We start from the raw sequence: 223,254 nt of genomic DNA on the forward strand, positions 1-223,254 counted from the left end.
TTGGTGAACTTGATCATGCCCAAGGAAACGCGGCCACGGCGCGAGAGCGAATTTGGATCGTATGGAGCGACCATCTTGTAATCGACCCCATGGATTTCGATTTCATCCTCGTGGCCGTCTCGAACGCTTGGGCCTTTGATATCCGGAACTTTCAGAAAGCCATCAATCTTCATGGTTGTGGGCATTGTCTTTCTCCACCGCTTTCAAAACCAAGATATTGTTGCTGTTGATCAAGTCTTCACGGACGGCAGTTCCGACACCAGTCGGAGCGAGGCATTGATGCCCTCCAACTGGTAATGCGGACGCAGATAGAAGCGGGCATTGTAGTAGCCGGGCCGCCCCTCCACGCTGTCCACCTGGACCTCGGCGGCGGCAAGCGGGCGCTTGGCGCGCGCCTTGTCGTCGGCAAAGGCCGGGTTGGCCAGCACGTAGCGGTTGATCCATTCGGTCAACCAGATCTGCATGTCGGAGCGCTCCTTGAACGAGCCGACCTTGTCGCGTGCAATCGCCTTGAGGTAGTGCGCAAAGCGCGAGACCGGGAAGAGATAGGGCAGGTTGGCGCTCAGCCGTTCATTGGACTGAGCGTCGGGATCGACCAGCCGTCCCGCCCGTGTCTCGTCGTCCTGCAGCGAGTGTGCGCCGATGAAGGCCGCGAGATCGGTATTCTTCCGATGCAGGATGGGCATCAGGCCGAGCTTGGCCAGTTCCGCCTCGCGCCGGTCGTCGATGGCGACTTCCGTCGGGCATTTCATCGCTATCGACCCGTCATCGGTCGGGAAGCTGTGCACCGGCAGGTTGAGGACCGTGCCGCCATTCTCGACGCCGCGGATCTGCGTGCCCCAGCCATAGAGCTTGTGGCTGCGGTTTATGTTCACGCCCATCGGGAAGGCGGCGTTCATCCAGACATATTTGTTGTGGTCGCCCTGCACCTCTTCCTCGAAGGTGAAGCCCTTCACCGGAACGGTATCCGTGCCATATGGCAGCCGCGCCAGGACGCGGGGCATGGTCAGGCCGATGTAGCGGGCGTCCTCGCTCTCGCGCAGCGACTGCCACGAGGCATAGGCCGGGTTGGAGACGATCTGCTGCAGGTCTTGCGGGTTCGGCAATTCCTGCCAGCTGTCCATGCGGAACAGGCGCGGCGAGGCGGCTGCGATGAACGGGGTGTGCGCCGAAGCACAGATGCCGGAGATATTGCGCAGCAGGCCGACGTCGCGCGGGTGGTTGGAGAATTCGTAGGCGCCAATCACGCAGCCGATCGGCTCGCCGCCAAGCATCGAATACTCGTCCGTATAGACTTTCTTGAAGATCGGGCTCTGATCCCACATCTGGCCTTCATAGTCTTCGAGCGTGTCGGCCAGCTGCTCCTTGGAAATGTTCATCACCCGGATCTTCAGCTTCTGATCCGTCTCGGTGTTGTTGACGAGGTACCAGAGGCCGCGCCATGTGCCTTCCATTTCGCGCACTTCCGGCGCGTGCAGGATCTCGTTGACCTGGGTCGTCAGCATCTTGTCGATGCCGGCGATGAGCGACTTGATCGACTTGATCGCATTCGACGAGATGGTCGTGGTATCGGAACGGGATTGCGCCGCGAGCGCAAGATTGCGCACGAGTTGCTGCAGCTTCTCGCTGTCGTCCTTCTTGACCTTGAAATCCTTCTCGAGGAGTCCGCTGAATTCGCCGAGGTCTATGGCTTCGGCCTCGGCGGCGACGGCGGCGGTCTTTTGCTGTTCGGCCATGATCTATTCCCCAACCTTGTCGTCGTCGACCAGCGCCTGGCTGGCGATCTTGCCAAGAAGCGGTTCGTTGTTCAGAAGTTGCGCAATGCGCTTTTCAGCGTCGACGCGGCCATCCATGAAGCCCAGCAATTCCTCGAGCTGACGGCGCATCTTGAGGATTTCGGCCAGTTGCGGAACTTGCTCGGCGATCTTGTCCGGGGCGAAATCACCCATTTTGGTGAAGGTGAGATCGAGCGCCAGTTCCTCGTCGCGCTCCTGGCCTTCGGCCTGCGGCAGCGTGTTCTTCACCCGGGCTTTGACGCGGGGCCCGAGCGCCTCCATGAACTTGGGGAAGCGGTTCGCGTCGGTCTCGACAAAGGCGCGGTCCAGCACCGACTTTGACGCTTCCTTGGTCTGCGAGGCGCCGGAAAGGTCGGCCATCACGCCCATGACAAACGGCAGTTCGATCGTCGTCGGGCTACCGTAGGTTTCCACGTCGTAGGCGATCTGCACCCGCGGCGCGCGATTTCGTTCGATGACCTTCGCTTTGCTTTCGGCTGGCATGTGCTGTTACCTTTCATCCTTCTGAGCCGTCTTCTTGACATCGGGAACGCCGGCAAGGAGCCGGAATTCCTTCAGCCCAGACGGGGCGAGATCTTCCATCAGTTCAACGAAATCCATATGCACCATCCGGCGCACGCGCCGCGCCAGGTGCGGAATCGGGCTTGACGGTTCGGTGCGGTCATAGAAGGCGACGACGAGGTCGAGGCATCTCACCACGTCGTCGCGCGAGGAAATCCGGTCAGGAAGCCCCGTGCTCGAGTCCGCGTAGCTTGCCATACTTGCCATAGTATCGGCTCCATGACCGTTTCGAGCAGGCATTGTCTGTTCTGTTGGCGAGGGCGGCTTGGCCGCGCCATTCGTCACGGGGTCGGCGCTCGAATTCCGTTCGAGGGTCGTCAGCAAACGCTGCAGAAACCGTTTTAATTCCGGAACGGGAGCGCCGCCGCCCTCGAGACGAGCGTTGAGGGCGGTCTCGACCGCATCAAGGGCCGCGATCGCTGCCCGGGCGTCGGCCACGAGCGAGACCATCTCGGCGTTGGCTTGATCAATCTGTGCCGCGCATCCGGCACGCACCCGGTTCAACATTTGTCCGTGCGCGCTGACCAGCGCGGCCTTTTCCGCCGCATTCAACCCCGAGGCTGCTTCCTGGAGCATGACACGGTCGTCGAGCGCGCCTTGTTCCAGATCGCGTCCAGTGATTGGCCCGATCGAGCGTGGCGCAAAGAACGTCATTTGCCGCAGGTTCGCCAGCAGCCCGTCCTGACCGTTCTGGAGGTCGGTCAGCGCGTTGATACGACGCAAGGCGGCATCGCGCGGCGAAGCGTTGGGCCGCAGTGCCGGATGCATGGTTTTCCAATGCTGGTCGAAGGTCTGCGCAATGAGGGTCAGACCCTGCGCGAGCCCGGCCAGTCCTTGTTCATTGGCCAGCGCGCGCGTGACGACGACGAGCAGGCGCAGGTCCCGGCCATGCGCGCGCAATTCCTCCGCCTTTGCCAGAACCGCGGGCCAGTCGACCGGGATGGTGCTTTGCGAGGTGGGCTTGTTGCGCCCGTCGTGGACGACCTTGACCTGGAGTTCCGTCAGGCGCTCCAGCTCGTGAAAAGCCGGGTCGTTGCGCAAATCCTCCCCGGACGGATTCTCACCGTCGAGCGGACTAAGCCAGAGTGCGACATCAATCACACCAACCCCCAGCGACCGGCCTCAAACCGTACCTGACCCAACGTTACCACACCGTTGTACTTTACCACAATTCAACGACTGCTCAAAAATTAACGGAAGCTAAACGCAGCCGCTTCTTGAGTGCCGAAACCCTTGGCGAGATTGCCGAACCCAGTATGTGAAATGCATCGCATAGGGGCGCCCGATTCCGTGGTCATTTGCAGCCAGCGCTGCGGAACTTTCCACAAACGGAAGAAGCCAGCTGAATCGGGGCGTCGAGACCTCGTCCATCACGCGCTTTGTCAAGTGACCGCTTATGTGGCAGGTTATCGACTGGCAGATTGCAGGAGCACGTTCGATGGAACAGCGCCGGTCATCGCAGACCTTCAAACGCAAGGAACTGGTCGGCAAGCTCAATCCTGTCGGGGTGCGCGCCTTCAAGGCTGCGGCCGACACCGCCAAGCTGCGCGGCAACCCTTACGTCGAACTCGTCCACTTCATCGAGCAACTGGTGCTTTCCGACCGCTCGGATGTGCAAATGATAATCGCCGACGCGGGGGTGGATGCGAGCCGGCTCACGGCCGATATGACCCGCGCCGTCGACAAGCTGCCTTATGGCGCCACGTCGATCGAGGAATTCTCCGACCACATCTTTCATGCCATCCAGGAAGCCTGGAACCTGGCAACGCTGGAATTCGGCGTGGAGGAAGTTCGCAGCGCGCATATTCTTCTCGCTTGCCTGAAGACGCCGGTGCTGGAAGGCCTGCTGTCGAAGATCAGCGGCGAGTTTGACAAGATCGACGCCGACGCGGTCATCGCGCGGTTCGCCGATGTCATGGAAGGTTCGCTCGAAGCCGGCGCCTCGACCAGCGAGCCTGCCGCAGAGACGCCGCGGCGGTCTCCGGGCGGGGATTCGGCGCTGGCCAAATACGCGACCGACCTGACCCAGCGTGCCCGCGACGGCAAGATCGATCCGGTCGTCGGCCGCGATCCCGAGATCAGGCAGATCGTCGATATCCTGATGCGGCGGCGGCAGAACAACCCGATCCTGACCGGCGAGGCCGGGGTCGGCAAGACTGCGGTCGTCGAGGGCTTTGCCTTGCGTATCGCCCAGGGCGATGTGCCGCCCACACTGCAAGGCGTCAGCGTGCGCATGCTCGACGTCGGATTGATGCAGGCGGGGGCAAGCGTGAAGGGCGAGTTCGAAAAAAGGCTTAAGGCTGTCATCGATGAGGTGCAGTCTTCCGAAACGCCCGTCATCCTGTTCATCGATGAAGCCCACACCTTGATCGGTGCGGGCGGCGCTGCTGGTACCGGCGACGCGGCCAATCTCCTGAAGCCGGCGCTGGCGCGCGGTGAACTTCGCACGATCGCCGCGACGACCTGGGCCGAATACAAGCAGCACATCGAAAAAGACCCGGCGCTGACCCGCCGTTTCCAGGTGGTGAAGATCGACGAGCCGTCGGAGGCGGTGGCCGTTCTCATGTTGCGCGGCGTGGCCGGCGTTCTCGAGCAGCACCACAAGGTGCAGATACTCGATGAGGCGATCGAGGCGGCGGTCGGCTTGTCGCACCGCTACATCCCGGCGCGGCAACTGCCGGACAAGGCGGTGAGCCTTCTCGACACCGCTTGCGCCCGTGTCGCCATATCGCAGCACGCCACGCCGGCCGAGGTCGAGGATATCATGCGCCGCCGCCAGGCGCTGGAGGTCGAGCGCGGCATCATCGGCCGCGAGGCCGCGATCGGCATCGAGGTGGGTGAGCGGCAGGCGCGGGTCGAGACCGGGCTTGCCGAAAGCGAGGTCACGCTGGCCGCAGCGCAGCAACGTTGGGATCGGGAAAAGGCGCTCGTTGCCGAGATACTCGAATTGCGTGCCAGGCTGCGCGGCGAAGGTGTGCCGCTCGACGCGGTGGAGACGCCGCAGACCAATACCGAGACAGCGGGCGCGGACGCGGTTGAGATCCAGCCGCCCAAGACCGAAACACTTGAGACCGAAACGCCCAAGACCAAAACGGCCAGAACCAAAACCGCCGGGACCGACGGGGAGGCACCGGCCGCTGCCGCTGCCCCTCCGCGCGATCCGGCCGCCGATCTTGCCCGGCTGCGCGAACTGATGGCCGAACTGGCCGAGGCGCAAGGCGAGACGCCGCTGATCCTGCCGTCGGTCGACCGCAACGCCGTGGCGGCGGTCGTTCAGGACTGGACGGGAATCCCGACAGGACGGATGCTGTCGAGCCAGACCGAAAAGGCGCTGCGGCTCGCCACGACTTTGTCCGAACGCGTCGTCGGCCAGGATCACGCCATGGAGATGATCGCCAAGCGTGTGCAGACCAGTCGCGCCGGGCTCGGCGCGCCGGAAAAGCCGGTGGGCGTGTTCCTGCTCTGCGGCCCCTCCGGCGTCGGCAAGACCGAAACCGCCCTGGCGCTGGCCGAAACGCTCTATGGCGGCGAACAGAACCTCATCTCGATCAACATGTCCGAGTTCCAGGAGGCACATACGGTCTCCACCTTGAAGGGTGCGCCGCCCGGATATGTCGGCTACGGCAAGGGCGGCATCCTGACCGAGGCGGTTCGCCGCAAGCCCTATTCTGTGATCCTGCTCGACGAGGTCGAGAAGGCGCATCCTGACGTGCACGAGATCTTCTTCCAGGTCTTCGACAAGGGGATGATGGACGACAGCGAGGGCCGGCGGATCGACTTCAAGAACACGCTGATCCTGCTCACGTCGAATGTCGGCTCCGAAGTCATCATGGATCGGACCAGGAATGGAACGCTACGGGCAGGGCTCGACGATCTCGACACCGCGTTGCGCAGCCCGTTGCTGAAGGTTTTTCCGGCGGCCTTCCTCGGCCGGGTGGTGACCATTCCTTATTACCCGCTCTCGGATTCGATGATCGAAGCGATCACCCGTCACCAGTTTGCCAAGATCGCTCGCCGGCTGCGTGCAACCAACGATGCGGAATTGGTGATCGGCGACGGCGTCATGGATCTGGTCAAGGCCCGCTGCACCGAGATCGAATCCGGCGGGCGGATGATCGATGCCATCCTGACCAACACGCTTCTGCCGGAATTGAGCCGCGGCGTGCTGAACCGGTCGCTCGGGGGCGAAAAGATGACGAAGGTGACCGTCGGCGCCTCCAAGGAGGGCTTCACCTATTCCTTCGAGTAGCTTCAGGCGAATGTTGACGAAGCGTCAGGCGATGCAAGCGGACCGTTGCCGAGCCGCTGCCACGTCGCCTTGCCCTTTGCGCCGCGGGTTTTGGGGGCTATTCATGGCGTAGTGCATCGATCGGATTTAGATTGGCGGCGCGGCGCGCCGGGAAGTAACCGAACAGCACGCCAACCAGGCCGGAGAACACGAACGATCCGACCACGACCGTCGGTTCGAAGACGAAGGGGACGTTCAGCCAGCCGGCCATGGCGGCCGCAACGCTCAGGCCGATGGCGACGCCGATCAAGCCGCCGAAAAGCGACAGCACCACCGCCTCGACCAGGAACTGCGCCAGAACCTGGCGGCGCAGCGCTCCGATGGCGAGCCGGATGCCGATCTCCCGCGTGCGTTCGGTCACCGATACCAGCATGATGTTCATGATCCCGATGCCCCCGACCAACAGGCTTACGGCGGCCACGGCGCTCAACAGTCCGGTCAGCACGGTCGTGATGTTGGACAGCGTGCTGCTGATCTCGGTCATGTCGAAAACGGAAAAGTCATCCCGCTGGCCGGTCCCGATCCTGCGCCGTTCCCGCAGCAGGTTCTCGACATCGCGCTTCACCTTGGCCGTCGCCGTGTCGGCACGCGCCGCGACATTGATGAAATCGACGTCGACGTTGCCGGCAATCCGCCGCTGGAAGGCGCGCAGGGGAATGATGACGATGTCGTCCTGGTCCATGCCGAACGCGCCAGCACCCTTCGAAGCCAGAAGGCCAATGACCGTGCAGGGGATTCTTTGCAGGCGAAGAGCCTGTCCGATCGGATCGGACTTGCCGAACAGGTGTTGGCGGACAGTCTCGCCGACGACACAGACAGGATTGCCGGCGTGCAATTCGCCGTCCGTGAACAGGCGGCCCGAAGCAAGCGTCCATTGCCCTGCTTCGAAATAGGTATTCAGCGTTCCGGCGACCGAAGTTTCCCAGTTCTCGTTTCCGACCACGGACGTGACTTTCGCCGAAGCGATCGGTGCAACGGCCTTCACCCCGCCGATCTGGTCGGCGATCGCCGCGGCATCGGCGGCGTTGAACGGCCTGGCCGTCGAGCGCGCGCTGCCGGGAGCGCCGCCCGGTTCGCCCGACCTGACCGAAAGAAGGTTGCTGCCCAGGCGCGAAACGCCGGAGACGACGCTTTGCGTGGTTCCGTTGCCGATGGTCACCAATGCCGTCACGGCCGCCACGCCGATGATGATGCCGAGCGCTGTCAGCGTGGACCTCAGGGCATTGCGGCGGATGGCGCGAAAGGCCAACAGGATGGTTTCAAGGAACATCAGGCGGCCTTGCTGTTCAATTGGTCGGTTTCGATCTCTCCATCCTTGAAGCGAACGATCCGCTGCGCGAAGGCGGCCATGTCCGGCTCATGGGTCACCATGACTATCGTTATGCCCTCGCTCCGGTTGAGATGGATCAGGAGGTTCATGATCTCGAGGCTGCGCGCCGTATCAAGATTGCCCGTGGGCTCGTCGGCGAGCAGAAGGGCGGGAGCGGTCACGATGGCGCGGGCGATGGCGACTCGTTGCTGCTGCCCGCCCGAGAGTTCGTTCGGCGCATGGTTCTCCCACCCGGCAAGGCCGACCTGCCGCATGGCGTTGAGCGCAAGTGCGCGCCGCTCGCGGGCGCCCATCTGGCGGTAGATAAGCGGCAGTTCGACATTCTCGATCGCGGAGGTGCGCGGCAGCAGGTTGTAGCCCTGGAACACGAAGCCGATATAGTGTCGCCTCAGCAAGGCACGCTGGTCGTTCGAAAGCGCGCCGACATCGAGGCCACGGAAATAGAAATGGCCGCCCGTCGGAGTGTCGAGGCAGCCCATGATGTTCATGCAAGTCGATTTACCTGAGCCGCTAGGGCCCATGATGGCAACAAATTCGCCCTCGGCGATATCGAGAGAAACCCCGCGCAGCGCATTCACCGTCGCGCTGCCTTGCCCGTAGGATCGGGCGAGATCCTGCAGCTTTATCAGAACGGCACCGGTGGACGGCATGTCTCATTCCGATCCGGTTGAATCGACGATCAGCAGGTTGCCGTCTTGCAGGCCACCATCGAGCACCTGCGTCCAATTCCCGTCGGTGGCGCCAGGCGTTATCAGAAGCGGTGAGGCGGCGTTGTCCTTGAGAACCCAGATGCGCTTCTGACCTGGCGGAAGGTTGTCGCTCAGCTCCGTCTGTGCCTGCGTGGGCGGCCGGGGCATCAGCTTGACAAGCCAGTTGCGGTTGTCGGTGGCTTCGGCGGTCGTGGGCGGCGCGTAGCGCAACGCCGCATTCGGGATCAGCAGGGCATCGTCGACCTTCTGGGTGACGATCTCGGCGGCGACCGTCATGCCCGGCCGCAAGGCCAGCGATGCGTTGTCGACCGACAGCACCGATTTGTAGGTGACGACGCCACTGACGGTCACCGGCGCGTAGCGAAGCTGGACGACTTTCGCGGCGAAATGGCGATCGGGAAAGGCTTCCACGGTGAAGGTTGCGTCCTGTCCTTCCTTCACGCTCCCGGCGTCGGCTTCGTCGACGTCGACAAGCAGCTGCATCTGGCTGAGATCGCCCGCGATTGTGAACAGAACCGGAGCCTGAAGCGAGGCAGCGACCGTCTGGCCCGGATCGACATTCCTATCGAGAACGATGCCTTTGATTGGTGAACGGATCACTGCCTTGTCGAGATCGGTCTGATTGGCGGCAAGGTCGGCTTCGGAGACCTTTACCTGCGCCTTGGCGCTGTTGAGGACAGCCTCGGCCTGGTCGCGTGCCGACACTGCCGTTTCCAGATCCTGCCTGGACGCAAAATCGTGAAGCACAAGAGGCCGCAGGCGCGCAAGGTCGCTTTCGGTCTGCGCAAAGGCAGCCTGTTTCTGCACGACGTCGGCCTTCATTGCGTCGAGTTGCGCGCGCGTATGATTGGTTTCGGCAATCAGCTTGTCGGTGTCGATCTCGGCGAGGACCTGTCCGGCAGTCACCTTGGCATTGTAGTCGACCAGGACCGATTCCACCTTGCCGGACAATTCGCTTCCGACCTGGACCTGCGTGATCGGATCAACCGTACCGGTCGCCGAAACCGATACGGTAAGGCCACCGCGCTTGGCGGCCACGGTCTGGTACTGGAGCGAAGACACAGCCTGGCGCGCGGACCACCACCAGCCTCCGGCTGCCAGGACAAGGACAACCAGTGCCAGCCACGACAAGGATGCACGATGGCGCGGCCACCAGCCCGAACCGGCGCCGATTTTCAGGACATCTTCCATCTCGGGATTTGTTGCTTCAGGATTTGGCGCGAGCATGGATTTCCGTCCTTTCCGCCGGCTCGGCCCGACCCCGGCCGTTCTGGACAAAGCTGTGGGGAGATTGCGCCTTCACGACCATTCCGCGCCGTTCCAGCTCACTTCGGATGCCCTTGGGGATATCCCGGCATCCGCAATGGATGGCGTGTTCCAGGTGCCACGCGATCCGATCGTCCATGGTCGCGTTCGCGGGCATCGCGTTCGCTGCATGCCATTGCCTGTTCATGTCGATCGATCCCGTTCCAGGCATGAATCGTAAGGGTGTGGGAACAAACCGAGTGCCTTGGTGCTGTAGCTGACGGGCAGGTTCTTGGTCTGTTGATAGTGGTCGAGCATCATCCATAGCGCGCGGGCAGGTTTCCTTTTGAGCGCACAAGTTCCAACGCGCGATGAGACATGACCGCATCCTTTCAGCAGCGTGCTTTTCGTCGACTGCTCGCACAGACCCTCCTGCCTTTCGGCTGACCGGACATTGATCCCGGTCAACGGCGAAAGATTTCCTCATTGCGCTAGGTCAATGAAACAGGACGTGGCGCGGCTCATTGTTCGCCAGGCCAGCAAGAGAGGCAGTCGAGAAAACAAGGAGAATGCGCTGTGGTGAAGATGATGAAGGCGGCCGTGGTCCATGAATTCGGCAGGCCGCTATCGATCGAACAGGTGCCGGTACCCATTCCGGGCCCGGGGGAAATCCTGGTCAAGGTGATTGCATGCGGCGTCTGCCATACCGATTTGCATGCCGCCGATGGAGACTGGCCGGTGAAGCCCGTGCCGCCGTTCATTCCCGGGCATGAGGTTGCCGGCGTGGTCGCGGCGCTCGGGCCAGGCGTGACCGACTTCAAGGAAGGCGATCCGGTCGGCGTCGCCTGGCTGCACGATGCGTGCATGCGTTGCGAATACTGCGAGACCGGCTGGGAGACGCTTTGCGAGCACCAGCATGACACCGGCTACAGCTGCGACGGCGGCTTCGCTGAATATGTCATTGCATCGGCACCTTTTGCCGCGCGCCTGCCTGCCGGCGTCGATTTCGCGCAGATAGCGCCGATCCTTTGCGCCGGCGTGACCACATACAAGGGCCTGAAGGAAACCGAGGCCCGGCCCGGCGAGTGGGTGGCTATATCCGGCGTCGGTGGTCTCGGCCACGTGGCGATCCAGTACGCCAAGGCGATGGGGCTGAAGGTTGTGGCCCTGGACGTTGCACCCGAAAAGCTCGCTCTGGCCAAAGCCGCCGGAGCCGATCTCGCATTCGACGCGCGCTCGCCGGATGTGGTGGCCGAGGTCATCAAGGGAACCGGCGGTGGTGCTCATGGCATTCTCGTGACCGCGGTTTCGACACCGGCTTTCAGCCAGGCGCTGCATATGGTTCGCCGCAAGGGGACGATCAGTCTGGTTGGCCTGCCGCCGGGGGAGTTTCCGACGCCGATCTTCGACGTCGTGCTGAAGCGCATCACGGTGCGCGGCTCGATCGTCGGGACCAGGCGCGATCTCGACGAGGCCATCGCCTTCGCCGCCGACGGCAAGGTAAAGGCCGAAATCACCAAGGGACGCCTCGAGGACATCAACACAATATTCGCAAACCTCAAGGCAGGCAGGGTTCAGGGACGGATGGTGCTCGATTTTTCCGAGTCCGTTCACACCCCGGTATCTGAGCGCGCGGCCGTTCCCGCCTGACGACAGACATAGGGGCGGCGTCGGAGGACGCCGCCCTTATGGGTCTGGCTTTCGTTCGGTCCCGTATCTGGCGGGTGGAAGTGCTTCAATCCGGTCAAGAGTGAAACGGTGTTCACCGTCCGGGGGCGCCCGGAATTAAGCGTCAGCCTGGACGGAGGCCGGCAAATTGATTCAAGGCAAGGCGATCCTCGGGAACACAAGCCAGAAGACAACGAGACTTGAAGCACCCCCTTTTTTCAACGACCATTCCAGAAGGTGTGCCATGGAACTGATGGAAGCGTTGCGGACGCGGCGAGCGGTTCGTACCTACACCGACGAGCAGATCGAAAACGATCTGATCCACGAGTTGATCGACGCTGCCATCCTGGCACCGAGTGCCATGAACCTGCAGCCATGGTCCTTTGTGGTGGTGAGCGGTTCCGCGCGCCTGCGTGCGTTATCGGATGAGGCCAAGCGCTATACGATCAGCAACCTGCCCGAAGGTTCGCCGCTTGCTGGCCATCTTGCCGACAAGGAGTTCAAGATTTTCCACGGCGCGCCGGCGCTGATTATCATCTGCGCGACGAATGACGAAAGGCAGTCTGACGAGGATTGCTGCCTGGCCGGGCAGAATCTCATGCTGGCAGCTCATGCCAGGGGTCTTGGAACATGCTGGATCGGGTTGTCTCGGCCTTGGCTCAACGAGACGACGGTAAAGAAGGAGCTTGGGATTCCGCTCGCACTGAAACCGGTTGCACCGATCATTGTGGGCAAGGCACGGGCGGCGCCAACCGTGACATCAAGAAATGAACCTCGGATCATATGGGGTCACTGATCACGCAGGGCTGGAGCGCCCTGCGACAGCGAAGGACCGCTTTGGACCTCGATCAATCCATTTCAAAGGAGAACAAAATGATTTTGGCTAATGGTACGCTCGTCGCGGTAACCGACGGCGAGAAGTTGCGCCTTTTCCGCAACAAGGGTCACGAACCCCGGATCGACCTGGTTGAATTGCGCGAGCCGGCCCTCCAGGCGGCCAGCACTGGCTCGGGCGGCCGACATCGCAGTTCCACTGCCAATCCCGACGACTCTCGCCTGCGGGAAGACGACTTTGTCGCGGCCGTGGCCGAGTACCTCAATCGCGAGGCGCTGACGGAGGCGTTCGAGCATCTGGTGGTGATCGCCGATCCGCGCACGCTGGGCGAACTGCGCAAGCACGTCCAGGCTACGCTGAAAGCAAAGCTTGTGGGCGAGCTGGGCAAGGATCTCGCGAAACACTCGGTCGAAGCCATCGAGAAGACATTGGCGGGGGCTTGAGTCCGCGCGAGACCGGCCTTGATATCTGTCTGAGCTCTTATTGCCCGCTTTGTGACGCGATCGAGACCAGCCGGCTTTGACCCGTTTCAATCATGTTCCAGCGCCATGTTGACGAGGATCAATGAGGACTGGGTTCGTTCCCTGTTGGATGGCCATCGATCCGAATTGGGGAACAGTGATGCAGACGAATGAAACGCCGCGATATGACGCCAGCGTGAACACGACCGGTTGCTGCCCAAGGTTCAATCCGGAGGGCTGGGACGGCCAGGAGTTGCACTTCAAGGACAAGCGGTTTCTCAAGGCGACAACCCACAGCGTGATGCATGTGCCGGTGAACATGGGCAGCGTATTCTCGCGTGTTAACAGGCATATCGATGACGCCGGTGCTTCGGACACGGACCGATTCATCGTGCTCAGCCGCGATATCTCGCCGTGGAGCAGTGAACATCTGTTTTCAGTCTCGAGAACCGTCCCAGGCGAGGAGATGACCACGCTGAGCGGTGACTTCATGACGAAAGTTTTCGAAGGCCCGTACAGCCAGGCAAGGCAGTGGCATGAGGAAATGCGGCAGATCGCACGCGATCGAAAATCGGAGCCGGGCGACGTCTATTTCTTCTACACGACGTGCCCGAAATGCGCCAAGGTCTACGGAAAGAACTATGTCGTCGGCGTCGCGGCGACAAGCTGAGCCACGATGGCGGTGCTCATACGCGGTCCGCTGGTGCGTCCTCAGCGCGCAATCGGAAGACCGAGACCGAAGAAGGCGCAATCTTCACGGCCTGCAACGTCCGGTCCGCGTATTCATCCAGCTTGTCCGTGCTAAACCAGCCCGATTCGCGGGCCATATACCGCGACGGAAACCAGGGGTGCGTGGGAGGGGATCATTCGATGGAACAGTCGGAGGCAACGGCTACCACGCTTCGCCAACGCTCGAGCTTCTTCGGAAGCTTGGGCCCAGGACTGATCACGGGCGCGGCCGATGATGATCCAAGCGGTATCGCCACCTACAGTCAGGTGGGGGCGCAATTCGGCTACTCGCTCGCCTGGACCATGCTGTTCAGCTATCCGCTTATGGCTGTAACTCAAGGGATCAGTGCCGGGATCGGCGCTGTGACTGGCCAAGGTATCGCGCGCAATCTGCGTCGGCACTACTCGCCTTGGCTGCTGCGTTTCGCCGTTCTTCTCCTACTGGTCGCCAACGTCATCAACATCGGCGCCGATCTCAGCGCCATGGGGGCGGCGCTCGAATTGCTCATAGGTGGCCCGCGTCACTGGTATGCGATCTTGTTCGCCCTGATTTGCATCTTTCTGGAAATCTTCGTGAGCTATCGGCGCTACGTGACGGTGCTTAAATGGCTAACCCTGTCCCTGCTTGCCTACGTGGCGGTGGTGCTGTCGGTCCATGTGCCCTGGGGAGCGGCGCTCTATGGTGCGCTGGTTCCGCAAATCGTCTTCGACAGCGATCACGCCATGGCGCTTGTTGCCGTCCTTGGCACAACGATCAGTCCTTACCTCTTCTTTTGGCAGGCCGGGGAGGAGGTTGAGGAGCAGCACCGGCAACACCGCCGGCGGCTTGGCGCCAACTCGCACGCTGCCGGACCGGAGCTGGCGCGCATTCGTGGCGACACGCTATTTGGAATGGGCTTTTCCAATCTGGTGGCCATCGTCATCATTATTGCCACGGCGGCAACGCTTCATGCCAACGGGATTACGCAGATCCAGACCTCGTCGCAGGCGGCCGAAGCGCTCCGGCCTGTTGCCGGGGACTTTGCGTTTGCCATATTCGCCATCGGTATTGTCGGTACCGGAATGCTTGCCGTCCCCGTGCTTGCGGGCTCCGCCGCCTATGCTGTTGCGGAGATGTTTCGGTGGCCCGAAGGCCTGGACCGGCGCCCGCAGGACGCCAAGGCCTTCTACGGCGTCATCGCGCTGGCAACGCTGGGTGGGGTGACCCTGACTTTCGTGGGCCTGGATCCCATCAGGGCCCTCTATTGGAGCGCTGTCGTCAACGGAATACTAGCGGCGCCGCTGATGGCAATCATGATGATGATCGCTATGAACCCGCGGATTATGGGTCACCTTACATTGCCGCGCTGGATGGTTTTCGGTGGCGTGCTTGCCACGGCGGTGATGGCTTTGGCCTCAATTGGCTTTTTCGTGCTGTGACCGACAGCCCGGCGCGCGGTTTTCCGCAAGGACGCAGGACCCATGCCTATCGAGGGCACAATGACTGAGCTTCATCTCTGGCCGATTGTTCAGTGCCTCATCTTGCTGACTCTCGCCAACGGCGTACCTGTCATCGCCAAGAAAATGCTTGGCGAGTGGCTCTCGTGGCCGATCGATGGTGGTCGGCTTTTCTGGGACGGACAGCCCCTCCTGGGTCGGTCAAAGACCCTTCGCGGTCTCGTGCTCGCCATCGTGGCGGCTGGGATAGGCGGCCCCCTTGTGGGGCTCGACACTGCAATTGGAGTGCTCATCGGCTTCACCGCCATGGCCGGCGACATGCTGTCGAGCTTCATCAAACGTCGCATGCGCCTGGCTCCGAGCGCCGAGTCGCCAGGCTTCGATCAGGTGCCGGAATCTCTGTTGCCTTTCCTGGCGGTCAGGAACCTCGTGGGATTTTCGGTTTGGGACATTCTGATCGGTGTCGGCGCGTTCTGGATTGGCGAACTCTTGGTCTCCCGGCTTCTCTACATGCTGCGCATCAGGGACAGACCTTACTGATCCCTGCGGGCCAGATGGTGCAGTGTGATCTCGGGAAGGCAGTTCAGCCGTACCGCGACGACACTCGAGCCGGCGCCAACCGATGTGTAACCACTCATGCCATGATACATCCACGCGCCGGCGCCCATCGTCCGCGGGAGCTTCGAATCCAGGGTGATCGGAATTCCCCCCGGCAGGCAGATCTGGCCGCCATGGGTGTGACCTGCGAGCATCACGTCGAATCCTGCGTGAGCTGTCTGGCGATAGATCTCGGGAGTATGCGAGAGCAGGATCGAAAAGGCGTCGGCGGGCACATCGGCAGCCGCCTTTTCGATATTGTCGACCCGGAAGAAATGCGCATCGTCAATTCCAGCGAGATAGATGCGCTCTCCGCCCCGCTCGATCACTTCCAGTTCGTTCATCAGCATGCGAATGCCATGTCCTCCAGGGCGGGAACCATTCGAACCGTGTCGTGGTTACCGAGCACCCCGTATAGCGGCCCCTTGAGAGAGGCGCGCACGCGGGCGACGCCATCCATGGCGGCCTCGAAGGGACCGAAGGTCTTTGCGCGGAAATCGCCGGTCAGCACGCAAATGTCATAATCGAGATTCGCAACGAGTTCGGTGACGCGATCCATCGCCGGGCCGCTCATGTCAGTATGCAGATCGCTGAGGTGCAGGATCCGGAATCCGTCGAAGCCGCGTGGCAAGGTTGCCGATGTGATTGTGTTGACGCGGAGTTGGACGTTTTCGGCATTGCGGCACCCGCGTCCATAGAGCCCGGTGAAGCGCAGCCCGTTGCGGATCACCGCATGGATCGAATACCAATTCTCCAGGTGAAAGAAGTTCAGGCCCTGGCCGAAGATTTGTGCTTCGTGGTCGTCTTCTATGCCCAGACGCTGCCTTGCATGGATCCGGCCAAGGCGTGCGTCCAACCTGAGGCTGATGTCAGTCATCGGCATCCCGAACCAAGTTGATTGGCGCCTCCGAGGCGTACCAATCCATCGCACATGCAAGTCATTTTGGCGATCTTCGCGGCTGCCTAAATCTAATGCTGCAGCGTTTCGATGTAACCTGTCAGGTTGTGGATGCGTTCTGTGGTTACCACTTCGCCGCCACTTGGGCCGTAGGTTTTTGCGTCATCCTCAAGGAATTGACGACCCCAGACCGGCATCTCGCGGTCGCCATGGCTTGGTATGGCGTACCGGCCGTCGATGGTCGCGAAGACCCTCGAATAGGGAAACGTCCCGCCATTGCGTTCGGAAAGGTGCGTCAGGTCGGCCGGACGCTTGATCAGTAGGTCGCGCAAGGGTCCGTCGCCCTTGCCATCGACGCCGTGACAGACGGCGCAGGAGTTCAGATATTCTGCCTGGCCGTAACTCATTTCCTGCGCCCTGGACGCCTGGCAGGCCATAGTCGCGAGAGCTAGTGCGATCAGGAGTCTCATCTGCTCATCCACCGGTTGATGGGTTGAGCGTACCGTGTCAACCCGCACGCATGTTGATCCGGATCAATTGGGCCACGGCGGGGCCTTTGATTCAGCGCAATGAGCATGCCGAACCGTCCGGTTATGGTTGCATGAAGTTTGACACAAGATCGGGAGCAGCCGCCATGGCTTTCAGGACGATACTTACGGTTACGGGACCGTATATGGGTGACGGCGATCTCAAACTCGCTGCTGACCTTTGCGACGAAATCGGCGCCCATCTTGCTGTTCTTGTCGTTGCCATCGCCGCGCCGCCGCCAGTCGGAGAGTATGCGGCAGTCGTCTCGGAAGACTGGCTGAAGGAGCGGCAGGCCGATGAGAAGCTCCTGGAGAAGCGAGTCGCCGCCGTGTCGGCTTTTCTCGCCAACCGCGCGCTTTCGGCCGATGTCTCCAGCGAATATCCGGAGGTCGGCTCGGCTGACGAACGAATTGGCCGTCGTGCACGCTACGCCGACATTACGGTGATCGGACCGGAGTTGCTCGCTGGCGAGACGCTGAAGAGCAAGGTGATCGAGGGCGCCTTGTTTTCATCCGGCAGGCCGCTGCTGATCGTTCCCCGAGGGACGCGGCCGACGCTGAAGCCGAAGCGGGTGCTGGTTGCGTGGGACGCTCGCCTCGAATCATCGCGCGCCCTCCGTGAATCGCTCGGCATGTTGACAGCCGCCGACGATGTGCGCCTCGTCATGGTCGATCCGGTGGAGGACGAACACCACCACGGCCAGGAACCCGGGGCCGATGCCGCCGCCTATCTCGCGCGGCATGGCGTGAAGGTCACGGTCGACCGGTTGCCGAGTTCAAACCATTCCGTCGCTGACGTTCTTCGCCAGCACGCGGTCGACGGCGGCGCCGAGTTGATGGTGATGGGCGCCTATGGTCATTCGCGGTTGCGCGAGCGGATCTTCGGTGGCGTCACCAAATCGATGCTCGAGGATCAGTCGCTGCCGGTCTTGATGGCGCGATGAAGCACGGCCAGCAGTTTTAGCTCAGGGGCTCCAGTCAATCGACATGCTTGCTCAAGATCGACCCGGAGCAATTCAGGCTGTGCCGGGCTCGGTCTTCCGCCGAATTGTTCGCTGACCCGCGCGGTGTTCTTGCCTGGCTTCGGCGAGTGCGTCCGTGACTTCGTCATCGGTAAGCTGTGGGAAGCTGCGGTAGTGGTAACCGAGGGCGTGGAAATGCGCCGGTTGGCTGAGGCACACGATCAAGTCCGCCTCCTGGGCGAGCTCGGCCAATACGTCCGGCGGCGCTACGGGGATTGCCACAACGACCTCCCGGGGCGAGCGCCTTTTAAGGGCACGGATCGCAACCTTCATCGTTGTCCCCGTTGCGACACCGTCATCCACGATGATTGCCGTCTTTCCGGTGATCGATAGAGGTGCGCGCTCGCCCCGATAGACGAGCCGGCGCCGTTCCAGTTCCGGGCGCTCCTTCGCGATCAAGACGCGGAGTTCATCATCGTCGAGCGCATAGGCCTCGACGATCTCGCGGTTCAGAACGATGTCCGGTGGGTTGCCATCGACGATCGCTGCGACCGCCAGTTCGGGATTTCCCGGCGCACCCACCTTGCGCACGATAATCAGATCGAGTGGAGCTTTCAGGGCCTTGGCCACTTCCGCGGCGACGGGGACACCCCCTCGCGGCAAGGCGAGGACGACCGGCTGAAGCAAACCGAGTTTCCCGACCTCGACACCAAGTCTTTTCCCAGCCTCTTGTCGATCGCGGAACATCGGTCAATCCGTCGGCCAGAGCTGACGAAGCGACTTCTTCATCGAGTTCCGAACCTGGACGATCTCGCCATGCGATATGTTGCGGTCGAGGATCTTGAAAACCGCTTTGATCGCCTGATCGATATCGACGTCGGGCTCATATCCGAAGCTGTTCCTGACACAAATCACGAAGTCGCTCTTCTTCCTTTCCCACGCCGGTGTGTCCGGCTTCCAGCCTTCGAAATATATGCCCCGGATGAGCGTCGGCAGTTGAGCTGAAAGGTCGGCCATCTCCTCGGGCGACAGCCAGTCTCGCAACGTATGCAAGACGGATTTCAGGAAGCGGTAGGCGCTCTGCTCGCTCCAGCCCAGATCCTGGGCCAACTCGTTCACCCATTGCTGCGCCTGCTCGGCAGCGTGAGTGAATCCCGTAATTGAAGTGTGAGTCATGCGATCGCTCCTTCAATCTGTTTGCCATTCTGGCCTCCGGAGCGATCTTCGCATTGAGCAGGATCAAATCACCCTGGCGTGATCATGCCAGGCGAGCGGGCAGGGCGAGAGGTCGGAATGAACTGCGGCTCCTCGAAAATCGAATCGCTTGTCTTGATTTGTGAGAAGATATTCCTACGTTTGGTTTGCCCATGTCCTCCCTTGACGTGGGTGAGCGATGGGCTGTCCTCCCTGACCCATCGTGAGGCTGAGCCCGCTGCCACCTCCCTCCGGCAGCGGGCTTCCTTTTGTCGATGCGCATGATCGAAGCCGGTTGGACTCGATGGCAAGGTGATCCAGACAGTGCGTGAAGTTGCCGACCACGGGTTCCCCTGGAGCGGACGCAATTTTGTAGGTTTGCATTTCGGTGTCCGAGTCCGAGCGAGCAAAACGCAACTCATAAGTTCCGGAAAAAACTGCGTTGATGAAAGCCATGGCGAGGCGAGAATCTTGTGTCGTGGCCATGACTGTACCGTCGTCATAGACCTGGTAGTCCAGATGGCCCAGCGAGTTGAATGTCCGGGCGCTGAATGCAGCGTCTGAAATCCGCACTATTCGATATTTGCTGTTGGCCTCAAGGTCGGCCGCGGCCATGAGAAAGCCAGCCAGAACCGTCCCGTCGAATTTGTTGTAGCCAGCAAGCGCGATGAACTTGACGACTTCCCGCGATGGCGGATTGCTGACGTCGAGGATGATCTCGCAAACCTTGGCCTCTTCGCTCTCGTCGCTCCAATTGCTGTAGACCACCCCCGTCGGGAAGATCGCCGAGCCGGCTTGGGTGATGCCAAGCACAGCGGTCAGAAGGCGAAGTGCGACGAACATGCGCTCAGTTCCTCCGCGAATCCGGCTCAGTCAGCGTATTGCACGGCCAGGTTGCAGTAGAGGCTATCTAAACATCATATCAGGACCGAAGCCGCCCGAGCGCCCCATGCCCATGCCCATCATCGGCAGCACAATGTCGTCAGCGGCCTGCTTCTGCTCATCGCTGAGCTTTGCGTATAGTTTTTCGACCGCTGCCCTGACGGCCTTTACCTGCTCCAGACGGGCTTCGAGATGGGTCTGTTGGTAGGCCAGTCTCTCGGGCAGGGGCTTCTTCAGGAACTCACCGTCCTGGAATTGCTTGATCATGTCCTGCATCAACGCGTTGTGCGACTCGGCCGTGCTGCGGATAACGCCGGCAAGCTCGTCCCAGGAGGGCGTCTGCTCGTCGGTGATCTTCAACTCGGTTTTGAGGAATGCGAGGCGTCCGTCGATTCGATCGAGCATCTGGTCTGAATCATAACCGCCCATCGGGCCGGCCATGCCCCACTGGCCCATCATCATTCGGCCGATCCCCCAGCGGGGCCACCAACCGGAATCTTTGTCTTCAGCCCCGGCCACAACAGGCATCGCGGCAACGGTCAGCATCAGGCCTGCCGCGAAAATATTGCGCAAATTGAACATCGAGCATCTCCTTCCGGGCGAACTGCCAAATATCAAGGAGATCACACGGTGACGTTTGCGGCATTGACCTGCATCAACGGGCGCCACCGCCAGGCGGCAACTGCCGGGGTTACGCCCATCTGGAGCATCCCTCGGGGGGAACTGACACATGCCGGCGGGATCAGACGCTGGCAGTTTGAAAGGTATCGAACCGCGGCAACCCCTGAATTTTTGTCGCGATACCTACAATCTGGCCGTGCTATGTTGGTCACAGACAAACAGGGAAGCCGCTGCGGCTGCTTATGTGATGAGTGGATAAGCGGATCGCTCGCCTGAATATCGAGCATTTTCGACAGCTCCTGGCCGAGGAGCAGGGTGAGGTCAAGCGGAAGACCCTGCTTGATCTGCTCGCGAAGGAAGAGGAAAAGCTCAGAAAGATCGAGGCGGCTGAAAAGGGAAAAAGCGGGCATAACAACAAGTAGACGAACGCGCCGACATCGCCGCTAAACATCCTTGGTGGCAGGTTCCCATATCCGCCAATGAGTGGGTGAGACATCCACCCGTTCCTTTGTGGCTGACTTGGTCCAGCCCGTCAGTACACGCCTGCAGGGAAAGACGAGCGCGTGGGGGCCGTCCCCATCTATGACGGCCAATTCCAAATCTCGATCGAAGGGGGCATTCGATATCGGTTGCCACATGGATTCACCTTGGGGCGGAAAGGCAATGTCATCCTTGACGCAGGTCAAATCCGACGACCGGTCGTCTCGCGTGCCGGGCACGGGAATGCCTTCCGGACGGCGATTGGCAATGCGACGATCGGCAATCGGGTTCACCGCTCTTGGGTCGCCACGTTCCGCAGGGTTTGCCATTTCGTGATCTCGCTGCTGCGCAGGCTCGGCACTTTGATTGTGCCTTCTGCTCGGGAGGTGGGGAGGCACGGAAAGACGGTCTCGATGGTGAAGGCGATGTCACCAGGATCGATACGACAATCTGCCTCTGCTTGTGAGATCAATGACGCAATATCCGGAATTGCGAAATCCGGTTTGGTCCTTATGGGATTCCACCTAGACGGCCGCGGCCCCGCGAAGACAGTTCGCATCGCTGTGATCCACAGGACGGGCGGTTGAAGGGACTCCGGAAGTCTCGTTGGGATGATCTCCTGCAATCGGCTCGGGCTTCCGGATCTCCCTTGTCTGCGAACTCCAGAGCCATCGCTACCCGCACCAGTTCGGGCAAGTTGCTCGCTTGCTGACGTAGCGCGGTGAACTTCGACTGTCCGCGGACGGATGTTCAGGTCATGGGCAGTCGTAGGCACCAGTGGACATCGATCTGATTCAAAAATAGCTTAGAACGGACTTGGACTCGGGTGTAGAGTGCCGTCTTGGGAGATGTCATGGACCGGTTCATTGCGCGCGCCAACATCGCCCATTTCCAGGATTTGCTCGCACGCGAGACCGATCCGGGACAGCGGCGCGTCATCGAAGGCTTGTTGGCGTTGGAGCGGAAGAAGCTCGAGGTCGCCGAAAGCCAGGCACGCGATCAGTCCCGCGGACCTGGCAACCTGGGAAATATTGCCAAACCATCACGCTGATATGGAGTGCGGCAATACGCCCCGAGGTGGAAACGTTGCCCATTTCGTGGCCCGGCTTGGGTCCCCGATAAACGCAGCTCGGCAAACTGCCTTCTCTTGAACAGTCTCAGCGCGCCGACCAGACGCGCTGAGGGCGATCAGCGGTCACGGCCACTACGCAGGCTTGACCGCGATCTTCTTCTCGGCCTTCTGGGCTTCGGCGGTCTTGGGCAGCTTCACCGTCAGCACGCCCTTGGCAAAGGTCGCCTCGATCTTGTCGGCGTCCACGCCTTCAGGCAGCTGGAACGAGCGCTGGAAGGAGCCGTAGCGGCGCTCGGACAGATGGTAGTCCTTGTCCTTCTCTTCTTTTTCCTCCCGCTTCTCGCCCTTGATGGTCAGCATATGGTTGGCGAGTTTGATCTCGACATTCTTTTCGTCGATACCCGGCAGTTCGGCCGTGATCTCGTACCCCTTGTCCTTCTCGACAAGATCCATGGCCGGCGCGACAGGCCAGCCCGGATTACGCAGGGACGGCAGTTCACGACCGAACAGGGAGCGCGTCGAAGGCAGGCGAAAATCGAAAGGATGGAAGTCGTCGAACAGGCGGTCGATTTCGCGACGCAGGCTTTCGAACGGAGTGGTCCAGTTGCCGGCTGGCGCCGGCGCGGCGCTCTTCTCTGCCTTGACAGGCAGTTTGGTGGCAGTTTCGGCCATGGTTCTTCTCCTTTGGCGAGTTTGATCGACAAGGTACCGCCGCCTCCGCCCTTCCGCCTTAGGTCTCCCAGGAGGCGCTAGAGCTGGAGGTCAGCGGACCCGCTTGCCAAATGTCGTCGCCGAACTGGTCCATTGCTTCGCGAATCCGCGGTTTTGCCGCTGTCCATCGCGCCCGCGTCGCCACATCAGGCTGGCAAGAACAGCATGAAATCAGCTGCAAAGGGGAGGCTCATTGATCGGAATCAATGACAACAGAAAATGTCTTCCGCTGGAGCCCGATGGAGATGCGCGACCACCGAAACGTCGTCCGTCAGCAAGCGCGGGGGCGCTGCGATGACTAGAAGTGCTCGCGTTCAAATTCGACGCAGGAGTGGCCGAGTGTCGAAAGACCATCGGCGAGATGGTCCGCAAGCAGCGGCGTCCCACAGAGATAGTCGGCGGTATGCTCGTTGTGCGCGTCAGCTGCCTGCTGGCGGACACTTTGCCACTCGTCGGCGGACTGGTCGTCGCGCCCCAACCACATCAGGGCGACCAGGTCGATTTGTGCGTCGACGGAAAGATCGGAAATCAGCGACTGCAATTCTTCGAGAGCCGGGTCGTCGTCATGATCCTCGAGGATCGCGGCGGAATGATCGTCGGACGGATTGGAGGCGGGGCTGGGTTCGGTGACCGGATCCTTGGCATCGAACTCGCGCGCCTTCATGATGATGAAGCACACGGTTTCGAGCGGAACTTCAAGTTCCGTTTCGCCGTCGCCAACCCTGTTCTCTGCTTTTTCCATCATACCGGTTCCTCCAGTTGCTGTTCGTCTTCCCGTCCCCGGACGACGCGCCTGCCTGCCATCGGCCCCCTTGTTTCGGTGACGACGGTGCATCGTCCCTCCGGTTGGCCTTCGGCCTGGAAATAGATCGCAACCCAGTCGCTCGTCCTTGACAGTTCGTGCGCCAGCCTGGTGTTGGAGAAGAACGCGGTGAAATGCCAGTTGTCATGCCGCGCATGCAGGACCGGCAGCCAAGCCTCGCCCTTCGGATTGAAGCGCTTCGGCGCAATCTTGCGGAGCACTCCGGCTGCCGCCTTCTCGCGATACATGCGATCGACATCGAGCAGCATCGATACCGGCGGCAAGGGTTGAGGTTGATGGGTCGTTCTCAGCCGAGCCCTGCCGAGCCGCTCGGCCAGGGCTGCCCCCAGCATCTCCTTGCGCCTGTGGCCGATGCCCTTGATATGAAGCGCGCCGCTATGGAGCGCGTTCTCGAGGTCTTCGAGCGTCTCGAACTGCCCGTCCTCGGCGAGGCTGTGCGCGTATCGTGGTCCGATGCCGGGGATCGACCGAAACAGCGCCTCCGGTTCCATATCGCCGCGCAGCCGTTCCAGTTGCGACCAGCGCCCGGTCGCGACCATCTCGGCAATCGCGCCAGCCAGGCCTGTTCCGATGGCCGGGAGGGCGATGAGGCCGTCGCGTCCCTCCTTTGCCAGGATCTCGCCCAAGGGCCGTTCCAGCCTGGAAACGACATCCGCCGCCCTTCTGCAGGCCCTTGCGCGGAAACCGTCGGCGCCCTGGCTGTCGAGGAGATCGGCAAAATCGCGGAATTTTGCCGCCACGCCGATGTTCTCGAGGAGCGGCTTCGTCGCCAATGGCGTCATTGGCTTGACGCCTGGGTTTGGACTCGCGGTCTGAAGCGGCTCCGTCATGGCTCTCCCCGGCACAGGGGTTGAAAATTGCCGATTGCTCCTCCTAGCCCATTCGACCGCTCGCATCCTTGACGCGCATCAATCCAGCCGTGTTCGAAACCGGATAGAAGAAAACATGCGTTTCTTCGCACTCAAAGGCTCGGAACAGCTCGGCGCGGCCGCGGCGCGGGCGCTTTCGATCGACCTTGATCCGCATGAAGAGCGAGATTTCGAGGACGGGGAGCACAAGGCGCGCCCGCTGGTCGGTGTGCGCGGCAGGGATGTCTATGTGCTGCACAGCCTGGCCGGAGGGGAGGGCGTGTCCGCCAACGACAAGCTATGCAAGCTTCTGTTTTTCCTGGCGACATGCAAGGAGAACGGCGCCGCGCGAGTAACAGCGGTCGTTCCCTATCTTGCCTATGCGCGCAAGGACCGGCAGACCAAGGCGCGTGATCCGGTCACCACGCGCTATGTCGCGCAACTCTTCGAGGCAATGGGTACCGACCGGATCATGACGCTCGACGTCCATAATTTCGCGGCTTTCCAGAACGCCTTTCGGTGTGAGAGCATCCATCTCGATACGCGAAAGCTGTTTGCCCCGCTGATAGGCAAATTGGCTGGCGATCTGCCGATCGCCATTTTTTCCCCCGACAGCGGCGGCGTAAAGCGCGCGCAATTGCTCAAGGAGGCGCTGGAGGCGGAAACCGGGAAGGAAATCGGATTCGGCTTCATGGAAAAGCGCCGCAGCCGGAACGTGGTTTCCGGCGAACTGTTCGCGGGCGACGTCGCGGACAAAGCCGTTTTCATTGTCGATGATCTGATCAGCACGGGTGGCACGGTTCTGCGCGCCGCACTTGCCTGTCGTGAGCGCGGCGCTCGGGCCGTTCATGCGATCGCCACGCACGGATTGTTTGGCAAGGGTGCCGACGTGCTGTTCGGCAGCCAGGCGATAGACCGTATCATCGTCACTGACAGCGTGGACTCGGCGGCGGTCGCCAAGGCCCGTTATCCGCAAGCGCCCTTGGACATTCTGCCGATCGGCTGTCTGGTCGGCAAGGCGATCAGGCGTCTCCACGCACAGGGCTCGATTTCAGACCTGATCGGGATTGATGACTGAAAGTCTCGCGCTCCGCCTGCCTGATGTAGCGGATCGCCTGCCGGCGCCATTTTTCCGGATGACGGATTGGCGTCTCGAGGAGATGCGCGACACCGAGACGGGCCCTCAGCAATGCCCGGAAACCGCCATAGAGAGCCAGCAGCTCGGCATCGGGGCTATCCGGCAGCCGGTTTTGCAGAGCCTTGACCAGCAGCGGCCGGATCCATGGCGCGCCCAGCATCTCGCATTCCATGCCGAGATAGTTGATCTCGTCATAGGGATCGACGATGCGCATCGACCGGTTGAACTCGAGGCAGTCGATGATCTGGAGCGGCTGGCAAAGGCAGACGTGTTCGGGGCGCAGGTCGCCATGCCCTTCAACGATCCTGCCGCGAAGGATGCGCGCTTCTATCCGCGGTCGCAATCGCTGCAGCAGGCCGTCCACCATGTCCAAGGAGCCGGACACGATATCCGCCAACGCGAATTCGGGCCGCAGCAGGATGGCGCGGTTGATGCTCTGCTCTCCTGTCAGGTGGCGCAGATAGGCTCCGCCGCCGTCGATTTCCGCCCGGCGTTGCGCATAAAAGTCCGCCAGCGTCTTGGCGACGTCATCGATCTCCGTCACCGTCAGGCGACCGCCACCGCCGATACGCTCGTCCAGCATGTCGCTTTGCGGCAGGCGCTTCATTTCGACCAGCCAGTCGACGACGCGGCCACCGCCGCCGAGGGTTAAACGGCCTGATGCGTCACGGCGAACAGGAAGGACCCGCCGATAGGTTTCGGCGGCGAGGCGGGCATTCAGCCGCAATTCCTCGCCGCAGTAGAAGTGCCGCTTCCTGATCGTGCTGAAGTCGAGGAACGCATGCCTGACCGGCTTCTTGAGCTTGTAGACCCGGTCGTCCGTGAGGAAGACCCAGGACATATGCGTCTCGCGGGCATCCACATGTGTCGTTCCGCTCCCGTATGCCGCGGGATCGCTGAGAAAGCGCACCTTCGCCGCCAGGTCCGCAATTTGCCGGTGCCCCATCATCGCAGGCACAATGGTGGCCAGCAGCGATCCGCACTTTGATGCGTGTCAAGGACGCGCCCGCTGGTCGTGACATTTTGTCGACGAATGCAATTTCCGGCTGGATGTCATGGACCGCAAGCACACCTTCAACATAGGCTACGTCATCGCTGCCATCCTGATCATTGAGCTGTTTCAGGTCTGGTTCGCCTATCGCGACACCGCCCAGATTTCCTACAGTGACGTGATCCGCCTCACCGAGGAGGGCAAGGTTGCGTCCGTCACGCTAACCGAGACCATGATCGAGGGCGCCTTCAAGGAGCCGCAGGATGGCAAGAAGACGTTTCTTGCCAATCGCGTCGACCCTGCGGCGGTTGCGGTTTTCGAGAAGGCCGGCGTCAAGATCACCGGCGCTTCCGACAGCAACTGGCTGACGACAGTTCTCTCCTGGATATTGCCCGCGCTGATTTTCGTCGGCATCTGGATGTTCTTCTTCCGCGGGTTCGCCGACAGGCAAGGCATGGGCGGCCTGATCAATATCGGCAAATCGAAGGCGAAGGTCTATCTGGAGCGCAAGACAGGCGTGACTTTCGAAGACGTGGCGGGCGTCGACGAAGCCAAGGCCGAACTGCAGGAAATCGTTTCCTTCCTCAAGGACAAGGGCAAATACGGTCGCCTCGGCGCGCGTATCCCCAAGGGCATCCTGCTGGTCGGGCCGCCCGGAACCGGCAAGACATTGATGGCGCGCGCTGTCGCTGGCGAGGCGGGAGTGCCCTTCTTCTCCATCTCCGGCTCCGAATTCGTCGAGATGTTCGTCGGCGTGGGCGCGGCCAGGGTACGAGACCTGTTCGAGCAGGCCCGGCAGGCCGCGCCTTGCATCATCTTCATCGATGAACTCGACGCGCTGGGCCGTGCCCGCAGCCCGTTCGCGGGTTATGGCGGCGGTGACGAGAAAGAGCAGACACTGAACCAACTGCTCTCGGAACTCGACGGTTTCGATCCGCGTGTTGGCATCGTGCTGCTGGCCGCCACCAACCGGCCCGAAATCCTCGATCCGGCCCTGCTGCGCGCCGGACGCTTCGACCGGCAGGTCGTTCTGGACCGGCCCGACCGCAAGGGCAGGGAGGCGATCGTCAAGGTCCACATCAAGAACGTCTCGATCGCGCCTGGCGTCGCCACGGACGAGATTGCCGCCATAACGCCCGGTTTCACCGGTGCCGATCTTGCCAATCTGGTCAACGAGGCGGCCATCATCGCCACGCGGCGTGGCGCCGACAAGGTGACGATGGACGACTTTACCAATGCGGTCGAGCGCATCGTCGCAGGGTCGGAACGCAAAAGCCGATTGCTGAAACCGCAGGAGCGTGAGCGTGTCGCCTTTCACGAAATGGGGCATGCCTTGGTGGCGGTCGCGACGCGAAGCGCCGATCCGGTGCACAAGATATCCATCATTCCGCGCTCGATCGGCGCCCTCGGTTTCACCATGCAGCGTCCGACGGAGGACCGGTTTCTGATCACGGTCAGTGAACTGAAGGACCGCATGGTCGTCCTCATGGGCGGCCGCGCGGCCGAGGAAGTCATATTCGGCGAAGTCTCGACCGGGGCGGCCGACGACCTCGCCAAGGTCACGGATATTGCCCGTCAATGTGTCACCCGCTTCGGCATGGACCCGACGGTGGGACAGGCAGTCCTCGAAGAGCAGCGCCTGCAATGGCTGGGTGACAGTCCTGGCCTGCCGAACAAGAAGGACTATTCGGAGGCCACGGCGCGTGAGGTCGACTTAGCGGTCCGCGGCATGATCGACGAGGCTTTTGCCCTTGCCAGAGATGTGCTCCGCGAAAGGATCACCGATCTGCGCGCCGGCGCGAAGCTGCTGCTCGAGAAGGAAACGCTGACGCCTGACGACTTCGCGCCGTTGCGGCGAGCCGCGGTGCTGGTCCCGGCGGCGTGAAGGAGACGCCGGCCAAGATGCCGGCACCCCTAACAAACGAGGAGAGTGTCATGAAACACAAGCTTCGGCAGAAGATGATCGCCATCCTGACGCGTTGCATGGACATGACGATTGCCACGACCCGCGCCGACGGCTCGCCACAGGCGACGGTGGTTTCGTTCGCCCATGACGGTCTGCTGCTCTATTTCGGCTGCGGAGCCGGCTCGCAGAAGGCTATGAATATCTCTCGCGACCCGCGCGTTTCGGTCGCCATGACCGCACCCTATGAGGACTGGCTGGAGATCAAGGGGTTGTCGATGGCGGCGATCGCGACGGAGGTCGTCTTGCCTTCCGAACTCACGGAAATCGGCCGCATGATGGTGCAGCGCTTCCCGCAGATTTCGGCTATCCAGCCTGGCGAAGCGGCAGCCGTGAAGCTGTTCAGGGTACGGCCCACGATCATCTCTGTACTCGACTATTCCTTGGGTTTTGGTCACGCCGATCTCGTCAAGATCGAGGCCGATGACATCGCCGAGACCCTGGACAGCATGCGGCACCATTGGCTTGCGGGCACTCCCGCGACTTCGTGACAGTCGTCCAGCCAGCCGACTATTTGACCGGGCATTGAGCCGGATCAATGAGCAGGGATGCAAAGGATGCTTTTTTGTTCGCCGAGGGTGAAGAGCCCACTCAACAAACAGGAGACAGATCATGACGGATATAGCGCTGCGTCAGAACATTCTCGATGAGTTGGAATTCGAGCCGAGCATTGACGCTGCCCACATCGGCGTCGCCGTGGAAGACGGCATCGTCACCCTGACCGGGCATGTTTCTTCCTATTGGGAAAAGACAACCGCCGAAAATGTAGTCAAGCGGGTCAAGGGCGTGAAGGGCCTCGCCGAGGAAATCGAAGTTCGGCTGGTTGGCTTGAAAGGAACCGCCGACGACGAGATCGCCAAGCGCGCGGTCGATGCGATCACCTGGAATGTCTCCATCCCGAGGGACAAGGTGCAGGTCAAGGTACAGGACGGATGGATCACGCTGACGGGGAAACTCGAATGGCAGTACCAGAAGAACGCCGCGGCCGAGGCCGTGCGCGGCCTGGCGGGCGTCGTCAGCGTCGCCAACCAGATCGAAATCGCTCCACGAGCCTCGGTATCCGACATCAAGAAGCGCATCGAGAACGCGCTGAAGCGCGATGCGGAAACCGAAGCACAGACGATCCATGTCAAAGTCCTGGATGGCAAGGTTACCCTTGAAGGCAAGGTCCGGGCGTGGTCCGAGCGCCAGGCAGCCGAGCGTGCCGCCTGGTCCTCGCCGGGCGTCCGGGCGGTGGAAGATCGGATTTCCATAATCTGACGGGGCCGACAGGCTCGGCAAGGCGGATTCCATCAGTTGCCGCCGCGCCGATGCAGGGCGCCGTCTGTGTTCGGCCAAGAGAAATACACTCGGAGGAAGAGGGCGCTCTCTTCCAGGTCACGAGGCAACGAAGACCGTTGCCAATGATGGCGAGGGAGCGCGTTGGACCTCGATCAAGACCATATCAAAGGAGAAACAAAATGATTTTGGCTAATGGTGCTATCGTCGTGGTCACCGACGGCGAGAACCTGCGCCTCTTCCGCAACAAGAGCCCCGAACCCCGGATCGACCTGGTAGAATTGCCCGATCCGGTTCTGCACTCGGCTAACACGGGCTCGGGCGGACGGCATCGCAGTTCCACGGCCAATCCCGACGACTCCCGCCTGCGGGAAGACGACTTTGCCGCGGCTGTGGCTGCCTATCTCAATCGCGAAGCGTTGGCGGAAGCGTTCCAGCACGTGGTGGTGATCGCCGATCCGCGCACGCTGGGCGAACTGCGCAAGCACTTCCAGGCTTCGCTGAAAGCAAAGCTGGTGGGCGAGCTGGCCAAGGATCTCGCGAAACATCCCGTCGAAGCCATCGAGAACACATTGGCGGCGGCTTGAGTCCCGCCCAGGTCATGGACCAGGCTTGGCTGATCTTGACGTCACGACCTTGATCGGCATCGATCAAGGGACGTCCAGGGCGCCGGCTGGATCACCGACACGCGGAAGCCGGAGCGGCTAAAGGAGAAAGAAGTTTGAACCGAGAAAGACGAGAACCTGACCGGTGATGAGGGGAATTCTCAACATGGGACCATCCTCGCCGCTGTCCTGGATTGGCGATCCCGCCACGTACGGGTGCCCCTTCAGGATGTCTTTCCAGATCGTCGGGAAGTCCGCCCCCTTGTTCCTCATGGCGTTGCACGCACTGAGGAGCCTCGCAACGATGTCGGTCATTGAACCTGCATTACCCAAGTGATTGATTCCAAATCGTATGGAATGAATACGGCGGGGATGGTTTGATCTGGGTCAAAAATTGCCCGGGCGGCTCAGATAGGCACCCAATCCCTGCCTTCCTTGCAATAAAAGCGCTTTACGGCCGCCCAAGCGACGCGGTGAGCTATTTCTTCACGCTCTTGGCCTCGGTCGGCATATTCGTCCCAGGCGCTGTTGAAAGCAGCGCGAAAAATCTCCCGGGCATGCAGGGGCAGATGCGTCCTGACGGGCGGTGGAAGATCTTCCTCGGTCGCATAGGGCATTGCTATCCTCACCGCCAACCAAGCCGACGCCCATGGCTGGGATATGGCTGACGACGCCGTGGGCCTCAGGAGCGGACGATCAGCTTGACATGAAGCGACAGAGCCGCGTGTCGTCGAGCAGCGAGCGGGTAACGCCGCCGAATACCCATTCCCTGATCCGACTGTGTCCATAGGCGCCTGACACGATCAGGTCGGCGTCGGCGGAGCTCAGGAAGTCGATCAGCTTGTCGCTCTCGTCGTCGGCCTTCAGCACTTCGGTGCGAGCCGTGATGCCATGCGAGGCCAGGAAGGTCGCGACATCCTTTATGCCGGCAGCCGTCCGGTCGCCGGGCTCGGAATCGACCGTGACCACGATCACGTCGTCTGCCATCGCCATTAGCGGCACGGCGTCGGCCACTGCGCGCCTCGCTTCGCGCGTGTCCTTCCAGGCGACCACGATCCTGCCTGTCGGCGCTTGCTCCGCGCCGCTGGACGTGATCAGCAGCGGCCTGCCGGCGCGCAGCGCGAGGGTGCCGGGATCGACGGTCCGATAGGAATCGCCGGAGGAAGCCCCTTGAGCCGCACCGGTGATGATGAGGTCCGCAATCCTCGCTGTCGCGACCAAAGCGTGGTTGGGATTGTCGAGCGCTTCGCGCCATTCCGTCGCCACCGAACCAGCAACCAGGCTGTCAAACTCGGCATGAAGGTCCTTGAACCGTTTCTGGATGTCATCCCTCAACTGCTGCCAGACCTCGGCGGCTATCGCCGCACCCTCGGGCGCCATCGTGACCGGCAAGGGGGCGTCTGCTGCGCAGAAGCCGATCAGCCGAGCCTCGGTACGCCTGGCAAGATCGATGGCGATCTTGGTGATCGGCCCGATTGGACCATCTATGTCCACATTCAGCAGAATGGATTTGTAGCTCATCGGTGGCGCTCTTTTCTGTATCGATTGGACGAACCGAAGCTAGACCGGGCAAGGCAGGTGTTCCTTGATGCCGATCAAGCGGCCGACCTCAAGGCATGCTTGACTCGAAATGGATGATCTCTCCGTCCACCACGAAGCCTCCATTTCCAACATGGTGGATAGTCTTCGGCCTTGGTTGTCCCGGATCGACCCATGCCTTCACAACCTCCAGAATGAAAAGATTGTATTTGTTGACCAGCCGGGTATCGATGACGCGGCATTCGAGATTGGCGAAGCATTCAGCGACGAGGGGCGCGGCGACATGCTCGGCAGGCAGTGGCGTCAGCCAAACCGTCGCGAATTTATCTCTGTCGCGGCCTGAGCAGTTGCCGACTGCCACCACTTTTTCCGCCAGCCCCACTGCCGGAATCGCGATCACACATTCCTTCGTGTCGCGCAACGCGGCAAAAGAGAAGTCGCCGCTCGATACGACACAGGCAATTGTCGGGGGCGTGAACTCCACCATCGTGTGCCATGACATTGTCATGACGTTGGCGCGGCCTCTGGCCCGCGTTGTCAGCAGGACAACGGGACCAGGCTCAATCAGCCGGTAGACCTCGGCAAGCGGCAGTTCCTTCATCTTCATAGCTCCGTCGCATCCCCTGTTGGCAAGTGCAAGGCGGCCGCCGCTCAGGCGAATGGCCTCTACTCGGCGATATCGTCAGTTCGAAAACAACCGGTTGACTGAGCCTTGCTTGAGCAGGGATCGGGTCATGCCTCCAAAGGCCCATTCGCGGACCCGGCTATGACCGTAGCCGCCAGCGACCACAAGTTCAGCACCCATGCCGCGGGCGAGTTCAGTGACGGTTTCACAAACGTCCGCATGACCGACGCCCAGCACCTCCGATCTCGCCTTGACGCCATGCCTCATCAGGAACCGGACGACGTCGCCGACACTTTCGCGCGCATCTCTCCGGTTCTGTTCCTCGACCGTCGCCACGAGCACATCTTGTGCGCCGGTGAGAAAGGGAAGTGCATCGATGACCGCGCGCCGAGCCTCGCGACTATCCTTCCATGCTACCACAACCTTCTTGGGATCGAGCGGGGCAAGTCCGTCGGCCGCGATCAGCACGGGCCGTCCAGCCGACAGCACCAAGGCTCCTGTATCGACCACCCGGTGGTGGTCCCCGGCAACTCCCGAGGCCGGCGCTCCGGTCACGATCAGGTCCGCTGCGCGGGCATGCATCGCGACCAGACGTGTCGGATCGCCGATCTCCTCGCGCCATGAGGCCTCGTCTCCGACGACGGCCAGGAATTCTTCCTTCAGGATCTTCAGGCGATCCTCGATCTCGGTGAGGCGTTGACGCATGATTTCCGCCGCTGCCATGCCGCCATCGTCGCCAGGAACAAACACATATGCATCGGCCGCGGCAAAACCGATCAGCGTGGCTTCGAAGCGCCGCGCCAACTCCAGCGCATAGGCCGTTCGCGGCCCTGCCGGAGAATCGACATCGAGTTGAACCATGATGGTGTTGAAGATCATTTTCGTGCCCTCCGATGGGATTTGTCGCAGGATCACCGCAGGTCCGATCTTGCGCCTTGATGCGCATCAAAGCCTGCATCTCTTGCAAGTCCGTCAGGGCACATCGTCATTGCCGGCTGGCGAGGCGCCGGACGCCGTGGCCAAGTGAGAACGGTCGACTTGGACGAGAATGCGGGCAGCACGGCACGACCGCGCCGAAATCATCATCCAGTTGTCTACCTCATCAATGACGCTTCGCGCGTTACATCGTCATTTCCGGTTCGAGAGCGCGCTCTTTCGCCGGTTCCGGAATTTCGGTCATGGTTGCTTCGGTCAAGAGCAGAACGCTTGCGACCGAGACGGCGTTTTCAAGCGCGATGCGCACCACCTTGGTCGGGTCGATGATGCCGGCCTCGACGAGGTCGACATACACTTTTTGCCCGGCATCGAAGCCGAAATTGCCCGTGCCTTCAATCATCTTGGCAATGACAACGCCGCCGTCGACCGCGGAATTCTCGGCGATCTGCCGGACCGGTGCTTCAAGTGCGCGCTTGAGAATCTGGACGCCCGTCCGCTCGTCGCCTTCGCAATGCTGCTCCTCGTCAGCCACAGTCGCGATGCAGCGCAACAGGGCAAGCCCGCCGCCTGGCACTATGCCTTCGGCGACCGCTGCCTTGGTGGCGCTGATGGCATCGTCGAGCGCCTCTTTTTTCGACTTCATTTCGGCCTCGGTCGGCGCGCCGACCTTTATGACGGCGACGCCGCCCGCAAGCTTGGCCAGCCGTTCCTGCAGCTTTTCGCGATCATAGTCACTGGTCGTGTCGTCGATCTCGCGCCGGATCTGTTCCACTCGACCCTTGATCGCCTTGGCGTCACCGCTGCCGCCGATGACTGTCGTATTGTCCTTGTCGACGACCACGCGCTTTGCGCGCCCCAATTGCTCCATCGTGACATTTTCCAGTTTGAGCCCGAGGTCTTCGGAAATAACCTGACCGCCGGTCAGGATGGCGATGTCCTGCAGCATGGCCTTGCGACGGTCGCCGAAGCCGGGCGCCTTGACGGCGCAGTTCTTGAACGTGCCCCGGATCTGATTGACGATCAGCGTCGCAAGCGCCTCGCCTTCGACTTCCTCGGCGACAACCAGCAAGGGCGAGCCCGACTTCGCCACGGCTTCCAGCAGCTTGATGAGATCGTTCAGCGAAGCGATCTTCTTTTCGACGATGAGCACAACCGCGTCTTCCAGGACCGCTTCCATCTTCTCGGGATCGGTCACGAAATAAGGTGACAGGAAACCCCGATCGAACTGCATGCCCTCGACAACCTCTAGAACCGTCTCCGTGGTCTTCGCTTCCTCGACCGTGATGACGCCTTCGCCGCCGACCTTCTCCATTGCCTCGCCGACGAGTTCGCCGATGAGCGGGTCGTTGTGCGCGGAGATCGTCGCCACCTGCTCTTTCTCGCGGCGGGTCGAGACTGGTCGGGATATCTGCTTGAGCGTCTCTATGGCCCGTTTTGTTGCACGATCGAGACCGCGTTTGATATCGATGGCGCTGGCGCCAGCGACAACGTTGCGCACGCCGTCGGCGAATATCGCATGGGCCAGAATGGTCGACGTGCTGGTGCCGTCCCCGACCATGTCCCCGGTTTTCTCGGCCGCCTGCCTGAGCATCCGCGCGCCAAGGTTCTCCTCGGGATCCTTCAGGTCGAATTCCTTGGCGATGGTCACCCCGTCGTTGCAGACGATGGGGGCGCCCCATTTCTTTTCGATTAGGACCGACTTCGAGCGCGGCCCGAGCGTCACGCGCACGGCGTCGGCGAGTTGGGTCGCGCCACGAAGGATCTTTTCGCGCGCCGCTGAACGAAACAACACTTGCTTGTGAGCCATGACCGCCTCCGAACTGCTGTCTGCTTCAATTAACCAGCCTAAGTTCAGTCGGCTTTGATGCGCATCAATCGGGATTTCGGGCGAAGTTGACGAGGATCGACGACGGATGGGCATTCACAGGAGTGACACCCTGGCGACGGTCGAAGCCGAACCGCGGTAGCGATGGCCTTCGGGAAGAGCGCCATGGCCGGGTTTCCCAGCTCCGGAAACCATCCCGCCGACAGCAGCGGCGACGAACGCGTCGCATCCAGTTTGCGCGGGCGCAAAGAACCGACGCTTCAAGTCCGCTAGCTTCTCTTCCTCGGCGAAGGCTGACGGATAGAACATTGACATGTCGACGCGCGCTTGGGCGCGGCGAAAGGTTCTCCCTGCAACGCTAACAAAGCGAAGTGAGTGAAAATGAAATTCCAGATCGAGAAGCAGGAAGTGCTCGAAGAGCGCCCAAGCCTTGTATTCAGCACTGAAGCGGCAAGCGGCGCAAAGGCAGGCAATGCGTTGCTGCCCATGCTTATCGCTGGACTGGCCCTGGTTGTCGTGGGTGGCGTGGTGGTGATGGCCTTCGTGTAGAAAGGAAGGCCTGCTGCTCCGTCCTGGCGGTGGATGCATGCATCCCGCCACGCCGCATTCCATAGTCGCCACGGGGCCGCCGCGGGGTGAAAGCTACAGACGCCCAATGGCGCCTTGAAGAGGCATCACGCGATTTCTGCTACTTCAGCAGGCCGACCAGCACGTCGAAAGCCGCGTCGATGTCGGCGCGGACCGCGGCCCGGACCGCCTCCGCATCCCGGTCGCGCAGTGCTGCGAACATCTCCTGATGGTGCTCGTTGGCGGTCGAGTAGTTTCCCGAATCGTGCAGCATGTTGAAGTAGGGGCTGATCTGCAGCCAAAGGTTCTCGATGATGTTGAGCATGTTCTCGGACCCGGCCGCCCGATAGATCGAGAAATGAAAGGCGTAGTTGGCTCTGAGATAGGATTTGACGTCTCCGGCCGCATTGGCCTGTTCGAGCGCATCCAGATGCTGGCGCAACTGCGCCACGCCCCGGTCGTCCATGCGCTCCGCCGCCCATGCGGCCGCGATCGCTTCGATCTCGAACCGGACATTCCTGAGGTCGATGAGGCGCGCGCGGCTTAGTGCCGGAATGCCGATCGAGCGGCCCGAGACCACCATCAGCGCATTGGCGGCCGTCAGGCGCCGCAGCGCTTCCCTGACCGGCATCGGGCTGACGCCAAAAGCGTCGGCAAGGCTTTGAACCGTGACCATCTCGCCAGGGACGATGCTGCCGTCGAGGATCAGTTCGGTGACGTGGCGGTAGACCCTGTCCTGCAGGGTTTCCCTGGACAGGGGCGTGATCTCGACCCCCGGCTTCCTGAACGCCGATCCAGCCATCTCCCGTCAACCTTCCCGCCCAAGGGCGACCCTATCGCCTGTGCCCGGAATGCAAGGTTCGGGATGCCGCGTCAAGCGCCCACGACCGCCGGTTTTGATATTAAGCGATTTCATCATTGATCTTTGATCAAATCATGTTACGGTCGCCGACATCGAATGACAAGGGTTACGTTTCGTGCCCTTGGGAGGCATTCGGTCGTTCGGATTGGGAGGAGTTTCATATGGGTATCGGATTGAAAGTCCGGCGGCTCGCGCTGCTGGCCGGCATGGCTGCTTGCGCCTTCGGCCTGTCCGCCGCGGAGGCGGCCGAAAAGCACAAGATCTTTCTCAGCATGAGTTTCATCGGCAATGACTGGCAGGCCGAGGCCGCCAACATGGTCAAGGCGATGGCGTCGCACAAGAGCCTGGCCGACAAGGTCGACCTGCAGGTCCAGGTGGCCGGGCCGAACGCGCAGCGCCAGATCCAGCAGGTCAACGCGATGGTGCAGGCGGGCGCCGAAGCCATCGTGATCTTCCCGATCTCGCCGACCGCGCTCAACCAGGTGGTCAAGAATGCCTGCGACAAGGGCGTCAAGGTTTTTGCCTATGACGCGGAGATCACCGAGCCTTGCGCCTACAACGTGCATATCGACCAGGAGGAAGCAGGCCGGGTGACAGCCGAATGGCTGGTCAAGAAGCTCAACGGCAAGGGCAACATCATCGCGGTGACCGGCGTTCCCGGCACGTCGGTCGACGATCTGCGCACCAAGGCCGCCAAGGAAGTCTTCGCCAAGTATCCCGATATCAAGATCGTCGGCGAGGCTGTCGGCATGTGGAGCCAGGCTGTCGCTCGCACCGAACTTTCGAAGATCCTGGCGACGCGCAGCTGGAGCGATATCAACGGGTTGTGGATGCAGGTCGGCTGCTTCACCGCCAACTCAATGCAGCTCGAGGCTGGCAAGAAGACCAGCGAACTCCTGCCTTGCGCTGGTGAAGGCTCCAATGGTGGCCGCATCCAGATGCTGCCGGATGGGACGGAAGTTGAAGGCGCGGCGTCGCCTTACGCGCCGCTTGGCGCGCCACGCATCTCCTACGCTTCGCCGCCGTACTCCGGAGCGCTTGCACTCAAGCTCGCCGTCGAGGCGATCGAAGGCAAGGACGTGCCCAAGACCACCATCCTGCCGCTGCCGGTCGTCACCAACGAGACGATCAAGCTCTGCAATGAGGGCACCTGGGCGGAGATGAAGGCCGGCTGCAACGCCTTCAAGCCGTCGCTGGTCTCCAATCCCGGCTGGTTCGCTTCGATCTTTTCGGACCAGACGCCCGAGATCGGCCTTAGCGCTGCCCTCGTCGGCCAGCCGGAAAACTGAGCCTCCCAAGGCAAATCGCGACGATGCGCGGACAACCTGTCCGCGCATCGTCGATCCGCGCTAATGCATGTCGCCCAGAAGTGCGCAGCCCGGCGATCGAGGACAATGACAGACCACTCCGAGCTTCCCGCCATCGAGATCGACGGCATCAGCAAGGCGTTCGGGCCGACCGTCGCGCTGGACGGCGTGTCGTTCCGGATCGCGTCCGGCAGCGTCCATGCGTTGCTGGGTGAAAATGGGGCTGGCAAGTCGACCCTGGTGAAACTGCTGTCCGGGCTGGTCCGTCCGAGCGCGGGTCATGTCCATGTCTTCGGCAAGGAGATCGGCTACGGCGCACCGCGCGCCGCGCATGCGCTGGGCGTGCAGACGGCATTCCAGGAGATGACCCTGGTGCGCGATCTCTCAGTCCTCGACAACATGCTGCTGCCCTACGCCCCCGTGGGCATCTCCGGCCTGATCCGGCGCACTGCCGCCCGCAAGGCGGTTCGCCGCCACATCGACGATCTCGGCTTCTCCGTCGATCTCGATGCCGAAGTGAGCGAGCTCGAGCTTTCGGTGCGCCAGAAGATCGAGATCGCGCGCGCCGTCTACCGCAAGCCGCGCATCCTGCTGCTCGATGAACCGAGCTCGACGCTCGCCGGCCGCGACGTCGACTGGCTGGGCGACATCATCGCCAGGCTGAAGGCCGCGGGCACGACCATCGTTTTCATCACTCATCGCATGCGCGAGGTCCGCGCCTTTTGCGACACGCTGACGATCCTGAGAAACGGCCGCCACATCGTCACCGCGCCGGTTGCCGACGTCTCGGACGCCGACGTGATCGAAAAGATCATCGGCCGCAGCATCGAGCAGACCTTCCCGCCCAAGCCCGACAGTGCCCAGGCCTTCGGCCCACCGGTTCTGGGCGTGCGCGACCTCAAGGTCGGGCGCAAGCTCGACGGTGCCGGCTTCGATCTGCGCAGGGGCGAGATCCTCGGCGTTGCCGGACTGCAGGGCATGGGCCAGCAGGATCTGTTCCTGGCCTGCTTTGGCATGGCTGAAATCACCCACGGCGACATCCTTGTCGACGGCCGCAAGGTCTGGCTCGGCTCGCCCGCCGATGCCTTGCTGCCCAACATGGCGATCGGCCTGGTGCCGGAAGACCGCAAATCCGAGGGCCTGTTCCTGAAACTGTCGGGCAGCCAGAACGCCACGCTGCCCGTGGTGTCACGCTTTACGCGCTTCGGCCTTGTCGACATGGAAGCCGAGACCCGCTCCGTCGAGGAGGCATTCGCCACTGTCGAGGTCGACCGCCGCGCGCTATGGACTCGAGCCGGAGCGTTTTCCGGCGGCAATCAGCAGAAGATCGCCATCGCCAAATGGCTCGTGGCGCAGAGCCGCATCCTGCTTTTGTTCGATCCCACCCGTGGCATCGATGTCGGCACCAAGCACGAGCTCTATGTGATGATGCGCAACTACGTGGCCGCTGGCGGCTCGATCCTGCTGCACTCGACGGAGATTCCCGAACTCGTCCACCAATGCGACCGGGTCCTGGTTCTCTACGACGGGCGCATCGCGGCCGAGCTCGAAGGCGACGCCATTACCGAACCGGCCATCATGCGTCCGGCGCTCGGCCATGCCGGGGAAGCCGTGGCATGAGCAGCACGGCAGCTTCATCCCCTGTTTCCGGTGGCTTTGGGTTGCGCCGCGCGCTGATGCGCAATCGCGGCGCGCTGATCGCCGCCGCCGTCCTTGCGATCCTGCTCTTCATCGTCGACTGGATCAGCGCCGGACCGCTGACCTATTTCGATGTGTCGTTCCTGTCGAGTGGCGGCGCGACCTCGGCGCTCGCGGCGATTGGCCAGACGATCGTGATCCTGTCGGGTGGCTTCGACCTGTCCGCCGGTGCGGTGATATCGCTGGTCAATGTCGTGCTGGCATCGAGCATGGACCCGATGGTACCAGGCGCCAGCGTCCTGCTGTGGACGACAGTCGGCATTGGCGTCGGCATGGCGGTCGGTGCCTTCAACGGCTTCTTCATCGCCGTGCTGCGCATGCAGCCCATCGTGGTGACATTGTCCACCATGTTCATCCTGCAAGGCGTGACGCTGCTGGTGATGGACAAGCCCGGCGGCTTCGTGTCGCCCGATCTCGGCACGTTCTACCTCGGCGACGCGATCACCAACTGGCTGCCGATGCCGCTGGTGGTGCTGGGCGTTGTCCTGCTCGCCTGGTTCTGGCTGAAAGGAACCCGCTTCGGCACGGCGCTTTATGCGGTTGGCAGCGACGCGGATTCGGCCGCTTCCGTCGGCATCAATGTCGTGCTGGTGCGCTTTGCTGTCTATGTGATCGCCGGCGGCTGCTACGGTCTTGCCGGCGTGTTCATCAGCGCCCAGACCGGTAGCGGCGATCCGCTGGTCGGCAATCCGCTGCTGTTGTCGATGTTCGCGGCGGTCGTCGTCGGCGGCACGCGTCTCGGTGGCGGGCAGGGAGGCCCGGTCGGCACGGTCTTCGGCGCCTATATCCTGATGATGGTGGTGAACATCCTGCTGGTGCTCAATGTGTCGGCTTACTACTCGACCATAGCCGAAGGCACCATTCTCGTGCTGGCGGCTCTCGCCGGCTCGATCTCGCACGCATCGGTGCTTGCCGTGCAATTGCGCGCCGCGCGCGCCCGGCTTGCCGCCTGGCGCGCCGGCATATTGCCCTCGCAACTCGAGCGCGTGGACCGGCGCCTCAGGATCGCCGGGCCATCGCATCACCAGGGCAGCCCGGCATCGCCGCGCCCTGCTTTCCATCTGCGCAATGCGGAGACGCTGCGCTATGCACTGCCCGCCTATGTCTGCCTGCTCATCATCGTCGTCGTCACGCAGATATGGCTCGGCCGCGCCATCCTCAATCCGGGTTACTGGAATTCGCTGCTCGTGCTGTCGTCCTTCCTCGCCGTCCTGGCGCTCGGGCAAGGAACGGTCATCCTGACCGGCGGCCTTGATCTCTCCGTGCCGTGGACGATCGGCATTTCCGGCATCATCCTGGCCGGCATGGTCAACGGCTCCGATGCTGCGCTCGTCTATGCCTTGCCGGTCGTTTTGCTGATGGCCTGCGCCATCGGCTTCGCCAATGGCTTCGGCATCGTCTATCTCGGCATCTCACCGATCGTCATGACGCTCGCCACCAACGGCATTCTGCAGGGCTGTGCGCTGCTCTATTCGCAGGGAACGCCGGCTGGTTTCTCTTCGCCGATGCTGCGCTGGTTCATGACGGCCAAGCTCGGCTTCGTGACGCCGGTCGTTCTGCTGATGGTAGTGTTCGTGGTCGTGGCAGTGCTGCTGCTTGGACGCACGCCGTTCGGACGCCGGGTCTACGGCATCGGCAACGGGCTGCGCGCGGCGCGGCTGTCCGGCATCGGCGTCGAGCGTACGCTGATCCTGGTCTACATGCTGTCGGCCGTCTGCGCGGCGATCGTCGGCATCATGCTGACCGGCTTTTCGGGCCAGGCAAGCCTCGGCATGGGCGACGACTATCTCTTGCCGTCGATCGCCGTGGTGGTGGTGGGCGGTGCGCTGATCACCGGCGGGCGCGGCCACTATCTCGGCATGCTCGGCGGGGTATTGTTGCTGACGGCGCTGCAGATGCTGCTGGCCGGCACCACGCTTCCCTACGCCACAAGGGCAATTCTTTACGGGCTGGTCGTTCTGGGTGCCGTCATGGCGCTGCGCGAACGGCGGCTGCAATGAGAAGGACAGGACCATGAGCGCAAAGGCACCCGCATCGGCGGACGAATTTCTGGGCGGGCTGAAAGGCCAGCGCGTGCTGGTGACGGCGGGCGCCGGCGGCATCGGTTTTGCCATCGCCGACACGCTGTCGCGGCTCGGGGCGCGCATCGTCGTCTGCGACGTTTCCGACGAGGCGCTGGCCGCCGCTCCGGACAGGATCGACCTGGTCGCGGCAATCAAGGCGGATGTCTCGCGCGACGCGGACGTCGACCGGCTGTTCGAGGCCGTGAAGGAAAAGCTCGGCGGGCTCGACGCGCTGATCAACAATGCCGGCATTGCCGGGCCGACAGGCGGTGTCGACGAGATCGATCCGGCCGACTGGCGGCGCTGCATCGACATCTGCCTGACCGGCCAGTTCCTTTGCGCGCGGCGCGCCGTGCCGCTGATCAAGGCGGCGGGCGGCGGCTCGATCGTGTCGATGTCGTCGGCGGCCGGCCGCCACGGCTACGCGTTCCGCACGCCCTATTCGGCGGCCAAGTTCGGCGTCATCGGTTTCACGCAGAGCCTCGCCAAGGAGCTTGGGCCGCACAGCATCAGGGTCAATGCCATCCTGCCCGGCATCATCGAGGGGCCCCGCATCGAAGGCGTCATCTCGGCGCGCGCCAAGCAGGTCGGCATCAGCCACGAGGAGATGACCGGGCGCTATCTGCAGAACATCTCGCTGCGCCGCATGACCAGCCCCTATGATGTGGCTTCGATGGTCGCCTTCCTGCTGTCCGATTCTGGCATCAACATTTCCGGCCAGTCGCTCGGCGTCGACGGCAATGTCGAAACACTTTGAGGAACCGATCCATGGCCAATGTCGCGATTGTCGGAAGCGGGTTCATCGGGCGGGCCTGGGCGATCAGCTTCGCCCGCGCCGGCCATGATGTGCGGATGTGGGACCAGTCGCCCGCCGCGACAGGTGGTGCCCGCGACTACATTGCCGGCGTGCTCGGCGACCTCGCCGCGAACGACCTGCTGCGCGGGCAATCCGTCGACACCGTGCTCGGCCGCATCGCCATTGTCGCCGAGCTGGCGGAAGCGCTGGCCGATGCTGCCCATGTCCAGGAGAACACGCCCGAAAACATCGAGGTGAAGCGGGAGGTGTTCTCCCTGATCGATACCCTTGCCGGTCCGCAAACGGTCATCGCCAGTTCCACCTCGGCGCTGTTGCCGTCGAAGTTCACCGATCATCTGCGGGGACGGCACCGCTGCCTGGTCGTGCATCCGATCAACCCGCCCTATCTCATCCCGGCGGCCGAAGTCGTGCCGGCGCCGTGGACGTCCGCCGAGACGCTGGAAAGGACCCGTGCCTTCCTTATCGACGCCGGCCATGCACCGCTGGTGATGAAGCGCGAGCTCGACGGCTTCATCATGAACCGCTTGCAAGGCGCATTGCTGGAGGAAGCTTTCAGGCTCGTCGCCGACGGCTACGCCAGCGTCGAGGATGTCGATATCGGCATCCGCGACGGGCTGGCGCTGCGCTGGTCGTTCATGGGGCCGTTCGAGACCATTGACCTCAATGCGCCTGGCGGCGTGCGCGATTATGCCGAGCGCTATCAGTCGATTTATTCGAACATCTTCCCGCAGATGCTGCGCCGCGTCGACTGGGCTGGCGAGGTCATGGCGGTCGTCGAGGCCGACCGTCGCAAGCGCCTGCCGCGCGACAGTCTCGGCGCCCGGCAGGTGTGGCGTGATCGCCGGCTGATGGCGCTTGCGGCGCACAAAAGAAAATCGGATCAGGAGTTCGGAGAATGACGCAAACAAACCGCAAGCCGGGTACCGCGCAGGTCAAGGGCAAGGTCATCATCACCTGCGCGGTGACCGGGGCGATCCATACGCCGACCATGTCGCCCTATCTGCCGATCACGCCGGACCAGATCGCCTCCGAGGCGATCGCCGCGGCGGAAGCCGGGGCCGCGATCCTGCATCTGCATGCCCGCGACCCGGAGACCGGCAAGCCCGACCAGACGCCGGAGGCGTTTGCCCGCTTCCTGCCGCGCGTCAAGCAAGGCACCAATGCCGCCATCAACATCACCACCGGCGGCAGTCCCTACATGAAGGTCGAGGAGCGCGTGCGCCCTGCCGCCCAGTTCAAACCGGAAGTTGCCTCGCTCAACATGGGCTCGATCAATTTCGGGCTCTATCACCTCGCCGACAAATACGAGACCTTCAAGTTCGACTGGGAAAAGCCGCATCTGGAAGCGACGCGCGACCTGGTCTTCCGCAATTCGTTCAAGGACATCGAATACATTCTGGCCACCTGCTACGACAACGGCACGCGCTTCGAGTTCGAGTGCTATGACATCGCCCATCTCTACAACCTCGCCCATTTCGCCGATCGCGGGCTGGTGAAGCCGCCTTTCTTCGTGCAGTCGGTGTTCGGCCTGCTCGGCGGCATCGGCACCCATCCGGAAGACGTCGCCCATATGAAGCGCACCGCCGACCGGCTGTTCGGTGATCAGTTCCGCTGGTCGGTGCTGGGCGCCGGCGCCAGCCAGCTTCGCATCGCCGCGCAATCGGCAGCGCTTGGCGGCAACATCCGCGTCGGGCTGGAGGACAGCCTGTGGGCGGGCAAGGGCAGACTGGCGAAGTCCAATGCCGAACAGGTGCTGCTTGCGCGCAAGATCATCGAGGGGCTTGGCATGGAGGTGGCGACGCCCGACGAGGCGCGCGAGATCCTGTCATTGAAGGGCGGCGACAAGGTCGCTTTCTGACGCGCCTGACCAATCGCCGCGCGGCGCCAAACAGAGGAGGACGGTATGAAGATCGAAGTCGTGGTGGACGTGAAGACCACACTGGGCGAAGGCCCGCTGTGGGATGTCGAGCAGGAGCGTCTCTACTGGATCGACAGTTTCGACGGTCGTGTGTTCCGGGCGACCGCCGACGGGCGTGAGATCCGCTGCTGGGACGTGCCGATGAAGATCGGTTCGATGGCGCTGCGCAAGGATGGCAGCGGCGCGGTGGTGTCACTGCAGCGTGGCTTCCATCTGCTTGATTTCGCCTCCGGCGATGTGACGCTGATCCACGATCCCGAGCCGGACAGGCCGATGAACCGTCTCAACGACGGCAAGGTCGACCGGCGCGGCCGCTTCTTCGCCGGCTCGATGGATACGATGGAGGAGGGGCCGTCCGGCGGTCTCTACAGGCTCGACGCGGACTTCTCCGTCACCAGGATCGATTCCGGCATCATCTGCTCGAACGGGCCGTGCTGGAGCCCCGACGATCGCACCTTCTATTTCGCCGACACCTGGACCGGCGAGATCTGGGCCTATGACTACGACATCGCCACCGGCGCGGCCACCAACCGCCGCACCTTTACCCGCGTCGACACCAGCCGGGGTGGCGCGGCCGATGGCTCGACCGTCGATGCCGAAGGCTATCTGTGGAATGCTCTGGTCTATGACGGTCGCCTGGTGCGCTACGCGCCGGACGGCAGCATCGACCGCATCATCGACATGCCGGTGAAGAAGATCACCAGCGTCATGTTCGGCGGGCCAAAGCTCGACACCCTGTACGTCACCTCGATGGCCAAGCCGCCGCTGCCGCGATTTCCCGGCGACGGTGTCTTGCGCGGCAGCCTGTTCGCCATCACCGGTCTCGGCGTGACCGGAATAGCCGAGCCCAGGTTTGCCGGGTAAAAAGGGGGCGGCACCTCCGTCGCCATATTCGCCTCGACACCTTCGCCGTCCGCGCTCTGTCCTGACTGATCGGATGATCGCAGACGTCATTGCCTCCGAAGCAGATCGCGTTCAGCCTCGCGGAGGGCCAGGGCGTTCAAACCTGTGTCCGCGTGCGAGCGCTAACGACTGTTCGGAATGTAGAACGTCTGCCTGAAATAGGACCGAAACGCCTCCATGGCGGGGGTGAACTGGGCATTGCGGCGCCAAGCCAGGCCGACATCCATCGCCGGGATCGGGTCGCTCGGCACCAGCGTTTCGATGCGCTTGCCTTCCAGCGACCATGGCCGCAAAACCATGTCCGAGAGAATTGCGACGCCTTGTCCGTTGGCGACCATCGAGCGCACCGCCTCGACGGAGGATGTGCGCAGCGTGACCGACGGCTGATAGGGTGTCTTGCTCCAGTATTTCAGTGAGGTGTGCGCCGCCTCGTCGACGGTCAGCATGATGTAGGGCTCTTGCGAAATTTCCTTCAGGCCGACGGATTCCCGCTGCAGCAGATGATGCTTCGAGGCGACCCAGAGCCGCCGCCGCGAACCCATCAATGTCTCGGTCGTCAGATCCGGATTGAGCACGTTCGAGGTGAGCAGCACGGCGATGTCGTACCGATTGGACAAAAGGCCCTCCTCGATTGCCTCGCGGTTGAGCTCGAAAAGCTGGATGTCGAGCTTCGGGAAATTTCGCTTCAGCTTCTCCAGGTGGTTGGGCAGGAAATAGCCGATCACCGTATAGGTCGCCGCGACGGTTAGGCTGCCCTCTAGGGTGTTCGCCGGCACATTCAGGCTGGTCGCTTCCTGGACCTTGTTGAGGATGTCATAGGCGTGGAACAGGAACTGTCGCCCGGCGGCGGTCAGTTCCATGCCCTGGGGAGAGCGGACGAACAGGTCGGCGCCGACCTCGCTCTCCAGTTCCTTGATCGCCGTGGTGATTGCCGACTGCGAAATGGCGAGGTCGACCGCTGCTTGCGAAATCTGGCCTTGCTCGGCGGTCGAGACGAAATAGCGGATCTGGCGCAGGCTGATTGGCAAAGGACGCAGCTTTCCGTTTATCTGATATCAGTGGGGAGTATTTTCTGAAAATACGATACACGCAATTTCGTTGAGCAGCCATTGCCTTTTTGAGTCGCAATGGATGTCGCCGTTTCTGGCTGTATCGCGCGCTTTCTCTTCCAGTCGCATCTCCCATGGGTATCTGAAAATCAGAAAGTGAAATTCTGAGAATAGAATTTTCCAATGCCGCGCTCCCGCGTTAACGTTCAAAAAAACAAGAAGACGGGAACCGCGCTATCGATCGGCGCATGAAATGCAAAGGGAGCAACGTGCCAGTCACGGTTGTCGACATCAATTGCGATATGGGTGAAGCGTTCGGCCAATGGCGGCTGAGCGACACCGACGATGCCAGGCTGATGGAACTGATCAGCTCCGCCAACATCGCCGCCGGTTTCCACGCTGGCGATCCCAATCTGATGGACGCCACCGTGCGGCTTGCGACCCAGCACGGCGTCGGCATCGGCGTGCATCCGGGCTATCGGGATCTGCAAGGTTTTGGCCGCCGCAAGATCAACGGCACTGGCGACGAGATCGTCAACGACATCGTCTATCAGATCGGAGCGCTCAGGGAATTTGCTCGGCGTCATGGCGCCGTCCTGCAGCACGTCAAGCCGCACGGCGCCCTCTACATGGAACTCGCCGCCGACGAGGCGCTGTCGCGGTCCTTCATCAAGCTGATGCGCACCGTGGCGCCCAATGCCTTCGTCTTCTGCATGGGCATGTCGCAGACCTATCGCACCGCCCTCGAGGCCGGCCAACCGGTCATCAGGGAATTCTATGCCGATCGGGACTACGATCGCTCCGGCTCGATCGTTTTCACGCGGCATGTTGGCAAGCTCGATCCGGCCGGCATTGCCGACAAGGTCGTGCGCGCCTGTCTCGAGGGCAAGGTCCGCACCGTCGATGGCGCCGACATCGACATCGATTTCGAGTCGATCTGCTTTCATTCCGACACGCCGGGTTGCCTGGAGATCGCCGCCACCATGCGTTCCGCCTTGGTCGCGAACGGGATCCGGATCGCACCGGTGTCGGAAGTGTCCGCCCAACAGACCCATGCCGCAAGGGGATCAAAATGAGCAAAGCCGAAATCAAGTCGCCGCTGCCAGGCATGTTCTACCGCAGGCCGTCGCCGGACAGCGCGCCGTTCAAGAACGATGGCGACGCCGTTTCCGCCGCCGATGTGATCGGCATTGTCGAGGTGATGAAGTCTTTCCATGAAGTGACGGCCGGCATCGACGGCAAGGCGATCCGTTTTCTCGTCGACGATGCCGATGCGGTCATGGCCGGCCAGGCGCTTGCCGAGGTCGAGGCATGACCATCAGTTCCGTCCTGATTGCCAATCGAGGCGAGATCGCGGTGCGGATCATCCGCGCGGCGAAGGCCCTGGGGCTGAGGACAGTGCAGGTGTACAGCCACGCCGATGCGGGCTCGCTGGCGGTGCAACTGGCCGACGAGGCGATCGACATCGGACCGCCGGCGGCGAAGAAATCCTACCTGAACATCGAGGCGGTGCTCGCGGCGGCCAGGGCGGCGAAGGTCGATGCCATCCATCCGGGCTACGGCTTCCTGTCGGAGAATGCCGACTTCGCCGAAGCCGTGGTTGCAGCGGGAATGAAATTCGTCGGACCGGATGCTTCGGCCATCCGGCTGCTTGGCGACAAGGTGGTGGCGCGCCAGGTCGCGGCCAGGGCCGGCGTGCCCACCGTGCCCGGCAGCGACGGGCGCGTCTCCGACATCACCGAGGCGGCGGCGATCGTCGCGCGCATCGGCTTTCCAGTGATGATCAAGGCGGCCGCTGGCGGCGGTGGCAGGGGCATCCGCATCGCACACACCCTCGAGGACTTCGAGCGTCATTTCCCGCAAGCTTCGGCCGAGGCTGCGGCGGCCTTTGGTGACGGCGGCCTTTACATCGAGAAGGTTATCGAGAAGGCGCGTCATGTCGAGGTGCAGATCCTCGGCGACGGCAGGAATTTCGTTCATTGCTACGAGCGCGAGTGCTCGCTGCAGCGGCGCCGGCAGAAGGTCTGGGAGGAAGCCCCGGCCGCCGGACTGCCGGCCGATGTGCGCGAAAGCCTGTGCGACAGCGCCGTCGCCCTGGCGCGCTCGGTCGGCTACAGCGGTGCCGGAACGGTCGAATATCTCTACGACGACGCCAGCCGCGACTTCTATTTCATCGAGGTCAACACCCGCATCCAGGTCGAGCACCCGGCGACGGAGATGATCACCGGTCTCGATCTCGTGCAGGAGATGCTGCGCATCGCCGGTGGCCAGCCTCTGTCGGTCAGGCAGGAAGACATTTCCATTGCCGGCCACGCCATCGAATGCCGGATCAACGCCGAGGATCCGCACAGGGGTTTCATGCCCGGTCCTGGCACCGTCGAAACGCTCGTCGTGCCGCGGGGCGAGGGCATCCGCTTCGACACCATGCTGTTTGCCGGCTACACGGTGCCGCCCTTCTACGATTCGCTTTTGGGAAAGCTCATCGTGCATGGCTCCGATCGCGCCGCCTGCCTGGCGAAGCTGCGCACGGCACTTGCCGGTCTCAGGATCACCGGCATTCCGACGACGGTGCCGCTGCATCAGGCGCTCGCCGCCGATGCCGACGTGGCGGCGGGGCGCTTCCATACGCGTTTTCTCGAGGACTGGCTGGAAACGAAATTCGCCGCTTCGGCAGGCGGCGCGAGGGAGGTGGCCTGATGAAGAACCGCTATTCATTCGGTGGCGACGAGCATCTCTTCGTCGAATGCGACGAGAGCATGTCGCTGGAGGCGTTCTTCAAGAGCCTCTCTATGACCAATGCCGTGCGCGACAGCCAGATCAGAGGCGTGACCGAGATATGCCCGGCGAACGCCTCGTTCCAGATCAAGTTCAATCCCGACATCATCCGGCCCGATGACATGCTGCGCGAGGTGCAGGCCATCGAAAGTGCGGCCAGCAAGACCGATCCGGTGATCGCCACCAGGATCATCGAAATCCCTGTTTTCTACCAGGATCCCTGGACGCACGAGACGCTGATGCGTTTCCGCGAGCGGCACCAGGACCCGCAGGCCACCGATCTCGAATACGCCGCCCGCATCAACAATTACTCGACCGTCGACGACTTCATCGCCGCCCATGCCGGCTCGCCGTGGTTCGTGTCGATGGTCGGCTTCGTCGCCGGATTGCCGTTCATGTACCAGATGGTCGACCGGCCGCGGCAGATCCAGGTGCCGAAATATCTCAGGCCGCGCACCGACACGCCAAAGCTCACCATCGGCTATGGCGGCTGCTTTTCCTGCATCTATTCCGTGCGTGGCGCCGGCGGCTACCAGATGTTCGGCATCACGCCGATGCCGATCTTCGATCCGGAGCAGAAGACCAGCTACCTCCGTGACTTCATGGTGTTCTTCCGCCCAGGCGACATCGTCAAGTTCAAGCCGATCGGCCGCGAGGAATACGACCATACCGTCGAGGAAGTCGCCGCCGGCCGGTTTGCCCCGGCAATCAGTGACGTCACCTTCGACCTGCGTGAATTCCAGAAGGACATCGACGGCTACAACGCCAGGCTGGAGGGTATGATCAATGGCCGTTAAGGTGCTCAATCCGGGGCTTTCGACCACGGTTCAGGATCTCGGCCGTCCCGGCTATTTTCATCTCGGCATCCCGATCGGCGGTGCCATGGACCGGCTGGCGCTGCGCGCCGCCAATCTGATCGTCGGCAATGACGAGGGTGCGGCAGGTCTCGAGGCGGTGTTCATCGGGCCGCAGCTCGAATTCACCCGCGACGCGCTGATCGCGGTGAGCGGTGCCGACATGCCGATCAAGCTCGACGGCGAGGAGAAGCCGTCCTGGACCGGGCTGAAGGTCAAGGCTGGCCAGGTGCTGAGCTTTGGCTTCCTGAAGACAGGCGCGCGCATCTACATCGCAATCGCTGGCGGCATCGACGTGCCGATCGCGCTCGGCAGCCGCTCGACCTACCCGATCGGCGCGCTGGGCGGCTTCAAGGGACGCGCCATCGCCAAGGGCGACGAATTGCCCGTCGGCAACGCCGGTTCCGGCAAGGAAGGGCAAAGCGTCCCGGAAGCCTTGCGTCGGCGACCGGGAATGCCGGCCGAACTGCGGGTCCTGCCGGGCCTCTATTGGCATCGCGTCACCGAGCAGTCGCATCAGAACTTCTTCGACGACCAATGGAAGGTGGCGCCCGAGGCGGACCGCATGGGTTATCGCTTCCGCGGCGGCCGGCCGTTGCAATTCGTCGAACGCGACCAGCCGTTCGGGGCCGGCTCGGATCCCTCCAACATCGTCGACAGCTGCTACCCCTACGGTTCGATCCAGGTGCCGGGCGGCACCGAGCCGATCATCCTGCATCGCGACGCGGTCTCGGGTGGCGGCTACTTCATGGTCGGCACGGTGGTCTCGGCCGACATGGACCTGATCGGCCAGCTGCAGCCGAACACGCCAACGCGTTTCGTCAAGGTCGACATGGACGGCGCGCTGAAGGCCCGCGCCGACCGGGCGGCATTGCTCGACAGGATCAGGAGCGTTTTCAACTGACATTTGGGTAAGTGCGGCCGAACCGTCCTCGAGGCGGCGGCCGATAACAAGAAAGGGGAATGACATGAAAAATCTCGGAAGAATGATGCTTGTGACGGCGGCGACTTTGATTACCGGCGCCGCCTATGCCGCCGACTGGTATCCATACGACGCGGCCAAGATCGAGCCGCCTTTTGCGGCCGACGGCAAGTCGGTCGATGTCACCTACGTGCCGCTCGACAAGGCGTCGAAACCCTGGAACATCTGCGTCTCCTTTCCGCATATGAAGGACGCCTACTGGCTTGGTGTCGATTACGGCGTGGCGGAGGAGGCCAAGCGGCTCGGCGTCAAGATGAACCTGTTCGAAGCTGGCGGCTACACCGAGCTCGACAAGCAGATTTCGCAGATCGAGGATTGCGTCGCCGCCGGCGCGCAAGCGGTCGTCATCGGCGCGATCTCCGCCGACGGCCTCAACAATCTCGTTTCGGAAATCCACAAGAAGAACATCCCGGTGATCGACGTCATCAACGGCATCTCGTCGCCGGACATCTCGGCGAAGTCGCTGGTGTCCTTCTACACGATGGGTTCGGAAGCCGGCGCCTATCTGGCCAAGAAACATCCGGCGGGCAGCGAAGAGGTGGAGGTGGGCTGGTTCCCCGGACCGGCGGGCGCTGGCTGGGTGAGCGCGGCGAACCAAGGCTTCCTCGACGCCGTCAAGGGCTCCGCGGTCAAGGTGCTGGAACCCAAGTTCGGTGACACCGGCAAGGAAGTTCAGCTGAAGCTCGTCGAGGACGCGCTGCAGGCCAATCCGAACATCCGCTACATCGCAGGCACCGCGGTGACGGCGGAAGCCGCGCAGGGCGTCATTCGCGAGCGCGGCCTGCAAGGCAAGGTCGACCTGCTCTCCTTCTACATGACGCCTGGCGTCTATGAGGGCATCAAGCGCGGCTTCATCCTCGCTTCCCCGGCCGACTCGATGGTCATCCAGGGCCGTATTGCCGTGGACCAGGCCGTCCGCATCCTGGAAGGCAAGGACTACATCAAGCACGTCGGTCCGAAAATCTTTGTTGTCGATCCGTCCAATATCAAGGACGTTTCGCCGACGAACATCTTGCCGCCGGATGGCTACAAGCCGGTCTTCAACGTGAACTGATCGCGACAAGCGCTGTCCGGTTCCGCCAGGCAAGGCGGGACCGGATCGACCGGGTTGGCAAATGGACAACGCAAACACCCCACTGGTGGAAATGACCCGGATCTCGAAGGAGTTCCCCGGCGTCAAGGCTCTTGATGGCGTCGATTTCAGGCTCCAGCGTGGAGAGGTTCATGTGCTGTTCGGCGAGAATGGTGCTGGAAAGTCGACGCTCATCTCGATCCTCTCCGGCCTCTACAGGCCGACATCCGGTTCGCTGCGCATCGATGGAGAGGAAGTCGACCTGCGCTCGGTCCATGACGCCGCCAGACATGGCATCGGCACGGTGTTCCAGGAATTCTCGCTGATCCCGACATTGCGTGTCTTCGAGAACGTCTATCTCGGCCGCGAGCTCAAGCGCGGTCCTTTGACCGACCGGCGCGCCATGGCCGAGGGTGCACGCGCTTTGTTCCATGACCTGGGCTTCGAGATCGACATCCGCCGGCGCGTTTCCACTCTGTCGCGCGCTGAGCAGCAGATGGTGGAGATCGCAAAGGTGTTTCTTGGCAAGGCGAGGGTCCTGATCCTCGACGAGCCGACCGCCTCGCTCACCGAGAAGGAAACGCGCAAGCTTTTCGCCTTCATCGCCAAGGCGAAGGCCGACGGCGTCGGCATCATCTACATTTCACATCGCATCCAGGAATTCCGCGAAATCGCCGACAACATCAGCGTGCTCCGTGACGGCCGTCTGATCGGGACGGTGTCGGCGCGCGACACCTCCGAGAAGACGCTTGTCGAGTTGATGACCGGTCGGGCGATCGATCAGATCTATCCCGAGATCGGCCGCCAGCCGGATGGCAGGACGCTGATGACGCTGCGCCGGATGCACGGCGCCGGCTTTCATGGCGTTGATATCGACGTGCGTGCCGGCGAGGTCCTGGGGGTTGCCGGCCTGGTCGGCAGCGGCAAGTCGCGGATCTGGCGCAGCGTTCTTGGGTTGCAGCCGATCCGGTCAGGCACGGTCACGCTGAAGGGGCGCGACGTGACCCATGCGGCGACGAGGCATATGCTGCGCGGCGGCGTCTACTATTTGCCGCCTGACCGCAAGGGCGAGGGCCTGCAACTGGCGGCAACGGCACGCGAGAACATCAAGCTCAACCTGCTCGGCCGGGCCGAGATCGTGGGGCGCCTCGGAATTGTTGCGCCGCGTCGCGCCAGGGCATTGGCCGACAAGATTGGCGAGCGCGTCGGCATTGCCTCGGCCCATATGGGCCGCATTGTCTCGAAACTTTCGGGCGGCAACCAGCAGAAGGTGCTGTTCGGCAAGGGATTTGGCGAGGAGCGGGACATCTACATCTTCGATGAGCCGACGGTCGGCGTCGACATGGGCACCCGCGCCGCGCTCTACCGGCTGATCAAGGAGATCGCCGAGGCCGGCAAGGCGGTGGTGGTGATCTCCTCCGACCTGCCGGAGGTGATGAACCTTACGCACCGCCTGTTGGTCTTCTCGAAGGGCAGAGTGTCGGCCGAGCTCACCGGCACCGAGATCGCGGAGGAAAATGTCCTGAAATATTTCTTTGCGGAGACGGGTATCCAGCCATGACCATTCAGAGCAGCCGAACCGAGGATGCAGGGGCGCCGCGAACCCGCGCCAACATTCTGCTGGCGGCCATAAGATACGTGTTCCTGCGTGTCGGGGTGCTGCCGTTCTTCCTGGTCTTTTCGCTGGTCGTCTTCTCCCTGATCTCGAACCAGTTCCTGTCGATCCAGAACCTGACCAACGTCGCCAGGCAGTCTGTCTATCTGGTTCTGGTTTCGCTGGGTCAGATGCTGGTCCTCATCACCGGAGGTTTTGATCTCTCGGTTGGCACGGCGATCGCAATGACTTCGGTTGTGTCGGCGATGGCGATGGTCGCGCTGGCGCCGGTCATGCCGGACATGATCTGGCTGGCGATCCTGCTCGGCGCCGGTGCGGGACTGGGTGCCGCTCTGCTGATCGGGTGCCTGAACGGCCTCGGCATCGCCCAGTTCGACGTCTCGCCCTTCATCATGACCCTTGGCGTGCAGTCGGTCGGCGCGGGCATCGCGCTGTTCCTGACCGGCGGCGTTCCGATATCCGGACTGCCCTACGATTTCGGTAATTTCTTCGGCTTCGGGCGGGTGCTCGGCATTCCCGTGCCGGTGATGATCGCCTTGCTGGCGATCGTTGGCATCTGGCTCTTGATGAACCGAACGAAACTGGGTTCTCACATCTACGCGGTCGGCGGCAATGTCAGGGCGGCCAACCTCTCGGGCGTCAACACCAAGCGGGTGCTGTTCCTGGCCTATGTCCTGTGCGCGCTGCTGGCCTCTCTCGCCGGTCTTCTGCTCACGGCCCGGGTCGAGTCCGGCGAAACCAATCTTGGCGGCACCATCGCGCTGGAATCGATTGCCGCCTGTGTCATTGGCGGGGTTTCCCTGCGGGGAGGGCTCGGCCGTGTGGAGAATGTCGTTCTTGGCGCCTTCTTCATCGTGCTGCTGCAGAATGGCATGAACATCGCCCAGATCGGCTCGTACATGCAGATGGTGCTGCTTGGCTCGCTGCTGGTGCTCGCCGTGATCCTCGACCAATTCCGCTACCGCATGCTGGTTGGCGACCGCTGACGGCAATCACTCAAACACCGAAAAGGAAAGACCATGATTTCCTCAACCTATCCCACGCTTGCAGAACAGGCCTTCTCTGGCCGCACGACGGCGCTCAGGAACGGTGTTCTGGCCATCGCCGGATCGCTGGCGCTGTGGCTGTCGGCCAAACTGCAGGTTCCGTTCTACCCAGTACCGATGACCATGCAGACCTTTGTCGTCCTGGTGATCGGAACAAGTTTCGGATGGCGGCTGGGCGCTGCCACAGTCGCTCTCTATCTCATCGAAGGCGCGCTCGGGCTTCCGGTTTTCGCCGGAACGCCTGAGAAAGGCATCGGTCTCGCCTATATGGTCGGTCCGACCGGCGGCTACCTCCTCGGCTATCTGCCCGCCGCGGCACTTTGCGGCTTCCTCGCCAGCCACGGCTGGGATCGCAGGATCGTCACGACGGCGCTTTCCATGCTTTTGGGAACGGTCGTCATCTATGCCTTCGGACTTTCCTGGCTGGGCACCGTCGTTGGGTGGGACAAGCCGATCCTGGCCTGGGGCCTCACGCCCTTCGTCCTTGGCGATCTGCTCAAGCTGGCGCTTGCCACCGCGGTCCTGCCGCTGGCCTGGAAATTTGTTGGCCGGACGCGCGACGGCGATCACTGAAATTGCAATTGCCAGGGTTGCGCAGCGATCCTCAGATCCATCCGGCAGGGGGGACCCGATAGCGTGCCCGGACAGAATGGAGAGCGCTTCCATGCAGCGACGTCGCTGGCCGATGCGATAGCCGCTCTTGCCGATCGCGGGTCGGCTGGAGCAGCTCTTGCCGGTGCGACCTGGATCATGCGGGCCCCGCTCAGGCACGAGCGGCGGGACCTGTCCTATGTGGCGATTTCCAGGATCGACGAGTTGCGGCGGCTGGATATTCTCGATCGCGAGATCAGCATAGGTGCCTGCGTGACCCATGCCGAAGTGGCACGCTCGCTTGGGGCCCTGCCCGAATGCCGGGCGCTGGCGCAGGCCGCCGCCAACTCCGCAAATCCTGCAGTCCGCAACGTTGCCACGATTGGCGGAAATCTCTGCGCTTCGGCCTTTGCCGCGGCTGATCTGGTGCCTGCCCTGCTATGCCTCGATGCCGAACTCGAAATCGAAGGTGCGAAAGGGTCCGAACGGATGACGGTCAAGCGTTTCCTGGAGGTGAGGACAGATATCGAACCCGACCGTCTCGTCCGCCGCGTGATCGTTCCACGCACGACGCGGCGCTCGGTCCATATAAGGCTCCCGCTGCGCAAGGCAGGGGACTACCCCGTGGCAATCGTGAGCCTGGCTGCGACCTTGAACCCGGCCGGTGTCGTCGAAAGCGCCAGGGTGGCGGTGGGCTCGGTCGAACCCGTTGCGCGCCGCTGGGAGCAGCTCGAAACAAACCTTGTCGGCCAAAGCCTCGATCCACGCCGCGCGACCGAACAAGCCGAGCGGTTTTGCGCAGATTTTCTTGGCCGCGAAGGCGTCGAGGCGCCTGGCTGGTACCGGGTGAAGGTGCTTCCCAGCCTCGTGCGCCGCGCCGTGCTCGCCCTTCAAGAGCAGTCCTGAAGCTCGTACCCGGAAGAGATCAAGCCGATGTCCTTGCGTCTCGTGATCAATGGTGAAGATCGAGTTTCGCGCGCCGAACCGCTCACGCCGCTTGTCGACGTGTTGAGGGACGAATTCCATCTGACGGGAGCGAAAGTCGCATGCCGCGAGGGCTTCTGCGGCGCCTGCACCGTCCACCTCGACGGACAGCCGGTCGTGTCCTGCCTGGTGCCGCTCGGCACGGTCGAGGGACGAGAAGTGCGCACGGTCGAATTGCTTGCGACGGCGGGCGAGCTATCGCCGCTGCAGCGGATCATGGAAGAGCACGACGTCGTCCAGTGCGGCATGTGCTTTCCCGGTATCCTGATGGTCCTCACGAGCTTCTTCCAGGAGCACCCGCGGGCCGAAAGGGATGAAATCAAGGCGGCGCTCGTCGGCAACATCTGCCGGTGCACCGGCTATGAGCACCTGGTCGATGCGGCCGTGGCGTTGGCGAAGCGGAGCTGAGCAATGGCAATCGCGGACCCGTCAAACGTCACGATGAACCTGCCGCGGCGCGACGCACGCGACAAGCTGCTCGGCCGTACGCGCTACACCGTCGACCGCATGCTGCCGCGCATGCTTCACGCTGCGATCCTGCGATCGGAGGTCGCGTCGGCCCGCATCCTGAAGATCGACATCACGCGTGCCCGTCAAATGCCGGGCGTGCGCGCCGTAGCGCTTGCCGAAGACGCCCCGGGAATGCACGGTATCGGCATCGCCGACCATCCGCTCTTCGCCTCGGGCGTCATCCGCTTTCATGGCGAGCAGATCGCCGCGGTCGCCGCCGACACCTACGAGCAGGCCCAGGCGGCGGCACGCGCGATCGAAGTCGAACTTGAACCCCTTCCCATCGTGCTCACCATGGCCGATGCGCTGGCGCCTGGCGCTGCCTTGGTTCACCCCGACTGGAAAAACTACGAAGTTCTGTTCGAAGGCGGCGCTCGTGGCGGCAACGTTGCCTGGGAAGCGACGGTGGTCCGGGGCGATACCGAAGCGGCGTTCGCCCGCGATGACGTCGTGGTCGTGGAGAGCTGCTTTCGGGTCGGCCGGCAGAACCATGTCTCGCTCGAACCGCGGGCCGTCGTCGCCTCCTACGAGGACGGTCGCTACCATATCGAGACGTCGACACAGGTTCCGTGGACGGTTCGCAACATGACGGCGAAGCTGCTGGGTATTCCTGCCTCTCAGGTGCATCTCACGGTGCCGCCCGTGGGCGGGGGGTTCGGTCAGAAATTCGACTGTACGCTGGAGCCTTATGCGGCGATCCTGGCGCGCAAATCCGGGCAGCCAGTGCGCCTCGTCTATTCGAGGCAGGAGGAGATGCTGACCTGCCTCTGCCGCGAAAACGCCGAAATCAAGATCCGATCCGCGGTGACCAAAAGTGGCGACATCGCTGGACGCGAGGCCGTCGTGCTGATGGACTGCGGCGCCTATGGCGGCGAGCAGATTTTCCTCACGACGATGACGGCGCACACGCTCGGCGGCAACTACAGGCTTGGCTCGGTCAAGCTGGCGAGCCGTGCGGTCTACACCAACACTCCCCCCAACGGCGCCTTTCGCGCCTGCAACGGTGTCTACAACACATTCGCACTGGAGCGGCATACGGACGAGATCTGCCAGGCCATCGGGATGGATCCGCTCGAATTCAGGCGGCGGAACGTGCTGGGCGACGGAGACCTTGGCGCGACGGGCCAGGTCTTCGAAGGCGACGTGCTCGGCCCGATGCTTGATCGCATGGCAAAGCTGCGGGAAGCGTCTCCCAGCAAGAGGCCCGTGGCGGGCGGGCGCCTTTACGGCCGGGCCACCGTGGTGGGCACCTGGTTCATCTTCGTCGGCCCACCATCAACCTGAATGCCGACGGCAGCGCGACGCTCATCACCGCCGGGGTCGAGCTTGGCCAGGGCACGATGGTGCAGGCGTTGCCGCAGATCGTCGCCCATGAGCTCGGGATTCATCCGAATGACGTGATCGTTCGCAATGCCGATACGGATGCAGCCGGTTTCGATCTCGGCGTCGGCGGAGGCCGCACGACCGTCTCCGTCGGCGCGGCGAGCCTCGCCGCTGCCGCGGATGTACGCAACAAGATCCTGAATACGGCGAGCGAGTTGCTGCAGACCCAGCCGGAACGGCTGGTCTTGCGCAATGGACGGGTTGAGATCGCCGGGATCGAGGGATCGGGGATGACCATTGCCCAGGCCGTCCAGCACGCACACCGGTTGACGGGTCCAGTTGTCGGCAGCGGCTCGTTCACCAATCCTGGCGTGCCGGCGATGCCCGGCTGCGCGGCGGGCCATTTCATCGACGCGATCGATATTCCCGTCTTCAACGTCCATGATTGCGAGGTCGCGGTGGACCCCGACACCGGCCATGTCGAAATCCTGAGCTACAAGGTGGTGCAGGATGTCGGCCGGGCGCTCAACCCACGCGCCATCCACGGGCAGATCCAGGGCGGGGTCACGCAGGGACTGGGCTACGCGCTGCATGAAGAGCATACCATCGGCGAGGACGGGTGCATCCGGCAGGACAGCCTCGAGACCTATCGCGTTCCACTCGCATTGGATACCGTGCCTGTCGAGATCGACCTCTACGAAGGCGCGCCTTCCATTGGCCCGCTCGGCGCCAAGGGCGCGGGCGAGGTGCCCATTCTCAATCCCCCGGCAGCCGTCGCCTGCGCCGTCGCCAACGCCACCGGGCGCCGTGTCCAGCAAATGCCGCTCACGCCGCCGCGCGTGCTGGGGCTTCTGCTGGGCAGGGAACCTGCCGTCGAACTGCCTCACATCGCCGGCAACTGGTGGGACAATGTGCTGATGAGGCCCCGGCCCACTGATCGATGAGGGATCCTCCCATGGCCTCCCAGCGCGCAAATGGCCGTCTGTCGGGGCTGCGTCCAGCGAGCGGTTGTGGCCGAAGTACGGGCGGCAACTACATTTCCGTCACGAACTTCGTCCGCAGGTAGGCGTCGAGGCCTTCGATGCCGCTCTCCGAGCCATAGCCGGATTCGTTGACGCCGCCGAAGGGCGTTTCGGGTGTCGACACCATCATATGGTTGACGCCGACCATGCCGGCTTCCAGCGCCGCCTCGGTCTTTTGGGCAAGGCTGAGGTTGCGGGTGAACACAAACGAGGCCAGTCCGTAAGGCAGTGAGTTTGCCCGCCCGATCATGTCGTCGAAGGTTGAGAACGGGGTCGTCGGGGCGATCGGCCCGAATGGTTCCTCGGCCATGATGCGCGCGGTGTCAGGCACGTCCCTCAGCAATGTCGGGGCATAGAAATAGCCCTTGTTGCCGATGCGCTTGCCGCCGGTGACGACGGTCGCGCCTTTCGCCATTGCATCGCTGACGAAAGCGTCCATGGCATCCAGCCGCCGTGGCGCGATCATCGGGCCCATCTGCACGTTTGTGTCGAGGCCGTCGCCAATCCTGAGCTTTTCGGCGCGGGCGGCAAAGCCGTCGATGAAGCGGTCATAGACAGCCTCATGCACGTAGAAACGGGTCGGCGAGGTGCACACCTGGCCGGCATTGCGGAACTTGAATGCGACGACCGTATCGAGTGTCTTTTCGAGATCGGCGTCCTCATAAACGATGACGGGAGCGTGGCCGCCGAGCTCCATGGTGCAGCGCTTCAACGTGTCGGCGGCCTGCTTCTGCAGCAGCTTTCCAACCGCGATCGAGCCGGTCAGCGAGACCTTCTTCGGGATCGGCGAGGCGATCAGATAGGACGAGACCCGGGCGGGTTCGCCGAACACGATGTTGAGCACGCCCGCCGGAAGTCCGGCGTCCTGGAAGCAGCGGGCGATGGCCACGGCGGTTCCGGGCGTTTCCTCCGCCGGCTTCAGGATGATCGAGCATCCTGCGCCCAGCGCGCCCGAAATCTTGCGGATGACATTGCTGGCCGGAAAGTTCCAGGCGGCAAAGGCGACCACCGGTCCGACCGGCTCCTTGAACACCATCTGCCGCACGCCGGGCAGCCGGGCAGGGACGATGCGCCCGTAAGCGCGCTTGCCTTCTTCCGCGTACCAGCGGGTCGCATCGGCGGCGAACTGCACCTCGCCGGTGGCCTCGGCCAGCGCCTTGCCATTCTCCATCGTCAGTATGCGGGCGATGGTGTCCTTGCGCTGTTCGATCAGGTCGGCGGCCTTGTCCATGATCGCCCAGCGCTGCATCGCGGTCATGGCCTTCCACAGCTTGAAGCCCTTGGCCGAGGCCAAAAGAGCGCGGTCGAGATCGGTCTCAGTGGCATGCGGCACGGTTGCCAGCACCTCTTCTGTGGCGGGATTGATCAATGGTTCGGACTTGCCGTCCGATCCCTGGCACCACGCGCCGTCAATCAGCAGCTCGATCGTCTCTGGATACATGTCCTGGCCCTTTCCAGCCCGGTGGTCCGCGGAAGGCCGCCGGCAGATTGCACGTCAAAAGAAATTACCGCGATGGCTTGACCTGTACATTGTATACAGTATGGTGTCGACATGATTTTAGCGCGCATTCAGAAATTGTCGGTCGCCATCCCCGAGAATCTCGCCGAGATGTTGGAGGAGGAGATCATCTTCGGCCGCATCAAATCCCGGGAGCGATTGACCGAGGAAATGGTCGCCGAACGATACGGCGTCAGCCGGTCGCCGGTGCGTGAGGCTTTGAGGTTGCTCGAGCGCGATGGCCTGGTGATGCGCGAGGCCCGGCGCGGCATCTGGGTTTCACCGATGTCGCAGCGCGACTTCGATGAGGTCTATATGTGCCGCATCGAGCTGGAAGGACTGGTCGCCAAGCAGGCCGCCGAATCCACCGACATCGAGAAGAAAGCCGAGTTCAAGATTCTGCTGTCCGAGCTAAAGGAGGCGCAGTCCAGGAACGACGCCCGGCAGTTCTTCATCGTCGACGTGCGCGGATCTTTTCTGACCTACGATCTTGCCGGCAACAAGACCCTGACGCGCCTGCTGGGCGGGCTCGAAAAGCAGGCCTTGCGGTATCGCTATCACGCCTACGAGCAGGATCCGAAGATCATCCAGCTCTCCCTGGACGACACGGCTCGCATTTACGACGCGATCACCGAGGGCGATGGCGAAAGCGCCAAGGCGATGACCGAAAACCTCATTCGGGAAATCTGGCAGAGCATGCGGGCCGGCATTCGCGACGCCTTCGGAGAGGGCTAGTTCGTGACCACCATTTCGTCAGCGTTCAGCGTCATTGATTCCCATACGGCCGGTCATCCCACGCGAGTCATCCTGAGCGGTGTCCCGAAGCTTGCCGGTTTGAGCGTGCGGGATCAGCGGGACCATTTCCGTCAGCACTTTGACCATCTCCGCCCGGCGTTGCTGCATGAGCCGCGAGGTCATGCGGCCATGGTCGGCCTGGTGCCGGTCGCCTCCGATGTCGCCGACTATGGCGCGTTCTTCATCTCGTCCTATGTCTATCTCGACATGTGCGGTCACGGCACGATCGGCTATGCCAGGACGCTGGCCTTCACCGGGCAGATCAGCGCTGACACCGGTGACAGCTTCACGCTGGAAACGCCGGCCGGCATCGTCACGGTTCATCTGATCTGGGCTGGCGATGGTTCGCTCGACCGCGTGCGGATTGCCAATGTCCCAAGCTATGTCGGGCTCGAGCATCTGAGCGTTGCCGTTGAAGAGCTAGGCTCGGTCGATGCCGCAATCGTCTACGCCGGCATGTGGTATGCGCTCGTCGACGCCGCGCCGCTCGGCCTCAAGCTTGTTCCGGACAGCGCATCGACACTGATGCGGGCGGGCGCCCGGATCAAGGACGCGATCAAGGCGGCAACGCAGGACATGCCGCTGTTTGCCGGCGCGGCCGCGCCGAGCGTGCTTTTCTACGATGACGACAGCGAGAACTCGGCGACGCATTTCCTTGTTCTGGAATCGAACAAGTTCGACCGCTCGCCTTGCGGCACCGGGACCTCGGCGCGGCTGACTTTTCTGCTGGAGAAGGGGCTCATCGGCCCCGACCAGACCTACCACGCCAGGAACATCCTCGGCATTCCGTTCGAGGCGCGCCTGCAAAAGCGCGTCCGGGCCGAAGGCCGGGAGGCGATGATTGTCGAGATCGAAGGCGCCGCCTTCATCACCTCGACCCAGACCATCTTCTTCGAGAAAGGCGATCCTCTCTCGCAGGGATTCTTATGCCGCTAACCAACCAATAATTCAGAAAGGGGAATGAAATGAAATTCACAGTCATTCGTACGTTCATGGCCGCCTTGACCATCGGCCTCGGCCTGCTCTCGGCACCCATCGCCGCATCGGCCGACGACAATCCATCCGCTGTCATCGAACAGATCCGCGCCAGCGGCGTGCTGAAGGTGCCGGTCATGACCGGCGAGGAACCGGGCTACATCAAGGACCCGGCCACCGGCCAGTGGAGCGGCTTCTACTATGAATTCCTCGGCGAGATCGCGACCCAGCTCGGCGTCAAGCTCGAGCCTGTCGAGACGACCTGGGGCAACCTGGCCGCCGACTTCCAGTCCAACAAGATCGACATCGCCATCGGCGTCAATCCGAACCCGAAGCGCGGCCTTGTCGTCGACTATCTGTGGGAGCCGCTGTTCACCGACGCCTGGGCCGTGCTGACGCCTCCCGGCAAGCCGGTCAAGACCTGGGCCGAACTCAACTCGCCCGACAAGACCGTTGTCGTCCAGAAGGGCAGCACCATGCAGGTCGTCGCCGAGGCCTTGCTGCCGAAGGCCAAGATCACGCCGGTGGAAGATCGCGGCCTGGCGCTGATGGAACTCCAGGCTGGCCGCGCCGATGGCGTCGTCTTCTCCATTTTCGACGCTTTGCAGATCACCAACCAGAAGATCGGAAATGTGTCGCTTCCCGAGCCGATCCTGCGCAATCCGGCAACGCTTGCCGTGGCGCGCAAGCCCGGCAATGCCGGCTTCATCAACTTCCTGACCAACTGGATACTGCAGGAACGTTCGCTCGGCCTCGCCCAGGGCAAGCTTGCCCGCTCATGGGAAGCCCGTGGCATCGATCTGTCGATCCTTCCGGCAGGCTTCAGCTTCTGATCGCAAACAGCCTGACCGCCGCACAGCGCGGCGGTCAGGCCACCACTGGACGTGCATCGAACCAGTGAGGACGCCATGTTCGACTATACAGTCATAACCAACAACATCGGGCTGCTCTGGCAGGGTCTCCTGATGACGCTCTACTTTACCGTGATCACGATCGGCGCGGGCATGCTGATTGGCCTTTTCATCGGGCTTATCCAGCTGAGCACCTTCCGTCCGCTGGTCATCCTCGGCCAGATCTATGTCGAGTTCTTCCGCAACATTCCGCTGCTCGTCACGCTGTTGTGGGTCTACTACGCCTTCCCGATCTTCGCCGGTATCAATGTCACGAAATTCTGGGCCGGCTTCATTGGGCTCAGCTGCTACGTCGGCTCCTTCTACGCCGAAATCCTGCGCGCCGGCGTCCAGTCGGTCGATCCCGGCCAGACGGATGCGGCAACCGCCATCGGCATGTCCTATGGCCAGCGCATGCGCCGGATTATCCTGCCGCAGGCCTTTCGAAAGATGATCCCGCCGCTCGCCGGTCAGTCGATCATCCAGATGAAGAACACGACGCTGCTGTCGATGATAACGGTCCCGGACCTTCTTTATCAGGCCAGCTACATCAGCAGTTTCACCTATAGGCCGATGGAAGTTTACACCGCCGTTGGCGTCATCTTCCTGATTATCCTGGTTCCGCTGACGCTGCTGTCCCGGAAACTCGAAAAGAGCGGGGCCAGCGTAAAATGAGCATCACCCAATCGAATGCCCCCGCGCCGGAGAAGAGCGACAGGCCGGTGCTGCGGCTGGACCGCATCTGCCTGAAGTTCGGCGACAAGCGGGTGCTGAACGGCATCGACCTCTCGGTCGTCGAAGGCGAGGTGGTCGTGCTGATCGGCGCCAGCGGATCGGGCAAGACATCGCTGCTGCGCTGCATCAACCTGCTGAACACTCCGACCAGCGGCAGCATCGTCATCGGCGACGAGATTCTGTTTCACAACGAGGCCAGCGGCAAGGGCCGTTCCCAGATACCCAACCAGGAAGTCAACCGGATACGCTCGAAGACCGGCATGGTGTTCCAGCAGTTCAACCTCTTCCCGCACATGACGGCGCTCGAGAACGTCATGGAAGGCCCGGTTATCGTCAAGAAGGAGCCGAAGGAGCAGGCGCGTCAAACGGCGCTGAAGCTTCTCGATGTCATGGGGCTGGCACAGCATGTGGAGAAATATCCGCGCCAGCTTTCCGGCGGCCAGCAACAGCGGGTCGCGATCGCCAGGGCCATGGCCATGCAGCCCAAGGTGATGCTGTTCGACGAGCCGACCTCGGCGCTCGATCCCGAACTTGTCGGCGAAGTGATGAAGGCGATGGTCGAGCTGGCCAAGAGCGGCATGACCATGGTGATCGTGACCCACGAACTGGGCTTTGCCTTCGAGGTCGCCGATCGGGTGGTGTTTCTCGACCAGGGATTGGTCGCGGAACAGGGGCCACCGTCCAAGGTGCTGCTGCATCCCGAACATCCGCGTCTGAAGAGTTTTGTCGGACGCTTCCATGAATCGGCGGATCTGCTTCGCCCGTTCCTCGAGGCGCGTGAGGCCGAGAAGGCGTGCTGAAGGCACGCCGCTTCACGCACAACAGTCAAGTGGCCATCGTCGGCAAGGGAACCGCACCAATCCATGCGGGCCCTTCGAGATGGCCGCGGAAGGAAAGATATCAATGACGCTGAGTTTCGATCCAGCCACGGTCTCCATCCCCAAGGGCCATCACATTGGCGGGCAGTATGTTGAACTGCCTGGCACGGAGATCGAGGTTCTTCGGCCGTCTGACCTCCAGCACATGGGCATGGTCACCGACGGCGGCGAAGCCGCGGTGCAGCAGGCCGTCGATGCCGCAAAAGGAGCGCTGGCGCGGAGCCGCTGGGCTAAGATCGCGCCACGCGACCGCGCCGCCGTGCTGTTGCGCTTCGCGGCCTTGATCGAGGAGAATGCCACCTATCTCGGACAGCTGGAGGCGATGGGGTCGAGCCGGCTGATTTCGATGACCATTGTCAGGGACGCGGTACGCACCGCCGGCGTCGTGCGCTTCTACGCCGAGTTCTGCGACAAGATCGAAGGCACGGTCACCTCGACCGAGGCGAATGCGCTCAGCATCGTCAAGCACGAGCCCTACGGCATTGTCGGCGCGATCGTGCCCTGGAACTTCCCGATGATCACCGCTGCGTGGAAATTCGCCCCGGCGCTGGCCGCCGGCAACGCGGTGGTGATGAAGACTTCGGAACTGACGCCGCACAGCCTTCTTGCCTTGGCGGAGCTTGCCGCCAGGGCCGGCATTCCCGCCGGCCTGTTCAATGTCGTCAACGGCTATGGCCACACGACCGGAGCGGCAATCGTGCGCCATCCCGACATCCTGAAGATCTCGTTCACCGGCTCGACGCAGACAGGGGCGGCGATCATGACGCTGGCGGCCCAGTCCGGCATCAAGCCCGTCACCCTCGAGCTTGGCGGCAAGAGCCCGCAACTGGTACTCGCGGATGCCGGCGATATCGATGTGGTGGCCGGTCGGGTCGCGGCGGCGTTCATGGACAATGCCGGCCAGGTCTGCACGGCGGGCTCGCGGCTGATCGTCGAGGACAAGATTGCGGATGAACTCGTAGAGCGTCTCATCGCCCGGACCAAGGCGATCAAGGCGGGACCGACCTGGGACGAGACTACGACCTTCGCACCGATCATCAGCCGCAAGCAGCTTGAGCGCATCGATACGATGGTCCGTGGCAGCATCGGTGAGGGCGCCTCGGTGGTCACAGGCGCAACAGTGCTCGAAGGCCGCAACGAAGGCAGCTTCTATGCGCCGACGATCCTGGAAAACGTCTCCGACGACAATATCGGTTTCAAGGAAGAGTTCTTTGGTCCGGTGCTGACCGTGCGCACCTTCGCCGATCTCGAGGAAGGCCTCGCCCAGGCGGCGCACCCGGTCTACGGGCTTGCCGCCAGTGTCCATACCACGGACCTGAAGAAAGCGCTCAAGGCAGCGGATTCGATCGAGGCCGGCATGGTCTGGATCAACCAGCACGGGCGCGGCCCGGAGTTCACCTATCCGGCCGGCGGCTACAAGGGGTCCGGCTTTGGCAAGGACATGGGCCGTGCCGGTATCGAGGCGTTCCTGCGCCAAAAGGCCATCTGGGCCAACTACGCCTGAAGCGAGCGCACGCCTATGCAATTCGACTACATCATCGTTGGTGGCGGCTCGGCCGGAGCCGTGCTTGCCAGCCGTCTTTCGGAAAGCGGCACCAGGCAGGTCGCGCTTTTCGAAGCCGGGCCCGATACGCCTCCGGACGATGTGCCGGAGGTGATCGCGGACAGCTACCCCGGCCTTTCCTATTTCGACCCGAAATACCACTGGACGGAGCTGCGGGTCTTCAACCGTTCGCCGAAGCAGAACGCGCAAGTGGTCAAGACCGCCAAGCTCGAACAGGCCAAGGTGATGGGCGGCGGCTCCAGCATCAACGGCCAGTTCGCGGTGCGCGGCCTGCCGCACGACTATGACGAATGGGAGGGTCTCGGCCTTACCGGATGGGGATGGGAAGGCATGCTGCCCTACCTCAAGAAGCTCGAGCGCGACCTCGACTTCGACGGCGATCTCCACAACAAGACCGGCCGTATTCCCATCCGGCGGGTCTTTCCGCAGGACTGGGCCGGTTTCACCAGATCCGTCCTCAAGGCGACGGAAGGCGAGTACCCTTACCGGCCGGATTACAATGCCAGCTTCGAGGACGGCTCGTTCCCGCTTCCCTTGTCGAACGAGAACGACCGCCGCGTGTCGACGGCCATCGGCTATCTCGACAGCGAGGCGCGCGCCCGCAAGAACCTGCAGATCTTCGCCAACGCCTTCGTCGAGAAGCTGGTGACCAAGGGGACGCGCATCACCGGCGTCGAGGTCACGATCGATGGCCAGAGGAAGACCTACAGCGCCGGCGAGACAATCGTATCAGCCGGCGCCCTGCATTCGCCGGCGATCCTGCTGCGCGCCGGCATCGGTCCGGCCGCGCAGTTGAAGCGGCTGGGCATCGAGGTCATTGCCGATCGCCCCGGCGTCGGCGAGAACCTGACCGATCATCCACATCTGGCGGTCGGCGCGCATTTCAAGAAATCGGCGCGGTTGAAGCCCGGCCAGCGGCGCCACATCTTTCTCGGCGTCAGATACTCCTCGAATTATGCCGACTGCCACTCCGGCGACATGCTGTTGATGCCCGTCAACCGCGCCGGCTGGCATCCGCTCGGCAAGGCGATGGGCGCCCTCAATGTCTGCGTCAACAAATCCTATTCGCGCGGAACCGTCACCCTGAAGACAGCGGCCCAGACCGACGAGCCGATCGTCGATCTGAATCTCGCTTCCGACGGCCGCGACCTCATGCGCCTGGTCGACGGCTTCAAGCGCATTTGCCGGATCATGGAAACGCCCGACGTCCAGCAGCATGTGAACACCTGGTTCCTGGCCGGCTACAGCGACGAGGCCCGCGCGCTCAGCGTCCGCAAGCCGTGGAACTGGGTCAAGACGGCATCCGCCGCCTATCTCTTCGACTACGCGCCGTTGTTTCGCGAAACCTTGCTCAGGCGCAAGTTCGGCACCACCGACCGCATCCGCACGATGCTCGGCAACGAAGATCTGATCGTCGATTGGGTCAAGCAATCCGTCTGGTCCGGCTGGCATGTCTCCGGCACCTGCAAAATGGGCAGCGACAACGATCCGATGGCGGTGCTCGACGCCGAGTGCCGCGTGCGTGGCGTGGAGGGGCTGCGGGTCGTCGACGCCTCGATCATGCCGACGATCATCGCCGCCAACACCAACATCACGACGATCGCCATCGCTGAAAAAGCGGCGGACCTGATTTTGCATTCCCGATAATCGAAAAGGACATCAAGGCTATGCGCAAGAACAAGGTGAAGGACATCTGGGCCGCCGGCGGCGAAGTGGTGACGGGCTGGCTCAGCATTCCCTCGTCGATCTCGGCGGAACTGATGGCCCAGCAGGGCTGGGACGCGCTCACCATCGATCTCCAGCATGGCGCGACCGACTATGTCGACGCGGTGCCGATGCTGCAGGCGATCTCGACCACGGACACGACGCCGATGGTGCGCGTGCCGTGGAACGATCCGGCGATCATCGGCAAGGTGCTCGATGCCGGCGCCTATGGCGTGATTTGCCCAATGGTCAACACCGCCGAGGAAGCGGACGCCTTCGTCAAGGCATGCCGCTATTTCCCCAAGGGCGGCCGCAGCGTCGGTCCGCTGCGCGCTTCGCTCTATGCCGGCGCGGACTATTTCCAGCACGCCAACGACACCATCATCACCATGGCGATGATCGAGAGCGAGCAGGCGGTCAAGAACCTGGAAGATATCCTGAAGACCCCCAATCTCGACGCCATCTTCGTCGGTCCGTCGGATCTTGCGGTGACCATGGGCGAGGCGCCGGGCTTCGATCCGCGCTATCCGGCCGTCTACGAGGCGATCGAATACATCGCCGCCAAATGCAAGGAAGCCGGCGTCATTCCGGGCATCCATTGCGGCTCGGTCGCCTATGGCGTGGATATGCGCAGGATAGGCTATCGCTTCATGGCCTATCTCTCCGACTTCCGCATGCTGCAGCAGATGGTGTCGCGTTCACTGCCGGCCTTCCGCGCCGGCACGCCGAGCGCGATCGCACCCTGATCGACATAAATCCGGATCGATTGTCATGTCATCGACAAGCACGCCGCGCGGCAAGGTGACGGTCATCGGCGCCGGCATCATCGGCGTCTGCACCGCGAATTACCTGCTCGAACAGGGTTTTGCCGTCGAGGTGGTCGATCACGCCCTACCGGGCTCGGAGGAGCAATGCTCCTTCGGCAATGCCGGCGGCATCTGTCCGGGATCCTGCATCCCGAACTCGATGCCGGGCGTGCTCGGCAACGTGCCGAAATGGCTGATGGATCCGGAAGGGCCGTTGATCGTGCGGCTGGCCTATCTCCCGCACGCACTGCCCTGGCTGCTGCGCTTCCTGGGTGCCAGCCGCAAATCCCGTGTCGAGGAGATATCGTCGGCGATGCGCTCGCTGCACCGCTATACATTCGAGTGCTACGAGCCGCTGATCAAGGCCGCCGGCTGCGAGGATCTGCTGCAGAAACGCGGCCAGCTTTTCGTCCACGAGACGGCGGACGGGCCGTCCAGGGGCGCCTATGGCCTCGGGCTTCGGCGCGAGCATGGCGTCAAGGTGGACATCCTCGATGCCGACGAAATCCGGCAGCTCGAACCTGCCCTGGCGCCGATCTTCAAGAGCGCTGTCTATCTGCCCGAACAGGGGCAATGTCCCAATCCCGGCCGTCTTGTTGCAAAGCTCGCCGAACATGCGGCGCGTCAGGGCGCCCGCTTTATCAGGGCAAAAGTGCTCGGCTTCGACATGGCCGCCAACGGTCCGTCGGCGCTGCGGCTTGAAGGCGGCGGCCACCTACCGGTCGAGACGGTGGTGCTTTGCGCCGGCGCCTGGTCGGGCGACCTTGCCCGCAAGCTCGGCGACCGCATTCCGCTGGAGAGCGAGCGCGGCTACCACATCATGGTCAAGGGCGCCGATACGGGCCTGCGCATCCAGACCATCTCGGCAGACCGTAAGTTCGTCGCCTCGCCGATGGAGGACGGTTTGCGGATCGCCGGCAATGTCGAATTCGCCGGCCTGCGAGCGCCGGCAAACATGCACCGGGCGGATGTTCTTCTCAAACAGGCGCGGCCGATGTTCAGGAAATTGGAGGTTGGCGAAGTCACGCGCTGGATGGGGCATCGTCCCGGTACGCCCGACAGCATTCCGGTCATCGACCGGGCGTCGCGGGCCAGGAACGTCATCTACGCCTTTGGCCACGGCCATCAGGGGCTGATCGGCGGCGCCGTCACCGGCAAGATCGTGTCGCAGCTTGCCGCCGGTTTGCCGCCAGCGATCGATCTCACGCCGTTCCGGGCTGATAGGTTCTGATTGTTCAGAGCGCGCTGCTGTGCCAGCAGGCCTTTCCGTTCTTGCATGGGGAAACGACGTGACCGCAAACACCAATACACAGGCCGTGGAGCCAATCGATTCGCAGCGCGCCTACACGGTGCTGATCTGCGATCTGGTCGGCCTGCGCTTCGGCCCCGACGGCAAGCCTGACCCGAGCGAAGTGCGCGCCCATATCGAAGCCAGGGGCGGCCGCTTTCACGCGACGGCGCTTGGCGACAAGGCAGGCCTCGAACAGGGCAGGGTGCATTTCTTCTACCAGCCGGACCTCAGCACCCGGGAAGAGCTCATCGATGCCGCCGGCGATGGACGCTATGACGCCGTCATCGCCGCCGCTACGTTCCTGCCCGCCGAAACCGTCTTTCCGCTGGCCGGCGTGCGGATCGGTGCCGGCACCGGCAATATGGGCTCGCGCTCCTGGGGTGGCGGCAGTGGCGAGGGCGGCACCGCGGTGCTGATGAACACGCCCGGCATCAACAGCCGCGCCACCGCGCAGATGGTGATGAAGGCCATCCTCAAAGTGCTGCCGGATCTCCCGGTCGACTTGCTTCACGACCGGGTGGCGCGCGGCGCCTTCGATACCGGCAGGGAACTGCGCGATTTTCCGACCGAGAAGCTGGAAGGCAAGACGATCGCGATCATCGGCTACGGTAACATCGGCCGCGAGGTGGCCAAGCTTGCCCGCGCGTTTGGCATGCGCGTGGTGATCCACGCACGCCCGCGGCACCGGGACTGGATAGAAGCCGAGGGCTTTGCCTATGCGGCAGACCTTGGCGACGCTGCTGAAAGCGCAGATGTGCTGAGTGTCCATGTCGGTCTGGGCAAGCAGGACGCGCAGACCGGGCGCTATGCCAATGCCGGGTTCATCGGCGCGGATATCCTGTCACGCATGAGCAAGGGCGCGGTGCTGATCAACTACGATCGCGGCGAGCTTGTCGATGTTGCGGCCCTTGGCGACGCCCTGGACAGAGGTCAGGTGCGCCATGCCGCGATCGATGCCGATCTGTTCAGGGATGCCTCGACCGGCAACCTTTCCGGTCCAATGCTGCCTTATCTGGATCTCGTCGAAAAGCATGGCGCCAGGCTTGAACTCCTGCCGCATGCTGCCGCCGATACGGACCATCCTTCGCGCGTCGCCGGCGCCAGGCAGGCCGTCGACCAGATATTCGACGTCATCTGCCGCAAATCGGTGACCAACGCCAAAGGCACCGTCCCGGAAGGGTATCTTTCGCTGGGGGCGACCACGCCTCCCGGCATCGGACCGGTGACGGCACGCGACCTCAGGAAATTGACCGCCGACGAGTGCGCCGAATTGGCTGATCTGTGTGAACGGCAAGCCCGGCTATGGAAGACCCTTTCAATCGCGCTGCCGGATGAGCGCGGCAAGGTCATCGCCGAACAAGGCGAGGAGCTTGTCCGGTTGGTAAATGGCTTTTGCATTTTGGCCGAGAGCCTAAATCTCAGAGGCCCCTACCAATAGGGTCGAGCTGCCCCGGTTCGGAGGTGGACAGGTGCCGGCAAGCCTCGCTTCCCGCCGATACCCAAGCCCTCGATCCTGCGCGCCTCGGGGTTGCCGCAGTCACAGCCGATGCCGTAGACACACCGCTCGTGAATGGCGTTTTGAAACGGCGGAGAAGAAGCATATGCCAGACCGGATGAAGATCATCTCTGCAGCCAAGTCGCACGGCGGCGTACAGGGCGTCTATTCCCACGCTTCGGATGCCTGCGCCTGCGACATGACGTTTGCCGTTTTCGTGCCGCCGCAGGCCGGTGAAACGCCTTGCCCGGTGGTGTGGTACCTCTCTGGCCTCACGTGCACCCATGCGAATGTGATGGACAAGGGCGAGTACAGGCGGATGGCCGCGGAGCTTGGCCTGATCGTCGTCTGTCCCGACACCAGTCCGCGTGGCGCCGACATTCCTGACGAGAAGGACAATTGGCAGTTCGGCAGCGGCGCCGGCTTCTACGTCGATGCGACGCAGGAGCCTTATGCGAAGAACTATCGCATGTATTCCTACATCACCGAGGAATTGCCGGCCCTGATCGCACAGGAATTTCCGGCCGATATGGCGAGTCAGGCAATCTTTGGCCACTCGATGGGTGGCCACGGCGCGCTGACGATTGCGCTGAAAAATCCCGGCCGGTTCAAAAGCTGCTCGGCGTTTGCGCCGATCGTGCAGCCAGGCACCGCCGGTTGGTCGAGGCCGGCCTTCGAGAAGTATCTGGGCAATGACGAGGCCTCATGGCGGAGCCACGACACCACCTCGCTTGTCGAGGACGGACATCGTTTCCCGGAGCTTCTTGTTGACCAGGGCACCTCGGACGGATTCCTCAACGATGGGCTGAGGCCCTGGCTTCTGGAAGCGGCCTGCGCCAAGGCCGGCATCCCGTTGAATCTGAGGATGCAAGAGGGCTACGATCACTCGTACTTCTTCATTTCGACCTTCATGGACGACCATCTGAAATGGCACGCCAAAAGATTGTCTGATCCAAAAGCCGGCGCATAAGGCCTTTTGCCATCCCGGCGGGCTGATTGCCTTCCGCGACGGACGCCGGCGAATGCAAGACTGAAATACGACTGCGGCATCGAGACCTTCTGGCCGCCTGCCGACGGCGCGACGGCGCAGGTGACGATGGCTTCAGCTCTGCGCCGGCCTGCGCTCAACAATGTAGATGTGGTCGGCCGCCAGCACCACTTCGCCGCGCTGGTTGATCACCTCGCAGCGCTCGATCACGCGTCCGGAATCTGGCCGCTTGGGATCGTCTTCCTTGGCCGCGATGGTGGTGCGCGTGCGGATCGTGTCGCCGATGAACACCGGCTTGATGAAGCGCAGCCGGTCGTAGCCATAGGAAAAGGCGACGGGATTGACGACGCTTGCCGTCAGGCCGACGCCGACCGAGAACACCAGCGTGCCGTGGGCGATGCGCTGGCCGAACGGTGTCGTCTTCATGAACTCGGCGTCCATGTGATGCGGGAAGAAATCGCCGGTGTGGCCGGCATGGACGATGAAGTCCGTCTCGGTGATGGTGCGGCCGCTGGTGAGGCGTGACGCGCCGATCTCGTAGTCCTCGAAATACTGGATCTGTTCCATCAGGGTCTTTCCGCGATCGGTGTCGCCGGTGCCGCGCTCGACTGATAGGCCGCCTCGACCAGCGCCATCGTGCTCCAGGCATCCTCGACCGGGCTGATCAACGTTGCGTCTTCTCCGGCCGCGAAGCGCTGGACATTGGCCATGCGGCCGACGAAGGCGTCGGGGAACCACTCGCCGGCCAACGGCACCGCCACCCAGTCCGCCCCGCCCTTCGGGTAGATTTCCAGAACATCCGGTTCGCCGCGCGGATAGTCCAGATTGAGGCCGAGCTTGAGATAGGCTGCTCCCTCGGTGCCGCAGATGCGGAACTCGCAGGCCTGGTGCCGGCGGCCGAATTTGTGGTCGTGATTGATCGACAGAGCGCAGCGCACGGTGTCGCCATAGTCGAGAATGGCGCTGGTGCGCGTCTGCGCCACCGCATGGTTGGGATGGCCAAGCGTCTTGGCGTGGACACCTTGCGGGTCGCCGAGCAACTGCCGGATCAGGTCAAGATAGTGGATCGAATGCATGGCGATCTCGACGCGCGGCGCCTTGAGCAGGAACTCCCACAGCTCCCAAGGTGTCGCCACCGCCAGCCAGGCGTCGAAGTCGACGACCTTGCCGAGCCAGCCCTTGGCGATCGCGTCCTTGAGCGCCAGCATCATCGGCGCGAAACGCAACTGGAAGTTCACCGCCGCGTGGAGCTTCTTGGCGCGGCAGATCTCGAGGATCGTGGTTGCCTCGGCAAGGTTGCTGCCCATCGGCTTCTGGATCAGCGCCACGGCGCCGTCTGGCAAGGATTTCAGCACATCGGCATGGCGGGAGGGCGGCGTGGCGAGGTCGAAGATCGCGCCCCCGACGGCGGCGGCTTCCTCGGCCGAGCGAAAGGCGGTCACGCCCCATTGATCCGCCAGCCTTGCGGCCCTGGCATGATCGGGATCGTAAAGCCCGCCTACCGGAAAGCCGGCCTTCCGGTAGGCGGGGAAATGCGCGTCGCCGACGATCGATCCGGCACCGAAGGTGACGATCGGCCGGGGCTTCGAAGGCTTGGGCCAGGTCTGAACGAGTGAGGCAGGGTCGAAACCGCCTTCAGTCATGATGGAAGACCTCGTCCATCGCTGCCCACCATTCGCCATCCTTGCGCGTCGCCAGCGGTTCCTGGCAAGGCATGCAGACCGCCCACCATTCCTGGGTCCTGGGATCGGCCGCCATCCTGGCCATGTCGGCCTCGTAGTCGGTGCCATGGTATTCGAAAGTGCTGAACAGCAGGTTCTCCGGGCGCTTCAGGTAGATCGAGTAATTCCTGATGTTGCAGGCCGAAATCATGGCCAGCACGTCGGGCCAGACAGCGGCATGAAGGTGGACGTACTCCTCGACCTTTTCCGGCTTCAGCCCCAGAACCATCCCCATCCGCTGCATGCCAGTCTCCCTATTTCGAGATCGTCGTGGTGAACTCGGCGATGCTCATGGCCTTGACCGCGTCCCAGTCCCAGTCGATGCCGATGCCCGGTTCGTCGGGCGCCAGCGCCTGGCCATCCTCGATGCGCATGTGCTTGCCGGTCAACTGGTCGAGTTGCGGAATGTACTCGACATATCTGCCGTTCTGAACAGCACAGGTCAGGCTGACATGCAGTTCCATTAGGAAATGCGGGCAGACCGGAATGTCGAACGCCTCCGCCGCATGGGCAATCTTGAGCCAGGGCGTGATGCCGCCGATGCGGCCGACATCGACCTGGACGATCGAGCAGGCGCCTTTCTGCATGTATTCGCGGAAATGGCGGATGGAATAGAGCGACTCGCCGATGGCGATCGGCGTTGGCGTCGAATTCGACAATCGCACATGCCCATCGATATCGTCGGCCGGCAGCGGCTCCTCGATCCAGGCGAGGTCGAGTTCGCGCAGCCTTGCCGCGCGCCGGATCGCCTCGTCGACCGAGAATCCCTGATTGGCGTCGGTCATGATCTCGTAGCCGTCGCCGACCGCCTTGCGCACCGCCGACAGGCGCGCGAGATCCTCCGCGCCATGCGGCTTGCCGATCTTCACTTTCGAGCCGCGAAAGCCCTTGGCCTTGGCGGCCAGCGCGTCGTCGACCAGGGCTTGTGTCTCGATGTGCAGCCAGCCGCCTTCGGTCGTATAGAGCGGGCAGCGGTCCCTGGCGCCGCCGGCCAGCTTCCACAGCGGCAGGCTCTGTTTCTTCGCCCGCAGGTCCCACAGCGCTGTGTCGATCGCAGCGATCGCGATTGCGGTGATCGCGCCGATCGTGGTGGCATGCGTGGCGAATTCGAGATCGTGCCAGATCGCCTCGATCATGTCGGGGTCGCGGCCGATCAGGCGCGGCGCAAGATGGTCGGACAAGAGCCGCATCACCGACGAGCCGCCGGTGCCGATCGTGTAGCTGTAGCCGGTGCCGACCGCGCCGTCGGAATCCGTGATCGTCACAACAGGCGTTTCCTGGCTGACGAAACTCTGGATCGCATCGGTGCGCTTGACCTTGGGCACAAGGTCCACCATCCGCAGTTCGACTTTCTCGATTCTAGCCATGTCGGTCAGCTCCGCAATGTCTTTCCGGTGTCGGCGGCAAACAGATGCGCCTGCGACATGTCGAGGCTCATGGCGACCCGCTCGCCCGACCTGAGCGGTCGCGGGTTCAGCATGCGCGACACCCAGTCCGTGCCGTTGAACTCGACGAACACCAGCGTCTCGTTGCCGAGCGGTTCGGTGACCGTGATCGGCAGCTCGATCTGGTGGACGTCGCCCGCACCGCCGGAACTGATGCCATGGCCGGTCGGATAGATGTCGTCGGGCCGCAGCCCGAACACGACCTTGTCGCCGGTGGCGACATCGGATTTGAACTGGCCGGGCAGCGGCAGCTTTTCGCCGCTGGCGAAAACCATCTGGCCGTCGTCGATCGTGGCTTCATGCAGGTTCATTGGTGGCGAGCCGATGAAGCCGGCGACGAAGCGTGTCGCCGGCCGCCGGAAAACCTCGTCGGGCGCACCGACCTGTTCGATATGGCCGTCGCGCATGATGACGATGCGGTCGGCAAGCGTCATCGCCTCGACCTGGTCATGGGTGACATAGATCACCGTCGACTGCACCTTGGCATGCAGCTTCTTGATCTCGGTGCGCATCTGCGTGCGCAGCTTGGCGTCAAGGTTGGAGAGCGGCTCATCGAACAGGAAGACATCGGGATCGCGCACGATGGCGCGGCCCATGGCAACGCGCTGGCGCTGGCCGCCCGACAGTTGCGAGGGGCGGCGGTCAAGCATCGTGTCGAGGCCGAGGATGGCCGATGCCTCGGCGACGCGGCGGTCCATGTCTTCCTTGGCGGCGCCGGCGATCTTCAGGGAGAAGCCGAGATTCTCGCGCACCGTCATGTGTGGATAGAGCGCGTAGGACTGGAACACCATCGAGATGTTTCGCGAGCGCGGCGGCAGGTCGTTGACGACGCGTCCGCCGATCTCGATCGAGCCGGCGCTGATCTCTTCCAGTCCGGCGATCATGCGCAGCGTCGTCGACTTGCCGCAGCCGGAGGGGCCGACCAGCGCGATGAATTCGCGGTCGGCGATGTCGAGATCGATGCCATGCACGATCCCGATATTGCCGTAGCGCTTGGTCAGTTTTCGGAGGGAAACAGTTGCCATTGGATCAGCCTTTCACCGCGCCGGACGTCAGGCCGCCGACAAGGTGTTTCTGGACGATGTAGGTGAGGGTGAGCGCCGGAATGATCATCACCACGGCGAGCGCGCACATGCCGCGCCAGTCGATGGTGAACTCGGCGGTGTAATCGAGCAGGCCGACCGGCAGCGTCTTGGCGCTTACCGAGCGGGTCAGCTGCGAGGCCAGCGCGAACTCGTTCCAGCAGGTCAGGAAGGCGAAGATCGCGGCGGACGCGATGCCAGGCCCGGCGAGCGGGAACTCGACCTGCCAGAAGGCCTGCCAACGTGTGCAGCCGTCGATCTGCGCTGCTTCGGCGAGGTCTTTGGGCACCTGGCGGAAGAAGCCGTCGATCAGCCAGATCGTGAACGGCACGTTGAGCGCGACATAGGCAAGGATCAGCCCGAAATGCGTGTCGATGATGCCGAGCCGCACATAGAGGAAGAACAGCGGCAGCGAGAGCGCGATGCCGGGCACCGTGCGTGTCAGCATCAGGCCGAGGAAGACGCTGGACTTGCCGCGGAAACGGTAGCGCGCGAAGGCATAGCCGCCGGCCATGCCGATGGCGACCGCGATGATCGTCGATGTCACCGAGATGATCAGCGAGTTGCGGAAGTATTCGATCACCGGGATGCCGCCCTTGCCGATGCCTGAGAACATGGCGACATAGGCGTCGAGCGAGATCTCCTGCGGGATCCACACTGGCGGCTTGGCCATGATCTCGACGGTCGGCCGCAGCGACGACAGCACGATCCACAGGCCCGGCAGGCAGATCGTCAGCATCGCCAGGAACAGGCCGATGCGATAGACGATGCCCAGCAACCGACGCTTGAGGCGGGCGGAAGAATTCTCGTCCATCCTCACCACTCCGCGCCGATCTGCGTGCGCGCCGCGGCGAGCTTGTTGAAGAAGTAGACGGTGAAGGCGATCGACAGCAGGATCGAGAAATAGGCCATGGCGTTGGCCATGCCCATGCGCCCGTCGCTATAGGCGGTGCGCGCCACCAGCGTCCACAACAGCTCGGTGCGGCCCGCCGGTCCGCCGTCGGTCATGATCTTGACGATGTCATAGGCGCGCGCGACGTCGAGCGAGCGGATGGTCATGGCGATGTAGGCGAAAGGCATGACGAAGGGCCACGTCACATAGCGAAATGTCTGCCACGGCGTGCAGCCGTCGACCCGCGCCGCCTCGATCGGCTCCTTGGGCATGGCCAGCAGACCGGCGAGGATCAGGATGGCGAAGATCGCCGTCGACGACCAGATCTCGGCGATCGAAATGGCGATGAAGGCGAGATGGCCTTCGATCAGCCACGGTATGGCGTCCTGCGTGATGCCGAGCGACTGCAGGGCATTGTTCACCAGGCCGATATTGTCGTTGAACATGAACTTGAACTGGAAGCCGACCAGGATCGGCGAGAACATCATCGGGAACATCATAAGCGTGCGCAGGATGCGCTGGCCGCGCGTCGCTTTCTCGACCAGCATCGCCAGGCCAAGGCCGAGCAGCATCTCGAGATTGAGCGCGATCGTCAGCAACAGCACCGTGCGGCCGAACGCCCACCAGAAATCGGTGTTGGACAGGATCGAAACATAGTTCCGGATGCCGACGAAGACGTAAAATGTCTCGGGCTTGGTCAGGCGAAACGGCGTGAAACTGGAGTAGAGCGACAGAAGCAGCGGCACGACGACGACAGCCGCCAGCACGATCATCGCCGGAAGCAGCAGCAGGAATGGCGCGGATGGCTTGAAGGCCTTCATTGAGGTCCTGTGTGGTGTTGCATGCGACTGTCGGTGCCTCTTCCACGTCGAAGCCCATGGCGGGTGGCGAAAGGGCCATCGTGGATCGGCCAGCGGCCTCGCCCGGAAAGGCGTGATCGCCTCCCCCATCTTCCTGATGGGGGAGGCAGCCTTGGGAGCGGTTGCTAGAGCTTGCCGGCGTCCTGGAGGATCTGCGTCGCCTTGGCCGCGGCTTCATCCAGGGCCTGCTTGGACGTCTTGTCGCCGAGGATCGCCGCCTGCAGCTCGGGATAGACGGCGTTCGATATCTCGATCCACGAAGGGGTCTGCGGCACGGCGAAGGCGCTCTTTGCCTCTTCCTGGAAAGCCGCCAGCACTTCCTTCTTGTAAGGATCGTTGGCTGCCTGCTGCAGGTCCCAGTCCCAGACCGCCGTGCGGGTCGGCAACGGGCCAGCGGCAGCCTCGAGCTTCTGGCTGTCCTCGTTGGTCAGCCACCACACCAACGAGGCTGCGGCCTCCTTGTTCGGGCAGTTCTCGGTCACCGAGAAGCCGTGGAAGCCGGACCAGCCGGTGCGCTTGCCGGAAGAGCCCTTCGGCGCAACCTTGACGCCGACATTGCCGGCGACCTTGGACGACTTTGGATCGTTGAAGAAGCCGGCCCAGCCCGGCCAGTCGAGATTGATGGCGACGGTGCCGGAGGCAAAGCCCTGGCCGAGATCGTCCCAGAGGTAGTTGGTCGTTCCGGCCGGCACGGCCTTGGCCTTGTAGAGATTGACGAACCAGTCGAGCGCCCTGATGCCGGCTTCTGAGTTGAAGACCGGCTTGCCGTCCTTGTCGAGATACTCGCCGCCCTCGGCGACCACCATCTCGTAGAAGCGGCCGTTGATCGCCTCTTCCTTGCCGGCGAACTGCGTGCCGTAGAAATTGGGCGGGTTGGCGAAGAACTCGGCCTGGTCGGTGACTTCCTTCCAGGTGTCCGGCGGCACCAAATCATAGCCGTATTTCGCCTTGAACTTGGTCTTGTTGTCGGCGTTCTCGTACAGGCTCTTCTGGTAGTAGAGCGCCGAAACGTCGAACTGCGCGCGCGGCAGCATCTCCAGCTTGCCGTCGATGGTCGCCGCCTTGATCGTCGACGGCACGAAGGCGTCGATCTCTGCCTTGGGCAGCAATTTGCCGAGGTCGGTGTAGAGGCCCGTATACTGCGGCGCGAACGACGAATGGTTCCAGCCGACGCACCAGTTGGTGCTGCCCGAGGCAATGTCGGACTTGAGTTCCTTGTCGATATCGAAGCCGTTCTTCTTGGTCAGGATGTTGACCTTGGCGCCGGTCAGCTTCTCCCATTCGGGTATCCGCTCGTAGAGTTTCTCATATTGCTGACCGCCGATCAGCTTGGCGTCGATGGTGACGCCTTCGAACTTGCCGGGCAGGTCGCCGGCAAGGGCCGTGCCTGCACCTGACGCAAGCAACAATGCGCCGGCGGATACGCCGGAAAGCAGTCTGTTCATTGGTATCCTCCCTTGGTGCGCCTCAGCGGCGACCGCAACTCGTCTGATGACAAGAAGTGCTACATTCATATACAAACAAAACATTTATGGATACGTCAAGGCGAAATTTGTTTCCGCCGGTCGCGTTCCTGCGTATATGAAGGACGGAATTCACTGGAGGGACGGGCCATGGACGACAGCGAAGACGAGCGCTATCGCGCGCCGGCGCTCGACAAGGGACTCGACATCCTTGAACTGTTGGCGGGCGTCGACGGTGGCCTGACGCAAGCGGAAATCGCCAAGAAACTCGACCGCAGCCCGAACGAATTCTACCGCATGCTCGACCGGCTGGTGCGGCGCGGCTACGTCACGCGGCTGGATGGAGACCGCTATTCGCTGACGCTCAAGCTGTTTGGCCTGGCGCAATTGCATGCCCCGGTGCGCCGCCTCGTTTCCTACGCCACGCCGCTGATGCGAGAGCTGGCCGAGACGTCGCAGCAGGCCAATCAACTCGTTGTTTTTGATCGCGGTTCCGCCGTCGTCATCGGTCAGCAGGAGGCGCCTAACTACTGGGGCATATCGATCCGGGTCGGCTCGCATATCAGCCTGTTCGACACCGGTTCGGGACATGTCCTGCTCGCCTTCCGTTCACCCGAAGAGCGGCAGATGATGATTTCCGAGCATGTCCGCAGCACCGACAAGACGGCGCAACCGGCCGAATTCTTCACCCGTCTCGACCAGATCCGCGACCGCGGCTACGAGATGATGGCCTCGATGCAGACCGCCGGCGTCTTCAACCTGTCGGCGCCAGTGCGCAGTTCCGACGGCAAGGCGATCGCTGCGCTGTCGATTCCCTACATCACCGTCGTCAATGCACCTTCCGCGCCCGACATCACCAGGACGATCGAACTGTTGCTGGCCACGGCTGACAAGTTGTCGCGCCTGGCCGGGTCGGCGGTCGGCTTATCGACGTAAATTCTTATTTGAATGAAGAATTCCTCCGTGAGATGATCTGAAAAAGCTAACGAGGAGGGAGCCATCATGATCATCGACACCCATCTGCATCTCATCGATCGCTCGGCCCTGCGCTATCCCTGGCTCGCCGGCGTGCCGGCGCTCAACCGCGATTTCTCATACGAGGAATACGCTGTGGAGGCGCAGCGTGTTGGCGTCGAGCGCGTGCTGCACATGGAAGTCGATGTCGATCCGGCCGACATCGAGGCCGAGACCGCTCGGGTCGAAGGGTTGTCTGGGCAACCCGGCAGCATGCTGGCCGGGGCGATCGCATCCTGCCGGCCGGAAGAGGCGGATTTCCCGGCCTATCTCGAACGTCAACGAGCGAATTCGTTCGTCAAGGGCTTCCGCCGCGTCCTCCATGTCGTGCCCGACGACCTCTCGGACGGCGCGCGGTTTCGAGACAACATCAAGCAACTTGGCGGCACCGGCCTGACCTTCGATCTCGTCGTGCTGCCGCACCAGATCCCCAGGGCGATAGCGCTTGCCGACCTGGCGCCGGATGTCCGGTTCGTCCTCGACCATTGTGGCGTGCCCGACATCAAGGGCGCAGTCGAGCATCCCTGGCGCGAGCATATGAGCGAGATCGCACGGCGCCCGAATGTCATGGCCAAGATTTCCGGTGTCGTCGCCTATGCCGATCCCGGCAGTTGGACGGCCGAGACGTTGCGGCCTTATGTCGAGCACACCATCGGTGTGTTTGGCTGGGACCGTGTTATCTGGGGCAGCGACTGGCCGGTCTGCACGCTTGGCGGCGGCCTTTCCACCTGGGTGGCGGCGACCCATGCGTTGCTTTCAGGCTGCAGCGTTTCGGAGCGCGACAGGCTCCTGTCCGCGAATGCCCGCAAGCTGTGGCGGCTCGAATAGCTGGATTCGCCTCGGCGTCTCGGCGGGTCGTAGCCCGCAGACGTACTCCTCCGTTCGGTTTCGTTCAGGCTCCTCCACCGGCAGCGCCGGACACCTGCGCCGGGGAGCTCTCCCGGAACAGGCGATTGAGATCGGCAACGACCTGTCGGGACTGATGGCCGGAGGTGATGCCGGAAAGGATGCGGTCGGATGCCGCCTGCTGGAACGCCATGTAGCCGTCATGGCGCGGCCGCACCCATGCGCCCTCCAGCGTCGCGCGCGTATCCCTGTAGAAATTGCCGGTCGCGGCATTGACCGTCTGGTCTTCCCAGGCGGCCGCATGGCCGGGCTGACCGCCGGCGGCGGCATAGGCGCCGCGCTGGACATCGCCGCTGGCGACCCAGTAGGCGAAATCGATCGCGGCCTCTTTCGCCTTCGAAAAGGCTGACACAGCGATGCCTGTGCCACCGAGCGCCGAACCGATGGGTCCGCTCGCGCCGATGACCGGGATGTCGGCGAAGGCCAGCCGGATCGCGCGAAATCCCGTCACCGCATAGGAGACGTAGCCGTAGATCAACGGCGCGCAGACGAATCGGGAACCGGGCTCCACCATGCGCTCCGAAACGGCAATCGGGTCCATCTCGAAACAGGCCGGGTCGACCAGCGCCGCGATCTCGCGCATCGTTTCAAAAACGTTGCTGCCCGTTCCAATGTCGATGAGATCGCGGGACGGATCGGTCGCGCAGGGATGACCGAGATTCCCTGCAAGCGTGTAGAACGTCATCAGCACATGCGGCGGCCGCAATGGCAAAAGCACATGGCCTTGCCGGGCGAGATCGAGCACATCGCTCCAGCGCGTCGGCGGGGCCTCCAGCGCGTCTGGCCGCCATGCCTGGACTTGGCTGGCAGCATCGATCGGAAACGCCCACTGCCGCCCCTGCCAGCTGTAGCTCGGATAGGACTGGCCGACGCTGCCTGAGGCGAGCGTCGCGCGCTCCGCCTCGCGAGCAACGACATCAAGCGGCTCAAGGCAGCGCTCCGCGGTGATCTGGCCGACATGCGGATGGTCGATGACGATGAGATCGTAGGCCCGCGCCAGTTCCTCGACCGGGAAGGACTCGAAATCCTGCAGCGAGCGCTTGTCCCATTCGATCGAGACACCCGTCCGTTGCCGCCACAGGGACGAGCAGGCGACCATCGGATCGTAGCCACGCGGATGGCTCCAGGTCATGCCCTTGAGGGTGGGCAGGCTCACAGGCCGAACTCCTTGCGGATTGCCGCGCTATGCTCGCCGATGCGCGGAGCTGCCCGATCGACCTTGGCTCTGATGCCATCGACCCTGAGCGGCGAACTGGTGGTCAGGATCGAGACATCATCCTCGCGCGTCACCGTCTGCAGCATGTCGAGTGACTGGAAGCCCTCGCTTGCCAGCATTTCCGGCCAGGTCAGCACCTTGGCGCACCAGATGTCGGCCGGCTCAAGAATAGCCAGCCACTCGTCGATCGTCTTGGTGGCGATCCTCCGCGCGATGATCGCCTTGATGTCGTCACGCGCGGTGAACCACGATGCCGGTCTGTCGCGATAGGGCGCCAACTCCTCGAGCGACAGCAGATCGGCCAGCTTGGGGATCGGCGTCATGGCGATGGCGAGGTAACCGTCCTTGGCCGGGTAGACGCCATAGGGCGCCGAAAGATAGGCATGCGCGCTGCGGAAGTTGGAGCGCTTGGGCAAGCGCCGGCCGTCATTGAGATGGGTGGTTAGCACCTCGAACTGGAAATCCACCAGCGCTTCCAGAAGGCTGGTTTCGATATGACTGCCCTGGCCGGTGATGCCGCGCCGCACCAGCGCCGCCAGTATGCCTTGCGCGCAGGCCGCGCCCGCCAGCATGTCGCCGATGGCAAGCCCGAACGGCACCGGCCCCTGGTCCTCGTCGCCGTTCAGCCACATCACGCCGGAGCGCGACTGCGCCAGCAAATCCTGGCCCGGACGTTTGACCCATGGCCCGTCCTCGCCATAGCCGCTGATCGAGGCATAGACCAGCCGCGGGTTGATCTTGCGGACGGTCTCATAGTCGAGGCCGAGGCGCTCGATGACGCCCGGGCGAAAATTCTGGATCAGCACGTCGGCCTTGGCCAGCAGCCCGCGCAACGCCTTGAGATCGGCCTCGTTCTTGAGGTCGATAGCAAAACTTTCCTTGGCCCGGTTGATGGCATGGAAGATGGTGGAATCGCCGCCGATCTCGGTGTCGCTGAGATAGAGCCGGCGCGACAGGTCGCCGCCATCCGGACGCTCGATCTTGATCACGCGGGCGCCGAGATCGAGCAGCCTGAGCGAGCAATAGGGCCCGGACAGGAACTGGCTCATGTCGACGACGACGAGACCGGCAAGCGGCAATTCGGCTGCTGCCGGCATGGCTATTTCTCCGTCTTGCCGACGAAATCGGCCGGGTTGCGATACTTCACCGTCTGCAGATGCTCGCAATAGAGAACGAGCTCGCCTTCGCCCTTGAACACCTCATAGCTGGCGCGGATCAACCCCATTTCCTGGTAGCGGGGCTTCTTGTCGAGGTTGGAGCGGATCGAATAGATCGTGTCGCCAATGAAGACAGGCTTTATGAAACGCAGTCTGTCGTAGCCATAGGAAAAGGCATTGACGCAATTGGTGGCGACCAGCCCCAGGCCGGCCGAGAAGACAAAGGCGCCGGCCACCAGCCGCTTGCCGAAAATGCCCTCGGTCTCGGCAAACATCTGATCCTGCACGTAAGGGTGGATGTCGAGCACCAGCGTGTTGAAAAGGTGGCTGTCGCCTTCGGCCATGGTGCGGCGCAACGAGCGGATCTTCTGGCCAACGGGCCAGTCCTCATAGAACCAGTTCTCGGCGTTCCACACCGGCAGGGCGGCGTGGTCCGCGGGCATGTTGGTGGGATGTGTCGAGGCGACGCCGACGGTGGGCGCGAAATCGGTCATGGCTGGCTCCGATGGTCTCGCGCGAGGTTCCGGGCAATCTTCTGAACGCATCAAAGCGTCGAAAAGCACGACATCTCCTCCCGTCAATCTTCTTTTGTAAATAGTATTTTCACATATGGGGTTGCGTTGCAAGCGTGAACAGGCGAAATCTTGGCTGCGCCAGGGGAGGAAATCATGCGCGAGGATTGCCTGGTCTTTGTCGGCAGCCTGAACCGGGAGGCGCCCTATTTTCAAGGCGCTCGCGGCGCCGGTCTCAGCGTCTACAGCTTCGACGAGAAGACGCTGGGAACGCGGAAACTGGCCGAGACCAATGACATCGACAATCCGACATTCCTGTCGGTGACGCCGGACGGCTCGCGCCTCTACGCCAATTCGGAAGTCTTCAGCTGGCGCGAGGGAACCGTCTCCGCCTACAGCTTCGATCGTGCCTCGGGGACACTCAGCTATCTGAACAAGCAGCCCTCGCTGGGCAGCATCACCGCCCACAACACCATCACCCGCGACGGGGCGAAACTGCTGGTCGCGAATTACGGCATGGGCGAGGGTGGTCCGGATCGCGCCGTGGCGGTCTATGGCTTCGAAGAGAACGGTGCCTTGTCGGCACCGCTGGCCAGCGTTTCGCACAAGGGCACCGGCCCGAACGCGGCGCGGCAGGAACGATCGCATGCCCACAGCGTCACCGAAACCATCGCCGGCGGAACGGCGATTGTCGCCGACCTCGGCATCGACCGCCTGGTATCCTACCGCATCGAGCATGATGGCAGCCTGAGCAAATCAGCCGAATCCGCTTTGCCGCCGGGCGCCGGTCCGCGCCATCTCGCATTGCATCCCAACGGGCGCTTCGTCTTTGTCATGAACGAGCTGGATTCGACCATCGTGTCGATGGCGCTGGACGAAGCCACCGGCAAGCTGTCGATCATCGACGCCAGGACGGCCGTGCCAGCCGAGGCGCGCGACAGCAACCATTGCGCCGATATCCAGATCTCGCCGGATGGCCGTTTCGTCTACGGCTCGAACCGTGGCCACGACAGCGTCGTCATCATGGCGGTCGATCAGCGGTCCGGCTCGCTCAACCTCGTCGGCTACGTCCCTTGCGGCGGCGCGACGCCGCGCAACCTGGCGCTGACGCCGTCGGGCGGCCATCTGTTCTCGGCCAACCAGAACGCCGACCGCATCTCGATCTTTGCCCGCGACGCCGACAGCGGCATGCTGACCGACACCGGCCGCGCCATCGAGATCGGCACGCCTATGTGCGTCAAGATCGTGCGTTGAACCGCTAACCAGGGCTCATGCCTGTTGTATTGCCGACAGCTTCCAGCTCGCGCCATTCTCACGCATGAATGTCCACAGCTCGGTGGTCTCCGTCGGATGATCCTCGTCGCCGTCGACGACCTTGCCGCTGGCCCGTTCGCGCGTCACGTCGCGAGACTCGTAGCGCAATGCGGCCGTGGCGTAGTCGCGGTCATCCTCGCGCCAGCTTTCCGCGATGTCGGCCTGCAGCAAAGTGATGTCCGATACGTCGTTCCTGAGACCTTTCTGGGCATTGTCGGCCAGCTCTTCGGACAGATAGGACACCATCTCGGGGGTCGTCGCCCGACGCAAAGCGGCATGGTCTTCGCGCCCGAATGCTTCCTGGACATCGGTCAACAGCCGCTGGAAGGCGTCGAGGTCGGTCTGAGCGAGCGTGATCTCCTCGGAATCGGCGGTCGGCGAGCCTCCGCCCGAACCACCGCCAAAGCCGGGGATTGTGAACGAGCCTGCGGTCTGGTGCTGTGCTGTCGCGCGGTTCTCAAATCGCGACGCTTGGGTATTGCCGGCACCGGCCAGCGCCGGCGCCGGACCACGCGCGGATTGCGACCGGAAGAAGCGGATAGCCAGCATGATCGCGCCACCGATGAGCAATGCCTGAAGCAGGAAACCGAACATGCCGGCCAGGCCGCCGAAGCCTTGGCCCACGAGCAGGCCGATCAGGCCACCGAGCAGCAGGCCGCGCATCATTGTTCCACCGAAGCCGCTCATGAAGCCAGGCCTCTGCGGGCCGGCCTGCGGCTGCCGGGCCGCAGTGTTGACACCGGTGTTGGGCGTCATCGAACGCTCGACCGGAGCGGTCGGCGCCGGGGCGGTTCTGGTCGGCGGTGCCGATTGGAACGTGCGCATGCCACGACTGCCGAAACTGCCGCCGCGACGAGCCTCGGCATGATCCATCGCGACCATGGAGAAGGCAAGGAACAGTCCTGCAAAGAGGGTGGCAAATCGGCTTGTGCGAGACATCATCGGAGATGAACCTTTATCGATGTGGTTTTTAGAAATTTTCAGCAAATGCCGGCCCGGTTGCCGGGCGGCGTCATGCGTCAATCGAACAATTCTTCGAAGAAGGATTTCTTCCGCTTCGGATGGCGGTGGCCCTGCGAGCGGGAATAATCGTCATCGCGACCGTGTTGCGGCTGGGAGAACGCGGTCGGCTGTGGCTGCGGCGCGGGCGACGCATCCCTGCCGGAACGCTCGATGATCTTGTCGAGTTCGCCTCGATCAAGCCAGACGCCGCGGCACTGCGGACAGTAATCGATCTCGATACCCTGGCGTTCGCTCATCACGAGCGCGACGCGGCAGGAAGGGCAAACCAAACCAGGGAGGGAAGATGTCATATGGGGCTCCAAACCAAAAAGGAATGAGCCCGCTTGACCGAAAGAATGGAAACGGGCCCGTTAAAGCGGTCCGACATCACGATCGCCAAAGCGACAGTCAGAGGGGCCCGGCCCGCACCGGACAGTTAGGAATGCGGAGCCATGCCTTCAAGGGCGGCATCGCCGGCCAGTATGATTTGTTGGCGTCGCAAGCCGGCATGTTCGGTCGGAGTGCCGCCCCGCAACGTGGTCGTGTCTTGAGCGCGGCGGTCGGCAAACTCGGGTTTCTTCCGCAAAGCCGGTAAAAGAGTGCATGCTTCGGGTCTTTGAGGCGTCGTTGCGGTGCCATATGAAAGTGGCTGACGGAATGTAGGCAGTGCAGGAGAGTCGATTCATGACCAAAGGTTCGGATCTGTTCGTTGCGGCACTCGAGAACGAAGGGGTCGAGCGCATTTTCGGCATTCCGGGCGAGGAAAATCTCGACATCGTCGAATCGATTCGGCGCTCGTCGATCCAACTGATCCTGACCCGCCACGAACAGGCGGCCGCCTTCATGGCCGCCACCTACGGCAGGCTCACCGGCAAGGCAGGCGTCTGCATCACCACGCTAGGCCCCGGCGCGCTCAATCTGACAACCGGCTCGGCCTATGCGCTGCTCGGCGCGATGCCGATGATCATGATCACCGGCCAGAAGGGCATCCTGTCATCCCGGCAGGCGCGCTTCCAGATCGTCGATATCGTCGCGGCGATGAAGCCGCTGACCAAGCTGTCGCGGCAGATCGTCTCGCCGAAGATGATCCCGTCACTGGTGCGCGAAGCCTTTCGCGTCGCCCAGGAGGAGCGCCCCGGCCCCGTGCATCTGGAATTGCCGGAAGACATTGCCGCGGCGGAGTGTGAGCCGGTCGCGCTTGTGCCGACGCATCCGGTCGAACTGCCCCTGGCCAGCGCGGCCGCGCTCGATCGTGCCGCCCGCATGATCATGGAAGCCAGGCGTCCGCTGCTGATGTTCGGCGCGGCGGCGTCGCGGCCACGCGTCACTCCCGATGTCGCCCAGTTCGTCCTGCGCACGCAAATTCCCTATTTCACCACGCAGATGGGCAAGGGCACCGTGCCGGGCGGAACCGAACTCTACATGGGAACGGCGGCACTTTCGGAACGCGACTATGTACACGAGGCCATCGAGCAGGCCGATCTGATCATCACCATCGGCCACGACACGGTCGAGAAGCCGCCTTTCATCATGGGCGCGAAGGGGCCGAAGGTCATCCATGTCGGCTATCAATCCGCCGATGTCGAGCAGGTCTATTTCCCGCAGGCCGAGATCGTCGGCGACCTCGGCCCTTCGCTGGCGCTGCTGGCGGACCGTATCGAGGGCAAGATCCCCAATGCGCAGGCCCTGCTGCCGCTGCGGGAAGGCATCTTGAGCCGCATCGCCGCGCGCGCCACCGAAGACCGTTTCACGCCGCAGCGCATCGTGCACGACGTGCGCGCCGTGATGCCGGCGGACGGGATCCTCGCGCTCGACAACGGCATGTACAAAATCTGGTTCGCGCGCAATTACCGCACGCGCATGGCAAACACGCTGCTGCTCGACAACGCGCTGGCCACCATGGGCGCGGGCTTGCCGTCGGCGATGATGGCGGCACTGCTCTACCCGCAGCGCCGTGTCATGGCCATCTGCGGCGACGGCGGCTTCATGATGAACAGCCAGGAACTGGAGACCGCCGTCAGGCTCAAGCTCAACCTCGTCGTCCTGCTGTTGGAAGACCATGCCTACGGCATGATCCGCTGGAAGCAGGCGGTCGACGAGTTCCCGGATTTCGGCATGACCTTCGGCAACCCCGATTTCGTCAAATACGCCGAGGCCTATGGCGCCAGGGGAACCAGGGTTGCAGAAATCGCCGACTTGCGGCCGGCGCTGGAACAGGCCTTCGCCGGCTGCGGCGTGCATCTCGTGGTCGTGCCCATCGACTATTCCGAAAACACCAGGGTGCTCGTCGACGAATTGCGCGAGCGGCTGCCGGCGCCACGGAAGCCCTGACGGCGGCGGCAACGCCGCCATCAGGATTGGTTGGGTGCGAGGGCCTACACCTTGCAGTAGGGCGTGACCGGCGCGATGGTGCCGAAATCCTTGACGATCTCGTAGCCGATGCCGTCGGCCGCCGCCTTGCCGACATAGGAGTGGCAGAGCGTGTGGTTGTTGGAGGCATCGACGCGGATCTTGCCTTGCGGCGCGTCGAACTCGATCGTCGGCAATGCGGCCAGCACATCGTCATCCTTCAGCGATCCGGCTTTCTCGGCGGCCAGCGCGTAGAGATGCAGGCCGTTATAGCCGGCTTCGCCGATGCCGTTCACCATCTTCTCCTGGCCGAACTTTTCGCGGAAGCTCGAGATGAACTTTTTGTTGACCGGATTGTCGAGCGCCATCCAGTAGGGCTGCGGCGCATAGGTGCCGGCGGCCACGCCGGCCGGCAGCGCATCCTTGTTGAAGACCTCGTCGAGCGGCGCGATCAGCGGCTGCTTGATGTCGAAGCTGCGATACTGCTTGAGCTGGGTGACGGCGTCATTGCCGACCACCATCGACCAGACGACATCGGGCTTCAGCGACTTGATCTTCTGGAACGCCGGGCCGAAATCCGTGGTGCCGAACGGATAATAGTCGGCGCCGATGATCTTGCCGCCGGCCTTCTCATAGGCCGCCGTGATCGCCTCGGTCATCTTCTGCGGCCAGGCATAGTCGGAAGCCATGATGTAGATCGTCTTGCCGAGGTTTTCGGCCACCCAAGGCATCATAGGGTCGACCTGCTGCATCGGGATTGGGCCGGTGGCGACGAAGTAGCGGTTGCATTCGCCGCCCTCGAAATTGGTCGGGTAGAAGAACAGCTTCTTGGCCTTCGAGGTCACCGATAGGGTCGCGCTGCGCTCCGGCGAGATGATGGTGCCCATGATCACGTCGACCTTGTCCTCGTTGAGGAGCTTGCGCGCCTTGTCGATCGCGCCCTTGGTCGTGGTCTGGTTGTCCTCGATGAACAACTCGACCTGACGGCCGCCGATGCCGTTGGCGGCGTTGAGCTCGGCGGCGGCCAGCTTGTAGCAATTGAGCAGCGTTTCGCCGAGGATCGCCTGCAGCCCGGTGATCGGGATGGACAGGCCGACCTTGACGGTGTCGGCGGCGCGCAGGATCGAGGGCGCGCCGACCATGGCGAAGGCGGCGGCCGCGCCGCCGGATTTCAGGATAGTTCTTCTGCTTATCATTGTTGTGTTCCCTTCCAGTCCAGACGCGCCCCATGCACGCCTTGCAAAGCCAACAAATCCCAGGCGCTTCAGGCGCGCCTATAGAGCCAACAAATCCTTGAGCAGGGTCTCGTCGGCGAACGCCTCCGGCGCGCCTTCATGGACGATCCTGCCCTTTTCCATCACCAGGCAGCGGTCGGCCGCCTTGAGCACGAGATCGAGATTCTGTTCGACCAGAACGATCGCGATGCCGCGCTCGCGGGCGATGCGCGGCACCAATTCGGCGATCGACTGCACGATGTTCGGCTGGATGCCTTCCGAGGGCTCGTCGAGCAGCAGCGCCGACGGCAGGCCGCACAGTGCGCGGCCGATCGCCAGCATCTGCTGCTGGCCGCCCGAAAGCGTGCCGGCGACCTGCGCTTCGCGTTCGCGCAGGATCGGAAAATAGCCGAAGATGTCGTCAGGAATACCGCCGTCGCCACGATCCCTGGCGGCGCGGGTGCCAACTTCGAGGTTCTGCCGCACGGTCAGCTGGTTGAAGATGCCGCGCCCTTGCGGCACATGCGCGATGCCGGCGCGCGCCCGGCGGAAGGCGGGAGCGTTGGTAAGGTCCTGGTCGCCGAGAACCACCGCGCCGCCGCTCGCCCGCAAGGCGCCGGCGATGACGCGCAGCAGCGTCGTCTTGCCGGCGCCGTTGCGGCCGAGCAGGCCGACGACTTCGCCCGGCGCGACGCTGAGATCGATGCCGTTCAGCACCGGGAGCAAGCCGTAGCCTGCCGAGACGGCAAGTGTCCGCAACATGGTCAGCGCCTCCCCAGATAGACGTCGCGGACCATTTCGTCGGTCTCGATGTCATGGAAAGGACCGCTGCGCAGGCGGCGTCCCTGATGCAGCACAAGCGTCTCGCAGTTCAGCGCCCGCACGAAGCGGATGTCATGCTCGACCGCGACGATCGAGAACTCGCCCTTCAGCCGCAGCAGCATCTCGGCGGTCGCGAGCGTCTCCTGCGGCGTCATGCCGGCGGTCGGCTCGTCGAGCAGCAGCAGCCGGGGCTCGATCGCCAGCGCCATGCCGATCTCCAGCCATTGCTTCTGGCCATGCGCGAGTTCGCCGGCCAGCGTGGCGGCACGATCTGTGAGCGCGACCAGCTCCAGCAGTTCACCGACCGGGCGAACCGGTGAAGGGACGCCCCACCGCGCGACCTTCAGATTGTCCTCCACCGACAGGCTGGGGAAGACCGACGGGATCTGGAACTTGCGGGCGATGCCGAGCCGGGCGATGCGGTGCAGCGGCAGGCCGGCAATGTCGTGGCCGAGAAACCGCACGCTGCCGCTGGTCGGCCGAAGCGTGCCGGTCAGCACGTTGAGGAACGTGCTCTTGCCGGCGCCGTTCGGCCCGATGATGCAGCAGAGTTCCTTGTCGCGCACCGTGAGGTTCAACGCCTCAAGCGCCTGCAGCCCGCCAAAGCGGATGCCGACATTCTCGGCCTGGAGCAGGACGTCGCTCATGGCGTGCTCCTCCGGCCATTGAGCAGGGCCTTCAGCCGCGCGTAGATCGACAGGATGCCATCCGGCAAGACGAAGACGATGACCACGAAGACGCAGCCGAGCAGGAGCGGCCACAGGCTTGGATTGAAGCTGCTGATCGTCTGCTGCGCGCGCTGGATGAAAATCGCGCCGAGAACGGGACCAAGCAGTGTGCCGCGTCCCCCGACCGCCACCCACACGATGACCTCCGTCGACAACAGCAGGCCGGACAAGTCGGGCGCCACCAGCCCCGCCATGCAGACATAAAGCGCGCCGGCAAGACCGGCGATGGCTGCGGACAGGACGAAGGTGACGAGCAACCGCAAGGGTGCATTGTGGCCAAGCGCCGCCGCGCGGACTTCATTGTCCTGGATGGCGGTCAGCACCGTGCCCCAGCGGCCACGGCTGATCGACCACAGTCCGAGCACGACCACGGCGACGATGGCAGCGACGAAGATATAGGAGGGCAGGTCCTGGCTGAGATCGACATGCGTGCCGCCAACATCGAATTCGATCGGCGGGATGCCGATCAGGCCGCTGTCGCCGCCGGTGACGGAGCTCCAGGACACCGCGGCCTGCTGGCAGATGACGCCCATGGCCAGCGTAACGATGGTGAAATAGCTGCCGCGGATGCCACCGAAGAACAGGAAGTAGCCGATTATGGCGGCGACGAAGGCAGCACCAGTCACCGCGCCCATGATACCGAGCAGGCTTCCGAAGGGGATGGCGTCGTTGAGCGTGACCAATGCCATGATGTAGCCGCCGATGCCGAAGAAGGCGGCGTGGCCGAAGCAGAGAATGCCGGTGCGGCCCCAGAAAAAGTCGAGGCTCGCCGCGAACAGGCCGAAGATCAGCGCGTCGCGGATCACCGTCAGCTGGTAACCGTCGGCGATGAACGGATAGAGGATGGCGAGCACCACGCAGACGGCGAAGATCAGCAGCCAGTTGCGGTCCCGGGCGATCATCGCGATGCCCCGTTGAACAGTCCGTTGGGCCGCAGCCGCACGGCGACGATGGCCGCGAGCAGCACGATCGCTTGCGCCAGCGATGGCGATATCTGGTAGTTGAGGACGCTGGTCAGCCCGCCGACGAAGACGCTGCCGGCGACGAGGCCGCCGATCGAGCCGACACCGCCGACGATGACGACGAAGAAGGCGTTGGCGAGATAGTTCACCCCCATCTGCGGCAAGACGATGGCCAGCGGCGCGACCAGCCCGCCGGCAAGCCCGGCGATTGCCGCGCCGAAAGTGAAGGCGATGGCGTAGGTGCGCTGCGTGTTGATGCCGACGCCCTCGGCCATCTCGCGGTTCTGGATGACGGTGCGGATATCGAGGCCGAACGATGTCCGGCTTATCAGCAGGACGACGCCGAGCAAAGTCAGCATGGCGACAGCGATCAGGATCAGCCGATAGGCCGGATAGACGGTGAAGAAGAGGTCGAGCGTGCCTTCGATCGGCGGCGTCACCGGCTTGGCACCGAGACCGAAGGTCAGTTCCAGCCCTTGCTGCAGGATCAGGCTGACGCCCCAGGTGGCGAGCACGGTCGAGACCGGGCGCGAATAGAGATGGCGGATGATGGCGAATTCCAGGATGCAGCCGACCACCGCGCCGGCGATGGGTGCCGCGGCGAGACCCAGCCAGAACGAGCCGCCCATGCTCTGGACGAAATAGACGGCGAAGGCGCCGACGGTGACGAACTCGCCATGCGCCAGATTGGTCACGTTCATCAGCCCGAAACTGATCGCCAGCCCGAGCCCGACCAGCATCAGGATGCTGATCAGCGTCAGTGCGTTGAGGAGCGTGGTGACGACAAAATCCATCGCGTCAGGCAGCACTTGCGAGGCGTTGGCGCAGGCCGGCGAGCAGGGCTTCGGCGGCATCGATCACATCAGCCTGATGCGGCTGCAGATCCTGCCCGGCCCATTCGTCGATATGGTCCGACAGCGGGTCGACCACCTCGGTGCGATGATTGGCCAGCGTCTCGATGACGGCATGGCCGCAGAACGGCACATAGCCCTCGGAGTAGCCGCCTTCATGGGTCATGATCAGGCGTCCCTGCGACGTCTCGGCGGCCAGCGCCACCATGCGTGCGGCAAGGCGCCGGAAGCATTCGCTGTTCAGCATCATGCGGCCGAGCGGATCGAAGCCAGACGCATCGAAGCCGGAAGCGACGATGACGAGATCGGGCTTGAAGGCGCGCAGTGCAGGGGCGACGACGCGGTCGAAGGTCGATTCATAGGCGCCGGTGCCGCTGCCGGACGGCAGCGGGATGTTGATGTTGTAGCCTTCGCCGGCGTCCTTGCCGTTGTCGGCCAGTGCGCCGCGCCCGGTCGGATAGAGATTGTCCTGGTGCACGGAGATGGTCAGCACCGACGGGTCGGAATAGAAGATCGTCTCGGTGCCGTTGCCGTGATGCACGTCCCAGTCGACTATCGCCGCGCGGCCAAGCAGGCCTTCGTGCTGCAGCCGGCGCACGGAGACGCCGATGTTGGAGAAAAGGCAGTTACCCAACGCCTGGTCTGGTTCGGCATGGTGCCCGGGCGGCCGCGCCAGCGCATAGGCGTTATCGACGCGACCGGTCAGCACGGCGCGCATGGCGGCATAGGTGGTGCCGGCCGACAGCAGGGCGATGTCGAAACTGTTGAGGCCGATCGGCGCCTGCGGTCCGGCGAAACCGGAACCCCGCTCGCTCAGCATGCGGATGTCGTCGACGTGGCGTTGCGTATGCACGCGCAGCAGGTCCTCGACCGAGACCGGCTCGGGAATGATCGGCACCAGGTGGCGCGACAGGCCGCTGACCTGGATGAGATTGTTCAGCCGCCGCTTTGAGCCGGGGGATTCCAGATGCCGGCCGGGTTCCACGAAACGGCCGGGAGGCATCATGTCGGCGCTGGAGCCGGTGTCATGCCACATCAGCTGTTCGTGAAAAACGTAACCCGTCGCCATCCGCAGCGTCCTCCAAAACCAGGTGACGCTAGCAGGCCCGCATCGGCTCCGCCCGACCCGAAAGGGGGGCTGCGCCGATCTTCTATGCCCCTCCTTTCGGAGGGGGCGGGTGGCTCTCCGCCGCTTGTGCGGCGCGCACTGCCTGGACCCGGTTGGTCACTGCCAGCTTGCCGAAAATATTTTTCAGATGCCATTTCACCGTCGTTTCGCTCACTGACAGGGCGAAGGCGATATCGCGATTGGACATGCCTTCGGTCAGGCAGCGCAGCAGTTCGGCCTCGCGCTGGGTGAGCTGTTCCTTCTCGGCGGCCGGTGCGGCCAGCTTGCGCGTCGCCACAGGCATCGCCTGCGCGGCATCGATGATGCGCGTGGCATAGGCGGACAGTGCCGGATCGGCTTTTGCCTGAGCCGCGCGCAGCCGCATCAACCCTTCGATAACAGACCTTCCCTCGTCGACGAAGGAGCGGATGAAGCCGGAGGGGTGGGCGAGGCGCAGCGCGTCGAGCAGATAGCGGTCGGCCTCGCGTTGGTCATGGCCGGAACTGGCCACCTTGGCGCGCAGGATCAACGCCAGGATATGGCGGCGCATGCGCCCGCTGTTTCTCGTTCGCTCCAACAGCGCATCGAAAAGCGTCGCGGCCGCCGCGTAGGATTTTTCCGCCGTCAGCAGCCTGCCCTCGGCGAAATATTCGAATTCGTTAGCGACAGTGGGGGCGGTTTCGGCGCTTTCGCGGCGGTGCTCGCTCAGCAGGGCGCGCGCCTCGGCGACGCGGCTCTGGTCGAGCAGGAGCCGGATGCGGTCATGCATGATCATCGATGCCAGGCGGCGGTACACCGTGCCCCGCACGCGCTGATAGACGCGGTCAAGCATGTCCAGGGCGGCTTCGGTGCGGCCGGTCAGTTGCAGCACGCGGGCATAGGTCGGCACGCTGGCCAGCGGATAGACGATGACCGCGGCCCCCTCGATCAGCGGCCCGAGATTCTCGACCAGCGTCAGCGCTTCGCCCGACGAGTTGGTTTCGTAGGCAAGCTCGGCAAGCAGCGTTCCGGCCAAGGCTTCGGCATAGGAGTTTGCACCGATCCGCGCCCTGGCCTCGATGATCGCGTTGCGCAGCAGCCGTTCCGCGGCGGGCAAGCGGCCAGCCGAACGCTCGATGACGGCCATGTAGCAATTGGCGATGGTGACGCCGAGCAAGCTACCGCTTCGCTCGTGCGCCTTGCGCGCCGCGTCCACCGCTGCGCGCGCACCCGCAAGGTCGCCCAGCGCGTAGAGATTGTAGCCGATCACATTGGCGGTCGCGCCCTCCATGAACCACGCATCCGGCGCAATGATGCGCAAGGCCGCCAGCGCGGTGTCGCGCGCCTCCTCGAACTGTTCCAGCGTGCTGTGTACGGCGGAATCCAACACCGCGAGCTCGGCCTCGATGGTGGTGCCAGTCATGGTGCCTGGGTCGTTGCCGTCCGCCGGTCCGGTTTCGACCAGCTTGCGTGCATTGCTCAGCGTTTGTTGGGCAATCTCCGGCTGGCTGCTGTGCACCGCCAGCCACAGCACGACCAATTGCAGCCGGATGCGCTGGTCGACCAGCTTCCTGGGCAGCAGTGCCAGCAATTGGCGCACATAAAGAAGCTGGCACTGGGCGATGAGCTCGAGCGCGTTGTTTTCGACGAACACCGCCGCGCGGGCCTGGTCGCCGGCGGCCAGTGCATGTCCGATGGCCTCGGTCAGCATCTTGCGTTCGCCGAACCATTCGGCGGCGGCCAGATGCAGTGGTGCGATCATCTCCGGTTCGCGCCGTTCCAGTTCGCGGCTGAGGAAATCGCGGAACAGATGATGATAGCGGAACCAGCGTCGCTCTTCGTCGAGCGGCACGAGGAACAGGTTGCGTGTCTCGATTTCGGTGATCGCCGCCTCGGCGTCCGCCGCGCGCATCACCGCCCGGCAGGCTTCGGCGCTGAAGCGTTCGAAAATCGAGCTGTAGAGCAGGAACTTCGCGATTGCCGGCGGCAGTTCCAGGAACACTTCCCCCATCAGGAAATCGGCGACGTTGCGGTTGGCGCCGGTGAAATTGCCGATGACGGTTTCGGGCGCATGCGCGGCACCCAGCGACAGCGAGACCAGCTGCAGGCCCGCGGCCCAACCCTCCGCTCGGGAGCACAAGGTCTCCACCGCGCCGCTGCTGACGCTGAGGCCAAGCTTCTCGTTGAAGAAGGCCTCGGCTTCGGACGAGGCGAAGCGCAGATCGTCGCGGCCGATTTCGAACACGTCGCCAAGCACCCTGAGCTTGCCGAGCTGCAGGTCGGGCAGGCTGCGCGAACCGATGACGAAGGCGACGTTGGCGGGCGCCTGCCGGGTCAGGCGCTCCATGAACCGCTTCACCGCCGGCGCCTCGATGGCGTGGTAGTCGTCGAAGAACAGGGTGATGTCGGCGTCGCGCGCCGCGAGGCCCGCCAACAGCGCGGCGAGCACGACATCGAGCTGCGGGATCGGACTCGACTGGAAGGCAAGATCGAGTTCCGCCGGGCTCTGGACGAGGTGGCGCAGCGCTCCCACCAGATGCGACAGGAAGGCGCCCTCGTCATTGTCAGTTACCTCGCAGGACAGCCATGCGGTCAGCCGGCCATGGCGAGCGACTTCCGCGGCCCACTGCGCCATCGTCGTCGACTTGCCAAAGCCGGCGGGCGCCGCGAACAACACGATCCGCGTATCGATATGCCGGTTCAGCGTCGACAGGATGGTCTCGCGGCGGACCCACCGGCGGTGATGCAGTGACGCGTGCGTGGCGGCTTGCGGAGGTGTTCTCATCTAGGTTTGCGCAAGCTGTCGGTTCTCCGGGGAGGCCGGCGCGCCCTTGCCATTGCCGCCCGTGGGATTGCAAGCACTCCACTCCGCTTCGATCAGCGGAATCTGCGGTGCGGCGCTGCGTGGCAAGGTCCCCTTTATCCGGGGATCGTCGACGATTTCGAACCCGGTCGCGAAGGGAACAAATCCGCAAGCGCTGTAGAAGCCGATGACGCTGTGATGATCGAAGCTGCTTGTGTGGAGCCAGATACGGCTCGGATTGAGGCGCCATGCGAGATCGAGCGCCCCCGCCATCAGCCGCTTGCCGAAACCGCGGCCGGTCAATGAAGGGAACAGCCCGAAATAGGTGATCTCGATCTCGTTGCTGTCGGCGACGGAGAACTCGACCATGCCGAGATGCGTACCGCTTTCATCGTAGCCGTAGTAGAGATGCTGGCGCGGATCGGCGAAATGTTCCGCGATCTCGGTGTCGGACATTTCGGACACGCGGTCCCACAGCCAGGGCGCGCCGATCTCCAGGAAGATCGCCCGATACGACGCGCAGCCGGGCATGGTGATCCGGGACATGGCCAAAGGTTGTGCAGGAAGGGGTTGCGGCGCGCGCGCCTCCATCCACGTCACCGCATTGGCGAGCTTGCCCGCCGGCAGGCGCCGGTAGCCGATGGCGAGATCGGTGATTTCGGCCGGCATCGTGTCTTCTGTGATCAACGCATTCCTCTCTCTGTCTATGCGATAGCAGTATCGGCTTGCGACAGCCGATGCCAACTCCCAAGAACGTGGCGGCATCGAACGGCAAGCTTTGGAGTGAATTTTTGGCGCCGGTGCCTCTTGCATTTCACAGAAATGGCATATGAGATATGATACATCATCCAGATGAAAGCGAAATATGATGCCTGAGCGCATTGCGGACGAGGCCATTCTGAGCGCGGTCGACGATGGCTTCGCGCGACAGGTTGCGTTCCTGGCGGACCTCGTGCGCCTTCCCTCCCAGCGTGGCGAGGAACACGCCGCGCAATCCTTCATGGCGGCTGCCTATGAAGCTAATGGCTATGCGGTCGACATGTGGCGTGTCGATGTCGATGCGATTCGCGACCTGCCGGGTTTTTCACCCGTGGCGGTTTCCTATGACGATGCCTTCAACGTCGTTGCCACCCACACGCCGCGAAACGCGACCGGCCGCTCGCTGATCCTCAACGGCCATATCGACGTGGTGCCGACGGGACCGCTCGACCGCTGGATGCGCGATCCCTACGATCCGGCGATCGAGGATGGCTGGATGCATGGCCGCGGCGCCGGCGACATGAAGGCCGGCCTGTCGGCCTGTCTCTATGCGCTGACCGCATTGCGCGGCCTCGGCTATCAGCCGGCCGCTAACGTGTTCCTGCAATCGGTGGTCGAGGAAGAGTGCACCGGCAATGGCGCGCTTGCCTGCCTGCAGCGCGGCTACCGCGCCGACGCCGCCTTCATCCCCGAACCGCTGGAACCGCGATTGATGCGCGCGCAGGTCGGGCCGATCTGGTTCAGGGTCGAGGTCGACGGCGATCCGCAGCATGCGTCGGGCGCTTTCTCGGCCGGCGCCAATGCCATCGAAAAGGCATTCGCCATCATCCAGGCGCTGAAGCAGCTCGAAATCGTCTGGAACGCGCGCAAGGTCGATGACCCGCATTTTTGCGATCATCCGCACCCCATCCGTTTCAACCTCGGCAAGATCGAAGGCGGCGAGTGGACATCAAGCGTTCCGGCGCGCTGTGTCTTCGAGATGCGCGTCGCCACCTATCCCGGCCAGAAGCTCGATGACGCCAGGGCCGAGCTTGAGGCGTGCATCGCCGATGCGGCGCGCGCCGATCCGTTCCTGGCCAACCGCCCGCCCAAGATCATTTATAACGGCTTCATGGCCGAAGGTTATGTCCTGGAAGGCGCCGACGAGATGGAAGCCGTGCTGCGGCGCAGCCATGTCGCGGTCTGGGGCGAGCCGTTGACGGAACACGTCACCTCGGCGACGACCGATGCGCGTTTCTTCGGCCTTTATGCCGACACGCCGGCGATCGTCTACGGCCCGATCTGCCGCATGCCGCATGGCTATGACGAAGCGGTCGATCTGGATTCGGTGCGCAAGGTCACCCAGACCATCGCGCTGTTCATTGCCGACTGGTGCGGCCTCGAACCGGTCGCTCCAGAGGCAAAACCATGAACGCGGCCATACCCGATGCTTTCGGCGACACGCTCGCCGAGGACGCGCCGCACGTTTCGACAGCCGACGCACTCGCCATCTTGCGCCAGCACTACGGGCTGACCGGCACCGCGCGTCCGTTGCCCGGCGAACGCGACCACAATTTTCACATCCAGACAGACGGCAAGGGCGAGTTCGTCCTGAAAATCTCCCATCCGGCGGAAAAGGCCGGCTTCACCGACTTCCAGAACAAGGCGCTCGACCACATCCTTGCGGTCGACCCCACCTTGCCGGTTCCCTCGGTGCGCAAAAGCCTTCAGGGAGAGGCCCAGTTCGCGGTCAGCGTCGGGGGGGCGGCGGCGCGTATCATCCGGCTGGTCACCTATCTGCCCGGCCAGTTGCTTTCGCGCTCGCCGGCATCAGCCGCGCAGGATCGCAATCTCGGCATCTTCCTCGCCCGCCTCGGTCGGGCGCTGCGCGGCTTCTTCCATCCGGCCGCCGGCAGCGATCTGCTCTGGGATATCCGCAAGGTCGCCAAGACGCGGCCGATGATGGCGCATATCACTGACGCTGGCCGGCGCGCCATGGTCGAACGTGCGATCGACGCCTTCGAGGAGCATGCGGCACCGGTAATCCCGAAACTGCGCGCCCAGATCGTCCACAACGACATGAACTCCTACAATGTGGTGATGGACGCTTCGCGGCCGGAGGCCGTGAGCGGCATCCTCGATTTCGGCGATATGATCCACGCGCCGCTGATCTGTGACCTCGCCATAGGCGCCGTCTATCGCTGGCCGGCGGAGGGCCACCCATTGGCACCGGCCGCGCGCTTCGTCGCCGGCTATCAATCGGTGCAGCCGCTCGAGGTCGAAGAGATCGGCATTCTTTTCAATCTGATCCGCGCCCGCCTCGCGCTCATCGTCAACATCGCCACCTGGCAGGCGGAGCGGTTTCCAGCCAAACGCGACTATGTCCTGCGCCACGGCGCGGAAGTCTGGGCCTCGCTCGAACGGCTGGACGGTCTGTCGGCCATCGATGCCCGCAGTTATTTCCTCGACCATTCCAATCCGGAGTAGATGCTCGTGTCCCAGTCCTCGCCAAACCCTGCAAACGCCGACGCGACGGCATCCCAGCGCGCCCTGCTCGAGCGTCGCGCCAGACTGCTTGGCCCGACCTACCGCGCCTTCTACCGCAACCCGATCCATCTGGTGCGCGGCAGCGGCGTCTGGCTCTACGATGAGCAGGGCCGGAAATTCCTCGATGCCTACAACAATGTCGCCTCGGTCGGGCACTGCCACCCTCGCGTCGTCGAGGCCTTGTCGGGGCAGGCCGCCACGCTCAACACGCACACCCGTTATCTGAGCGAGATCATCCTCGATTACGCGGAAAAGCTTCTCGGCACCTGTCCGCCCCATCTGGGACACGCCATGTTCACCTGCACCGGCAGCGAGGCCAATGACCTTGCCATCCGCATCGCCCAGCATTCCAGCGGCGGCACCGGGGTGATCGTCACCGACTTCGCCTATCACGGCGCGACGATCGCGACCGCGCAGCTGTCGCCGGCGGCGGTCGGGGCAAAGGGCGTGCCGGCGCACCACCGCACCGTCGCGGCGCCCGACACGTTCCGCGACCATGGCCGAACCGCGCACGATTTTGCCAGGAACGTCGCCGCCGCGATCGACAGCATGCGCGCACAGAATATCCGTCCGGCGGCAATGCTCCTCGACTCGGCCTTTTCCAGCGACGGCATCTTCTTTCCCGACGCCGCGGTGATGCGCGAGGCGGCGGATCACGTCAAAAAAGCCGGCGGCATCGTCATCGCCGACGAGGTCCAATCCGGCTTCGGCCGGCTCGGCCAGGGCATGTGGGGCTTCGCCAACTATGGCATCGAGCCCGATATCGTCACGCTGGGCAAGCCGATCGGCGCCGGGCATCCGATGGGCGCGGTGCTCGTGCGGCCGCAGCTCGTTGCCTCTTTCGGTTCCAACACCGGCTACTTCAACACCTTCGGCGGCAATCCTGTCGCGGCCGCCGTCGGCATCGCCGTTCTCGAGGTGATCGAAGGCGAGGGGCTGATCGAGAATGCGCGCATGGTCGGCGCCTATACGGCTGATCTGCTGAGCGCCCTGCGGAGCCGGCACGGCATAGTCGCCGACGTCAGGCACAACGGCCTCTATTTCGGCGTCGAGTTGACGGCGGAGGGCGACGCGGCAGTGGCCGCGGCCAAGACGTCAGCGGTTGTCGAAGCCATGCGCGAGGATGGCGTGCTGATCTCATCCTGCGGTCCGCGCGGCAATGTGCTGAAGATCAGGCCGCCTCTGCCGTTCGCCAGGGACAATGCCGAGCAACTGGCCGAGACACTCGATCGCGCACTGTCGCAATGGTGACCGGAGCGGGCCGCGCATGCTGAAGCTTGAACATCAGACCCTGAATGACCGCGCCTATGGCGCGCTCAAGCAGGAGCTGATTTCAGGTGGCTTCAGCCCGGGCCAGACACTGGTCATCCGCAAGCTCGCCGAGACGTTCGGCATATCGACGACGCCGATCCGCGAGGCGCTGCAGAGGCTCGTCGCCGAGCGGCTGCTCGAGATGCAGAACAACCGCTCGGTCATCGTGCCCTTGCTGTCCGCGCCTGCCTTCGAGGAACTGACGCGCATTCGCATCGCCGTCGAGGGACTGGCGGGCGAGATGGCCGCCGCGCGGATGACCGAAAGCGGGCTGGGTGACCTGCAGGTCACGCTCGACGGCATGCAGCGCGCCATCGAGGCTGGTGACGCCAGGGCCTACCTCACGCTGAACGAGGCCTTCCATTTCGCCATCTACCAGCATGCCGGCGCGCCGATCCTCTTGAACATGATCCGCGACCTCTGGGGGCGGGTTGGGCCCTATCTCAAGCTGCTGATGCAGGCCGATCGCTACATTCCGCAGTCGAACGATGCGCATCGCAGGATCGTTGCCGCGTTGGAGCAGCACAGCGGTTCGGCGGTTCGGGCATCCCTCGAAGACGACATCGCCGTGGCGGCCGCGATTCTCTCCGAAAATCTTCGCATGATCGACTGATCGTCCGCACGGCCAGGATAGACCTATCCGGCCCTGTCCAACCGGTCGCGCAGCATGCTCCAGCCGAGCAGCATGTTGGGCGCGTGCTGCAGCACCGCATGAAACGGGATCGGCGCCGGCGGAGAAAAGGGAAGTGGCAGGTCGCGGGCGTCGGTTCCAGCGGCCCAGTCGGCCAGCACCTTGCCCATCGCCGTCGTCATGGCGATACCGCGTCCGTTGCAGGCGCGGCCGGCGATCAGGCCCGGCCCAAGGTCCAGGAGGTGCGGCAGGAAATCCGGTTCGACTGCCGCCATTCCCGACCAGCTGTAGGCGACCGGCGGCAGGTCGGGCAGGTCGAGATGATGGCCGAGCCGTCGCCAGACCGTCTGCGGCACGCGCGTATCGGCGCCGGCGCCGAGGATATGCATGCCGCCGCTGATCAGCCGGTTTTCGGCGTCGAAGCGGAAGGTGAAGAGATTGCGCCTGGTGTCGCCAACGCCTTGCCCGCCAGGAAGCAGGCGGGCGCGTATTTCGCGCGGCAGCGGCGCGGTGGCGATCTGGAAGACTTTCAGGGGGAAGTAGGTTCGCTGCAGCAAGGGGTTCAGCGGCCCGCCATAGGCGTTGGTGGCAACCAGCACCTTGCCGGCGCGCACCGAGCCCGTTGGCGTTTTCAGCGCCCAGCCTTCGGCCATGCGATCGATCGAGGTGACGCGTGTTTGTTCGAAGATGCGCGCGCCAGCCTTCTCCGCCGCATCGGCCAGCCCGCGCGCGTAGCCTACCGGATTGAGCACCCCGCCCGAACGATCCATCCAGCCGCCGACATAGCCGCGTGCGCCCGTCAGGGCTTCGACCTCCTGCCGGTCCAATGCTACGACCGGCCGGCCGCGTTGCGCCCATTGGTTGGCGCGTGATTGGACTTTCTCGAACGCGGCAGGCGAATGCGCCGGCTGGATCCATCCGCTCTGCACCGCGTCGCAGTCGATGCCGTGCCCCCGGACCAGGTCGAAGACCAGGTCGGCGCTGTCGGCGGCGAAATCGATCAGCCTTCCGCCACGCTCCGATCCCAGATGTGCAAGGATGGTGTCAGGGTCCATCTTGGCGAAGTTCGGCACGACGAAACCGGCATTCCTGCCGGTCGCGCCCCAGGCAATGAATTCGGCTTCGAGAACGGCGGCGGAAAGTCCTTTCCCGGCGGCGTGCAACGCGGTTGAAAGACCGGAAAAACCGCCGCCGACAATGGCCAGATCGACATCGAGACCGCCTTGCAGCGCGGGCCGGTCGCGGCGGTTGCGGCTGACGGCATGCCAGAGCGAAGCGCCATGCGCCTCCGGCCGGGCTACAGCGTTCATGACCCGGAACTGCTCTTGGCCGCGGCGATCCTCGCCCGCTTGCCGAACCGTGGCCGCCGCGGCCTGTCGCCGAACAGGCCGTTCGGCCGGATCAGCAGGATGACGCAAAGCATGACGCCGATGGCGACGATCTGCAGCGAGGCGGCGCGGGCCTGCTGCTCCGGTGGGAACAGCATGCTGGTCAGTGTGCCCGACCCTGCCCAGATCCCCCACACCAGGACGCTGCCGATGACGGCGCCGAGATTGCTGCCGGAGCCGCCGACGATCAGCATCACCCAGACCTGGAAGGTCAGGATCGGCAGGTAATTGTCCGGGGCGATGAAGCCGGTGAAATGCGCCTGCAGCGCGCCGGCCAGCGCCATGATGGCACCGCCGACGGCAAAAGCCTGGACACGGTAGAAACGCGCGCTCTTGCCGAGCGAGATCGCCGCCCGCTCGTCCTCGCGCAGCGCCTTCAGCACGCGCCCCCACGGGCTGCGCGACAGATGCTCCAAAGCGAGATAGGCGATCAGTGTTACCGCGCAGACGACGGCAAGGTTCGACAGGTTGAACAGCAGCGGTGTTTCGGCGAGGCTGCCGAAGGGGCGCGGGATGAAGCCGATGCCGAATGGGCCGCCAGTCAATTTCTGCGCGTTGAGCGCGACCAGCTGCACGACGACGGCGACGCCGAAGGTGGTGATCGCCAGATAGTCGGATCGCAGACGCAGCGTCGCCATGCCGGTAAGAGCGGCGGCAATGCCGCCGACGACCATGGCGCCGAGCCAGCCGACGAGGATCGGCAGGCCGAAGCCGCCGAGCCGCGCGGCATCGTCCGGCGTCGTCAGCAAGGCCGAAGTGTAGGCACCGATGGCGACGAAGCCGGCGAGGCCGACATTGAACAGGCCGGTCAGCCCCCACTGCAGGTTGAGCCCGAGCGTGACCAGCGAAAAGATCAGCGCGGTGGTCAGGAAGAAGGCGCCATAGCCGAGCAGGTCCATCAGCGTTCCCTCACACCAAAAAGGCCGATCGGCCGCACAAACAACACCGCCATCAGGATGATGAAGGAGACGGCGGCGCGCCATTCGGCTCCGATCAACTGAACGGCTCCGGCTTCGGCGAGCCCGATGATCAGGCCGCCGAGAACGGCGCCGGGGATGCTGCCGATGCCACCGAGGATGGCGGCGGCGAACATCGGCAGCAGCATGTCGAAGCCCATGAACGGGCGGATCTGCACCAGGATGCCGATCATCACGCCGGCCACGCAGGCCAGCGCCCCACCGATGATCCAGGTCACGCGCACCACGCTGGCGACGTCGATGCCGACGATGCGAGCAAGTGCCGCGTTCTGGCTCAGGGCCTGCATGGAGCGGCCGGTCTGCGTGCGCGTCATCAAGAGGTGCACGCCGAGCACGAGCACGGCGGTCAGCAGCAAAAGCGCGATCTGGTCGGGCGTGATGCGGATGCCGAAGCCGACCGGCATGGCGATCTGGATCGCCCGGCTGAAATAGGTCGGGCGCGAGGTGAAGGTGAATTCGAGCAGGCTCCGGAGCGCCATCGAAGCGCCGAAGCTCGCCATCACCACGATGATGGCCTGGCCTTGTGAGCGCAGCCGCGCGAACAGCACTCTGTCGAGCAGCAGCGCCAGGAGGGCGGTGAATGCCATCCCGATGACCAGTGCGACAAGGAGCGGCCAGCCGAAGGACAGTGGCGCGATCGGCGCCACCTTGCCGACTGTTGCGCCGATGGCGCTGACGACGGCGAGCGTCGCATAGGTGCCCCAGGCCATAAAGTCGCCATGAGCGAAGTTCGAGAAGCGCAGGATCGAATAGGTGAGCGTCACGCCGATGGCGCCGAGGCCGATCATCGAGCCGGTCAGCAATCCATCGACGACAAATTGCAGGCTCATGCCGCGCCTCCTTTCTCGGCGCGCAGCGGGCGCTGGCCGAGATAGAGTTCGGCGACCACCGGATCGTTCCACAGTTCGGAGGCAATGCCTTCGTGCCGGTCCTTGCCTTCGACCAGCACATAGGCGCGGTCGCCGATGGCAAGCGCTGCCTTGGCGTTCTGCTCGACCAGCAGGATGGTGACGCCGGACTTGCGGATGCCGGCCAGCATCTCGAACACCATCGACACGAATTTCGGCGACAGGCCGGCCGACGGCTCGTCGAGCACCAGCACCTTGGGGTGGACGATCAGCGCCCGTGCGACGGCGAGCATCTGCCGCTGTCCACCCGACAGGTTGCCGGCGGCGGTGCGGCGCTGGCGGATGAGGTCGGGGAAGGCCGCATACATTTCCTGGATACGGCCAGGGATTTCGCGCCGCTCGAGGATGCCGCAGGCGACCCTGAGATTGTCCTCGACCGACATCAGCGGAAAGATATTTTCGGTCTGCGGCACGAAGGCAAGCCCAAGCCGCACCATGGTGTGGGCCGGTGCGGCGGTGATGTCCTTGCCGTCCAGAAGCACCGTGCCGCCGGTGATCGGGACGAGGCCGGCAATCGCCTTGATGAAGCTCGACTTGCCAGCGCCATTTGGGCCGAGGACAACGACGATCTCCCCCTTGTTGACGGTGATCGACGCGCCGCGCACGATCGGCACTCCGGGTTCGTAACCGGCTTCCAGGTCGCGGACATCGAGGACGGTTTCGATCATGCCGCGCCTCCGAGATAGGCCTCGATGACGCGCGGGTCGCGAGCGACCTCTTCCGCCGTGCCTTCGCTCAGCAACTGGCCGCTCGCCATGACGAGGACGCGATGGCAGAGCCGCGTCACCATGTCGATATTGTGCTCGATCAAGAGGAAGGTGATGCCGCGCGCGTTGATGTCGCGGATGCGGTCGATGATGACTTCGAGCAGGCTCGCGTTGACGCCTGCCGCCGGTTCGTCGAGCAGGATGATCGCCGGGTCGGCCATCATCACGCGGGCGAGTTCGAGCAGCTTGCGCTGGCCGCCTGAAAGCACGCGCGCCGGTTCATGCGCGAGGTGGGTGAGGGTGACGAGTTCCAGCAGTTCGAGCGCCTTTGTCCTGGCTGCTCTCTCCTGCGTCGCCACCCGCCATGGCGTCACGAAGTTGGCGAGCAATTTTTCGCCGGCCTGGCCCTGCGCCGCCAGCATGATGTTCTCGATCAGCGTCAGGTTGGGCAGCGGCCGCGGAATCTGGAAAGTGCGGCCGAGGCCACGGCCGATGCGCAGATGCGCGGCTTCGCCCGAGACGCGCGCACCGTTGAGGAAGATCTCGCCGCTGGTTGGCAAGATGCTGCCGGCGAGCACGTCGAACATCGTCGTCTTGCCGGCGCCGTTTGGTCCGATGAGTCCAAGGATTTCTCCCGCCCTGACATCAAACGAGACATCGTTGACGGCGACGAGACCGCCGAAACGCCTGACGACGTTCCTTGCCGCCAGAACCGGGGCGCGGGTTTCCTCCCTGTGCCGTTTGGTTGCCTCGCTCATCAAACCCTCTGGCCGAAGACGATCGTCGCCGCCTTCTGATTTTTGATTTGTGATCACACTTGCTTTGATCACGCTATTCGGCTTTAATTTCGTCCGCAAGCCGAAAACCGGCCAAGAACGGAATTCCATGCAAAAGGCTGCCATCGAGAAGAACAACGAGGTGATCGCCGCCCAGCTTGCGCCGGTCGGCCGCGAGACCGTGCAGGATCGCGTCTATTCCGAACTGCGCCGCGCCTTGATCGGCGGCCTCTTCGAGCCAAGCCAGGTGCTGACTATCCGTGGCCTGGCCGATGCGCTGGTCACCTCGACCATGCCGGTGCGCGAGGCGCTTGGCCGGCTGATTACCGAAAAGGCGCTGGAGGCGTTGCCCAACCGTTCGGTGCGCGTGCCGCCGATCACGCTGGAACGGCTCGACGATCTCCTGCGGGCCCGCATCCTGATCGAGGGCGAGGCCATCGCGCTTGCCGCCGCCCGAATGGGGCCGCGCCAGATCGCCACCATCGAAACCATTCTCGGTGAGTGGGACGAGATGCGGGCGCTGAAACACAAGAAGGATGTCGATCGCGAGGTGACGCTCAACCAGAGCTTTCATTTCGAGATCTACCGCTCCTGCGGCTCGGCCGTGCTGATCCCGATGATCGAGAGCCTGTGGCTGCAATCGGGACCTTGCATTCGTGTCGCCATCTACGCCTTCTCGGAAGCCGGCGAGGTCGACACCGCCCAGTATCACCGCCGCATCGTGACAGCCCTGTCCACGCAGGATGCGCAGGCAGCGCGTGAGGCGCTGGTCGCCGACATCAGCCGGCCTTTCACCTTCCTGCGCAGCAAACTGCAGGCCGCCGCCGCGAAAGACCAGACATGACCGCCATCAGGATCACCGAGCCGCGCTCGAAGCTTGCCGTCACGGCGCTGCTGCTGCCCGAGAAGGCGCCGGAGAATGCTGCCTTTCTCAAGGCATATCTCGGCACGTCGCGCGTCGTCCCGGGAATCCATGCGATGTGGACGGGGCCGGAAATCTCCTGCCCGGTTCCATCGGCTGATCTTGAGGACCAGGCCTATGCCAGGCCGTTGCCTGCGGAGAATGCGACGTTGACGCCACAGCCCGGTGACATCGTCTTGTCCTACGTGCCGCCGCGCATGTGGGGCGGCAATCCCAACGCGATCTTCGACATCGGCCTGTTCTATGGGCAGGGCGCGCGGCTTTTGTTCCCGATCGGCTGGCTCGCCGGCAGCGTGGTGGCGCAGGTGCTTGCCGAAGACCGCGATCAGTTCGCCGCAGCCTGCGGTGTGATCCGCCGCAACGGCGCCTGCGACATCACCTTCAGCCTGGTGGAGGCCTGACATGGCCGAAGACGGTTTCGAACTCTTCGATCTTCGCGTCGAGGCGGTCATTCCCGAGGGCAAGCCGATCTATTGCGGCGCCAGGGCCGGCGACTATTTCGAGCTCAAGGGCGAGATGCTGTCGATGCCGGCTGGGCAAGGCTTCTCGATCTACTCGCTTGCCGCCGTGTTGCCACTGCTGGCGGCCAAGCAGCGGCCAACCCATCCAAATGACTGGATGACCTCGGACGCCGAGATCGCCTGTCCCGATCCCAATTGCGCCAGCCGGCTGAGGATCGTCAGGACCGGCAAGCGGCGGTTCAGCCATGCCGAAACCACGGCGGTGCCGCTGCCGAAGGAGAATGACCAGAGATGAGCGCCAAGACCTTTGAACTCAGCCCGGGCTACACGATCTCGCGCGTCATTCGCGGCGGCTGGCAGCTGGCCGGCGGCCACGGCGCCATCGATCGCCAGCAGGCGGTGGCCGATCTCATCGCCACCTTCGATGCCGGCATCTGGACCTATGACTGTGCCGACATCTACACCGGCGTCGAGGAACTGATCGGTGCCGCGCGCCTGCGGCTGGCCAGCGAGCGCGGCCTCGACGCCGCCGCCAGGATGAAGGTGCACACCAAGCTGGTGCCCGACCTGGAAAGGCTTGCAGGCATCAGCCGCGACTACATCAGGGGCATCGTCGACCAGTCGCTGCGGCGGCTGAAGACCGAACGGCTCGATCTCGTGCAGTTCCACTGGTGGGATTATGCGATAGCCGGCTATGTCGATGCGATGGGCTGGCTCAACGAGCTTCGGCTGGAAGGCAAGGTGCGCAATCTCGGCACCACCAATTTCGACACGCCGCGGCTGGCCGAAATTCTCGCCGCCGGCATTCCGCTGGTCAGCCAGCAATTGCAATATTCAGTGCTCGACCAGCGGCCAGCGAACAGCCTTGCGGGCCTGGCCGCGAAAAACGGCGTCAGCTTCCTCTGCTACGGTTCCGTCGCCGGCGGCTTCCTCAGCGACAAATGGCTCGATGTGGCCGAGCCCTCCACGCCGCTCGAAAACCGTTCGCTGGTCAAATACAAGCTCATCATCGATGATTTTGGCGGCTGGGAGCTGTTCCAGCAACTGCTTCGGGCGCTGAAGGCCGTCGGCGATCGCCACGGCGTCGACATCGCCACCATCGCCAGCGCCTGGGTGCTGCAGCAGCCGCAAGCGGCGGCCGTCATTGTCGGTGCCCGCAACCAGGCACATGCTCTGGCCAATACCAAGATCATGGACGTTGCGCTCGACGCCGAGGACATGGCGGGGATCGCTGCCGTGATCGCGCAAAGCCAGGGCCCCCTGGGCGACGTCTATACGCTGGAGCGCGACCGCCACGGCCGTCACGGTTCGATCATGCACTACAATCTGAACGCGGGCCGGACATGAGCGCCATCAACGAGACACTGTTTTCCAAGGCCAGCGCCGAGGTCATCGACCTGCATCGCTTCTTCGTCGACTGGTTTGTCGCCGCGCGCGCCGACAAGGCGGATTTCAGCCGTTTCGAGCGTGCCATGGGCGACGGCTTCGGCATGGTCGCGCCGGACGGCAAGGTCCTCGATCGCGACGCGGTCGTCGATCATGTCCGCTCAAGCCGCGCCTCTTGCGACGACGGCTTCACCATTTCGATCGAGGACATCCGGCCCGGCTGGCAGGGCGCGGACACGATCGTCGTCCTCTACGTCGAGGCGCAGTTGCGTGGCGGCAAGCGCAGCCGTCGCCAATCCAGCGCCGTCTTCACCACCAGTTCATCGGCGCCCAACGGCGTCCAATGGCGGCATCTGCATGAAACCTGGCTGCAGGTGCCGGAAAGCTGAACAGGCTCCAGAGATCAGATACAGTCGAGTAACGAAAGGGGAACAACAATGACAAAGACGATACTCCAACTCACCACCGCGCTCGCGCTCGTGACGATGGCCGGTGCGGCACAGGCCGCCGATTGCAAGATCACCGTCGGCCTCGTCATGGAGCTGACCGGTCCGGCCGGCGAGTACGGCCAGGCCGGCGCCAAGTCGGTCGAGATGGCCTTCCGTGACATCAACGCCGCCGGCGGCGTGCGCGGCTGCGATCTGGCAACCGACACGCGCGACAGCCAGAGCCAGGGCAACATCGCCGTCGACGCGGCGACCCAGCTGGTTCAGGTCAAGAAAGTGCCGGTCATCATCGGCGGCATCATCTCTTCGGTGTCGATCCCGATCCTGACCTCGGTCACCGCGCCGGCAAAGATCGTCCAGGTGTCGCCGGCTTCGTCGTCGCCGACGCTGACGGCGCTCGGCCGCGACGGCAAGACCAATGGCATCTTCTTCCGCACCATCACCTCTGATGCGCTGCAGGGCGTCGCCGCCGCCAAATATGCCATCGACAAGGGCTTCAAGAAGCTGTCGGTCATCCACGTCAACAACGACTTCGGCGTCAACATGGTGGCCGAATTCTCGCGCGCCTACAAAGCGCTCGGCGGCACCATCGTCTCCGACACGCCCTACAACGAAAAGCAGTCGAACTATGCCTCGGAAGTCACGGCGGCGATGGCCGGCGAACCGGACGGGCTCTATCTCGTCAGCACGCCGGTCGATGGCGCAACCGTTGCCCGCACCTGGATTTCGCAGGGCGGCGTGCAGAAATTCCTGCTCAATGACGGCATGAACAGCCCGGACTTCATCGAGTCGGTCGGCGCCGACTATCTGAAGGATGCCTATGGCACGTCGTCGGGTACCAGCCCGACCGCATCGACCGACTACTTCATGAAGAACTACAAGGAATTTTCCGGCATCGAGCCGTCCAATCCAGCCGCCGACCGTTCCTATGACGCCGGCGCCATCGTCGGGCTGGCCATCGCCATCGCCGGCTCCGAGGACCCGGCCAAGATCAAGGACGCGATGTACAAGGCGGTCGACCCGGCAGGCACGCCGATCTTTGCCGGCAAGGACGAATTCGCCAAGGCGCTCGGCCTGATCAAGGACGGCAAGCCGATCCGCTACGAAGGCGTCATCGGCCCGGTCGCCTTCGACAAATATGGCGACATCACCGGCCCGTTCCGGCTGTGGAAGATCGTCGACGGCAAGGTGACGACCGACGGCGAAATGACCACCGACGATGTCAACGCCCTGCAGGCCAAGCTTCAGTAAGCTGGCATCGCGCTTCCGGCATCAATCGCGTCTTGTCGCGATTGATGCCGGCATCGTTTAAGGCAGGCCGATATCGCTTGCACGGCAGGCGATCCCGAATAGGATCGTCCGGCCGCAATTGAAGGATGGCGAGCGTGTTGGATAGAAATACTCATCGGGCCGCCCGGTCGGTGGAAGCAGACGACGCGCTTTGCCACGCAGGCGCCTGAGCCCGATGTCGCCTGAAACGCAACGGCTTTTGTCCGCTCTTGGCGATAGGCTGGGCGCGGGCGGCGTCCTCGCCGGCTCCGATGTTGATCAGCGCTATCGTGACGATCCCGACGGCAAACCTGGCGCGCTTCCTGAAGTGGTGCTGCGTCCTCGCGACACCGTTGGTGTCGCGGCGGCACTCGCCGGGTGCAATGCTCTCGGCCAGCCGGTCGTCGTCCAGGGCGGACGCACCGGGCTGACCGGCGCCGCGCGCGTGCAGCCGGGTGAGATCGTGCTGTCGCTGGAGCGCATGGCCGGCCTTGCCGCGCCGGATCGCCAGGCTGCCAGCATCGTCGCGGAAGCAGGCGCGACGCTGCAATCCGTGCAGGAGGCGGCCGACGGCGTGGGGCTGATGTTCGGCGTCGATATTGGTGCCCGTGGCTCGGCAACGGTTGGCGGCAATGTCGCCACCAATGCCGGCGGCATTCGTGTGCTGCGCTACGGCATGTACCGGGCGCAGGTGCTGGGGTTGGAGGCGGTGCTTGCCGATGGCAGCGTGTTGACCTCGGTCAAGGGCCTGCCCAAGGACAATTCCGGATACGACCTCAGCCAGCTCTTCATCGGCACCGAAGGCACGCTCGGCGTCGTCACGCGCGCCGCGCTCAGGCTGCATCCCAAGCCGGCCTCCGAGGTGAACGCCTTCTGCGCACTCGCTTCGCTCGATGCGGCGATCGCCCTGCTTGGGCTGCTCCGGCAAAAGCTCGGCCCGCTACTGTCTGCCTACGAGGTCAACTTCGCACCGCTCTATGACGTCATGGTCGCCAGCATGGCCATGCCGGCGCCGCTGCCGGCGGGCTCGCCTGTCTATGTGCTGGCCGAAATCCAGGGCAGCGAGCCCGAACGCGACGGCGAGCGCTTTGCCGAGGTGTTGATGCAGGCGGTCGAGGATGGCGTGATCGACGATGTAGTCGTCTCGCAGTCGCCGCGCGAATTCCGGGCACTCTGGGATGTGCGCGAGGATGCCAATCGCGTTCTGTTTTCGATAAAAGACCTGGTCGGGGTCGATATCAGCATCCCGCTGGCGCGCATGGGCGCCTTCCTGCGGGAAGCGGACGCTGCCATCCACGCCGTTGACCCCGGCGCCGACATCTATGTCTTCGGCCATCTCGGCGACGGCAATCTGCACTATCAGGTCCGCACGGTGGACCCGGCGGCGGCATATGACATCGTCTATCGCGGCGTGGCGGCCGCCGGAGGTGGCGTTTCGGCCGAGCATGGCATCGGCCTCGACAAGAAGAAGTGGCTGCATCTGGTCCGCAGCGACCCTGAGATCGCCACGATGCGGCGGCTGAAGGTAGCACTCGACCCGAAGAACATCCTCAATCCCGGGCGGGTCTTCGACCTCAACCCATCTGCCTTGCCTCGATGACGGTGCCCGGTACTCAGGTCCGTTCGGTCGCGACTTGCCTGGGGATAAGAAAACGGGCGGCAAGCACGCAGAGCAGCACGGTGAACATCAGGATCAGCGCCACCAGCGCGTTGATGTCGGGCGAAAAGCCAAGCCGCATCATCGCCCACAGCCTGACCGGCAACGTGCTTTGCGTGCCTGTGACCAGGATGGTGATCATCGTCTCGTCGAACGACAGGGCAAAAGCCAGGATAGCTCCGCCGACCATCGCGCTCGACAGGTTTGGCAGGATGATGCGCCAGAACGTCTGCCAGCCGGTGGCGCCAAGATCGTAGGATGCTTCGACCAGCGTGCGGCTCATCGACTGCAGCCGCGTCAGCACCGTGCGGTAGACGATCGCCAGAACGAAGACCGTGTGTCCGATGATGACGGTCAGCAGCGAGCGTTCGAGGTGGATCTCGCGAAAGAAGATAAGCAGCGCCAGGCCGCTGATGATCGGCGGCATCAGGAACGGCAGGAAGATGATGAACTGCAGCACGGAACGCCCGGAACGGCGCCCGTGATAGTAGAGCGCCAGCAGCGTTCCGCTGACCACCGACAGGACGACGGTGCAGGCACCGACGATCAGCGTGGTGCGCAAGGCGGCCAGGATGTCATGGTTCTGGACCAGCGCCACATAGGTCGAGACGGTCGGCGACGACCAGTCGACATCGCCATGCGAAATCGTGAAGAACGACGACACGATCGGCACGAACAGCGGGCTGTAGAGCAGCACCGCGACCAGCGTCGTGATCGCTGCCAGAAGGATGGTGGACAAGCGGGGCAGGGCGCTCATATCGACGTCCCCCGGTTGCGGCCGAAGCGTTCGCCGACAAGGATCGCCGCGATCACAACGACCGCCAGGGCCACCGACAGCGCGGCGCCGAACGGCCAGTTATAGGCCGTGCCGAACTGGCTGTAGAGGATGCGGCCGAAAGTGAAGCCGCTGATCCCGCCGACCATTTGCGGCGTCAGGAAATCGCCGATCGCCAGCACGAAGACGAAGCTCGCCGCCGAGGCGACGCCGGGCAGGCTGAGCGGCAAGGTGATGCGCAGGAACGTCTGCAGGCCGCTCGCGCCGAGATCGTCGGAGGCGCGCAGCAGCACCTGCGGGATACGCTCCAGCGACAGGAAGATCGGCAGGATGGCGAAGGGGATCAGCAGCAGCGTCAGCGTCAGCAGGATGGCGTTCATGTTGAACACGAAAAGCGTCGACGGCTGCTGCAGGATGCCGACCGCCACCAGCGCCTTGTTGAGGAAGCCGTTGAGGCCAAGGATGCTGCGGATCGCATAGATCTTGATGACGTAGCTCATCAGCAGGGGCACCAGCAGCAGCATCAGCAAGGCGTAACGCCAGCGCCCTTTCAGCGTCGTCAGGAAATAGGCGGCGGGATAGGCAAGCAGGATGCAGATGATGGCCACCGATACACACAGTACGATGGTGTTCCAGAACACCGGGAGGAAGATGGGATCGGTGAAGAAGCGGACATAGTTGCCGAGCGACAGACCGTAAACGATCGTGCCCTGATCGACGCTGAAGAAACTGTAGCCGAGGAAGATCGCCAGCGGCACCAGGACGAAGAGCACCGGCAAGGCGAAGGCCAGCACCGTCACCAGCAGCGACAACCGTCTTTCCGCGGGCTGCATCGAACCGGCTTCGCTCATGCCAGCACCAGATGGCCTTCATGCGGCGCGAACGAAAGCGATACCGTCTCGCCGGATTTCAGCGCGCTGCCGTCGACCCGGCTTGGCACGCGCAGCCGCAGGCGTTGCGCGGCATTGCCGATGCCGGCCGCGATGGTGGCGACGGTCGATGAGCCGGCAAAGGCCAGGTCGGCGATCGTGCCGGAAAAGCGGTTGTCGGCGTCCTTCCCATCCACAAGATGCAATGCCTCGGGACGGAACGCCGCGTAGGCGCTGGCACCATCCGGTGCGGCTTTCAAATGCGGCTGGCTGCTGATCGAGCAGATGAGGCGGCCGAGCGCCGTCTCGATCGATCGCAGCTCGCCATGGGCGGGTCCGAGTTTTCCGGCCACCAGATTGTTCTCGCCGAAGAAGCGCGCGACGAACTCGCAATTCGGCTTGTAATAGAGGTCGTGCGGCGTGCCGAGCTGGCGGATGTGGCCGGCTTCCATCACGCAGATCCGGTCGGCCATGCCGATGGCTTCTTCCTGGTCATGGGTGACGAACAGGAAGGTGGTCTTGATTTCGCGCTGGATGGACTTCAGGAACTCCTGCATCTGCCGGCGCAGCTCGAGGTCGAGCGCCGCCAGCGGCTCGTCGAGCAGGATCAGGCGCGGCTGGCAGATCAATGCGCGGGCCAATGCGACGCGCTGGCGCTGGCCGCCGGAGAGCTGTGCTGGAAAGCGATCGGCGAAACGCCCAAGCTGGACCAGTTCCAGGGCCTCCGCGACGCGGCGCACGATCTCCTTGCGCTGGATATGGCGCACCGAAAGCCCATAGCCGACATTGCCGGAAACGGTGAGGTGCGGGAACAGCGCATAATCCTGGAACACGGTGTTGAACGGCCGCTTGTTGATTGGCATGCGGCTGATGTCCTGGCCGTCGAGCCGGATTTCGCCCGAGGTCAGCGGTTCCAGTCCGCCGATCAGCCGCAGCACCGTGGTCTTGCCGGAGCCGGATGGCCCGAGAACGGTCAGGAACTCGCCGTCCTTGATCGACAAGTCGATGTCGTGCAGCACGGGAACCGTGCCGTAGGATTTCGAGACGGACCGCAGCGTCAGCAGGTCGGCGTTCTGGTTCATAAGCTATTCTCGCACACGCTGCGGCGGTCCGGAACGTCCGGACCGCCGGGTCCTCCTAGGTCAAGCTGCGGAAAGGATCAGGGCGTCGCCTTGATCTCGTTCCACAGATCCGAACGCTTGAGCGGATCCTCGACATTGTTGAGCCAGACCAGCTTGTCATTGCCGCCAGCGCTGCTCGACTCGACCACGGTGTTGCCGAAGCCGGTGCGCTCGGAAAGCTCGCCGCTGACCTTCTTCGTCAGCATGAAGTCGATCCATTTCTCGGCGGCCGCATTGTCGCGAACACCCTTGGAAATGACCCAGTTGTCGAGCCAGGCAAGCGCGCCCTCGCTCGGATTGACGTAGGCGACATGGGCGCCGATCTTCTGCAAAGCCTTGACCTGCTGCTGGCCGTAATTGGCCCAGATCAGGGCAACGTCATTGTTCTGATAGATCTGCTGCGCCTCGTCGGCGGTGGTGTAGAAGCTCAGCACGTTGCGCTTGAGCTCGACCAGCTTGGCCTTGACCGCCGCCATCTGTTCTTCGTTGAGGTTGAACGGATCCTTGTAGCCGAGCGTCAGTGCCGTGAACGAGAAATTGTGCTCGCCATTGTCATAGGCCAGCACCTTGCCCTTGTAGGCGGGGTCCCACAGGACCGACATCGACGTCGGCGCCGGCTTGACCTTGTCGGTGTCATAGATCAGGCCGATGGAGTCGAAGCAGAACGGAATGCCGTAGACCTTGCCGTCCTTGGTGTCGCCGCTGACCTGAGACACATCGCGGAAGCGCGGCAGCACTTCCTTCTGGTTGGGCAGCTTGGTGATGTCGATCGGTGACACCAGATCGGCCTTGATGTAGCGCTGCAGCTGGGCGGTGTTGACGGCGAAGACGTCGAAGTCCTGCCCTTCGCTGCCCTTGATCTTGGCCCAGATCTCGTCATCGCTGCCGATGAAGACGACATCGACGCCGATGCCTGTCGCCGCCGTGAAGTCCTTGACCCAGTCCGGGTCGGCGTAGCCGTCCCAGGCCAGCACCCGCAGGTTCGCGGCCAGGGCCGCCGATGTCATCAGGCCGATGCCGAGCCCGATGGTCGCCATTCTTAGAAACAGTTTTTTCAGTCCCATTTTCAATCTCCCATTGTCATTCTGGTGGACCGCTATTTCCGGACCTTCGCCGTCACAGCTGGGTGACAGCGACCAGTCCCTCGTCCGGCACCGAAACCATCCGGTTGCGCAGTGGCTTGCCGAATGTCTGTGCCTGGATTTCATACTCGTCGCCGGAGGCCGTCTTGACGCCGGAGGCATAGCTCATCACCGCCGCGCCGAAGAAATAGGCGTGCAGGTCGCCCGCCCTGCGGTGCATCGGGTAGCGGAAATGGAAGTGTTCGAGATTGGCGATCGAGTGCGACATGTGCGCTTCGCCTGACAGGAACTCCTGCTCCCAGATGACGGTGCCATCGCGCAGGATGCGGGAGTGGCCACGCACTTCGTTCGGCAAATCGCCGATCAGCAGTTCGGGACCGATCGAGCAGGAGCGAAGCTTGGAATGGGCGAGGTAGAGGTAGTTCTCGCCCTCCGTCACATGGTCGGAATATTCGTTTCCGAGCGCATAGCCGATGCGATAGGGATGGCCGTCCGGCCCGTTGAGATAAAGCCCGACGATCTCGGCTTCCTCTGCCCCGGCTTTCGCGAACGCCGGCATCGGCAGCTCAGCACCAGGCGGCACAACGCAGGTGCCGACACCTTTGAAAAACCACTCCGGCTGGACGCCGATCTTGCCAGCGCCAGGCTTGCCGCCCTCCAGGCCCATGCGGAAGATTTTCAAGGAATCGGATTCGTCGGCACCTTCGCCATGGGTCAGAACATGCATCTGGTTGCGCGCGGCAGCACTTCCGGTGTGGGTCAGGCCGGTGCCGGTGACCAGGAAGCGCGCCGGTTCCGGATGATCGACCGGGGCCAGCACGCGGCCATCGCGCAACAGCTCGTCATAGTCGATCGTCGCAGCGCCCGTCCGCTTCTCGACCAGCGATGCGATGGACGCGCCCTCGGCGATTGCCGCCTCAGCCAATTCCAGCACGGTGCTGGTCCTTTCGAGCGGGCGCAGGTGATTGCCGTCATCGGAGACACGGCCGACCCGCCTGCTGCCATCTGGCATTCTGTACTGAACAAGACGCATGAAATACCTTCTTCCTTGAGACCGTGCGGGTCACACCCAGCCCGCATCGACGATGAACTGCTGGCTCGTGCACATGCGGCTGTCATCGGCGGCAAGGAACAGCGCCATGCGCGCGATGTCGGAGGGCTGCAGCCGGTCGGGCAGGCACTGCCTCTCCGCGATCTGGCGTTCGCCGGCCGGGTTCAGCCACAGCCGCACCTGGCGCTCTGTCATCACCCAGCCGGGCACCATGCAGTTGACGCGAATGCGCTCGGGGCCGAGCTCGCGGGCCAGCGCCCGCGTCATGCCGTAGACGGCGGCTTTCGCGGTGACATAGGCCGGGCAATCCGGATCGCCGACCATCCAGGTGATGGAGCCGAAATTGATGATCGAGCCGCCGCCCAGCGCGCTCATCTGCGGACGCACCGCCTGCGCCGCGAAGAACTGGTGGCGCAGATTGACCGCCATGCGGTCGTCCCAGTAGGCCACCGTCACGTCCTTGGTCTGATGACGGTCGTCATTGCCGGCATTGTTGCACAGCACCTGGATGGGGCCGTTGCGCTGCGACGCCTGCGCGGTGGCCGCCTGCAACTCTTCGACATTGCGCAGGTCGCAAGGAATGAACAGCGGCGCGGGATGCCGCTCGGCCGCGATCGCATCGACCAGGCGCCGTGAAGGTTCCTCCGCCAGGTCGACGAAGGCGACGCGGCTGCCTTGCGCACAGAAATGGCGCACCAGGCTTTCGCCGATGCCGCTACCGCCGCCGGTTATGAAGACGCTGCGGCCCTTGAGGCTTGGATAGGTCGCGTAGCTGCCGATCTGATCCGTCATCGCGCTTCTCTAATGGGAATGCCGGGGGACGCCGGCGTCGCGCCGGCCGACGAGAAAGTCGAAATCGCAACCCTTGTCGGCTTGCAGAACGCGCTCGACATAGAGGCTCTGGTAGCCGCCTTCGGGCGGCGTCGGCGGCTGCCAGTCGCGCCGGCGGATCGCCAGTTCCTCGTCCGATACCAGAAGCTCCAGGCGCCGGCCGGCGACATCGAGCTCGATGAGATCGCCGTCGCGCACCAGGGCCAGCGCGCCACCCGCCGCGGCCTCCGGCGCCACGTGCAGCACGACGGTGCCGTAGGCGGTGCCGCTCATGCGTGCGTCCGAGATGCGCACCATGTCCGAGACGCCCTGCTTGAGCAGCTTCGCCGGCAGCGGCATGTTGCCGACCTCGGCCATTCCTGGGTAGCCGCGCGGTCCGCAGTTCTTCAGCACCATCACCGAGGAGGCGTCGATATCCAGCTCCGGATCGTCGATGCGGGCGTAGTAATGCTCGATGTTTTCGAACACCACCGCCTTGCCACGATGTTGCATCAGCTCGGGCGTCGCCGCCGACGGTTTGATGACCGCCCCGTCGGGCGCCAGATTGCCGCGCAGGATCGAGATGCCGCCTTCCTTGGTCAGCGGATGGCTCAGTGGCCGGATGACCTCGCTGTTGTAGTTGGGCGCGCCGTCGATCAATTCACCGATCGTCTTGTCGCTGACGGTCATGACGTCGCGATGAAGAAGCCCCACTTCATCAAGCGACGCCATGACCGCAGCTAGCCCCCCGGCATAGTAGAAATCTTCCATCAGGAACCGGCCCGACGGCATCAGGTCGACAATGGTTGGAACGTCGCGGCCAAGGCGGTCCCAGTCCTCGAGGCTGAGATCGACACCGAGCCGGTTGGCGATGGCGATGAGATGCAGCACCGCATTGGTCGAGCCGCCGATCGCGCCGTTGACGCGGATGGCGTTCTCGAACGCTTGCCTGGTGAGGATCCGCGCGATCGTCACGTCCCTGTGGACCAGTTCGACGATCTGGCGTCCGGCCATCTGGGCAAGTACGCCACGGCGCGAATCCACCGCCGGGATCGCGGCATTGTCCGGCATGCCGATGCCGAGCGCTTCCACCATGCTGGCCATGGTCGAGGCTGTGCCCATTGTCATGCAGCTTCCCGCCGATCGGCTCTGGCCCTGCTCGGCCGCGAGGAAGTCGGCGATCGGCATGCGGCCGGCCTTCACCTCCTCGGCGAATTTCCAGACATGCGTGCCCGAACCGATATCCTTGCCGCGGAACTTGCCGTTGAGCATCGGCCCGCCCGACACGGCGATGGTCGGCAGATTGCACGACGCAGCACCCATCAGCAGCGCCGGCGTGGTCTTGTCGCAGCCGACCAGCAGGATGACGCCGTCGATGGGATTGCCGCGGATGGACTCCTCGACATCCATGCTGACCAGATTGCGAAACAGCATGGCGGTGGGGCGCATGTTGCTCTCGCCCAGCGACATCACCGGAAATTCCAGCGGCAGGCCGCCGGCTTCGTAGACGCCGCGCTTGACATGATCGGCCAGCGCGCGGAGATGGGCATTACACGGGGTCAGTTCCGACCAGGTGTTGCAGATACCGATCACGGGGCGGCCGTCGAAGGCGTCGGCGGGAATGCCCTGGTTCTTCATCCAGCTGCGGTGCATGAAGGCGTTCTTGCCTTCGCCGCCGAACCAGGCCTGGGAACGCAGCTTGCGTTTTTTGTCCGTCACGATGTCTTTTCCCGATCCTGGCGACGCTTGTTGCGGTTCTCGACGCTGCGGCGCACGTCCTCCTCGGCATTGTCGATGAGCACCAGCAGTGCTTTTTGCGCGCCGGTCGCGTCGCCGGCGGCAATCTTCTCAGCCACTTCCCGGTGCAGCGGCAAAGAGTGGCGCTGCCCTTCCGGATTGTCGTTGGAGAGGCGAAAGCTCATCACCAATGCGGTTTCGACCAGCGCCGCCAGCGAGCCGATCAGCTCGTTGCCGGTCATGCGCAGGATGGTCTGGTGGAACAGCAGGTCGGGCTTGGCGAAGCGGTCGCCGTCGTCGCCGACCGCTTCCATTTCAGCCAGCGCGGCATTGATCTCGGCAATCTGCGCCGGTGTGGCGCGCTGCGCGGCAAGCGCGGCCGACATCGGCTCGATGGCCCGCCGCAGCTCGAAAAGCGCCCTGACATCGTCGGCGCTGACACCGCTGGCGTAGCGCCACGACAGGACGTCCGGGTCGAGGAAATTCCAGTCGGAGCGAGGACGCACCCGCGTGCCGGTCTTCGGCCGCGATTCAACGAGCCCCTTGCCCGCCAGCACCTTGATCGCCTCGCGCAGCACGGTGCGGCTAACCCCCAGCATCTCGCTGGAATCGTCGGCATTGGGCAGTGCTTCGCCGGGCAGGAAATCACCTTGCACGATGCGCAAACCGATCTGCTCGACGACTGTAGCGTGCAGCGCGGTGGAGCCGCTGAAAACCGCGACGGCGACGCGCGAGGTGCGTGCCGTGCTGAAAGATTTCTTATTCTTCATACTATTCATATGATATGTCTTAAAGGCATTGCGATTGGAGTCAAGGGATGGGGGAATGCCGATGACAAAGAATTCTGCTGTCGTTGCCGAGCAGCACCCAGAGCTGATCTCGATCAGCGACGGCATTGCGACTGTCGAAGTTGCTCCGGCCGCCGGCGGCGCCGTGGCGTCGTATCGCTGGTGGCAAGATGGGTCTGCCGTCGACTGGCTACGCCCGGCCGACCAGGCGGCGATCAGCCGCCGCGATGCCGGCGCCATGGCCTGCTTCCCGCTCGTCCCCTATTCCAATCGTATAAGGGGTGGCCGCTTCGAATTCGCGGGCCGCACCGTGGCGTTGCCCAGCCGGCCGGAGGATCCGCACCATGAGCATGGCCATGGCTGGCGCAGGCCGTGGACAGTCATGCGGTGCGAAGCCGGCACCATCGTCCTGCGCTATCGCCACATCGCCGATTCCTGGCCGTGGAGCTATGAAGCCCGGCAAGTGATCTCGCTGATCGATGGCGGGTTGGTCATTGCCATTTCGGTGCGCAACCTCTCGGACACGCCGATGCCGGCCGGATTCGGCCTCCATCCCTATTTCCCGTCGACGCCGTGGACGCATGTCCAGGCGCCGGTGTCCGGCATGTGGGAGACCGACGCGGACGTCTTGCCAACCCGCCACGTGCCGCCGCCGGCGGGAGCCGATCCGACCACCGGCTTCGACGTTTCGGAAACGGACTTCGACACGGTCTTCACCGGATGGGCGCGCCGCGCCCGGATCAGCTGGCCGGAGCATGGACGGCAACTAGACATCGAGGCCGAGGCACCGCTCGATTTCCTCGTCCTCTATACGCCACCCGGCGAGCCGTTCTTTTGCGCCGAGCCGGTCAGCAACATCACCGATGCGTTCAACCGCACGGGCGACGGCATCAACACCGGCTGCATCATACTGGCACCCGGGCAGATGCGATCCGCAAGCGTTCGCTTCACGCCTTCGCAGGCACTTTGATCGTCAGTATCGACTGCCCAGTGCGAGGCCGGTTCAGAACGGATAATGCTGGCCCGGATCCTCGATCGTCATCCAGCGCAGGTCGGTGAATTCGGCGATCGACGCCTTGCCGCCGAAGCGGCCATAACCCGAGCCCTTGACGCCACCGAACGGCATCTGTGCCTCATCGCCGACGGTCGGGCCGTTGATGTGGCAGATGCCGGCCTCAATCCGCGCGGCGACCGCCATGGCGCGCCCGATGTCGCGGCTGAACACGGCTGACGACAGGCCGTATTCGGTGTCGTTGGCGACCCGAACGGCTTCATCCTCGCCCTTCACCCGGATCACCGGCTTCACCGGCCCGAAGGACTCTTCGGCGTAGACGCGCATTGCCGGCGTGACGTGGTCGAGCAAAGTCGCTTCGACGACGGTGCCGCTGCGCTTGCCGCCCGCGACAAGCTTCGCGCCCTTGGCGACAGCGTCGGCGATGAGTTCCTCCATCTTGTCGGCGGCCTGGCTGCTGACCAGCGAGCCCAGCACGACGTGGCCGCGCGGGTCGCCTGCCGGCAGTTTCGATGCGCGCGCAGCCAGCTTGGAAACGAATTCGTCGGCGATCGCTTCATCGACGATCAGGCGCTCGGTCGACATGCAGATCTGGCCTTGATGCATGAAGGCGCCGAAGGTCGCGGCATTCACCGCCGCGTCGATGTCGGCATCGTCCAGCACCAGCAATGGCGCCTTGCCGCCGAGTTCCAGCAACGCCGGCTTCAGGTGCCGTCCGGCGAGTTCGGCGATGATCCTGCCGACCTTGGTCGAGCCGGTGAAATTGACGCGCCTGACCGAGGGATGCGCGACCAGCGCCTCGACGATGCCTGCCGCATCCTTCGGATCGTTGGTCACGACATTGATGACGCCCTTGGGCAAGCCGGCCTCGACCAGCACCTGTCCGATCAGCCGATGCGTGCCGGGGCACATTTCGGAGGCCTTCAGCACGACGGTGTTGCCGCAAGCGATCGGCATCGCGACGGCGCGGGTGCCGAGAATGACGGGTGCGTTCCACGGCGCAATGCCGAGGCACACGCCGGCCGGCTGGCGGATAGCCATGGCCAGCGTCCCCGGCTTGTCGGAAGGAATGATCTCGCCCGAAATCTGCGTGGTCATCGCCGCCGCCTCGCGCAGCATGTTGGCGGCCAGCATGACGTTGAAGCCGGCCCAGGGGCCGGTAGCCCCGGTCTCTTCCATCATCAGCCTGGTGAACTCGCCGACCTTCGAGGCCATCACGTCAGCGGCCTTGGACAGCAAGGCGCGGCGCTCGCCGGGCCCGGTCTTCGACCATGCCGGGAAGGCGACCGCCGCGGCGTCGACCGCTGCGTTGGCGTCGGCGACGCTGGCCGCGGCGGCGCGTGTCGCCAGCCTGCCGGTGAACGGATCCATGCGCTCGTAGGAGGCCGAACCGGACGCATCCCTTTTATCGCCGTCGATCAGAAGTCCGATATCCATGAATGTCTCCTTCGCTCCGGTGGAGCTTCTTGATTAGAAACCGAGCACTTCGGCGTTGATCGAGGCCTCGAGGCCGCCATCGACCGGCACATTGGCGCCGTTGACCCAGCGCGCGCCGTCCGAGCACAGGAACAGCACCACCGGGGCGATGTCACCCGATGTGCCGGCGCGCCCAACCCTGGCAATGTCGCTGTCGACGCGGGCATCGCCGAGCACGGTTCGGAACTGTTTCAGGATCGGCGTCTCGACCGGCCCCGGGCTCACTGCATTGACGCGGATGCCACGGTTCTTGAACAGGTCCTGATGCGCGGCACGGAAAGTCCAAAGCAGCAGCAGTTCCTTCGAGACCGGATAGCCTTCCTCGTTCTTGACCGCGTGGTCGGCAACCACCTTGGCGATATCAGGGAAGCCCTCGATGCCGACCATCGATGCCGCACGATTGAGATTGGCACGCCAGCCATAGCCGGCGATCGAGGCGACATTGACGATGGCGCCGCCTTCGCGAAGCTTTGGCGCCAGGCCTTCCGATAGCGCCCGCAGCCCGAAGAAGTTGACGGCCAGCGTCGACGCCGCTCCGGTGTTGCCGGAGAGACCGGCGACGTTGCAGAGCGCGTCGATGCGTTGCGGCAGGCTTGCGACGAGATCGTCGACACCGGCCTTCGACGAGATGTCGGCCTTGACGAAGCTGCCAACCGGTCCGGCCGGCTCACGGACATCGACACCGATCACGTCGGCGCCGAGCTGGCCGGCGAGTTCTGCCGTGCGGGCGCCGATGCCTGACGCGACACCGGTGATGAGGATCGTCTTGCCGAAAAGCATGGTCATGCCTTCTCCTGATGCTGTGTGGATTGCCGCGGCGAGGGCGCGGTGCCATCGTCGGCCGGAGCTGTTGGATTGCCCGGCAGCCTGACACGGTAGCCGACCGGCAGCAGGCGCAGGCCAAAACGCTCCTCGACCGTCCCCCACAGGCCGCGTGGCAGGAAAAGCGAGAACAGCACGGCGGTGGCGCCAAGCCCGATCAGGTACCAGACGCCGGTGCCGCCGAACCAGGTCTCGATGAGGAAGAACACCAGGGCGCCTAAAATGGCGCCTTCGAAGGTGCCGATGCCGCCGACCAGCACCATGAAGATCATGTAGGCGGTCCACTGGACGTTGAAATAGGTTTTCGGCTGGAAGGTGATGGACGTCGCCAGCCACAGCGCGCCGGCGATGCCGATGCCGAAGGCGGCAAGCACGAACAGCAGCCGCTTGGTGCCGGTGACGCGCACGCCGACCGACGCGGCGGCATCCTCATTGTCCCGGATCGCGCGGATCGCGGCGCCGGTGCTGCCGCGCAGCAGGCCGAACAGCATGGCGAGCAGCGCGGTCATCGAGGCCAGCGCCAGCCAGTAGATTGTCATTCGTCTGGTGCCGGCGTCGTAGACATTGAGCGAGATCAGCGAGGTGCCGGTTTCGCCTTGCACCAGCCGGTCGAGATTGACGAGCAGATGCGTCAACGCCGCGATCACCCACATGCCGATGGCGAATTCGCCGTTTCTCAGCCGCAGCATGAACAGCGACAGCGGCACCGACACCACGCCGACGACGATCGCCGAAACGAAAAGCGAGGCGAACGGTTTGAGGCCGGCATCGGCCAGCCGGATGGCGAAGTAGGCGCCGAGCCCGAAGAAAACCTGCTGGCCGACAGACACCAGCCCGCCAAAGCCGGCCAGCGCGTTCCACATCGCCGCCAGGATCACATAGATGAACAGCGCGGTCATCCGGTCGACCGCGCCGGCCGACAGGAATTGCGGCGCGATTGCCAGCAGCGCGATGATGACGGCGACCGCCACTGCGGCGATCCGCGACGTCGCTGTGCCGCGCTCGATGACAGGCGAGGTCGAGGCAGCGCTCATGACGCGCTCCGGGAGGGCAGGCGCAGCAGGCCGCGCAGACCAAGGCCGGATGTCGAAAGCCGCACGAACAGCACGACAAGGAACACGGCGTGGCCGCCGATCAGAAAACCTTGCGGATGCACCTGCGCGCCGAGCGTCTGCGCAAGCGCCAGCACGATGCCGCCGACCAGCGTTCCCCACAGCGAGCCGGCGCCGCCGATCACCGCGGCTTCGAAGGCGAACAGCAATTGCGGCGCGCCGGCATAGGGATCGAAGGTGGCGCGCATGCCGAGGAACGCGCCGGCAAGGCCGACCGTGACCATGGCTATTGCCGCGGCGATGGCATTGACGCGGCGTGCATCGACTCCAACCAGTCCGGCGGTATCCGGGTCCTCCGAAGTGGCGCGGATCGAGCGGCCGAGCCGTGTGTGGGTCAGGAAGAGCTGCAGCCCGCCAAGCAGGACCACGGCGGTGGCGAACATGATCACGGCGAGCTTGCCGACATAGATGCTGCCCGGCCACTCCCAGGAATCATAGGAGAGGCTGCCAATGTAGGGCGCCAGCGAGCGGGTATCGGCGCCAAACTGCTCGAACAGCAGATTGTCGATGACGATGGCGAGGCCGAACGTGGTCAGGATCGGCAGCAGCGCCCCGCCGCGCGCGCTGCGCTCGAGCAGGAAGCGCTGCAGCGTCCAGCCGATCGCCGCCATCAGTGGCAGCACGATGAGCAGGCCGACAAACGGCGAGACATGGAACCGCGAGGCGAGCCACCACAGCGCATAGGCGGCGAACACGGCCAGGCTGCCATGGGCGAGATTGATGATCCGCATAACCGAAAACATGAAGGACAGGCCGCAAGCGATCAACGCATAGTAGCCGCCAAGCAGAATACCCTGGATGATCTGGTTGCTCATGCCGGAACGCTCCCGGTGCTTTTCCGGTGCAGGCCGAAATAGGCCTTGGTCACATCCTCGCGCGAGATATCCCTGGTCGATCCTTCAAGCGCGACGCGGCCTTCGAGCATGCAGATGACCCTGTCCGATACCGCGAGCGCCCGGTTGAGGTCCTGCTCGACCAGGATGATCGTCGTGCCCGAGCTGATAAGGCCCTGCAGTGCGTCATAGACACGGTCGACGATCAGCGGCGACAGGCCAAGCGAAACCTCGTCGAGCAGCAGCACGTCCGGATTGCTCATCAGCGCGCGACCGATCGCCGTCGCCTGTTGCTCGCCGCCAGACAGGTGACCCGTCCTGGCATGGCGGCGCGGCTTCAGATTGGGGAACATCTCGAGCACCCTGTCGACGCTCCAGTCGCCCGGCCGGCCGGCGGTCTTGCCAAGCAGAAGGTTCTCCTCGACCGTCATTTGCACGAACAGCTTTCGCCCCTCCGGCACCAGCGCGATGCCCATGCCGACGCGTTTATGCGATGGCACGTCGCTGAGATCGGCCCCGTCCAGCAGCACGCGGCCGGCCGCCGGCTGATGCGCGCCGGCGATTGCCCTGAGCAGCGTCGTCTTGCCGGCGCCGTTGGCGCCGACCAGCGCCAGCCTCTCACCGCGTTCGACTGTGAAGCTGACGCCGCGCACCGCCTGCAGCAGGCCATGCCGGACAACCAGGTTCTCGACCGAAAGCAGGCTCATTTCGGGCCTCCGCCGAGATAGGCGTGGATCACTTGCGGGTCGGCCATCACCGTTTGCGGGTCACCGTCGGCGATGATCCTGCCGGCGTCCATGCAGATCAGCCGCTCGGCCACCTGCAGCAGGATGTGGACGATGTGTTCGATCCAGACGATGCCGATCTTGCGCCGGCGCAATTCCTTGATCGTGTCGACAAGTTCGCCGGCTTCGCCATCGGTCAAGCCGCCGCCGATCTCGTCCAGAAGAAGCAGCGTCGGTCTTGCGGCGAGCGCCCGGGCCAGTTCCAGTCGTTTGCGGTCGAGCAGCCCGAGCGTTTCGGCGCGCCGGTTGGCAACGCTGAGCATGCCGCACAGTGTCAGCGAGCCGAGCGCTTCCTCATAGGCCTCGTCGCGGCCGAGGCCGGCGCCATGCGACGCGGCGACGAAGACGTTCTCGAAAGTGGTCATGCCGCTGAACGGTTTCGGCACCTGATGCGTGCGCACCAGGCCGAGCCGGCAGCGCTGCGTCGCCGTCAGGGTCGTCACGTCATCGCCCTTGAAACTCACCTTGCCCGAACTCGGCGGAAAGGCGCCTGAAAGCACGCTGAGCAGCGTGGTCTTGCCGGCGCCGTTCGGGCCGACGATGCCGACCGCCTCGTCGGCTGCCATGGTGAAGTCGACGGCGTCCAGCACCACAAGCGCGCCGAAGCGCTTGTGGATACCGGCAGCGGTGAGAACAGCCTGTTGTTGCGGATGGGTCACCAGGCGATCCTCGTCAGCGGTCCATCAACCGTTGTAAGGCAGAAGCTTGGCTTCGACGGGCACCTTGGGGTCGGTGGCGTTCTCGGTCACCACGTAGTCGAGCGGGAATTTGCTGCCTTCCTTGGCGGCGACCCATTGCGTGCCGATGATCGGGCCGGGCGACACGTTGGCCACCGGCCCGCTGGTGAAGTCGACCTTGCCGATCATCGTCTCGGTCTTGAGCGTGCTCAGCGCCTTGGCCACCGCCGCCTTGTCCTTGGCGTCGGTGCTTGCCTTCAGCGCTTCGAAGCCGGCGTCGAGCAACGACATCGACGCGCCAAGCTGCTGCGTCCACTGCTTGCCGCTCGCCGCCTCATAGCCGTCGGCAAGCTCGGTGCCCGAAACGCCGGTCAGCGGCGACTTGTAGGGGAAGGCCTTGTGCCAGTAGGCGGCGCTCGAAATCTTCATGCCGAGATCGCCGAGCGCCTCGATGTCCGAAGGGAACAGGCCGGTCTTGGCGACCTGGCAGATCTTGATCTGCTTGATCAGGCCCTGTTGCGCCGCCTGGCGCCAGAAGGCGGCGAAATCCGGCGGGATCGGGAAGGAGTTGAAGATCTCGACGCCTTCCTGCTTGAACAGCGCGATCTGCGAGGAATAGTCGGTGGTGCCGGTTTCATAGGCGCCGGGATCGACGATGGTGAAACCTTGCTTGGCCAGCAGTGGCGCCAGATTGGCGCGGATCGCGTTGCCGTCGGCATCGTTGGGATACATGACGCCGACCTTCTTGTTGGTCTCGATCAGGTTCCATTGCGAGATGTAGGTCTTGAAGAACTCGCCAACGCCGAAGCCGAAATGATAGGTCCATTTGAACGGCGAGGGCGCGCCGGGCTTGGCGCCACGGCCGAAATACCAGGCCTCCCACGGCATGACCGTAGAGAGGCAAGGCACGCCGGCGGCTTCGCAGGCGTCGGCCACCGGATTGATCACCTCGGGCGTCGAGACCGCCAGCATCAGGTCGATAGCCTGGTTGTTGATCAGGTCCTTGGCCAGCTGTCCCGCGCGGGACGGATCCGATTGCGTATCCTGGTCGAGGATTTCCACGCTGTATTTCTTGCCGCCGATGTCGAGGCCGCCGGCCAGCGCCTTGCGGGCCAGGTCGAGCACGTAGCCGTCGGTCTGGCCGAAGCCGGCCAGCGGCCCGGTGCGCGGGCTGACGAAGCCGACCTTGAGCGTGTTGCCTGCCTGGGCAAGGGCGTTGCGGCCGCCAAGTGCCAGCGCCGTGCCGCCGGCGATCGAGGTGGCAATGAACTGGCGTCGCGAAATGCCTGGAATCGTGGATCTGCTGCCGAGTGCGTGAGTCATGTTTTCCTCCCTCTGTGGCTCCTCCATCACCACAGTGCACCACGCATTTGGTTCGGTAAAATGATATTTTGCGGTGTTTCATTAACCCATGGGTTAGGAAATTTCAGGCCGCGACAATGCCTCGTTGGGATGTTTCGACGCGTCAGCCACCTTGCCCTGCCGCTTCGCGGATGGTCTGCAGCAGGATGGAGAAAGCGGGCGAGGGCGCCGTGTCGGTCCGCATCGTCAGGCCGACCGGTCCCTTGGTTTCCTCTGTGTTGACCGGCAGGGCGACGAAGGCGCCGCTGCCGAGCTCATTGGCGACGACACCCGCCGAAATGATCCAGACCGCATTGCTTTGCCGCAGGAAGGCCCGGCCGAAGGAGTCCGAGACGGTTTCGATCTCGGTTGCCGGCGCCGTCATGCCATTGGTGATGAACAGCCGGTCGACGAAGGGGCGGATGACCGATTCCCGCGTCGGCATCAGCATCGGGAATTCGTCGAGCCGGGCGAACACATCCTGTCCGGCTTCGAGCAGCGGATGTCCCGCGCGCACCACGAACAGCACCTGTTCGGAATAGAGGTGCTCGAAGAAGAAGCCGGTCATGTTCTCCGGCGCCGCCAGCCGTCCGACAACGAGATCGAGCGCTCCGACACGCAACTGCTCCAGCAGCACCGCGTTCTCGCCGGTGACGATCTTGATCGCGGCGCCGGTGCTCTCCTTGAGGAACAGGCTCATGGCGAGCGGCATCACGCGCGCCGAAACCGTCGGCAGCGCGCCGATGCGGATCGGGTGACGGTTGATCGCGCCGTCCTGCCTGACGGAATCGACGCCTTGCTTCAGCGCCGTGATTGCCGTGCCGGCATGGCGAAGGAAGATCTCGCCGATGCGCGTCAGCCGGATGCCGCGGCCGTCGCGTTCGACCACGGCCACGCCGAGCGCCTCTTCCAGTTCGCGCAACGTCTTGGTCACCGCCGGCGGGCTCACATGCAGGAAGTCGGCCGCTCTCGCCACGCTTCCCTGCCGCGCAACTTCAAGGAATGCCTGCAGGTGACGGAAGCGGATGCGGCCTTCGGACATGAATTCGATAACCCTCAAGTTAATGAAACGGCACAAAATATCATTTTACCGAACCAAATGCCTTGTGCAATGTGGAGATGGAGGACCGAAATCGTGCCATTCGTCACCATTGGCGGCATCACGCTGCACCATCGTCGCGTCGAAGCGAACAGCAAGGCACGGCCGATCGTGTTCATCAATTCGCTCGGCACCGACTTCCGGATCTGGGACGAAATCATCTCGGCGCTTGATGGTGAAATGCCCTTGCTGGTCTACGACAAGCGCGGCCACGGGCTTTCCGACATCGGCGATATCCGGTCGATCGACGATCATGTCGACGACCTCTGCGGTCTCATCGATCACTTCGGTCTCGGCAAGGTGGTGTTGTGCGGCCTGTCGGTCGGCGGTCTGATTGCGCAGAGGTTCTATGCCAGGCGCCCCGCGGACGTCGAGGCGCTGATCCTCTGCGACACGGCCCATAAGATCGGCACGACGGACAGCTGGAACACACGCATCGCGACGGTCGAAAGCAAGGGCATCCAGGCCATTGCCGATGGCGTGCTCAAAGTGTGGTTCACCCCAGCCTTCCACACGGCACGTTCGCCCGAGCTGGACGGCTATCGGAACATGATGACCCGGCAGGCGCTTGCTGGTTACACTGGGACTTGCGCGGCGGTTCGCGACGCGGATTTCACCGACGCCGCGCGCCGCATCGCGGTGCCGACGCTTTGCGTCGCCGGTGATCAGGACGGCTCGACGCCTCCCGATCTTGTCCGCTCGCTGGCCGCTCTCATTCCCGGCGCGCGCTTCGAGACCATCCGCGACGCCGGGCACATTCCGTGCGTCGAACAGCCCGATGCGCTGGTCGCCCTGATCTGCGAGTTTATCGCATCGCTTCCCTCTGGAGCAGAAACCCATGGATGAAGTCCCCGGCAACGCAGCCAGATATCGCGCCGGCCTCGCGGTGCGACGGTCCGTCCTCGGCGACCGCCATGTCGACCGGGCCGAGATTGCCGCCACCGATTTTGACCAGCCTTTCCAGGAGCTGATCACCGAGGCCGCCTGGGGAGCCGTGTGGGCACGGCCGGGCTTCACCAGGCGCGAGCGTTCGATCGTCACGCTGGCGCTGCTGGCCGCGCTCGGTCATGATGAGGAGGTCGCCTTGCATGTGCGCGCCACCGCCAACACCGGTGCTTCGCGCGAGGATATCTGCGAGGCGTTCCTGCATGTCGCCATCTATGCCGGCGTGCCGGCCGCCAACCGTGCCTTCAAGATCGCCAAGGACGTGTTTTCGGAAATGGACGGAGCCAAGAATGTCCGCTGAATCCGGCTCGAACCGGAGGCCTGAGACCGGCGCCTTTTTCCAACGCGACCGGACATGGCATCCGCCGGCGCTGACGCCGAACTACAAGACTTCCATTCTGCGCTCGCCGCAGAAAGCGCTGCTCGCCTTCGACAACACGCTGTCGGAGATCTCAGGCCCAGTCTTCGGTCACGCCATGCTGGGCGAACTCGACGCCGACCTGATCCACAATTTCGCCAGGCCCGGCGAGAGCGCGCTCGGCGAGCGCATCATCGTCCATGGCCGCGTGCTCGACGAACGCGGCGCTGGCATGCCCGGCGTGCTGCTCGAATTCTGGCAGGCCAATGCCGGCGGCCGCTATCGCCACAAGAAGGATGGCTATCTGGCGCCGCTCGACCCGAATTTCGGCGGCTGCGGCCGTGCCATCACCGGTGAGGATGGCGGCTATGCCTTTCGTACCGTCAAGCCCGGTCCCTATCCCTGGCCGAACGGGCCGAACGACTGGCGCCCTTCGCACATCCATTTCTCGGTCTTCGGCCACGGCTTCGCGCAGCGGCTGATCACGCAGATGTATTTCGAGGGTGACCCGTTGATCTGGCACTGCCCGATCGCGCGCGGCATCCCCGACAAGGCAGCCATCGAGACGCTGATCGCCGCGCTCGACATGCAAGCGACGATCCCCTTCGACGCGCGCGCCTACAAGTTCGACATCGTGCTGCGCGGGCGCCGCTCATCGCTGTTCGAAAACAGGCTGGAGGGCAATTGATGGCCCAGTCGCTCGACCGGCTGAAGGAAAGTCCTTCGCAGACCGCCGGACCCTACGTCCATATCGGGCTGACGCCCAATTTCTGCGGCATCGGCGGCGTCTATGCGACTGACCTTGGTGCGACCATGGTCAATGACAAGACCAGGGGCGAACGCATTGGCCTGCGCATCCGGGTGCTCGACGGCACCGGCACGACGCTCAAGGACGCGCTGATCGAGATCTGGCAGGCGGATGCGGACGGGCTCTACAATTCGCCGGCCGAGATGCGCGGTGCCGCCGATCCGAATTTCCTCGGCTGGGGCCGTTGCCCGACCGACATGGAAACCGGCCTGTGCACATTCGAGACGATCAAGCCGGGCCGGGTGCCGTTCAGGGATGGCCGCTTGATGGCGCCGCATATCACGCTCTGGATCGTCGCCCGCGGCATCAATCTCGGCCTGCACACGCGGCTCTATTTTTCCGACGAGGAAAAGGCCAATGCCGAGGATCCGATCCTGGCGCGCCTCGAGCACCGCGTTCGCGTGCCGACCCTGATCGCCGAGCGCAAGAGCGACACCTACGTCTTCGATGTCCATCTCCAGGGGGAGAAGGAAACGGTCTTCTTCGACAGCTGATGGTCAGGAGGAGCAGGACATGACCGTATCGCCCTTCGACCATCCGCTGCTCTCCGCTCTTCTCGGCGACGAGGAGGCGAGCCGGCATTTTTCCGTCGAAGCGGAAATCGAGGCGGCGCTGGCATTTGAAAGCGCGCTGGCGGAAGCGCAGGCAGAGAACGGCATCATCGCCAAGGATGCGGCGGCGGCGATCGTGTCGGGACTATCCTCGTTCCGGCCAGACACCGCCTTGCTGCGGGCCGCTGTCGCCAGGGACGGCGTCATGGTGCCGGAACTCGTGCGCCAGATCAGGATGGCGGTCGGCGCGCTGCATGGCCAGAAAGTGCATTTCGGCGCGACCAGCCAGGATGTCATCGACACTGGTCTGGTGCTTCGGCTGAAATCCGTCGTCGAGCATCTCGGCCTGCTGCTGACCGAGACCGTCATACGGCTCACTTCGCTCGACGAGCGCTTCGGGGGCAGGGCGCTGGCCGGAGTGACGCGCATGCAACCGGCGATCCCGATCAAAGTGGCGGATCGCGTACGAGCGTGGCAGGCGCCGCTGCAACGGCACCTGGAAAGATTGTCCGAACAGGCGAAGCGCCTGCTGGTTGTGCAGTTCGGCGGTGCCGCCGGCACGCTGGAAAAGCTTGATGACAAGGGGCCGGCGGTGCGCGCGGCCCTTGCCGCCAAACTTGGCCTTGCCGATGCGCCGCAATGGCAGAGCCAGCGCGACGCGCTCGCCGATTTCGCCGGCTGGCTGTCGCTGGTGACCGGCAGCCTCGGCAAGTTCGGCCAGGATGTCGCTTTGATGGCGCTAGGCGGAACCGAAATCGAACTCTCGGGCGGCGGCGGTTCGTCGGCCATGCCGCACAAGCAGAACCCGGTGAAGGCGGAGGCGCTGGTGGCCCTTGCCCGCTTCAACGCCACACAGCTTTCCGGCATGCATCAGGCGCTCGTGCACGAGCAGGAGCGTTCGGGCGCCGCATGGACGCTGGAATGGCTGCTGCTGCCGCAGATGGCTGTCGCCACGGCCGCGTCGTTGCGCCTTGCGGCCGAGCTGGCCGGGCAGATCGAAAGTCTCGGGCACTGATGCGCACCCAGGTTGTTATCATCGGCTCCGGACCGTCCGGCCTGCTGCTCGGACAATTGCTCCACGGCATCGGCGTCGAGACGGTCATTCTGGAACGCGCCAGCCGCGATCACGTGCTTGGCCGCGTGCGCGCCGGCGTGCTCGAGCAAGGCACTGTCGAGCTGCTGGAAGAAGCCGGCGTGGCGGCAAGGCTGCATGCCGAAGGCTTGCCGCATTCCGGCATCTCGCTCGCTTTCGATGGTCGCTTGCATCGCATCGATCTGGCAGCCCTGACCGACGGCAGGCATGTCACCGTCTACGGCCAGACCGAAGTGACGCATGATCTGATGGACAAGCGCGATGCGGCAGGACTGACCACGGTCTACGAGGCGGCAAACGTCACACCGCACGATTTCGACAGTGGGGCGCCTTTCGCCACCTATGACAAGGATGGCGTCAGCCATCGCATCGACTGCGACTTCATCGCCGGCTGCGACGGCTATCATGGCGTCAGCCGCAAATCGGTGCCCGCGAGCGCGCTCAAAATCTTCGAACGGCAGTATCCGTTCGGCTGGCTCGGCGTGCTGGCCGAAGTGCCGCCGGCCGATCACGAGCTGGTCTACGCCAATCATGAGAGGGGTTTTGCGCTGTGCTCGATGCGCTCGACGCACCGTAGCCGCTACTATGTGCAGTGCCCCGAGGGCGACCGCGTCGAGGCATGGTCGGATGACCGTTTCTGGGACGAGTTGCGCCGCCGCTTGCCGGAGCAGACAGCGGCAAGTGTCGTCACCGGGTCATCCTTCGAGAAGTCGATCGCGCCGCTGCGCTCCTTCGTTGCCGAGCCGATGCGCTTCGGCCGGCTTTTCCTGGTCGGCGATGCCGCCCACATCGTGCCGCCGACAGGGGCCAAGGGCCTCAACCTTGCCGCCAGCGACGTGCGTTATCTCTTCGCTGGCTTGCGCGACTTCTATGCCGAAAAATCGCACGCCGGCATCGATGCCTATTCGCAAAAGGCGCTGGCGCGAGTCTGGAAGGCGGTGCGCTTTTCCTGGTGGATGACGACGATGCTGCACCGCTTTCCCGACACAGGCGAGTTCGGCCAGCGCATCCAGGAGGCAGAGCTCGACTATCTCGTGCATTCCAGGGCGGCATCGACGGCGCTTGCCGAGAACTATGTCGGCTTGCCTTACTGACGGGCGGCAAACGATGCGCGGGTCTATCGACCCAGGAGATTGCGTTCGACGGTTCGCAGATGCGCCAGCATCGCATTTTTTGCACCTTCCGGATCGCGGTGAAACAGGCAATCCAGGAGCGTCTGGTGCTCATTGCAGTAGGCCTGGCGACGTTCCTCCGAGAACGAACGTTTCTTCATCTCGAACCAGGGTGACTGGTTGCGAATGGCGCGCATGAGATTGTGGATCTCTTTCAGGAAGTCATTGCGGCAGCATGCGAACACCCGGTGATGGAATTCGGCGTCCCAATGCTCGAAATCCGGCATGTCCTTGGCGTCGCACGCGGTCTGGTGCGCTTCGCGTACCGCGTTCAGTTCGGTCGCGCTGGCATTGGTTGCGGCAAAGGCTGCCGCCGCCGGTTCGAGCAGCTGCCTGATCTCCATCATGTCGGCGGGGCTCGTGCCCTCCATCCGTGTCACCATCGATGTGATCGACGTCGGGTTGGTCGCGGTCAGGAAGGTGCCCCGCCCGACATGCCGGACGACAGTTCCGTCGTTCTCAAGGAAGCCGACGGCACGGCGCACGGTATTGCGCGCGACGCCGAATTCGACCGCCAGGTCGCGCTCGGGCGGCATGCGGCCGTCCTCGAGCCACTCGCCGGAGGAAATCCGCTTCTTGAGCATTGTGGCGATATCGTTGGCGACGAGCTTCGGCATTCGGTGAGAACTTTTATCTGATCCAATGTTGAACCAATATTATCAAGCGATTGCCGGTTGGTCCAGTGTCTAGACGAAAAACGGGTGCCGATGCCCATGTTTTGTTGACTTTTGAGCCGAAACCCACTTGAAGCGTGAACCAATCAGCGATAGCGTGTAGCGAAAGAGCCAGTATTGGTTCAGAAAAGGTTCAGGGAGGAATCGGATGCGGGTCGCGACATTTTCGATCGCCGGCGAACGTCGCGTGGGTATTGTCGATCTCGATGCCCAGACCATCGCTCCTTTCGATTTTGCCGTCGATCAGGCCAAGGCCGGCATTCTGGCATTGATAGAGCGCAACGGCGCCGGCCTGCCGCGCACCCTGTCACCGATCCCGCTGGCGCAGGTGGAAATCGAGGCGCCGATCCCGCAGCCGCGCCGCAACATCTTCTGCGTCGGCAAGAACTATCACGAGCACGCGCACGAGTTTGCCCGCAGCGGCTTCGATTCCAGCGCCGGCGCCGGCGCGATCCCAAAACACCCGATCATCTTTTCCAAGGTGCCTGAATCGGTCGTCGCCAACCATGCCAGCGTGCTGATCGATTCCTCGGTCTCGACGGCCATCGACTACGAGGCGGAGCTTGCCGTCATCATCGGCAAGGGCGGGCGCGGCATCTCCAGGGAAAACGCGCTCGACCATGTCTGGGGCTACACGATCGTCAACGACGTCACCGCCCGCGACCTGCAGGGCAAATACAGCCAGTGGCTGATCGGCAAGTCGCAGGACACGTTCTGTCCGATGGGCCCCTGGGCGGTGACCAAGGACGAACTCGATCTGGCGACCGCCGGCATCCGCTGTTTCGTCAACGAGGATCTGCGCCAGGATTCCCGCATATCGCTGCTCATCTTCGACATCCCGACCATCATCGCGACGCTCTCGCAAGGCATCACGCTGAAGCCTGGCGACATCATCGCCACCGGCACGCCGGTCGGCGTCGGCATCGGCTTTGATCCGCCGAAATACCTCAAGGCCGGCGACGTCGTGCGCATCGAGATCGACGGCATCGGCACACTGGAAAACCGCTTCGCGGAGCACGTGCAATGACGACCGTGACGGTTGGCCAGGTTGTCGCGGAGGTTGTCGGCGAAGGCGCGGCCGTGGTGATGATCCATGGTCTCGGCGGCACGTCCAACATGTTCCAGCCGCAGATGGCGGCGCTTTCCAGCTATCGCGTCATCCGGCTCGACCTGCCGGGCTCCGGCCGGTCGCCGCGCCCGATCGAGCCGCTGACCATCGAATTGATGAGCGCGGCGGTCATCCGCGCCATGGCCGGCATGGGCGTCACTACCGCGCATTTCGTCGGCCATTCGATGGGCACCATCATCTGCCAGCAGATTGCCGTGACGCAGCCCTCGCTGGTTGCGTCGCTGGCGCTGTTTGGCGCGATGGCGGAACCGACGGAAGCGACCAGGCAAGGGCTTGCCAATCGCGCCCGGCTGGCGCGCTCGGGCGGCATTGCCGATATCGCCGACCAGATTGTCGCCAATGCGATCTCGGCCCACACCAGGGAAACCTCGCCCGCCGCCGTCGCCTTCGTGCGTGAATCGATCACCCGCCAGGACCCGGAATCCTATGCCCGCACCTGCGAGGCGCTGGCCAAGGCGACCGCGGTCGACGCGCGGCGCATTTCCGCGCCGACGCTGCTTGTCACCGGCGACGCCGACACGGTCAATCCGGCCGGTGTCGGGCAGGCGCTTGCCGACAAGATCAAGGGAGCCATATTCTCGTCTCTGGATCGGTGCGGGCACTGGGCCACGGTGGAAAGCCCGCGCGAGAGCAGCCAGAAGCTCGCCGATTTTTTGAGACGGGTTGATAGGTGAGGATTTCTGATCGGGCGTAGAATTGCGCGCTCGGCAAGTTGGGAGGCTTGTGATGGCAGACGACAGCTGGAACGGCAACGGCTCGGGCAGCACGCTCTTCACCAATGTGCGCGTGCTCGACGCGTCAGGTGAATATCCATACACCGGCGAGGTGCTGGTGCAGGGCAACCGCATCAAGCAGATCACCAAGGGCTCGTCGCGCTTCGGCTCGTCCTCGTCATCTTCCTATGGTGGTGGCGCAACCGTCATCGACGGCATGGGCGCGACGCTGATGCCGGGCATGATCGACGCCCATCTGCATCTGTCGTGGAACAATGCACCCGGCATCGACCCCATCCAGATGATGGAGATCGAGGAGCACATGCTGGTCACCATGGAGATGGCCAAGCTGGTGCTCGACGCCGGCTTTACCGCCGGCCGTGGCGCCGCCGCCGCCAAGCCGCGGCTCGACGTCGTCGCCAAGAAATTCATCAACCAGGGCCGCTTCCCCGGACCGCGCTACCTCGCCGCCGGCCCGGAAATCACCACGGTCGGCGGTCTCGGCGATTCCGCGCCTTCGCACATTCCGCATGAAGGGCTGAACCTCGGCATCGTCGTTTCCGGTCCCGAGGAAATCCGCCGCACCGTGCGCCAGCTGATCAAATACGGCGTCGATTCGATCAAGCTCAACCTGTCCGGCGAGAGCATCACCGGCATGGGCGCCGAGGAAACGCCGATGTCGGAAGAGGAGGTCGCCATGGCCGCTTCCGAGGCACGCTGCCGCAACAAGGTGCTGTCGGCGCATGCGCGCTCGTCGGGCTCGGTCAAGCAGTGCATCCGCCACGGCATCCAGAACATCTACCACGCCTCCTTCGCCGATGAGGAAGCGCTCGACATGCTCGAGGCGGTCAAGGACAAGCACTTCGTCGCGCCCGGCATCGCCTGGCTGATCAACACCGCGCGCCATGCCGAGCAATGGGGTATCAAGCCGGGCTCGCCACTGTCGCTCGAATATGAGCGCGAGCTCGAAATGTGCATCGAGACGATGAAGAAGATGCACCGGCGCGGCATCCGCGTCTGTATCGGCGGCGACTACGGCTTTGCCTGGACGCCGCAAGGCACCAACGCCAAGGACATCCAGACCTTCGTCGAGATGCTCGGCTTCTCGCCGATGGAAGCCATCCAGGCCGGCACCAAATATGGCGGCCAGATCATGAACATGGGCGACGAGCTCGGCCTGATCAAGGAAGGCTACCTCGCCGATATCCTGCTGATCGATGGCGACCCGATTTCCGACGTGCGCATCCTGCAGGACAAGAACCGTATCCTCGCCATCATGAAGGACGGCAAGTTCCACAAGGCGCCGCGCATCAACGAGCAGCGCCGGCGGCTCACTGCATGAGCCTGCTCGACCAGCCTTCCTCGCCGTCGCTTTCGGGCGGCGGCATGACACGCCGGCAGGCCTGGGGCCTCGTCGGCCTGCTTGCCGCCGCCGTCATCGCATGGCTGGTCTTCGCCGTCTGGCCGGATTGGCTGAACGCGATCCTGATTTCGAAGAAGGCATTCGTCAGCGCCATCCTCAACGGCATCACGCTGGCCGGCCTTTATTTCCTCGTCGCCAGCGGATTCACGCTGATCTTCGGCCTGATGCGCAACGTCAATCTGGCGCATGGCTCGCTCTATCTGCTCGGCGCCTATATCGGCTACGAGGTCACCAGCCGCACCGGCTACTGGCTGCTCGGCGTCGCTGCCGGCTTCGCCGTGCTGGCCATCGTCGGCGTCGTCATGCAGGTCTTCGTCTTCCGTCGCCTCGAAGGCGATGACCTGCGCCAGACCCTGGTCTCGATCGGCATCTCGATCGTCGCCGCCGACCTGATGCTGGCGGTCTGGGCTGGCGGCACCTACCAGATCGCGACGCCGGAATGGCTCGACGGCGCCTTGACCTTGCCCGTCATCACCGCGGTGCGCTCCAACGGCGCCTCGGTCTTCCTCACCTATCCGCTCTACCGCGTCGTCGTGCTGGCGGCGGCGATCGTCATCGGCGTCGGGCTCTGGCTGATGCTGCACCGGACCCGCGTCGGCATGATGATCCGCGCCGGCGTCGACGATCGTGCCATGCTGCAGGCTTCCGGCGTCAACGTGCATGCGGTGTTTGCCATCGTCTTTGCCGTCGGCGCCGGGCTCGCCGGCTTTGCCGGTGTCGTCGGCGGTTCGGCGCTGTCCGTCGCGCCCGGCGAGGATGTCCGCTACCTCCTGGCGTCGCTGGTCGTGGTCATCGTCGGCGGCATGGGCTCGATCACGGGAGCCGCCATCGGCGCGCTGCTGATCGGCCTCGCCGAACAGATCGGCCTCGTCTATTTCCCGACCTACGGCATCGTGCTGACCTTCGTCATCATGGTGGTCACGCTGGCGGTCCGGCCCCAAGGCATCATGGGGAAAGCCCGATGAGCCTGGCCATCGCCACGGACGGCACGACACCGCGGCAGAACTGGCTGGAGAGGCTGGGCGCCGGCCACATCATCCTGGCCGTCGTTCTGGTGCTCTATCCGCTGGTCGCGTCGGATTTCTTCCTCACGCAGATCGGCGGCTACTCCCTGATCTTCGGCATGATGGGCCTGTCGCTGATGCTGCTCGCCGGCTACGGCGGCATGGTCAGCCTGGCGCAGATCACGGTCGCCGGCATATCAGCCTATGCCATCGCCATCCTCGGCAACAACAATTCCAACATCCTCGGCTTCGGCTGGCCGTGGTGGCTCGCGGTGCCGTTCGCGGTTCTCGCGGCGGCACTGGCGTCGGCGCTGATCGGCTGGATCTCGGTGCGTACCGAGGGCATCTACACGATCATGATCACGCTGGCGATCGCCACCGCGACCTACTATTTCGCCCAGCAGAACTACGCCATCTTCAACGGCCATTCCGGCTATGCCGGCATCCGCGCGCCGGCGTTCTGGGGTATCGGCTGGCGTGATCCGAAGCCTTTCTATTATCTCTGCCTCGGCCTGGCGGTGCTGTCCTACGCGGCCGTGCTTTACGGCTCGCGCTCGACCTTCGGCATGACCTTGCAGGCGATCCGCGACAACCCGCGCCGCATGCGCGCGCTCGGCTACCACGTCACCGCGCACAAGGTCTTCGCCTGGCTGCTGGCCGGCGTCATCGCCGGATTGGCGGGCGTGCTGCTGGTCTGGTTCAACGGCCGTGTCTCGCCCGGAACCATCGGCGTCGATGCGGCGATCGACGTGCTGATCATTGCCGTCATCGGCGGCCTTCGCCATCCGATCGGGCCATTTCTCGGCGCGGTCGTCGTCATCCTGATGCAGACCTTCGCCATCGACATCGTCGGCGCCGAGCGCTTCAACACGCTGATCGGGCTGGTGTTCCTGGTGATCGTCTTCGTCTCACCGGATGGAATTCTTGGGTTGTGGGGGAGGATCAAGCCACATCTTGCCCAGGAGTCCTTGCGTCCCGGCTCGTAGCGGCCGGAATGGAATGAACCACTGAAAACGAAATCAACGGGAGGAAGATCATGAGGATGCATAGACGTACATTGCTGGCCCTGGCGGTGTTCACCGGGCTGACCGCGCCTTCGATGGCGCTGGCTGCCGACGACACCATCAAGATCGGCCTGCTCGCCACCTTCGAGGGACCGTTCACGGTGCTCGGCGAGGACGGCGAGCGCGGCGCTATGACCGCGGTCGCCGAGATGAACGGCACCGTCGCCGGCAAGAAGATCGAGATCGTCAAGGGTTCGTCCGATGCCTCGCCCGACAGCGCGGTGCGCGCGGCGCGCAAGCTGGTCGAGCAGGACGGCGTCAAGGTGCTGGTCGGCCCGCTTTCGGGCGACGAAGGCCTGGCCGTCAAGGACTACGCCAAGACGCAGCCGAACGTGACCTTCATCAACGGCACCTCGGCCGCGCAGGACACGACATTGCGCGATCCGGCGGAAAACTTCTTCCGCTTCTCGACCGACGGCGCCCAGTGGATGGCCGGCCTCGGCACCTATGCCTTCAAGGACAAGGGCTACAAGAAGGTCGCCACCGTCGCCGAGGATTATTCCTTCCCCTACACCCAGGTGTTCGGCTTCATGGCAGAGTTCTGCAAGGCCGGCGGCCATGTGCCGTCGAAATCCTGGGTGCCGATCGGCAACAAGGATTTTTCCTCGGTCATCGCCGCCATCCCCGAAGACGTCGACGCGATCTACGTCGCGCTCGGCGGCGCCGATGCGGTCAACTTCCTGACCCAGTACCAGCAGGGCGGCGGTTCCGCACCGCTGATCGGCGGCTCGATCACCGTCGACCAGACGGTGCTGACCTCGAAAGGCAAGCTGCGCGACGTGCTGAAGGGCACGCCCTCGGCCGGGCCGACCGCCGACACCAATGACGCGCCGGCATGGAAGGCCTTCGTCGAGGCCTACAAGAAGCAGCCGGGCGCCTTTCCCTCGCCGTCGCTCTTCGCCCATGGCTACTATGTCGACATGAAGGCGACGCTGCTCGGTCTCGACCAGGTCGGCGGCGATGTCTCCGACGGCGGCAAGAAGCTGCGCGATGCGCTGTCGAAGCTGTCCTTCGACACGCCGACCGGCAAGGTGTCGCTCGACAAGAACCGCAACGCGATTGCCGACATCTTCCTGACCGAGGTCACCGAAGGCGCCGACGGCAATCTCATGAACAAGCTGGTCAAGGTGGTGCCGCAGGTCAACCAGACGCTCGGCATTCCCGAAGACGAGTTCATGAAGCTCGGCGCGGTCAACCGCGACAATCCGAGCTGCCCGTAACAGCGACATTGAGTGTAGCCGCCAGTGACCGAAAGCTTCGCAGCAAACCGTCTCCAGAGCACCGGCGCCTATGCGCTGGAGCTCGATGGCGTGGCGCGGCATTTCGGGGCGCTGGTGGCGCTCTCGGGCATTAACATGAGGATCGCGGCCGGCGAACGGCGCGCGGTCCTCGGCTCCAACGGCGCCGGCAAGACGACCCTGTTCAATGCCGTCACCGGCGACTTCCTGCCGACATCAGGGCGCATCCGCTTCTTCGGCGAGGACATCACCGACCTGCCGCCGCATGAGCGCATCCGGCGCGGCTTGCGGCGCACCTATCAGATTTCGCAACTGTTCAAGGGCCTGTCGGTCCTCGATTCCATCTTTCTTGCCTGCCGGGGCGTCTCGCGCCGGCGGTTTTCGCTGCTGCGCCCGGCGGCAAGCGACGTCAACATGGTGCAGGCGGAATCGATCCTCCACGCCGTGCATCTCGAAGCCTATCGCGACGCGCTGGTGGCGACGCTGAGCCACGGCCAGCAGCGCCAGCTGGAGATCGCGCTGGCGCTCGCCGGCGCGCCGCGCTTCATCCTGTTCGACGAGCCGGCGGCCGGCCTTTCGCCGACAGAGCGCCGCGACCTTGTCGCCATCCTCAACGCACTGCCGAAACACATCGGCTACATCATCATCGAGCACGATCTCGATGTCGCGCTGCGCGTGTCGGAATATGTCTCGATGATGCACAATGGCCGCCTGTTCAAGGAAGGCACGCCGCAGGAGATCGAGGCCGATCCCGAGGTCCAGGAAATCTATCTCGGGGGCAAACATGGCTGAGCGCCAGACCTCCTCCGGCAAGCCGATCAAGGCCATCCTCCGGATAGAGGACCTGCAGGTCTTCTACGGCGAAAGCCATGCGCTGCAAGGTGTTTCGCTGGCGCTGGAAAGCGGCGTGCTGTCGGTGGTCGGCCGCAACGGCATGGGCAAGTCGACGCTCTGCAACACCATCGTCGGCCTGAAGCGGGCGAGCTCCGGTTCAATCCGCGTCGATGGCCGCGAGATATCGGCGCTCGAGCCGCACGAGATCCATCGTCTCGGCGTCGGCTATGTGCCGCAAGGGCGCCGCGTCTGGCCGAGCCTGACGGTCGACGAGCATCTGCGCCTTGCCGCAGGCAACCGGCGCGATGCCAGCTGGACGGTCGAGCGCGTCTACCAGACCTTTCCGCGCCTGGCTGAGCGCCGGACAAATGGCGGTTCGCAGTTGTCGGGCGGCGAACAGCAGATGCTGGCGATTTCGCGCGCGCTGCTCAGCGATCCGAAGCTGCTGGTCATGGACGAGCCGACCGAAGGCCTGGCGCCGATCATCGTCGACCAGGTCGAGCAGATGCTGGTCAACCTTGCCGCAGAAGGCGAGATGGCGGTGCTTGTCATCGAGCAGAATATCGGCGTGGCGACCGCGGTGTCGAACCAGGTCGCCATCATGGTCAATGGCCGCATCAACAGGCTGATGGATGCAAAGGCGCTTGCCGCCGACCGCGAATTGCAGCAGCGGCTGCTTGGCGTTGGACGCCATGCCGAGGAGACACCGGTTACGCCGGCGGAAGCCGCGCAGGCCCGGGAACAACTGGCGGAAGTCTATCGCATCGACCGCATCGCCGCTGGCTCGGCCGAACCGATGCCGCGCGATGGCGTCTATCGCCCGGTCACCGACTTGCCCAACCGCTGGAACGTGCCGGTCACCGAAATGCGGCAGGCGGCGGTCGACAAGGCAGCACCTCAGGACGATCTGAAGAAGGTCTTCGCCATACCCTTTGCCGAGCGTATCGGCCGGACCGTGCTGGTCGCCGGCACCTTCGACACCAAGGGCAAGGAACTGCGCTTCGTCGCCGACCGGCTGAAGTTGCTGGGCATTCCTGTGCGCACCGTTGATCTCTCGACATCGGGAAAACCGACCAGCGCCGACGTGCCCGCCATGCAGGTGGCCGGCATGCACGCGCGCGGTTCGTCCGCCGTCTTCACCAATGATCGCGGCGGCTCGGTCAGTGCCATGGCGGAAGCCTTCGCGCGCTGGATCGAGCGCGAGCCGCGTATCGGCGGCGTCATATCGGCCGGTGGCTCCGGCGGCACCACACTGGCGACGGCGGGCATGCGTGTGCTGCCTGTCGGCATCCCCAAGCTGATGATGTCGACAGTGGCGGCCGGCGATGTCGCCAAATATGTCGGCGGCGCCGACATCATGATGTTCCATTCGGTCGCCGATGTGCAGGGACTGAACTCGATCACCGAACAGGTGCTGTCCAACGCCGCGCACGCCATGGCCGGCATGGTTGCGCAACTGCCCAATGCCGAGGCGTGGGAAGCCAGACGCAAGCTGGCGCGTCCGGCTGTCGGCATCACTATGTTCGGCGTCACCACGCCCCTGGTGCAAGCGGTGACCAGACGCCTCGAAGCCGACTATGACTGTCTCGTCTTCCATGCCACCGGCATCGGCGGGCGCGCCATGGAAAATCTCGGCGACTCTCGCCTGTTGTCGGGCTTCCTCGACCTGACCACCACGGAAGTGGCCGACATGATCGTCGGCGGCGTCTTCCCGGCGACCGAGGATCGTTTCGGCGCGGCGATCCGCACCGGACTGCCCTATGTTGGCTCGACCGGCGCGCTCGACATGGTCAATTTCGGCCCGCGCGACAGCGTGCCGGAGAAATTCCGCAGCCGCAAATTCGTCATCCACAATCCGAACGTCACCCTGATGCGCACCACGCGCGACGAGAACCGCGCCTTCGGCGAGTGGATCGGCGCACGGCTCAATGCCATGAATGGCCCGGTGCGGTTCCTGCTGCCCGAAGGCGGCGTGTCGATGCTCGATGCGCCCGGTCAGGCCTTTCACGATCCGGAAGCCGACAATGCCCTGTTCGAGGCGATCGAGAAAACCGTTCGCCAGACCCCGTCGCGCCATGTCGAGCGGGTGCGGGCGAACATCAACGAAACGCCTTTTGTCGACGCGGTGATCAATGCGTTCCACGCGATCGCGCCGAAGCTGCAGAGGCGGGCATGAAGAATTGGACTTCGCCACCGTGCGGGTGGATGTTTGAGAATATCGCCGGTCGCCCCGTGCCGACCGTATTGTCTTGGGGAGGATAGATCATGGACGCGCAAACCTTTGGCGCTTTCCTGTTGTGGCTGATCATTGCCGCGGTCGTCGTGGTGATCACCGTCTACATCTTGCGGTGGCTCTATCGCCGCTCGACCAAGGAGACGGCGTTCGTGCGCACCGGCTTCATGGGCGAGAAGGTGGTGGTGAATGGCGGCGCCTTCGTCATTCCGGTGCTGCACGAGATCACTCCGGTCAATATGAACGTGTTGCGCATCGAGGTGCGCCGCGAAGATGGTTTTGCGCTGATCACCAAGAACCGCATGCGCGTCGACCTGATCGCCGAGTTCTTCGTCCGCGTCGGCGCCAGCCGCGACCTGGTGGCCGCAGCCGCGCAGACGCTTGGCCGCCGCACGCTGCAGCCCGACAGCCTGCGCGAATTGCTGGAAGGCAAGTTCGCGGGCGCCCTGCGCACGGTCGCGGCCCAGATGACGCTGGAGGAGATGCACGAACTGCGCGGCGACTACGCCGCCAGGGTGCGCAGCCTCGCTTCGGAATCGCTCGCCGCCAACGGGCTCGAGCTGGAAAGCGTCGCCATCGTCGATCTCGACCAGACCAGCCTCGAATATTTCGACCCGTCCAATGCCTTCGACGCCGAGGGCCTGACGCAGCTGACGGATTCGATCGAGACCCGGCGCCGGATGCGCAACGAGATCGAGCAGCGCACGCTGGTCGATATCCGCAACCAGAACCTCGACACCCAGCGCAAGGTGCTGGAGATCGACCGCGACAGCGAATATGCCCGCCTCGAACAGGAACGCGAGGTCGAGATCCGCCGTGCCGCGCAGCGCTCTGAGCTCGCCATAGAGCGCGCGCTGCGCGACCAGGAATCCGAACAGGCGCAGCTTTCGTCGCGCGAAGCCGTCGAGAAGTCGCGTCTCAACCAGGAGCGCAACATCACCGAGGAGCGCATCAAGAGCGAGGAAGACACGCAGCGTCGCGAGATCGCGCGGCGCCGTTCGCTCGACGAGACCGAGATGAAGATGCGTGAACTGACCGAGCGCGAGCAGATTGCGCTTGAACTGTCGCTGGAAAAGGCCCGCATCGAGCGGGAGGGCACGCAGAGCCAGCTCGAGATCGAGCGCAGGAAACTGCTCGAGGTCGCGGAACTGGAGCGTCAGATCGCGCTGGCTGAAAAAGCGCTGGAAGTGACGAAGGCAGAGGCGGAAAGGCGCCGCGCCGAGATCGTCGAGAACCAGGCGACCGAGACGGCGCGGATCGCGCAGGATCGCGCCATCGACGAGGTCAGGATCGCAAGGGAGCGTCACCTCGAAGCGCTGCAGATCGCCAAGCGCCAGGCTTTCGAGGAAGCCGAGATCTCGGCTGGCGAAGAGGTCGAGCGTGCCCGCATCACCACCGAGCGCGGCATCGAGGAAGCCCGGCTGATCAAGGATCGCGATATCAGGCAGCTTGGCGTCGACCGCGACCAGAAGATCGAGATCGCCGAAATCCAGAAGGCAATCGACATCGCCAAGAAGACGCAGGAGCGGTCCTCGGCCATAGCCGCTTCGGAAGCCGTCCGTGCCAAGGCCATCCAGGCCGAGGAACAGGCCTTCACCGCCCGCGAGCGCGAGATCGCCGAGCGCCGCAAGCTGACCGACCTGATCGGCGCGCAACGCGAAGCCGAGCGCGATGCCTTGCGCATCGTCTCTGCCGCGGATGCGGAGATGAAGGCGGCAAAGAGCCTTGCCGAAGCGCAGAAGATCGCCGCCGTCGCGGCTGCGGAATCGGAGAAGATCCACGCCCTTGCCGCCGCCCAGCGCTACGAGGTCGACGCCGCCGGTCATCGTCAGCTCAACGAGGCCGAGAACATCCTTTCCGAGGGCGCGCGGGCAGGGCGCCTGCGTGGCAAGCTGCTCGACCACATGGAAGGCATCATCCGCGAGAGCGTCAAGCCGATGGAGAAGATCGAGGGCATCAAGATCCTGCATGTCGATGGCATCAACGGTGGCACCGGCGGCAACCGCAACGTCACCGACGAGGTGATCGACTCGGCGCTGCGTTACCGCGTGCAGGCGCCGATGATCGACAATCTGATGAAGGAGATCGGCATCGAGGGCGGCTCGCTCGGCCGCATGACCGACGTGCTGCGCGACGCCAAGGATATTTCCAGCCTGACCCGCGACAAGAAAGGCAAGGGCAAGGCCGCCAAGGACGACGATGACGACCGCGATCACTGAGGTGAGGGCGGTGTTTCCTTGCGTTTCGTTGGGCCGCGCGAGACGATGTCTTGCGCCTGATCACCATGCTGTGTCGGTTCGCGATGACTGCCAAGTGGTTCCCCCACTCCGTCGCTGCTTCGCAGCGCCACCTCTCCCCCCTCCGGAGGGAGAGGAAGGGAGCGTGCCGGAATCGCTTCGCGCCATTCCTCTCCCCCGTCGATCGGGGGAGAGGTGGCGAGCGAAGCTCGACGGAGTGGGGGGCGAACTGGCGCGGCGCGAGACAATGCATGCGCGGACTTCCATGCCCATAGCCGGCTTTCAAGCATGACCAAGGTCTATGTGTCCTCGGTCATTCCCGCGCCGGCGGCGGAAGTCTGGAAGCTTGTGCGCAACTTCAATGGTTTGCCGGGCTGGGCGCCGTTCGTCGTCGAGAGCCGCATCGAGCAGAACGCGCAGGCCGACCAGATCGGTTGCATCAGAAGTTTCACGCTGAAGGACGGCGGACGCATCCGCGAAAGGCTGCTGGCGCTGTCCGACTATGATCTGTCCTGCAGCTACGCGATCCTCGAAAGTCCAATGGCGGTGGAGAACTATGTCGCCACCCTGTCGCTGACGCCGATCACCGACGGCAATCTCACCTTGGCCGAATGGCAGGCAGAGTTCGACTGCGCGCCCGATCGCGAGGCCGCCCTGATGCATCAGATCGGCCATGGCGTGTTCCAGACCGCCCTGACCGCATTGAAACACCGGTTCGGGCGCTGACGCGGCCCGATGGTCAAGGTTTGCCAGAGCACGATCATCGATGCACCGGTCGACGAGGTCTGGGCGATCCTGCGTGATTTCAACGGTCATGACCGCTGGCACCCGGCAATTGCCTTCAGCGAGATCGAGGGTGGCGACCCGGCCGATGCGGTCGGAGCGGTCCGCCATTTCCGGCTCGCCGATGGTGGTGAGTTGCGGGAGCAATTGCTGGCGCTGTCGGACAAGGATCATCGGTTGAGCTATTGCCTGCTCGAAGCGCCGCTGCCGCTGATGGGCTATGTCGCCTCGGTGCGGCTGAAGCCGGTGACCGATGGCAATGCCACCTTCTGGGAATGGCGTTCCGAATTCCACCCGCCAGCGCATCGCCGCGACGAACTGGTCAGGCTGGTCGCCGAAGGTATCTATCAGGCCGGCTTCGCGGCCGTGCGCAGTCTCCTGCGACGCGGAAACCTGGGCACTCCAGTCGAGGCGAGGCCGTCCCGGGCCGTTGCCGCCGCGATGCCATCCGCAAGCGTGCCGCGTGTCGTGTCAACGCTCGCTCCGGGCCAGGCCGCGACAACCAGGGCTATCGTTGTCGGCCGCTATGGCGGACCGGAAGAATTACAGCTCAGGGAAATCGCGCTGCCGCAGCCAGCACCGAACGAGGTGCAAATCCGTCATACGGTGATCGGCGTCAATTTCATCGACGTCTATTGCCGCACCGGCTTTTTCGACCTGTTGCAGCCGCCTGGCGTGCCGGGCATGGAAGCCGCCGGCGTCATCGCGGCGGTTGGCCCGGCGGTGTCGGGCTTTTCGGTCGGCGACCGCGTCGCTTATGCCTGCCCACCGGTTGGCGCGTATGCGGAGCGGCGCAACATGGCGCCCGAGCTGCTGGTTCATCTCTCCGACGATATTCCAGATGAGATTGCCGCTGCCGGCCTGCTCAAGGGCGTTGCCGCCAGTTTCCTGCTGCATGATGTCCATGTCGTGAAGCGGGGCGACATCGTCCTCATCCATGCGGCGGCGGGCGGCATCGGCCAGTTGCTGGTGCAATGGGCCCGCCATCTCGGCGCGACAGTCATTGCCACGGTGTCGAGCGATGACAAGGCGCGGATCGTCGAGCGTCTCGGCGCCCACCATGCCATTGTCTATTCCCGCGAGAATTTCGCCGAGGCCGTCATGCGGCTCACCGGAGGCATGGGCGCCAATATCGCCTATGACGCGGTCGGCAATGACACCTTCGCCGGTTCGCTCGCGGCCCTTGCCGTGCGTGGCCATCTGGTCAGTTTCGGCCAGGCTTCGGGGCCGGTCGGCAACTGGGATATCGGCCGCTTCGCCTCCAGGTCGCTCACCATCTCGCGGCCCAACTACGCCCACTACACCGACACGCCGGAGAAGCTCGCGCCGCATGTCGGCAGGTTTTTCCAGGCCCTTCGCCAGGGCGTCGTCAGGGTCGAGGCGCCAACACGATACGATCTTGCCAACGCCGCCGACGCGCACCGCGATCTGGAATCCCGCCGCACGACGGGAGCCCTGGTCTTGCTGCCATAGTCGGCGGATCAGCCCGTTGCGCTGGCGTAGATATCGAGAACCTGTGTCACGCTGCCGATCAGCAGGCCCCTGGCCCTTGGCGCGACGGAACCGTTCGCCACCGCACCGTCGAGATGGCCAAGGTACTGGCTGATGAGGGGTGGGGGGATGTCGCGGTCGCCGAGCGCCCGCATCAGCGCGTCCGTGGCTTGCCGGGCCGCAGGTACCGGCCAGTAGTAGCGGATGCGGTCGCTGTAGGAGAAATGGCGTTCTATCCGCTGCTCGGTCTTGGAGCCGTGGTAATAATTCTTCCAGTTGGCGGGTGCTGCCTGCATGGCGCGCTCCATGGCCGCCGGCAGGCTTTCGCGCGCCGCATCGGGAGCGAGGATATCGGCGATGTGGCTCAGGCCATAGAGCGCCTCGCGCAGTGCGAAGGTCAGCCATGGCCCGACCTTGAGGATGGCAAAGCCATTGTCGACCAGCGCGGTCAGCGCCGCGACCGGCTGGTAATCCGTCGAGTGAGCCTCGAACACGAATTGCGGCAGGTCCTGCAGCGTGCCGGCCAGGGCGGCGGCGCGTTCCGGCCGATAGGCGATCACCTCGGCATTGCCGAATTCGACGCCCGGCTGCACGACGACGCCGATTACGCGCGAAAAAGCTTGGTCGAGGCCACGGCGGCTGAACGCCTGCCGGTGGATGCGTACCGTCTCCAGTGCCGCCTCCGGCGTCGTTACCGCCAGATGGTCCAGCGCCTCGAAGGCACCGCCAGGCACCGGCACTTCCGTGCCGATGACGTAGACAGGTTTGGCGCCGCCCGCTCGTTCGGTCGCGGCCTCGGCCACCGCGGCCAGTTCCGCCGCGCGCGCGGCAATCGTCGCGTCGGGCGGTGCGGCACCCTCGCCGGCGCAGCCCATGCTGGCGTCGAGATGGATCTTGGTGAAGCCGGCTTCTGCATAGGCCTCGACCATGCGCGAGGCCTTCTGCATGGCCTCGGGCGCGGGCAGGTGCTTCCAGGGATTGGGCCCGAGATGGTCGCCACCAAGCACGAGCCTGTCCAGGGGAAAGGCGACCTTGCCGGCGATCGCCTCGACGAAGTGACGGAAGTCCCCGGGCATCATGCCGGTATAGCCGCCCTCGTGGTTCACCTGGTTGCAGGTGGCCTCGATCAGGACGTCGGCGTCGCGCGCCTTGCCGTGGCGTAGCGCCGACTCGATGACGAGCGGATGAGCCGAGCAGATCGAGGCGATGCCGCGGCGCTCGCCGGCCGCGCGACGCGTCGCGATGGCAGCCAGCCTGTCCGTCGCCTGGCTCACGCCGCCTCTCCGGTCTCGGCCGTCTCGATGAAGGCCTCGACGGCGGCAAGGAAAGCTATGCCCTCCATCGGCCCCTTCTTCGTGACCGCCAGTGCGCCGCAGCCATTGGCGATTCTGAGCGCCTTCTCGGGCGTCGCCCCGCGCAGCCAGAAGGAGACGAAGGCGGCGGCAAAACAGTCGCCGGCGCCAGTCGGGTCGATTTCGTCGACGACGAATCCGGGCGAAACGGTGCGCCCGGCACGATCGAAGTGAACGGCGCCTTGCCCGCCCTTCTTGACGACGACCGTCGAGATGCCGCGTTGCAGCATTTCTCGCACCGCGCCTTCCTCGTCGGTCGCCTTGGCGAAGATGAACAGTTCTGGCCCGCTTGGCAGGAACAGATCCGTCTTCGAGAGCACGAAATGCAAGGCTTCGCGCAGGCCCGGCAGATCGAGCATTTCCTCGCGGATGTTGGGGTCGAAGGAAACCGTGCCGCCGCGCGCCTTGACGGCTTCGATCCCGGCGCGGGCCACCGCGATCGTTTCCGGAGAAAAGAGCGAGGTGCCCATGACATGAAAATGGTCGGCGCTGGCAAGCAGCGCGCGCGCCTCGGTGCCGATCTCGATCAGACCGGCGGCACTCTGCTTGATGTTGTAGACGAAGTGCCGGCTGCCATCCGTTTCGTAGGTGACGAAGGCGGTTCCCGTGGCAGCGCCGCGATGCACCTTGATGGCCGAGATATCGGCCCCGTCGGCGCGCAGGCGCTCGATGTTCAAATGGCCAAAATCGTCATCGCCGACTGCGGCGATCAGGCCCGCCGGCTGGCCGAGCCGCGCTGCCTGATCGATGAAAATGGCCGGCGCGCCGGATGGAAACGGGCCGACGAGCGGGCCGGGAGCAAGGAAACCCTGGCCGATCCGCTCGGCCATGATCTCGACCAGGATCTCGCCGGCGCAAACCAGTTTCTTCATGTCCTCACCATTCGCCGGATGGCATCGGCCGGCGGCCGGATGCGAAGCGTCATGTTCGGTCTTGTCGCTTTCTCAAAGCCTATGTCGTTAGTTTTAGAGCGTCAATAAATAATTTGACGCACGTAATGTTTTTGCGCTGTATTGGAAACCATGAAAATTTGACTGAATAAGTTCGGTCAAGCATTGCCGCTTCCGGGCAACGGCCGCATGACTGGTGATGGCCGGATCGTTCCGGTCGGCGATCGCGGCAAAAGGATCGGATGGATCGATGGCGGAGAAGACGCACCGCACGATGGATGACTTCGCCCAGGCATGTGGCGTGTCGCGCCCGACGCTGTCGAAGTACTTTGACGATCCGGCGAGCGTGAAGCCGGCGACGCGGGCACGCATCGAAGCCGCTCTGCGTTCCTCGGATTATCAGCCGAACCTTTTCGCCCGCAACCTCAACCGCAAGCGCACCCGCAACATCGGCATCGTCGTGCCGACGATCACCGATCCGTTCTATGCCGAGATGGTCAGCCGCATCGAATTTCGCTGCCGCGACGAAGGCTATTGGCCGATCGTCATCTCCTCGCACGGCTCGCCGAAGCTGGAAGCGGAGTCGATCCGCACGCTGCTGTCACTGAAGGTCGCGGGCGCGATCATCGCACCGCTGGGCCTCGCTTCCGACCGCGGCGTTTTCGATAAGCTCGGACAGGACATTCCGATCGTCTATTTCGACACCTATATCGAGGGCGATACGCCATTCGTCGGCAACGACAACCGGCAGAGCGTGTCGACCATCGTCGACTATCTGTGCCGGTCGGGCGAGCCGCCGGCCTATCTCGACATTCCGCATGTCAACCACAACTCCGGCGAACGGCAGGAAAGCTACATCATCGCGATGGAGACGGCCGGGTTCGAGCCGGTCGTCATCGAGGCGGCGCGCGATTACACCTGGGACTTCGAACGCGTCGGCTACGAGCAGATGGAAACAATGCTGGAGACCGGCACCTTGCCCGGCCGCACCATCCTGTGCGCCAACGATCGCCTGGCCTTCGGCGTGATGTCGGCGGCGTTCTCGCGTGGCCTGAAGATCGGCCGCAGGCCCGACTGCGATCTGCGCGTTGCCGCGCATGACGATCATCCGCTGAGCCGCTACACCTGTCCGGCGCTGACCACCATGGCGCAGGATTTCGCCGCCATGGCTGGCCGCAGCGTCGAGATTCTGCTGGCTCTCCTGGACGAAGCCAACCTGCCAAGGCAAGGCATGGAACGCACGGTCAAGCTCGATGCGACCCTGGTGATGCGTCAGTCGGCTTGAGCAGCCGACGCCAGCGAATCCCGTTCGAATTGGCGCCAGGCGGCCACGCCTTCGGCCACCACTTGCCGCGCGGCAGGGATATGGCGCCCCATCGAGACGAAGCCATGGATCTGGCCCGGCCACTGCCGCAGGATCACCGGAACGCCCGCGGCCTGCAGGCGCCTGGCATAGGCTGCCCCTTCGTCGGCAAGGATATCGCAGCCGGCAAGCGCCACGAAAGCCGGCGCGACGCCGGCGAGATCAGGCGCCAGCAGTGGCGAGACGCGCCAGTCCATGATGTCGTCGGGCGTTCGTACATAGTGGTCGCGAAACCATGCCATGGTGGCGGCCGTAAGCCCGAAGCCGTCGCCGAAACGCCGGTAGCTGTCGGCCGTCTGCCGCGCATCGGTGTTGGGATAGATCAGGATCTGCGTGGCAAGCGATGGCGCCAGCCCGTCGCGGGCGAGCAGCGCCAGCACGGCGGCGAGATTGCCGCCGGCGCTGTCGCCGGCAATGCCGAAGCGGGATGGGTCAATGCCGAGTTGGGCGGCGTTCTCCACCATGAAGCGAAGCGTTGCCCGGGCATCCTCCAGCCCGGCGGGAAATTTGTGTTCCGGCGCCAGGTGATAATCGGGACAGACAATGACGGCGCCGCCGAGATTGGCCAGCCACCGGCAGATCTCGTCATGCGAATCGAGATTGCCGATGACCCAGCCGCCGCCATGCAGATAGAGCAGCGCCGGCGCCCCGCTTCGTGGCGCGCCGATGCCGCGATGGATGCGGATCGTGACCGGCCCGTTCGGCCGGTCGATCTGCTGCTCAGAGGTCGTTGCAACCGGCTCGTGTTCGCCCTGCTGCGTCGGGAACGAAGCGTTGTAAGCGGCGCGCGCCGCCGCCACGCTGCCATTCTCGAATGGCTCACCGCCGGCCATGCGGCCGATTTCGAGGACGCGCAGCGCATCCGGGTCGAGTGTCATCGTCATATCCTCAGGCCAGCAGGCTGCTTGCCTCGTCCTCTGTCAGCAGGGCCGGCTGGGTGACATCGCCTGCGACGGCGACAGAACCCTGTGTTTCACCGGAACGCAGGATCGCCTCCATGATTTCCAGCACGTGCAGCGCCAGATTGCCGGAGGCGCGGGGCGTGTTGCCGGTTTGCAGCGAGCGCACCAGATCGGCGACGCCGAGCATGCGGTAGTTGGCGCGATCGGGCGCAGCATAAGGCCAGTTGCGGGCGCCATAGAGTTCGCCTTCGCTGGCGAAATCCTTCCACTCGGCGCCCCGTTCGGAGAGCGAGACGGTGCCGCCGAACGTGTCGGGGTCGGGCAGCCGCAGCGAGCCTTCCGTGCCGTGCAGCTCGATCGGGTGGTTGGAGTGGCGAAAGACGTCCCAGGAGGCGCCGAAGGTGACGGTCGCGCCGGAGCGGAATTCAAGCAGTGACAAGACGTTGGTCGGCGTGCCGACCTTTAATGTGGTGTTCTTGAATGGCCCCTCGGCGGTGATCAGCCGTTCCTCCTGGCCGCGCGTTGCCATCGCCATGACCCGCTCGACCGGACCGAGCAGGTTGACCAGCATGGTCAGATAGTAAGGGCCCATGTCGAACACCGGCCCGCCGCCCGGCTGGTAGTAGAATTGCGGGTTGGGGTGCCAGTGCTCCATGCCGCGGCCCATCATGAAGGCCGTGCCGGTGACCGGACGGCCGATGGCGCCATCGTCCATCAGCCGGCGCGCGCGGCGTCCGGCGGCGCCGAGGAAGGTGTCGGGCGCCGAGCCGAGCAGCAGGCCGCGCTTTGACGCTTCCGCCACTAGGCGGCGCCCGTCGCTGGCCGAAGTTGCCAACGGCTTTTCGGTGAAGACGTGCTTGCCGGCCGAAAGCGCCGAAAACGAAATGTCGAAATGCGCCGCCGGAATGGTCAGGTTGAGGACAAGATCGATCTCGGGGTCGGCCAGCAGCGCATCGACGCCGAGCGCCTGGATGCCATATTCCTTCGCCCGCACCGCCGCCATGTCGGCCGAGATATCGGCGCAGGCGCGCAACTCGATCCCGCCGAAGAGGGCCGCATTGCGCAGATAAGTCATCGAGATATTGCCGCATCCGATGACGCCGATCCCGAGCTTCGTCTTTGATTTTCCATGCATTTTTTGATCGTACCTCCCCAATGCGGTCATGGTCTGACAAATCCATCGCGCCGGCAACGGATCGCCTTCGAAAGGCGCTATACAACATTTTAAATATTGACGCGCGTAAAATTTTTATACAACATGCGAAAATGCTGGCGCGTTATCGGGAGGCTGCCAGCCCTAGAGGCGGATGATTTCAGGTCGAATCGACCTGAAATCTGAATCCGCCCCTAAATCAAAGAGTTAGAGCATGACGTCGTCCGAAAGCCGCTTCGCACTTTTCGGCGTCCATGCTCTAGGAGGAGAAAATGACAGACATGAAAAAACGGCAGACTGCCGGTTCTAAGCCTGTGGGCCATGTGACAATCGCCGATCGCCGGCAATTTCTCATCGGCTCCGCCGGCCTTCTTGGCGCCGCGGCGTTCGGGGCAGGGACGTCTCTCGGCCTTGGCCGTGCTCGTGCCCAGTCACGCGCCGAAATCAGCTTCGCCAGCGCCGCCTTCTTCGGCAAGGAGACCTTCGGCGACCTGATCAAGGCCTTCAACGAATCGCAGGACCGCATCCTGGTCAAGAACATCGAGCTGCCGCCGCCAAGCTCCTCCACGGAGGTCTACCAGGGTCTGGTGCAGCAGCTCGCCCGCCGCACCGGCACGCCTGATGTCTTCAGCCAGGACGTGATCTGGATCGCCGGCTTTGCCGCAGCCGGATGGGCGTTGCCGCTCGACGAGTATTTCCCGGCCGACAAGCGCAGCGCCTACTTCACCGGAACCCTCAATGCCTGTACCTATGGCGGCAAGCTCACCGCCCTTCCCTGGTTCATGGATTCGGGCATGTTCTATTACCGCAAGGACGTGCTGGAAAAGCATGGTGGCAAGGTGCCGGAAACCTGGGCCGACATGGCGGCCATTGCCGCCGCCGCGCAGAAGGCCGGCGACATCGATTTCGGCTATCTGTGGCAAGGCAAGCAGGCCGAGGTTCTGGTCTGCGACGCGGTCGAGATCATCACCTCCAACAACGGCGCGATCTTGGCGCCCGATGGCAAGTCGTCGCTGATCAACCAGAAGGGCGCGGTGGAAGCGATCCAGTTCCTGCACGATACCATGGCCGCCAGCAAGATCAGCCCGCAGGACGTGCTATCCTGGGACGAGGAGCCGTCGCGCCAGCCCTTCACCTCGGGCAAGGCGATGTTCATGCGCAACTGGTCCTATGTCTATCCGATCGCCCAGGACGCCAAGGCTTCGCAGGTGGTCGACAAGGTCGGCGTCGCGCCGCTGCCGTCGTTCCCCGGAGGCAAGAGCTCGGCCTGCCTCGGCGGCTATCAGCTCGGCGTCAATGCCAACTCGAAGCAGCGCGAAGCCGCCATCGAACTCTTGACCTGGCTGTCGTCGACCGAGACCCAGCACCGCATCGCGCTGAACTTCGGCCTTGCACCGACGCGGCCGGCGCTGTTCCAGGACGCGCAGATCAAGAAGGAACAGCCGTTCATGGCCAGCCTCGAGAAAGTGTTCACCGGCGCCACGGCGCGGCCGATCACGCCCGAATACGCGAAAGTGACGCTGGCGCTGCAGTCCGGCATCTCCAAGGCGCTGGTTTCCGGCAATGTCCAGGCCGAGATGGACGCGCTGGCGGCGCAAATCAACAAGATCGTAGGCTGATCAATGTCCGCGGCGGCCACTATTCCTGGCATCGGCCGGCCGCGGCGCCTTGGCAGGGCGCTTCCCGGCGCCTTGTGGGCCTTGCTTCTGCTGACGCCGGCATTCGTGTCGCTGGCGTCGGTTTCCTTCTATCCGATCGTCAACGGGCTCTACCTGTCGCTCACCAACACCTCGTTGATCACGCAGGAGCAGGACTTCACCGGCTTCTCCAACTATGTCGAGCTGTGGGGCGACCCGCAGTTCTGGAATGCCTGGTGGCACACGATGTGGTTCACCACCGCCTCGACAGTGCTGGAGACGGTGATCGGGCTTGGCATGGCGCTCATCCTGTGCGAGGCCTTCAAGGGTCGCGGGCTCGTCCGCGCGGCCATGCTGGTGCCCTGGGCGATGCCCACCGTCGTCACCTCCAAGATGTTCGGCTGGCTGTTCGACGGCCAGAACGGCATCGTCAACCACATCCTCCTGAATGCCGGTCTGATCGATCAGAACATCAACTGGTACGGCTCTCCCGACACGGCGATGACCACCATCATCATCGCCGATGTCTGGAAGACCACACCGTTCATGGCGCTGCTGCTCTTGACCGGGTTTCAGACCGTGCCGAATTCGCTGATCGAGGCGGCCCGCATGGATGGCGCCAAGGGCTGGATCACCTTCTGGTATATCCGCCTGCCGCTGCTGATGCCGACCTTGCTGATCGCCGGCCTGTTCCGCGCGCTCGACGCCTTCCGCGTCTTCGACCTCGTCTATGTGCTGACCGGCGGCGGCCCGGCCGATTCGACCGAAACGCTGTCGACGCTGTCCTACAAGGTGCTCTTCTCGACGCTGCAGTTCGGCTACGGCTCCGCGGTCTCGACGGCGATGTTCATCACCGAGGGCATCATCGCGCTGATCTTCGTCGTCTTCCTCGTCCGCCAGATCAGGAGGGCGCAATGAACGGGACGCGCTCGCCGCTGCAGAGTTTGGCCATCTATGCCGGCGCCCTTCTGATCCTCGTCTGGTCCGGCGGCCCGTTCCTCTGGCAATTCTCGACCTCGTTCCAGCTCGACAAGATGCTGACGTCGGGCTCGCCGTCGCTGATCCCGCATCCCTTCACGCTGGAGCACTACTACAACGCCTTCGTCGAGAAGCAGCTTCACCGCTATGTCTGGAACTCGCTCGTGGTTTCGCTGGCGACGACGTTCCTGTGCCTGTTCGTCGGGTCGCTGGCCGCCTTCGCGCTGTCGCGGCTCAACATCAAGGGCCGCTTCGGCATCCTCATGGTCATCCTGTCGGTATCGATGTTCCCGCAGATCGCGCTGGTTGGACCGCTCTATCTGGTCGCCACCAATCTCGGCCTGCTCGACACCTACACGGCGCTGATCATCACCTATCTGGCGCTCGGCCTGCCGCTCGTCACCTGGGTGCTGTTCGGCTATTTCGAGACGCTGCCGCGCGAGATCGACGAGGCGGCGCGCATGGATGGCGTCAGCGTTCCGGGCCTGCTGTGGCGCATCATCCTGCCGATGTCGCTGCCGAGCCTGGTGACGACGGGCCTGCTCGCCTTCATCACCGCGTGGAACGAATTCCTGTTCGCGCTCGCCTTCACCTCCAACATCGACCGGCAGACGATCCCGGTCGGCATCGCCAATTTCACCAACCTCTATTACGTCCCCTGGGGCGACATCGCCGCGGCCTCGGCCGTGGTGACCGTGCCCTTGATCCTTCTGGTCCTGTTCTTCCAGCGCCACATCATCGAAGGATTGACCCAGGGCGGCGTCAAGGAATGAACGACATGTCGAAGACGAAGCTCAAAGTCGGCTGCCAGACCTTCACCTGGGAAATGCTTGGAAAAGCCTGGACCGGCGGCCCCGACGATCTGTTGAAGGCGATCGCCGATGGCGGCTATGCCGGCATAGAGATCACGGACACCATGATTGGCGACTATGCCGGTAAGCCCGCCGACTTCGCCACGGCGCTTGCCGAGCGCGGCCTGACGCTCGTCTCCTTCGCCTTCGGCTCCAAAAGCGGCTTCACCCTGAAGGAGCAGATCGGCGCCGACCTCGAGTCTGCGAAACGTTGGATCGATTTTGCCGCTGGCTTTCCGGGCGCGCTGGTGTCGATGGGCTCGGCGACGGTGGTCTCCGAGGGGCCGCGCGACGGCAAGTTCGCCATCGCCGCCGAGGTTTACAACAAGGCCGGCGAGCTTGGCCGCAAGGCTGGCGTCCAGGTGGCGGTGCATCCGAGCTCGCACCACAACACGCTGCTGTTCGACCGCGCCGACTACGACACGATCTTTGCCCTGCTCGACCCCGATCTCGTCGGCTGGGTGCCGGACACCGGCCACATCCTGCGCGGCCACAAGGACATGGCCGACACGCTGCGCACCTATCGCGACCGCATCCGCTACATCCACCTCAAGGACGTCGACGTCAACGGCACCTGGGCCATGCTCGGCAAGGGCGTCTGCGACACGCATGATGTCATCGAGATCGCCAGCACCGCGCCGCGCTTCAACGGCTGGCTGGTGCTGGAAGAGGAATCCGACACGGCCGCCGCCGACGCCGCCGGCGCGGTGAAGACCAACCGCCAGACGATGCGCAGCTACGGCGCCTGAAGAACGAGACGATGATCAAGAAACAAGACAGACGCCTCAGGGTTGGCGTGCTCGGCTGCGGCCCCATCGCGCAGTTCGCGCATCTGGAATCCTGCGTCAAGGCTGGCAATGCCGACCTCTACGCCATCTGCGACGCGGCACCCGATCTGCTTGCCCGCATGGGCGCCACCTACGAGCCGCAAAGGATGTATGCCGACTATGACGCGATGCTCGCCGATCCCGAACTGGAGGCGGTGATCGTGGCGACGTCGGACGCCTATCACGTGCCGATGTCGATCAAGGCGCTCGACGCCGGCAAGCATGTGCTGTGCGAAAAGCCGATCGGCACCTCTGTCGAGGAAGGCGAGGCTCTCGCGGCGGCGGTGAAACGCTCCGGCAAGGTGCTGCAGGTCGGTCACATGAAGCGCTTCGACCCGGCGCTGGAGGCGGCCCGCGACTTTGTCCGCGACGAGATGGGCGAGGTGCTGGCGCTGAAGGCCTGGTATTGCGATTCCACCCATCGCTACACCAACACCGACGCCATTCAGCCGCTGCCCGTCACCAGCAAGCTGGCGCGGAAGCCGGCGGGCAATCCCAAGGCTGATCTCAGGCAATACTTCATGCTGGCCCACGGCTCGCATCTCGTCGACACGGCGCGCTTCCTGTGCGGTGATATCGTCGCCGTGCGCGCCCGCCTCAACGAACGTTTCGGCGCCTATTGCTGGTTCGTCGAAACCGAATTCGCCAGCGGCGCGCTCGGCCATCTCGATCTGACGGTGGCCGTACGGATGGACTGGCACGAAGGCTTTCAGCTCTATGGCCAGAACGGTTCCATTATCGCCAAGACCTTCAACCCCTGGTACTTCCGGGCGAGCGAAGTCGACATCTTCCATGAGAAGGACGCGACCTCGCGCAAGCCGCTTGGCGCCGACGGCCATTTCTTCCGCCGCCAGCTGGAAGGTCTTGCCAACACGGTGCTTGCCGGCGCGCCGATGCGCGGCGCCACTGTCGAAGACGGCATCGCGTCGATCCGCGCCATGGTCGCGATTGCCCGGTCTGTGGAGACCGGCGAGCGGGTTGAACTCGCCTCGGTTTCGGGGGCGGTCTGATGCGTCTCGGCATTTTCGCCAAGACCTTCCCTGGTACCGAACCGGCCGCCGTGCTGATGGCGGTGCGACAAGCGGGCTATGAGACGACGCAGTTCAATCTTGCTTGCGCCGGCCTGCCATCGATGCCGGACGCAGTGCCGGCGGAGGCCGTCGCGGCGATCCGTGCCGCCGCGCGATCGACCGGTGTTTCACTCGCCGCGCTATCGGGCACCTACAACATGGCGCATCCCGACAAGGCCCTGCGTGACGATGGCCTCAGGCGCCTGGCCCTCGTCATCGAAGCCGCTGCTGCCTTGGATATTCCATTGGTCACGCTCTGTACCGGTTCGCGCAACGCTGCCGATCAATGGGCGTATCATCCTGACAATGGCCGGCCCGACGCCTGGTCCGACATGGCCGCCGAGATGGAGCAGGCGCTGGCGTTGGCCGAAGCCGCCGGCGTCGATCTCGGTATCGAGCCCGAGCAGGCCAACATCGTCACCTCGGCCAACGATGCGACTCGCCTGATCGCCGAGATGGGCTCGAGGCATCTGAAGATCGTCCTTGATCCGGCGAACCTGTTCGAGCACGCCACGCCGGGCGAGGCGCGCGCCATCGTTGCCGCCGCCATCGACGAGGCGGCCGGCCACATCGCCATGGCGCACGCCAAGGACCGCCATGGTGACGGCCGCTTCGCCACATCAGGGCAAGGCATCGTCGATTTTCCGGATTTCGTCGCGCGGCTGAAGGCGGTGGGTTTCGGCGGATCGCTCGTCACCCATGGCCTGTCCGCTGATGAGGCGCCTGATGTCGCCGCCTTCCTGCGGAGGCTCCTCTGATGGGTACCGCGCCGGCGATCATGCTTCGCGACGATGCAGCACTTCGTGTCTTCGATACGGGGCAGGGCGGGCTTGCCATCGTCTTCCAGCATGGCCTCGGCGGCGATGCAGCGCAGGTGGCGCAGAACTTACCCGATAGCCCGTCACGCCGGCGGCTCACCGTCGAATGCCGCGCGCAAGGCGGCTCCGGCGCTGGCAGCAAGCGCCCGTTTTCGATCGCGATGTTCGCCGACGATGTGCTGGCCGCCGCCGATGCGGCCCGTCTCGACCGTTTTGTCGCCGGCGGCATCTCGATGGGCGCGGCAATCGGGGTGAACCTGGCGAGCCGTTACCCGGAACGCGTCATTGGCTTGGTACTTGTGCGCCCTGCCTGGGCCTTCGAGGCAGCGCCGCAAAACATGCGCCCTTACGTGGAAGTGGCAGGGCTCATCCGCGACCGCCCGCTGGATGAAGCGCGCGACGCTTTCGCGACCTCCGCCACTGCCGCCCGCTTTCGCGCTGAAGCACCAGACAATCTCGCGTCCTTGCTCGGCTTCTTCGCGCGTGAAAATGCGACCGTCTTCGCCGAAGTGATGCAGGCGATCGCAAACGATGGGGCCGGCGTCACGCAGGCGGCTGCTTCCGGCCTCGCAATCCCCACACTCGTCGTCGGCAGCGGCGTCGATCTGGTTCATCCGCTGGCGATCGCTCGCAGCCTCGCCGACGCCATCCCCGACGCTGCCTTTGTCGAGGTGACGCCGAAGGCCGCCGACAAGGATCGCCATTTCACGGAGGTCCGCGCCGCCATCGCCCGCTTTCTCGATGATCGTTTCAACAACCAGGACCAATCATGATCTCGAAACCACTTTCAGGCCCGGGCGCCATCGCCGCATTGCCGCGCGATCGCATGATCGCTGAATTCTCTCTGTGGTCCGCCGACCTCGTCAATTTCGAGAGCGACCTGAAGCGCATCGAACCCTATGTCGATCTTCATCACATCGATGTGGCGGACGGTCATTTCGCCCCGTCCTTCCTGTTCTTCCCCGACCTCGTCGCCCGCATTGCCAGGCTCACGGCGAAACCGATCCATGTCCACCTGATGGTCGATGCTGACATAGTCGAGGCGCAGACGCGCCAGTTCATCGAGGCCGGCGCCGACATGATCAGCGTCCATGCCGAGAATGGCGAGGCGGGATTGCGCGCCGTTCGGCTGGCCCGCGAGCTCGGCGCCGAAGCCGGTGTCGTGCTGAGGCTGGAGACGCCGGTCGAAGAGGTGGCGCCCTTCGTCTCAAATGTCGCTTTCGTCACGCTTCTCGGCACGGCAATCGGCGTCAAGGGTCAGAGCCTGTCGGAGAAGGCCTGCGACCGGCTGGGTGCCGCCCGCGCCATTCTGCGGGAGGCCGGCCGCGAAGAGACCGTCGTGCTTGCCGCTGACGGCGGCATCCGCCACGAAACGGTGCCGTTGCTGCGTGCCGCCGGCGCTGAGACCGTGGTGCTCGGTTCGCTCGCCTTTGGCGACAAGGATCTGGCCGGCCGCATCGGCTGGCTGCACGGACTGAAGGTAGCGGCATGAGCACTGAAGCCGCCCTCGCGATCGATCTTGGCGGCACCGAGCTTCGCGCCGCCCTGGTCGACCGCGACGGCAAGATCCTGGCATTCGCGGCGGTGCCGACACAGGCGCAGGCCGGCCCCGATGTGGTGATCGGCCAGATCGAGGCGCTGGCCGCGACCGCGCATGCCGAGGCGCCGGCGCTCGCTATTGTCGGCGTCGGCGTCGGTGCGCCGGGACCGCTTGATCCGCTCGCCGGCATCGCGGTCGGGCCGCCGACGCTCGCCGGCTGGTTGGATGTGCCGCTTGCCGACATCCTCGAACGGCGGCTCGGCCTGCCGGTGCGGCTGGAGAACGACGCCAACGCCGCCGCGCTCGGCGAATGGCGCTTCGGTGCCGGCCACGGCGCGCGCTCGCTGGTCTTCGTCACGGTTTCCACCGGCATTGGCGGCGGCGTCGTGGTCGATGGGCGCATCCTGCACGGCCGTCGCGGCCTTGCCGCCGAGATCGGCCATATGACCATAACCAATGAAGGCGAGCGTTGCGTGTGCGGCGTCGTCGGTTGCTTCGAAGCCATCGCCTCGGGCACCGCGCTTGGCCGCCGCGCGACCGCCGCCACAGCCGCCGGAGACGGCTCGACTTTGCGGCGGCTGTCGGCGGACGCGGAGGTGACCGGCCGCCATGTCGTCGAGGCGGCACGGCTGGGGGACGACCTCGCTTTGGCCCTGCTTGAGGAGGAAGCGCGCTGGCTGGGCGTCGGCTTCACCAATCTGCTGCATCTCTATTCGCCCGATGTGCTGGTCGTCGGCGGCGGCATCGCCAATGGGCTCGACCTTATGCTGCCTGTCATCGAGGCGACCATCAGGCAGCGGGCCATGCGCGCCTATCGCGACGTGCCGGTCGTCCAGGCGCAGCTCGGCCGCCATGCCGGGCTGGTCGGCGCCGCCAGCCTCGTCCTGTTCGACGACGTGGGCACTTTGGCGGCACGCATGCCTGTCGGCCCAAGCACGTATCCTGACGCGAGGAGGGACTTCAATGGCTGAGCTCAAGATGCGCGGTGTGCGCAAGTCCTACGGCGGTGTGGAGGTGATCAAGGGCGTCGACCTCGATGTCGGCGACCGCGAGTTCGTCGTTTTCGTCGGACCGTCGGGCTGCGGAAAGTCGACGCTGCTGCGCATGATCGCCGGGCTGGAGAAGATCACGTCCGGTGAGCTGTTGCTCGACGGCGCCCGCATCAACGAGGTCGATCCCTCCGAGCGCGGTCTTGCCATGGTGTTCCAGTCCTATGCGCTCTACCCGCATATGACGGTCGCCGACAATATGGGCTTCGCGCTGAAGATCGCCGGCCTGCCGGTCACCGAGCGTGACGCCAAGGTCAAGGCGGCGGCCGATGTGCTGCAGCTGTCGCATCTGCTCGGGCGACGGCCGAAGGAGCTGTCTGGCGGCCAGCGCCAGCGTGTCGCCATCGGCCGCGCGATCGTGCGTCAGCCGAAGGTCTTCCTGTTCGACGAACCGCTGTCGAACCTCGATGCCGCGCTGCGCGTCAACATGCGGCTGGAACTGATGCAGTTGCACGAACGGCTCGCCGCCACCATCGTCTACGTCACCCACGACCAGACCGAGGCGATGACCATGGCCGACAAGATCGTCGTCCTCAATGGCGGCACGATTGAGCAGGTCGGATCGCCGCTCGACCTCTATGCCAGGCCTGCCAATGTCTTCGTCGCCGGCTTCATCGGCTCGCCGAAGATGAACATGCTGCCGGTGCGGATTCTGTCAGCCAACAGGGATGGCGTTGCCGTAGCCCTGCCGGGCGGGTCCAGTGTGGTCGTTCCGGTCGAGGCGGGCGCACGCGCGCCGAACAGCGAGCTGCTGCTTGGCATCCGGCCGGAACATATTCGCATCGCAGATGCGGGCCAGTTCAAGGGCGAGGCGGTGCTGGCCGAGCGGCTTGGCGGCCTGACCATCCTTCATGCCGACATCGGCGAGAGGACAAGGCTTGTCGTGCAGACCGAGGGCATAGACACCACCCCGCTGCACAGTCCCATTGCGATGCAGATCGATCCGTCGCGATGCCATCTCTTCGGGGCGGATGGCAGGGCGCTGGCGCCGCTGAGCAAGACAGGTACCGTCTGACGTCGCGACCTGTATGACAAAGGCCGGAGGCAGCACGCCTCCGGCCTTTGTCGCATTGACCGCGCGGATTACTCGGCGGGAACGACGTCCGCCGGCAGGCTGTCGTCCGCCGTGCCCGCCAGAGCGCTGGCCAGCTTGGCCTCGTCGAGTTCGCCTTCCCAGCGGGCGACCACCAGCGTGGCGACGGCATTGCCGATGAAATTGGTCAGCGCCCGGCACTCCGACATGAAGCGGTCGACGCCGAGGATCAGCGCCATGCCGGCGACCGGAACCGCCGGAACGACCGAGAGCGTGGCGGCAAGGGTGATGAATCCGGCTCCGGTGATGCCGGCGGCGCCCTTCGAGGAAAGCATGGCAACCAGCAGCAGCAGGATCTGGTCACCGATCGACAGATGGATGTTCGTCGCCTGCGCGATGAACAGCGCCGCCAGTGTCATGTAGATGTTGGTGCCATCGAGGTTGAAGGAATAGCCGGTCGGGATGACCAATCCAACCACCGAGCGCTTGGCGCCGGCCTTCTCCATCTTTTCCATCAGCGAGGGCAGGGCGGCTTCCGACGAGGAGGTGCCCAGCACCAGCAGCAGCTCCTCCTTGATGTAGCGGATCAGCGCCAGGATGGAGAACCCGTTGTAGCGGCAGACGGCACCGAGCACGACGAACACGAACAGCAGCGACGTCAGGTAGAAGGTGCCGACCAGCATCGCGAGGTTGATGACCGAGCCGATACCGTATTTGCCGATGGTGAAGGCCATGGCACCGAAGGCGCCGATGGGTGCTGCCTTCATCAGCACGCTGACCAGCTTGAACATCGGCGCCATCAGCGCCTGCAGGAAATTGAGGACGGGCGTGCCCCTGTCGCCGACCAGCGCCAGCGCAATGCCGAACAGCACCGAGAAGAACAGCACCTGCAGGATGTCGCCGTCGGCGAAGGCGCCGACGATGGTCGTCGGGATGATGTTCATCAGGAAGCCGGTGACCGACTGGTCGTGCGCCTTGGCGGCGTAGGTGCTGACGGTTGACGCATCGAGCGTCGCCGGGTCGATGTTGAAGCCGGCGCCCGGTTGCACGACATTGGCGACGACAAGGCCGATGATGAGGGCGAGCGTCGAGAAGGTGAGGAAGTAGAGCATTGCCTTGCCGGCGACACGGCCGACCTTCTGCAGGTCGCTCATGCCGGCGATGCCTGTCGCCACGGTCAGGAAGATGACCGGGGCGATGATCATCTTGACCAGCTTGATGAAGGCGTCGCCAAGCGGCTTCATGCTCTCGCCGATCGACGGATAATAGTGGCCGAGCAGGATACCGACGGTGATCGCGACGAGCACCTGCACGTAGAGTTGGGCATAGAAAGGCTTGCGCTGCGCGGAAGGCGCGCCTGATTGGTCTGCGATGTGCATCGAACTCTCCCTGCCGGATGGGGCGGAAATGCGCCGCCCTGCGTGACTTCTCCCATCGCGGCGCTCCGGTCGCACGCCGCTGCAGGAACTTTTGCAAGCGCTGTGCCAGATCGGGGAAAGGCTGAAACCCCAGCGTTTTGGCCACTTTCCGGAGTTGCCCGGCGGAAACCTGTGCGGAATTCCGCACAGGTAGCGTTTGCCTGGGCGGAATTTCGCATTACACTGGCCGCGAGGCCGCGAGAAAGGGAGAGGGCAAACGCCGCAAGCAGGCACCGACAGCAGGTCAATAGGGGTTGCCGGCCGGGATTTGCTGCGCGAGGCGGTGGCCAGGCTGCGCCATGGCCGCTGGCTTGTCGTCGTGATCGCCCTAGCGGTTCTGGCCGGCGCGATCGCCATTGCCGGGCGCATCGCCTCCAGCCAGGCGGCCGACAATCTGCGTGACGGAGCGCTTGCGGCTCTGCCGCTGGCGGCGGGAACACTGACTGGCGAAATCGAAAAGCAGCGACTGGTTCCGTTGGTGCTGGCACGCGACGATGCGGTGCGCGAGGCGCTGCGCCGGGCCGGGAGAACGGAAGAAACGGCTCTTGATGAAAAACTCAGGGCGATTGCCGGCGATGCATCGGCCTCCGCCATCTATGTCATCGACACGGCGGGCATGGCGATATCGGCCAGCAATGCCGGCGAGCCGGCGAGCTTTGTCGGCATCGACTATAATTTTCGGCACTACTTCAACGAAGCAATGGCGAAGGGCGCCGCCAGCCAGTACGGCCTCGGCACGATCAGCGGCCGGCCAGGTCTCTATCTTGCCAGCCGGGTCGACGATGGCGGCAAGCCGCTTGGCGTCGCCGTGCTGAAAGTCGAACTCGACCGCGTCGAGGCCAATTGGCGATCGAGCGGCTTTCTTGTCTTCGTCACCGACGAACGCGGCGTGGTGCTGGCCACCAGCCAGCCTGACTGGCGGTTTCATACGCTTGCGCCGCTCTCCGCGGAGGACGCCGCCGCTGCCCACGAGCAGCTTCAACTGCCCGACGCCACTTTCGAACCGCTGCCGATACGGCGTGGTGCCGGTGACGGCTTGGCGACAATCGACAGCTCAGGAAAGTCGCGCCAGTTCGTCGAGGTGGTGCAGGACTTGCCCGGCGCGGTTCCCGGCTGGCGTCTCTGGTTGCTGACGCCCGCCGACGCCGCTCTCTCGTCCGCCGCCAACACGGCGCGCCTGACCACGCTGCTCGGGCTGCTGCTGACAGGTCTGATCGCCTTCGTGCTGACCCGGCGCCAGCGCGCACGCCGGCTGCGGCAAGAGGCGCTGGCGCGCATGAATGTCGAGCTGGAGAGCCGGGTCAGCACGCGGACGGCGGAGCTGACGCGCTCCAACACCGCCCTTGCCGGCGAGATCGCCGAGCGTGAGAATGCCGAGGCCAAGGTTCGCCGGCTGCGTGACGATCTCGCTCAGGCCAACCGGCTTTCCATTCTCGGGCAGATCGCGGCCGGCGTCGCGCACGAGATCAACCAGCCGGTCGCCGCGATCCGCACCTATGCTGAGAATGCCGGCCGCTTTCTCGCCGACGGCAGGACCGAAACCGTCAGCGGCAACCTGACATCGATCGTTTCGATGACCGAACGCATCGGCGCGATCACCAGCACCTTGCGCACCTTCGCCCGCCGCGCGAATGTCGCCGCCTCGCCATTGCCGGTGCGCGAGGCGATCGACGGCGCGCTGTCGCTTCTGTCGGGCCGCATCCGCGATTCCGGCGTGACCATCGTCAAGCCGCGCGGCAACGCGTCGCCGATGGTGATGGCCAGCCGCATCCGGCTGGAGCAGATCCTCGTCAACCTGTTGCAGAATGCGCTGGACGCCATGAAGGACCAGCCCGATCCCCGTATCGAGATCGTGCTTGCCGAGCGCGACGACAGGGTGCTGATTTCGGTGCGCGACAACGGTCCCGGCCTAGGGCCGGAAGCGGCCGGCAATCTGTTCATGCCGTTCCAGACCACCAAGGAGAAAGGGCTTGGCCTCGGGCTGGTGATCTCGCAGGAGATCGCCCAGGAATTGGGCGGCACGCTGCGGCTCGATCCCGACAGCGCCAGCGGCGCGTCCTTCACCATCGACTTGAGGCGAATTGAATGACCGAGGGATCAGGGCTGGTGGCGCTCGTCGACGACGATGCGGATTTGCTTCACGCCACCACGCAATTGCTCGAACTTGCCGGCTTCAGCGTGATCGCGCTCGACGCAGCCGAGGCGGCGCTTGCCGTCGTCGACAGGAATTTCGAGGGCGTGGTCGTCAGCGACATACGCATGCCTGGCATGAACGGGCTGCAACTGTTCGATCGCGTCAAGGCGATCGACCCGGACATACCGGTGATCCTGGTCACCGGGCATGGCGATGTCGATCTTGCCGTGGCCGCGCTCAAGGACGGCGTCTATGATTTCATCCCGAAGCCCTATGCCGGCGATCGCCTTGTCGAGGCGCTGAGAAGGGCATCGGAGAAGCGGCGGCTGGTGATGGAGAACCGGCGGCTGCGCGAAGCAGCCGCACAGGCGGCCGACGGCCTGCCGCTGATCGGCGAAGCGCCCGCCATCCGGCGGCTGCGCGAGACCTTGCGCCAGATCGCCGACATGGACGTCGATGTGCTGGTGGAAGGAGAGACGGGAACCGGCAAGGAAGTGGTGGCGGACCTGCTGCATCGATGGGGCCGGCGGCGCGCAAAACCCTTCGTGGCGTTGAATTGCGGCGCCCTGCCGGAGACCGTCATAGAGAGCGAGCTGTTCGGCCACGAGGCGGGCGCGTTCACCGGCGCGCAACGGCGGCGGATCGGCCGCATCGAGCATGCCAGCGGCGGCACGCTGTTCCTCGACGAGATCGAATCCATGCCGCCGGCCCTGCAGGTCAAGCTGCTGCGGGTGCTCGAGACGCGCAGCCTCACCCCGCTTGGCTCGAACGAGACCCGGCGCATCGATTTGAGGGTCGTCGCGGCGACCAAGGTCGATCTCGGCCGGCCGGACCAGCGCGGCGATTTTCGCGAGGACCTCTATTTCCGCCTCAACGTGGTGACGCTTCGCATCCCGCCCTTGCGCGAGCGGCGCGGCGATATCCCGATGCTGTTCGGGCATTTCCTCGGCAAGGCAGCGGAACGTTTCGGCCGGCCTGTTGCCAAGGTGAACACAGCGGTGAGCGACCATCTCCAGTCGCATGCCTGGCCGGGCAATGTGCGCGAACTTGCCCATTTCGCCGATCGCGTCACGCTCGGTCTCGGCCCGGACGACGAAGCGAAGGCAGTCCCCGCCCAATCGCCGGAGCTTGTGGCAACACTGCCCGAACGGGTTGGCCACTACGAGGCGCAACTCATCCGCGACGCATTGCGCGATCATGGCGGCGACGTGCGCGGCGCCATAGACGCGCTCGGCGTGCCGCGCAAGACGTTCTACGACAAGCTCAAGCGCTACGGCATTGTAGCGTCCGAATTTCGCAATGGCGGCGATGCGGATGCGCAACCTGTGCGGGGCCAGATATAGAAGTTGCGCAAGCGCGCCGCCCTTCGTAACGCTTGGCTCGCATCCAGCCGCACACGTCGGAAAGCCATGAACACGACACTTGAAACGACCGCCGATCCGTTGCCGGAAGAACTCGCCTTTCTCGGCGAGCGCCTGACGGCGTTCAACGACGGCGACGTCGGCGCTTCCGAAAGGAAGGCCCTGGCAGTGTTCGTGCGCGACGACGACGGCGCGGTCGTCGCGGGCATCTCCGGCTATACCGCCTGGGGCTGGCTTTACGTGCAATGGCTGTGGGTCGATGAAAGGCTGCGCGGCCAGCATATGGCCGGCAGGATGCTGGACGCGGCCGAACAGGAAGCCATGGCGCGGGGCTGCCAAAGCGCGTGGATCGACACCTTCAGTCCGAACGCCGCCAAGGTCTATCAGCGCCAGGGCTATCAGACCTTCGGCACGCTTGCCGATTTCCCCATCGGCCGCAGCCGCATCTTCCTGCAGAAGAAACTGTCGTCTGCCTGATTATCCCGCCAGCCGTCCGCCGCGCATCGGCTGCGGTGCGCCGGTCGTGCTGGGGAAGCTGATCGGCAGACCGCGCAGCACGCGAACCGCGAGGAAGGCAAAACACTCGGCTTCCACCGCGTCGCCGCTCCAGCCGAGGCTCTCGGCCTGCACCACCTCGACACCGGCGCGGCTGGCCAGCATCGCCATCATCGTCGGGTTGTGGCGGCCGCCACCGCTGACCACCAGTTTTCTGGGTCGGGTTGGCAACAGGTCGAGCGCCTTGCCGACGGCGGCGGCGGTGAAGGCGGTCAGCAAGGCAGCGCCATCCTCGGCGTTCAAACCGTCCGCCATGGCGGCGCCGAAGTCGAAGCGGTCCAGCGATTTGGGGTAGGGCTTGCTGAGATAGGGGTGCTGCAGCAGCTTGGCGAGCCTTGCCTCGTCGACCTTGCCCGCACGGCCAAGCGCGCCGTCGCGGTCCATTTCGCCGAGCCCTTTCGATTTGATGAAATCGTTGAGCGGCGCGTTGGCGGGGCCTGTGTCGAAGGCGATGACATTATCGCCGCCATCCCACCAGGTGATGTTGGCCACGCCGCCGAGATTGAGCACGGCTACCTCGCCATTGGCGCCGGCGCTGCGCATCAGCGCGGTGTGATAGGCCGCGGCCAATGGGGCGCCCTGGCCGCCGGCGCGCATGTCGGCCGAGCGGAAATCGTAGGCGACCTTGGTGCCGAGGATCGCATGCATCAGCTCGCCGTCGCCCAGCTGTCGCGTCTGGCCGAGCCGTCCGACCTGTGGCGCGCGATGCAGAACGGTCTGGCCATGAAAGCCGACGACGCCGATATCGGCCATCGTCATCCCATAGCCCTCGACCAATTCCTTGACCGCCGCCGACTGGGCGCGCGTCAGGGCTTCCTCGGCCTTGCGGAAGATCGCCGGCTCCGGCCCGACAAAATTCCAGGCTCTTGCCTCCTTCAGCGTGTCTTCCAGCAGCGAGCGGATCGACGGGGGATAGGGCATCAGCCGGTAGGTGCCGAAATCGTCGATGCGCTCGCCATCCGTCTTGATCAGCGCGACATCGATGTTGCCGTCGAGCACGGTGCCGGTCATCAGGCCGACGGCCCAGATTGGGTTCATTGTTGAGCTCTGCCTCTTTGTTTTGAACATGATCTTATCCCAAGACCGGGCCCACTTTGGGGATCATGCTCCATTGACGAGATCGCCGACCGCCTGCCGCAGCGAAACGATTCCACTATCGAAATGACGTGTCGGATGGATGCGGTTGGTGAGCAAGGTCCACGCTTTGCCTCTGTCGAAGTCGATCCACAGTCCGGTGCCGGTAAAGCCGGTATGGCCGATGGTTCCCGGACTGCACAAGGCCCCGCCGGACCAGCCGTCATAGGGACGCTCCCAGCCATGGGTGCGGGTGGCGGACAAGGGGGTTCGCATCAGTGCGATCGAACGCTCGGATGCGCCGCTGCCATCCAGCAGCCCTTGCGCGAAATCGAGCACCGAAGCGGCTGTTCCGAACAGGCCGGCGTGCCCCGAGCCCTGCAGCGCCGAGCAATTGTCGTCATGGACTTCGCCGGACAGCACGCGATGACGCCAGGTGCAGTCCTCGGTCGCGGCGGCGACATCCGGCTCCGTGGACCATGCAAAGCCGGGGCCAGGATCCAAGTCGCGGATGGTCTTTCCGGACAGCCGCTCAAGCGCAAAGCCGAGCAGAATGAAATTGATGTCGGAGTAGACTGGGTCCCGTGCCCGCCATTCGCGCTGCAGGATGAAGGCGCGCAGCAGCTCGGGATCGCGCCCGTAGGTGTAGATCGGCTCGACGGCCGGAAAGGGCGTCTGGTGGCCGAGGCATTGGCGAAACGTCACCTTCCGCTCCCAGGCCGCGGCATCATACTGGCGAAGGTCCGGCAGCACCGAGATCAGCGGCGCGTCGAGATCGATGACGCCGCCTTCCGCCAGCGCCAGGATGCGCGGCGTGGTGAAGACGACCTTGGTCAGCGACGCCAGGTCGAACCAGGTTTCGTCCTGCATCGGTCGCGGCACCGGCACCAGCTGGGCCGAGCCGATCGACCTGACGATGCGTTCGCCCTTTTTGTCCACAATGCCGAGCACGCCGCCTGGAATGCGCTTGGCGGAGACCGCTGCGGCGAGTGGTTGGAACGCGCGGTCGAACAGCTGTTGGAGGTCATTGGAAGGGGCTGCGGTCTTGCTCATCGCGGTCAGGCTTCCGTCCTCGCCATGTGATCCCGGCCAAACTGTACCCATCTGGCCGCAGCCGGCTCAAACCCCTGCGGACGTACAAGCGAGGGAACCTGGCGCGTGTCGAGCTCGAAATGCTCATGGCGACGGTCGATGGTCGGAACGGCGGCAATGAGTTTCTTCGTATAGGAATGCTTCGGCTTCGACAGCACCGAGGTCGCGTCGCCGATCTCGACGATCTGGCCGGCATAGATGACGGCGATTCGGTGGGCGATCCGCTCGACGACAGCCATGTCGTGCGAGATGAACAGATAGGCCAGCCCGAACTCGCGCTGCAGGTCGACCAGCAGTTCCAGCACCTTGGCCTGCACCGACACATCGAGCGCCGAAACCGCTTCATCCAGAACAACGACGGATGGGTTGAGCATCAGCGCCCGCGCGATGCACAGCCTTTGCCGCTGGCCGCCGGAAAACTCGTGCGGATAGCGTTCCAGGCTGTTCCTTGGCAGGCCGACGCGTTCGAGCAGGCTCGCCATCCTCGCCCGCGTCCCGGCATCCACCCGACCGCCGGTTGCAATCACCGGCTCGGCCAGAATGCTTTCGATGGTCAGCCTCGGGTTGAGCGAGGCATAGGGGTTCTGGAACACCATCTGAACGGGCAGGGCGCTTTGCGCCGCCGAAGCCTTTCGAGCACCGACCGTGAAGCTGCCGCGTGTCGATCGCACCAGTCCTAGCACCGCGCGCGCGGTGGTCGATTTGCCCGAGCCGCTCTCACCGACGATGGCCAGCGTCTCGCCTGGCATCAGGTCGAAATCGACGCCGTCAACGGCATGCACCGCGCCCGTGGCGCGGCTGAAGAAACTGCTCTTGAGCGGAAACCGCACCACCAGACCATCGACCTTCAAGGCTGGTTCCGTGCCTGCGCCCTTGTCGCGCTGTCCGTCAACGCGCGTCGCGCGACCGTTGGCGAAATGTGGCACGTCCTGCAGCAGGTGCTGCGTATAGGGATGCCGCGCATTGTCGAGGATCTGGTTCAGTTCGCCCTGTTCGACAGCCTTTCCGCTCTGCATCACCATCACCTTGTCGGCGATACCGGCAACCAGGCCGATGTCGTGCGTGATGAAGATCATCGACATGCCGGTTTCCCGCTTCAGCTCGGCAAGCAGCGCCATGATCTGAGCCTGCACCGTCACGTCGAGCGCCGTCGTCGGCTCGTCGGCGATGAGCAGGCGCGGATTGCAGGCGAGCGCGATCGCGATCATCACCCGCTGCAGCATGCCGCCGGACAACTGGTTGGGCGTGTATTTCAGCCGCCGCGCGGCATCGGGAATACGCACACGGTCGAGCGCATCCTTCGCTGCCGCGGTGGCCTGCCTGCCAGTCAGGCCGCGGTGCAGCCGAAATGATTCCTCGATCTGCGTGCCGATGGTCAGCACCGGATTGAGCGAGGTCATCGGCTCCTGGAAGATCATGCCGATCTCGGCGCCGCGAATACCGGTCAGTTGCGGTTCGGTCGCGGTCATCAGGTCGAAGATGCCGCCATCGGCCCGTTTCAGCTTCATCGCGCCGCCGGTGATGCGGCCGCCGCTGAAATCGATGAGACGATTGATCGACAACGCGGTGACCGACTTGCCGGAACCGCTTTCGCCGACAATGGCCAGCGTTTCGCCGTCGGCCAGATCGAAGCTGACGCCGCGCACCACCTCATTGGCTTGCGGATTGCGGCCGAAGCCGACGCGCAGGTCGCGGACGGAGAGAAGCGGGATCATGCCGGCGCCCTCCGCATCTTCGGGTCGAGGATATCGCGCAAGGCGTCACCCAGCAGGTTGAAGCCGAGGATGCTGATCATGATTGCCAGGCCCGGGAAGATCATCAGCCAGGGTGCCGTCTCCATCAGGTTGCGGCTGTCGCTCAGCATCAGGCCGAGCGAGGCGGCGGGCGGCTGGGTGCCCAGCCCAAGAAAGCTCAGGCCTGCTTCCGTCAGCAGCGCCCAGGCCAGCGCCAGCGTCACCTGTACGGTCAATGGCGCCACCAGATTGAGCAGCAAATGCCGCGTCACGATGTAGCTCGGACTGCTGCCGAAGGTGCGTGCGGCGTCGACGAATTCGCGTGCCTTGAGCGAAAGGGCAGGACCGCGCACCACGCGGGTGAAGATCGGCGTGTAGACGATGCCGATGGCGACGACGCTGGTCCACGTGCCCGGCCCGGCGACGGTGACGATGAGCAGCGCCAGCAGGATTGCAGGGAAGGCGAGCAGCACATCCATGATCCGCATCAGCATGCCGTCCCAACGGCGCCCGAGCCAGGCGGCGGCCAGCCCGAGCACGGTGCCGGCAAGGGTCGCGAAGGCCACCGAGAAGAAGGCAACCGTGAAGGACTGGCCGACACCCGCCATCAGCCGGCTGGCCACGTCGCGGCCGAACAGGTCCGTGCCCATCCAATAGGCGCCGTTGGGCGCATGCAGCCGGTCGACCCGGTATTGCGTGATGGGATTGTGCGGCGTCAACCCCAGCATGCCGAGGATCGCGATCAGCAGATAGACGCCGACGATGACACCGCCGATACGGCCGCTGCCGTGGCCGAAGATGGCTCGCAGGATGCGCATCATTGTTCTCCCAGCCGGATGCGCGGATCGAGCGCGACATAGGCGAGGTCGACCAGGAGATTGACGATCATGAAGTTGAGGGCGATGAACAGCACGCTTCCCTGCACCAGTGCGTAGTCGCGCTGCAGGATCGCATCCAGCACCATGCGGCCGAGGCCCGGCAGCGCGTAGATCTGCTCGACGATGACGGCGCCACCCAGCAGATAGCCGAATTCAATGCCGCTCAGCGTCACGACCGGGATGAGTGCATTGGGCAGCGCATGCCGCCAGATGACGCTGCGCGCCGGCGCGCCCTTGCTGCGCGCGGTGCGGACATAATCGTCGCTCAAGACGTCGAGCATGGCCGAGCGCGATATGCGGGTGACCGACGCCGCGAAGGCAAAGCCGAGCGTTATGGCGGGCAGGATGAGTTGGCCGAGATTGCGCAAGGGATCTTGCCAGAGCGGTGCGAATTCGCCCATCGCCGGCAGCACGCCAAAGCCGGCCGACAGCGTGTAGATGATCAGGAGGCCAAGCACGAAGCTCGGCGTCGACTGGCCGATCATGGCGACGACGCGCACACCGAGGTCGGACGGCTTCTCATTGTGCGTGGCGGCAAAGATCCCCGCCGGCAAGCCGACGATGAGCGCGATGATCATCGACAGCACTGCCAGTTCGAGCGTCAGCGGGAAGCGCTCGAGGATGACGTCAAGCACCGGCCTGCCATAGGTGACGGAAATGCCGAGATTGCCATGCAGAATGCCTGAAATCCAGCGCCAGTACTGGACGAACCAGGGCTGGTCGATGCCGAAATAGGCGGCGAGCGAGTCACGTTGCGCCGGGGTCAGCAGGCCGGCCTCGGTGCCCAGCATCGCCGTGATCGAATCGCCCGGCACCATCCGGATCGCCACGAAGACCAGGATGGACACGCCAAGCAGGACGAGAGGAAACGCCGCCAGTCGTCGCATCAGATAGTTCACGCGAAGAAGTCCTCTCGTCCAATGCCAGCGGCGGCTACTGCTGAATGGTAACCTTGCTCAGGCTGAACAGCGTGCCGGTCGGCGTCGGCACGAACCCCGCGATGTTCTTCTGCTGGGCCGTGTAGCTGTAGGAGGTGTAGAGCCAGATCCACGGCGACACCTCGGCGAGATGCTTCTCGAACTCGGCGAAGATCACCTTGCGTTTCGCCGGGTCGGTCTCGGCGCGGCCCTTCTGCATGAGGCTGTCGAGCGTGTCGTCGATGTAGTTGGCCACCTTCTGCAGATTGCCGGCCTTGGTCCAGTAGCGGTTGTACATGGTGTAGGGGTCGGCGCGACCGCCGTTGAGCGCGATCGCCATGTCGAAATCGCCCTTCAGCCAGGCGTCGACATAGACGTTGAGTTCCATCATCTTGATGTCGAGCTTGACGCCGATTTCAGCCAGCTGCGATTGGATCACCTGGGCTTCCGCCGCCGCTGTCGGCGGCTCGCCGGTGGCGCCGATCACGGTCGCCGAAAATCCATCGGCAAAGCCGGCCTCGGCCATCAGCTTCTTGGCCTTTTCGACGTCGCGCTTGTAGCAGAACAGCTGGCTCGGATCGGTCGCCAGGGCCGGAATGGTCAGTGGTCCGGTGACCTTGCCTTCGCCGAGCGACGCGGTGTCCAGCACCTCTTGCCGGTCGATGGCGCAGGGGATCGCCTGGCGCACCTTGAGCTCGGTCATCGGCTTGCGCGACGGATTGAGTTGCAGCACGTGATAGGACAGCACCGGCACGCGGTTCAGTTGCAGGCTGGCTTCCTTCGGCACCAGCGTGGCGACGAGCGGGTCGTTGAGCAGCGCGAAATCGATCTGCTTGGTGCGCATGGCCGCCAGGATCGCCGCTTCGTCCGGCAGCACGCTGATCTCGATGCCGTCGACGCCGGTCGCGCCGCCGGCCCAATCCTTGTTGGCGCTCAGGACTTCCTTGGCGTTGGGGTCCCATTTGTCGAGCTTGAACGGACCCGAGCCGACCGCCTTGGTGCCGATCGAGCCGGCCTTGATTTCGCTTGCCGGAACGATCGCCGCGTTGACGTCGCTCATCGCCGTCAGGATCGGCACGTCGGGCTGCGACAGATGAAACACGACGGTCGCCGCATCCGGCGTGTCGATGCTGGCGATCGACAGGAAGTTGGCGCGGGCCGCGGCGCCCGTCTTCTCGTCGAGGATGCGCTCGAACGACGCCTTGACGTCGGCCGAGGTCACCGCGGTGCCGTCCTGGAATTTCGCCTTGGGATCGAGCCTGAAGGTCAGCTCCTTGCCGTCCTTCGAGAATTCCCAGGACGTGGCGATGGCGGGGATGATCTGCAGGCTGGCGTCGACCCGCACCAGCGGCTCATAGATCAGCTCCAGCAGCCGGAGCGACGAAAACGCTGTCTGCTTGTGCGGGTCGAGTCCGGTGGCGTCCTGCGACCAGGCCATATGCAGCGTCGCCGCCTGCGTCGAAACCGTCGTGATGCCGAGCATGGCCGCCAGCGTGATGCCTGACAGCAGCTTTCTTGTGAGGTGAATCATTTTCGTCTCCCATTGTGATTGAACTTGATGCCTTGCAGTTTCTGCGGACCGCTTCCAAGACACACATGCTTTGGAGTATCGGCCCAGTCTATGCGGCTTGACGCCGTCTTGTCCCATGCGGCGCATGCCGTCTGTCCCATGCGGATTCATGCCGTTACGTCGCTGATTGCCTTTCGCAGGAAGCCTCCGGCCTTGCCGAGCGCCGCACGCGCCTCCTCGACGCCCATGCCGGTGATCGTCACCAGGATCGCCAGTTTCACGTCATTGCCGGTCTGGGCGAGCACCTGTTTTGCCTGTTGCGGCGCGCAGCCGGTCGTCTGCATGACGATCCGGATCGCCCTGGCCACCAGCTTCTTGTTGGATGGGTTCAGATCGACCATCAGGTTCTGGTAGCTCTTGCCGATGCGGATCATGCTGGCGGTCGTCAGCATGTTGAGCACCAGCTTCTGCGCGGTTCCCGACTTCAGCCGGGTCGAGCCGGTGAGCACTTCCGGGCCGACAACCGGCGAGATGGCTATGTCGGCGATACCGGCGATGGTCGACGCCGGATTGCAGGACAGGGCGACCGTCGTCGCGCCCACCTGCCTGGCATAGTTCAATCCGCCGATAACGTAAGGCGTGCGCCCGCTGACGGCGATGCCGACCACAACGTCGTCGGCGGTGAGCCCGATCTCCTGCAATACCTTGGCGCCCCTTTTCGGATCATCCTCGGCGCCTTCCGTCGACCGCACCAGGGCGTCGGGGCCACCGGCGATCAGGCCGACAACCATGCCTTCCGGCACGCCGAAGGTGGGCGGGCATTCCGAGGCGTCGAGCACCCCAAGCCGGCCGCTGGTGCCGGCGCCCATATAGACAAGCCGCGCACCTTTCTGGAAGGCAAGCACGATACGGTCCACCGCGGCAGCGATGTCGGGCAGAACCTTTTCGACAGCCGTCGGGACGGCCCTGTCCTCGTCATTGATCTTGCGCAGGACGTCGATGGTCGGCAACAGGTCGATGTCCATCGTCCTTGGGTTCCGGCCCTCGGAAACCAGCCGGTCCAACTCAGACATCAACCCGTGCTCGGTCATCCCAGTGCTTTCAAAAATCATGCGGCCCAGCCGGTGGCGAGCATGGCTCGTTGCCGGCACCGCTGCGCACGGACCGTGGGTCCATGGTTGCCGCCCTGTTTTCTTTTGTTAACTTTTTAGAATTGAATATTCGTATCGTCAACAGGAATATGGAATATATTATTCCTATCGGGGCAAGGCGCTATCGTCCGCCGAGGGACCTCTTGGCAAGGATAATCGCTCCCGACACGGCGTCGCCGTCAGCGGGCTTCAGGCGGCGGCGGACATCGGGAGAGAGCCAGGGTTCGAGCGGGCTGGACAGTCCGCCCAGCAAGGTCACGCGCGGTGCGCCTTTTTCGAACAGCACCCGCACCAGCGTATCGATCTGCTCGGCCGCGCTTTGCACGATGCGCCGTCCGACCGGATCGCCCTGGTCGGCATGGCGCATCACCATCGGCGCCAGGGCCGCGTAGTCGGTGGCGCTGGCTCGGTCCATCCAGGCGACGGCTTCCATCGGGTCGCTTTCGAAGCGCTGCATCACCTCCGCCAGCAGCGCGGTCGGCTCGTGCCGACCGTCATGGGCGCGCAACGCCAGTTGCACGGCCTTCAGACCAAGATCGGCGCCGCTGCCCTCGTCGGAGATCGGAAAGCCGTAGCCGCCGACGCGCAGGTCGCGCCCGTCGACGAAGCCGAGGCCGATCGAGCCCGTGCCGGCAATGACGATGGCGCCGTCCTGGCCGGAATGCGCGCCCAGGCAGGCGCCGACGCCGTCGCTGACGAAATCGATGCTGGCGAAGGGATGCGCGATCGCCCGCAACGTCTCCAGCGCACCCTTGCGGCCGATGCCGGCAAGACCGATGCCGGCGCGGATCCTGGCGCTCTGCGCCGGTCCAAAGCCGGCCTCCTCGATCGCCGCGCCGAAAGCCTTGGCAATGGAGGCCCAGGCCGTATCGATGCCGAGCCGGGTCGTTGCCGGGCCCGACAGGCCCTGTCCCAGCACGGTTCCGTCCGCATCCTCGATGCGGGCCCGGCAACCGGTGCCGCCGCCGTCGACACCGAGAAAATAGTGATCCGCGCCGCTGCTCATGCGCTCAGCCGCTCGATGTCGGCGCCGCACAGGCGGAGCTTGCGGTCCAGCTGTTCATAGCCGCGGTCGAGGTGATAGACGCGGTTGATGATGGTCTCGCCTTCGGACACCAGCGCCGCCAGCACCAGCGACACCGAAGCCCGCAGATCGGTGGCCATCACTTGGGCGCCATGCAACCTTTCGCCGCCGCGCACCAGCGCCATGGTGCCTTGCAGCTTGATGTTGGCGCCGAGCCGCATCAGTTCGGGAACATGCATGAAGCGGTTCTCGAAGATGGTTTCACGCAACAGCGATGCGCCCTCGGCACAACACATCAGCGCCATGAACTGCGCCTGGAGGTCGGTCGGAAACCCCGGATAGGGTTCCGTCGTGACGTCGACAGCCTTGAGCGGCCGGTCGCGCGACACGATGAGCCCGCGGTCGCCGGGCCAGACGCTGACGCCGGTGGCCTCCAGCAATTGCACGACAGAGGCCATGTGCTCGAGCCGGGCATGGGTCAGCTCCAGCTGGCCACCGGTGATCGCCGCGGCGATGGCATAGGTGCCGGCCTCGATCCGGTCCGGTATGATGTCATGCCTTGCCGCATGCCAATTCGTCCTGCCGGCAATCAGGATGCGGTGCGTGCCGGCGCCCTCGATGTGCGCGCCCATGGCGTTGAGGCAAGCGGCGAGGTCGGCCACCTCGGGTTCGCGCGCCGCGTTCAGGATTTCGGTTTCGCCCTTTGCCGTGGCCGCCGCCATCATCGCGGTTTCCGTTGCCCCGACCGACGGCGAGCTCAAGACGATGCGCGTGCCGGTCAGTCCGTTCGGAGCCGAGGCGACGATCGAGCCGTTCTCGATGGCAATCCTGGCGCCGAGCGCGGCGAGTGCCGCCACATGCATGTCGACCGGCCGCGCGCCGATCGCGCAGCCGCCCGGCAGCGAGACCCGCGCCTGACCGAAACGGGCGAGCAGCGGCGCCAGAACGAGCACCGTCGCCCGCATCTTTCTGACCGTATCGTAGGACGTTTCCTTGGAAACGGCGGCACTGGTGTCGATCGTCGCGGCATGGGCCGACCGTGTCACCTCGGCGCCATGAAGCCGCGTGACGCTGAGCATGTTTTCGACGTCGGTCACATCAGGGAGGTTGGTCAGTTCGAGCGGGTAGGGGCTGAGCAGCGCCGCCGCTATCTGCGGCAGCGCGGCGTTCTTGGCGCCGGATATCGTCACCGCGCCTTCCAGCCTTTGTCCGCCGACGATCCGCAATCTGTCCATGGGCTGAAACCTTGGTGATGAGAGCCGGGCCGGCGTCTCGCTCCGGAGACAATGCTCCGAATCCCGGTTGTTGGCCCGGTCTAGGTCGAGAATTAATTCTGCGTTCTTGGCTGTCAATCGAAATTGGAATAATTTATTCCTTGACCCGGCAGGTCGTCTGCGGCTTGCGGGCCTGAAAGCGCGAGGGATTCCCGTGTCCGTCTTGAACAGGATCAATGCGAAGCTTGACGCCATGGCGCCCGGCGATCGCGAGATCGGCCAGTACATCGTCGACAATCCCGACCAGATGCTGCGCCTGTCGACGGCGGCTCTCGCGGCCGAGATCGGGCGCAGCCAGTCGAGCGTCGTCAAGTTCAGCCAGAAGCTCGGCTATGCCAGCTATCAGGAACTCAAGCTCGCGGTCAGCGAGGCCAAGGCGCAGGAATGGCAGGTGCCGGCCGGCGTCATCCACGGCTCCATCGAGGTCGGCGACAACTACCAGGTCATCCTGAAGAAGCTGATCGGCAGCAAGCTCCTGTCGATGCAGCAGACCGTCGCCGCCAACAGCGAGCGGATCATCTCCAGGACGCTGGAACTGCTGGATGGCGCGCGCCGCATCCATCTGGTCGGTGTCGGCGCCTCCTCGCTGGTGGCGCGCGATTTCTCCTACAAGCTGATGAAGCTCGGCCGCAACGTGCTGCATGACAGCGACAGCCACATCCAGATGGCCAATGTCTCGACGCTCGGGCCCGGCGATGTGCTGTTCGCACTCTCCTATTCCGGCGCCAGCATCGAAACCTTGCGCATCGCCGAGCTTGCCCGCAAGCGCGGCACGATGGTGATCGCCGTCACCGGCCTGCACGACAATCCGCTGAGCCGCGTCGCCGACATCCGCCTTTACACCGTCGCCGACGAGGAGCGCGCGCGCTCTTCCTCGATCACCGCGCGCGACGCGCAGCTGACACTGACCGATTTGCTGTTCATCCTGCTCGTGCAGAAGCAACCCGACGCCAACGACTATGTCCACAACAGCGAAGCGGCGGTCTCGGTGCTGAAGGCGGATCGCGCCTCGTAGGATGGCTGGGCAACGCGGGCCAACTTAACCCGCGGCGGTCCTTCCCATCCCTTCTGTCCTGCCGAGGTCGCAGGTCGGCTGGTCGTCCGCGAGCTTGCACGCGCGGCTTTCGGCATCCGCATCCGCCAGACGCCAAAATTCCAGCAAGGCTTTTCTTGCCTCTCGTCGCCGAAGGCGCGACGCTGCGAAACGCAGCGCGTTCGTTCGCAAGGAGGAAAATACCATGGCATCCGACGTCGCAGTGATAGCAGGCGCGGGGCAGGGCCTTAGCGCCTCGCTGGCACGCCTTCTCGCCAGGGATGGCTTTCGTGTGGTCCTGGCCGCCCGCAATGTCCAGAAACTCGCCCCCCTGGTCGACGAAACCGGCGCGCTGGCCGTCGAGACGGACGTCGCCGATCCAGCCTCCGTCGCAAATCTGTTCGAGACCGCCGACAAGGCCGGTCCGCTGGCGCTTGCGGTGTTCAACGCCAGCGGGCGCACGCGCGGCCCGATCGCCGAGCTCGATCCCGATGCGGTCAGGCAGGCCCTGCTGGTCGGCGCCTATGGTGGCTTCCTGGTCGGCCAGCAGGCGGCGCGGCGGCTGCTGGCGCGCGGCTCGGGATCGATCCTGTTCACCGGTGCCACCGCCAGTATCAAGGGATTTTCCGGCTCCGCCGGCTTTGCCATGCCGAAATTCGGGCTGCGCGGACTGGCGCAATCCATGGCCCGCGAACTGGGTCCCAAGAACATCCATGTCGCGCATTTCGTCATCGACGGCCAGATCGAGCCGCCGGGACAGCCCGCCGATCCCGACCGGCCGGACCGCCGTCTGTCGCCGGACGCGATCGCCGAGGCCTATATCGCGACCCATCGTCAGCACCGGAGCGCTTGGAGCTTCGAAGTCGAGCTCAGGCCATGGGTCGAGGCGTTCTGACGATCCAGCTGATTGCTCTGTAGCCGGCAGTAACGGCGACGCAGTGGTGGCGGAAACGCGTCGTAGTTTGGACCAGGGCCGGGTTGCGATTCTCGTCACCGCACCGGTCAGTCGGGGCTAGACGCTTTCGAGATAGGTCTCGATCTCGAAATCGCTGACATTGAGTGCGAACGTATTCAGTTCCTGGCGTTTGCAGGCGATGAAGGAGTCGCGCAGGATCGCCGGAAAGATCTCCGCTACATGCGGCCCGCTCTCGAAGGCGGCGATCGCGGACGCCCAGTCCGGCGGCAGCTTGGCCGGAACAAGCCCTTGTCCATCGCTGCCGGCCGGATCGCCCGGCGACAACTGTCTTTCAATGCCGATCAGTGCGGCGCCCAATATGGCCGCAAGCACCAGATAGGGATTGGCATCCGCTCCCGACACGCGATGCTCGATGCGGCGCGCGCCTGTCGGGCCGCCGGGAATGCGGATCGCGACCATCCGGTTCTCGTAGCCCCAGGCGACAGCGGTCGGCGCGTAGGACCTCGGACGAAGCCTGCGGTATGAATTGAAATGCGGTGCGAACACCAGCGTGCTCTCGGCCATTGCCGCAAGCAGGCCGCCGACCGCATGGCGCATGATCTCCGAACCCTGATCGGTGCCGTCGTCGAAGACGTTGCGACCTTCGCCGTCGACAAGGCTGAAATGGACGTGAAAGCCATTGCCGGCGCGGTCGCCATAGGGCTTTGCCATGAAACAGGCGGCGAAGCCGTGCTTGCGGGCGATGCCCTTGACCGTGCGCTTGAACAGGACGGCATCGTCGGCCGCCCGCAGGGCGTCCGCGACATGGTTCAAATTGATCTCGAACTGGCCGACGCCGTTTTCGGCAATGGCGGTGTCGACGGGAATGCCTTGTGCCCGGCAGGCTTCGTAGACGTCATGGATGAAGGATTCGAAATCGTCGATCTCGTCGATCGACAACGCCGCATCGGAATCGAGACGGCGCCCGGTGACCGGCGAGACGGGCCCGACCGGCCGCTGCGACTGCGGATCGACCAGATAGAATTCAAGTTCGGTCGCCGCGACCGGGGTCAGGCCCAAGGCCTTGTAGCGGTCGAGGATGCGGGCCAGCGCCCGCCGGGGATCGCCGAGATAGGGCGCGCCGGTTTCGTCGGCGAGCCAGAGCGGGACAAGTGCCGTCGGATGCGCCGTCCATTCCACCGGGAGAATGCCGCGTCCGGTCCATTGGCAGAGTCCGTCGGCATCGCCGGTCGAGAAGACCAGCGTGTTGCCTTCGATGTCCTCGCCCCAGATGTCGAGGCCAATCAGCGAATAGGGCATGCGCAGCTTGCCTTCCAGCGCCTTGCGTGCCTGCTCGACCGGGATGCGCTTGCCGCGCATGACACCGTTGAGGTCGCACACCGCCGCCCTCAGGCTCTGGATATCGCTTCTGCTTTCAAGCCAGTTCAGAACGTCCGCAATTGCATCGCTCAATTTCCAACCTCTGGTTTTTGGTGCCGCGGCCTGATCGACCGCACTGTCCCTGGTAAAAATAGCTTGTGAGTTTTTCGAAAACGAACCCTGGCTGCTGCCGGAGCGTTTTCCTTATTTTTTCAATTCACTAGCCGGGATATCGGGAGGCATTTCAAAAACCAATTGCGCGATCTGCGATCGCAACATAGAGGCAAGGGAATGGAAAGCCAAGTGGCATTTCTAGGTTCTTGTCTCCGGAAATCTGGCCTGCTGCAGGATATGTGTGGCGCCTTCGTCGATGTCGCGCACGATGGCTGCGCGGGCTCGTTCCCCGTCCTGGGCCTCGATCGCCGCGACGGCTTCCTCGTGATAGTCGATGTCGAGGATGGAGGCGAGGTCATCCTCGAACCCCATGGCGAGGTTCCGCAGGAATGGGCCGACCTGCATCCATACGGTCTCGATCAGGAAGATCATCTGCTCATTGCCGCAATGGCGATAGATCGAGAATTTGAAGTCGTAGTTCTTCCTGAGATAGTCGCCGATATCGCCCTTGCGGGCTGCCTGGGTCAGTTCGGTGCCGTGGCGTCGGATCGTCCGCAGATTGTTGCCGTTGATGAGTTTTGTCGCAAGCTCGGTCGCCGAGCCTTCGAGGATCGTCCGCACGGCGGTCAATTGCGAAAAGCGTTCGGCCGAGATCACCGGCACCTCCACGCTGCCGTTCGGCATCGGGCTGAGCGCGCGCAATGCCTGAAGCCGCATGAAGGCGCTGCGCACCGGCATGTCGCTGGTGCCCAGTTCCTTGGCGAGCTTGCGCGAGGTCAGTTTCTGGCCAGGTACGAACTGGCCGGACATCAGGGCCCGCACGAGTTCCAGATAGACTTTTTCATGCAAGGGAACGGTGTCGACGGCGGTCAACCCGTATTGTGTTCTGTCGGCCATTGGCGGGTCGCTAATCTACGCAGCTGACGACATTCGCCGCTAGTAATTGTTATGCTGGCTGAACGCCGTGTGTGGGCCGTTGTCAGCGACTTGTGGGTCGGCATGATAGACGCATCGATCGCAGTGTCGCAAGGCACCGCACTGGCGCCCGGAAAGAATGGATCGAAGGCAATCCAGGCATCAAGCATGTCAGCACGTCATTTGCCGAACGCCAGAACCTCACCATGCGGATGCATATGCGCCGCTTCACTCGTCTGACTAACGGCTTTTCCAAGAAGGTCGAGGCTCGCCAATGCCGTGGCGCTACACTTCATGTACTACAATTTTGTGCGCATTCATGCTGCGCTTCGCATGACGCCTGCGACGGCCGCTGGCGTCACTGGCAAGCTTTGGGAGATTAGTGACATCGTGGCGCTGATCGAAGCCAAGGAAGCCGAGAAGCCAATGACGCGCGGACCGTACCGGAAGAAAGGCGTCTCAATTGGATGATCCTAAACCCATCACGAACGAAAATATTCTGATGGCTCTCGGCATCGTTCTCGTCGAAATTCGCGCGACCGATGATCTATCCAGAGCACAGGTGCTCGCTGACTCATTTCACAACGCACCGGCCATGATCGCGTCTGGCGCCAGTCCTCAGGATACCTGGGCAAATGTAGTTGGAACCGCTCGCAGGCTTGATGTGGAACGATATGTCGTCTGGCTATTAAGCCACGTTCAGGCGAGACAGATTTCAAACTGACCCATTACCGAATGCACTCCTTGGTGCCCCGGGTTGAGGCCCATGACAAAGATGCGATCGGACAGACAGACGGCCTCCTCGGCATCGTGCATCAAGAGCTGCTGCGTCTGGCCGGCCGGCTCTTTGCCGCCGCCAGATGCGTCAGCAAATTCATCGTGATCCTGCCGACGTCGTTCATGGCACTTCCCGTCGGCAATGCGCCGCACCAGGCGACCGAACTCGCGCAGAAGATCAAACCTCCTGAAGGAAGATGGCGCAGCGTCATCTCCGCGCAGCGGCGCGAGGCGCACTCGCTGGCGCCGCCCTCGTACCAGCGCGTCGCGTCATGGACGAAACTGTCCGGGAAGCCGGTTGCACGCGCAATGACTATAGTGTCGGGGGACGTGCCAAGGTGTGGATCGGTGGCATCGACCTCATAGCCGGCCGCGCCGCCGAGCACGATGCCCTCGTTGCCGAAGGTCTCGTCGGCGACGCCGTCGAACAGCCATGCGGCCGAAGGTTCATGGCTTTGCGGTGTGCGCGTGAAGGGGCGCGCGCCGTCGAAGCCCATCAGCGAGATGGCGACGCCGGTCAGCGAGAATTCGCCGCGTCCGCTGGCGCGAAGATGGCCGCCCGGCTGGTTGGTGATCGACAGCGATTGTTCGGCGATTGGCCCATCCCAGGTGCGCGCCGCTTCGAGCGGCGAACGGCGCAGTTCCATCAGATCGCCCTGGAACGCGACCTTGCCGGCAAAACCATTGCCGCCGAGATAGGCGATGCTGCCGCCTGTTGCCGCGAACTGGCGCAGGGCATGTTCCATTTCGATCGACATGTATTCCGGATGGCTGCCGGTGACGACAGCCCGATACCCCTGCAGGCCGGCGAGACCCCGCTCATGCAGGTCGCGGTCGGTGATGAGGTCGAAGGCGATGCCGTTGCTGTGGCAGAAGCGCAGCAGGTGCAGGTCGACCGGCAGATTGTGCGGACAACCACACAGCGGGTAATTGTAGTCGTCACGCAGCGTCGCCTTCGGCTTCCGGTAGGAGCAGATCGACACGCCGCTGAGGTCGCTGTGGTAGTCGTAGAGCGACTTCAGATTGTTATCGATCGCGAAGCGATGGCCACGATCCTCGCACATCCACTCGTACAGATGCGCGGGCAGGAATTCGTCCGCGTAAGCGAGATAGGTGGCCGTCGGCACCAGGAACAACAGCGGTGAGCGACGGATGGACGAGGTGATGAAAAAGACGATACGCTCCGATCCGCCGTCATGGCCGACCTCGAAGGCATAGACGCCGGCTGCCGCCTCGGCGGGGACATGCAAATGGTATGAGGCTGGCCATTGCAACGATCCCATGTCGTCGTCGTGGCAATGCAGGGCGTCGTAGTGTGACGGCACCAGCCTTGGATCGAAACTCGATCCGTCCCAGCGGCGCGAGGTCATGCAGAACGCCGGCTGGTTGACCGCTTCCAGCAAGAGGACGCCATCTCCGCCTGTCGAGGCGATCGGGCCGCTCGGCAGCAAGGTGGGGAACGTCCAGGCAACGCGTCCGGTTGTGGTTTGCAGGGCGATTGCCGAGAATTTGGCGTTGAGCGACCTGACATCGTTTGCCGCGCTCGCACCGAAGAACACGCCGTCTGACGGAGGCTGCCAGGGCAGATTGAATTGCCGATGCAGGCGAAACGGCGCCAACAGGTCGTCCGAGCTGATCCGAAGGACTGTCCCGCTGTCATCGGATGAAATCTCGACCACCAGCCAGGTGTTTGCCGGTATGGTGTCGCCGGTCTGAAGCGCTTCGCCATGATGGAGGAAAGTCAGCTTTCCGTCCTGCAGCTGAAGCCGCAATGCACCGCTCTCAAACAGCACCCGGACGCCGTCATTGCGGGTCAGATACACTTCAAAGGCGACGCCGCTGATCTCCGCGCACTTGGCAAGTTCCGACGCCGCGATCTTCAGGAACGACCCCTGATCGAAGTCGCGGTGGGACGCGGCATCCCCGGTCGGCCCAACGTGCCAATCCATGAATTCAGCCGAGGGCGTGTCGAGCCGTACGATCCGCACATCGCGCACTTGCCGCGACGACGAGACATGAAGGGCGACAGGCGTTCCGGCCGCTGCGTGCCAGGGAACCGTGTAACCTGAAACGGCCATGGCGCCGTGATCGACGGGACGTCTCATCTCGGCAAAAGTCCGAGCCGCGATTCCGGTCGGTGCAATCCGTTGGATGGCAAATTCGACAATTCTCTCGTACCCCTTTTTGAATCACACTACCGGCATCGTTTCCTGGGGGTATACCCCCATCGCTGCATGATTGGAGACAAAGTCCGTTTTTTGAAGGCCTCGCGCCGAGGAATGCCTGCGCTCGCATGAGCCGGCGATCGTGTCGTTGCTGCGTGCCCGTTGGTTCGCGTCCGAGTCTCCGCCCGCGGTCGCCGAGGCCGATCCTGGAGCGGGGCGACCCAGTCGGGTTCCGGAGCGCTAGGTCGTCCAGAAGCGGCGCCTGATCGCGGGATCGCCGGGGGCGGACGGTCCTGCGGCACGAGGTCGATCTCGTCATCACAAATCTTGACTTTTGCCGCACTTGCACGCGCGGCCGCTCTCTGGCTTTTTGGGGCACCCATCCGAGCGGACTGATTCGCATCATACCGCTCGCTTGCAATACCCCCCAAGGCAGTCTGCGGGTGGTCGTGAAGCGCGCAATTGGCAAAGGAGAAAGCGGCATGGCCGAGTTCAAGAAGCCCGAGATCTCCGAGATGAGACCCAAGATCACCGTGATCGGCGTTGGCGGCGGAGGTGGGAATGCCGTCAACAACATGATCGCGGAGCAGCTTCAGGGCACCGAGTTCATCGCCGCCAACACCGACGCCCAGGCGCTTGCAATGTCGAAGGCAACGAGGCTGATCCAGCTTGGCGCTCACGTCACCGAGGGGCTGGGTGCCGGATCGCTTCCCGAGATCGGCCGTGCCGCAGCCGAGGAATCGCTCGACGAGATCATGGACCATCTCCAGGGCACGCATATGTGTTTCGTCACCGCCGGCATGGGCGGCGGCACGGGAACCGGCGCCGCTCCGATTATCGCGCACGCGGCGCGCAAGGCCGGCATCCTGACCGTGGGTGTCGTCACCAAGCCGTTCGCGTTCGAGGGCAAGCGGCGCATGCAGATGGCCGAGGAAGGCATCGCGCGGCTTCGCGAGAGCGCCGACACCGTAATCGTCATCCCGAACCAGAACCTGTTCAGGATCGCCGATGCCAAGACCACCTTCGCCGACGCTTTCGTCATCGCCGACCGGGTGCTCTATTCCGGTGTCGGCTGCATTACCGACCTGATCGTCAAGGAAGGCCTGATCAATCTCGACTTCGCCGATGTGAAATCGGTGATGCGGGGCATGGGCCGCGCGATGATGGGTACGGGCGAGGCGTCCGGCGAAAGCCGGGCCATCAAGGCGGCGGAAGCGGCAATCGCCAATCCGCTTCTGGATGAGGCTTCGATGAAGGGCGCAAAGGGCGTTCTGGTCTCGATATCGGGCGGCCGCGACATGACCCTGTTCGAGGTCGATGAAGCCGCCACCCGCATACGCGAAGAGGTCTATGAGGATGCCGACATCATCGTCGGCGCCATCTTCGACAAGAATCTGGAAGGCAAGTTCAGGGTGTCGGTCGTGGCGACCGGGCTCGATCGCCCGTTTGAGGCTGGGGACGCCAACGCCGAGTTCACGGGCAACCGTTCAGGCCAGGCGCCATCGCGGATACTGCAGTAGGGCGTATTTGATCCGACGCCGCCCGGCAAAGCTCTGCCTCCGGGCATTGCGCCCATGGCGTTCTGGGCGAGGGACGATCCCTGGCGTCGCCGCATGGTTGCGGATTCGCGATCGATGCCGGTGGCAAAACGCGGCCCGTCTTCGCAGCGGCGTCATCGCGATTTGCGTGCCGGGCAGCTTGGCCTCGGACCTTTGACAACGCAGTCAGCCCTATCGTGCAGCGACTATGCGGCAATCGGATTTCCACCCGAGAGCCCTTGCCTGGATCGGCATAGCCTCCGCTCTTTCCTGGGCGAAGTATAAGCGCCTTTTCTCTTCTGGCTGCCGCCGCAGTTCCTGACTGGTGCTGCGCATGCGGCCGGCTGCCCGCACTTTGCTCCCACGCACGACTGTCGTTGAACAGCCCGGAGGCTGTTTGAACCCTCGCGCATGGCTGGGCGCTTGACTCCGGGGATGTCTTGTGAAAAATTTTGCACAAGCTGATAAAAATATCAAAGGGCGGAAATGGTCGGATTTGGCAACGGGCTCTTGCGCGACGATGAGACCAGCATGGCGGCGCGTGCCGCATGGCTTCATTACGCCGGCGGCCTGACCCAGTCCGAGGTTGCCAAGCGGCTGGGGCTGACCAGCCTCAAGGCGCATCGCCTGATCACCAAGGCCAACCAGGAAGGGCTGGTGAAGGTCTATATCGACGGCGAAGTGTCGGAATGCGTCGAGCTCGAGGACGAACTGTCCCGCCGCTACGGCCTCGATTATTGCGAGGTGGTTCCCGATTTCGATTCGGAGGATCTGCCGCTCAAGGCGCTCGGCATCGCCGGCGCGCAATTTCTCAAGCGCGAGATCGAACGCGGCGAGGAGGCGCTGATCGGCGTCGGCCATGGCCGCACGCTGGCCGCTTGCGTGGAATATCTGCCGCGCACCTCGACCGACAAGATCCGCTTTGTCTCGCTGCTCGGCGGCCTGACGCGGAAATTCTCGGCCAACCCACATGATGTCATCCACCGCCTCGCCGAACGCACAGGCGCCGAAGCCTACGTCATGCCGGTGCCGATGTTCGCCAACACGGCGGAGGACCGGCTCGTGCTGCTCGGGCAGAAGGGCATCAGCGAGGTCTTCGATCTCGCCAAATCGGCCGACCTGCTGCTTGCCGGCATCGGCACCGCCGAACGCGAGGCGTCGCTGGTTGCCACCGGCATGATCGAAAAGGGCGAGATGGAGGAGATCCGCCGCAACGGCGGTGTCGGCGAATTGCTCGGCCATTTCTTCGATGATGCCGGCAAAGCGGTGGCGACGACCGTTTCCAACCGGGCGCTGGCGCTGGCCAGGGAGGATATCAGCAATCGCCGGATTGTCGCCGTCGCCGGCGGCAAGGTGAAGGTTCGTGCCATCAAGTCGGTGCTGGAGAGCCGCTATCTCAGGGGCCTGATAACCGACGAGCGGACGGCGCGATCGCTCGTGGGAGAGACGCCGGTCGGGTAGCCGGCAACCGTTCAGTTGAAACTACCCTGTGGAGGAGAAGACGAAATGCATGAGAAAGAGAAAGACCTCATTGACGCCTTCCTGCGCGGACAAGTCGACCGTCGCGGGCTGATCAAGGGACTGGGTGCGATGGGCCTTGCCGCCGGTACCGCCGGCATGCTGCTCAATCTGGGCCAGACCCGCGCGCTTGCCGCGGACTTCGACTGGAAGGCGCACAAGGGCAAGACCATCAAGCTCTTGCTCAACAAGCACCCTTACGCCGACGCGATGATCGCCGATCTCGAGAACTTCAAGCAGCTGACCGGCATGAACGTCGTCTATGACGTGTTCCCGGAAGACGTCTATTTCGACAAGGTCACCGCGGCGCTATCGGCGAGCTCGCCCGAATATGATGCCTTCATGACCGGCGCCTACATGACCTGGACCTATGGTCCGGCCGGCTGGATCACCGACCTCAACGAATGGATCAAGGACCCGGCCAAGACCAACCCGAACTATGCCTGGGACGACTTCCTGCCCGGCGTCAGGAATTCCTGTGCCTGGAATGGCAAGCCGGGCGGCGCGCTCGGTTCGGACGACGCCAAGCAGTGGTGCATTCCGTGGGGCTTTGAGCAGAACAACATCACCTACAACAAGGCCATGTTCGACAAGGCCGGCGTCACCATTCCCGGCAACATGGACGAGATGGTTGCCGCGGCGGCCAAGCTCACCAAGGATGTCGGTGGCGGCGTCTACGGTATCGGCGTGCGTGGCTCGCGCTCCTGGGCGACGATCCATCCAGGCTTCCTGTCGGCCTATGCCAACTTTGACCAGAAGGATCTCAATGTCTCGGCTGACGGCAAATTGTCGGCCGCGATGAACACCGCCCAGTCCAAGGCTTTCCACAAGCAGTGGGTTCAGATGATCCAGGAGAGCGGCCCCAAGGACTGGTCGACCTACACATGGTATCAGGTCGGCACCGATCTCGGCGCCGGCGCCTCGGCGATGATCTTCGACGCCGATATCCTCGGCTACTTCATGAATGGCGGCGACAACAAGATGGCCGGCAAGCTCGCCTTTGCAAGCTTCAAGGCCAATCCGGCAGCCAAGGCGGCGACGCCCAACATCTGGATCTGGTCGCTGGCAATGTCCAATTTCTCGAAGGACAAGGACGCCACCTGGTACTTCATGCAATGGGCCTCCGGTCCGGAGCACGGGCTGTTCGGCGCCACCAAGATGGACTTCGTCAATCCGGTCCGCCAGTCGGTCTGGAAGGACGAGATGTTCCGCGACAAGCTGAACAAGAGCTATCCGGGCTATGTCGAGATGTTCGACGCCTCGGCGCCGGGCGCCAGCATCAAGTTCACGGCGCAGCCGCTGTTCTTCGATCTCACCACCGAATGGGCGGCGACGCTGCAGAAGATGGTGGCCAAGGAAGTGCCGGTCGACGAGGGCCTCGACAAGCTGGCCGAGAGCATCGACGGCCAGCTCAAGGAAGCCGGCCTCGGCTAGGCCAAGGCCCAGGGACTGGCTCGCTGCGGCAGGCCAGTCCCGACCCGACTTTCGCGTCTGCGACGCGGCGCCTGGAGCATCGGACCCAAAAGTGGAATCCGGTTTTGGGAAAAAACCGATGCTCGAAAAAGTGCCGCCAATTCGCCCACCGGCCGCCCGGCTCCCTTGGGCGGCCGGCCGGGCGAAGCAACAGGGATCATGGAGCAGCGGATGACTGCCGCAACAACACAAAGGGCCGGGCCGTCCGGCTTCAGGATCAGCAAGAGGGTATTGCCCTACGTGCTCAGCCTGCCGGCCTTGCTGGTCTGCATTGGCATCCTCATCCCGTTCCTGACCTCGGTCGTCTATTCGTTCCAGCGCTACCGTCTGAGCCAGCCCTGGGCACGGCAGTTCAACTGGGGCGACAACTACATCTCCTTCTTCACCGACCCGAAGTTCTGGAACACGCTCAAGGTCTCGCTGCTCTATGCGGGAACCACGGTCGTGCTGGAGCTGCTTCTCGGTCTCGCCATCGCCATGCTGCTGCAGAAGCGCTCGACGCTGAACAATTTCATCTCGATCATGCTGTTGATGCCGCTGATGACGGCGCCGGCGCTGGCCGCGCTGATGTGGAAGCTGATGACCAATCCCGGCTTCGGTGTGCTGAGTTATCTCGCGAGCCTGATCGGGCTGCAGGACTTCCGCTGGGCCTCGTCGCCGTCGACGGCGCTCTTCACCGTCGTGCTCGTCGACATCTGGGTCTACACGCCCTTCATCATGATCCTCCTGCTCGCCGGCCTGCGCAGCCTGCCGACGCAGCCTTTCGAGGCCGCGGCACTCGATGGCGTGCCGAGGAGCTTCGTGTTCTTCCGCATCACCTTGCCGATGCTGACGCCCTACATACTGACGGCGACGCTGTTCCGCCTGCTCGACTCCATCCAGCAGTTCGACATCATCTACGCGATGACGCAGGGCGGGCCTGGCGATACGCTGACCGTGTTCCAGGTCGAGGCCTACCTCAACTTCTTCCAGTCGACCAATGTCGGCCGCTCGGCGGCGCTGATGATCATCCTGTGGGCGATCACCTATTTCCTCTCCAACATCTTCATCAAGAACTGGCTGCGGCTGCGCGAACGCGCCCGCGGCCAGGCATAGGAGGCGGACATGGAACACACCTCCTTGCTCGAACGCATCCTGCGCGGCGTGGCACTGACGCTGGTCGTGATCTTCTTCATGTTCCCGATCGCCTGGATCTTCATGATGTCGTTCCAGACCAACGAGACCATCCTGCGCATTCCGCCGCAGTTGATCTTCGAGCCGACGCTGGCCAACTACACCGCGCTGATTACCGGCAAGCTGGTGACGGCGGCCGGCACGCTCGACATCGCCTTCATGCGCAATCTCTGGAATTCGGTGTTCCTGTCGGTCACCTCGGTTGCCGTGTCGCTGCTGCTCGGCGTCCCGGCGGCCTACGCCTTCGCGCGGCACAAGTTCCGCGGTTCGGAGGACATCGCCTTCACGCTGCTGTCGTTCAAGTTCGCGCCGGCGCTGCTGGTGCTCCTGCCGCTCACCCTCTATTTCCAGAAGCTTGGATTGGCCAACACCTATATCGGGCTGATCTGGGTCTACCAGCTGATCTGCCTGCCACTGATCCTGTGGATCGTGCGCGGCTATTTCGAGGACATTCCGGCCGACATCGAATATGCCTATCGCATCGGCGGCCATTCCTGGTTCGCCACCTTCCGCAAGATCGCGCTGCCGCTTGCCGGCCCGGGCATCGCCGCCGCCGGCTTGCTCGCCTTCATCTTTGCCTGGAACAACTTCGTCTTCGCGCTGGTGTTGGCCTCGGCCGACAAGCAGCCGGTGACGGTCGGAGCGCTCGCCTTCATCACCTCCTCGGGCATCCAGTATGGCCAGATTTCGGCGGCCATCGTGTTGTCGATCACGCCGACGCTGGCGCTCGCCCTTTATGCGCAGCGCTATCTTGTCGAAGGTCTGTCGCTCGGCGCGGTGAAAGGATAGAAATGGCCAGCCTCGAACTCAGAAAAATCGTCAAGCGCTACAAGAGCCAGACCGTTCTCGACAATCTGTCCCTGACCGTCGCCGATGGCGAGACCCTCGTCCTGTTCGGTCCGTCCGGCGCCGGCAAGACGGTGCTGCTCAGGCTCGTCGCCGGCGTCATCGATCCGGATGAGGGAAAGATATTCATCGGCGGTGACGACATGACCGATGTCGACGCGGAGTTCCGCGGCATCGGCATGGCTTTCCAGAATTTCGCCTTGTTTCCGCATATGACCGCGTTCGACAACATCGCGACGCCGCTGGAAGCCAAGCGATCATCGCAAGGCGCGATCAAGGCCGGCGTCGAGAGCGTCGCCAAGCTGTTGAAGATCGCCCATGTGCTCAGCCACAAGCCGCGCGCGCTCTCCAACGGCCAGAAGCAGCGCACGGCACTTGCCCGCGCGCTGGTCGGCTCGCCGCCGCTTCTCCTGCTCGACGACCCCTTGCGCAATGTCGACGCCAAGCTGCGCTTCGAGATGCGCCTCGAACTGCCGAGGCTGCTCGCCGATCGCGGCGCCACCGTCGTCTACGTCACCCAGGACTACAAGGAAGCCATGGCGCTCGGCGACCGCATCGCGGTGATGTCGCAAGGCGTTATCAGGCAGCTTGGCACGCCCGAGCAGATCTATCGCGAGCCGGCCAATATTGAGATCGCAAGGCTGTTCGGCGACCCCACCATCAACCTGCTCGACGTCAAGCCCGCGCGGGATAGTAGGGGGATTTATGTCGGCCTGTCCAACGTCCAGGTCCATCTGGCCGGCGCCTACGAGACGGCGGTTGGCCGCGACTGCGTGATCGGCCTGCGGCCGGAGGCGCTGAGCTTCGTCGAGGAGGGCGCGCCCGGCGCCATTCCGGTGACGGTCGAGGCCGAGACGCCGCTCAACGAAAAGATCGTCACGCTGGTGCGCACCGTGCGCGGCCGTGAAATCCTGGTCTCGCGGCCGGCCGGAACGCCGGGCCGCAGCGAGGGCAAGGCCCACATCTCCGTCGACGGCAAGAGCGCCTTGCTGTTCGACCACGCGAGCGGCGAGCGTATCGGTTCCAAGAACGTCGTCAGTTTGCGCAACGGAGAAGCGGCATGAGCCCGAGCGCACTTACCATTTCCGGCGTCGACAAGTTCTATGGCCCGATCGACCGGGGCGTTCACGCCGTCAAGGACCTGACGATGGAAATCGGCAAGGGCGAGATCGTGGCGCTGCTCGGCTCGTCTGGCTGCGGCAAGACCTCGACGCTGCGCATGATCGCGGGCTTCGAGGAGGTCTCGCGGGGCGCGATCTCGGTTGGCGGCCGCCAGGTGCACACCTTGCCGCCGGTCAGGCGCAACGTGGCGATGGCGTTCGAGGGCTATTCGCTCTATCCGCCGTTGACCGTGCGCGAGAACATGGCGTTCGCGCTCAAGGCAGCGAGGTTGCCGAAGAGCGAGGTCGATGCCAAGGTCGCCAGCATCGCCAAGCTGCTCGAGATCGAGGATATACTGGAGCGCTACCCCAGCTCCATCTCCGGCGGTCAGCAGCAACGCGCCAGCCTCGGCCGGGCGCTGATCCGCGAGGCGGACCTGCATCTGCTGGACGAGCCGATGGGTCAGCTCGAACCGCAGCTGCGCGCCGTGCTGCGCGGCCGCATCAAGCACTTCATCAAGGAGCGCGGCCTGACCGCGATCCTGGTCACCCACGACCAGACCGAGGCCAATGCGCTTGCCGACCGCATCGCGGTGATGGAGGGCGGCGTGCTGCAGCAGTTCGACACATCAGACAGGATCAAGGAGCGCCCCGCGAACCTGTTCACCGGCACCTTTGTCGGCGAGCCGCCGATGAACGTCTTCGAGGCCTATGTCGGCGTGGCCGCCGGCCGCATTAATTTGCGGCTGCCGGATGGGCTGTCGCTCGACTACGACAAGGATGCTTTCAGCGCTCCGGTTCGCGACCAGCTGCTCAGCCGCGAACGGGTCGTCATCGGCATCAGGCCCTACGCGGTGCGGCGCTCGAAGGAGGGTGTTCCGGCCAGGGTCTCGGCCAATCAATGGCTTGGCGACCAGACCCACATAGCTGCGGACTTTGCCGGCGGCTCGCTGGTTCTGGTCGAACATGATCGCACCCGTCTGGATCTGGGTGCGCCTATCAATGTCAGCATCGATCCGAAGAACCTTCACGTCTTCGACCAGGCGAGCGGCAAGGCCATCTCGCACGGCATGGAGCTTGCGTGATGCGGGACATCCTGATCGGCCTCGACGCCGGCACCTCCGTCATCAAGTCGATCGCCTTCGACACCACTGGCCGGCAGATTGCCGCCGCCGCGCTGCCGAACCACTACGAGACGCTGCCGGGCGGTGGCGCCGAACAGGATTTGGCGCGCACATGGAGCGATGCCGCCGCGACCTTGCGCCAGCTCGCCGACAAGGTGCCCGACCTCGCCAACCGAACCGTCGCGATCGCTGTCACCGGGCAAGGCGACGGCACCTGGCTGATCGACGGCAAGGGCGAGCCGGTGGCGAAAGGCTGGCTCTGGCTCGACGCGCGCGCCGCCGCTGTCGTCGAGGAGATCCGCGCGCGGCCCGAGGACCGGCTCCGCTTTGAAAGGACAGGCACCGGGCTTGCCGCCTGCCAGCAGGGCTCGCAGTTTGTGTTCATGAAGCGCAACATGCCTGCGATGCTGGCCAAGGCCGCGACGGCCTTCCATTGCAAGGACTGGCTCTATTTCAAACTGACCGGCGAACGCGCAACCGATCCATCGGAGGGAACCTTCACCTTCGGTGATTTCCACACCCGGGACTATTGCGATGACGTGCTCGACGTGCTCGGCGTCGCCGATCTCAGGCATCTGCTGCCGCCGATCGTCGACGGCACCAGGCACAGCACCGGCCTGTCGCAGGCAGCGGCCGATGCCACCGGGATGCTTGCCGGGACTCCGGTGGTGCTTGGTTATGTCGACGTCGTCTGCACCGCGCTCGGCGCCGGCCTTCTGGATCGCAAGCGCAAGCCCGGTTGCTCGATCATCGGCTCCACCGGCATGCATATGCGGCTGGCCGAGACCCCGGACGACGTGCAGCTCAACCAGGCGGCAACCGGCTACACGATGGCGATGCCGGCGCCAGGTGTGTTTGCGCAGATGCAGTCGAACATGGCGGCGACGCTCAACATCGACTGGGTGCTTGGGCTGGCCTCCGGAATTCTCGCCTCGCAAGGCATCACCCGCAGCAATGGCGAGATGATCGCGCTGGTCGACGCGTGGATAGCGGCCTCGCAGCCGGCTTCGCTGCTCTATCAGCCCTACGTGTCCGAGGCCGGTGAGCGCGGGCCGTTCGTCGATGCCAATGCCAGGGCGGGGTTCGTCGGCATTTCCTCGCGGCACGGCTATGCCGACCTCGTCCGCGCCGTCTTCGAGGGGCTGGCCTTCGCGGCGCGCGATTGCTACGCCGCCATGGGGCCGCTGCCGCGTGAAGTTCGCTTGACCGGTGGCGCCGCCCGAAGCTCGGCGCTGCGCAAGATCCTTGGCGCAGCGGTCGGCGCCGACATTCGCACGAGCGAGCGCGAGGAGGCCGGTGCCGCGGGTGCGGCGATGATCGCCGCGGTCTGCGTCGGTCAATACCCATCCATGGACGATTGCGTCGGCGAATGGGTAACGCCCCTGCTTGGCGAGGCGGAGCCAAGCGACCGGAGCCTCGCCGCGATCTACGAGAAGATGACCCCATCCTACATGTTGGCGCACGAGGCGCTGCGGCCGGTCTGGCGCTCCATGGCTGCGTCGAAGGCAAATTGAGAAGTCGAGTATGCCCAGGAAAATAGCGATCATTGGCGATCATTTCATGCTTCCGGATGTGTTTCGCGCCGAAATCGAGAAGGCCGCGAGCGGCGGTCTCGACATCCGCACACTGCAGACGGCATGGCCCGACGAGCCGATGGAATTCGGCAATGCGGCGCTCGGCCTCGACAGGATCAAGGAGTATTTCGGCCACCCCGACGAGATCGTCGATTTCATCGGCGATGCCGAAATCCTCGTCACCCAGCTTGCTCCGCTGTCGGATGGCATGATGCGGCGCCTGCCGGCGCTCAAGCTGGTCGCGGTATCGCGCGGCGGCCCGATCAACATCGACATGGGCGCGGCCAGGACTCACGGCATTACCGTGGTCAATGTGCCTGGCCGTAACGCGACCGCCGTGGCAGAGTTCACCATCGGCGCCATCCTTGCCGAGACGCGGCTGATCCGGGTCGGCCACGAAGCGCTGCGCAGGGGAGAATGGCGCGGCGATCTCTACCGGGCCGACCGCACCGGCCGCGAACTCAGCGAAATGACCGTCGGCGTCATCGGCTATGGCAATATCGGCACGAAAGTGGTCCGTCTGCTGCGCGCCTTCGGCTGCCACGTCCTCGTTTGCGATCCTTATGTGCAGTTGAGCGCCGACGACCGCAATGCCGGCGTCGAGCTCGTCGCGCTGGACGATCTCCTGTCCCGTTCCGATGTGGTCACGCTGCATCCCCGGGTGACCGAGGAGACGCGTGGCATGATCGGCAAGGACACCATCGCGCGGATGAAGCCGGGGGTAATTCTCATCAACACCGCGCGGGGACCGCTGGTCGACTATGACGCGCTCTACGAGGCGCTTGTTTCGGGACAGATCGCCAGCGCCATGCTGGAGACCTTCGCGGTCGAGCCCGTGCCCGCCGAATGGCCCTTGCTGCAGCTTCCCAACGTGACGCTGACGCCGCATATCGCCGGCGCCTCGGTGCGCACCGTGACCTATGCCGCCGAGCAGGCCGCCGAAGAGGTGCGCCGCTATATCGCCGGCCTGCCTCCGGTCAATCCGTGCTGAAAGCGGCAGCCATGACCCACGAATTCGGCATCGAGGCCACGGCAGGATGAACGGCGGCTCTGAAATCGTCGACCTCTTTGTCGTCGGCGGCGGCATCAACGGCGCGGGCATCGCACGCGACGCCGCCGGGCGCGGGCTTTCCGTCATCCTGTGCGAGAAGGACGATCTGGCCGAGGGCACCAGCTCCAGATCGGGCAAGCTCGTCCATGGTGGCCTGCGCTATCTCGAATATTACGAATTCCGCCTGGTGCGCGAGGCGCTGATCGAACGCGAGGTGCTGCTGGAATCGGCGCCGCACATCATCTGGCCGATGCGCTTCGTGCTGCCGCACAGCCCGGACGACCGGCCGGCATGGCTGGTCCGGCTCGGCCTGTTCCTCTACGATCATCTCGGCGGCCGCAAGCGGCTGCCGCCGACCCGCACGCTGAACCTGCACACCGCGCCCGAGGGCGCGCCGATCAGGGACGCCTTCAAGCGCGGTTTCGAATATTCCGACTGCTGGGTCGATGATGCCCGCCTTGTGCTCATCAACGCGCTTGATGCGCGCGAGCGTGGCGCCAGCATATTCACCCGAACCGCCTGCACCGCCGCCCGCCGCGAAAACGGGCTGTGGTCTGTCGAAACGCACGACGTCCGAACCGGCGTCAGGACGACGGTGCGGGCACGCGCCCTGGTCAACGCAGCCGGTCCCTGGGTCAACGACATCATCAATCGCGTGGCGGGCCAGAACTCCAAGCGCAACGTCAGGCTGGTCAAGGGCAGCCACATCGTCGTGCCCAAATTCTGGGAAGGCCGCCAGGCCTATCTCGTCCAGAACAGTGACAAGCGTGTGATCTTCATCAATCCCTACCAGAACGATCTGGCGCTGATCGGCACCACCGACATTCCCTATGATGGCAGGCCCGAGGACGTCGCGGCGGACGCGAGCGAGATCGATTACCTGATCAAGGTGGTCAACCGCTACTTCAAGCGCGGGCTCGTGCGGGACGATGTCGTCTACAGCTTTTCCGGCGTCAGGCCGCTCTACGACGACAATGCCGACAACCCAAGCGCGGTGACCCGCGACTACATCTTCGAACTCGACGCGCCGTCCGGAGCGGCGCCGCTGCTCTCCGTGTTCGGTGGCAAGATCACCACCTTCCGCAAGCTGGCCGAACATGCGCTGGACAGGATCGCTCCGTTCTTTCCCCGGATGGGCAAGCCCTGGACAGCGAAGGCGCATCTGCCTGGCGGCGACATCGCCAATGCCGATTTCGACCGGTTTCTCGGCGACCTTGGGCGCGAGTATCCATGGATGCCGGCATCGCTGATCGATCACTACGGCCGGCTGTACGGGACCAGGACACTTCTTGTGGTCGGCAACGCCAGATCGCTCGCCGAACTGGGGCGACGCTTCGGCACGGATTTCTTCGAGCGCGAGGCCAGCTACCTGTTCGAACAGGAATGGGCGATGACATCAGCCGATATTCTCGAACGGCGCACCAAGCACGGCCTGCATCTTTCCACCGAGGAAAGGTCGGCTTTCGAGGACTGGTGCGCAAGCCGGCTGGCGAGGGCGGGCTGATGGCGGGCTTCGATTCCGGCTCCACGGAATTCCGGATGTTGCGCTCCTTTTCCGCCAGCATCGGCGCCGATCCGCTGCTGGTCCAGGGCGCCGGCGGCAACACCTCCATCAAGCAGGATGGCGTGTTGTGGATCAAGGCTTCCGGCACTTGGCTGATGAACGCGCTGACCGGCGACATCATGGTGCCGGTCGCGCTGGAACCGCTGCTCGACGCTTTGGCGCATCGCAGCGAAGCCGCCGAGAAGGCCGGGCAGTTCACGCTGGAGGAACTCAATCCTAGGCGGCTGCGGCCTTCGATCGAGACGACGGTGCATGCGCTGATGCGGCAGAAGATCGTCGTCCATGTCCATTGCGTCGAGACGATCTCGATTGCCGTCCAGGCCAATGCGGAGGCCTTGCTGGAAGAGCGCCTGCGCGGTCTTGATTGGGCGTATGTGCCCTATCGCAGGCCCGGCCTGCCGCTGGCGCAAGCGATCGCGCAACGGCTGAAGCCTGCGACCAACGTGCTCGTTCTCGGCAATCACGGGCTGGTGGTCGCGGCGGACACGGTTGGTGAAGCGGCTTTGCTGCTGCAGCGGGTGACCGGATTGCTCGCCCGCTCGCCACGGCCGGCCTCGGCGCCCGACACCGACGCGCTGCTCAGGCTTGCCATCGGCAGCGACTATCGGCTTCCCGCATCGACTGCCGCGCATGCCGTTGCGACCGATCTCGCCAGTTGCCGGATCGCGGCTTCGGGCAGCCTCTACCCGGATCATGTGATCTTCCTTGGCGTCGGATCGGCGATCGCCGGTCCGCACGAGAACGCGGCGGCCGTCGTCGCCCGAAGCGCCGTCGCTCCCATGTCCATTCTGTTTCCCGGCAAGGGCATCCTGATGCGCCGCGACGCCAACGCCGGCGCTGAAGCGATGGCGCGATGCCTGGCCGATGTCGCCGCGCGCGTCGATGGTACGGCGCGCCTCAATTATCTGAGCCCGAAGGACAATGCCGAACTCCTGAACTGGGACGCCGAAAAATATCGCCAGGAACTCAACCGCACCGGGGTGACGCTGCAATGACGGCATTCGTCGCCACGGTCCTGCGGCAACGCTGAGAAGGGGAGAGAGGTCTTGGCGTTTACGCTATCCCTCAACACCAATCCGCTGGTCAACCGCTTCGCCGAGCCGGACGACCTGATCGACACCATTGCCTACGACATCGGCATCAGGGACGTGCAGCTCACGCATGAGTTCATCAATCCCTGTTGGCCGGGAGCGACGATCTCGAAGTTCGTGCGCCTGTTCCGCGGCGCGCTGGATCGTACCGGCGTGCGCATCACCTCGGGCATGACCGGCCCGTATGGCCGCCTCAACCATTTCGGCCATCCCGACGCCGACGTGCGCCGCTACTATGTCGACTGGTTCAAGACCTTTGCCGATATCTCGGCGGAACTCGGCGCCAAAGGCATGGGCACGCAATTCGCCATCTTCACCCACCGGGACTATGACGACCCCGAGCGCCGCGCGCGGCTGTTCGATATCGCGCTGGAATGCTGGCGCGACGTCGCCGAACACGCCAGGGCCTCCGGTCTGACCTACCTGTTCTGGGAGCCGATGTCGGTCGGCCGCGAATTCGGCCACACGATCGACAACTGCCGGGCGCTGCAGAATGCGATCGACGCGGCCGGGATGGCGATCCCGCTCGAGATGATGGTCGACATCGACCATGGCGACGTGACCTCCAGCAACCCGGATGACATCAACCCCTATGCCTGGGCCGAAGCCTTTCCCAGGCGGTCGCCGATTATCCATATCAAGCAGTCGTCGATGAACAAGGGCGGCCATTGGCCGTTCATTGCCGCCTACAACAAGGATGGCCGCATCACCCCTGAAAAGTTTCTCGAGACGGTTCGGCGCGGCGGCGGTACCGATAACGAGATTTGCCTCGAACTCTCGTTTCGCGAGCGCGAGCCGGTCGACCACCAGGTCGTCGCCATGATCCGCGAGTCGGTCGACTACTGGGCGCCCTTCATCGAAACCGGCAGGTCGGGTCTTCTGCCAAAGGCCGGATAAAGATCGGGCAGGAGCCGATGCGGCTCCTGCCCGATGAACGCGGCCGGGTTTCGAGCCGGCGGACTCGGAGCAATTCCAGGAAAAGTGCGAAGCGGTTTTCCCGGGAAAAGCGCGCAGCGCTTCCCCCAGGGAATTGAGTCAAAACAAAGAGATAGAGCGGTTCGCTGCTCTATCCGAACTTCGGATCGAGGCTGCCCGACTTGTAGCGCTTGGCCATTTCCGAGACCGGCAGCGGCTTGATCTTCGGCGCGTTGCCGGCGGTGCCGAACTGCTCGAAGCGTTCCTTGCACAGCTTCCTCATCGCCGCCATCGCCGGCGTCAGGTACTTGCGCGGGTCGAACTCGCTCGGGTTCTCGGTCAGCACCTTGCGGATCGCGCCGGTCAGCGCCATGCGGTTGTCGGTGTCGATGTTGATCTTGCGCACGCCATGCTTGATGCCGCGCTGGATCTCTTCCACCGGCACGCCCCAGGTCGGCTTCATCTGGCCGCCATATTTGTTGATGATCTCCTGCAGATCCTCCGGCACCGAGGACGAGCCGTGCATGACCAGATGCATGTTCGGCAGGCGGCGGTGGATCTCTTCGATGACATTCATCGCCAGCACCGCGCCGTCCGGCTTGCGCGAGAATTTGTAGGCACCGTGGCTGGTGCCCATGGCCACCGCCAGCGCATCGACATGCGTATCGCGCACGAACTGTTCGGCCTGAACGGGATCGGTCAGCAACTGGTCGTGGCTGACGGTGCCTTCGACGCCGTGACCGTCTTCCTGCTCGCCGCCGCCCATTTCGAGCGAGCCGAGCACGCCGATCTCGCCTTCCACCGACACGCCGCCCCAATGCGCCATGTCGACGACGCGCTTGGTGATACCGGAATTGTAGGCATAGTCGGCCGGCGTCTTGCCGTCTTCCTTGAGCGACCCGTCCATCATGACAGAGGTGAAGCCGTACTGGATCGCGGTGACGCAGGTGGCTTCGTTGTTGCCATGGTCGAGATGCATGCAGACCGGGATGTCGGGATGGATTTCGACCAGCGCGTCGATCAGCTTGGCCAGCACCACGTCATTGGCATAGGCGCGCGCGCCGCGGCTCGCCTGCAGGATGACAGGTGATTTGGTCTCCTCCGCCGCCTCCATGATGGCAAGGCCCTGTTCCATGTTGTTCATGTTGAAGGCGGGCACGCCATAGCCGTATTCAGCGGCGTGATCGAGCAATTGTCTCAGTGTGATGCGAGCCAACGAATAGTCTCCCGTATCTGGTTAAAGCCTGTGGTTGCGGACTGTCCGCGCATCGTTCAGCCCACCGATGCTTCTGGCCGGATTTCCGCGCAACCGCAACCGTCAGAGGGCACCCCGATAGCAATTCTTGTTACAGCGCCGCCATGAAAACGAAACGAATATCTCAAGAGAATAGCACATTATCACAGATTCTTTGATACAAATGAGAAATTTGATGTTATATTGCGGGCCGACGTGAGGCCTTGCCCGGCCGCGCAAGGAAGCCGAGGAATGAAGAGCGACAGCCGCCGGCAAGGCATCATGGATTTTCTGATGGACGCCGGAACAGCGAGCGTCGACGACCTTGCGTCGCGCTTCGGCGTGTCGAAGATGACCGTCCACCGCGACCTCGACGAGCTTGAGGAGAGCGGCTTCCTGCGCAAGGTGCGCGGCGGTGCCTCGATCCAGCCCAGTGGTCTCTTCGAAAGCGATTTCCGCTACCGGCAGAAGCAGGCGACCGAGGAAAAGCAACGCCTGGCGGCAGCAGCGGTGGCGATGATCGAACCCGGGCAGACGGTGATCATCGATGATGGCTCGACGGCCGGTGGCATTGCTGGCCGTCTTTCGGATTTGCGCCCGCTGACCGTGATCACCAACAATCTGGCCGTCATCGAGGAGCTGTCCGGGGTAGGAGGGATCAACCTCATCGCGCTTGGCGGCCTCTACAGCAAGAAATTCCACGGCTTCTTCGGCCTGCTCGCCGAGGACACGCTGAAATCGCTGCGCGCCGATGTCGCCTTCCTGTCGTCGTCCGCCATCCACGGCGCTTCCGCCTTCCACCAGGACCAGGAAGTTGTTCAGACCAAACGCCTGATGATGGCCGCCGCTGCCCGCAAATATCTGCTGGTCGATCACGGCAAGTTCGGCCGCACCGCCCTGCATTTCCTCACCGACCTCAAGGCGTTCGACGCGGTCCTCACCGGTCGTGAGCTTGAGCCGGCGCTGCGCGAGCCGCTGGATGCCGCCGGTGTCTCGCTGACTTTGGTCGACAAACACTAGGGAGTACGCGTGGTTTACTGGGTCGGTACAAGCTGGAAGATGAACAAGACGCTGGCCGAGGCGCTGGCGTTCGCCGAGATTTTGGCCGGATTCATCCCCGGTTTCGACGATCGCATACAGCCTTTCGTCATTCCCTCCTTCACGGCGGTCCGCGAGGTCAAGCACGCTCTGTCGCTGACGCGGATCAAGGTCGGCGCCCAGAACATGCATTGGGCCGATGCCGGCGCCTGGACCGGCGAGATTTCGCCGGTGATGCTGAGCGACTGCGGGCTCGATCTGGTCGAACTCGGCCACAGCGAACGGCGCGAGCACTTCGGCGAGACCGACCGTACCGTCGGCCTCAAGACCGCCTCGGCCGTGAAGCACGGATTGATACCGCTGATCTGCGTCGGTGAGACGCTTGCCGAGCGCGAGAGCGGGCAGGCCGATGCGGTGCTGACGGCGCAGGTGCAGGGTGCGCTGCAATTCCTCGAAGGCGAGGCGAAAGGAGCAAAGATCCTGTTCGCCTACGAGCCGGTCTGGGCGATCGGTGACAAGGGCATTCCGGCCAGCTCCGACTATGCCGACAGACAGCAGGGGCTGATCAAGACGGTAGCCGGCGGTCTGCTGCCGGCCGTACCGCCGGTGCTCTATGGCGGCAGCGTCAATCCCGGCAATGCCGCCGAGCTGGTCGGCCAACCCAATATCGACGGCTTGTTCATCGGCCGCTCCGCCTGGCAAGCGGAAGGCTACATCGACATCCTCGGTCGCGCCTCGGCGGCGATCTGAACCAATCGAGATATCATTCAGTCAAGGAAAGACACGACCATGAAAATAGCCATTGGAGCCGACAGCGCCGGCAAGCCGCTGCTCGATGTCATCGCCGCGCATCTCGCCACCAAGTCGGGCATCACCGTCAGCGATCTCAGCCAGGCCGGCTACTATGCCGACCTGTCGCAGAACCTCGCCCAGACGATCGTCGACGGCAAGAACGATCGCGGCATCCTGTTCTGCGGCACCGGCATCGGCGTTTCCATCTCGGCCAACAAGGTGCCCGGCATTCGCGCCGCGCTCACCCACGACACCTATTCGGCCGAACGCGCGGCGAAATCCAACAACGCCCAGATCATCACCATGGGCGCCCGCGTCATTGGCCCGGAACTGGCCAAGGCGATCGTCGACACGTGGCTTGCCTCCGAGTTCGACGAAAAGGGGCCGTCGGCCGGCAATGTCGAGGCGATCAACAGGCTCGATGCGGCGAAGGTTTAACCCAGACTCACCGTCATCGCGCCGATGACGGTGACGGCAGACGCCGCCCCCGGGTCCATATGCCCGAGCGATCGCTCGCCGAGCCGCGAGGAGCGGCCCTTGGCGGCAATCATGTCCTTGGTCGCTTCCGCACCGCGCTCGGCGGCGGCAAGGGCCGCTTCGAGGCTCTGAGCCAAGTTCTTGCCGGCAAGATTGGCCGCGGCGGCCGCCTCGGCCGCTGGCAGCCAGGCATCGATCATCGTCTTTTCGCCGATCTCGGCCTTGCCGCGATCCTTGATGCCTTGCGCCATCGCCTGAACGATGGCGATCACGTCTCCGGCCGCCAGTGTCGCCTTGCCCTTGACGGCGGCGGCGCCGCGCATGAAGGCCGTCGCATAGAGCGGACCCGAGGAAGCGCCGACGGCGTTGAGGAACGACTTCGCCGCCATGTTGAGCAGCGTCGTCGGCTCGGTCGTCGCAAGGTCAAGCGAGGCCAGCGCATCGCGCACCGCGCCGAAGCCGAGCGCCATGGCAATGCCGTGGTCGGCGTCGCCAATGACGCCGTCGAGTTGGCAGAGCCGGTCCTTGTCGGCCTCTATCGCCACCGCGATGGCGTCGAACATTCTTTTCAGGTCAGCGGCGTCGATTGTCACGGGATCGCTCTTTCGTCAGCCGGCTCGGAACATGGCGCAGTCGCAGGGGTGGTCGAGCATGGTCTGCAGCTCGCCGTCGAGATGCATCAGTGTCACCGAGGCGCCCGCCATTTCCAGCGACGTGCAGTAATTGCCGACCCAGGTCGCGTGGATGGAAACACCGATTGCGTCGAGCCTCTGCCTGATCCGGCGGTTCATGATGTAGAGCTCCATCAGCGGCGTCGAGCCGAGCGAATTGACCAGCACCGCGACCTTGTCGCCGCGCGAAGGCGCCATCTCGGCGAAAATCTTGTCCAGCATCTCGTCGGTGATCTCGTCGGCGGTCTTGAGCTTGGCGCGCGCGATCCCGGGCTCGCCATGGATGCCCATGCCGATCTCCATTTCGTCGGCGCCGATCTCGAAATTCGGCCGCCGCGTCTGCGGCAGCGAGCAGGGCGACAGCGCCACGCCCATGGTGAAGGTGTGGTCGTTGGCCTTGCGCGCGATACGCTCGACCTCGTTTAAGGAGAGCATCCGGTCGCAGGCGGCACCGGCCGCCTTGAAAATGAAGAAATTGCCGGCGACGCCGCGGCGCTTGTGCCGCTGGTCGTGCGGTGCCGAGGCGACGTCGTCGGTGGTCAGCACCGTGCGCACCTCGATGTCGTCCATCGCGGCCATCTCGGCCGCCATGTCGAAATTCATCACGTCGCCGGCATAGTTTCCGTACATGAACAACACGCCGGCACCGCCGCTGACCGCCTTGGCGCATTCGAGGATCGGATCGGGCGGCGGCGAGGCGAAGACATTGCCGATTGCCGCCGCGTCCGCCAGTCCCTTGCCGACAAAGCCAAGGAAAGTCGGCTCATGGCCGGAGCCGCCGCCGATGACGAGCCCGACCTTGCCGGGCCGCGGCCCGTCGCGGGCGATGATCGAGCGCGGGCTGCCGTCCGCGCTCTTGAGATGGCGAGGATGCGCGGCCAGGATCCCTTCGAGCATCTCGTCGACGGCGCGGTTGCCGTCATTGATGATCTTCTTGGTCTGCACCGGCATCCTCCCAAACTCGGTATTTTCCGAGATACTACAGGCTGTTACCGGGATTTCCACCCGGCATCGGTGCTTCAAGCCGCGATCTTTTCCCGCGCGGCGAGAATTTCCACGCAGGCCTTGGCCGCCTCCTTGCCCTTGACGGTGAAGTGCTCGAGGAAGAAGCGGTGATGCTCGGCGCTGTCGTGGTAATTGTGTGGCGTCAGCACCGCCGAAAGCACCGGCACGCCGGTCGACAGCTGCACGTTCATCATGCCGTCGATCACCGCGCTGGCGACGAACTCGTGCCGGTAGATTCCGCCATTGACGACGAAGGCCGCGCCGAGGATTGCCGCATAGCGGCCGGTCTGCGCCAGGGTCTTGGCGTGCAGCGGAATCTCGTAGGCGCCCGGCACGTCGAAGACATCGACGGCAAAACGCTTCTCCGCGAGCGCGGAAAGCTCCGCCTCGAAGGCTTGCACGCACTGATCGACGATATCGGCGTGCCAGCGCGCGCGAATAACGGCGATGCGGATTGTCTCATAGTCTTTATGGGAATGCTGATTCATGGGTCCATCCTTCCGTTTCGAACCAGAATCAGGACGCACGACACGAAATGCGGCCCACCAAGGCGGGCCGTCTTTCGTTTCGTTCTCTTCCATCCGGACTGTAACCGTCGGCTCCGGAATCACACCGGATCTGCTGACCTTTCCGCTTGTGCCGGAAAGCGCTCGCGGGCTTGGACCTACAGCATGACCCGAAAACCGGTATCGGTTTTCGTGCGCACTTGTGTCCTTACCGCCGGTGGGGACTTTCACCCCGCCCTGAGAACATTAACGCCGTTTGTATGGAAGGGCAGGGCGCTGCTGTCAACCGGACGAAAGGCCGGTGGCCAATCACGTTCCGTCGACTGGAACTCCGTGAAACGGTGATTCACTCTTTCGCGTGCGCCATGCCGCCGCCGATGCGGCAACCAGCATCAGCAATGCCGCCACCGCCGCGCAGGTCGCAAAACCGAAGGTCGAATAGAGCGGTCCGAAGGCGGTGGTGCCGACAAAGACCGCCAGATAGGTCACCGCGCTGTTCAAGCCCATGATCGTACCGCGCCGCGACGGATCAAGCGCCGACAGGCGCGTCACCAGGACGTTCAGTCCGAAATGGTTGGCAAGGCCCCAGACGGCCACCATGGCTATGGTCGGGCCGAAGCTGTCGCTGGTCGCGGCGAGCGCGACATAGACGGCGGCGACCAGAAGATAGGCGAACGGCATGACGCGCCGCGCGCCCAGCCGATCGATCACGCCGTCGAGGAGAGCAGCCGTGCCGAAACCGACGCCATAGGCGAGCGCGGCCCACCCGTTGGCGCTCACTGGCCTCCCCAATCCACTGTGAAGGTGATCGCCGAGATAGCCATAGACACCGTAGAAGGCGGTCATGAAGGCGGCGCAGGCGATGAGCAGCGGCACGATGCCGGGAATGCTGAGCGCGGCCAGCGGCGTCGGTGCGGGGCCGCTCTTCCTGATGTCGCTGAGTGATGACAGCGTGAGACCGGCCAACGCCAAGGTTGCGAGGAGCGCGACGGTCGCGAAAACGGCACGCCAATGCACGAGATCGGCAAGCACGGCCGACAGCGAAACACCGGCGACCATGCTCAAGGTCCAGCCGGTCAGCACGACGCCGATGGTGCCGCTTTCGCGGCCCGGTGGTGCGATCGCCGCGGAACTGGCATAGATCGCCGGCATGGCAATACCGGCGGCGATGCCGGCGAGCAGCTGCGCCGCGACAAGCATCATCACCGTCGGTGCCGCGGCACTTGCGACGAGTGCGACCGCCAGCAGCAGCAAGGCGCCCTGCAGCATCCGGCGTGCGCCGATCCGGTCGATGTGGCGCGCCAGGAACAGGGCGCTTGCGGAGGTTCCGAGGCCGAACACGGCGGAGGCGATCATGACGACCGGCACGCTTGTCGCGAACGACGAGGCAACGGCTGGCGCTATCGGGCCAAGGACGAGCGAGTTCGAGCCGATCACGGCGATGCATCCGGTCAGCAGATAGGCGAGAGCCGGGATGGGCGCCCTGGCGTTCGCGGCCAACGTTGCTGCTTGATCACTGTTCGACATATGACCATAATGGCCGCATTGAGTTCTGCAGCAATCGGAAATCACGATATGGATGAAGAAACAGATGACATTCTGCGGAACAAGCCAGCGGCCCGCGACGTCGACGCGCTCGACCGAAAGATATTAGGCGTCCTGGTCGACGATGCGACGGTCAGTTATGCCGAACTCGGCGATCGTGTTGGCCTTTCACCGCCAGCCGCCCATGAGCGCGTCAAGCGCCTTCGGCGCAGCGGCGTCATCCGGAACACCGCCGTCATCATCGACCCCAAGGCGGTGAAGAAGCCGCTGCTGGCCTTCGTGCATATCGACACCAGGGGCTGGGGCAAGACCCCCGAACTGATGGCGGTTTCGCAGTATCCGGAAGTCGAGGAGATCCACACCGTCGCCGGCGACACCTGCATGCTGCTGAAGGTGCGTACGGAAGACACGAGGGCACTCGAAGGACTTTTGGCACGTCTCTACGAGACGCCGGGTGTCACCTCGACGCGTAGCTACGTGGTCCTCTCGACCTATCTTGAACGGCCGGTGCAGCCCGGCATCACAGAGACATGGCCAACGCCCAAGCACATGGCCGAGCCTCTTTACTAGGACGTGAACCCATAAAACCGGGAAGCGTAGCTATTGCTCGTCGTGACCAATCAATTCCAGTGCCGCGTCGAAAGACGCCGCGATTGTTTGAACGCTTTCCGATAGATTAATGTCGATCATGTCGAAGGCGACCAAGGGGTAAGGCTCCGTCCCGCGAAGATCGAGGGCGACAGCTTCTCCTCCGCCGTTGCCGCCGATCACAAACAGCTTCGGGAAAAACTCTCGGAAGGTGCCGCTTTGCTCGATCTGCATCACCTCTTCAGCCGGATAAAGGCAAAGCCAAAACGGCTGAACAGGTAATGGACCTTCGCCGCCGTTGCTGAACAACAGGAACGAAAGATAGCTTTGAGGAAGCGGAACTGGCGCAACTGCCTTCAGCTGCTCTATCGCTGCCAATGAAGCGCTTTCAACTTTATGCCATTCTCCACCTTCGAGCACGTGGTTCCCTCCCTTTGACATCAATGCGGCACAGTGCCAGCAAAGCGCAGGTGGTGCTACGGCTACGCCCGCTCCGGGAACATCGCCTTTAAGCCTTCGCGCGAGGCCTTGGCGACGCCGCGTTCGGTGATCAGTCCGGTCACCAGCCGCGCCGGGGTCACGTCGAAGGCCGGGTTCGCGGCGGGCGTCGCCTCGGGCGATACGCGCACCTGGGCGATCTCGCCGCTGGCGGTCTTGCCCCAGACCAGCGAGACCTCGTCGGCCGAGCGCTGCTCGATCGGGATCTCGGCCAGCCCGTCATGCACCGTCCAGTCGATGGTCGGCGACGGCAACGCGACATAGAACGGCACGTCGTTGTCGGCGGCGGCAAGCGCCTTCAGATAGGTGCCGATCTTGTTGCAGACATCGCCATCGGCGGTGGTGCGGTCGGTGCCGACGATGACCATGTCAATCTCGCCGCGCTGCATCAGATGGCCGCCGGCATTGTCGACGATCAGCGTATGCGGCACGCCATGGCCGGCCATCTCCCAGGCGGTCAGCTGGGCGCCCTGGTTGCGGGGCCGCGTCTCGTCGACATAGACGTGGACCGGAATGCCGGCTTCGGTTGCCAGGTAGATCGGCGCCGTTGCGGTGCCATAGTCGACCGTGGCCAGCCAGCCGGCGTTGCAATGGGTCAGGATGTTGACCGGCTCGCCCTTCTGCTTGCGCGCCGCGATCGCCTTGATGATCTCAAGCCCATTGGCGCCGATGGCGCGGTTGAGGCCGACATCCTCGTCGGCGATCTCGCCGGCGCGCCGATAGGCGGCTGCGGCGCGTTGTTCCGTTGGCAGCGGCTTGAGCAACCCCCGCATCTCATCCAGCGCCCAGCGCAGGTTGATCGCGGTCGGGCGGGTCTCGTGCAGTGTCTCCCAGACGGCGTCGAGCGCGGCGTCCGACGGATCATCCGCCATCTGCATGGCGACACCATAGGCTGATGTGACGCCGATCAGCGGCGCGCCGCGCACCCACATGTCGCGGATGGCGGTGGCGATGCCGGCGACGGTGCCGATTGTCTCGATGCGGAAATCATGCGGCAGCCAGCGCTGGTCGATGATCTCCACCGAACGCCCGTCGTCGCTCAGCCAGATGGTACGATAGTGGCGGTCGCCGACGTTCAAATGCTGCTCTCCTGTTCGATCAGCGCGGCCAGGTTGTTGACCTCGTCGATGCTGTGAATCTGGCGCCGGTTGACGGCGATGTGACGGCCGAACTTCAGCGCCTTCGCCTCACAACTGGCGCGCAGGTCCTCGTCGGCAATGGTCTCGAAATCGGCATTGTGGGCGAGGCCGAGGATGCGCCGGTGAACCTCGATGCCGGCAAAGCCGAGCAGATCAGTCCAGACCTGGTGCAGCACGTGGTCAAGCGCCTGCTCGGCGCCCAGCCTGTCGCCCTGATCCTCGAACAGGCTTTTCTGATAGAGCATGCCAGTGCGCTCGGTGCGCCACAGATGCGAGAACTCGGCGCGGAACACCACCCAGGTCTCGACGACGACATCGAGCAGATAGGCGCGCATGGCATCGCGCTTGCCGTTCTGCTCATGCCCCCGTTGCGAGAAGAACGACATCCAGAAATTGGCGAGCAGCATGCCGACATCGAAGGCCATCGGGCCGTAGAAGGCGAACTCCGGATCGATCATCCGGGTTTCCTGGTCGGTGACCATGATCGAGCCCGAATGCAGGTCGCCGTGCAGCAGCGTCTCGGCATTGGCGGCGAAGATATGCTTCAGCCGCTGCGCCTCGACCTTGAGATCGCGGTCGGCGCGCAGTTCGGCAACGAGGCCGTCGAGCTGCGGGCTGGTATGCCGGTTCATCCTGGCCTCGAAATACGGGTCGGAGAACACCAGGTTCTCGGTGATGTCGCAAAGTTCGACATTGTCGGCGAACAGCGCCAGATCGGCCTTGCGGTCCTTGGTGACCATCGAGAGGTCGGAGCCGCGAAACAGGGTGCGGGCCATGAACAGTCCGATGTCCCTGGCGATGTCAGGCAGCTGCCGGCCTTCGATCAGCGCCCGCCGCAGGATGATGTGCGGCGACAGATACTCCATGATGATCAGCGCCTGGCCTTCATCGAAATGATAGATCGCCGGCACCGAACCCGGCGCGCGCGCCTCCTGCCGGGTCAGCGCGTGATATTCGAAGAAGGAGCGCTTCAGCGGCAACGGCCAGCTGTCGCCGACCAGGCGGACATAGGGCAGGGCCTGTTTGACGACCGCGGCACCGCTGGTGCCCTCAACGATGAACACCAGGTTCAGATTGCCGTCACCGACCTCGCGGACTTTCCAGCGCGTCGTGTCCTTGCCGATCTTCGCGCATAGCGCCTCGTTCGTGCCGAGGCGCGTTGAAAGCGTCTCCACCGACAGTGCTTCGAACGGCAATTTCCCAGTCATTCTTCTCCCTCCCGCCTATGCGCTCCGATCATAGGGGAGCCTTAGCGGCTGGGCCAAGCTAGGAAGCTGTCTGGCAATTGTCAATCGTGTTGACAATTGCCGACATAGACCATAGCGTCGTGGTCAGGGAGGAACGCATGGTCGGCAGTGCCGTGTTCCGCGTAGAGGGACTGAGGAAATCCTTTGGCCAGAACGAGGTGCTTGGCGGCGTCTCGCTGGAGCTTCATGCCGGTGAAGTGACGGTGCTGATGGGCGCCAACGGCGCTGGCAAATCCACCCTCGTCAAGATCATCAGCGGCGTCTATGAGCGCGGCGGCGGCACGATGAGCCTCGCCGGCCAGGACTTCGCGCCGAACACGCCGGCCGAGGCGATCCGCGCAGGCGTCGTCACCGTTCATCAGAACATCAATGACGGGGTCGTCGCTGATCTCGATGTCGCCACCAATCTGACCCTGGACCGGCTGAGCGGCAGTGGCGCCCCGTTCCTGTTTAATCCCGCCCGGGTGCGTCGTGAGGCCAAGGCGGTTGCCGACCGCATGGGGTTGGCCATCGACCTCAAGGCCCGCGTGAGCGATCTTTCGCTGGCCGATCGCCAGATGGTGGCGATTGCCCGTGCCCTGGCGCATCAGCCGAAAGTGCTCATCCTCGACGAACCGACCTCATCGCTGTCCAGCGCCGAGGCCGACCGGCTGTTTGCGCTGGTCGACAGGTTGCGTGAGCAAGGCGTGGCGATCCTCTACATCTCGCACCGCATGTCGGACATCCGGCGGCTTGCCGACCGCATCGTCTCGATGCGCGACGGGGTCATCTCAGGCGTTTTCGACAAGAAACCGCTCGACTATGAAGGCGCGGTCAACGCCATGCTCGGCCGCAAGATCCATCTCGACCAGATCGTTGCCAGGGACTCGGCCAAGGCGATCCTGACGATCGACGGCCTGCGCATCGCGCCAGGCGCCCGGCCGATCTCGTTGACGCTCGGCGACGGCGAGGTCGTTGCCATCACCGGCCTCGTCGGGGTCGGCAAGACGGCGCTTGCCGAGACGCTGTTTGGCGTGCGCCGGCCGCTCGCCGGCACCATGACGATGAACGGCAAGCCTTATGCGCCGGGATCGGCGGGCGAGGCGATCGCCGCCGGCGTGTTCCTCGTCGCCAAGGATCGCGCCACCAGCGGCATCGTTGGCGGGTTCAACATCGAGCGCAATGTCAGCCTGCCGTTCCTCAGGCGGATGTCGAATCTAGGCGTGCTCAAGCGCCGTCTCGAGCGCGCCACCGCGCGCCGGCAGATCGAGGAACTCGGCATCGTCTGTCGCTCCGAGAAAGATGAACTGGCGTCCCTCTCGGGCGGCAACCAGCAGAAGGTGATGGTCGCTCGTTGGATGGCGCAGGACGCAACGCTGTTCATCCTCGACGAGCCATTTCAGGGCGTCGACATCTCGGCCAGGCGCGATATCGCCGCCAAGCTGAGGGCCAGCGCCAATGGCCGCGCGACGCTGCTGTTCGTCACCGAACTCGATGAGGCGCTGGAGACGGCCGACCGCATCCTGGTGATGTCCGAGCAGACCATCGTCGGCGCACATCGCAATGCCGAAGTCGATCTCGACCGCCTGCTGGCCGAGGTGGCCGGCGGGCCTTTGCACAACGCGGCCTGAGCGTGGCGGCGGGCAAATGGGAACTGGAATGGAGAGACTATGGGTTTGAGTTGGGTAGAAACGGCAGCGGCGCGCGGGGGCGCTGAATGACGCTGCGCGACCACGCCATCCGCTACGGCTTCATCGTCCTGCTGTTCGGACTGGTCGCCTATTTCGCGATCGCTGCCGACGGTTTCGTCTCGCCGCAAAGTGCCGTCTTCATCTTCCAGTCGGTCGCCATCACCGGCGTGCTGGCGCTCGGCGTCACCGCCACTCTGGTCGTCGGCGGCTTTGATCTCTCGATCGGCTCGGTCGCCACCTCCGCCATGATGGCGGCGGCCTATGTGATGGTGGTGCTGGAGCAGAACGCCGTCGTCGCGGTCGTCGTCTGCCTGCTGATCGGCGCCATCGTTGGCCTGATCAACGGCTGGCTGATCGTCTACATGCGCGTGCCCGATCTCCTGGCGACGCTCGGCATGATGTTCCTGCTCGTCGGCCTGCAGCGCATCCCGACCGAAGGCCGCTCGATCGCCACCGGCATGACGATGCCCGATGGTTCGGTCGCCAACGGCAAGTTCGGCGACGCCTTCCTGGCGCTCGGGCGACACCGCTTCGATTTCTTCATCCCGAACCTCATTCCGGTGTCGGTCGTCGTGCTGCTCGTGCTCGCCGTGCTGATCTGGTTCTTCCTCGAATACACCCGCTTCGGCCGGATGATGTACGCGGTCGGCAGCAATGAGCGCGCCGCCGAACTCGCCGGCGCGCCTGTCAAGGCATACAAGATCTGGGCCTACGTCATTTCAGGAGTTTTTGCCTCGATCGGCGGCATTTTGCTCGCCGCCCGACTTGGACGCGGCGACATCGCCTCGGGTAATAATCTGCTGCTCGACGCTGTTGCTGCGGCGCTCATCGGCTACGCGGTGCTCGGCGCCGCCAAGCCGAACGCCTTCGGCACCGCCGTCGGCGCGCTGTTCGTCGGCATCTTGCTGCAAGGCCTGACCATGATGAACGCGCCTTACTACACGCAGGATTTCGTCAAGGGCGTGGTTCTGGTCGTCGCCCTTGTCTTCACCTTTGCTCTTTCCGGCAGGGGCAGGGAATAGCTTTCGACTGGGCAGGATTTTGGGTTCAACAAGAGTGGAGGAAAACAAGGTGAACATCACAAGAAGACTTCTAGGGAAGGTCGCGCTCGGGCTGGCCGGCGCAACCATGCTGATGCAGTTCCCGGCACTGGCGGCGGACAAGCCGGCGCCGTTCGACAAGCCCGGCGTCAAGATCGCGCTGGTCCGCTATCTCTCGACCGGCGACTTCTTCCAGGCCTATCTGTCGGGCGTCGAGGCGCAGTCGAAGGCGCTCGGTATCGATCTGCGCGTCCTCGACAGCCGCCAGGACGCCGCCCTTCAATCCGACATGGTCGATCAGGCCATCGCGCTTGGCGTGCAGGGCATCATCATCCAGCACGGCCTGACGGAATCGATGAAGGACGCCGCCCAGCGCGCGGTCGATGCGGGCATCAAGGTGGTTGCTTTCGACGTCAATGTCGAAAACCCCAAGATCCCGCAGATCGAGCAGTCCGACCGCGACCTTGCGCGGCTGGCGCTCGAACAGGCGGTCAAGGACAATGGCAACAGCTGGAACGCCGGCTACGTCTATGTCGCCGGCATCGCGCCGCTCGATCGCCGCAACGAGACCTGGGTCGATGTGAAAAAGAAATACTCGGGCATCAAGGAAGTCGCGATGTTCGGCACATTGGACAATCCGATCGCCAATTCCGTCGCCAACCAGGCGCGTTCGGTGCTGTCGGCCCACCCGGACATCAAGGTGATGTTCGCCCCCTATGACGAATTCGCCAAGGGCGTGAAGATCGCCGTCGACGAAGCCGGTCTGAACAAGGGCATCAAGATCTATTCGGCCGACATCTCGACCTCGGATATATCAGCGATGCGCGAGCCCGACAGCGCCTGGGCGGCAACCGCCGCGACCAACCCGGCCGTCGTCGGCCAGGTCTCGGTGCGCGCCCTGGCGCAGTTGCTGGCCGGTGAAGACCCCGGCCACAACGTCGTCGTGCCGCCGACGCTGATCACCCAGAAGGAGCTGATCGACAAGGATATCAAGAACATGGAGGACCTCTCGGCCAAGCTGCCGCAGTTTGCCCATGCCGATGTCGCGATGCCGGCCTGGATGCCGAACCCGAACGCGAAGTAGGCTTCGTCACGACATAAACGCAAAGGGCGGCCCGAGGGCCGCCCTTTTTGTTGTTGGTTGGAATGCCTATCGCAGCGCCGCCGCGATGTTGCCGCCGTCGACCGTCGTCACATCGGCGGTGGTCCGTTCGGCCAGCGCATGGTGCAGGAAGGCCTGCGCGACGTCCTGCGCCGTCACTTCCTGGCCAAGCAGATTGCCGGACATGTAGTCCTTCTCCGACACGCCGCGCGCACCCGAGCGGCTGGCGATCATGGCGTCAGTCAAAAGCCCCGAGCGGATGCGATCGGCGTTGACGGCGTTCGAACGGATGCCGTGGGCGCCGTAGTCGAGCGCGTATTGCCGGGACAGGAACAGCGTCGCCGCCTTCGGCACGCCATAGGCGCCGAATTTCGGACCCGGATTGACCGCCTGCTTGGAGGTGTTGAACAGGAGCACGCCGCCGGTGCCCTGTTCGAGCATGATGCGCACGGCGTTCTGCGCCACCGACTGGTGGGCGAAGAAATTGAGCTCGAAACTCTTGCGCAGAAGCGCGTCGTCGAGCTCGCCGATCCGGCCTTCCCAGGCGGCCCCGGCATTGGACACCAGGATGTCGACGCCGCCGAACACGGCAACCGCCCTGTCGAAGGCGGCACGCACCTGGGCCGGATCGGTGATGTCGGCGGCGACGCCGATCGAATTGTTGCCAGCCTTCTTCGCAGCGTCCGCGGCCTTTTCGGCATCGAGATCGACGACGACGGCATGGGCGCCATTGTCGGCGAACAGCTTGGCCGTCGCCGCGCCGATCGCGCCGGCGCCGCCGGTGATCAGCACCACCTGGCCGGTCAGCGGCTTCGGCTTGTTGGAGGCGAGCTTGGCCTGTTCCAGCGACCAGTATTCGAGCGGGAACAGGTCGGCCTTGGAAAGCGGATGGAAACGGCCGACCGCTTCGGCGCCGCGCACCGCCTCGATCCACATCTCGCCGACGTCGGAAGCGATCTTCGCATCCTTCAGTGTGCGGCCGTGGCCGAACATGCCCAGCCCCGGCACCAGCGTCAGGCGCGGCATCGGGTCGAGCATGGTGCGCTTGACGTCGTCGAGCGCATCGTTGGTTTCGAAATAGGCGCGGTAATCCTTGGCGAATGTCTCGACATGGCTCTTGATCACGGCCTTGTAGTCGCCGATTTTGTCGGCATCGGGCGCCGGCACCGCCATCGGTCCGGTCTTGATGCGGATCGACAGATCGGGGGTCGAAACACCCCGCCCGGCATAGTCGGCGATCGCGGCCGAGTTGATGAAGTCGACGATGGCCTCCGAGGTGCGGAAGTCGCTGATCATGCGGTCGAAGCGGCCTTCGCCACGCGCCACCGCGACGGCGCCGCGCAGCATCGGCGCGATGGAAGCCGGTGTGGCGAGCTTTGCCGGCAGCGTCGCCTTTGCCGCCTTCGGCTTGGCGTGCTTGGCCACATAGTCCTCGGCGACATTCACATAGTGGATCATCCGGTCATAGGCTTGCCTGGCATCGTCGCCGAACGTGAAGATGCCATGCTTGTCGAGGATCAGGCCCTCGACCGTCGGGTCGGCGTCGAAGACGTCGGCCGCCGCCTTGGCGAGGTCGAAGCCGGGCATGATGTAGGGCACGTAACCCATCTTGTCGCCGAACACCGTCTTCACCAGCGGCTTGCTGTCTTCCTGGTCGACGATGGCGAGGATGGCGGTCGAATGGGTGTGGTCGACGAATTTGTGCGGCAGGAAGGCATGCAGCAGCGTCTCGACCGAGGGATTGGGCGAGGATGGGTCGATGAGGTTCGCCCGCTGCAGGGCGACCATGTCCTCGTCGGAGAGCTTGTTGAGCTTGCGCGCCTTGAGCAGCGCGCCCATCTTCACCGCCGGCAGCCCCTGCGGCTCGATGACGGCCATGTCCCAGCCGCTGCCCTTGACGCACAACACATCCCATTCATCGCCGAGGAGGTCGGTTGCCTTGGTCTTGCAGGAGGTGTTGCCGCCGCCATGCAGCACGAGCCGCGGCTCGCCGCCCAGCAGCCGCGTCGTGTAGACGCGCAGCGCCAGGTCGCCGCCAACGCCTTTCCTGGCATAGTCGGCAACCATCTTTTCCGCGTCGCCGTCATTCCAAAGGTTCTTCATTTCGCTTCGTCCGATTCCGTCTTCTTGCTGGTGAACAGGAAAGCCGCGACGCCTTGATGACAGCGCGGCGAGGGTGGTCTTGCTAGGATGCCTTCTCGCTGGCCGCGGCTCCGGCATGATCCAGCAGCCGCTGCGCCATGCGTGCGCCGACCACCAGATGCGTGCAAAGTCCGCCTGCGATCGCCGCGAGAAGCGGTTCGAACTTGCTGTCCTCCTGCACGACCATCAGGCGCCGGTCGATGGCGCGTAGCGAGGAGAGCTCGGCCGAGATCACCCGGCGGTTGTAGCTGCAATCGAGCACCTTTCCGTCGGCGTCGATGATCTGTCCGGCGATGACACCGGCGGCACCTTGCTTGCGTAGCGTAGCCATTTCGTCAGGAGTGAGCGCGCCGCATTTGACCAGATGGCTGTCGGCATCGACCGCCCCGACCGAGTACAGCGCCAGATCGCATTCGCCAATCCCCGACAATTGCTCTCGGATCACCGGCTCGGCGCGCAGCGCGCGCGCCAGCTCTTCCGTCGACAGCACCAGCGGCGCGTAGAAATTGAGGCCCTTGGCGTTGAGCCGCCGCGCGATCTCCATCGTGCACTGGTCGGGCCGGTAGGAATAGGGCGCTCCGAGATTGCCGCAGAGCTGCACCACCGTGACGTCCTGCAGATCGGCATAGGACATGATGTCGGCGATCGTGTAGACGGTGCGGCCCCAGGCAACGCCGATACGGTCGCCCTTCTTGACCAGTTCGAGAAACACGCTCGCCGCCAGCACGGCGATTTCCATCGAGGGGTCGGCGATGTGGTCGTTCTCGGGCGCGATCCAGACGGCATCGAGCTCCAACGCATCCTCCAGCTTGCGCGCCAGTACATCGTCGGTGAAAAGCTGGGTCGAGGTCGAGATGTTGACGATGCCGGTCTCGCGCGCCTTGCGCAGATACATGGCGACCGAGGCACGGGAG

General features: G+C 63.9%; 214 protein-coding genes, 1 pseudogene and 1 riboswitch (2 of these 216 only partly in view). Of the genes and pseudogenes, 117 read left to right on the forward strand and 98 right to left on the reverse strand.

Features of this window, described 5'->3' with window-relative positions:
* The 4 genes in view from OOJ09_RS00755 to tssA are tightly spaced (at most 45 nt apart) and all read right to left on the reverse strand, a layout consistent with a single transcriptional unit that may run on beyond the window.
* Positions 1-185, reverse strand: partial view of a type VI secretion system tube protein Hcp gene (locus OOJ09_RS00755; protein WP_269903353.1) — the 5' end (the start) only. Its footprint begins 277 nt before the window's first position; only the first 185 of its 462 coding nucleotides appear in the window; the start codon lies at positions 183-185; its stop codon lies beyond the left edge, outside the window.
* Positions 186-230: 45 nt separating this feature from the next.
* Positions 231-1,736, reverse strand: coding sequence for a type VI secretion system contractile sheath large subunit (gene tssC, locus OOJ09_RS00760; RefSeq protein WP_091583629.1), 1,506 nt, complete (start codon positions 1,734-1,736; stop codon positions 231-233).
* Positions 1,737-1,739: 3 nt separating this feature from the next.
* Entirely contained in the window at positions 1,740-2,279 is a 540-nt protein-coding gene (gene tssB, locus OOJ09_RS00765; RefSeq protein ID WP_269903354.1) for a type VI secretion system contractile sheath small subunit, read from the reverse strand.
* 6 nt (positions 2,280-2,285) lie between these two features.
* Positions 2,286-3,458, reverse strand: a complete 1,173-nt coding sequence (tssA, locus tag OOJ09_RS00770; protein ID WP_269903355.1) for a type VI secretion system protein TssA — start codon at positions 3,456-3,458, stop codon at positions 2,286-2,288.
* Positions 3,459-3,795: 337 nt separating this feature from the next.
* Between tssA and tssH the strand changes: the two genes are divergently transcribed.
* Positions 3,796-6,606, forward strand: coding sequence for a type VI secretion system ATPase TssH (tssH, locus tag OOJ09_RS00775; RefSeq protein ID WP_269903356.1), 2,811 nt, complete (start codon positions 3,796-3,798; stop codon positions 6,604-6,606).
* A 97-nt stretch (positions 6,607-6,703) separates the two neighbouring features.
* On the opposite strand, the gene OOJ09_RS00780 is transcribed toward tssH, so the two are convergent.
* The 4 genes from OOJ09_RS00780 to OOJ09_RS00795 are packed head-to-tail and all read right to left on the reverse strand — an operon-like array spanning position 6,704 to position 10,138.
* Complete coding sequence (locus OOJ09_RS00780) at positions 6,704-7,915, reverse strand: ABC transporter permease (protein WP_269903357.1); 1,212 nt, start codon at positions 7,913-7,915, stop codon at positions 6,704-6,706.
* Positions 7,915-8,625, reverse strand: a complete 711-nt coding sequence (locus tag OOJ09_RS00785) for an ABC transporter ATP-binding protein (protein ID WP_269903358.1) — start codon at positions 8,623-8,625, stop codon at positions 7,915-7,917. The genes OOJ09_RS00780 and OOJ09_RS00785 overlap by 1 nt, the downstream gene beginning before the upstream one ends.
* 3 nt (positions 8,626-8,628) lie before the next feature.
* Positions 8,629-9,912, reverse strand: a complete 1,284-nt coding sequence (locus OOJ09_RS00790; RefSeq protein ID WP_269903359.1) for an efflux RND transporter periplasmic adaptor subunit — start codon at positions 9,910-9,912, stop codon at positions 8,629-8,631.
* Positions 9,893-10,138 carry a hypothetical protein gene (locus tag OOJ09_RS00795; protein WP_269903360.1) on the reverse strand — a complete coding sequence of 82 codons (246 nt, stop codon included), beginning with the start codon at positions 10,136-10,138 and terminating at the stop codon, positions 9,893-9,895. The genes OOJ09_RS00790 and OOJ09_RS00795 overlap by 20 nt, the downstream gene beginning before the upstream one ends.
* Before the next feature lie 377 nt (positions 10,139-10,515).
* Here OOJ09_RS00795 and adhP point away from each other — a divergent pair, with 377 nt between their 5' ends.
* The 6 genes from adhP (at position 10,516) to OOJ09_RS00825 (ending at position 15,600) form a co-directional block, all read left to right on the forward strand.
* Complete coding sequence (adhP, locus tag OOJ09_RS00800; protein WP_269904037.1) at positions 10,516-11,580, forward strand: alcohol dehydrogenase AdhP; 1,065 nt, start codon at positions 10,516-10,518, stop codon at positions 11,578-11,580.
* A 262-nt stretch (positions 11,581-11,842) separates the two neighbouring features.
* Positions 11,843-12,394, forward strand: coding sequence for a nitroreductase family protein (locus tag OOJ09_RS00805; RefSeq protein WP_269903361.1), 552 nt, complete (start codon positions 11,843-11,845; stop codon positions 12,392-12,394).
* A gap of 77 nt (positions 12,395-12,471) precedes the next feature.
* On the forward strand, positions 12,472-12,876 hold the full coding sequence (locus OOJ09_RS00810; protein ID WP_269903362.1) for a host attachment family protein: 405 nt from the start codon (positions 12,472-12,474) through the stop codon (positions 12,874-12,876).
* A 178-nt stretch (positions 12,877-13,054) separates the two neighbouring features.
* Positions 13,055-13,564 carry a hydrolase gene (locus tag OOJ09_RS00815; protein ID WP_269903363.1) on the forward strand — a complete coding sequence of 170 codons (510 nt, stop codon included), beginning with the start codon at positions 13,055-13,057 and terminating at the stop codon, positions 13,562-13,564.
* 200 nt (positions 13,565-13,764) lie between these two features.
* Positions 13,765-15,042 (forward strand): NRAMP family divalent metal transporter, encoded by a 1,278-nt coding sequence (locus OOJ09_RS00820; RefSeq protein WP_269903364.1) that lies wholly within the window; start codon positions 13,765-13,767, stop codon positions 15,040-15,042.
* A gap of 60 nt (positions 15,043-15,102) precedes the next feature.
* A complete protein-coding gene (locus OOJ09_RS00825) occupies positions 15,103-15,600 on the forward strand; it encodes a CDP-archaeol synthase (RefSeq protein ID WP_269903365.1) in 498 nt (165 codons plus the stop codon).
* On the opposite strand, the gene OOJ09_RS31970 is transcribed toward OOJ09_RS00825, so the two are convergent.
* The 3 genes from OOJ09_RS31970 to OOJ09_RS00835 all read right to left on the reverse strand — a co-directional run bounded on the left by OOJ09_RS31970 (position 15,594) and on the right by OOJ09_RS00835 (position 17,025).
* Positions 15,594-16,007: a hypothetical protein gene (locus tag OOJ09_RS31970; RefSeq protein ID WP_333474455.1), complete on the reverse strand. Its 414-nt coding sequence runs from the start codon at positions 16,005-16,007 to the stop codon at positions 15,594-15,596. The two genes, OOJ09_RS00825 and OOJ09_RS31970, sit on opposite strands and share 7 nt — an antisense overlap.
* Positions 16,001-16,534, reverse strand: coding sequence for a metallophosphoesterase (locus OOJ09_RS31975; protein ID WP_333474456.1), 534 nt, complete (start codon positions 16,532-16,534; stop codon positions 16,001-16,003). The genes OOJ09_RS31970 and OOJ09_RS31975 overlap by 7 nt, the downstream gene beginning before the upstream one ends.
* A 92-nt stretch (positions 16,535-16,626) precedes the next feature.
* Positions 16,627-17,025 carry a c-type cytochrome gene (locus tag OOJ09_RS00835; protein WP_269903366.1) on the reverse strand — a complete coding sequence of 133 codons (399 nt, stop codon included), beginning with the start codon at positions 17,023-17,025 and terminating at the stop codon, positions 16,627-16,629.
* Positions 17,026-17,189: 164 nt separating this feature from the next.
* Here OOJ09_RS00835 and OOJ09_RS00840 point away from each other — a divergent pair, with 164 nt between their 5' ends.
* Positions 17,190-18,026 carry a universal stress protein gene (locus OOJ09_RS00840; RefSeq protein WP_269903367.1) on the forward strand — a complete coding sequence of 279 codons (837 nt, stop codon included), beginning with the start codon at positions 17,190-17,192 and terminating at the stop codon, positions 18,024-18,026.
* Between the two features lie 72 nt (positions 18,027-18,098).
* On the opposite strand, the gene OOJ09_RS00845 is transcribed toward OOJ09_RS00840, so the two are convergent.
* From OOJ09_RS00845 to OOJ09_RS00860, 4 genes are all read right to left on the reverse strand, one after another.
* Positions 18,099-18,791 carry a phosphoribosyltransferase gene (locus tag OOJ09_RS00845; RefSeq protein WP_269903368.1) on the reverse strand — a complete coding sequence of 231 codons (693 nt, stop codon included), beginning with the start codon at positions 18,789-18,791 and terminating at the stop codon, positions 18,099-18,101.
* A gap of 3 nt (positions 18,792-18,794) precedes the next feature.
* The gene (locus tag OOJ09_RS00850; RefSeq protein WP_269903369.1) at positions 18,795-19,220 is read right to left on the reverse strand and encodes a DUF2267 domain-containing protein; all 426 of its coding nucleotides are present in this window, start codon (positions 19,218-19,220) and stop codon (positions 18,795-18,797) included.
* A gap of 174 nt (positions 19,221-19,394) precedes the next feature.
* Positions 19,395-20,081, reverse strand: coding sequence for a hypothetical protein (locus OOJ09_RS00855; RefSeq protein ID WP_269903370.1), 687 nt, complete (start codon positions 20,079-20,081; stop codon positions 19,395-19,397).
* Between the two features lie 63 nt (positions 20,082-20,144).
* A complete protein-coding gene (locus OOJ09_RS00860; protein WP_269903371.1) occupies positions 20,145-20,702 on the reverse strand; it encodes a Spy/CpxP family protein refolding chaperone in 558 nt (185 codons plus the stop codon).
* 290 nt (positions 20,703-20,992) lie between these two features.
* Here OOJ09_RS00860 and OOJ09_RS00865 point away from each other — a divergent pair, with 290 nt between their 5' ends.
* Both OOJ09_RS00865 and OOJ09_RS00870 read left to right on the forward strand, forming a co-directional pair.
* Positions 20,993-21,163 carry a hypothetical protein gene (locus OOJ09_RS00865; RefSeq protein WP_269903372.1) on the forward strand — a complete coding sequence of 57 codons (171 nt, stop codon included), beginning with the start codon at positions 20,993-20,995 and terminating at the stop codon, positions 21,161-21,163.
* 911 nt (positions 21,164-22,074) lie between these two features.
* Positions 22,075-22,272, forward strand: a complete 198-nt coding sequence (locus OOJ09_RS00870; RefSeq protein WP_269903373.1) for a hypothetical protein — start codon at positions 22,075-22,077, stop codon at positions 22,270-22,272.
* 153 nt (positions 22,273-22,425) lie between these two features.
* Here the strand turns inward: OOJ09_RS00870 and OOJ09_RS00875 are convergent, their stop codons facing one another.
* The 3 genes from OOJ09_RS00875 to OOJ09_RS00885 all read right to left on the reverse strand — a co-directional run bounded on the left by OOJ09_RS00875 (position 22,426) and on the right by OOJ09_RS00885 (position 24,657).
* A complete protein-coding gene (locus OOJ09_RS00875) occupies positions 22,426-22,965 on the reverse strand; it encodes an Hsp20/alpha crystallin family protein (protein ID WP_269903374.1) in 540 nt (179 codons plus the stop codon).
* A 337-nt stretch (positions 22,966-23,302) separates the two neighbouring features.
* Complete coding sequence (locus OOJ09_RS00880; protein ID WP_420107483.1) at positions 23,303-23,749, reverse strand: DUF3775 domain-containing protein; 447 nt, start codon at positions 23,747-23,749, stop codon at positions 23,303-23,305.
* Entirely contained in the window at positions 23,746-24,657 is a 912-nt protein-coding gene (locus OOJ09_RS00885; RefSeq protein WP_269903375.1) for a helix-hairpin-helix domain-containing protein, read from the reverse strand. Before OOJ09_RS00885 ends, OOJ09_RS00880 begins: the two co-directional genes overlap by 4 nt.
* A 115-nt stretch (positions 24,658-24,772) precedes the next feature.
* On the opposite strand from OOJ09_RS00885, the gene OOJ09_RS00890 reads away from it, so the two are divergent.
* Positions 24,773-25,753, forward strand: coding sequence for a ribose-phosphate diphosphokinase (locus OOJ09_RS00890; protein WP_269903376.1), 981 nt, complete (start codon positions 24,773-24,775; stop codon positions 25,751-25,753).
* On the opposite strand, the gene OOJ09_RS00895 is transcribed toward OOJ09_RS00890, so the two are convergent.
* Entirely contained in the window at positions 25,698-26,654 is a 957-nt protein-coding gene (locus OOJ09_RS00895) for a hypothetical protein (protein ID WP_269903377.1), read from the reverse strand. The two genes, OOJ09_RS00890 and OOJ09_RS00895, sit on opposite strands and share 56 nt — an antisense overlap.
* Before the next feature lie 214 nt (positions 26,655-26,868).
* Between OOJ09_RS00895 and ftsH the strand changes: the two genes are divergently transcribed.
* The 4 genes from ftsH to OOJ09_RS00915 all read left to right on the forward strand — a co-directional run bounded on the left by ftsH (position 26,869) and on the right by OOJ09_RS00915 (position 30,632).
* Complete coding sequence (gene ftsH, locus OOJ09_RS00900) at positions 26,869-28,689, forward strand: ATP-dependent zinc metalloprotease FtsH (RefSeq protein WP_269903378.1); 1,821 nt, start codon at positions 26,869-26,871, stop codon at positions 28,687-28,689.
* A 50-nt stretch (positions 28,690-28,739) separates the two neighbouring features.
* Positions 28,740-29,258: a pyridoxamine 5'-phosphate oxidase family protein gene (locus OOJ09_RS00905; RefSeq protein ID WP_269903379.1), complete on the forward strand. Its 519-nt coding sequence runs from the start codon at positions 28,740-28,742 to the stop codon at positions 29,256-29,258.
* Between the two features lie 121 nt (positions 29,259-29,379).
* On the forward strand, positions 29,380-30,027 hold the full coding sequence (locus OOJ09_RS00910; protein ID WP_269903380.1) for a BON domain-containing protein: 648 nt from the start codon (positions 29,380-29,382) through the stop codon (positions 30,025-30,027).
* A gap of 200 nt (positions 30,028-30,227) precedes the next feature.
* On the forward strand, positions 30,228-30,632 hold the full coding sequence (locus tag OOJ09_RS00915) for a host attachment family protein (protein WP_269903381.1): 405 nt from the start codon (positions 30,228-30,230) through the stop codon (positions 30,630-30,632).
* 117 nt (positions 30,633-30,749) lie between these two features.
* Here the strand turns inward: OOJ09_RS00915 and OOJ09_RS00920 are convergent, their stop codons facing one another.
* The 6 genes from OOJ09_RS00920 to groL all read right to left on the reverse strand — a co-directional run bounded on the left by OOJ09_RS00920 (position 30,750) and on the right by groL (position 35,557).
* A complete protein-coding gene (locus OOJ09_RS00920) occupies positions 30,750-30,965 on the reverse strand; it encodes a hypothetical protein (protein ID WP_269903382.1) in 216 nt (71 codons plus the stop codon).
* 92 nt (positions 30,966-31,057) lie between these two features.
* The gene (locus OOJ09_RS31980) at positions 31,058-31,438 is read right to left on the reverse strand and encodes a ChaB family protein (protein WP_333474457.1); all 381 of its coding nucleotides are present in this window, start codon (positions 31,436-31,438) and stop codon (positions 31,058-31,060) included.
* Positions 31,347-32,171, reverse strand: coding sequence for a universal stress protein (locus OOJ09_RS00930; protein WP_269903384.1), 825 nt, complete (start codon positions 32,169-32,171; stop codon positions 31,347-31,349). The genes OOJ09_RS31980 and OOJ09_RS00930 overlap by 92 nt, the downstream gene beginning before the upstream one ends.
* A gap of 88 nt (positions 32,172-32,259) precedes the next feature.
* A complete protein-coding gene (locus tag OOJ09_RS00935) occupies positions 32,260-32,790 on the reverse strand; it encodes a flavin reductase family protein (protein ID WP_269903385.1) in 531 nt (176 codons plus the stop codon).
* Positions 32,791-32,871: 81 nt separating this feature from the next.
* On the reverse strand, positions 32,872-33,693 hold the full coding sequence (locus tag OOJ09_RS00940) for a universal stress protein (protein ID WP_269903386.1): 822 nt from the start codon (positions 33,691-33,693) through the stop codon (positions 32,872-32,874).
* A gap of 241 nt (positions 33,694-33,934) precedes the next feature.
* Positions 33,935-35,557 carry a chaperonin GroEL gene (groL, locus tag OOJ09_RS00945; protein ID WP_269903387.1) on the reverse strand — a complete coding sequence of 541 codons (1,623 nt, stop codon included), beginning with the start codon at positions 35,555-35,557 and terminating at the stop codon, positions 33,935-33,937.
* Between the two features lie 399 nt (positions 35,558-35,956).
* On the opposite strand from groL, the gene OOJ09_RS00950 reads away from it, so the two are divergent.
* On the forward strand, positions 35,957-36,124 hold the full coding sequence (locus OOJ09_RS00950) for a hypothetical protein (RefSeq protein ID WP_269903388.1): 168 nt from the start codon (positions 35,957-35,959) through the stop codon (positions 36,122-36,124).
* 139 nt (positions 36,125-36,263) lie between these two features.
* Here the strand turns inward: OOJ09_RS00950 and OOJ09_RS00955 are convergent, their stop codons facing one another.
* Complete coding sequence (locus OOJ09_RS00955; RefSeq protein WP_269903389.1) at positions 36,264-36,944, reverse strand: GntR family transcriptional regulator; 681 nt, start codon at positions 36,942-36,944, stop codon at positions 36,264-36,266.
* Between the two features lie 221 nt (positions 36,945-37,165).
* On the opposite strand from OOJ09_RS00955, the gene OOJ09_RS00960 reads away from it, so the two are divergent.
* The 7 genes from OOJ09_RS00960 to OOJ09_RS00990 all read left to right on the forward strand — a co-directional run bounded on the left by OOJ09_RS00960 (position 37,166) and on the right by OOJ09_RS00990 (position 45,671).
* Positions 37,166-38,293 (forward strand): sugar ABC transporter substrate-binding protein, encoded by a 1,128-nt coding sequence (locus tag OOJ09_RS00960; RefSeq protein ID WP_269903390.1) that lies wholly within the window; start codon positions 37,166-37,168, stop codon positions 38,291-38,293.
* Between the two features lie 105 nt (positions 38,294-38,398).
* Positions 38,399-39,931: a sugar ABC transporter ATP-binding protein gene (locus tag OOJ09_RS00965; protein ID WP_269903391.1), complete on the forward strand. Its 1,533-nt coding sequence runs from the start codon at positions 38,399-38,401 to the stop codon at positions 39,929-39,931.
* Positions 39,928-42,009, forward strand: a complete 2,082-nt coding sequence (locus OOJ09_RS00970; RefSeq protein ID WP_269903392.1) for an ABC transporter permease subunit — start codon at positions 39,928-39,930, stop codon at positions 42,007-42,009. Before OOJ09_RS00965 ends, OOJ09_RS00970 begins: the two co-directional genes overlap by 4 nt.
* A gap of 13 nt (positions 42,010-42,022) precedes the next feature.
* A complete protein-coding gene (locus OOJ09_RS00975; protein ID WP_269903393.1) occupies positions 42,023-42,829 on the forward strand; it encodes an SDR family oxidoreductase in 807 nt (268 codons plus the stop codon).
* An 11-nt stretch (positions 42,830-42,840) separates the two neighbouring features.
* Entirely contained in the window at positions 42,841-43,788 is a 948-nt protein-coding gene (locus tag OOJ09_RS00980; protein ID WP_269903394.1) for a 3-hydroxyacyl-CoA dehydrogenase, read from the forward strand.
* The gene (locus tag OOJ09_RS00985) at positions 43,785-44,747 is read left to right on the forward strand and encodes a 3-keto-5-aminohexanoate cleavage protein (protein WP_269903395.1); all 963 of its coding nucleotides are present in this window, start codon (positions 43,785-43,787) and stop codon (positions 44,745-44,747) included. Before OOJ09_RS00980 ends, OOJ09_RS00985 begins: the two co-directional genes overlap by 4 nt.
* A gap of 45 nt (positions 44,748-44,792) precedes the next feature.
* Positions 44,793-45,671, forward strand: a complete 879-nt coding sequence (locus tag OOJ09_RS00990) for an SMP-30/gluconolactonase/LRE family protein (protein ID WP_269903396.1) — start codon at positions 44,793-44,795, stop codon at positions 45,669-45,671.
* 161 nt (positions 45,672-45,832) lie between these two features.
* Here the strand turns inward: OOJ09_RS00990 and OOJ09_RS00995 are convergent, their stop codons facing one another.
* Complete coding sequence (locus tag OOJ09_RS00995) at positions 45,833-46,738, reverse strand: LysR family transcriptional regulator (protein ID WP_256750057.1); 906 nt, start codon at positions 46,736-46,738, stop codon at positions 45,833-45,835.
* A gap of 290 nt (positions 46,739-47,028) precedes the next feature.
* On the opposite strand from OOJ09_RS00995, the gene OOJ09_RS01000 reads away from it, so the two are divergent.
* From OOJ09_RS01000 to OOJ09_RS01060, 13 genes are all read left to right on the forward strand, one after another.
* Positions 47,029-47,835 carry a 5-oxoprolinase subunit PxpA gene (locus tag OOJ09_RS01000; protein WP_269903397.1) on the forward strand — a complete coding sequence of 269 codons (807 nt, stop codon included), beginning with the start codon at positions 47,029-47,031 and terminating at the stop codon, positions 47,833-47,835.
* Positions 47,832-48,074, forward strand: coding sequence for an acetyl-CoA carboxylase (locus OOJ09_RS01005; RefSeq protein WP_269903398.1), 243 nt, complete (start codon positions 47,832-47,834; stop codon positions 48,072-48,074). The genes OOJ09_RS01000 and OOJ09_RS01005 overlap by 4 nt, the downstream gene beginning before the upstream one ends.
* Positions 48,071-49,456: an acetyl-CoA carboxylase biotin carboxylase subunit gene (locus OOJ09_RS01010; protein WP_269903399.1), complete on the forward strand. Its 1,386-nt coding sequence runs from the start codon at positions 48,071-48,073 to the stop codon at positions 49,454-49,456. The genes OOJ09_RS01005 and OOJ09_RS01010 overlap by 4 nt, the downstream gene beginning before the upstream one ends.
* Complete coding sequence (locus OOJ09_RS01015; protein ID WP_269903400.1) at positions 49,456-50,331, forward strand: 5-oxoprolinase subunit B family protein; 876 nt, start codon at positions 49,456-49,458, stop codon at positions 50,329-50,331. Before OOJ09_RS01010 ends, OOJ09_RS01015 begins: the two co-directional genes overlap by 1 nt.
* Positions 50,321-51,292: a biotin-dependent carboxyltransferase family protein gene (locus OOJ09_RS01020; protein WP_269903401.1), complete on the forward strand. Its 972-nt coding sequence runs from the start codon at positions 50,321-50,323 to the stop codon at positions 51,290-51,292. The genes OOJ09_RS01015 and OOJ09_RS01020 overlap by 11 nt, the downstream gene beginning before the upstream one ends.
* Before the next feature lie 64 nt (positions 51,293-51,356).
* Positions 51,357-52,424: a TMAO reductase system periplasmic protein TorT gene (torT, locus tag OOJ09_RS01025; RefSeq protein ID WP_269903402.1), complete on the forward strand. Its 1,068-nt coding sequence runs from the start codon at positions 51,357-51,359 to the stop codon at positions 52,422-52,424.
* A gap of 61 nt (positions 52,425-52,485) precedes the next feature.
* Positions 52,486-54,003, forward strand: coding sequence for a sugar ABC transporter ATP-binding protein (locus OOJ09_RS01030; RefSeq protein WP_269903403.1), 1,518 nt, complete (start codon positions 52,486-52,488; stop codon positions 54,001-54,003).
* Entirely contained in the window at positions 54,000-55,043 is a 1,044-nt protein-coding gene (locus OOJ09_RS01035; RefSeq protein ID WP_269903404.1) for an ABC transporter permease, read from the forward strand. Before OOJ09_RS01030 ends, OOJ09_RS01035 begins: the two co-directional genes overlap by 4 nt.
* Before the next feature lie 33 nt (positions 55,044-55,076).
* A complete protein-coding gene (locus OOJ09_RS01040) occupies positions 55,077-55,676 on the forward strand; it encodes a biotin transporter BioY (RefSeq protein WP_269903405.1) in 600 nt (199 codons plus the stop codon).
* A 63-nt stretch (positions 55,677-55,739) separates the two neighbouring features.
* Entirely contained in the window at positions 55,740-56,600 is an 861-nt protein-coding gene (locus OOJ09_RS01045) for an FAD binding domain-containing protein (RefSeq protein WP_269903406.1), read from the forward strand.
* Between the two features lie 27 nt (positions 56,601-56,627).
* Positions 56,628-57,086: a (2Fe-2S)-binding protein gene (locus OOJ09_RS01050; protein WP_269903407.1), complete on the forward strand. Its 459-nt coding sequence runs from the start codon at positions 56,628-56,630 to the stop codon at positions 57,084-57,086.
* A gap of 3 nt (positions 57,087-57,089) precedes the next feature.
* Positions 57,090-58,472, forward strand: coding sequence for a xanthine dehydrogenase family protein molybdopterin-binding subunit (locus OOJ09_RS01055; protein ID WP_269903408.1), 1,383 nt, complete (start codon positions 57,090-57,092; stop codon positions 58,470-58,472).
* 23 nt (positions 58,473-58,495) lie between these two features.
* Entirely contained in the window at positions 58,496-59,455 is a 960-nt protein-coding gene (locus OOJ09_RS01060; protein ID WP_269904039.1) for a xanthine dehydrogenase family protein molybdopterin-binding subunit, read from the forward strand.
* 88 nt (positions 59,456-59,543) lie between these two features.
* Here OOJ09_RS01060 and OOJ09_RS01065 read toward each other — a convergent pair whose 3' ends face one another.
* Positions 59,544-60,974, reverse strand: a complete 1,431-nt coding sequence (locus OOJ09_RS01065) for an NAD-dependent succinate-semialdehyde dehydrogenase (RefSeq protein ID WP_269903409.1) — start codon at positions 60,972-60,974, stop codon at positions 59,544-59,546.
* Positions 60,975-61,085: 111 nt separating this feature from the next.
* On the opposite strand from OOJ09_RS01065, the gene OOJ09_RS01070 reads away from it, so the two are divergent.
* The 11 genes from OOJ09_RS01070 (at position 61,086) to fghA (ending at position 73,134) form a co-directional block, all read left to right on the forward strand.
* Entirely contained in the window at positions 61,086-61,766 is a 681-nt protein-coding gene (locus OOJ09_RS01070; protein ID WP_269903410.1) for a GntR family transcriptional regulator, read from the forward strand.
* Between the two features lie 3 nt (positions 61,767-61,769).
* The gene (locus OOJ09_RS01075) at positions 61,770-62,762 is read left to right on the forward strand and encodes a proline racemase family protein (RefSeq protein WP_269903411.1); all 993 of its coding nucleotides are present in this window, start codon (positions 61,770-61,772) and stop codon (positions 62,760-62,762) included.
* A gap of 29 nt (positions 62,763-62,791) precedes the next feature.
* Positions 62,792-63,634, forward strand: a complete 843-nt coding sequence (locus OOJ09_RS01080) for a transporter substrate-binding domain-containing protein (RefSeq protein ID WP_269903412.1) — start codon at positions 62,792-62,794, stop codon at positions 63,632-63,634.
* A gap of 75 nt (positions 63,635-63,709) precedes the next feature.
* Complete coding sequence (locus OOJ09_RS01085; protein WP_269903413.1) at positions 63,710-64,366, forward strand: amino acid ABC transporter permease; 657 nt, start codon at positions 63,710-63,712, stop codon at positions 64,364-64,366.
* Complete coding sequence (locus OOJ09_RS01090) at positions 64,363-65,226, forward strand: amino acid ABC transporter ATP-binding protein (protein ID WP_269903414.1); 864 nt, start codon at positions 64,363-64,365, stop codon at positions 65,224-65,226. The genes OOJ09_RS01085 and OOJ09_RS01090 overlap by 4 nt, the downstream gene beginning before the upstream one ends.
* 103 nt (positions 65,227-65,329) lie before the next feature.
* The gene (locus tag OOJ09_RS01095) at positions 65,330-66,808 is read left to right on the forward strand and encodes an aldehyde dehydrogenase family protein (RefSeq protein ID WP_269903415.1); all 1,479 of its coding nucleotides are present in this window, start codon (positions 65,330-65,332) and stop codon (positions 66,806-66,808) included.
* A 15-nt stretch (positions 66,809-66,823) separates the two neighbouring features.
* Positions 66,824-68,515, forward strand: coding sequence for a GMC family oxidoreductase (locus tag OOJ09_RS01100; protein ID WP_269903416.1), 1,692 nt, complete (start codon positions 66,824-66,826; stop codon positions 68,513-68,515).
* 20 nt (positions 68,516-68,535) lie between these two features.
* On the forward strand, positions 68,536-69,318 hold the full coding sequence (locus tag OOJ09_RS01105) for an HpcH/HpaI aldolase family protein (protein ID WP_269903417.1): 783 nt from the start codon (positions 68,536-68,538) through the stop codon (positions 69,316-69,318).
* Positions 69,319-69,343: 25 nt separating this feature from the next.
* Positions 69,344-70,609: an NAD(P)/FAD-dependent oxidoreductase gene (locus OOJ09_RS01110; RefSeq protein ID WP_269903418.1), complete on the forward strand. Its 1,266-nt coding sequence runs from the start codon at positions 69,344-69,346 to the stop codon at positions 70,607-70,609.
* A 58-nt stretch (positions 70,610-70,667) separates the two neighbouring features.
* Complete coding sequence (locus tag OOJ09_RS01115) at positions 70,668-72,107, forward strand: NAD(P)-dependent oxidoreductase (protein WP_269903419.1); 1,440 nt, start codon at positions 70,668-70,670, stop codon at positions 72,105-72,107.
* A gap of 163 nt (positions 72,108-72,270) precedes the next feature.
* Positions 72,271-73,134, forward strand: a complete 864-nt coding sequence (gene fghA / locus OOJ09_RS01120; protein WP_269903420.1) for an S-formylglutathione hydrolase — start codon at positions 72,271-72,273, stop codon at positions 73,132-73,134.
* A 132-nt stretch (positions 73,135-73,266) separates the two neighbouring features.
* On the opposite strand, the gene OOJ09_RS01125 is transcribed toward fghA, so the two are convergent.
* The 8 genes from OOJ09_RS01125 to OOJ09_RS01160 form a co-directional block, all read right to left on the reverse strand.
* Complete coding sequence (locus OOJ09_RS01125; RefSeq protein ID WP_269904040.1) at positions 73,267-73,722, reverse strand: MaoC/PaaZ C-terminal domain-containing protein; 456 nt, start codon at positions 73,720-73,722, stop codon at positions 73,267-73,269.
* On the reverse strand, positions 73,719-74,795 hold the full coding sequence (locus OOJ09_RS01130) for a Gfo/Idh/MocA family protein (protein WP_269903421.1): 1,077 nt from the start codon (positions 74,793-74,795) through the stop codon (positions 73,719-73,721). The genes OOJ09_RS01125 and OOJ09_RS01130 overlap by 4 nt, the downstream gene beginning before the upstream one ends.
* Complete coding sequence (locus OOJ09_RS01135; protein WP_269903422.1) at positions 74,788-75,117, reverse strand: L-rhamnose mutarotase; 330 nt, start codon at positions 75,115-75,117, stop codon at positions 74,788-74,790. The genes OOJ09_RS01130 and OOJ09_RS01135 overlap by 8 nt, the downstream gene beginning before the upstream one ends.
* 10 nt (positions 75,118-75,127) lie before the next feature.
* Positions 75,128-76,240: a mandelate racemase/muconate lactonizing enzyme family protein gene (locus tag OOJ09_RS01140; protein ID WP_269903423.1), complete on the reverse strand. Its 1,113-nt coding sequence runs from the start codon at positions 76,238-76,240 to the stop codon at positions 75,128-75,130.
* Positions 76,241-76,245: 5 nt separating this feature from the next.
* Positions 76,246-77,343: an ABC transporter ATP-binding protein gene (locus tag OOJ09_RS01145; RefSeq protein WP_269903424.1), complete on the reverse strand. Its 1,098-nt coding sequence runs from the start codon at positions 77,341-77,343 to the stop codon at positions 76,246-76,248.
* Positions 77,344-77,347: 4 nt separating this feature from the next.
* Positions 77,348-78,214 carry a carbohydrate ABC transporter permease gene (locus tag OOJ09_RS01150; protein WP_269903425.1) on the reverse strand — a complete coding sequence of 289 codons (867 nt, stop codon included), beginning with the start codon at positions 78,212-78,214 and terminating at the stop codon, positions 77,348-77,350.
* A gap of 2 nt (positions 78,215-78,216) precedes the next feature.
* Entirely contained in the window at positions 78,217-79,113 is an 897-nt protein-coding gene (locus tag OOJ09_RS01155; RefSeq protein ID WP_269903426.1) for a carbohydrate ABC transporter permease, read from the reverse strand.
* A 164-nt stretch (positions 79,114-79,277) separates the two neighbouring features.
* A complete protein-coding gene (locus tag OOJ09_RS01160; protein ID WP_269903427.1) occupies positions 79,278-80,597 on the reverse strand; it encodes an ABC transporter substrate-binding protein in 1,320 nt (439 codons plus the stop codon).
* Between the two features lie 168 nt (positions 80,598-80,765).
* Here OOJ09_RS01160 and OOJ09_RS01165 point away from each other — a divergent pair, with 168 nt between their 5' ends.
* Complete coding sequence (locus tag OOJ09_RS01165; RefSeq protein ID WP_269903428.1) at positions 80,766-81,551, forward strand: IclR family transcriptional regulator; 786 nt, start codon at positions 80,766-80,768, stop codon at positions 81,549-81,551.
* 66 nt (positions 81,552-81,617) lie between these two features.
* Positions 81,618-82,457 carry an amidohydrolase family protein gene (locus tag OOJ09_RS01170; RefSeq protein WP_269903429.1) on the forward strand — a complete coding sequence of 280 codons (840 nt, stop codon included), beginning with the start codon at positions 81,618-81,620 and terminating at the stop codon, positions 82,455-82,457.
* Positions 82,458-82,521: 64 nt separating this feature from the next.
* Here OOJ09_RS01170 and OOJ09_RS01175 read toward each other — a convergent pair whose 3' ends face one another.
* Genes OOJ09_RS01175 through OOJ09_RS01185 form a run of 3 tightly spaced genes read right to left on the reverse strand, consistent with a single transcriptional unit; the run spans position 82,522 to position 85,402 of the window.
* Positions 82,522-83,691, reverse strand: a complete 1,170-nt coding sequence (locus tag OOJ09_RS01175; RefSeq protein WP_269903430.1) for an extracellular solute-binding protein — start codon at positions 83,689-83,691, stop codon at positions 82,522-82,524.
* Positions 83,688-84,848, reverse strand: a complete 1,161-nt coding sequence (locus tag OOJ09_RS01180; RefSeq protein WP_269903431.1) for a CaiB/BaiF CoA transferase family protein — start codon at positions 84,846-84,848, stop codon at positions 83,688-83,690. Before OOJ09_RS01180 ends, OOJ09_RS01175 begins: the two co-directional genes overlap by 4 nt.
* 2 nt (positions 84,849-84,850) lie before the next feature.
* Complete coding sequence (locus tag OOJ09_RS01185; protein WP_269903432.1) at positions 84,851-85,402, reverse strand: MaoC family dehydratase; 552 nt, start codon at positions 85,400-85,402, stop codon at positions 84,851-84,853.
* 174 nt (positions 85,403-85,576) lie between these two features.
* On the opposite strand from OOJ09_RS01185, the gene OOJ09_RS01190 reads away from it, so the two are divergent.
* Positions 85,577-86,674 carry a lactonase family protein gene (locus OOJ09_RS01190; protein WP_269903433.1) on the forward strand — a complete coding sequence of 366 codons (1,098 nt, stop codon included), beginning with the start codon at positions 85,577-85,579 and terminating at the stop codon, positions 86,672-86,674.
* Positions 86,675-86,689: 15 nt separating this feature from the next.
* On the opposite strand, the gene OOJ09_RS01195 is transcribed toward OOJ09_RS01190, so the two are convergent.
* Positions 86,690-87,676, reverse strand: coding sequence for a Tim44 domain-containing protein (locus OOJ09_RS01195; protein ID WP_269903434.1), 987 nt, complete (start codon positions 87,674-87,676; stop codon positions 86,690-86,692).
* Positions 87,677-87,753: 77 nt separating this feature from the next.
* Entirely contained in the window at positions 87,754-88,047 is a 294-nt protein-coding gene (locus tag OOJ09_RS01200; RefSeq protein ID WP_269903435.1) for a zf-TFIIB domain-containing protein, read from the reverse strand.
* A gap of 373 nt (positions 88,048-88,420) precedes the next feature.
* On the opposite strand from OOJ09_RS01200, the gene OOJ09_RS01205 reads away from it, so the two are divergent.
* Positions 88,421-90,067 (forward strand): acetolactate synthase large subunit, encoded by a 1,647-nt coding sequence (locus tag OOJ09_RS01205; protein WP_269903436.1) that lies wholly within the window; start codon positions 88,421-88,423, stop codon positions 90,065-90,067.
* Positions 90,068-90,111: 44 nt separating this feature from the next.
* On the opposite strand, the gene OOJ09_RS01210 is transcribed toward OOJ09_RS01205, so the two are convergent.
* The 8 genes from OOJ09_RS01210 to OOJ09_RS01245 form a co-directional block, all read right to left on the reverse strand.
* The gene (locus tag OOJ09_RS01210; RefSeq protein WP_269903437.1) at positions 90,112-91,281 is read right to left on the reverse strand and encodes a substrate-binding protein; all 1,170 of its coding nucleotides are present in this window, start codon (positions 91,279-91,281) and stop codon (positions 90,112-90,114) included.
* 78 nt (positions 91,282-91,359) lie between these two features.
* Positions 91,360-92,061 carry an ABC transporter ATP-binding protein gene (locus tag OOJ09_RS01215; protein ID WP_269903438.1) on the reverse strand — a complete coding sequence of 234 codons (702 nt, stop codon included), beginning with the start codon at positions 92,059-92,061 and terminating at the stop codon, positions 91,360-91,362.
* A 2-nt stretch (positions 92,062-92,063) separates the two neighbouring features.
* A complete protein-coding gene (locus OOJ09_RS01220) occupies positions 92,064-92,768 on the reverse strand; it encodes an ATP-binding cassette domain-containing protein (protein WP_269903439.1) in 705 nt (234 codons plus the stop codon).
* The gene (locus OOJ09_RS01225) at positions 92,765-93,751 is read right to left on the reverse strand and encodes a branched-chain amino acid ABC transporter permease (RefSeq protein WP_269903440.1); all 987 of its coding nucleotides are present in this window, start codon (positions 93,749-93,751) and stop codon (positions 92,765-92,767) included. Before OOJ09_RS01225 ends, OOJ09_RS01220 begins: the two co-directional genes overlap by 4 nt.
* A complete protein-coding gene (gene urtB, locus OOJ09_RS01230; protein ID WP_269903441.1) occupies positions 93,748-94,665 on the reverse strand; it encodes an urea ABC transporter permease subunit UrtB in 918 nt (305 codons plus the stop codon). Before urtB ends, OOJ09_RS01225 begins: the two co-directional genes overlap by 4 nt.
* On the reverse strand, positions 94,610-95,731 hold the full coding sequence (locus tag OOJ09_RS01235) for a class II histone deacetylase (RefSeq protein ID WP_269903442.1): 1,122 nt from the start codon (positions 95,729-95,731) through the stop codon (positions 94,610-94,612). Before OOJ09_RS01235 ends, urtB begins: the two co-directional genes overlap by 56 nt.
* Before the next feature lie 82 nt (positions 95,732-95,813).
* Entirely contained in the window at positions 95,814-98,534 is a 2,721-nt protein-coding gene (locus OOJ09_RS01240; protein WP_269903443.1) for a LuxR C-terminal-related transcriptional regulator, read from the reverse strand.
* On the reverse strand, positions 98,535-99,434 hold the full coding sequence (locus OOJ09_RS01245; protein ID WP_269903444.1) for a GNAT family N-acetyltransferase: 900 nt from the start codon (positions 99,432-99,434) through the stop codon (positions 98,535-98,537). It lies immediately after the preceding gene.
* On the opposite strand from OOJ09_RS01245, the gene OOJ09_RS01250 reads away from it, so the two are divergent.
* From OOJ09_RS01250 to OOJ09_RS01265, 4 genes are read left to right on the forward strand one after another with little or no spacing between them, the layout of a single operon-like run.
* Positions 99,421-100,722: an ArgE/DapE family deacylase gene (locus OOJ09_RS01250; RefSeq protein WP_269903445.1), complete on the forward strand. Its 1,302-nt coding sequence runs from the start codon at positions 99,421-99,423 to the stop codon at positions 100,720-100,722. The genes OOJ09_RS01245 and OOJ09_RS01250 overlap by 14 nt on opposite strands.
* On the forward strand, positions 100,719-101,777 hold the full coding sequence (locus OOJ09_RS01255; protein ID WP_269903446.1) for a phosphotransferase: 1,059 nt from the start codon (positions 100,719-100,721) through the stop codon (positions 101,775-101,777). Before OOJ09_RS01250 ends, OOJ09_RS01255 begins: the two co-directional genes overlap by 4 nt.
* Positions 101,778-103,088, forward strand: coding sequence for an aspartate aminotransferase family protein (locus tag OOJ09_RS01260; protein ID WP_269903447.1), 1,311 nt, complete (start codon positions 101,778-101,780; stop codon positions 103,086-103,088).
* Positions 103,089-103,104: 16 nt separating this feature from the next.
* Complete coding sequence (locus OOJ09_RS01265) at positions 103,105-103,761, forward strand: GntR family transcriptional regulator (protein WP_269903448.1); 657 nt, start codon at positions 103,105-103,107, stop codon at positions 103,759-103,761.
* A 23-nt stretch (positions 103,762-103,784) separates the two neighbouring features.
* Here the strand turns inward: OOJ09_RS01265 and OOJ09_RS01270 are convergent, their stop codons facing one another.
* The 5 genes from OOJ09_RS01270 to OOJ09_RS01290 are packed head-to-tail and all read right to left on the reverse strand — an operon-like array spanning position 103,785 to position 108,517.
* Positions 103,785-105,089 carry an NAD(P)/FAD-dependent oxidoreductase gene (locus OOJ09_RS01270; protein WP_269903449.1) on the reverse strand — a complete coding sequence of 435 codons (1,305 nt, stop codon included), beginning with the start codon at positions 105,087-105,089 and terminating at the stop codon, positions 103,785-103,787.
* Positions 105,086-106,069, reverse strand: a complete 984-nt coding sequence (locus tag OOJ09_RS01275) for a branched-chain amino acid ABC transporter permease (protein WP_269904041.1) — start codon at positions 106,067-106,069, stop codon at positions 105,086-105,088. Before OOJ09_RS01275 ends, OOJ09_RS01270 begins: the two co-directional genes overlap by 4 nt.
* The gene (locus tag OOJ09_RS01280) at positions 106,066-106,974 is read right to left on the reverse strand and encodes a branched-chain amino acid ABC transporter permease (protein ID WP_269903450.1); all 909 of its coding nucleotides are present in this window, start codon (positions 106,972-106,974) and stop codon (positions 106,066-106,068) included. The genes OOJ09_RS01275 and OOJ09_RS01280 overlap by 4 nt, the downstream gene beginning before the upstream one ends.
* Positions 106,971-107,720 carry an ABC transporter ATP-binding protein gene (locus OOJ09_RS01285; protein WP_269903451.1) on the reverse strand — a complete coding sequence of 250 codons (750 nt, stop codon included), beginning with the start codon at positions 107,718-107,720 and terminating at the stop codon, positions 106,971-106,973. The genes OOJ09_RS01280 and OOJ09_RS01285 overlap by 4 nt, the downstream gene beginning before the upstream one ends.
* Positions 107,717-108,517: an ABC transporter ATP-binding protein gene (locus OOJ09_RS01290; RefSeq protein WP_269903452.1), complete on the reverse strand. Its 801-nt coding sequence runs from the start codon at positions 108,515-108,517 to the stop codon at positions 107,717-107,719. The genes OOJ09_RS01285 and OOJ09_RS01290 overlap by 4 nt, the downstream gene beginning before the upstream one ends.
* A 127-nt stretch (positions 108,518-108,644) precedes the next feature.
* Between OOJ09_RS01290 and OOJ09_RS01295 the strand changes: the two genes are divergently transcribed.
* The 7 genes from OOJ09_RS01295 (at position 108,645) to OOJ09_RS01325 (ending at position 114,619) form a co-directional block, all read left to right on the forward strand.
* On the forward strand, positions 108,645-109,379 hold the full coding sequence (locus OOJ09_RS01295; RefSeq protein WP_269903453.1) for a GntR family transcriptional regulator: 735 nt from the start codon (positions 108,645-108,647) through the stop codon (positions 109,377-109,379).
* Positions 109,376-109,858: a DUF3830 family protein gene (locus OOJ09_RS01300; protein ID WP_269903454.1), complete on the forward strand. Its 483-nt coding sequence runs from the start codon at positions 109,376-109,378 to the stop codon at positions 109,856-109,858. The genes OOJ09_RS01295 and OOJ09_RS01300 overlap by 4 nt, the downstream gene beginning before the upstream one ends.
* A gap of 1 nt (position 109,859) precedes the next feature.
* Positions 109,860-110,213, forward strand: a complete 354-nt coding sequence (locus OOJ09_RS01305) for a TIGR04076 family protein (RefSeq protein ID WP_269903455.1) — start codon at positions 109,860-109,862, stop codon at positions 110,211-110,213.
* Positions 110,210-111,265 (forward strand): aldo/keto reductase, encoded by a 1,056-nt coding sequence (locus tag OOJ09_RS01310; RefSeq protein ID WP_269903456.1) that lies wholly within the window; start codon positions 110,210-110,212, stop codon positions 111,263-111,265. The genes OOJ09_RS01305 and OOJ09_RS01310 overlap by 4 nt, the downstream gene beginning before the upstream one ends.
* A complete protein-coding gene (locus OOJ09_RS01315) occupies positions 111,262-111,693 on the forward strand; it encodes a DUF4440 domain-containing protein (RefSeq protein WP_269903457.1) in 432 nt (143 codons plus the stop codon). Before OOJ09_RS01310 ends, OOJ09_RS01315 begins: the two co-directional genes overlap by 4 nt.
* 48 nt (positions 111,694-111,741) lie before the next feature.
* Positions 111,742-113,001 carry an ABC transporter substrate-binding protein gene (locus tag OOJ09_RS01320; protein ID WP_269903458.1) on the forward strand — a complete coding sequence of 420 codons (1,260 nt, stop codon included), beginning with the start codon at positions 111,742-111,744 and terminating at the stop codon, positions 112,999-113,001.
* A gap of 214 nt (positions 113,002-113,215) precedes the next feature.
* Entirely contained in the window at positions 113,216-114,619 is a 1,404-nt protein-coding gene (locus OOJ09_RS01325; protein WP_269903459.1) for an FAD-binding oxidoreductase, read from the forward strand.
* A 13-nt stretch (positions 114,620-114,632) separates the two neighbouring features.
* On the opposite strand, the gene OOJ09_RS01330 is transcribed toward OOJ09_RS01325, so the two are convergent.
* From OOJ09_RS01330 to OOJ09_RS01365, 8 genes are all read right to left on the reverse strand, one after another.
* The gene (locus OOJ09_RS01330; RefSeq protein ID WP_269903460.1) at positions 114,633-115,433 is read right to left on the reverse strand and encodes an ABC transporter permease; all 801 of its coding nucleotides are present in this window, start codon (positions 115,431-115,433) and stop codon (positions 114,633-114,635) included.
* Positions 115,430-116,302: an ABC transporter permease gene (locus OOJ09_RS01335; RefSeq protein ID WP_269903461.1), complete on the reverse strand. Its 873-nt coding sequence runs from the start codon at positions 116,300-116,302 to the stop codon at positions 115,430-115,432. Before OOJ09_RS01335 ends, OOJ09_RS01330 begins: the two co-directional genes overlap by 4 nt.
* Complete coding sequence (locus OOJ09_RS01340) at positions 116,299-117,402, reverse strand: ABC transporter ATP-binding protein (RefSeq protein ID WP_269903462.1); 1,104 nt, start codon at positions 117,400-117,402, stop codon at positions 116,299-116,301. The genes OOJ09_RS01335 and OOJ09_RS01340 overlap by 4 nt, the downstream gene beginning before the upstream one ends.
* Before the next feature lie 77 nt (positions 117,403-117,479).
* The gene (locus OOJ09_RS01345) at positions 117,480-118,505 is read right to left on the reverse strand and encodes an ABC transporter substrate-binding protein (protein WP_269903463.1); all 1,026 of its coding nucleotides are present in this window, start codon (positions 118,503-118,505) and stop codon (positions 117,480-117,482) included.
* A 52-nt stretch (positions 118,506-118,557) separates the two neighbouring features.
* On the reverse strand, positions 118,558-119,556 hold the full coding sequence (gene araD1, locus OOJ09_RS01350) for an AraD1 family protein (RefSeq protein WP_269903464.1): 999 nt from the start codon (positions 119,554-119,556) through the stop codon (positions 118,558-118,560).
* A gap of 30 nt (positions 119,557-119,586) precedes the next feature.
* Positions 119,587-120,366: an SDR family NAD(P)-dependent oxidoreductase gene (locus OOJ09_RS01355; protein ID WP_269903465.1), complete on the reverse strand. Its 780-nt coding sequence runs from the start codon at positions 120,364-120,366 to the stop codon at positions 119,587-119,589.
* A 9-nt stretch (positions 120,367-120,375) separates the two neighbouring features.
* The gene (locus OOJ09_RS01360) at positions 120,376-122,103 is read right to left on the reverse strand and encodes an IlvD/Edd family dehydratase (RefSeq protein WP_269903466.1); all 1,728 of its coding nucleotides are present in this window, start codon (positions 122,101-122,103) and stop codon (positions 120,376-120,378) included.
* On the reverse strand, positions 122,100-122,891 hold the full coding sequence (locus OOJ09_RS01365; protein WP_269903467.1) for a FadR/GntR family transcriptional regulator: 792 nt from the start codon (positions 122,889-122,891) through the stop codon (positions 122,100-122,102). The genes OOJ09_RS01360 and OOJ09_RS01365 overlap by 4 nt, the downstream gene beginning before the upstream one ends.
* Positions 122,892-122,952: 61 nt before the next feature.
* Here OOJ09_RS01365 and OOJ09_RS01370 point away from each other — a divergent pair, with 61 nt between their 5' ends.
* Entirely contained in the window at positions 122,953-123,879 is a 927-nt protein-coding gene (locus OOJ09_RS01370) for an aldose 1-epimerase (protein WP_269903468.1), read from the forward strand.
* 33 nt (positions 123,880-123,912) lie between these two features.
* On the opposite strand, the gene OOJ09_RS01375 is transcribed toward OOJ09_RS01370, so the two are convergent.
* The 8 genes from OOJ09_RS01375 to pcaQ form a co-directional block, all read right to left on the reverse strand.
* A complete protein-coding gene (locus tag OOJ09_RS01375; protein WP_269903469.1) occupies positions 123,913-125,358 on the reverse strand; it encodes an aldehyde dehydrogenase in 1,446 nt (481 codons plus the stop codon).
* 33 nt (positions 125,359-125,391) lie between these two features.
* The gene (locus tag OOJ09_RS01380; protein ID WP_269904042.1) at positions 125,392-126,177 is read right to left on the reverse strand and encodes a coniferyl-alcohol dehydrogenase; all 786 of its coding nucleotides are present in this window, start codon (positions 126,175-126,177) and stop codon (positions 125,392-125,394) included.
* Positions 126,178-126,179: 2 nt separating this feature from the next.
* Positions 126,180-127,253, reverse strand: coding sequence for a branched-chain amino acid ABC transporter permease (locus OOJ09_RS01385; RefSeq protein ID WP_269903470.1), 1,074 nt, complete (start codon positions 127,251-127,253; stop codon positions 126,180-126,182).
* Entirely contained in the window at positions 127,250-128,146 is an 897-nt protein-coding gene (locus OOJ09_RS01390) for a branched-chain amino acid ABC transporter permease (protein ID WP_269903471.1), read from the reverse strand. The genes OOJ09_RS01385 and OOJ09_RS01390 overlap by 4 nt, the downstream gene beginning before the upstream one ends.
* The gene (locus OOJ09_RS01395) at positions 128,143-128,871 is read right to left on the reverse strand and encodes an ABC transporter ATP-binding protein (protein WP_269903472.1); all 729 of its coding nucleotides are present in this window, start codon (positions 128,869-128,871) and stop codon (positions 128,143-128,145) included. The genes OOJ09_RS01390 and OOJ09_RS01395 overlap by 4 nt, the downstream gene beginning before the upstream one ends.
* Positions 128,868-129,611, reverse strand: coding sequence for an ABC transporter ATP-binding protein (locus OOJ09_RS01400; protein ID WP_269904043.1), 744 nt, complete (start codon positions 129,609-129,611; stop codon positions 128,868-128,870). The genes OOJ09_RS01395 and OOJ09_RS01400 overlap by 4 nt, the downstream gene beginning before the upstream one ends.
* A 21-nt stretch (positions 129,612-129,632) precedes the next feature.
* On the reverse strand, positions 129,633-130,949 hold the full coding sequence (locus tag OOJ09_RS01405) for an ABC transporter substrate-binding protein (protein WP_269903473.1): 1,317 nt from the start codon (positions 130,947-130,949) through the stop codon (positions 129,633-129,635).
* Between the two features lie 142 nt (positions 130,950-131,091).
* Entirely contained in the window at positions 131,092-132,009 is a 918-nt protein-coding gene (gene pcaQ / locus OOJ09_RS01410) for a pca operon transcription factor PcaQ (protein ID WP_269903474.1), read from the reverse strand.
* Positions 132,010-132,102: 93 nt separating this feature from the next.
* On the opposite strand from pcaQ, the gene pcaD reads away from it, so the two are divergent.
* From pcaD to pobA, 6 genes are read left to right on the forward strand one after another with little or no spacing between them, the layout of a single operon-like run.
* Positions 132,103-132,912 (forward strand): 3-oxoadipate enol-lactonase, encoded by an 810-nt coding sequence (pcaD, locus tag OOJ09_RS01415; RefSeq protein WP_269904044.1) that lies wholly within the window; start codon positions 132,103-132,105, stop codon positions 132,910-132,912.
* Complete coding sequence (gene pcaC / locus OOJ09_RS01420; protein WP_269903475.1) at positions 132,905-133,312, forward strand: 4-carboxymuconolactone decarboxylase; 408 nt, start codon at positions 132,905-132,907, stop codon at positions 133,310-133,312. Before pcaD ends, pcaC begins: the two co-directional genes overlap by 8 nt.
* On the forward strand, positions 133,302-134,057 hold the full coding sequence (pcaH, locus tag OOJ09_RS01425) for a protocatechuate 3,4-dioxygenase subunit beta (protein ID WP_269903476.1): 756 nt from the start codon (positions 133,302-133,304) through the stop codon (positions 134,055-134,057). The genes pcaC and pcaH overlap by 11 nt, the downstream gene beginning before the upstream one ends.
* Positions 134,057-134,671, forward strand: coding sequence for a protocatechuate 3,4-dioxygenase subunit alpha (pcaG, locus tag OOJ09_RS01430; RefSeq protein ID WP_269903477.1), 615 nt, complete (start codon positions 134,057-134,059; stop codon positions 134,669-134,671). The genes pcaH and pcaG overlap by 1 nt, the downstream gene beginning before the upstream one ends.
* A 19-nt stretch (positions 134,672-134,690) precedes the next feature.
* Complete coding sequence (locus OOJ09_RS01435) at positions 134,691-135,743, forward strand: 3-carboxy-cis,cis-muconate cycloisomerase (protein WP_269903478.1); 1,053 nt, start codon at positions 134,691-134,693, stop codon at positions 135,741-135,743.
* The gene (gene pobA, locus OOJ09_RS01440) at positions 135,743-136,915 is read left to right on the forward strand and encodes a 4-hydroxybenzoate 3-monooxygenase (RefSeq protein ID WP_269903479.1); all 1,173 of its coding nucleotides are present in this window, start codon (positions 135,743-135,745) and stop codon (positions 136,913-136,915) included. Before OOJ09_RS01435 ends, pobA begins: the two co-directional genes overlap by 1 nt.
* Positions 136,916-136,938: 23 nt before the next feature.
* Here pobA and OOJ09_RS01445 read toward each other — a convergent pair whose 3' ends face one another.
* A complete protein-coding gene (locus OOJ09_RS01445) occupies positions 136,939-137,610 on the reverse strand; it encodes a FadR/GntR family transcriptional regulator (protein WP_269903480.1) in 672 nt (223 codons plus the stop codon).
* 205 nt (positions 137,611-137,815) lie between these two features.
* On the opposite strand from OOJ09_RS01445, the gene OOJ09_RS01450 reads away from it, so the two are divergent.
* The 11 genes from OOJ09_RS01450 to OOJ09_RS01500 all read left to right on the forward strand — a co-directional run bounded on the left by OOJ09_RS01450 (position 137,816) and on the right by OOJ09_RS01500 (position 151,798).
* The gene (locus OOJ09_RS01450) at positions 137,816-138,694 is read left to right on the forward strand and encodes a fumarylacetoacetate hydrolase family protein (protein ID WP_269903481.1); all 879 of its coding nucleotides are present in this window, start codon (positions 137,816-137,818) and stop codon (positions 138,692-138,694) included.
* On the forward strand, positions 138,691-139,470 hold the full coding sequence (locus tag OOJ09_RS01455; protein WP_269903482.1) for an alpha/beta fold hydrolase: 780 nt from the start codon (positions 138,691-138,693) through the stop codon (positions 139,468-139,470). Before OOJ09_RS01450 ends, OOJ09_RS01455 begins: the two co-directional genes overlap by 4 nt.
* A gap of 52 nt (positions 139,471-139,522) precedes the next feature.
* Positions 139,523-140,851 (forward strand): metal-dependent hydrolase family protein, encoded by a 1,329-nt coding sequence (locus OOJ09_RS01460; protein WP_269903483.1) that lies wholly within the window; start codon positions 139,523-139,525, stop codon positions 140,849-140,851.
* The gene (locus tag OOJ09_RS01465; RefSeq protein WP_420107484.1) at positions 140,848-141,897 is read left to right on the forward strand and encodes a branched-chain amino acid ABC transporter permease; all 1,050 of its coding nucleotides are present in this window, start codon (positions 140,848-140,850) and stop codon (positions 141,895-141,897) included. The genes OOJ09_RS01460 and OOJ09_RS01465 overlap by 4 nt, the downstream gene beginning before the upstream one ends.
* Positions 141,894-142,922, forward strand: a complete 1,029-nt coding sequence (locus tag OOJ09_RS01470) for a branched-chain amino acid ABC transporter permease (protein WP_269903484.1) — start codon at positions 141,894-141,896, stop codon at positions 142,920-142,922. Before OOJ09_RS01465 ends, OOJ09_RS01470 begins: the two co-directional genes overlap by 4 nt.
* 50 nt (positions 142,923-142,972) lie before the next feature.
* Entirely contained in the window at positions 142,973-144,220 is a 1,248-nt protein-coding gene (locus tag OOJ09_RS01475) for an ABC transporter substrate-binding protein (protein ID WP_269903485.1), read from the forward strand.
* A 24-nt stretch (positions 144,221-144,244) separates the two neighbouring features.
* On the forward strand, positions 144,245-145,030 hold the full coding sequence (locus OOJ09_RS01480; RefSeq protein ID WP_269903486.1) for an ABC transporter ATP-binding protein: 786 nt from the start codon (positions 144,245-144,247) through the stop codon (positions 145,028-145,030).
* The gene (locus tag OOJ09_RS01485) at positions 145,023-147,248 is read left to right on the forward strand and encodes an ABC transporter permease (protein ID WP_269903487.1); all 2,226 of its coding nucleotides are present in this window, start codon (positions 145,023-145,025) and stop codon (positions 147,246-147,248) included. Before OOJ09_RS01480 ends, OOJ09_RS01485 begins: the two co-directional genes overlap by 8 nt.
* A gap of 89 nt (positions 147,249-147,337) precedes the next feature.
* A complete protein-coding gene (locus tag OOJ09_RS01490) occupies positions 147,338-149,524 on the forward strand; it encodes a flotillin family protein (RefSeq protein WP_269903488.1) in 2,187 nt (728 codons plus the stop codon).
* 306 nt (positions 149,525-149,830) lie between these two features.
* Positions 149,831-150,268 carry an SRPBCC family protein gene (locus OOJ09_RS01495; protein ID WP_269903489.1) on the forward strand — a complete coding sequence of 146 codons (438 nt, stop codon included), beginning with the start codon at positions 149,831-149,833 and terminating at the stop codon, positions 150,266-150,268.
* Between the two features lie 9 nt (positions 150,269-150,277).
* Complete coding sequence (locus OOJ09_RS01500; RefSeq protein ID WP_269903490.1) at positions 150,278-151,798, forward strand: SRPBCC family protein; 1,521 nt, start codon at positions 150,278-150,280, stop codon at positions 151,796-151,798.
* An 8-nt stretch (positions 151,799-151,806) separates the two neighbouring features.
* Here the strand turns inward: OOJ09_RS01500 and OOJ09_RS01505 are convergent, their stop codons facing one another.
* Together OOJ09_RS01505 and OOJ09_RS01510 are read right to left on the reverse strand one after the other, a co-directional pair.
* Entirely contained in the window at positions 151,807-153,090 is a 1,284-nt protein-coding gene (locus OOJ09_RS01505) for a D-tagatose-bisphosphate aldolase, class II, non-catalytic subunit (protein WP_269903491.1), read from the reverse strand.
* The gene (locus OOJ09_RS01510; protein ID WP_269903492.1) at positions 153,087-154,040 is read right to left on the reverse strand and encodes a sugar kinase; all 954 of its coding nucleotides are present in this window, start codon (positions 154,038-154,040) and stop codon (positions 153,087-153,089) included. The genes OOJ09_RS01505 and OOJ09_RS01510 overlap by 4 nt, the downstream gene beginning before the upstream one ends.
* A 268-nt stretch (positions 154,041-154,308) precedes the next feature.
* Between OOJ09_RS01510 and OOJ09_RS01515 the strand changes: the two genes are divergently transcribed.
* Entirely contained in the window at positions 154,309-155,343 is a 1,035-nt protein-coding gene (locus OOJ09_RS01515) for a LacI family DNA-binding transcriptional regulator (RefSeq protein WP_269903493.1), read from the forward strand.
* Here OOJ09_RS01515 and OOJ09_RS01520 read toward each other — a convergent pair.
* Both OOJ09_RS01520 and OOJ09_RS01525 read right to left on the reverse strand, forming a co-directional pair.
* Positions 155,331-156,299 (reverse strand): alpha/beta hydrolase, encoded by a 969-nt coding sequence (locus tag OOJ09_RS01520; protein ID WP_269903494.1) that lies wholly within the window; start codon positions 156,297-156,299, stop codon positions 155,331-155,333. The genes OOJ09_RS01515 and OOJ09_RS01520 overlap by 13 nt on opposite strands.
* A gap of 10 nt (positions 156,300-156,309) precedes the next feature.
* The gene (locus OOJ09_RS01525) at positions 156,310-157,458 is read right to left on the reverse strand and encodes a Gfo/Idh/MocA family protein (RefSeq protein ID WP_269903495.1); all 1,149 of its coding nucleotides are present in this window, start codon (positions 157,456-157,458) and stop codon (positions 156,310-156,312) included.
* Positions 157,459-157,748: 290 nt separating this feature from the next.
* Here OOJ09_RS01525 and OOJ09_RS01530 point away from each other — a divergent pair, with 290 nt between their 5' ends.
* The 10 genes from OOJ09_RS01530 to OOJ09_RS01575 are packed head-to-tail and all read left to right on the forward strand — an operon-like array spanning position 157,749 to position 167,261.
* Entirely contained in the window at positions 157,749-159,095 is a 1,347-nt protein-coding gene (locus tag OOJ09_RS01530) for an ABC transporter substrate-binding protein (RefSeq protein ID WP_269903496.1), read from the forward strand.
* Between the two features lie 3 nt (positions 159,096-159,098).
* Positions 159,099-160,031, forward strand: coding sequence for a carbohydrate ABC transporter permease (locus OOJ09_RS01535; protein WP_269903497.1), 933 nt, complete (start codon positions 159,099-159,101; stop codon positions 160,029-160,031).
* Positions 160,028-160,864 carry a carbohydrate ABC transporter permease gene (locus tag OOJ09_RS01540; protein WP_269903498.1) on the forward strand — a complete coding sequence of 279 codons (837 nt, stop codon included), beginning with the start codon at positions 160,028-160,030 and terminating at the stop codon, positions 160,862-160,864. Before OOJ09_RS01535 ends, OOJ09_RS01540 begins: the two co-directional genes overlap by 4 nt.
* 5 nt (positions 160,865-160,869) lie before the next feature.
* Complete coding sequence (locus tag OOJ09_RS01545; RefSeq protein WP_269903499.1) at positions 160,870-161,691, forward strand: sugar phosphate isomerase/epimerase family protein; 822 nt, start codon at positions 160,870-160,872, stop codon at positions 161,689-161,691.
* A gap of 11 nt (positions 161,692-161,702) precedes the next feature.
* Entirely contained in the window at positions 161,703-162,779 is a 1,077-nt protein-coding gene (locus OOJ09_RS01550; RefSeq protein ID WP_269903500.1) for a Gfo/Idh/MocA family protein, read from the forward strand.
* Positions 162,779-163,597, forward strand: a complete 819-nt coding sequence (locus OOJ09_RS01555) for a sugar phosphate isomerase/epimerase family protein (RefSeq protein WP_269903501.1) — start codon at positions 162,779-162,781, stop codon at positions 163,595-163,597. Before OOJ09_RS01550 ends, OOJ09_RS01555 begins: the two co-directional genes overlap by 1 nt.
* Positions 163,597-164,430, forward strand: coding sequence for an alpha/beta fold hydrolase (locus tag OOJ09_RS01560; protein WP_269903502.1), 834 nt, complete (start codon positions 163,597-163,599; stop codon positions 164,428-164,430). The genes OOJ09_RS01555 and OOJ09_RS01560 overlap by 1 nt, the downstream gene beginning before the upstream one ends.
* A complete protein-coding gene (locus OOJ09_RS01565) occupies positions 164,427-165,149 on the forward strand; it encodes a ribulose-phosphate 3-epimerase (RefSeq protein ID WP_269903503.1) in 723 nt (240 codons plus the stop codon). The genes OOJ09_RS01560 and OOJ09_RS01565 overlap by 4 nt, the downstream gene beginning before the upstream one ends.
* Positions 165,146-166,168, forward strand: a complete 1,023-nt coding sequence (locus tag OOJ09_RS01570) for an ROK family protein (protein WP_269903504.1) — start codon at positions 165,146-165,148, stop codon at positions 166,166-166,168. Before OOJ09_RS01565 ends, OOJ09_RS01570 begins: the two co-directional genes overlap by 4 nt.
* Positions 166,161-167,261: an ABC transporter ATP-binding protein gene (locus tag OOJ09_RS01575; protein ID WP_269903505.1), complete on the forward strand. Its 1,101-nt coding sequence runs from the start codon at positions 166,161-166,163 to the stop codon at positions 167,259-167,261. The genes OOJ09_RS01570 and OOJ09_RS01575 overlap by 8 nt, the downstream gene beginning before the upstream one ends.
* A gap of 68 nt (positions 167,262-167,329) precedes the next feature.
* Here OOJ09_RS01575 and OOJ09_RS01580 read toward each other — a convergent pair whose 3' ends face one another.
* The gene (locus tag OOJ09_RS01580) at positions 167,330-168,658 is read right to left on the reverse strand and encodes a dicarboxylate/amino acid:cation symporter (protein ID WP_269903506.1); all 1,329 of its coding nucleotides are present in this window, start codon (positions 168,656-168,658) and stop codon (positions 167,330-167,332) included.
* Between the two features lie 307 nt (positions 168,659-168,965).
* Here OOJ09_RS01580 and OOJ09_RS01585 point away from each other — a divergent pair, with 307 nt between their 5' ends.
* From OOJ09_RS01585 to OOJ09_RS01595, 3 genes are all read left to right on the forward strand, one after another.
* A complete protein-coding gene (locus OOJ09_RS01585) occupies positions 168,966-170,786 on the forward strand; it encodes a sensor histidine kinase (RefSeq protein WP_269903507.1) in 1,821 nt (606 codons plus the stop codon).
* A complete protein-coding gene (locus tag OOJ09_RS01590; protein ID WP_269903508.1) occupies positions 170,783-172,174 on the forward strand; it encodes a sigma-54-dependent transcriptional regulator in 1,392 nt (463 codons plus the stop codon). The genes OOJ09_RS01585 and OOJ09_RS01590 overlap by 4 nt, the downstream gene beginning before the upstream one ends.
* Before the next feature lie 66 nt (positions 172,175-172,240).
* Positions 172,241-172,669 (forward strand): GNAT family N-acetyltransferase, encoded by a 429-nt coding sequence (locus OOJ09_RS01595; RefSeq protein WP_269903509.1) that lies wholly within the window; start codon positions 172,241-172,243, stop codon positions 172,667-172,669.
* Here the strand turns inward: OOJ09_RS01595 and OOJ09_RS01600 are convergent, their stop codons facing one another.
* The 9 genes from OOJ09_RS01600 to murA form a co-directional block, all read right to left on the reverse strand.
* Positions 172,670-173,785 (reverse strand): anhydro-N-acetylmuramic acid kinase, encoded by a 1,116-nt coding sequence (locus OOJ09_RS01600; RefSeq protein ID WP_269903510.1) that lies wholly within the window; start codon positions 173,783-173,785, stop codon positions 172,670-172,672.
* A 63-nt stretch (positions 173,786-173,848) separates the two neighbouring features.
* Positions 173,849-174,874 (reverse strand): serine hydrolase domain-containing protein, encoded by a 1,026-nt coding sequence (locus OOJ09_RS01605; RefSeq protein ID WP_269903511.1) that lies wholly within the window; start codon positions 174,872-174,874, stop codon positions 173,849-173,851.
* Between the two features lie 5 nt (positions 174,875-174,879).
* Positions 174,880-176,628, reverse strand: coding sequence for an ABC transporter ATP-binding protein (locus OOJ09_RS01610; RefSeq protein ID WP_269903512.1), 1,749 nt, complete (start codon positions 176,626-176,628; stop codon positions 174,880-174,882).
* Positions 176,625-177,464: an ABC transporter permease gene (locus tag OOJ09_RS01615; RefSeq protein WP_269903513.1), complete on the reverse strand. Its 840-nt coding sequence runs from the start codon at positions 177,462-177,464 to the stop codon at positions 176,625-176,627. Before OOJ09_RS01615 ends, OOJ09_RS01610 begins: the two co-directional genes overlap by 4 nt.
* A complete protein-coding gene (locus OOJ09_RS01620; RefSeq protein ID WP_269903514.1) occupies positions 177,464-178,423 on the reverse strand; it encodes an ABC transporter permease in 960 nt (319 codons plus the stop codon). The genes OOJ09_RS01615 and OOJ09_RS01620 overlap by 1 nt, the downstream gene beginning before the upstream one ends.
* A 34-nt stretch (positions 178,424-178,457) precedes the next feature.
* Positions 178,458-179,972: an ABC transporter substrate-binding protein gene (locus tag OOJ09_RS01625; protein ID WP_269903515.1), complete on the reverse strand. Its 1,515-nt coding sequence runs from the start codon at positions 179,970-179,972 to the stop codon at positions 178,458-178,460.
* Positions 179,973-180,118: 146 nt separating this feature from the next.
* The gene (murQ, locus tag OOJ09_RS01630) at positions 180,119-181,042 is read right to left on the reverse strand and encodes an N-acetylmuramic acid 6-phosphate etherase (RefSeq protein ID WP_269904046.1); all 924 of its coding nucleotides are present in this window, start codon (positions 181,040-181,042) and stop codon (positions 180,119-180,121) included.
* A 181-nt stretch (positions 181,043-181,223) separates the two neighbouring features.
* Positions 181,224-182,108, reverse strand: coding sequence for an N-acetylglucosamine kinase (locus tag OOJ09_RS01635; protein ID WP_269903516.1), 885 nt, complete (start codon positions 182,106-182,108; stop codon positions 181,224-181,226).
* Complete coding sequence (gene murA / locus OOJ09_RS01640; protein WP_269903517.1) at positions 182,105-183,361, reverse strand: UDP-N-acetylglucosamine 1-carboxyvinyltransferase; 1,257 nt, start codon at positions 183,359-183,361, stop codon at positions 182,105-182,107. The genes OOJ09_RS01635 and murA overlap by 4 nt, the downstream gene beginning before the upstream one ends.
* A 193-nt stretch (positions 183,362-183,554) precedes the next feature.
* On the opposite strand from murA, the gene OOJ09_RS01645 reads away from it, so the two are divergent.
* Together OOJ09_RS01645 and OOJ09_RS01650 are read left to right on the forward strand one after the other, a co-directional pair.
* Positions 183,555-184,415, forward strand: a complete 861-nt coding sequence (locus OOJ09_RS01645) for a MurR/RpiR family transcriptional regulator (RefSeq protein WP_269903518.1) — start codon at positions 183,555-183,557, stop codon at positions 184,413-184,415.
* Between the two features lie 223 nt (positions 184,416-184,638).
* Entirely contained in the window at positions 184,639-185,328 is a 690-nt protein-coding gene (locus OOJ09_RS01650; protein ID WP_269903519.1) for an SDR family NAD(P)-dependent oxidoreductase, read from the forward strand.
* Between the two features lie 117 nt (positions 185,329-185,445).
* On the opposite strand, the gene OOJ09_RS01655 is transcribed toward OOJ09_RS01650, so the two are convergent.
* Together OOJ09_RS01655 and OOJ09_RS01660 are read right to left on the reverse strand one after the other, a co-directional pair.
* Positions 185,446-186,801 carry a glutamine synthetase family protein gene (locus OOJ09_RS01655; protein WP_269903520.1) on the reverse strand — a complete coding sequence of 452 codons (1,356 nt, stop codon included), beginning with the start codon at positions 186,799-186,801 and terminating at the stop codon, positions 185,446-185,448.
* Between the two features lie 219 nt (positions 186,802-187,020).
* Complete coding sequence (locus OOJ09_RS01660; protein ID WP_269903521.1) at positions 187,021-187,719, reverse strand: GntR family transcriptional regulator; 699 nt, start codon at positions 187,717-187,719, stop codon at positions 187,021-187,023.
* 143 nt (positions 187,720-187,862) lie between these two features.
* On the opposite strand from OOJ09_RS01660, the pseudogene OOJ09_RS01665 reads away from it, so the two are divergent.
* Together OOJ09_RS01665 and OOJ09_RS01670 are read left to right on the forward strand one after the other, a co-directional pair.
* Positions 187,863-188,208, forward strand: a pseudogene (locus OOJ09_RS01665) (IS1 family transposase); the annotation flags it as partial.
* 31 nt (positions 188,209-188,239) lie between these two features.
* Positions 188,240-188,461: a hypothetical protein gene (locus tag OOJ09_RS01670; protein WP_269903522.1), complete on the forward strand. Its 222-nt coding sequence runs from the start codon at positions 188,240-188,242 to the stop codon at positions 188,459-188,461.
* Between the two features lie 91 nt (positions 188,462-188,552).
* Here the strand turns inward: OOJ09_RS01670 and OOJ09_RS01675 are convergent, their stop codons facing one another.
* Positions 188,553-190,619, reverse strand: a complete 2,067-nt coding sequence (locus tag OOJ09_RS01675; protein ID WP_269903523.1) for a N,N-dimethylformamidase beta subunit family domain-containing protein — start codon at positions 190,617-190,619, stop codon at positions 188,553-188,555.
* Between the two features lie 542 nt (positions 190,620-191,161).
* On the opposite strand from OOJ09_RS01675, the gene ftsZ reads away from it, so the two are divergent.
* From ftsZ to OOJ09_RS01735, 12 genes are all read left to right on the forward strand, one after another.
* Positions 191,162-192,199, forward strand: coding sequence for a cell division protein FtsZ (ftsZ, locus tag OOJ09_RS01680; RefSeq protein WP_269903524.1), 1,038 nt, complete (start codon positions 191,162-191,164; stop codon positions 192,197-192,199).
* Positions 192,200-192,703: 504 nt separating this feature from the next.
* Entirely contained in the window at positions 192,704-193,678 is a 975-nt protein-coding gene (locus tag OOJ09_RS01685) for a sugar-binding transcriptional regulator (protein ID WP_269903525.1), read from the forward strand.
* 45 nt (positions 193,679-193,723) lie between these two features.
* Positions 193,724-195,169, forward strand: a complete 1,446-nt coding sequence (locus tag OOJ09_RS01690) for an ABC transporter substrate-binding protein (protein ID WP_269903526.1) — start codon at positions 193,724-193,726, stop codon at positions 195,167-195,169.
* A gap of 210 nt (positions 195,170-195,379) precedes the next feature.
* The gene (locus OOJ09_RS01695) at positions 195,380-196,303 is read left to right on the forward strand and encodes a carbohydrate ABC transporter permease (protein ID WP_091576905.1); all 924 of its coding nucleotides are present in this window, start codon (positions 195,380-195,382) and stop codon (positions 196,301-196,303) included.
* A gap of 9 nt (positions 196,304-196,312) precedes the next feature.
* Positions 196,313-197,170: a carbohydrate ABC transporter permease gene (locus OOJ09_RS01700; RefSeq protein WP_269903527.1), complete on the forward strand. Its 858-nt coding sequence runs from the start codon at positions 196,313-196,315 to the stop codon at positions 197,168-197,170.
* A gap of 2 nt (positions 197,171-197,172) precedes the next feature.
* Entirely contained in the window at positions 197,173-198,291 is a 1,119-nt protein-coding gene (locus OOJ09_RS01705; protein ID WP_269903528.1) for an ABC transporter ATP-binding protein, read from the forward strand.
* Entirely contained in the window at positions 198,288-199,412 is a 1,125-nt protein-coding gene (locus OOJ09_RS01710) for an ABC transporter ATP-binding protein (protein ID WP_269903529.1), read from the forward strand. The genes OOJ09_RS01705 and OOJ09_RS01710 overlap by 4 nt, the downstream gene beginning before the upstream one ends.
* Entirely contained in the window at positions 199,412-200,965 is a 1,554-nt protein-coding gene (locus OOJ09_RS01715) for an FGGY-family carbohydrate kinase (RefSeq protein WP_269903530.1), read from the forward strand. The genes OOJ09_RS01710 and OOJ09_RS01715 overlap by 1 nt, the downstream gene beginning before the upstream one ends.
* A 10-nt stretch (positions 200,966-200,975) precedes the next feature.
* Positions 200,976-202,016: a 2-hydroxyacid dehydrogenase gene (locus OOJ09_RS01720; RefSeq protein ID WP_269903531.1), complete on the forward strand. Its 1,041-nt coding sequence runs from the start codon at positions 200,976-200,978 to the stop codon at positions 202,014-202,016.
* A gap of 46 nt (positions 202,017-202,062) precedes the next feature.
* The gene (locus OOJ09_RS01725) at positions 202,063-203,580 is read left to right on the forward strand and encodes a glycerol-3-phosphate dehydrogenase (RefSeq protein ID WP_269903532.1); all 1,518 of its coding nucleotides are present in this window, start codon (positions 202,063-202,065) and stop codon (positions 203,578-203,580) included.
* Positions 203,550-204,635, forward strand: a complete 1,086-nt coding sequence (locus OOJ09_RS01730; protein ID WP_269903533.1) for a class II aldolase/adducin family protein — start codon at positions 203,550-203,552, stop codon at positions 204,633-204,635. The genes OOJ09_RS01725 and OOJ09_RS01730 overlap by 31 nt, the downstream gene beginning before the upstream one ends.
* 51 nt (positions 204,636-204,686) lie before the next feature.
* Positions 204,687-205,628: a sugar phosphate isomerase/epimerase family protein gene (locus tag OOJ09_RS01735; RefSeq protein ID WP_269903534.1), complete on the forward strand. Its 942-nt coding sequence runs from the start codon at positions 204,687-204,689 to the stop codon at positions 205,626-205,628.
* Between the two features lie 169 nt (positions 205,629-205,797).
* Here OOJ09_RS01735 and fba read toward each other — a convergent pair whose 3' ends face one another.
* Positions 205,798-206,862, reverse strand: a complete 1,065-nt coding sequence (gene fba / locus OOJ09_RS01740) for a class II fructose-bisphosphate aldolase (RefSeq protein WP_269903535.1) — start codon at positions 206,860-206,862, stop codon at positions 205,798-205,800.
* Between the two features lie 270 nt (positions 206,863-207,132).
* Here fba and OOJ09_RS01745 point away from each other — a divergent pair, with 270 nt between their 5' ends.
* From OOJ09_RS01745 to OOJ09_RS01755, 3 genes are read left to right on the forward strand one after another with little or no spacing between them, the layout of a single operon-like run.
* Positions 207,133-207,900, forward strand: coding sequence for a DeoR/GlpR family DNA-binding transcription regulator (locus OOJ09_RS01745; RefSeq protein ID WP_269903536.1), 768 nt, complete (start codon positions 207,133-207,135; stop codon positions 207,898-207,900).
* Positions 207,901-207,909: 9 nt separating this feature from the next.
* Positions 207,910-208,668, forward strand: a complete 759-nt coding sequence (locus OOJ09_RS01750) for a triose-phosphate isomerase (protein ID WP_269903537.1) — start codon at positions 207,910-207,912, stop codon at positions 208,666-208,668.
* A 39-nt stretch (positions 208,669-208,707) separates the two neighbouring features.
* Positions 208,708-209,148, forward strand: a complete 441-nt coding sequence (locus OOJ09_RS01755) for an RpiB/LacA/LacB family sugar-phosphate isomerase (RefSeq protein ID WP_269903538.1) — start codon at positions 208,708-208,710, stop codon at positions 209,146-209,148.
* Here OOJ09_RS01755 and dhaL read toward each other — a convergent pair.
* From dhaL to OOJ09_RS01775, 4 genes are all read right to left on the reverse strand, one after another.
* Entirely contained in the window at positions 209,145-209,780 is a 636-nt protein-coding gene (gene dhaL, locus OOJ09_RS01760) for a dihydroxyacetone kinase subunit DhaL (RefSeq protein WP_269903539.1), read from the reverse strand. The two genes, OOJ09_RS01755 and dhaL, sit on opposite strands and share 4 nt — an antisense overlap.
* A gap of 15 nt (positions 209,781-209,795) precedes the next feature.
* Entirely contained in the window at positions 209,796-210,809 is a 1,014-nt protein-coding gene (locus OOJ09_RS01765; protein ID WP_269903540.1) for a dihydroxyacetone kinase subunit DhaK, read from the reverse strand.
* A gap of 68 nt (positions 210,810-210,877) precedes the next feature.
* Complete coding sequence (locus OOJ09_RS01770) at positions 210,878-211,351, reverse strand: 6,7-dimethyl-8-ribityllumazine synthase (RefSeq protein WP_269903541.1); 474 nt, start codon at positions 211,349-211,351, stop codon at positions 210,878-210,880.
* Positions 211,352-211,428: 77 nt separating this feature from the next.
* A riboswitch (FMN riboswitch) is annotated at positions 211,429-211,618 on the reverse strand.
* A gap of 60 nt (positions 211,619-211,678) precedes the next feature.
* On the reverse strand, positions 211,679-212,896 hold the full coding sequence (locus tag OOJ09_RS01775) for an MFS transporter (RefSeq protein ID WP_269903542.1): 1,218 nt from the start codon (positions 212,894-212,896) through the stop codon (positions 211,679-211,681).
* A 48-nt stretch (positions 212,897-212,944) separates the two neighbouring features.
* On the opposite strand from OOJ09_RS01775, the gene OOJ09_RS01780 reads away from it, so the two are divergent.
* Complete coding sequence (locus OOJ09_RS01780; RefSeq protein WP_269903543.1) at positions 212,945-213,484, forward strand: Lrp/AsnC family transcriptional regulator; 540 nt, start codon at positions 212,945-212,947, stop codon at positions 213,482-213,484.
* Between the two features lie 30 nt (positions 213,485-213,514).
* Here the strand turns inward: OOJ09_RS01780 and OOJ09_RS01785 are convergent, their stop codons facing one another.
* From OOJ09_RS01785 to mtnK, 3 genes are all read right to left on the reverse strand, one after another.
* Positions 213,515-213,922, reverse strand: a complete 408-nt coding sequence (locus OOJ09_RS01785) for an SMI1/KNR4 family protein (RefSeq protein WP_269903544.1) — start codon at positions 213,920-213,922, stop codon at positions 213,515-213,517.
* A gap of 62 nt (positions 213,923-213,984) precedes the next feature.
* Entirely contained in the window at positions 213,985-215,079 is a 1,095-nt protein-coding gene (gene mtnA / locus OOJ09_RS01790; protein ID WP_269903545.1) for an S-methyl-5-thioribose-1-phosphate isomerase, read from the reverse strand.
* A complete protein-coding gene (gene mtnK, locus OOJ09_RS01795) occupies positions 215,076-216,347 on the reverse strand; it encodes an S-methyl-5-thioribose kinase (RefSeq protein ID WP_269903546.1) in 1,272 nt (423 codons plus the stop codon). Before mtnK ends, mtnA begins: the two co-directional genes overlap by 4 nt.
* A gap of 137 nt (positions 216,348-216,484) precedes the next feature.
* Between mtnK and OOJ09_RS01800 the strand changes: the two genes are divergently transcribed.
* The 3 genes from OOJ09_RS01800 to OOJ09_RS01810 all read left to right on the forward strand — a co-directional run bounded on the left by OOJ09_RS01800 (position 216,485) and on the right by OOJ09_RS01810 (position 220,180).
* Positions 216,485-217,996 (forward strand): sugar ABC transporter ATP-binding protein, encoded by a 1,512-nt coding sequence (locus tag OOJ09_RS01800; RefSeq protein ID WP_269903547.1) that lies wholly within the window; start codon positions 216,485-216,487, stop codon positions 217,994-217,996.
* A gap of 86 nt (positions 217,997-218,082) precedes the next feature.
* The gene (locus tag OOJ09_RS01805; protein WP_269903548.1) at positions 218,083-219,078 is read left to right on the forward strand and encodes an ABC transporter permease; all 996 of its coding nucleotides are present in this window, start codon (positions 218,083-218,085) and stop codon (positions 219,076-219,078) included.
* A 49-nt stretch (positions 219,079-219,127) separates the two neighbouring features.
* Positions 219,128-220,180, forward strand: coding sequence for a substrate-binding domain-containing protein (locus tag OOJ09_RS01810; RefSeq protein WP_269903549.1), 1,053 nt, complete (start codon positions 219,128-219,130; stop codon positions 220,178-220,180).
* Between the two features lie 66 nt (positions 220,181-220,246).
* Here OOJ09_RS01810 and OOJ09_RS01815 read toward each other — a convergent pair whose 3' ends face one another.
* Both OOJ09_RS01815 and OOJ09_RS01820 read right to left on the reverse strand, forming a co-directional pair.
* Positions 220,247-222,301: a bifunctional aldolase/short-chain dehydrogenase gene (locus tag OOJ09_RS01815; protein WP_269903550.1), complete on the reverse strand. Its 2,055-nt coding sequence runs from the start codon at positions 222,299-222,301 to the stop codon at positions 220,247-220,249.
* 82 nt (positions 222,302-222,383) lie between these two features.
* Positions 222,384-223,254 carry the 3' portion of a sugar-binding transcriptional regulator gene (locus OOJ09_RS01820; protein ID WP_269903551.1) on the reverse strand. Its footprint extends 98 nt past the window's final position, so only the last 871 of its 969 coding nucleotides appear in the window; its start codon lies beyond the right edge, outside the window; its stop codon occupies positions 222,384-222,386.

Origin of the sequence: Mesorhizobium qingshengii (assembly GCF_027563465.1) — a bacterium.
GTDB lineage: Bacteria > Pseudomonadota > Alphaproteobacteria > Rhizobiales > Rhizobiaceae > Mesorhizobium > Mesorhizobium qingshengii_A.

What these genes read in the sequence shown, in the direction of transcription:
- tssC (WP_091583629.1), bottom strand. Translation starts at nt 1,736, where the DNA reads ATGGCCGAACAGCAAAAGACCGCCGCCGTCGCCGCCGAGGCCGAAGCC.
- OOJ09_RS01240 (WP_269903443.1), bottom strand. Translation starts at nt 98,534, where the DNA reads ATGAGAACACCTCCGCAAGCCGCCACGCACGCGTCACTGCATCACCGC.
- OOJ09_RS01325 (WP_269903459.1), top strand. Translation starts at nt 113,216, where the DNA reads ATGTCGCCTGAAACGCAACGGCTTTTGTCCGCTCTTGGCGATAGGCTG.
- OOJ09_RS01310 (WP_269903456.1), top strand. Translation starts at nt 110,210, where the DNA reads ATGAGCGCCAAGACCTTTGAACTCAGCCCGGGCTACACGATCTCGCGC.
- OOJ09_RS01545 (WP_269903499.1), top strand. Translation starts at nt 160,870, where the DNA reads ATGTCGAAGACGAAGCTCAAAGTCGGCTGCCAGACCTTCACCTGGGAA.
- OOJ09_RS00970 (WP_269903392.1), top strand. Translation starts at nt 39,928, where the DNA reads ATGAGCAGCACGGCAGCTTCATCCCCTGTTTCCGGTGGCTTTGGGTTG.
- OOJ09_RS01780 (WP_269903543.1), top strand. Translation starts at nt 212,945, where the DNA reads ATGGATGAAGAAACAGATGACATTCTGCGGAACAAGCCAGCGGCCCGC.
- OOJ09_RS01105 (WP_269903417.1), top strand. Translation starts at nt 68,536, where the DNA reads ATGCGCAAGAACAAGGTGAAGGACATCTGGGCCGCCGGCGGCGAAGTG.
- urtB (WP_269903441.1), bottom strand. Translation starts at nt 94,665, where the DNA reads ATGCCGCCGAAGCCCTGCTCGCCGGCCTGCGCCAACGCCTCGCAAGTG.
- OOJ09_RS00785 (WP_269903358.1), bottom strand. Translation starts at nt 8,625, where the DNA reads ATGCCGTCCACCGGTGCCGTTCTGATAAAGCTGCAGGATCTCGCCCGA.
- OOJ09_RS31980 (WP_333474457.1), bottom strand. Translation starts at nt 31,438, where the DNA reads ATGGACACAGTCGGATCAGGGAATGGGTATTCGGCGGCGTTACCCGCT.
- OOJ09_RS00885 (WP_269903375.1), bottom strand. Translation starts at nt 24,657, where the DNA reads ATGACGGAGCCGCTTCAGACCGCGAGTCCAAACCCAGGCGTCAAGCCA.
- OOJ09_RS01695 (WP_091576905.1), top strand. Translation starts at nt 195,380, where the DNA reads ATGACTGCCGCAACAACACAAAGGGCCGGGCCGTCCGGCTTCAGGATC.
- OOJ09_RS01065 (WP_269903409.1), bottom strand. Translation starts at nt 60,974, where the DNA reads ATGTATCCAGAGACGATCGAGCTGCTGATTGACGGCGCGTGGTGCCAG.
- OOJ09_RS00975 (WP_269903393.1), top strand. Translation starts at nt 42,023, where the DNA reads ATGAGCGCAAAGGCACCCGCATCGGCGGACGAATTTCTGGGCGGGCTG.
- OOJ09_RS00840 (WP_269903367.1), top strand. Translation starts at nt 17,190, where the DNA reads ATGGCTTTCAGGACGATACTTACGGTTACGGGACCGTATATGGGTGAC.
- OOJ09_RS00955 (WP_269903389.1), bottom strand. Translation starts at nt 36,944, where the DNA reads ATGGCTGGATCGGCGTTCAGGAAGCCGGGGGTCGAGATCACGCCCCTG.
- OOJ09_RS00855 (WP_269903370.1), bottom strand. Translation starts at nt 20,081, where the DNA reads ATGTTCGTCGCACTTCGCCTTCTGACCGCTGTGCTTGGCATCACCCAA.
- OOJ09_RS01160 (WP_269903427.1), bottom strand. Translation starts at nt 80,597, where the DNA reads ATGAACAGACTGCTTTCCGGCGTATCCGCCGGCGCATTGTTGCTTGCG.
- OOJ09_RS01490 (WP_269903488.1), top strand. Translation starts at nt 147,338, where the DNA reads ATGGACGCGCAAACCTTTGGCGCTTTCCTGTTGTGGCTGATCATTGCC.
- OOJ09_RS00905 (WP_269903379.1), top strand. Translation starts at nt 28,740, where the DNA reads ATGAAACACAAGCTTCGGCAGAAGATGATCGCCATCCTGACGCGTTGC.
- pcaG (WP_269903477.1), top strand. Translation starts at nt 134,057, where the DNA reads ATGGCCCAGTCGCTCGACCGGCTGAAGGAAAGTCCTTCGCAGACCGCC.
- OOJ09_RS01625 (WP_269903515.1), bottom strand. Translation starts at nt 179,972, where the DNA reads ATGATTCACCTCACAAGAAAGCTGCTGTCAGGCATCACGCTGGCGGCC.
- OOJ09_RS01315 (WP_269903457.1), top strand. Translation starts at nt 111,262, where the DNA reads ATGAGCGCCATCAACGAGACACTGTTTTCCAAGGCCAGCGCCGAGGTC.
- OOJ09_RS01385 (WP_269903470.1), bottom strand. Translation starts at nt 127,253, where the DNA reads ATGAGCGCTGCCTCGACCTCGCCTGTCATCGAGCGCGGCACAGCGACG.
- OOJ09_RS00990 (WP_269903396.1), top strand. Translation starts at nt 44,793, where the DNA reads ATGAAGATCGAAGTCGTGGTGGACGTGAAGACCACACTGGGCGAAGGC.
- OOJ09_RS01745 (WP_269903536.1), top strand. Translation starts at nt 207,133, where the DNA reads ATGAAGAGCGACAGCCGCCGGCAAGGCATCATGGATTTTCTGATGGAC.
- OOJ09_RS01600 (WP_269903510.1), bottom strand. Translation starts at nt 173,785, where the DNA reads ATGAACCCAATCTGGGCCGTCGGCCTGATGACCGGCACCGTGCTCGAC.
- OOJ09_RS01265 (WP_269903448.1), top strand. Translation starts at nt 103,105, where the DNA reads ATGCTGAAGCTTGAACATCAGACCCTGAATGACCGCGCCTATGGCGCG.
- OOJ09_RS01700 (WP_269903527.1), top strand. Translation starts at nt 196,313, where the DNA reads ATGGAACACACCTCCTTGCTCGAACGCATCCTGCGCGGCGTGGCACTG.
- OOJ09_RS01190 (WP_269903433.1), top strand. Translation starts at nt 85,577, where the DNA reads ATGCGCGAGGATTGCCTGGTCTTTGTCGGCAGCCTGAACCGGGAGGCG.
- OOJ09_RS01500 (WP_269903490.1), top strand. Translation starts at nt 150,278, where the DNA reads ATGGTCAAGGTTTGCCAGAGCACGATCATCGATGCACCGGTCGACGAG.
- murQ (WP_269904046.1), bottom strand. Translation starts at nt 181,042, where the DNA reads ATGACCGAGCACGGGTTGATGTCTGAGTTGGACCGGCTGGTTTCCGAG.
- OOJ09_RS01435 (WP_269903478.1), top strand. Translation starts at nt 134,691, where the DNA reads ATGACCGTATCGCCCTTCGACCATCCGCTGCTCTCCGCTCTTCTCGGC.
- OOJ09_RS01085 (WP_269903413.1), top strand. Translation starts at nt 63,710, where the DNA reads ATGTTCGACTATACAGTCATAACCAACAACATCGGGCTGCTCTGGCAG.
- OOJ09_RS01080 (WP_269903412.1), top strand. Translation starts at nt 62,792, where the DNA reads ATGAAATTCACAGTCATTCGTACGTTCATGGCCGCCTTGACCATCGGC.
- OOJ09_RS01280 (WP_269903450.1), bottom strand. Translation starts at nt 106,974, where the DNA reads ATGAGCCTGCAATTTGTCGTCGATGGATTGCTGACCGGCTCGATGATC.
- OOJ09_RS01380 (WP_269904042.1), bottom strand. Translation starts at nt 126,177, where the DNA reads ATGCTTTTCGGCAAGACGATCCTCATCACCGGTGTCGCGTCAGGCATC.
- OOJ09_RS01290 (WP_269903452.1), bottom strand. Translation starts at nt 108,517, where the DNA reads ATGAGCGAGGCAACCAAACGGCACAGGGAGGAAACCCGCGCCCCGGTT.
- fghA (WP_269903420.1), top strand. Translation starts at nt 72,271, where the DNA reads ATGCCAGACCGGATGAAGATCATCTCTGCAGCCAAGTCGCACGGCGGC.
- OOJ09_RS01485 (WP_269903487.1), top strand. Translation starts at nt 145,023, where the DNA reads ATGGCTGAGCGCCAGACCTCCTCCGGCAAGCCGATCAAGGCCATCCTC.
- OOJ09_RS01130 (WP_269903421.1), bottom strand. Translation starts at nt 74,795, where the DNA reads ATGACTGAAGGCGGTTTCGACCCTGCCTCACTCGTTCAGACCTGGCCC.
- OOJ09_RS01650 (WP_269903519.1), top strand. Translation starts at nt 184,639, where the DNA reads ATGGCATCCGACGTCGCAGTGATAGCAGGCGCGGGGCAGGGCCTTAGC.
- OOJ09_RS01765 (WP_269903540.1), bottom strand. Translation starts at nt 210,809, where the DNA reads ATGCCGGTGCAGACCAAGAAGATCATCAATGACGGCAACCGCGCCGTC.
- OOJ09_RS01140 (WP_269903423.1), bottom strand. Translation starts at nt 76,240, where the DNA reads ATGGCTAGAATCGAGAAAGTCGAACTGCGGATGGTGGACCTTGTGCCC.
- OOJ09_RS01475 (WP_269903485.1), top strand. Translation starts at nt 142,973, where the DNA reads ATGAGGATGCATAGACGTACATTGCTGGCCCTGGCGGTGTTCACCGGG.
- OOJ09_RS00820 (WP_269903364.1), top strand. Translation starts at nt 13,765, where the DNA reads ATGGAACAGTCGGAGGCAACGGCTACCACGCTTCGCCAACGCTCGAGC.
- OOJ09_RS01390 (WP_269903471.1), bottom strand. Translation starts at nt 128,146, where the DNA reads ATGAGCAACCAGATCATCCAGGGTATTCTGCTTGGCGGCTACTATGCG.
- araD1 (WP_269903464.1), bottom strand. Translation starts at nt 119,556, where the DNA reads ATGCGTCTTGTTCAGTACAGAATGCCAGATGGCAGCAGGCGGGTCGGC.
- OOJ09_RS31970 (WP_333474455.1), bottom strand. Translation starts at nt 16,007, where the DNA reads ATGCTGATGAACGAACTGGAAGTGATCGAGCGGGGCGGAGAGCGCATC.
- OOJ09_RS00910 (WP_269903380.1), top strand. Translation starts at nt 29,380, where the DNA reads ATGACGGATATAGCGCTGCGTCAGAACATTCTCGATGAGTTGGAATTC.
- OOJ09_RS01455 (WP_269903482.1), top strand. Translation starts at nt 138,691, where the DNA reads ATGACGACCGTGACGGTTGGCCAGGTTGTCGCGGAGGTTGTCGGCGAA.
- OOJ09_RS01270 (WP_269903449.1), bottom strand. Translation starts at nt 105,089, where the DNA reads ATGAACGCTGTAGCCCGGCCGGAGGCGCATGGCGCTTCGCTCTGGCAT.
- OOJ09_RS01200 (WP_269903435.1), bottom strand. Translation starts at nt 88,047, where the DNA reads ATGACATCTTCCCTCCCTGGTTTGGTTTGCCCTTCCTGCCGCGTCGCG.
- OOJ09_RS01260 (WP_269903447.1), top strand. Translation starts at nt 101,778, where the DNA reads ATGCTCGTGTCCCAGTCCTCGCCAAACCCTGCAAACGCCGACGCGACG.
- OOJ09_RS01775 (WP_269903542.1), bottom strand. Translation starts at nt 212,896, where the DNA reads ATGTCGAACAGTGATCAAGCAGCAACGTTGGCCGCGAACGCCAGGGCG.
- OOJ09_RS01185 (WP_269903432.1), bottom strand. Translation starts at nt 85,402, where the DNA reads ATGACCGATTTCGCGCCCACCGTCGGCGTCGCCTCGACACATCCCACC.
- OOJ09_RS01540 (WP_269903498.1), top strand. Translation starts at nt 160,028, where the DNA reads ATGAACGGGACGCGCTCGCCGCTGCAGAGTTTGGCCATCTATGCCGGC.
- OOJ09_RS01725 (WP_269903532.1), top strand. Translation starts at nt 202,063, where the DNA reads ATGAACGGCGGCTCTGAAATCGTCGACCTCTTTGTCGTCGGCGGCGGC.
- OOJ09_RS01565 (WP_269903503.1), top strand. Translation starts at nt 164,427, where the DNA reads ATGATCTCGAAACCACTTTCAGGCCCGGGCGCCATCGCCGCATTGCCG.
- OOJ09_RS01705 (WP_269903528.1), top strand. Translation starts at nt 197,173, where the DNA reads ATGGCCAGCCTCGAACTCAGAAAAATCGTCAAGCGCTACAAGAGCCAG.
- OOJ09_RS00795 (WP_269903360.1), bottom strand. Translation starts at nt 10,138, where the DNA reads ATGAACAGGCAATGGCATGCAGCGAACGCGATGCCCGCGAACGCGACC.
- OOJ09_RS01530 (WP_269903496.1), top strand. Translation starts at nt 157,749, where the DNA reads ATGACAGACATGAAAAAACGGCAGACTGCCGGTTCTAAGCCTGTGGGC.
- tssH (WP_269903356.1), top strand. Translation starts at nt 3,796, where the DNA reads ATGGAACAGCGCCGGTCATCGCAGACCTTCAAACGCAAGGAACTGGTC.
- OOJ09_RS00960 (WP_269903390.1), top strand. Translation starts at nt 37,166, where the DNA reads ATGGGTATCGGATTGAAAGTCCGGCGGCTCGCGCTGCTGGCCGGCATG.
- OOJ09_RS01205 (WP_269903436.1), top strand. Translation starts at nt 88,421, where the DNA reads ATGACCAAAGGTTCGGATCTGTTCGTTGCGGCACTCGAGAACGAAGGG.
- OOJ09_RS01220 (WP_269903439.1), bottom strand. Translation starts at nt 92,768, where the DNA reads ATGAGCGACGTCCTGCTCCAGGCCGAGAATGTCGGCATCCGCTTTGGC.
- OOJ09_RS01595 (WP_269903509.1), top strand. Translation starts at nt 172,241, where the DNA reads ATGAACACGACACTTGAAACGACCGCCGATCCGTTGCCGGAAGAACTC.
- OOJ09_RS01580 (WP_269903506.1), bottom strand. Translation starts at nt 168,658, where the DNA reads ATGCACATCGCAGACCAATCAGGCGCGCCTTCCGCGCAGCGCAAGCCT.
- OOJ09_RS01295 (WP_269903453.1), top strand. Translation starts at nt 108,645, where the DNA reads ATGCAAAAGGCTGCCATCGAGAAGAACAACGAGGTGATCGCCGCCCAG.
- OOJ09_RS01010 (WP_269903399.1), top strand. Translation starts at nt 48,071, where the DNA reads ATGACCATCAGTTCCGTCCTGATTGCCAATCGAGGCGAGATCGCGGTG.
- OOJ09_RS00880 (WP_420107483.1), bottom strand. Translation starts at nt 23,749, where the DNA reads ATGATGGAAAAAGCAGAGAACAGGGTTGGCGACGGCGAAACGGAACTT.
- OOJ09_RS01675 (WP_269903523.1), bottom strand. Translation starts at nt 190,619, where the DNA reads ATGAGACGTCCCGTCGATCACGGCGCCATGGCCGTTTCAGGTTACACG.
- OOJ09_RS01465 (WP_420107484.1), top strand. Translation starts at nt 140,848, where the DNA reads ATGAGCCTGCTCGACCAGCCTTCCTCGCCGTCGCTTTCGGGCGGCGGC.
- OOJ09_RS00920 (WP_269903382.1), bottom strand. Translation starts at nt 30,965, where the DNA reads ATGACCGACATCGTTGCGAGGCTCCTCAGTGCGTGCAACGCCATGAGG.
- murA (WP_269903517.1), bottom strand. Translation starts at nt 183,361, where the DNA reads ATGGACAGATTGCGGATCGTCGGCGGACAAAGGCTGGAAGGCGCGGTG.
- OOJ09_RS01470 (WP_269903484.1), top strand. Translation starts at nt 141,894, where the DNA reads ATGAGCCTGGCCATCGCCACGGACGGCACGACACCGCGGCAGAACTGG.
- OOJ09_RS01090 (WP_269903414.1), top strand. Translation starts at nt 64,363, where the DNA reads ATGAGCATCACCCAATCGAATGCCCCCGCGCCGGAGAAGAGCGACAGG.
- OOJ09_RS01510 (WP_269903492.1), bottom strand. Translation starts at nt 154,040, where the DNA reads ATGAAGAAACTGGTTTGCGCCGGCGAGATCCTGGTCGAGATCATGGCC.
- OOJ09_RS01180 (WP_269903431.1), bottom strand. Translation starts at nt 84,848, where the DNA reads ATGCCGGCAGCAGCCGAATTGCCGCTTGCCGGTCTCGTCGTCGTCGAC.
- OOJ09_RS01225 (WP_269903440.1), bottom strand. Translation starts at nt 93,751, where the DNA reads ATGATCGCCCGGGACCGCAACTGGCTGCTGATCTTCGCCGTCTGCGTG.
- OOJ09_RS01815 (WP_269903550.1), bottom strand. Translation starts at nt 222,301, where the DNA reads ATGAAGAACCTTTGGAATGACGGCGACGCGGAAAAGATGGTTGCCGAC.
- OOJ09_RS01800 (WP_269903547.1), top strand. Translation starts at nt 216,485, where the DNA reads ATGGTCGGCAGTGCCGTGTTCCGCGTAGAGGGACTGAGGAAATCCTTT.
- OOJ09_RS01250 (WP_269903445.1), top strand. Translation starts at nt 99,421, where the DNA reads ATGCCTGAGCGCATTGCGGACGAGGCCATTCTGAGCGCGGTCGACGAT.
- OOJ09_RS01670 (WP_269903522.1), top strand. Translation starts at nt 188,240, where the DNA reads ATGGCTCTCGGCATCGTTCTCGTCGAAATTCGCGCGACCGATGATCTA.
- OOJ09_RS01635 (WP_269903516.1), bottom strand. Translation starts at nt 182,108, where the DNA reads ATGAGCAGCGGCGCGGATCACTATTTTCTCGGTGTCGACGGCGGCGGC.
- OOJ09_RS01320 (WP_269903458.1), top strand. Translation starts at nt 111,742, where the DNA reads ATGACAAAGACGATACTCCAACTCACCACCGCGCTCGCGCTCGTGACG.
- OOJ09_RS01395 (WP_269903472.1), bottom strand. Translation starts at nt 128,871, where the DNA reads ATGAGCCTGCTTTCGGTCGAGAACCTGGTTGTCCGGCATGGCCTGCTG.
- OOJ09_RS01515 (WP_269903493.1), top strand. Translation starts at nt 154,309, where the DNA reads ATGGCGGAGAAGACGCACCGCACGATGGATGACTTCGCCCAGGCATGT.
- OOJ09_RS01345 (WP_269903463.1), bottom strand. Translation starts at nt 118,505, where the DNA reads ATGGGACTGAAAAAACTGTTTCTAAGAATGGCGACCATCGGGCTCGGC.
- OOJ09_RS01560 (WP_269903502.1), top strand. Translation starts at nt 163,597, where the DNA reads ATGGGTACCGCGCCGGCGATCATGCTTCGCGACGATGCAGCACTTCGT.
- torT (WP_269903402.1), top strand. Translation starts at nt 51,357, where the DNA reads ATGAAAAATCTCGGAAGAATGATGCTTGTGACGGCGGCGACTTTGATT.
- OOJ09_RS00780 (WP_269903357.1), bottom strand. Translation starts at nt 7,915, where the DNA reads ATGTTCCTTGAAACCATCCTGTTGGCCTTTCGCGCCATCCGCCGCAAT.
- OOJ09_RS01050 (WP_269903407.1), top strand. Translation starts at nt 56,628, where the DNA reads ATGTCCTTGCGTCTCGTGATCAATGGTGAAGATCGAGTTTCGCGCGCC.
- OOJ09_RS01535 (WP_269903497.1), top strand. Translation starts at nt 159,099, where the DNA reads ATGTCCGCGGCGGCCACTATTCCTGGCATCGGCCGGCCGCGGCGCCTT.
- pobA (WP_269903479.1), top strand. Translation starts at nt 135,743, where the DNA reads ATGCGCACCCAGGTTGTTATCATCGGCTCCGGACCGTCCGGCCTGCTG.
- OOJ09_RS01710 (WP_269903529.1), top strand. Translation starts at nt 198,288, where the DNA reads ATGAGCCCGAGCGCACTTACCATTTCCGGCGTCGACAAGTTCTATGGC.
- OOJ09_RS01150 (WP_269903425.1), bottom strand. Translation starts at nt 78,214, where the DNA reads ATGGACGAGAATTCTTCCGCCCGCCTCAAGCGTCGGTTGCTGGGCATC.
- OOJ09_RS00845 (WP_269903368.1), bottom strand. Translation starts at nt 18,791, where the DNA reads ATGTTCCGCGATCGACAAGAGGCTGGGAAAAGACTTGGTGTCGAGGTC.
- OOJ09_RS00935 (WP_269903385.1), bottom strand. Translation starts at nt 32,790, where the DNA reads ATGAAGGAACTGCCGCTTGCCGAGGTCTACCGGCTGATTGAGCCTGGT.
- OOJ09_RS01610 (WP_269903512.1), bottom strand. Translation starts at nt 176,628, where the DNA reads ATGATCCCGCTTCTCTCCGTCCGCGACCTGCGCGTCGGCTTCGGCCGC.
- OOJ09_RS31975 (WP_333474456.1), bottom strand. Translation starts at nt 16,534, where the DNA reads ATGACTGACATCAGCCTCAGGTTGGACGCACGCCTTGGCCGGATCCAT.
- OOJ09_RS01365 (WP_269903467.1), bottom strand. Translation starts at nt 122,891, where the DNA reads ATGAAGAATAAGAAATCTTTCAGCACGGCACGCACCTCGCGCGTCGCC.
- OOJ09_RS00915 (WP_269903381.1), top strand. Translation starts at nt 30,228, where the DNA reads ATGATTTTGGCTAATGGTGCTATCGTCGTGGTCACCGACGGCGAGAAC.
- OOJ09_RS00950 (WP_269903388.1), top strand. Translation starts at nt 35,957, where the DNA reads ATGAAATTCCAGATCGAGAAGCAGGAAGTGCTCGAAGAGCGCCCAAGC.
- OOJ09_RS01495 (WP_269903489.1), top strand. Translation starts at nt 149,831, where the DNA reads ATGACCAAGGTCTATGTGTCCTCGGTCATTCCCGCGCCGGCGGCGGAA.
- OOJ09_RS01165 (WP_269903428.1), top strand. Translation starts at nt 80,766, where the DNA reads ATGGACGACAGCGAAGACGAGCGCTATCGCGCGCCGGCGCTCGACAAG.
- OOJ09_RS00810 (WP_269903362.1), top strand. Translation starts at nt 12,472, where the DNA reads ATGATTTTGGCTAATGGTACGCTCGTCGCGGTAACCGACGGCGAGAAG.
- OOJ09_RS01525 (WP_269903495.1), bottom strand. Translation starts at nt 157,458, where the DNA reads ATGCATGGAAAATCAAAGACGAAGCTCGGGATCGGCGTCATCGGATGC.
- pcaH (WP_269903476.1), top strand. Translation starts at nt 133,302, where the DNA reads ATGTCCGCTGAATCCGGCTCGAACCGGAGGCCTGAGACCGGCGCCTTT.
- OOJ09_RS01715 (WP_269903530.1), top strand. Translation starts at nt 199,412, where the DNA reads ATGCGGGACATCCTGATCGGCCTCGACGCCGGCACCTCCGTCATCAAG.
- OOJ09_RS01155 (WP_269903426.1), bottom strand. Translation starts at nt 79,113, where the DNA reads ATGAAGGCCTTCAAGCCATCCGCGCCATTCCTGCTGCTGCTTCCGGCG.
- OOJ09_RS01210 (WP_269903437.1), bottom strand. Translation starts at nt 91,281, where the DNA reads ATGATAAGCAGAAGAACTATCCTGAAATCCGGCGGCGCGGCCGCCGCC.
- OOJ09_RS01520 (WP_269903494.1), bottom strand. Translation starts at nt 156,299, where the DNA reads ATGACACTCGACCCGGATGCGCTGCGCGTCCTCGAAATCGGCCGCATG.
- OOJ09_RS01605 (WP_269903511.1), bottom strand. Translation starts at nt 174,874, where the DNA reads ATGAGCAAGACCGCAGCCCCTTCCAATGACCTCCAACAGCTGTTCGAC.
- OOJ09_RS01330 (WP_269903460.1), bottom strand. Translation starts at nt 115,433, where the DNA reads ATGAGCGCCCTGCCCCGCTTGTCCACCATCCTTCTGGCAGCGATCACG.
- OOJ09_RS01720 (WP_269903531.1), top strand. Translation starts at nt 200,976, where the DNA reads ATGCCCAGGAAAATAGCGATCATTGGCGATCATTTCATGCTTCCGGAT.
- ftsH (WP_269903378.1), top strand. Translation starts at nt 26,869, where the DNA reads ATGGACCGCAAGCACACCTTCAACATAGGCTACGTCATCGCTGCCATC.
- OOJ09_RS00805 (WP_269903361.1), top strand. Translation starts at nt 11,843, where the DNA reads ATGGAACTGATGGAAGCGTTGCGGACGCGGCGAGCGGTTCGTACCTAC.
- OOJ09_RS01300 (WP_269903454.1), top strand. Translation starts at nt 109,376, where the DNA reads ATGACCGCCATCAGGATCACCGAGCCGCGCTCGAAGCTTGCCGTCACG.
- OOJ09_RS00850 (WP_269903369.1), bottom strand. Translation starts at nt 19,220, where the DNA reads ATGACTCACACTTCAATTACGGGATTCACTCACGCTGCCGAGCAGGCG.
- OOJ09_RS00875 (WP_269903374.1), bottom strand. Translation starts at nt 22,965, where the DNA reads ATGGCCGAAACTGCCACCAAACTGCCTGTCAAGGCAGAGAAGAGCGCC.
- OOJ09_RS01030 (WP_269903403.1), top strand. Translation starts at nt 52,486, where the DNA reads ATGGACAACGCAAACACCCCACTGGTGGAAATGACCCGGATCTCGAAG.
- OOJ09_RS00940 (WP_269903386.1), bottom strand. Translation starts at nt 33,693, where the DNA reads ATGATCTTCAACACCATCATGGTTCAACTCGATGTCGATTCTCCGGCA.
- OOJ09_RS01590 (WP_269903508.1), top strand. Translation starts at nt 170,783, where the DNA reads ATGACCGAGGGATCAGGGCTGGTGGCGCTCGTCGACGACGATGCGGAT.
- OOJ09_RS01100 (WP_269903416.1), top strand. Translation starts at nt 66,824, where the DNA reads ATGCAATTCGACTACATCATCGTTGGTGGCGGCTCGGCCGGAGCCGTG.
- OOJ09_RS01015 (WP_269903400.1), top strand. Translation starts at nt 49,456, where the DNA reads ATGAAGAACCGCTATTCATTCGGTGGCGACGAGCATCTCTTCGTCGAA.
- OOJ09_RS00930 (WP_269903384.1), bottom strand. Translation starts at nt 32,171, where the DNA reads ATGAGCTACAAATCCATTCTGCTGAATGTGGACATAGATGGTCCAATC.
- pcaC (WP_269903475.1), top strand. Translation starts at nt 132,905, where the DNA reads ATGGATGAAGTCCCCGGCAACGCAGCCAGATATCGCGCCGGCCTCGCG.
- OOJ09_RS01570 (WP_269903504.1), top strand. Translation starts at nt 165,146, where the DNA reads ATGAGCACTGAAGCCGCCCTCGCGATCGATCTTGGCGGCACCGAGCTT.
- OOJ09_RS01245 (WP_269903444.1), bottom strand. Translation starts at nt 99,434, where the DNA reads ATGCGCTCAGGCATCATATTTCGCTTTCATCTGGATGATGTATCATAT.
- OOJ09_RS01615 (WP_269903513.1), bottom strand. Translation starts at nt 177,464, where the DNA reads ATGCGCATCCTGCGAGCCATCTTCGGCCACGGCAGCGGCCGTATCGGC.
- OOJ09_RS01550 (WP_269903500.1), top strand. Translation starts at nt 161,703, where the DNA reads ATGATCAAGAAACAAGACAGACGCCTCAGGGTTGGCGTGCTCGGCTGC.
- OOJ09_RS01285 (WP_269903451.1), bottom strand. Translation starts at nt 107,720, where the DNA reads ATGATCGAAACCGTCCTCGATGTCCGCGACCTGGAAGCCGGTTACGAA.
- ftsZ (WP_269903524.1), top strand. Translation starts at nt 191,162, where the DNA reads ATGGCCGAGTTCAAGAAGCCCGAGATCTCCGAGATGAGACCCAAGATC.
- OOJ09_RS01055 (WP_269903408.1), top strand. Translation starts at nt 57,090, where the DNA reads ATGGCAATCGCGGACCCGTCAAACGTCACGATGAACCTGCCGCGGCGC.
- OOJ09_RS01020 (WP_269903401.1), top strand. Translation starts at nt 50,321, where the DNA reads ATGGCCGTTAAGGTGCTCAATCCGGGGCTTTCGACCACGGTTCAGGAT.
- OOJ09_RS00815 (WP_269903363.1), top strand. Translation starts at nt 13,055, where the DNA reads ATGCAGACGAATGAAACGCCGCGATATGACGCCAGCGTGAACACGACC.
- OOJ09_RS01135 (WP_269903422.1), bottom strand. Translation starts at nt 75,117, where the DNA reads ATGCAGCGGATGGGGATGGTTCTGGGGCTGAAGCCGGAAAAGGTCGAG.
- OOJ09_RS01235 (WP_269903442.1), bottom strand. Translation starts at nt 95,731, where the DNA reads ATGGCGACGGGTTACGTTTTTCACGAACAGCTGATGTGGCATGACACC.
- OOJ09_RS01070 (WP_269903410.1), top strand. Translation starts at nt 61,086, where the DNA reads ATGATTTTAGCGCGCATTCAGAAATTGTCGGTCGCCATCCCCGAGAAT.
- OOJ09_RS01305 (WP_269903455.1), top strand. Translation starts at nt 109,860, where the DNA reads ATGGCCGAAGACGGTTTCGAACTCTTCGATCTTCGCGTCGAGGCGGTC.
- OOJ09_RS01355 (WP_269903465.1), bottom strand. Translation starts at nt 120,366, where the DNA reads ATGACGGATCAGATCGGCAGCTACGCGACCTATCCAAGCCTCAAGGGC.
- OOJ09_RS01005 (WP_269903398.1), top strand. Translation starts at nt 47,832, where the DNA reads ATGAGCAAAGCCGAAATCAAGTCGCCGCTGCCAGGCATGTTCTACCGC.
- OOJ09_RS01110 (WP_269903418.1), top strand. Translation starts at nt 69,344, where the DNA reads ATGTCATCGACAAGCACGCCGCGCGGCAAGGTGACGGTCATCGGCGCC.
- OOJ09_RS00860 (WP_269903371.1), bottom strand. Translation starts at nt 20,702, where the DNA reads ATGTTCAATTTGCGCAATATTTTCGCGGCAGGCCTGATGCTGACCGTT.
- OOJ09_RS01375 (WP_269903469.1), bottom strand. Translation starts at nt 125,358, where the DNA reads ATGGATATCGGACTTCTGATCGACGGCGATAAAAGGGATGCGTCCGGT.
- OOJ09_RS01690 (WP_269903526.1), top strand. Translation starts at nt 193,724, where the DNA reads ATGCATGAGAAAGAGAAAGACCTCATTGACGCCTTCCTGCGCGGACAA.
- OOJ09_RS01460 (WP_269903483.1), top strand. Translation starts at nt 139,523, where the DNA reads ATGGCAGACGACAGCTGGAACGGCAACGGCTCGGGCAGCACGCTCTTC.
- OOJ09_RS01145 (WP_269903424.1), bottom strand. Translation starts at nt 77,343, where the DNA reads ATGGCAACTGTTTCCCTCCGAAAACTGACCAAGCGCTACGGCAATATC.
- tssB (WP_269903354.1), bottom strand. Translation starts at nt 2,279, where the DNA reads ATGCCAGCCGAAAGCAAAGCGAAGGTCATCGAACGAAATCGCGCGCCG.
- OOJ09_RS01095 (WP_269903415.1), top strand. Translation starts at nt 65,330, where the DNA reads ATGACGCTGAGTTTCGATCCAGCCACGGTCTCCATCCCCAAGGGCCAT.
- OOJ09_RS00835 (WP_269903366.1), bottom strand. Translation starts at nt 17,025, where the DNA reads ATGAGACTCCTGATCGCACTAGCTCTCGCGACTATGGCCTGCCAGGCG.
- mtnK (WP_269903546.1), bottom strand. Translation starts at nt 216,347, where the DNA reads ATGACTGGGAAATTGCCGTTCGAAGCACTGTCGGTGGAGACGCTTTCA.
- OOJ09_RS01195 (WP_269903434.1), bottom strand. Translation starts at nt 87,676, where the DNA reads ATGATGTCTCGCACAAGCCGATTTGCCACCCTCTTTGCAGGACTGTTC.
- groL (WP_269903387.1), bottom strand. Translation starts at nt 35,557, where the DNA reads ATGGCTCACAAGCAAGTGTTGTTTCGTTCAGCGGCGCGCGAAAAGATC.
- pcaQ (WP_269903474.1), bottom strand. Translation starts at nt 132,009, where the DNA reads ATGTCCGAAGGCCGCATCCGCTTCCGTCACCTGCAGGCATTCCTTGAA.
- OOJ09_RS01255 (WP_269903446.1), top strand. Translation starts at nt 100,719, where the DNA reads ATGAACGCGGCCATACCCGATGCTTTCGGCGACACGCTCGCCGAGGAC.
- OOJ09_RS01660 (WP_269903521.1), bottom strand. Translation starts at nt 187,719, where the DNA reads ATGGCCGACAGAACACAATACGGGTTGACCGCCGTCGACACCGTTCCC.
- OOJ09_RS00825 (WP_269903365.1), top strand. Translation starts at nt 15,103, where the DNA reads ATGACTGAGCTTCATCTCTGGCCGATTGTTCAGTGCCTCATCTTGCTG.
- OOJ09_RS01035 (WP_269903404.1), top strand. Translation starts at nt 54,000, where the DNA reads ATGACCATTCAGAGCAGCCGAACCGAGGATGCAGGGGCGCCGCGAACC.
- OOJ09_RS00965 (WP_269903391.1), top strand. Translation starts at nt 38,399, where the DNA reads ATGACAGACCACTCCGAGCTTCCCGCCATCGAGATCGACGGCATCAGC.
- OOJ09_RS00980 (WP_269903394.1), top strand. Translation starts at nt 42,841, where the DNA reads ATGGCCAATGTCGCGATTGTCGGAAGCGGGTTCATCGGGCGGGCCTGG.
- OOJ09_RS00870 (WP_269903373.1), top strand. Translation starts at nt 22,075, where the DNA reads ATGGACCGGTTCATTGCGCGCGCCAACATCGCCCATTTCCAGGATTTG.
- OOJ09_RS01170 (WP_269903429.1), top strand. Translation starts at nt 81,618, where the DNA reads ATGATCATCGACACCCATCTGCATCTCATCGATCGCTCGGCCCTGCGC.
- OOJ09_RS01405 (WP_269903473.1), bottom strand. Translation starts at nt 130,949, where the DNA reads ATGACTCACGCACTCGGCAGCAGATCCACGATTCCAGGCATTTCGCGA.
- OOJ09_RS01555 (WP_269903501.1), top strand. Translation starts at nt 162,779, where the DNA reads ATGCGTCTCGGCATTTTCGCCAAGACCTTCCCTGGTACCGAACCGGCC.
- OOJ09_RS00890 (WP_269903376.1), top strand. Translation starts at nt 24,773, where the DNA reads ATGCGTTTCTTCGCACTCAAAGGCTCGGAACAGCTCGGCGCGGCCGCG.
- OOJ09_RS01370 (WP_269903468.1), top strand. Translation starts at nt 122,953, where the DNA reads ATGACAAAGAATTCTGCTGTCGTTGCCGAGCAGCACCCAGAGCTGATC.
- OOJ09_RS01450 (WP_269903481.1), top strand. Translation starts at nt 137,816, where the DNA reads ATGCGGGTCGCGACATTTTCGATCGCCGGCGAACGTCGCGTGGGTATT.
- OOJ09_RS01685 (WP_269903525.1), top strand. Translation starts at nt 192,704, where the DNA reads ATGGTCGGATTTGGCAACGGGCTCTTGCGCGACGATGAGACCAGCATG.
- OOJ09_RS01575 (WP_269903505.1), top strand. Translation starts at nt 166,161, where the DNA reads ATGGCTGAGCTCAAGATGCGCGGTGTGCGCAAGTCCTACGGCGGTGTG.
- OOJ09_RS01215 (WP_269903438.1), bottom strand. Translation starts at nt 92,061, where the DNA reads ATGTTGCGGACACTTGCCGTCTCGGCAGGCTACGGCTTGCTCCCGGTG.
- OOJ09_RS00985 (WP_269903395.1), top strand. Translation starts at nt 43,785, where the DNA reads ATGACGCAAACAAACCGCAAGCCGGGTACCGCGCAGGTCAAGGGCAAG.
- OOJ09_RS01445 (WP_269903480.1), bottom strand. Translation starts at nt 137,610, where the DNA reads ATGCCGAAGCTCGTCGCCAACGATATCGCCACAATGCTCAAGAAGCGG.
- OOJ09_RS00790 (WP_269903359.1), bottom strand. Translation starts at nt 9,912, where the DNA reads ATGCTCGCGCCAAATCCTGAAGCAACAAATCCCGAGATGGAAGATGTC.
- OOJ09_RS01335 (WP_269903461.1), bottom strand. Translation starts at nt 116,302, where the DNA reads ATGAGCGAAGCCGGTTCGATGCAGCCCGCGGAAAGACGGTTGTCGCTG.
- OOJ09_RS01340 (WP_269903462.1), bottom strand. Translation starts at nt 117,402, where the DNA reads ATGAACCAGAACGCCGACCTGCTGACGCTGCGGTCCGTCTCGAAATCC.
- OOJ09_RS01805 (WP_269903548.1), top strand. Translation starts at nt 218,083, where the DNA reads ATGACGCTGCGCGACCACGCCATCCGCTACGGCTTCATCGTCCTGCTG.
- OOJ09_RS00895 (WP_269903377.1), bottom strand. Translation starts at nt 26,654, where the DNA reads ATGTCCTGGGTCTTCCTCACGGACGACCGGGTCTACAAGCTCAAGAAG.
- OOJ09_RS01040 (WP_269903405.1), top strand. Translation starts at nt 55,077, where the DNA reads ATGATTTCCTCAACCTATCCCACGCTTGCAGAACAGGCCTTCTCTGGC.
- OOJ09_RS01770 (WP_269903541.1), bottom strand. Translation starts at nt 211,351, where the DNA reads ATGAATCAGCATTCCCATAAAGACTATGAGACAATCCGCATCGCCGTT.
- adhP (WP_269904037.1), top strand. Translation starts at nt 10,516, where the DNA reads ATGATGAAGGCGGCCGTGGTCCATGAATTCGGCAGGCCGCTATCGATC.
- OOJ09_RS01755 (WP_269903538.1), top strand. Translation starts at nt 208,708, where the DNA reads ATGAAAATAGCCATTGGAGCCGACAGCGCCGGCAAGCCGCTGCTCGAT.